A 230,686-nucleotide genomic window follows, 5' to 3' on the forward strand; every position below is an offset into this window, starting at 1 on the left:
GACCGGCACCGACGACGTGGTCTTCGGCGCCACCGTCTCCGGCCGGGCCGCCGACGTGCCGGCCGTCGGCTCGGTCGTCGGCCTGCTGATCAACACCGTGCCGGTGCGGGTCCGGCTGCCGCACACCAGCACCGTGCGTGACGCGCTCGCCGAACTCCAGCTGGCCCAGGCCGGGCTCGTCGAGCACCAGCACGCCGGGCTCGCCGACATCCAGCGCTGGTCCGGCCACCGCACCCTGTTCGACACGCTGCTGGTGTTCGAGAGCTTCCCCGTCGACGAGGACGCGCTGCGCGCCGCCGAGACCGCCGGCGGGCTGGACGTCGAGGTCGTCGAGGGCCGCTCGCTCACCCACTACCCGCTGACCGTCACCGTGTTCCCGCACCCACGCCAGGAGACCGGCCTGGAGATCGTCCTGGAGTACCGGCCGGATGTGCTCACCGAGGACGACACCCGTCGTCTGGCAACCCAGCTCACCGACGTCCTCACCGCGCTGGCCACCAGACCGGACGCGCCCCTGGCGGCGCTGCCGTCGGCGTCGGCCGGCGAACGCGAACTCGTCACCGCCCACGGCACCGGCACGATCCGCCCGCCCGGCGCGCTGCTGCCCGACCTGTTCACCGACCAGGCCGCCCGTGGCGCGCACCGCCCGGCCGTCACCTGCGGGGACCGGGTGCGCACCTTCGGCGAACTGGCCACGGGCGCCAACCGGCTCGCCCGCGCGCTCATCGCGCGCGGCGCTGGCCCGGAGACCGTGGTCGCCGTTCGGCTCGACCGGTCGGTCACCGCGATGACCGCCATGCTCGCCGTCCTGCTGTCCGGCGCGGCGTACCTGCCGGTCGACCCGGCGCTGCCCGACGAACGCACGGCCGTCGTCCTGGCCGACGCGAACCCGGTCGTCGTGATCACCGACGGCGCGGTCCCCGGCGACCGGACCGTGCTCGACCCGGAGGCCGCCGTGGTCGCCGCGACGCGCGCCGACCCGGTCACCGACGCCGACCGCCGCGTCCCGCTGCGGCCCGAGCACCCCGCCTACGTGATCTACACGTCCGGCTCGACCGGCGTGCCCAAAGGTGTCGTCGTGCCGCACCGGGCCATCGCGAACCTGTTCGCGAGCCACCGTCGCGCCCTGTACGAACCGCTGCGCCGGCGCACCGGACGGGACCGGCTGAACGTGGCCCACGTGTGGCCCTTCGCGTTCGACGCCGCGTGGCAGCCGCAGCTGTGGCTGTTCGACGGGCACACCGTGCACGTCCTGCCCGACGACGAACGCGGCGACCCGGCCGCGCTCGCCACGGTGATCGCTGCCAGGGACATCGACTTCGTCGAGGTGCCGCCGGCGATGCTCGACCCGCTGGCCGACCTCGGCGCGCTCGCCGGCCTGCCGATGATCGGCTTCGGTGGCGACGCGGTCGGCGACGCCCAGTGGCGCCGGCTCGCCGCCACCGACGGGCTCGCCGCCGTGAACCTGTACGGCCCCACCGAGACCACGGTGGACACGCTCGCCGCGTGGACCACCGCCAGCGACCGGCCGGTCATCGGCCGGCCGGTCGACAACGCCCGCGTGTACCTGCTCGACGCGACCCTCAACCCGGTGCCGCCGGGCGTGGTCGGCGAGCTGTACGTCGCCGGGGCGGGTGTCGCGCGCGGCTACCTCGGCGCGCCGGCCCACACGGCGCAACGGTTCGTCGCCGACCCGTTCACGCCGGGGCAGCGCCTGTACCGCACCGGCGACCTGGCCCGGTGGACCGCGCGGGGGGACGTGGACTACCTCGGCCGCGCCGACGGGCAGGTCAAGATCCGGGGCTACCGCGTCGAACTGGGCGACGTGGAGGCGGCGCTGACCGCGCACCCGTCGGTGGACGCGGCGATCGCGAGCCCGGCCGGCGACCGGCTCGCCGCGTGGGTGACCGGGGCGGTGTCCGCCGAGGACGTCCGGGCGTGGGCGGTGCGCCGGCTGCCGGACCACTCGGTGCCATCGGCGATCGTCGTGCTCGACGCGTTTCCGTTGACCGGCAACGGAAAGGTCGACCGCGCCCGGCTGCCCGCGCCGACGTTCGCGGCGGCGGCACCGTTCCGCGCCCCGGCCACCGACCGCGAACGCGCCCTGTGCGCCGCGTTCGCCGCGGCGCTCGACGTACCCCGGGTCGGTCTGGACGACGACTTCCTCGAACTGGGCGGCGACAGCCTCGCCGCGATGCGGCTGATCGCCGCCGCCGCGCACGCCGGTGTGCGGCTCACCCCCCGGGACGTGTTCACCCACCGCACGGCGGCGACCCTGCTGGCCCACACGGAGACGGAGAAGGAATGACGGACGACGAAGGGCGGCGCGGCTGGTCCCGTCGCCGGCTGCTCACCGGCGCGATCGCCACCGGTGCGATGGTGCCGGTGATCCTGCCCGGCGGCCCGTTACCCGGGCTGTACGAGGCACTCGCGGGACAGCGGCGCGTTCCCGCCCGAACGGTGCGCGCGGGCGGCACGCCCCGGCTGCCCGGCCGGCTCACCGCCGAGGTGACGCGGGTCAGCCACCAGGCGCACCCCGAACCGCTGGAACCGTTCCGGGACCCGCTGCCGATCCCGCGCGTGCTGCGGCCCGACCGCGACGGCGAGGTCCAGGTGCGGCTGCGGACCGCACGCGTGCGCCTGCACTCCCAGCTCCCGCCCACCACGATCTGGGGCTACGAGGGCACCGTCCCCGGCCCGACGATCGAGGTCCGTAGCGGGCGGCGAACCCGCGTCCGCTGGGTCAACGACCTCACCGGGACGATGCCGCTGATCGCCGTGGCTCCCCCGATAGCGCAGGCCGACCCGCCGCTGTGGGACCGCCCCGGCCGCGACGGCGCGCCCGAGCTGACCGACGTGTCGAACCTGCCCGCGTGGACGGTCACCCACCTGCACGGCGCCGAGACCGGCATGGACAACGACGGCTGGCCGGAGGCCGGCGTGCCGCGCGGGGACACCCAGGTCGCCGAGTACGGCAACGACCAGCGCGCCACCCTGCTCTGGTACCACGACCACGCGATGCCGGTGTCGCGGTGGAACACCATCGCCGGGCTCGCCGGACTGTACGTGGTCCGGGACCGCACCGAGGACGCGCTGGACCTCCCGTCCGGCCGCTACGAGGTGCCGCTGGTGTTGTGCGACCGCAACTTCGACCTCGACGGCCAGGGCCGGCTCACCGGGACCCAGCTGTACAAGACGGTGCTGTACGCCACCGAGCCGGAACCGCAGGCGACGTCGTTCTCCGGCCCGTTCACCACGGTCAACGGCGTGATCTGGCCGCACCTGGCGGTCGAGCCGCGCTGGTACCGGCTGCGGATCGCGAACGTGTCGAACGTGCGGCCCTACCAGCTGCGGTTCACGGTCGAGGACGGGTCGCCGGTGCCGGCGGGCGTGGTGGCCCTGATCGGTACCGACGGCGGGTTGCTGCCGGCGCCGCTGCCGGTCGACGGTGTGCTGCCGGTGGCGGCGGCCGAGCGCGCGGACGTGCTCGTCGACTTCGGTGCCGTGCGCGGCCGGCGGATCCGGCTGACCAACGTGGACTACGACCCCGGCCCGTGGCCGCAGGTCATGGAGTTCCGGGTCGGCGGTCGCGGCGGTGGCGCGTCCACGCCACCCGCGACGCTCGACCGGACGTTCCGGGAGCCCGACCCGGCGGCGGCCGACGCGCCGGAACGAATGATCATGTTCCCGCCGCTGGGCACCGGGCAGATCGAGCAGTGGGAGATGACGGAGGTGCCGGCCCCGTCCGGCCCGTTCCCGGTCGACGGGATCGTGCAGGTGCGCGGCCAGGACGGGCGGGTCCGCACCTACCAGCGGGTGGCCCGCCACTTCAACGACCCGGTCCGGTTCATGACGGCCACCGGCAGCTGGGAACGGTGGACGTGGCTGAACCTGGACGTGGCCGGGTGGCCGCACCCCCAACACGTGCACGCCACCCACTTCCGGGTCACCCACCGCCACCACTACGACGTCGAGGACAAGTGGGAGTTCGTCCTGGACGACGCCGGCCGCACGGTCGGCGGCGGGACGGTGGCCCCGGTGGAGTTCCGTTCCGCCGGTGAGATCACGCCGATGGAGAGCGGCTGGAAGGACGTCGTCCAGGTCAACAACGGCGAGGCGGTCACCGTGGCCGCCAAGTTCGACCACAGTGGACGGTTCCTGCACCACTGCCACATGCGCGACCACGAGGACATGGGGATGATGCGCCCGTTCGTGGTGATGCCGGCCGAGGTCATGAAGATCGAACGCCAGCACGGCCACCCGATGCCCCCGGCGCAGGGACACACCGGGCACTAGGCACAGTCGAACAGGTTCGGTGGCCGCCTCGGGGACGTAGTCCCGGGGCGGCACGACTGGTCCACCGACGGTGCCGGGTGTCGATGGATTCAGCCGGCGCGCCAGTACCCGCAGAAGTAGATCCGGTCCTTGGCCATGCCCCGGTCGTTCACCAGATGCCGGCGCACCCCGGTGGCCAGCGCGGACTCGCCCGCCACCCACGCGTAGGGCACGCCCGTCGGCAGCTCCCGCTCGCGCAGCGCGGCCAGTACCGCCTCGCCGCGGCGCGCGTCGCCCCGGTGCACCCAGGTGACGGCCGAGCTGAGCGGAAGTTCGTCGGCCTCGTCGGCGACCTCGAGGAGCGCGACGGTGGGGAAGCGCGGGTCCTCCAGGATCGCCGCCACGGCGGGAAGTGCGGCCTCGTCGCCGATGATCAGCTGCCACTCGGTGCCGGCGGGCGGCGCGTAGTCGGCGCCGTCGCTCAGCACGCCGATCTTGTCGCCGGGCGCGGCGGTGGCGGCCCACGCGGAACCGGGGCCGGCCTGCTCGCCGTGGCCGTGCAGCACGAAGTCGATGTCCAGCTCGCGGGTCGCGCGGTCGAACCGGCGCACGGTGTAGTTGCGCAGGGCCGGGCGAACCGTCTCCGGCATCGCGCACAGCTCCGGCCACCACTCGGTGGTGACGGGCAGCGGCGGTGGTTCCTCGCCGACCGGCAGGAACAACCGGACGAGCTGATCCGGGCCGTCGTGGGCGAAGTCCGCGAGCGCGTCGCCCGCGAGTGTCACCCGCACCATCCGCTCGGTGAGCGGCGTGGTCCCGGTGACGGTCACCAGCACGGGCTGCTGACGTGTGGCCATCCGACAACCTCCTCAACGATGGTTAGCCTAGCCTAAACTTCGCTTCCGGCGAATGATCGCGTAACCCCTGTGATCACGAGCTTTGCTTAGGCTAGCCTTAGTCAATCCGGAGTGGCTGAATGACTACGGGCGGGTTGACGGGTGACCACGAGGGCGGTCGGAGAGCAGCGGACGCGGACGCGTCCCGCCCGGCGGGCCGCGCTGGGGGCGGGGCTCCTCGGCGCGCTCGCCGTGCTGGCACTGTTCGTGGTGCTCAGCGTGTGCGTCGGCTCCGTGTCACTGTCCCCGAGCGTCCTGCTCGACGTGCTCGCCCACTACGACCCGACCAACGGCGATCACCTGATCATCGGGACCATGCGGGTGCCGCGCACCGTCGTCGGCCTCGTCGCCGGCGCCGCGCTCGGGCTCTCCGGTGCGGTCATGCAGGGCCTGGCCCGCAACCCGCTCGCCGACCCCGGCATCCTCGGCGTCAACGCCGGCGCCTCCCTGACCATGGTGCTCGGCATCAGCGCGTTCGGCGTCACCGCGTTCTCCGGTTACGTGTGGTTCGGCTTCGCCGGCGCCGCGGCGGCCGGGCTGCTCGTCCACCGGATCGGCTCGTTCGGCCGGGACGGCGCCACCCCGGTGAAACTCGCGCTCGCCGGCGCCGCCACCTCCGCCGCGCTCGGCTCGCTGACCACCGCGATCCTGCTCACCGACACCGAGGCGTTCGACGAGTTCCGGTTCTGGCAGGTGGGATCGCTGGCCAACCGGGAACTGGCGGTCGTCGCGCAGGCGCTGCCGTTCCTCGCGGTCGGCGCGGCGGCGGCGCTGGTGTGCGGGCGGCTGCTGAACATCCTGTCGCTGGGCGGCGACGTGGCCCGCTCGCTGGGTGTGAACCTCGCGGTGGCCCAGGGGATCGCCGCGCTCGCCGTGGTGGCGCTGTGCGGCGCGGCGACGGCGATCGCCGGACCGATCGCGTTCGTCGGCCTCGCCGTGCCGCACGCCGCGCGGGTACTGACCGGGCCGGACCACCGGTGGATCCTGCCGTACTCGATGGTGCTGGCGCCCGCGTTGCTGCTCGCCGCCGACGTGCTCGGCCGGGTGGTCGCCCCGCCGGGCGAGGTGCAGGTCGGGGTCGTCACCGCGGTCGTCGGCGCGCCCGTGCTGGTGTCGTTGGTACGCCGCAGGAAGGTGGCGGCCGTATGACGGCGGTGCTCGACGAGCGGAACGCGGTGCGGCGGGTGGCGTCGGTGCGGCGGCGAGGGATCCGACGCGGCCGGACCGTCGGTCTCGTCCTGGCGGCACTGGCCAGCGGGCTGGTGCTGCTCGAACTGTCGCTCGGCAGCGTCACCCTCCCGCCGGACGACGTGCTGGCGGCGCTGTTCGGGACCGCAACGCCGCAGGCGGAGTACATCGTCGGCGAGGTCCGCGCCCCGCGTGCGCTCACCGGTGCGCTCGCCGGCGCCGCGTTCGGCCTGTCCGGGGCGATCTTCCAGGGACTGGTGCGCAATCCGCTCGCCAGCCCGGACATCATCGGCATCACGATGGGCGCGAGCGCGGCGGCCGTCGTCGCGATCGTCGTGTTCGGGGCGACCGGCGCGCCGGTGTCGGTCAGCGCGTTCTGCGGGGCGCTCGGTACCGCCACGCTGATCTACGTGCTCGCGTGGCGGCGCGGGATGAGCGGCTACCGGCTCGTGCTCGTCGGGATCGCGGTCGCCGCCGTGCTCTCCAGCGTCGTGTCCTACCTGATGACGCGCGCGCAGGTGCGGGACGCGCAGCAGGCGCTCGTCTGGCTCACCGGCAGCCTCACCGCCCGCACCTGGACCGACGTCGCACCGCTGGCCGTGGCGGTCGTCGTCCTGGTACCGCCGGCCGTCCTCCTCGCGTCGGGACTGCGGCCGTTGCAGTTCGGCGACGACGCGGCCACCGGGCTTGGCGTGCGCGTCGAACGGCACCGGCTCGGGCTGATCGTCGTGGCCGTCGCGCTCGCCGCCGCCGCCACCGCGGCCGCCGGACCGGTCGCGTTCGTGGCGTTCGTGTCCGCGCCCATCGCCCGCGCGCTCGTCAACGGCAACGGGCCCGCGCTCGTGCCCGCCGCGTTCACCGGCGCGGTCGTGCTCGTCGGCTCGGACCTCGTCGCCCAGCACGTGCTCGAACTGGTCGGGATCGTGGCGCTGCCGGTCGGTGTGGTCACCGGCGTCCTCGGCGCGCCCTACCTGCTGTGGCTGATGTCCACGACCAACCGGACGGGGCGGGCATGACCGGTGACGCGCTGGCGGGGCAGGGCCTGCGCCTGGGCTACGACGGCCGGGAGGTGGTCCGCGACCTCACGGTGGCCATCCCGCGGGGGGTGATCACCGCGATCGTCGGGCCCAACGCGTGCGGGAAGTCGACGCTGTTACGCGGACTCGCGCGCCTGCTCGTCCCGGACGCCGGCCGTGTCCTGCTCGACGGCCGCGACATCCACGCCATGCCCACCCGCGCGGTCGCGACCCGGCTCGGCATCCTGCCGCAGCACCCGATCGCGCCGGAGGGTCTGACCGTCACCGACCTCGTCGGCCGGGGCCGCCACCCGCACCACGGGTGGTTGCGCCGTTGGGGCGCCGACGACGACCGCGCCGTCGCCGACGCCATGCGGGTCACCAGCACGCTCGACCTGGCCGAGCGCCCGGTCGACGAACTGTCCGGCGGGCAGCGGCAGCGCGCGTGGATCGCGATGGCGCTCGCCCAGCGCACCGGTGTGCTGCTGCTCGACGAACCCACCACCTACCTCGACGTGACCCACCAGGTCGAGGTGCTCGACCTGCTCACCGACCTCAACCGGACCGACGGCACCACGATCGTCATGGTGCTGCACGACCTGAACCTGGCCTGCCGCTACGCCGACCACCTGATCGCGCTGCGCGACGGCGAGGTCGTCGCCACCGGCACACCGTCCGACGTGGTCACCCGTGACCTGGTCGCGGACGTGTTCGACCTGCCGAGCGTGGTCGTGCCGGACCCCGTCTCCGGCACCCCGCTGATCGTGCCGATCGGCCGTCACCACACCGAAGTCCTTCCCGGACCACCACCCACCACCGCGCTCCCCGTCCCCGAACTCGCCGAACCCCGGCGGGAAAGCAGGTCCGAGTGAAGATGGTCAGCAGGCGTGGGTTCCTCGCCGGTACGACAGGCGCGGCCGCCATCGCGTTCCTGGCCGCGTGCGGCGGTGATGACCAGGGCGGTGCGGCCGCCGCCGGCCGTGCGGTCGAGACCGACAAGGGCCCGGTCACGGTCCCGGACAAGGCCACGAAGGTCGCGTGCGCGGACTTCTTCGGCGCGTTCGCGGTGGTCGACCTCGGCCTGGTGCCGGTGGCCGTGTGCGGCTCCCACTACGAGGACACCGGTCCCCGGTACGAGACCACGCTCGCTGAGGTGCCGCTCGTCGGCGACTTCACCACGCCCGACCCGGAGAAGCTCGCCGGCACCGACCCCGACCTGATCCTGCGCACCATCGACACCGACGACGCGCTGTACGAGCAGTTGCGGGGCATCACGCCGGCGACCGTCGTGATCAGCTTCCAGCAGCTGTCGCTCACCGAGGTCGCCACCAGGGTCGGCGACGTGCTGGGTCGCCGGAAGGAGGCCGACGCGCTGCTCGCCGAGTACGAGGCGGCGTGCGAGGACATCAGGACCAGGCACGCCGACGTGCTCGGCCGGTACACGTTCACCTTCGCGCAGGCCGCGTCGGACACCACGTTCTGGACGCTCGGCGAGAAGTGGACCGACACCAAGGTCCTCGTCGACTGCGGGGTGACGCTGGCCGAGCCGTCGGCGTCCCAGGCCGAGCCGACGGAGGAGTTCTCGCTGGAGCGGATCAGCGTGCTGGCCGACAGCGGTGTGCTGCTGATCCCGTCCGGGCCGGACGGCGTCACCGAGGCGCCGGACAACAAGCCGTTGACCAGCAACGCGTTGTGGGGCCAGCTGCCGGCGGTGACACAGGGCCGGGTGTGGCCGGTCCTGTCGGGGGCCGCGTCGCTGGGCACCGCGCTGGAACTGGTCGAGCGCTTCGACACCGTCCTGACCGAACTGGCGACCAAGGACTGACGGCACCGACCTCACCGGCGGCGTCACCGGCGGCACGGGGACTCGTTCCGCGTGCCGCCCGACGCTGATCACCGGCCGCCACCAACTCTTCACGCTGTGCCATAGGCCTCTTGATTACTTAGGTTAGCCTCTCCTAATATCGAAGGACTGGCGCTGACCTCGGGTGAGGCGCCCCGAGCGGCGGGGGAACGGCGTGAGCGGTGTCGAGGGCCGGGTCGCGATCGTCACCGGCGCGGCGCGCGGCATCGGCGCCGCCGTCACCGCCGCCCTGGCCCGGCAGGGCGCGCTGGTCGCCGCCGCCGACGTCGACAAGGAGGTCGTGGCCACCGCGGCGGCCCACCGCGCCGACGGCCGGCAGGTGCGCGCGTTCCTCACCGACGTGTCCGACCCGGTCGCCGTCGACGAACTGGTCGCCGACGTCGACCGGCTCCTCGGCGGCATCGGGATCCTCGTGAACGTCGCCGGCATCCTGCGCCCCGGCCCCGTGCTCGCCACCTCCGACGCCGACTGGGCCGCCATGTTCGCGGTGAACACCACGGGCGTGTTCCTGACCGCGCGGGCCGTCGCCACGCGGATGGTGGCCCGAGGCGGCGGCAGCATCGTCACCGTCGGCTCCAACGCCGCGGGCGTCCCGCGCACCGGCATGGCCGCCTACGCCGCGTCGAAGGCCGCCGCCACCGTGTTCACCCGCTGCCTCGGCCTCGAACTCGCCGCCCACGGCATCCGCTGCAACATCGTCTCGCCCGGCTCGACCGACACCGCCATGCAGCGCGCGCTGTGGACCGACGAGCACGGCGCGGACCGGGTCATCGCTGGCTCGCTCGCCGAGTACCGCACCGGCATCCCGCTCGGCCGCATCGCCGACCCCGCCGACATCGCCGACGCCGTGTCGTTCCTCGTCTCCGACCAGGCGCGGCACATCACCATGCACGACCTGTACGTCGACGGTGGCGCCACCCTCCGGGGCTGACGCCGACGACGATCCACCAGAACGGAGCACCTGTGCCGACCATCCACGCCGACGCCCCACCGGGTGCCGGCGACCTGCTGCGCGCCTACCGTGCCGGCGCGTTCTTCCTGTCCACACCGGACGGTGTGCTGCTCGCCGGCAACCTCGGCGCGCCGCTGACCACTGTCGCCGCGGCCCGTGTCGCGCTGACCCGAGGCGCGACGGTCGTGGGCGCCATCCCGTTCGACCCGGCCGCCCCGGCCCGGCTCGCGGTCGCCGGAACCGTGCGCCGGGCCGCCCCGTGGCACCGCCGCGCCGGCCGTGGCACACCGTTGGCCGCGCGGTCCTGGACCTGGCGCGACGCCGACCCCGACGTGTTCCGCGACGCCGTGACAACCGCACTGTCCCGAATGGACGGAACGGGGCTGCGTAAGGTCGTACTGTCCCGCGTGCGCGAGCTGACCGCCAGCCAGCCGGTCGACGAGCGGGACCTGCTGACCGCGCTCGCCGACCGCGACCCCTTCGGCTACATCTTCGCCGCCCCGCTCGACGGCCGCACCCTGCTCGGTGCCAGCCCGGAACTGCTGGTGTCCCGGCGGGGCACGGTCGTGCTCGCCAACCCGCTGGCCGGATCCGCACCCCGCGACCGCGACCCGGTCCGCGACGGGCGCAACGCCACCGCGCTGCTGTCGTCGGCCAAGGACCGCCGCGAGCACGAACTGGTCGTCACCGCGGTCGCCGACGGGCTGTCCCCGCTGTGCCGCCGCGTCGCCGTGCCGGCGCCGGAACTGTTACCCACCAGGACGATGTGGCACCTGTCGACGCGGATCACCGCCGAGGTGCCCGACGACGTGTCGGCCATCGAACTCGCCACCGCACTGCACCCGACCCCGGCGGTCTGCGGCGACCCGACCCCGGACGCGCGGGTGCTCATCGACGAACTGGAGCCGTTCGACCGCGGCTTCTACACCGGGATCGCCGGCTGGACCGACGCGACCGGCGACGGCGACTGGGTGGTGGCGATCCGCTGCGGCGAGGTCGCCGGCTCGTCCCTGCGGGTGTACGCGGGCGCGGGCATCGTGCCCGGGTCCACCCCGGACGCCGAACTGGCCGAGACCGCCGCGAAGTTCCGCACGTTCCTGTCCGCGCTGGGCATCGAGGAGGACGGCTGATGGACCACACACCGTGGCCGCCGGAGTTCGCCGACCGCTACCGGGCCGCCGGGTACTGGACGGGGGAGACGTTCGGCGCGTTCCTGGCCGACCGGGCGTTCCGGTACGCCACCCGGGTCGCGGTCGTCGACGGGGACCGCCGCTGGACCTACCGCGAGCTGGACGCGCGGGCCACCAGAATGGCGGCCGGGCTGCACGCGCTGGGTGTCGCGGCGGGGGACCGGGTCGTCGTCCAGCTGCCCAACGTCGCGGAGTTCTTCGAGGTCGTGTTCGGACTGTTCCGGCTGGGGGCGCTGCCGGTGTTCGCGCTGCCCGCCCACCGGCGCAGCGAGATCGCCTACTTCTGCGAGCACACCGACGCCGTCGCCTACGTGATCCCCGACCGCCACGGCGGGTTCGACCACCGCACGCTCGCGCGGGACCTGCCCGGCGACCGGCCTGTGCTGGTCGCCGGCGACCCCGGCCCGTTCACCGCGCTGGCCTCGATCCCGGTCGACGGGCCGCTCCCGGCGGGCCCCACACCGGACCAGGTCGCGTTCCTGCAGCTGTCCGGCGGCAGCACCGGCGTGCCGAAACTCATCCCGCGCACCCACGACGACTACCTCTACAGCGTGCGCGAGAGCGCCCGCATCTGCGGCCTCACCACGGAGTCGGTGTACCTGGCGGCGTTGCCGGTGGCGCACAACTACCCGCTCAGCTCGCCGGGGGTGCTCGGCGCGCTGCACGCCGGCTCGACCGTCGTCCTCGCCCCCGCGCCGACCCCGGAGGTGGTGTTCGGGCTGATCGAACGGGAACGCGTGACGATCACCGGGATCGTGCCGCCGCTGGCGTTGCTGTGGCTGGACTCCACGCTGCGCTCCCGGTACGACCTGTCGAGCCTCGCGCTGCTCCAGGTCGGCGGCGCGAAGCTGGCCGCCGAGGTCGCCGACCGGATCGCCCCGACGCTGGGCTGCCGGCCGCAGCAGGTGTTCGGCATGGCCGAGGGCCTGGTCAACTACACCCGCGCCGACGACCCGCCGGAGCTGGTGCGGGTCAGCCAGGGCAGACCGATCTCGCCGGCCGACGAACTGCGGATCGTCGACCCGTCGACCGGCGCCGAGGTGCCCGACGGCGAACCGGGCCACCTGCTCACCCGTGGCCCGTACACGATCCGTGGCTACTACCGCGCCGAGGAACACAACCGGGACGCGTTCACCGGCGACGGCTTCTACCGGACCGGCGACCTGGTGCGGCGCCTGCCCTCGGGGCACCTGGTCGTCGAGGGCCGGGTCAAGGACCAGATCAACCGAGGCGGCGAGAAGGTCGCCGCGGAGGAGGTGGAGAACCACCTGCTGGCGCACCCCGCCGTGCACGACGCGGCGGTGGTCGCCGTGCCGGACCCGCACCTGGGGGAGCGGACGTGCGCGTTCGTGATCCCGCGCGCCGACCCGCCGACCGCCGCCGAGCTGCGCCGGTTCCTGCGCACCCGAGGGCTGGCGGCGTTCAAGATCCCCGACCGGGTCGAGCTGGTCGAGACCTTTCCCTACACCGGCGTCGGCAAGACCAGCAGGAAGGATCTGCGCCGCGCGCTCGCCGAGGAGGTGGCGAACCGATGACGACCGCACAGAAGGCGGGCCTGCCCGCGATCACGCCCTACCCGATGCCCACGGCGCAGGACCTGCCGGCCAACCGGGTGCCCTGGTCGCCGTGCCCGTCGCGCGCGGTGCTGCTGGTGCACGACATGCAGAACTACTTCCTGCGTGCCTTCGCCGGCGCCCCGATCCCCGACCTGGTGGCCAACATCGCCCGGATCGCGGAGGCCTGCCGCGTGCTCGGGGTGCCGGTGGTGTACTCCGCGCAGCCCGGCGGGCAGAACCCGGAACAACGCGGGCTGCAGCTGGACATGTGGGGTCGGGGCGTGGGCGCCGACCCGCACGACGCGGCCATCGTGGACGCCCTGACCCCGAGGCGCGAGGACACGCTGCTCACCAAGTGGCGCTACACGGCCTTCCACCGCACCAGTCTCGCCGAGCTGTTGGCCACCGAGGGCCGCGACCAACTCGTCGTCACCGGCATCTACGCCCACATCGGCTGTCTGATGACCGCGACGGACGCCTTCATGCGCGACATCCAGCCGTTCCTGGTGGCCGACGCGGTCGCCGACTTCTCCCGCGCCGACCACGAGATGGCGCTGCGCTACGCGGCGGGCCGTGCCGGCGTGGTGACCACGACCCGAACCCTGCTGTCCACCCTGGAGGCTGACCGGTGAGCGACGACCTGCGCGAGCACATCGCCGAGATCCTCGACGTCCCCCCGGACACGATCGGCGACGAGGACAACCTCCTGGACCACGGCTTCGACTCCATCCGGATGATGTCCCTCGTCGAGGCCCTGCGCGCCAAGGGGCACGCCGCCGACTTCACCCAGCTGGCCGAACAACCCACCCTCGCCCACTGGCGGCGACTGCTGACGGTGGCACCGTGATCATGACGCGGTCATGGGACTGCCGCCGCTTCCGCCCTCGCGAGGTTCACCCCGCTGGCGATGACACCGATGTGGCTGAACGCCTGCGGGAAGTTGCCCATGAACGCGCCCGTCGACGGGTCGATCTGCTCGGCGAGCAGGCCGAGCGGGCTCGCCCGCGCGCACAGCGAGGCGTAGAGCCGCTCGGCCTCCTCCAGCCGCCCCTGGTGCGCCAGGTTGTCCACGAGCCAGAAGCCGCACAGCACGAAGGCACCCTCGTCGCCGGGGATGCCGTCGGCCGACTGCTCGTGCAGGTAGCGGTAGAGCAGGCCGTCCCCGGCCGAGAGCCGCCGCGCGATGGCCGAGGCGGTGGCCACCATTCTGGGGTGGCGGGCCGGCACCACCCGGCGCAGCGGCAACGCGAGCAGGCTCGCGTCCAGACCCCCGCTGCCGTCGAGGTGTTCGCGGAACGTCTGGGCGTCCTCGTCCCACGACCGCTCCAGGATGAGCGTGCGCAGCCGCTCGGCCGACGCCCGCCACGCCCGGGTCGGCCCGGGCAGGCCGAGCCGTTCACCGAGGCCGGCGGCCCGGTCGAGGGCGACCTGGCACAGGCCCGCCGAGTACGTGAACACCCGGCCCTCGCTGCGCACCTCCCAGATGCCCTGGTCGGGTTCGCGCCACGCCTGCCCGGCGGCGTCGGCCAGGGCGCTCAGGCCGGACCAGAGCGAGGGCTCCAGCCGGCCGCCGCGGCGTTGCCACTGGTGGGCGCAGTCGAGCACCTCGCCGTAGACGTCGTGCTGGCGTTGGTGGGCCGCGCCGTTGCCCCAGCGCACCGGGGCCGAACCGCGGTAGCCGGCCAGCACGGGGTCCTCGACCTCGTCGGGCACCGGGCCGCCGTCGACGGTGTACATGATCCTCGGTACCCGGCTCTGCTCGAAGGCGTCGAGAACCCAGCCGAGGAAGGCGTCCGCCTCGTGGGCGAACCCGATACGGCGCATCGCGAACACCGTGAACGCCGCGTCCCGGATCCAGGTGTAGCGGTAGTCCCAGTTGCGGACCCCACCGATCGGTGCGGGCAACGAGGACGTCGGCGCCGCCACCAGCGAGCCGTTCGCCCAGTCGTCGCAGAGTTTCAGGGTGATCGCGGCCCGCCGGACCAGCGGCTCCTCGGGGCCGGCGTAGCGCAGGTGCGACATCCACCGGCGCCACGCGTCCGCCGTGTCGCGCAGTGTCGTGTCGGCGTCGAACCGGTGGTGGCGGTGGGACCGGCCCCAGGACAGCACCAGGTCGAGCCGTTCACCGGCCCGCAGGTCGTAGGTGTCGCTCAGCGAGGTCAGCGGCCGGTTCGAACGCAGGTGCAGGCGCGGTTCCTGGCGCTGGGACAGCCGCAGCTCCAGCCCGCTGAACAGGGAGCGGACCTGGGCGCCGCCGAAGGGCCGCAGGTCGACCCGGAGCCGGACGTCGCCGGCCAGGACCACGGCCGACCGCACGAGTTCGCCGCGCGCGGCGGAGATGTCGTCGGACAGGTCGGCGCCCGGACGCAGCGTGAGCGCGTCGGAGAGCCGGACACGGCCCGTCGCGCCCACCAGGTCGGTGATCAGCACCGCCGTGTCCGGCTCGTAGCGCTGGCGAGCCTCGACCAGCCCTTCCGGCTGGATGGTGAAATGCCCGCCCCGTACGGGATCGAGCAGGCCGCGGAAGAGCGGGTCGGAGTCGAAGCGGGGCAGGCACAGCCACGGGATGGACCCGTCGAGGCCGACCAGGGCGGCCGTCGTGCCGTCGCCGATCAGCCCGAGATCCTCCAGCGGCAGGGAGCCGTCGTGCCGGACAACCGGCCGCAACGGCGGACCAGGATCGAACATGCCGCCTCCCCTTCCGCCGCCGTCACCGTTCGGGGTAGCCCCCGGCTCCCCGGGCAAACCGGGCCGACGTCACCCGAACGAGCGATCCCAGCGGCGGCGGACCGCCGATGAGGTACCGCGACCGGACAAAGCCCGCGAGTACGAAGATCGTGGCCACAGCGGACCTCTGGCGGTGGAACCCGCGGACGGCTGTCACCAAACGTGACCGCGCGGTGGCCTAGAATCACGGGCGAGGGGGCGACGTGGACGATCGGGTCTCGGTCGGCGAGACGCGGTCGTTGTGGCGCAACCGGGACTTCATGTTCCTGTGGACCGGGCAGGTCGTGTCGACCCTCGGCACCCGGATCACCGGGCTCGCCTACCCGCTGCTCGTGCTCGCCCTGACCGGGTCGCCGTTGTGGGCGGGGGTGATCGGGTTCGCGCAGGCGTTGCCGTTCCTGGTGGTGTACCTGCCGGCGGGTGCTCTGGTCGACCGGTGGGACCGTCGGCGGGTGATGCTGGTCGCCGACGCGGTGCGGGTGCTGATGTTGGTCACGGTGGTCGCCGGGCTGGCGTGGGACGTGATCGGTCTGGCCCACATCGCGGTCGCGGTGTTCGTCGACGGGGCGTGTTTCGTGTTCTTCCAACTGGCCGAGTCCGCCGCACTGCCGCACATCGTGCCCCGGCGGCAGTTGCCGACCGCGCTCGCGCAGAACCAGGCGCGGGAGCACGGGGCCGAACTCGCCGGACAGCCGCTCGGCGGCGTGTTGTTCGCGGTCGGGCACGTCGTGCCGTTCGTGGTGGACGCGGTGTCCTACGCGTTGTCGTTCGTGGGCCTGCTGTTCGTGCGGCCGGGATTGCGGGAGGAACGGGACAGGCCCGCGCAGAGCCTGGTCGCCGACATCCGGGAGGGGATCACCTGGCTGTGGCGGCAGAAGTTCCTGCGCGCGGTGGTCGGGCTGGTGGGTGGCACCAACATCGTGCTGAACGCGCTGACGCTGGTGTTGATCGTCCGGGCGGGTGAGATGGGCGCGCCGCCGGCACTGATCGGGGTCCTGCTCGCCTTCTCCGGTGTGGCGGCGATCCTCGGGTCGTTCGTCGCGCCGTGGTCGCACCGGCGGGTCCCGGCTCGGCTGGTCGTGGTCGGGTCGCTGTGGGTGTGGGCCGCCGGTACCGCTGTCCTGGTGTGGATGCCGACCCCGTTGTGGCTCGGCGTGGCGGCCGGCGCGAGCCAGCTGATCGGTCCGTTGTTCAACGTGACCGTGCAGGCCTACCGGTACGCCATCGTGCCCGACCGGTTGCAGGCCAGGACGCAGAGCGCCGCGCGCCTGATCGCCTGGGGCCCGATCCCGCTGGCCCCGCTGGTCGCCGGAATCCTGTTGGCGGGCACCGGTTCCACCGGCACGCTGGTCGCGCTCACAGGTGTCATGGTGCTGGTGGCCGCGACCGCCACGATCAGCCGGACGGTGCGCCACGCGCCGCCGCTGCCCGGCGGGTGAAGCCACGTCGTCGGCGAAAGGCGCCATTTCGCCATCGCCCCGGCACGGGCTGTGGCAGTATCTGGCCGTTCTCGGGGTCGACGGCAAGGGGTGGATCATCAGCTTTCGCGGCAGGGAGTTGACCCGCAACCTCCGGACGGGGCTGCGGATCGCGGGCATCGTGCTGGTCCTGGGCGGCGTCGTGCTCGCGGCGATCGGGTTCATCGACTTCTTCGGCTCGATGGGCCACTCCCACGACGGTCTCCCGGGGGATCTGCGCCACAGCGCCGGTGAGAGCCGGTTCCCGACGATGTTCTGGATGACGTTCGTCGGGCTGCCGATGATCGCCGGCGGGGTCGCCTGTCTCAAGGCGGGATTCCTCGGCGTGGCGAGCAGATATGTCGCCGACGAGTCGCAGGCGGCGGTGCGGCAGGTCAGCCAGGCCGCCGCGACGGGCTGGCGGGCGGGTTCGGCGGGGCCTGCCGGGTTCTGCCACCGGTGCGGCACCCCGCAGCAGCAGGATGCCCGGTTCTGCCACCGGTGCGGAGCACCGACCGTGCGTCCGGGAACGGTCTGACCATCACCGGTGTCACGGTTCTGTTCTGTTGGCCAGTAGTTCCGACTTCGCGGCGAACCAGCCCAGTTGCATCCGGCTGCTGGTTCCCGTCAGTTCCATGATCCTGCGCAGTCTTCGTTGTACGGTCCGCTCGCTCGTGCCCATGCGTGCCGCCACCGTCTTGTCCGGTGCGCCGGACAGCATCAGCGACAGCAGCCGGATGTCCACATCGTCCAGACCGGACTGGTTTCCCTGGGTGAGGCCGTCGGCCGACAGCTGTACCGGGGTCCCCAGCTCCCAGTACCTGGTGAACAGCGTGGTCAGTGTCCGGACCAGGTTCTGGCCACGGACCAGGACCCAACCCGGCCGCATCCCGGCCTGGTCGGGGATCATCGGCACCAGCGCCGTTCGGCCGTCGAAGATCTGCATCTTGGTCGGCACGTCCTTCGCCAGGCGCACCTCCGTCGAGCGCGCGAACGCGGTCAGTTCCTCCGCCGCGCCCGGTTGTTCCAGTGTGGACCTGTCGAACAGGATCCGGTACGGGACGTGCCGTGGCGCCGCCGCCACCTCCAGGTCCGTGGTGAACATGTACGGCGGGCGGAACATGATGAGGATCTCCTGCCTCGCCGCGCGTTCCAGGCTGTCCAGCCAGTGCCACAGCTGTTCCTGGCTGGTCACCGGTTCCACCTGGCCCGCCGCCTGCCCGGCGCCCGAACGGTAGATGGTCAGCAGTTCGGCCAGTCGGCTCTGGACCTGTTGCAGCGCGGTGTGCCGCTCCACCAGCAGGGCGCCGATGCCCACGTCCGGCGGGACCACGGAGTACTCGTCGGTGCCACCCTCGGTGACCAGGCCCAGATCCCTCAGCCGTTCCAGGGCCGCCCTGACGGTCGGCTCCGGCTGGTCCACCTCGGTTGCCACGTCCTTTGTGGAGGCTGAGCCGACCACGAGCAACCGGACGTAGATCTGCTCCTCGTGCTCGCCAATCCCTACGCCACGCAGCGTGACCTCCCGTGGTGCCACCAACTGTTCGCTCGACCGACGAAGACCCGTCATGTCAGGTTTCCGACACTCTAATTCCTACCCGCGCGGCCCATCGCTGGGCAGGCTGACCTGCGACTCCGCTCCGCGCCTCCCCCGCGCCGGGCGGACCTCACAGGAGGCTCAGAGATGCGAAGAAGGCAACGGTTGGTGGTGGTTACCGGTGCGGTCGCGTTACTCGCGACCGGCGCCGGCGAAGCCGTCGGGCAACCGCAGGATCCGCCGTCGGCGATCACGGTCACGGGCGCCGAACAGTCGGCCACGGCGGAGAACCACCAGGTCACGCTGATCACCGGTGATCGCGTGCGGGTGACCTACGCGGCGGACGGTCAGGCCAGCGTCGCGGTGGTGCCGGTCAGCACCGACCCGGGCGAACTGCTGAAGGTCACTGAGGGCGACGACGTCTACGTCCTGCCCCAGTCCGTCGCGCCGCTGATCAGCGCCGGCACGGTGGACCGGCGACTGTTCAACGTGACCGAACTCATCGAGCAGGGCTACGACGACGCCCGCAGCGCGACGATCCCGGTGATCGTGCGCTACCAGGACGCTGGCACCGCGCGGCGGGCCGCGCCCGCACCGGGCGCCACGGTCTCCCGCTCGCTGGAGAGCATCAACGGTGCCGCGATGAGCGCGGACAAGGGCGAGACGGCCGCGTTCTGGCGGGCCGTCAACCCCCGGCTGGGGGCGGCGAACGCCCGGTCGGCCGGCGGCATCCAGAAGATCTGGTTGGACACCAAGGCCACCGTGTCGCTGGACGTGAGCGTGCCCGCCATCGGCGCGCCCAGTGCCTGGGCCAAGGGGCTCGACGGCACCGGCGTCACGGTCGCGGTGCTGGACACCGGGATCGACGCCAACCACCCGGACCTGGTCGGCCAGGTCGTCGAGACCAAGTCGTTCGTCCCCGGCGAGGAGGTCGCCGACGGCCACGGGCACGGCACGCACGTCGCGTCGACGATCGCCGGGACCGGCGCGGGCTCGGACGGCAGGTACCGGGGCGTGGCCCCCGGCGCCGACCTGATCGTCGGCAAGGTTCTCGGTGACAACGGCAGCGGCGGCCAGTCCGGGATCATCGACGGCATGGAGTGGGCCGCGGCCGCCGGCGCCAAGGTCATCTCGATGAGCCTGGGCAGCCCCGGCGGCGACGGCTCCGACGCGCTGTCCCTGGCGGTGAACGAGATCAGCGCCGACTCCGGCGTGCTGTTCACCATCGCCGCCGGCAACGACGGCCGCTTCGGCCGGTCCACACTGGGCTCCCCGGGCGTGGCCGACTCGGCGTTGACCGTCGGCGCGGTGACCGCCGACAACACCGTCACCGACTTCTCCAGCCGTGGCCCGCGCCTGGGCAACGGCGCGGTCAAGCCCGAGCTGACGGCTCCCGGCGCGGCGATCGCGGCCGCGCGCGCGAGCGGTACCTCGATGGGCACCCCGGTCGACGACCTGTACACGAAGGCCAGCGGCACCTCGATGGCGACCCCGCACGTCGCGGGCGCCGCCGCCATCCTCGCCCAGCAGCACCCGGACTGGACCGCCGACCAGCTCAAGCAGTACCTGGTGAGCAGCGCGACGCCCAACGACACCAACGACGCGTTCGAGCAGGGCTCCGGGCGGGTCGACCTCGCCAGGGCGACCAGCCAGCACGTCGGCGGCACCGGCACCCTCAGCTACGGGACGGTCCCGTGGGACGAGCGGACCGGATCGGTGTCCCAGGACGTCACCTACACCAACAGCGGCGACGCGCCGGTGGACCTGGAGCTGAGCGTGCGGCCCTCGGCCGGTACCGCCGCCGACGTGTTCGGCCCGGAGACCGACCGGATCACGGTGCCCGCCAAGGGTTCGGTGACCGTGCCCGTCCTGTTGAACCGGGCGAAGGTGGCGCCTCCCGGCACCGAGACCGTGCCGGTGTCGGCGCTGCTGTCCGCGCGCGCCACCGAGGGCGACGTCGTGGTGACCACCGCGCTCGGCGCGGTCGGCGACATCAAGCGGCACAAGCTGACGGTCAACCTGATCGGCCGCGACGGCGAGCCGATGTACTACCGGCCCGACGGCACCGGACATGCCGACGTCTACGTCATGGGGCTGACCGTCGCGCCACAGGTGGGTCTCACGGCGGTCGCGGACCCGAGCGGCTCGGTGACCTACGACCTGCCCGAGGGCAAGTACGGGATCGTCGCGGGGTTCGGTGAGAGCGACATCGTGTCCGGCCGCAAGTGGGACTCGACCACCGCCGCCGACCACGTGGACCTGACCAAGGACCTCGCCGTCACCTTCGACGCCCGGAAGGGCACACCGGTGACGATGCGGACCGACAAGCCGACCCAGGCGGACCTGGTCCGGCCGGGGTTCGTCGTGAACGGCGAGAACGGCTGGCGATACGGGTTCGAGACCGGCTCCGGGCAGCAGACCGCGAACTACGCCATTCCGAGCACCCGGCCGATCCCCGGGATGAACGCCTACACCGGCTGGCGGATGACCGCGCCCGCCGTGCGGGTGTCGGTGCTCGGCGCGCGGGACCTCGACGTGGCGCCGGTGTACTTCGGCGGCTACGCGGGTTCCAAGCGGCTGGCCGGGACCAGGGTCCTCGACGTGGTCGACGCCGGTGACGGCAGCGTCGAGGCGTTCCGCTCGGTGACCGCGAGGAACCGGATCGCCCTGGTGCGGCGCGGCGAGACGGTCTCGCCCAGCCAGGCGACGGTCAACGCGGCCGAGGCCGGCGCGGCGGCGATCATGATCTACAACGACCGCCCGGGCGACTGGGGCCACAACGTCTACGGCGACCAGCTGGCCATCCCGGGCATGACGCTGACCGGCGAGGAGGGCGCAGCCCTGGCCGCCCGCGCCGCCGGGCGCGGGGCCACACTGCGGGTGGTCGGCGTGGCGAGCAGCCCCTACGCCTACGAACTCGTCATGAACGACGGCGACTCGATCCCGGCCGACCACGCCTACGTGGTGCGCGACCGGGAACTGGCCAGGGTGGTGAACGACTACCACGGCCCGGCGAACGCGCGCGACCACCTGTTCACCGCCGGTCAGGTTCGCTTCCTCCGGGCCTCCGGCCAGGTCACCGCGTACGGGATCGTGACGCGGCTCCAGGTGCCGAGCAGCCGCACCGAGTACGTCACCGCGGACGCCTCCACCAACCAGTCGGTCATGCTCGACTGGGCCAGTCAGAACGGCGGCATCACCCGGTACCAGCGCGGTTCGGTGACCCACGAGCGGTGGAACGGCTCGGTGGTGCGTGGCGCGGTGCCGGACAACACCTCCTACCTGCCCAACCGGACCGGCGACCAGATCGTGATCTACACGAGCGGGATGCTCGACTCCGGCGCCAACCGTGACCACGGTCAGCGGGCACTGCAGGGTGGCGACCGCGTCAGCACCACCGTCTGGGCGGACGGCCAGTTGCTCGGCACCGCCCCGGACTCCTCGTTCGCGTTGGACGGGGTGCCCGAGCGCGAGGTGGAGTACAGGTTCACCCAGACCTATCAGCGGGCGCTGCCGAACTGGCTGATCTCGCCGAGGGTCGACACCACGTGGACCGTCCGCTCCGCCCGCCCAGCCGAGGGCACGACTGACGTGCTCCCGGTCCTGTCGATCGACTACGACGTCCCGGTCGACAGGACCAACGCGGTCCCCGAACGGAGCCGCACGACCGTCGGCCTCGGGCTGCGCTACCCGGTCGGCAACCCCGGCGCCCGGCCCGAGAGCGTCCGGGCGTGGGTGTCCTTCGACGACGGCGTGACCTGGCGGACCGTGCCGGTACGCGGTGGCCGGGACGGCTACACGGCGACCGTGAGCAATCCGGACCTCGGCGCCACCAACGGCTTCGCCACGCTGCGGGTGGCGGCCACCGACGTCGACGGCAACGCCATCGACCAGACGGTCACCCGGGCCTACCGGGTGAAGGAGCGTGGTCACTGACCCCTGTGCGGTGGGTCGCGCCCCGGTGCTCGGTCACCGGGGCGCGGCCTCGTTCGGCGGCCAGTTCCGGAGGGTGGTGTCGAGGACGTCGAGGACCCGGCGCCAGGAGGCGGTGGTGTCGCCGGAGTGGTCGAACCCGCCGGCGCGTTCCAGGCTGACGTAGCCGTGGAAGGTGCTGTGCAGCAGCCGCACCGCGTGGACGTGCTCGGTGTCCGGCAGGGCGTAGCCGCGCAGGATCGTGTGGGTGAGGTCGGAGTGGCGGCGGGCCGCGTCCGCGGTCGCGGGGGAGACCGGGAGCTGGCCGGCGGCGTACCGTCCCGGGTGCCGCGTGGCGTAGTCCCGGTAGGCGTCGGCGAACGCCACCAGCGCGTCGCGTCCCGACCGGCCGGCGAGCGCGTCGCCCGCCCGGTCGGCCAGCTCGGTCAGCGCCAGCCGGGAGACCCGTTCCCGCAGGTCGCGCAGGTTGCGGATGTGTGAGTAGAGGCTCGCGTCCCTGATCCCGAACCGGCGGGCCAGCGCCGAGACGGTCACGTTCTCGAAGCCGAGCTCGTCGGCCAGTTCGGCCGCCGCCACGGTGAGGCGTCCCACCGTGATCCCCGCTCGTCCCATGGCTAGAGATAATAACCGTTTGCCTAATGGTCCTAGGATGACCTCATGAGACCGCTGACCGAACGTGATGTCCGCGCGTCCTTCGTCAACTGCACCAAGGGCGAGGCGAAGCGGTTGGCCGTCCCCCGGGACCTGGCCGACCGGCCCTGGGACGACCTGGACTTCCTCGGCTGGCGCGACCCCGCGTCACCGGAACGGGCCTACCTCGTCGCCGAACACGAGGGAACCGTCACCGGCATCGCCCTGCGGAGGGCGACGCGCGGCACCAAGCGGCGCGTCATGTGCACCCTGTGCCTGACCACCCATGACGAGGTCTCGCTGATGACCGCGCGCAAGGCACGCGAGCGCGACAACTCGGTGGGCGCCTACCTGTGCGCGGACCTCGCCTGCTCGCTCTACCTGCGGGGCAGGAAGGACGCCGGGCCGGGCAGCCGGCTCCAGGAGTCGCTGACGCCCCAGGAGCAGATCGACCGGACCACGGCCAACCTCGCCGCGTTCCTCGCCAGGGTCCTCTGACCCCGCGCGGACCGACGTCAGCCCGCGCCGTCACCGGTGAACGACGCCAGGCGCCGGACCTGGCCGTTCCTGACTGGCGCGTGAATCCCACCGGTGGCGCAAGGTCGCCCGAGGGGAGGCCAGGAAACCGACACCGCAGGGCAGGTGCGGGGTTCGCGCTGCCCCAGTGGACGGGTCAGTGGGCGTCGGGGAGGTGGCCTGCCAGGTGGTCGAGTTCTCGTAGGGTGGCGTTCGGGTCGTGGTGGGTGGGTAGTTCGAACAGGATCCGGTCGAACCCGGCCTCGCGGTAGGCGTTGAGGGTGTTCGGGTCGCCGCCGTAGAGGGTGACGGTCACCGTGCGGCCGGCGTCGGTGGCGCGGGAGCGCAGGGTGGTGATGCGTTCGCCGAATTGTGCCGGGGTGAACAGGGGGAGGGGTAGCCAGCCGTCGCCGTGGCTGAGGACGCGGTTGAGCACGGTCGGTCCCACGCCGGCGATCAGTACCGGCGGTCGCCGTGTCGGTTTGGGCCAGGACCAGATCGGGTCGAAGTCGACGAACTCGCCGTGGAACTCCGGTTCTTCCTCGGCCCAGATCGTCGTCACCGCCGCGACGTGTTCCAGCATCCTGGCCAGCGGGCGGGTCGGGTCGACGCCGTGGTTGGCCATCTGTTCGGCGTTCCAGCCGGGGCCGACGCCCAGTTCGAACCGTCCGCCGGAGATCACGTCGACGCTCGCGGCCTGTTTGGCGAAGGTGATCGGGTGGTGCTGGTTGATCAGGGACACGCCGGTTCCGAGGCGGAGGTGCTGGGTCGTCGCCGCGATGGCGGCCAGGGCGGCCAGCGGGTCGAAGGTGTGTGAGTAGTGCTGGGGCAGTGGCTGGGGGACCGGCGCTCCCACCGGCCACGGGGTTCGGCGACTGGTCGGGACGTGGGTGTGCTCGGTGAGGAACAGCGAGCCGAAACCCCGTTCCTCGACCGCGTGGCCGAGTTGGACGGGGCCGAGGCCGTAGTCGGTGAGGAAGGTGACGATGCCGAGGTCCATGCCCACACCCTGCCATAAATGTCAGTCAACTGTCACTTAGTGCGCGGGTGTTAGCGTTGCTCGGTGGTCGAGAACAGGGGCGGGCACCTGCGTGCGGACGCCCAACGCAACCGGGCCGCCATCGTGGCGGCGGCGCGCGCGGCCGTGGAGGAGTCCGGCGACGAGGTCTCCCTGGACCGGATCGCCCAGGCCGCGCAGGTCACCGCACGCACGCTGTTCCGGCACTTTCCCAGCAGACAGGACCTTCTCGCCGCGATCCTCGACGACTACGTCACCGAACGGGTCGAGCCGGTCCTGCGGCGCGCCGCCGCCGACAGCGACCCGAGCCGCGCGCTGGCGACCGTGCTGCGGGAGTGCACCGCCGCGTTCGTCGACCACCCGCCGATGTTCGAGCTCGTCGACGGCGGCGCCCGTACCGGGGAGATCACCAGTCGCTACCGGGGAACCCTCGCCGAGATCCTGGCCAGGGCCCAGGCGGCCGGTTCCGTGCGCGCCGACCTGACCCCGGACGACGTTCTGTGCCTGATCACCATGCTCGTCGCGAGCGCGGGTCACGTCGGCGGGGACTGGCCGCGGCATCTCGCGCTCATCGTGGACGGAATGTCCCCACGGGCGGCCAGTACGCCATTGCCCCCGTCGGGCCGGGCGCACGGAACATTGTCCTGAATTTCAGCATTTCGAGTGAACTTGGGTCACGTTCACTCACTCAGCGGTGCTGCGCCTGATCGTCGACGCGTTTCATGCTTCTCCATGAACCGTTCCGAGTTTCTCGTCGCGAAGATCAGCTACGGTTTCGACTGCCTCGACACCGACGGAGACGGCGCGCTGACCGAGCACGATCACGTCCTCATGGGACGACGCGCGGCGAACTCCGCCGGGCACCAACCCGGCTCTCCGGCCGAGACGAGCATGGTCGACGCCTATCTGCGCATCTGGCGCGACCTGCATCTGCCACACATTCCCGACGGCGGTGACGCGATCACCAGGGACCAGTTCATCGAGTCCACGTCGAGCCTTGTCGACGATCCCGCCGCCGCGCGGGCCACCATCGGCGCGTTGGCCGAGGCGTTCCTGGCCATCGCCGACATCGACGAGGACGGCCAGCTGAGTCCGGCGGAGTTCCACAGCTTCCAGACCGGACATTTCCGCGACCTCGGCGAGAACGACACCAGCGCGGCCTTCAGCCATCTCGACACCGACGGCGACGGCTATCTGTCCGCCGCCGAATTCATCCGCACGGCCGTCGAGTTCTGGTCCAGTGATGACCCCGCCGCGCCAGGAAACTGGTGGGTGGGGCGGGACCCCGCCACCTTCCGCTGAAACGTGCCGCATTCCCCGAGGCGAGTACCGCCGCCGGCCGCCGGGCCGGCGGCGGTACTCGTTGGTGAGGGCCTGTGGCTCCGCTGGCCGGTGAGCGCGGCGTCAATTGCGGAAGGTGACTCAAAAACGAATCGAGGCCGTCGTCCGACCTGTTGTGATCACTGTGGGTAGACGTTATGTTACCGGTAAGCGTGCGGTGTGTAACTGCCCGACTGATCTACCAGGGACCCTGGGGGTTCTTATGCGCGATCCTGCTGTCGTGCGCCTGAACAGTTCGCACTGGCTGTGGTATCGAGAAGAGTTGGGGTCGGCCCTTCCTGGCCGCGAATTCCGGGCTCGCGAACCGAAGGCCCACTTAGCGGCCGTGCGGCGCGTGTTGGTGCGATAGGTCGGCAATCCCCGTCAGAAATCATCCTCGCGGCCACCGCCGCACATTCCCTCCTGGCCTGTCGACGACGACGGCCCCGGATTCGTGTGTGAAGCCGTTTCGTGAACGGCTGTTCCTGTGAAGGAGGGAAGCGGCGTGCTTCGCCTCACCGTCATTGACTGTATTCCGTTGTTCGTCGACGGGCTGAGTTTGTTGACCGAATCAAGCCCCGAGATGAGTGTCGTCGCGTGTTACGCCTGCGTGCCCACGACGCCGTTACCGCCGACCGACCTGATTCTCGTGGATCTCGGGGTGGCCGAGCCGGACGTGCTCGACGCGTTGGTCGTCCAGCTGAGCCGGATCGCACCCGTGCTGCTGCTGTCCTCCTCCCCGGCCGAGAGATCCGCCGTCGTCCGGTTGCTCAGACTGGGCGCCGCCGGGGTTCTCGACCGCAGGGCGAGCAGGGAAAGACTGCTGGCCACCGTCTACGCCATGGGTGTGGCGAGCATCGACGGCCGGCAGGACACCTCCGACCACCCCGACCACTCGCCGAGGGACGAGGACTCACCGCCGCTGTCCGGTCGGGAGGAACAGGTGCTCGCGCTGATCGCGCTCGGCATGACCCACCGGCAGGTGGCCTCCCGGCTCGGGATCAGCCCGCACACCGTGGACACCTACGTCAAACGCATCCGCTCCAAGCTCCAGCTCGGGAACAAGGCGCAGCTGACCAGGCTCGCGGTCCGCCGGGCGATGGCGGTGTGACGCCGCGCGCCTCGCCCGGTCGGACGGCTCACCTCGTCGCGGCCGCGCGGCGCAGGAACGAGACGAGTTCGGGGACGTGGTGGTCGAAGGTGAACGTGTGCCGGGCCGCCCGCATGTTCGTGCGTGCCACGCGCCTCTTGCGCTCGTCGACGAGCCGCTCGGCGAGGTCGTCGACGCCGCTGTAGCCGATCCCCACGCCCAGGCGGTCGGCGAGTCGCTCCACCCCGACGAACTGACCCGCGTTGCGGCGGAAGATCCAGGGCAGGCCGGCGATCGCATACGTGCTGATCCTGGCCGGCAGGTTGATGTCGGTCCAGGCGGCACTGCGCAGGTCCCCGCCGTTGTCGCTGGTGAACACGTGCAGCCAGGCCGCGTCGTAGCGGGACAGCTCGGCCACCCAGTCCCGGGGGTAGAGATGGCCGTGCAGGTGCAGGAAAGGCGTTTCCTCGGCTGTGGCGAGCCAGCCGGGAGCCCACCGCCGGTACGACGAGCCGTAGTGGTGCACGTGGATGCCGCGCTCGGCCAGTTCGAGCATCGGCTCGATGAGGATCCGGCCGATGCACACCGTGTGGACCTCGTCGGGATCGTCGCCGACCGGGTCGGCCCACTGGTCGGTCATCCAGTCGCGCAACGGGAGGTCACCGTCGAGAACCATGCTGGGGCCCACCGGCCCCGCCGGGCCGAGGATGGTGTCGAACCAGTCGCGGGACTCCGGTGAGATGAAGATCCGCCCGGCGCTGTTCAGGACGAGGTCCCGCAGCGCGGGCCACGACCCGGCCTGCATCGCCGCCGTCGTGCCCTCCTTGAGGTGCAGGACGAACGGGGCGAGCCCGGCTTGCTGGACCTGGTGCAGCAACGGAAGGTTGGGCCAGTTCAACGATCCGTAGATCACGTCCGGGGCGAAGTCCCGCACCCGGTCGTACCAGTGCCGGTCGTGGGGCAGGTACTCGGCGTCGCCGAAGGGCAGCGGGCCCGTGGTCTCCCAGAAGTGCGGGTGGGTGGACCACAGTCCGCCCAGGTGGTGTCCGTCGCGTTCCAGCGCCAGCAGCTGGTCGGGGTTGTAGCCCATGGCGCCCACCAACAGGATGCGCAGGCCGTCGGTCCGTCGCCGGGCGCCGGCGCGTTCGGCCTGGGGATCCAGGTAGCGAACCCGCTCGTCCACCGGCTCGCCCTGGGCCACCGGCTGCCAGTTGAGCCGGGTTCGGCTGGGCACGCGGTAGAACTGGCGGTAGCGGGACAGGCCGTAGCCGTGGTTGGCCTGGTTGGCGTTCTGTGCGCCCCGGCCCGCGATGATCTTGTGTCGCTGGTCGGGGTGGTCGCCCCACTCGCAGGTGGTGGCGCCGGTCGCGGCGAAGCGGGCCCCGCGCGCCCGCAACCCCTCCCAGAAGTCGAGTTCGAGGGAGTCCGACACCAGCTCGGTTCGTTCCCGCCAGCGCACCGTGTCCTCGAAGGTTCGGCGGTGCACGACCTGGACGAGCGCGAGATAGTTTCCACTTCGGACGTCCAATCGGGAGATCCCGGTCCGGTCGGCCTTGGTCGCGTCGGTCGTGCCGGCCTCGGGCAGCCGGTCGCCGTGCAGGGTCGCGGTGGACTCGACCGGCCGCACCGCGATGTCCCACGGCCGCCGCACCCACCGCAGTCCGGAATGGACCAGGTGCAGCCCGGGATCGGCCGAGAGCGCGGCGACGCAGCGGCTGAGGTGGTCGCGGTCGTAGTAGTCGTCCGAGGGCAGGTAGGCGATGAACTCCCCCCGCGCCAACCGGGTCGCCGCGTTCAGCGCGGCGCCCAGGCCTCGGTTGTCCGTCCACCGCAGGTAGCGGATACGGCTGTCGTCGTAGGCCCGGACCAGCTCGTCGGTCGTGTCGTCCGATCCGTCGTTGACCACGACGAGCTCGAAGTCCGGGAAGTCCTGCGCGAGCAGACTGCCGATCGCGCGGGTGAGAAAGGCGTCCTGGCGGTAGGTCGGCATGAGCACCGACACCGTTGGCCGGTCAGGTGTAGCTGGCATTCGCTGTGCCCCCTTGGCGGCGGTACGGGTCACCAACCGAGATAGGTCGCCGGCGGCAACCAGTCCGGTGAGGTGAGCCCGAAGTGGTCCTGGACCAGTCGTTCGGTGTTGCTCAACGCCCCTTCCATCCAGGTCGGGATGTCCGAGTACGCCGAGCCGCAGACGAACACGTCGTGCCGTGGCCATGGCCGGCGCATCCTGGCGGCGACGTGTGAGCCTCGGCGTCCCGGTCGCCAGCCGTGGTAGCCGCCGCCGAACGGGTCGTGGCCCCAGTCCCGGACCACCATCCAGGTGGGGGAGGGGACCGCGGTGCCGTGCAGCAGCCGCAGCTGCGCGATCACGTCCTGGCCGATCCGCGCCAGCTGGTGCGGGTCCGGCCCGTCCAGGGCGCCGCCTCGCCGCCAGTGCGCGAACGCCGGCGCCGGGGTGAAGAAGTCGTAGGCCCGGTCGTCGTTGCACGCCACCGACAGGACGGCGTCGCCGCCGGTGACCCGGTGGTCGTCGAGGTAGTACACCTGACGGATCGGCAGGTCGGTGAGTGACCGCGTCGCGCCGCGACCGACCACGTCCTCCCACCACGGCTCGGCGAACCCCAGCACCACCCGAAGCACCCGGTGCGACACCACCGATTCCACGTCCTGGCGCCAGGACGGTAGGTCCACGGCCGGCACGTCCAGGTCCATCAGGTCCAGCGCCCGGGGCGGCACGGCCAGGACCAGCGCCGGTGCGGTCACCTCGCGGGTCTCGCCACCGGTCTCCCGCAGGCTCAGCTCGATCCGTTGGCCCGCGCCGGGCAGCCGCACGCCGCGTACCTCGGTCCCGGTCCACACCTGGCCGCCGTGGGCCTCGACGGCGCGCCGCAGCGCGTGCACCAGGCTCCGGGTGCCGTCGCGGAACCGGAAGTAGCGCACCGCGCGGCCGAAGCCGGCGAGCTGGGTCTGCATCACCTCGCCGGCCGACCAGTTGTTGCAGTCGTAGCCGTTCCCGTCGCGCAGGTAGGCGTAGGACTCCAGGTCGAGGTGGTCGGAGACGGTGTTCCAGAACCCGTACTCGAACAGCGGCCGGCCGCCGAGTTCGAGCTCCTCCTTGACCCGGTTCCAGTCGCGACGGGTCCCCGGGACCACCGCCCCCGCCTTGTCCAGGACCCGGGCGATGACGTCCTCGAACAGCTCGTCGGGCGTGCGGCCCCGGGCGTCGGGTCCGACGTCGTAGGGCACGCGGTCGGGGTCCCCGGCGATCTCGCCCGCGCGGAAACGCCGGCCCCGCAGGTAGAACAGCGTGTCGGCGTGCCCGGTCGCCGCGAGCTGCCGGTACGGCACCGCGAGGTGGTCGGCCATGGCCCGCACCAGGACGTGGTCGGAGGTGAAGCGCATGGCGCCGAGGTCCAGCGGACGTCCCGGCGAGCCGGGAACATCCATGCCCGCCGCCCGGCCACCGACGTGGCGCGCGGACTCGACGACCAGGACCTGGTGGCCGGCACGCTGCAAGCGCCACCCGGCGTACAGGCCGGCGACACCGGCGCCGACCACGACCACGTCCGGCGCGTGCGCCCAGTCGCTGCTCATGCCTGGACCTCCGCTCACACGATGAACGGGCAGTAGAAGTCGGTCTCGGCGGCCTGCGCCCGCAGCCGGTCGGAGGCGGTGTCGAGCAGGGCGACCCACAGGTAGTCGTACATGCGCCGGACCTCGATGCCGCGGTTGGCGCCCCGGACCCAGCGGATCGCGTCCGAGAGCATGCAGTTCTCGATGCTCACCCGGGTGACGTGGTCGAAGTTGAGCGCGGCGAGCGCGAGCGCGTCACGCACCCGGGGGCTCGGTGAGATCAGCTCCTGCGCCTGGAACTCGCTGTGCCCGACGCCGCCGACCCAGTGCGGGGCGATCCCGAACCGCAGGTAGCCCTCGTCGCCGTCGGCGGACGTCGCGAGCAGGCAGAAGGGCTTCGAGCCGCTGCTGGTCAGGGTGTGTGCCAGCCACCAGGTCTTGGGCAGGACGGGCATGCCTGGCACGACCTCGGCGGTGGCCTGGTAGATCTCGCGGCAGCGGTCGACGGACTGGTCGGCCGGCACCACCTCGAAGCTCATCCCCGGCGAGGGTTTGACCTCCCTGGCGAACTCCGGAGTCACCGCCACGTCGACGGCGATGCCGGCCGGGTTGCCGTTGAGCGCCCTGGACAGCGGCACCGAGGCGGCCTTGAACACGGCGGCCTCGGCCCCGATACGGGTGGCCTGGTCGCCCTGCGCCCGGCACAGGGCGAAGTGGGTGCCGCCGCCCCGGTAGGGCAGTGCCACCCCGCCGAAGCACCCGACGGTGGCGGCGACCCGGCTGCCGTCACGCAGTCCCAGGTCGGTCCGCAGCCCGGCCTGGACCGCGACCACCTCCCCGGCGCCGGTGACGGCCGCGAAGGACAGGTCCGGATCCAGGGTGTCCCACCACAGGTCGCGGTCACGTTCGTCGACGACACCGCCGAAGGCGTGCTCGTGGACCTCGAACGCGGCCGGCCACAGCTCGGCCCGCAGGTTCTCGATCGTGATGTCACTGCGCATCTGTCACCCATCCGCTGATCGTGGTGTGCCGTGTGAACTCGTGGAGCAGGTCGTGGCCGTCCCAGTGCCGGTCGAAGGTGAGCGCGGTGCCGATCGGCACGACGCGGTCGAGGCGACGCGAGCCGAGCGACCGGCACAACGCCCGGAGCTCCTCGCGCCCGAACCCGAAGTGGCCGAGGGTCTGGTGCCGGTCGGTGAGCAGCGCCGCGAGGTCGCCGCACTCGTCGACCCGCGCGATGGCCAACACGCCGGCGCCGAGCCAGTCGCGGGGCAGCCGCGCCGGATCCGGCACGCCGAGATAGGTCATGACCTCGCCGTCGAACTCGACGGTGCCAGCCACGCCGTCGGCCGCCAGACCGTAGCCGCGTACCCGCTTCTCGACGGCCATCGCCGGGTCGAGCCGGAGGTCGCGGCCGTCGACCTCGGCGCGGATCCGCCCGCGCAGGTCCCGCCACGCGGCGGTGGCGGTCGGCTGCGCGCCGACGAGGACCAGCGCCCTGGGCGAGGAGCACGCCGCCTGGTCGAACGGCAGGACGTCGTCGCACAGCCCCGCGGCCAGCCGGGCGCGCTGCCACCCCGGGGCGTCGAGGTAGGCGGCGGCGTTCACCACGGCCAGCGAGTGGCGGTTGGGGAACACCAGGTCCCTGGCGTGCGCCGGCAGCGCGGCACGCCGCAGGTCGGTGATCGCCTGGTCGCCACCCCAGATCACCCTGAGGTCGCAGGAGCGCGCCAGGGCGTCGGTGACCTCGTCGTCGTGCGGGTGGCCGACGAACAGCTGGGTACGGGCCAGCACGGGATCCGCCGTGGCGAACGCGGTCGCGATGTCGTCGAGGATGCGCGCGGTCAACGCGCCGGCCCGACCCGACACGCGAACGATGTTCCTGTTGCCGCACAGGGCGGACAGCGCCCAGGCGTAGCCGAGGACGGCGTCGACGTTGCTGGGCGGGTGGTGCAGGACGAGGCCGACCGGGCGTCGCACGCCGTCACCGGACCCGGTCAGCTCGGCGCGCATCGCGGTGAGCTGGGCGGGACGCAGGAAGAACCCGAGCGCGGCGAGTTCGGGGTGGTCGGCACGGGCGCGCGCACCGAGCCAGGTCTGGCTGAGGGAGGCCAGCACGTCGACGACCCGCTCGTCGCCGACGGCCAACCCGCTGTCGGCCACCAGCGGGGGCACCCGCTCGGCCGGCGTCGGCGGGCCGTCGGGGCAGAGGCGTTCGACGAGGGTGCTCACCGGGGGCCGCCTCCCGCGTCGCCGCAGCCCCGGGCTTCCGCCCTGGGCAGCCGCCCCAGCACCCGGAACCTGCGTCCCGGCCGCTCGCCGTCGTCGATCCCCACCACGACCCCGAGGTCCTCGGTGAGCACGACGTTGCCCGGGTAGGAGGTCGGCAGGGCGCTGATCACCTCGATGACGCCGGGCACCCCGACGGGCTGCTCCGACCAGGTCCTCGGGTCGCGGATGATGACCTGCGCGAGGTCCGGGCAGTAGTAGGTGTCGTCGCGGCTGTCCCCGAGGAAGATGGTGCCGAGCTGCTCGACCATGCCGTAGTAGCCGAACACCTCGGTCAGCCCGCTGACCTCGGCGAGCCGGGACCGGAACGTCGCGTCGTCGACGCCGCCCTCGTGCAGCCGCTTCCACCCGCCGGAGTGCACGAGCACCGCCCGCGTCAGGTCGATTCCGTGGTCACGCGCCAGCGGGTACAGGTGGTGCCACACCATCACCGTCGTTCCACACAGGAGGAACCGTCCCGTCGGGTGCCGTCCGAGGAACTCGGTGACCGCCCGGGGGTCCGTCCGGCCGTCCTCGTCGACGAGGTAGGTGTGGTCGGTGCCCAGGGGCAGCAGTCCCACGACGCTGGCCGTGCGTGCCGCCATCGCGCCGTTCTCGAGACGCGGCCGGGTGTCGACGACCATCATCGGCAGGCGCGCCGGCCCGAGCACGGTGCGAAACGCCGACGCCACCCGGCGGCTCTGTTCGGCGGCGGCCGCCTGGTCGAGGAAGACGCGGCTGCGTTCACCGGTGGTCCCCGAGGACGTCGCGACCCGGAACACCTCGTGCTCGGCGACGCTGCGCAGCTTGTGGGTCTTGAACATCCTGGCCGGGAGCCAGGGCAGCGCGGCGAGTCCGGTACCGGGGTGGCCGCTCGTGTCGATCGCGGTCAGGATCCGGTCGTAGGCGGCACACCGGTCGCGGTGGTCGCGGACGCGTTCACGGACGACGGGCAGCAGGCGGTCCGCCCGCTGCTGGTCGGTCAGCGAGTACTCCTCCCGGCGGTCAGCGCGCATGGCCCACCAGCGCCGGGTAGTCGACCTTGTGGTTGGCGCGACGCGGGATCCGCGTCACGTGGTGCACGGCCAGCATCGACCGGTACGCGCGCAGGCGTTCGCCGAGGTGGCGTGCGATGGGCCGCACGTCCTGCGGCCGTTCGGTGAACACCTCGATCCGGCCGGCGCGCCACACCGCGGCGACGGGCGACCACGTCGACAGCAGACCCTCGACGTCGTCGAGGTTGATCCGCGTGCCGGCCACCTTCACCTCACGGCCCAACCGTCCGGTGAGCCAGACGACGCCGTCGGCGTCGACGCGGCCGAGGTCCCCGGTGTGCAGGACGCCACCCTGGTCGTCGCCCCGGCCGAGGTCGGCCCGGGAGTGCGCGTAGCCCAGCATCACGTTCGGGCCACGGAACACCAGCTCGCCGACGACGTCGGCGCGGGTCGTCTCGCCGTCGCCGTCGGTGCGCACCGAGACGCTGGTTCCCGGCAACGGCCGGCCGACCGAACCCAGCTTGGCGGGCAGGTCGTCGGGATGCAGCGTCGTCATTCTCGGCGCGGCCTCGGTCTGCCCCCACATGACGTGGAACCGGCCGCCGTGGCGGGCCAGCTGCTCGTGGAAGTGGGACACCACACCGGGATCCAGCCGTCCGCCGGCCTGGGTCAGCACGCGCAGGCTGGGGTGGTCCTCGGCGGTCCACCCGTGGCGGGCCAGTGACTCGTAGGTGAACGGTACGCCGCTCAACGACGTGACCTGGTGCTGCCTGACGGTGAGCCAGAAGCCCGCGGTGAACGGGCCGCCGTCGGCGACGACGACGGTGGCGCCGGCGACGAGGTGGGAGTTGAGGATCGAGAGGCCGAAACTGTAGCTCAGCGGCAGGCACGTCAGGGCGACGTCGTCGGCGTGGATGTCGAGCGCGTCCACGATGGCGCGGGCGTTGGCCAGCACCGAGGGCGCGGACAACCGCACCAGTTTCGCGTTCCCCGTGGAGCCGGAGGTCGGCATCAGCAGTGCCAACCGGGGATCGACCGGCGCTGTGTCGGGGACCAGGCACCGCCACGCGTCGCCGGACCCCGTCGCCGCGAGCCGGTAACCCGCAGGGCACTCCCGGTCTCCGTCCACACCGAACACCGCGGTCGGCCGGTAGTGCTCGACCAGCCGCCGCAGGGCGTCGGGTTCGACGGTGGGGTCGAGCAGGCAGACGGGCCGGCCCGACGTCCAGGCGGCCAGGTAGCGCAGGACGTCGCGAACGGTGTTGCCCAGCAACAGGAACACCGGTCCCGGCGGGAGGGCGTCGATGACTTCCCGGTGGTCGAGCACGGCGTCGCGCAGGTCGCCGCCGCCGAGGACGTCTCCCGACACGGCGTCGACCAGCCGCGCTCCGGGGCCCACCAGCGCGGAACTCATCCGTCGACCAGGCCGTGCTCGGCGAGGATCTCCAGACCCTGCGCGAAGCTGCTGAAACCGATGACCTCCTCGACGCTCAGGCTGACGCCGAAGACGTTCTCCACGGACTGGACGATCTCCATGTGTGCCAACGAGTTCCAGCTGCTGGTCTCGCGGTAGTTGAGGCTCACCGGGTCCACGTCATCGGGAAGGTCGAGCACCTTGACGAACACCTCGAGCAGAGAGCTGTGCGTGGACATGAGTACTCCCATCGATCGCGGTCGGGTCAGACGATCATTCCGCCGTCGACGCCCAGCACCTGTCCGGTGACGAAGGAGGCTTCGTCGCTGGCCAGGAAACAGATCGTCCTGGCGACCTCCTCGGCGGTGCCCCACCGTTCCAGTGGGGTGTTCGCCAGGCGCGTGTCCACGACGTGGTCCGGCAGGTGCTCGGTCATGGCGGTACGGATGAGACCGGGTGCCACGGCGTTGACCCGGATGCCGTGCGTGCCCAACTCCTTGGCCGCTGTTCTCGTCATGCTGGCGACGGCGGCCTTGGAGGCGGCGTACACGGTCTGTCCCGCGTTTCCCCGCTCACCGACCACGGACGACAGCGTCACGATGCTGCCGTGACGTTGCCGGCGCATCACCTTCGCCGCGGCCTGGACGGTGTTCAGCGTCCCGATGACGTTGACGGCCAGCGTCCGCTCGGCGGAGGAGTGGCCGATCATCCCGAGGAGGGCGTCGTCGAGCACGCCGGCGTTGGCCACGACGATGTCCAGGTGGCCGTGTTCGTCGGCCACCTGCCGGAACACCGTGGCCGTCCGCGCGGGATCGGTCACGTCCAGCGCGGTGCCGGTGACGCGACCGGGCAACCCGGCCGCGGTCTTGACGGCGACCTCGCCCTCGCGCCCGGAAAGCACGACGCTGGCACCACATTCGGCCAGCCGCACCACGGTCGCCAGGCCGATACCGGTGATCGCCCCGGTCACCACGGCCACCCGCCCGGAAAGATCGACCACGGTGCGCTCCTGTTCGTCGCCGTTCTGGCATTCGACGCTAACAGCGCCCTGTCGAATCCGGCCCGTCCCATATTGGGGGGACAGCCGCCGATGTCCCGCGAACACGGGACTTCCGGGCTCCGGCGAAGCCCGCTTACGGTCGGTCCGCGGTGATTCGTTCCCCACGGTCCACGACAGTCCACTGCGGACACATCGTCGTGGTGCCGGGCATCACGAGTGCGACGACGGATGGAGCCATGCCATGAGCCAGAAGCTGTGGGCGGGTCGGTTCGAGAACGACATCACCGCGGATGTTCTCGACTACACCCTGACGACCGACGTCGACGTTCGCCTGATCACCTACGACCTCTGGCAGTCGATGGCCCACAACCTGATGCTCGGCCGCTCCGGAGTCGTGTCGGCCGAGCACGTCCGCGCCATTCTCGCCGCCCTCCTCGAACTCGCCGGGGAGCACCAGGCCGGCGAGCTGGCGCTGCGGCCGGCACTGGAGGACGTGCACCTCAACCTGGAGACGATGGTGATCGAGCGCGCCGGCGCCGACGCGGGTGGCCGCATGCACACCGCGCGCTCGCGCAACGACCAGGTGGTCACCGACACCCGGATGTACCTGCGTCAGCAGATCCTGCTTCTGGTCGGTGAGCTGAGCGAGCTCGTGGCCGACCTGTGCGCGATGGCGGCCGGCGAGCTGGAGCACATCATCCCCGGCTACACCCACGGTCAACCGGCCCAGCCGATCTCCGTGGCGTTCTGGCGACTCGGCCACGCCGCCGCGTTCGTCCGTGACATCGACCGGCTCCGCGACGCCTACCGGCGGATCAACGAGTGTCCGCTCGGCGCCGGCGCGCTCGCCGGGACGTCGTTCCCGATCGACCGGTCGATGACCGCGCGCCTGCTCGGCTTCGACCGTCCGATGGGCAACGCGCTCGACGCGACCAGCGCCCGCGACTTCACCCAGGAGGTCGCCGCGTGTCTGGCCATCACGGCCACCCACCACACCCGTCTGGCCGAGGAGGTGGTGCTGTGGAACAGCCAGGAGTACGGACTGGTCACCGTGCACGACTCGGTGGCGACCGGCAGCTCGATCATGCCGCAGAAGAAGAACCCCGTCGTGGCCGAGCTGGCGAGGGCGCGTGCCGGGCGGGCCTACGGTCCGCTCGTCCAGCTCCTGGTGATGGCCAAGAGCGTGGGTCTGGGGTACAGCTGCGACCTGCAGGAGGACAAGCCGTTGCTGTGGCAGGCGGTCGACTCGGTCCGTGCCACGACCCGGCTCATGCACGTCCAGGTGCGCAAGATGGTGATCAACCATGATCGTGGCCGGGACATCTGCTACGAGAACTTCTCCACCGCGACCGAACTCGCGAACCATCTGGTCGCCGAGCACGACCAGCCCTTCCGCACGGCGCACCGGATCACCGGCGAGATCGTCGGCGAGCTCACCCGCCAGGACCGCACGCTGCGCGACACCGCCGAGGTGGTGCGGCTGCTCGCCGAGCAGGGCGTCGACACCACCCACGACACGATCGCCGAGACGGTCTCGCCGGTGGTCGCGATGCGGCGCAACACCAGCGTCGGCGGCACCGCCCCCGGGCCAACGGCCGACGTGTGCCGGGACCTCGACGCCGCCGCGAAACAGGCCGCCGGCTGGTGCCAGGAACGCCAGCGCGAGCTCGACGACGCCCACGAGGGCCTGCTCACGCAGGTGAACGAGTTCATCGCCGGTACGCGGGTCTGAGTCAGGGATGGACGGACACGATGTGCGCCTGGCTGCCGGTCCCGCCCCGGATCGCGTGACCCCCGTGGACGGCACGGCACTGCCGGCCGCGTTGCGGGTGGCCCGGCGGTTGACCGGCGACCTGCGGCAGGTGCGTGCCCACCGTGGCGGGAACACGGTCGTGGTCCTGGTCGGTGACCTCGTCGTCCGCGTCGGCAACAACTGGCCGCTGTCGGTGGACCTCGAGGCCCGCTGCTGCGCCGCCGCCCTGGCGGGCGGGGTGCCCGCGCCGAGGATCGTCGAGCTGGGCGAATGCCTGGGCAACGCCTACCTGGTGTACCGGCGGATGACCGGGTGGCCGCCCGAGGACGTGGACGCGGTCCGGCACGCCGGCGCCGTCCTCGGCCGGTTGCACGACATCGACCCGGTCGACTTCCCGATCGAGCAGAGCAGCCAGCCGCGTCGCCGGCGTCGCCACGAACTGGCCGCCGCGGCGGTGGACCGCTGTGTCCCCCGGCCGGCGCGGCGGTGGGTCGAGGGTCTGCTGGCGGCGGCCAGAGCCGACTGGGCGAACCGCCACGACACGGCGACGCACGGCGACTTCCGCGGGGTGAACCTGCTGGCCTCCCAACGCCGCGTGGTAGGGGTACTGGACTGGTCCGACGTCCGTCGCGCCAGCCCGGAGAGTGATCTCGGCCAGGTGGAACCCCGGCACCTGCGGTCGCTGCTCGACGGCTACCGCGAGCAGACCGCCCGCGAGGTCGACCTCGACCTGGTCGCCGGGCACAGCCTCGCGCGGTTCCTCGCCCTGGAGTCCACCGGGGTGGTGCGCCCTGGCCACGCCCGGCGCGCCGTGCGGTGGTGGCGCGGGGCCGGAATCATCTCCACGACCGTGAGGGGGCGCTGAGGTGCCGAACGACCACACCCGGGAGTCGCGTGGCCCGGTACTCATCGAGGCCGACACGGTCGAGCAGGCGCTGCGGTGCCTGACCGACGTCGCCGAGACCATGGGGGCCGGCATCGCCGACGGCTGTGTCGACTCGGTGGTCGTGTGCTGGGAGCAACCGGCCGGCGTGGACCCCGCGCCTGACCCCGCGCCCGTCCTGTCGGCGCACGACGACGACCAGCCGTGCCTGGTGTTCACGGTGGACAGGGTGGGCACCGGGCCGGAACTGGCCCGGGTGCTCAACGACTGTGCCCTGGCCGCCGCGGGCCGGGCCGGCTCGACCGCGCGGGTGGCCGTGGTCATCGGCTGCCTGTCGGCCGGCGCCGTCGCACTGGCGGGGTCGTCGTGAGCGGGGCGCGGCCCACGGCCGGGCCGGACGAACTCCCCGGGCCGCGATCGGACGGGACCGGACCGGCGGACCTGCGCCGGGCGAAGCTGCTGTTCATCGTGTCGGCGGCCCTGTCAAGCGGTCAGTTCACCCGTGGCGTGTTCATCATCTACATGCTGTCCCAGGGCCTGAGCCTGGTCCAGGTCGGCATCGCGGAGAGCTTCTACCAACTCGGCCGGTTCGCCAGCGAGGTCCCGTTCGGCGCGCTCGCCGACCGGTGGCAGCGCCAACGGGTGATCCAGCTCGGGTACGCGATCCACGCCCTGGCCATGCTGCTCTACCTGGTGGGGTCGGGTCTGCTGCTCTACTCGATCGTGTTCGTCCTGCTCGGTGCCCGAATGGCCGCCCAGAGCGGCGCGGACAGCGCGTTGCTCTACGACTACCTCCAGACGCACGGGGCCGAGGACGAGTTCGCGAGGATCAACGGTCAGTCGGCGGCGGCGGGCTACGTGGTTCTCGCGACGGCGACGTTCACCGGTGGTCTGCTGCTCGGCGTCGGGCAGTGGTTGCCGTTCGTCGGCGAGGCGCTGTGCGTGGCGGTCGCCGCCGTCCTCATCGGACGGTTCCCGGAGACAGTGCCCGACGCGCGGACCGGCGTGGAGGCCGTGCGCTACTGGCAGACCATCGGCACCGCGGTACGGATCATCCGCGGGACCCGGCTGCTGACGCTGTTCGTCCTGTTCACGGCGTTGCTGGAGACCGGGACGGGCGTCATCAGCATCCTGTCGCAGGACTACTTCGTCGACCGGGGCCTGTCGGTGCCGCAGACGACGTTCTTCCTCGGGCTGGCCATCCTGATCAGTGCGGTCGCCGCGTTCCACTCCCACCGTCTGGTGAAGCGGGGCCCCACCACGACCCTGATCGTCTCCGCGGCGATCTACGTCGTGGGCATGGTGGTGATGGTGAGCCACCACCCGGTCGCGGCGGTGATCGGCTTCCTGCTGGTGTTCATCAACATCGACTTTCTCTACCCGGCGCTGCGCCAGTTCTTCAACCGGCACACGACCTCGGCGGTCCGCAGCACGGCGCTGTCGTTGCAGTCGTTCCTGGCCGGCCTGGGCGCGTTCGTGGCGTTCCCCATCGCCACCCTGGTGGTCCACCACGCCGGCTACAGCGCACTGGTCATCGGCATCGCCGCGATCACCGCGCCGCCCATGGCACTGATCATCGTCCGGTCGCTGCGCCTGGTCAGGGTGACGGCCGGGGAGACGAACCAGGACACCGGCCAGCGGGCCGGGCACAAGGAGGCAGAGGACCGATGAGGCACCGACAGTTGTCGCGCACGGCGAGGTGAGGAGGAGCAGTGAAGATCGTTCTCGCGTACTCCGGTGGGCTGGACACCTCCGTCGCCCTCCGCTGGCTGATCGACCGGTACGACGCGGAGGTCTACGCGTACTGCGCGGACATCGGCCAGCAGGAGTCACTGGACGGTATCGAGCGCAAGGCGAAGGAGACCGGCGCCGTCGGTGTCCTGGTCGAGGACCTGCGGGAGACGTTCCTGACCGACTACGTCTGGCCGGCGTTGCTGGCCAACGCCGCCTACGACCGGCAGTACCTGCTGGCCGCGCCGATGTCCCGCCCGCTGATCTGCGCGCGCATGATCAGCTACGCCCGGTCGGTCGGCGCCGACGCCATCGCCCACGGCGCCACCGGCAAGGGCAACGACCAGGTGCGCTTCGCCGGGGGAGCGGCGGCGCTCGCGCCGGACCTCACCCTGCTCACCCCGTTGCTCGAATGGGACCTGACGTCCCGGCAGGACGAGATCCGCTACGCCGCCGACCACGGCATCCCGGTGGACGCGGTGGCGGACAAGCCCTACAGCGTCGACACCAACATCTGGGGATCCAGCATCGAGTGCGGAGTGCTCGACGACATCGCCGCGCCCCCGCCGGAGGAGATCTACCTGATGACCCGCGACCCGGACCGCACCGGCGTCGGGTCCCAGGAGATCACCGTCGGGTTCACCGCGGGTGTTCCCACCAGTGTGGACGGTGAGCGGATGTCACCGGTGGCGCTGGTGGAGCGGCTGAACGCGGTCGCCGGCCGGCACGGCGTCGGGCGGATCGACCTCCTGGAGAACCGGGTGGTCGGGTTCAAGACACGCGGCGTGTACGAGTCCCCGGCGGGGACGGTGCTGCACCGGGCCCACCGCGAGTTGGAGTCGGTGGTGCTGGACCGGGACACGCTGCACACGGCCGAGACGCTGGGCCAGCGCTACGGGCAGCTGATCTACGACGGTCTGTGGTTCTCCCCCCTGCGCACGGCGTTGGACGGCTTCTTCGCCGCGGCCCAGGAGCCGGTGACCGGCAGCGTCACGCTCCGGTTGGGGCACGGCCGCATCGACGTGGTCCGGCGGAGCACACCGAACTCGCTCTACGACCGGCACTTCGCCAGTTACGAGTCCGACGACCAGTTCGAGCACCTGGCCGGCGCCGGCTTCTCCTACGCCTTCACGATGCCGATGCGGATACGCGGCCTCGCACGCCGGCGCGACCAGGACACCGTTGGGAGCTGATTCACGTGCGCGTAGTTTTCCTCGGACACCAGACCTGGGGTCGGGTCGCCCTCGAAGCGCTGCTCAAGGCCGGGCACGACGTGCCGCTGGTCCTCACGCACCCGCGTACCGAGCACCCGTACGAGACCATCTGGTCCGACTCGGTCGCCGAGTTCGCCGCCAGCAACGGCATTCCCTGTGTCGAACGCACCTACGCCAACGACGCGGAGGCGGCCGACCTGATCGCACGCGGTGACGCCGAACTGCTGGTGTCGTCCAACTGGCGCACCTGGGTGTCGCCCCAGATCTACCAACTCGTTCCGCACGGCGCCATCAACGTGCACGACGGCCTGCTGCCGCGCTACGGAGGTTTCGCGCCGCTGAACTGGGCGGTGGTCAACGGTGAGACCGAGGTGGGCGTGACCGTCCACTTCATGACCGACGAGTTCGACCTGGGCGACATCATCGAGCAGCGCCGCGTCCAGGTCGGCCCGACCGACACCTCGACCGATCTCTACCACCGGACGCTGCCACTGATCGGTGAACTCACCGTGTCGGCGGTGCGCGCCATCGAGAACGGCACGGTGACGCGCACGCCCCAGGATCCCGCCGAGGCGACCTTCTTCCACAAGCGTGCCCGGCGTGACTCACTGATCGACTGGACCAGGGAGGCCGAGGAGATCTGCTGCCTGGTCCGCGCGCAGTCGCCGCCCTACCCGGCCGCGTACACCAGCTTCCGTGGTGCGGAACTGGAGGTGCTGGCCGCCTCGGTGTCCGAGCGTCCCTACGGGGGCACGCCGGGGCGGATCTTCTGCCGTGCGGAGGGCGGGGTGGCCATCGTCGCGGGCAGCCGGGCGCGGACCGGACACAGCCGGGCGGTCGTGCTGCACGAGGTCCGCCTCGGTGACGGCGACCCGGTCAAGGCCACCGAGTTCTTCCGGCGCATGGGCGGTTACCTCGGCACCGAGGACTGACCGCGCGACGCCGCCGCGCGTCGCCACGACGACCCAACTTGTGAACAGTCCCGACCGCGCCCGCAGGTCGAGGTGGACGGGACACGACCCGTGGAGGAGCAGCAGATGCGCAATCCCGCGCAGGTCCAGGCCGACAGTTCGCTGGTGATGAACGGCGGCCCACGGCGAATCACCCACGAACTCGTCGAGGACACGGGCATCGCCGTCACCGCCGCCGACGACGTCGCCGACATCGTCCGAACAGGACGGACGGTGTACTGGGGCGGCGGTCCTCGGAGCAAGCGGCTCGAACGGGAGTTCGCCGACCACATCGGACGGTCGATGGCGTTCTTCCACAACTCGGGCACGGCCGCGTTGCAGACCGCCCTGTTCGCCCTCGGGGTCACCGACGGCACACCGGTCGCGATCACCGACTCCGGCTTCGTCGCCTCCCTGAACGTCATCCAGCACCTGCGGGCCCGCCCGGTGTTCCTGCCGACCGCACCCGAGACGTTGCTGTGCCAGGAGGACGTGTCGGACTGGGTGGACGGCGTCGACGTGCACACCGCGCTGTTGACCCACTTCTTCGGCAACGTCCTCGACGCCCCCGCGACGTTCGCGTCCACCGGGGCGGAGTACCTCGTCGAGGACGCGGGCCAGGCACACGGCGCGACACTGCGCGGTCGGCCGGTCGGCAGCTTCGGCGACATCGGCTCGTTCGCCGGCTCGCACAAGAAGCTGGTGACCTCCGGCCAGGGCGGCCTGAACGTCTACGACGACCCCACCATCGACTTCCGGATGCGGGCCTACGCCCACCACGGCCACAGCCAGGGCGAGAACATCTACCCCGGCTACAACTTCCGCGGCGGCGAGATGGAGGCGACGCTGGGGCTCGCGGCCCTCGCCGACCTGCCCACCCGGGTCGCCGCGCGCAACCGCACGGCGGCGGCGATCACCGAGATCCTGGAGAAGGCGGGGCTGACGGTGGCCCGCACGCCGGCGGGACTCGACTGCACCCCGGCCTGGTTCGACGTCCCGGTGCTGCTCGACGAGAGCTGGCTCGGTCATCGCGACTGGCTGATCGACGTCCTGCGCCAGGACGGCATCGAGCTGTGGAAGTACCCCGCGCTGATCGCGTTGCCGTGGGTGAAGCCGTACATGGCCAACCACGGCTGGTGGGGCGAGCGTGAGGAGGAACTGCTGCGCGTCGAACGGCGGCTGTGGGACCGCCTGGTGCTCATCCCGACCCAGATCTCGGCCGAGGACGGCCGGGTGGTGGCCGAGGCGCTCGCCGAGATCCTGTCCTGACGAGCCGGCGACCGTCCGGAAAGGACCCCGCGATGCGGCCGAAGTACCTGTTCATCCGAATTCTCGAAGCGTGCAACGCCGACTGCTTCATGTGTGGGTTCGCGCTCTCGCGCGAGACCTACCGGTTCTCCCCGCAGGACCTGGCCCGGCTGCTGCCCAACGCGACACGGTCCGGTGTCCGGTTCGTTCGGTTCACCGGCGGTGAGACGTTGATGCACGGCGAGATCGCCGAACTGGTGGAGACCGCGGTCGCGCACGGTATGCGCACCTCGCTCATCACCAACGGCATGCTGTTGCCGAAGAAGGCCGCGCGCCTGGCCGAGGCCGGACTCAGCCAGGTCATCGTGAGTCTCGACGGGGCGAGCGCCTCGACCCACGACTTCTACCGCAACTCGCCTGGCTGTTTCGACAACGCGATGGCCGGCCTGGTGGACATGCGGGACCTGGGTGTGCTCACCAGGGTCAACTCGGTCGTCGGCCCGCACAACTACCGCGAGGTACCCGCGATGCAGCGGGAGTTCTCCCGGCTGGGCGTGCGGCGCTGGGAGCTCTCGGCGCTCAAGCTGGCCCGCGAGGTGCTGTACGAGGATCCCGACGACGTGGTGCGGGTCTGCGAACCGGTGTACACGCCGGCGGACCCGACCCTGCTGGTACCGCTCGGGAAGCGTTTCTACGGCGACACCGAGGACGAGCGGCACCGGTTCTTCGTGGACGCGATCACCCCGCGCGCGAGCGGACCGACCTGCCGGGCCACCGACGACGTGATCTTCTACGACCCGAAGGCCGGGTCGGCCTACGCCTGCAGCCTGCTGGCCTACGCGGCCGACGGCGCGCCGATCAACGTCGAGGCGCGGGAGGGTCGGGCCGTGCCGCTGGAGACACCGACCTTCCGGGCCCATCGCGAGTACTTCCGGGACAGGGGACCGCGGAACTGTCGGAACTGCTCGGCGACCGCCGCTGGCTACAGCGACGACGTGCAGCGGCAGGAGTTCCTGCCGGAGTGGCAGTACTGACCAGCGGAACCGACACCCGCGCGGGGGCCGGCCGGCCACCCACAGGACGCGAGGAGCAGCGATGAGAAGATCAGCCGCGGGTTCGTTCCCCGGAACACTGCTGGTGGCCGCGTTCGACTTCGGCTGGGGTGGGGCCGGCAAGGTGCACCTCATCCTGTCGGAACTGCCGGGGGTGCACGCGGTCGGTGTCGGCAGCACGTTGACCAGGCGCCTGCTCGGCCCGACCCACATCGACGACTGGATCGGCGAGAACGAGGAGGAGATCAGGGAGTACATCCGCTGCAACGACGTCCGCGCGGCGCTGGTCGTCGGCCACCTCACGGTCGCGCGGACCCTGATCGACCTCGGCCTGCCGGTGGTGTTCGTCGACAGCCTGCCCTACCTGTGGACGGCGAACGACATGCTGCCGTTGGACGCGGACGTCTACTGCGCCCAGCTGTGCTACGCGCTGCCGAGCCTGTGCTGGCCGGTGATGCGGACCATCCAGAAGCTGCGCTGGGTCGAGGCCATCGTGCCGCAGCGGCGGCGCGGGTCTCGCGGCGGTGGCGGCGCGGTCGTCAACGTCGGCGGTCTGCACAGTCTGTACTCGGCGGAGTCGGGGGACCGGTACGCGCGCTGTGTCCTGCCCGCCGTGCTCACCGGGATCCAGCGCGCGGAGGTCCCGGTGACGGCGGTGTGCGGCAACTTCAACGAGGACCTCGTCCGGATGATCCGGGAACACGTGCCGGAGAGTACGTCGGTGGGTCGTCTGCTGCCGCACGAGTTCAACGCGGCCGTCGGGAACGCGGAGGTGCTGTTCACCTCGCCGGGCAGCACCACGATCCTGCAGGCGGACGCGCTCGGCGTGCCGTTCGTGTTGCTGCCACCGCAGAACGTCAGCCAGATCCTGAACGCCGAATGGCTCGGCCCGCCCGGCAACGAGATGTCGGCGCTGCGCTGGCCGGCGCACCTGTTCGACCTCGCCGAGTTGGAGGAGTCCCGGCCGCACGGTGAGGAGCACGCGCTCGCCTACATCTACCGGGTCATCAAGGAGGTCGAGGCGAGTCCGGACACCGCGACCGAGTTCGCCGCGGTGGCCGAACAGCTCGCGCGGCAGGAGAACCGCCAGACCCCTGGCCGGCACGGCCGCATGCTCGGCCGGCGCGGCGCCCACCAGGTGGCCCAGTACGTGCGCCAGATGATGCTGGCACCGCCGCGCAGCCCGACCCGACGGTCCAGGAGTGCCCATGTGGAGTGACTACACGGCCCAGAACCGGTTGGCGTGGAACGAGATCGCCCAGGCCAGGACGAGCTGGCGGGACGAGCAGGGCCAGGACGCCGCCTTCTTCCGCGACGGCGGGACCTGTCTGCCCGACCACGTGGCGGACACCGTCGGCGACGTGACCGGGGTGTCGCTGCTGCACCTGCAGTGCGCGAGCGGCGAGGAGTCGCTGTCCTGGGCGGTCCTCGGCGCCCGGGTCACGGCCGTCGACCTGTCCGACGAGCTGGTTCGCCTCGGGCGCGCGAAGGCCGCCGAGGCGGGGCTGGCCGTGGACTTCGTCCGGGCCGACGTCGGTGACCTGCCGGCCAGGGTCGCGAACGGCGGGTTCGACGTCACCTACACCGGCGGCGGTGTGCTTCCCTGGATCCCCGACCTGGACCGGTGGGCGAGGGTGGTGCACGGGTCGCTGCGCCCCGGCGGACGGTTCGTGCTCATGGACGAGCACCCGCTGCTGCCGTGCCTGCGCGGCGACGACCAGGGCCTGCGGCTGGTGGGCAACTACTTCGGCCGCGACACCGATCCCTCGGTCTACCCCGGCTGGTCACACTTCCCCGGAGGGGAGGACGCGGTGGCGAACAAGACCCAGTTCGTCTGGCCGCTGGGTGACGTGGTGACGGCGCTGGTGAAGGCCGGGCTGGTCCTCGACCACCTGCGCGAGTACCCCACCGCCCGGGCGTGGCGGTTCGGCGGTGACGACGGCGTCGGCCGGCGACTGCCCGGTCGTTTCGTGCTGGCCGCGCACCGCTGACCTAGACGGCGAGGTTGCGGACCAGCTGTTCGGCCACCGCGACCGCCAACGCGCAGGCGAGTTCGCGGCCGTCGCTCGCCAGGACCTCGATGCCCTGGCGATCGGCGAGCCCGACGGTCACCTGGCAGGCCGTCGTGGGGTCCTTCCCGTTGACCACGGCCGGCTGGCCGGCGACGTCCACGAGGTAGGCGTCGCCGCCCTGGCGTCGCCGGTCGCCGAACTGGGAGGCGAACACGTCGGCGTCGGGCCACAGGTTGTACTCGACGTCGCGTTCCGTGCCGAAGGCGTTGCGGCTGCAGGTCACCAGGCTGCCGTCGCCCGCGTTGTACGGGTTTCCGGAACCTTGCAGGCCGAGGTCGACGGCCTGGGTGTCGCTGAGCAGGTCGCACACCGTGTCCCCGGTCGCGTACCGGGCGGCGTCCAGCGGCCGGGCGATCGGCGGCGGCGCGGCGGGCAGCGCCGTCACCACCGGTTCGGGCAGGGGAGAGGCGGCGGGTGGCGGCGTGGTCGTCGGTGTCGGTGCCGCGTTCTGCTCCGGTGGGGCCGACGTGCAGCCGGCGAGCGCACCGGCCACGACAACAACGCAGATCGCCATCATCTTCGCGGACAAGCCGATACCCCCGGTTCGCCGACGTCGCCAACCGACGTTACTCGACTTTCCGTTGGTCGGAAAAGACCCGTCTACCGGCTCGCGGCGCGGTCGTAGCGTTCGAACCGGTCGGGGAGCGGGTCCGATCCGGTCGTCTTGGCCCCGGCGACCCGGACCTTGCGGGCCCTGATCCGCCACCGGTCGCCGTCGTCGACGAGCTCGTCCTCGTAGCAGCCCCACACGTGCAGGTGGCGGTCCTGCTCGGCGTTGTCGTGGAAGGCGTACACGTAGGAGATGGTCCGCGCGGTCGCGTCACCGACGTGCAGGAAGCTGATGGTCGAGACGTGGTGGCTGGTCGCGGTGTAGCGCCCGGTGGCCGCCGCGAACAGGCCACGCAGCGCGTCCCGTCCGGCGGTGACGTTGCCGTGGCCGTAGTCGAACGTCCCGTCCGTGGTGAACAGGTCGGCCAGCAGGTCGAGGTCGCACCGGTCCACGCCTCGGCTGTAGGCGTGCAGCGTGTCGCTGATCTCGGCGCGGGCGACCAGGTCGTCGGCGGTCAGTCGGCTCATCGGATCACCTCAGGCGGTCGTGGGGACGGGGTCGGCGAAGGCGGCGACGATGGCGCGCAGCCGGTCGGGGTCCTCGGTGGGCCAGCCGAAGTACGACGACACCCGGTCGATCCGCCCGCCGAACCGTTCCCCGCACAGGCCCGGCATCTGCTCCGGTGTCCCGACGAGCGCGATCTCGTTGAACAACCGCTCGTCGATCAGGTCGCCCATCTCGGCCCACCTGCCCTCGCGGGACAGGTTCCGCAGTTCGGGCTGGAGGTTCTCGTAGCCGACGCTCGCGAGCACCGCGGAGTAGGCGGGGGTGGAGGCGTAGAACGCGATCTGTTCCCGCGTCCTGGCGGCGCTCTCGGCGATCTCCGCCTCGGTGTCGCCCATCACGAGGAACAGCGGCACGTACAGCTCGAGGGCGTCGCGGTGTCGGCCGGACGCGGCGAGACCACGGTCGACGGCGGGCAGTGTCACCTGGTCGAGGTAGGCCGTGGTGGTCATGCCGTGCAGGAGCAGGCCGTCGCACAGCTCGCCGCCGAGCTCGGTCATCCTGGCGCCGACCGCGGCGATCATCGTCGGGATGCGGTGGCTGTGGTGGTGGGGCGTGAACACCGGGGTCATCAGCGTGTGCTGGTAGTGCCTGCCGCGGTGGTCAAGGCGGGTGCCGTCGCGCCACGAGGTGAAGATGGCGTCCAGCGCGAGCAGGAAGTCACGCATCCGGTCGACCGGCGAGCTCCACTCCATGGAGAAGCGGCGCTCGACGTGGGCCTGGATCTGGCTGCCGAGGCCGAGGACGAAGCGACCACCGGACATGGCCGCGAGGTCCCACGCGAGGTACGCGACCGACATCGGGTTGCGGGCGAAGGCGACCGCGATCGCCGTGCCGACCGACACCCGCTCGGTGGTCAGCAGCGCGGCCTGGGACTGGAGGAAGGCGTCGGTGACGCTCTCGCTCGCCCACACGCCGTCGAACCCCCAGGCCTCGGCGTCGGCCGCGATCGGCCCGCACCCGGCGGCCGAGGAACCGATCATGCCCATGTCGATCTTCATCGTGCGTCCTTCGGTAGGCCGAGAACCCGTTCTCCGATGGCGTTCTTGAGGATCTCGTCGGTGCCGCCGCCCACGCGCAGGCCCGGCAGCCCGAGGGTGAGCTCGGACCAGGCGTAGGTGCCCCACTCGCCGGTGTCGGCGACGTGCCCGGCGCCCAGGACGTCGGCGGCCACGTCGCTCATCTGGCGCAACAGGTCCGTGGTGAGCAGCTTGGTCATGGCCAGCTCGGGACCGGGCGTGGCGCCGCGGTCGAGGTAGCGGTCGGTGGTGAGCCGCGCGGCCCACGCCCGCACCACGACGTCGGCGAGCTGGTCGCGGGTGCGGTCGTCGATCGGTTGGCGCACATGGCGTGCGAGGTCGACGAGCCGGTCGACGAGCGCGCCGTCGACCCCGACCTCGCGGCCGATGGCGGAGCGCTCGTGGAGCAGCGAGGTCATCACCACCCGCCAGCCGCCGTCGACCTCGCCGACGCGGGCCGAGTCGGGGACGTGGACGTCGGTGAGGAACACCTCGTCGAACGACGCCCCGCCGGTGAGCTGGCGGATCGGCCGGATCTCGACGCCCGGCGCGCGCAGGTCGACCAGGAACGTGGTCAGGCCGGCGTGCTTGGGCTTGGCCTGGTCGGTGCGCGCGATGCAGAGACCGAGGTCGCTGTAGTGGGCGCCCGAACTCCAGACCTTCTGACCGTTCAGGCGCCAGCCGTCGCCGTCGCGTTCGGCGCGGGTGGACAGGCCCGCGAGGTCCGACCCGGCGCCGGGCTCGCTGTAGAGCTGGCAGGCGATGACCTCACCGGTCCGCAACCGGTGGAGCAGCCCGGTCCGCTGCTCCTCGGTGCCGTGTTCGAGCAGGGTGGGGCAGAGCGTGGAGGCGCTGAAGCGGAGATAGGCGTCGTCGGGCAGCTCATGTTCGGCCTCGACGGCACGCAGCAGGTCCGCGTGCCGGGTGGTCAGTCCGGCGCCGCCGTAGGTCGCCGGACCCTCCACCCAGGACAGTCCGTGGTCGTCGAGATGGGCGCGGTAGCGTCGCAGGCGGGCGATCTCCTCGGCCTCGCCCTCGGATCGTTCGGCGACGACCGAGACCCGGTCATCGCCCTCGCCCCAGGCGTTTCCGCCGGCGGCCCGTGCGGGTGCGAAGGCGTCGATCACCTCGGTGACGCGCTGCCGGAAGTCCCGCTCGCTCACGGTCGACATCGTCCTCCGTTCACGCTCCTCGGCCCGGCGCATGGTTGCGTCCGCGAGGCGGCGTCCCTAAAGTATCAAAGCAAGTGCTTGATTGAAAGTTCGCCCAGCCGGGGTAGAAGTGAGGTGTCGTGGTCGGCATCGAGTCATATGCCGTGTACCTGCCCGTGCCGCGCCTGGACCGCGCCGACGTGGCCCGCGTCCTCGGCGGACGAGGCAAGGGCACCCGCCCCGTCGCGTCCTACGACGAGGACGCCACCACCATGGGCGTGGCCGCCGCGCGGGCCGCGCTGCGCGCGGCGGACGGCGTCGACAGCCTGTGGTTCGCCACCACCCGGCCCGCCTACCTGGAGAAGTCGAACGCCGCCACCGTCGCGGCCGCCTCCGGGCTGGCCGAGGAGGTGGCGGCCTACGACCTGTCCGGTGCCCTGCGCGGCGGAGCCGGCGCGCTGCGCGCCGGCCTGTCCTCGGGCAACGCGCTGGTCGTCGCCAGCGACCTGCGCTACGGCCTGCCCGGCTCGGCGGACGAGGCGGCCGGGGCCGACGCGGCCGCCGCCCTCGTCGTCGGCGCCGACCCGATCGCCGAGCTGATCGGGTCGGCCTCCCTGACGAGCGAGTTCCTGGACCGGTGGCGGATTCCGGGCGACGTGCGCACCCGGACCTGGGAGGAGCGCTTCGGTGTCGAGGCCTACGTCCCCCTCGTCGAACGGATCGTCGACGACGTCCTTGGCCGCTGCGACCTCAAACGCGAGCAGGTCGACCACCTCGTCATCAGCACGCCCCACGCCCGCGCCAGGTCCACGGCCCGGCGCGGCTTCGAACAGGCGCTGTTCGCCGCCGTCGACGCGGCCGGCCTGGGCTACGCCGGTGCCGCCGACCTCGCCGTCGGCCTCGCGGTCGCGCTCGACGCCGCGTCCCCCGGCGACGTGGTCCTGGCGGTGTCGGTCACCGACGGCGCCGACGCCTTCGTCTTCCGGGTGACCGACCGGCACGCGAACGGCCCGCGCAGCGGGCTGGCGGACGCGCCAGACGCACAGCCCGTGTCCTACGGCGACTTCCTCAACTGGCGTGGCCTGCTGCCGCGCGAACCGGCCCGGCGCCCGGACGTCAAACCGCCGGTCCCGCCCGCCTCGCGCCGTTCCGTCGCCTGGAAGTTCGGCTTCGTGGCCGCGCGCTGCGGCTCCTGCGGGTACCGCAACCTGCCGCCGCGCCAGGTCTGTCTGCGCTGCTCGGCGACCGAGGGCTTCGAGCCGGAGCCGATGGTCGACGTACCCGGTCGGATCGCGACGTTCACCGACGACTGGCTCTCGGAGTCGGTCCAGCTCCCGGCCCGCGTGGTCGCGGTCGACTTCGACGGCGGCGGCCGATTCGAGTGCGAGATGACCGACGCCGTCGGTCGTGAGCTCGCCATCGGCGACCGGGTCACCCCGACGTTCCGGCTCGCGAGCGTGGCGGGCAACGGGGTCCGCAACTACGTGTGGAAGGTGCGCCCGCACCTCGAGGAGGACTGATGGGATCGCACGCCCTCACGACACCGGTGGCCGTGGTCGGCATGGCCTGCACGAACTTCGGTGAGCACTGGGACCGCAACGTCGACGACCTGCTCGTCGAGGCGACGCACGGCGCGCTCGGCTCGGCCGGCGGGCTCGGTGTCGGCGACGTCGACGCGTTCTGGCTCGGCTCGATGATCTCCGGTGTCTCCGGCCTGACCCTCACCCGCCCGCTCAACATCGCGCACAAGCCGGTGACCCGGGTCGAGAACATGTGCGCGACGGGCTCGGAGGCCTTCCGCAACGCCTGCTTCGCCGTGTCCTCCGGCGCCTACGACGTCGTGATGGCCGTCGGCGGGGAGAAGCTCAAGGACGCCGGCTACTCCGGTCTGGAGATGCCGAGCGTGCCCAACGACGGCACGCCGCCGGTGCTCAGCGCGCCCGCGATGTACTCGATGATCGTGCCCGCCTACGCCCGCCGCTACGGCGTGCCGGAGGAGCGGATCAAGGAGGCGATGACCCACATCGCCTGGAAGAACCACGGCAACGGGGCCAGGAACCCGCGCGCGCAGTTCCGCCGCGAGGTGCCGAAGGAGACCATCGCCGCCGCGCCCGCCCTCGCGGGCAGGCTCAGCGTCTTCGACTGTTCCGGGGTCGCCGACGGCGCGGCCGCCGCCGTGATCGTCCGCGCCGAGGACGCGCACCGGTACACCGACTCGCCGCTCTACGTGCACGCACTGGCGCTCGACGCCGGTTCGGGCACCGGTCGCAACGACAGCGACTACGACTACTCCGATCTCGCCGAGGCGTCGGCGTCGGCGAGGACCGCCTACGCACAGGCGGGCATCACCGATCCCGCCACCCAGATCTCGCTGGCCGAGGTGCACGACTGCTTCACGCCGACCGAGCTGGTCCTGATGGAGGAGCTCGGTTTCTCCGAGCGCGGCAAGGCGTGGCAGGACGTCCTGTCCGGACGCTACGACCGCGACGGCGCGCTCCCGGTCAACATCGACGGCGGGCTGAAGAGCTTCGGCCACCCGATCGGCGCGAGCGGGCTGCGGATGATCTACGAGATGTGGTTGCAGTTCCGCGGTGAGGCGGGGGAGCGGCAGGTCGCCGACCCACGGTTCGGGCTCGTGCAGAACCAGGGTGGCAGCCCCGGCGACCTCGTCAGCGCGGTCACGATCGTCTCCGATCGCCGGCCGTGACATGCGGTGACCGTTCGACGGCGACATCGTCCGTTAAGGTGTCCGAGCATTTGGACCGGTTACAGGAAGGCAGCGCAGCGTGAGTACTACCCGTCGCCGCTCGACCGGCTCTCCCACGGGCGTGGCTCGCAAGGAGCTGATCATGCGCGCCGCGGCGAAAGTGTTCTCGGAGAAGGGTTTCTCCGCGGCCACCGTGCGTGACATCGCCGACGAGGCCGACATGCTCTCGGGCAGCCTCTACTACTACTTCGACTCCAAGGAGGCGATGGTCGAGGAGGTGCTCGTCGGCTACCTCGACACCATCATCCGCGGCTACGACGCGGCGGTCGCCAAGGCGCAGGGACCTGTCGACGCGCTGGAGCAACTCGTCGCGTGTGCCCTGCGCGGCCTGGTCGAGAACCGCCAGCACGTCACGATCCTGCAGAACGACTGGCACTACGTGCGTCCGATGAAGGGCATCACCGATCGGCAGCACCAGGTCGAGAAGGTGTGGCTGGAGACGATCCAGCAGGGCATCGACGCGGGCGTGATCCGCGGCGACATCGACGCCAGGATGATCTACCGAACCATCATGGGGGCGATCCAGGCGGTCATCCGCTGGTTCAACCCGCGTGGCCAGGTCGGCATCGACCGGGTCATCGAGGTGCAGACCGCGATCCTGCTCAACGGGATCCGCACGGCCTGACGCCGACCTGACGGAGGCGCCGCTCGGTGGCGCCTTCTTTGTCGGCACCGGATAGCAAGCGCTTGATTCACAACGACTGATCCACGACGACGTGATTCACGGACGGGAGGAAGGCGTGGCGGGTCTGATGCTCAGCGCCGAGCTGTCGCCGGTGTTCGCACGGTTCCTGGACCAGCGCAGCCCGGTCGAGGTCAGCCGCCTCGCCGGGGCGGCGCGGCCCGAGCTGTGGGCCGGCCTGGTCGAGGAGGTCGGCGCCGCCGGCCTGCTCGTCGAGGACGAACACGGTGGCCAGGGTGCCACGCTCACCGAGCTCGCCGCCGCGGTGGCCGAGACCTCGCGGTGCGGCTGGTCCGGCCCGCTGGTCGCGGCCTCGGGTGTGGCCGTGACCCTGCTGCGCCTGGTCGATCCCGCCGACGCCACCGGCCTGCGCCGCGCGCTCGCCGAACAGGGGCGGATCGTCGTGCCCGCCCTGCACGAGGACGGGGCGGGTGTCGCCCTGGACGCGACCGCCCGGTGGGACGGGCGCACGGTCAGCGGGCGCAGGACGTTCGTCGACAGCGGGACCCACGCCGACACGTTCCTGGTCACCACCTCCGGTGCCGACCTGGTGCTGGTCGACGCCACAGCGCCGGGGGTGCGGGTCACGGCCATGGAGGCGGTCGACCCCGGTCGCGGCCTCGCCCTGCTCGACCTGGACGCCGCCCCGGCGGTGCTGGTCGCCGGGGGAGTGACCGACGCCGTGCGCGACGCCTGGCTGACCGGCGCGCTGCTCACCGCGGTCGACGCCCTCGCCGCCGCCGACCGGGCGTTCCACCTCGCCCGCGACTACGCCGTGGACCGCGTCCAGTTCGGCCGCCCGGTCGCGTCCTTCCAGAGCGTCAAGCACAAGCTCGTCGACATGTACGCCGAGCTGGAGACCGCGACCAGCGCCGTGCTGGCCGCGGTCTCCGCCGCCGCCGAGGGGACCGACGACTGGCGCTTCGCCGCGTCGGCGGCCAAGGCCAGGGCGGGGGACGCCGCGATGGTCGTGCTGCGCGAGGCCGTCCAGGTCCACGGCGGCATCGGGTTCACCTGGGAACACGAGATCTCCCACCACTTCCGGCGCGTGACGACCGCACGCGCCCTCTACGGGACGCCGACCGCCCATCGCGCGCTGGTCGCCGAGGAACGGGGTGTGCGATGAGCGAGGTTCCCTCCCGGGTCGTGCTGCGTGAGGTCGGACCGCGTGACGGCCTGCAGAACGAGCCGCCCGTGTCCACGGCCGGGAAGGTGGCGCTGGTCGACGCGCTCGGCACGACCGGCCTGACCGAGATCGAGACCGTCTCCTACGTGCACCCGAAGGCGATCCCGCAGATGGCCGACGCCGCCGAGGTGTGGTCGGCGGTGGAGCGCCGCGACGACGTGCGGTACTCCGCGCTCGTGCCCAACCTGGTCGGCGCCCGCCGGGCGCTGGACGCCGGCTTCGGTGACATCGAGGTCGTCGTCTCGGCGTCGACCACCCACAACCTGCGCAACATCAACCGCACCCCGCAGGAGTCGCTCGACGGCATCGCCGAGGTCATCGAGCTGGCCCACGCGGCCGGGGCGTCCTGCCAGGTGATCGTCGCGACGGCGTTCGGCTGCCCCTACGAGGGCGAGATCGCCGAGGACGTCGTCGCGTCCTACGCCGCGAGGGCCCGTCGCGACGGCGCGGACAGCATCTGCTTCGGCGACACCACGGGCATGGGCTCGCCGCCCCGGGTCCGCCGGCTCGTCGGCCGGTTCCGCGACCTCGACGCCGACGCGCCGCTGGCGCTGCACCTGCACGACACCCGGGGCACCGGCATGGCGAACCTCGTCGCGGGCCTGGAGCTGGGCGTGTGGCGGTTCGATGCCAGCGTCGGCGGGCTCGGTGGCTGTCCGTACGCGCCCGGCGCGAGCGGGAACATCGCGACCGAGGAGGCGGTGTACCTGCTGGGGGAACTGGGCGTGGAGACCGGGGTGGACCTGGACCGTCTCCTCGACGTCGCCGAGCTGGCGCAGCGTCTCGTGGGCCACGAGCTGCCGTCCCGGGTGCTCAAGGCAGGGCCGCGCACCCGCCTGTCCGATTCGAGCTGAGGAACTGTCGATGCCACTGGACCCGACCCGTGTCGGCCTGGTCACCGGACCGCACACCGTGACCTGGACCGACAAGGACTCGCTGCTCTACGCCCTGGCCGTCGGCGCGGGCCAGGACGATCCGCTCGCCGAACTCGGCTTCACGACCGAGAACAGCGAAGGCGTTGCCCAGCAGGTGATCCCGACCTTCGCGGTGGTCCTTGGCCTGGCCAACGGCCTGCCGGACGTCGGCGACTTCGACCCGACGCGGGCGGTGCACGCCGAGCAGGAGTTCGAGATGGACGGACCGCTCCCGCCGGCCGGGACGGCGCGCGTCGTGACGACCGTGACCGAGATCTGGGACAAGGACCCGCACGCGGTCATGTGGACCGAGTCGGAGATGGTCGACGCGGCGACGGGTCGCCGGCTGATGCGCAGCCGCCTCGGCGCGTTCTTCGGTGGGGCGGGCGGTTTCGGCGGTGAGCGGGGGCCCAGCCCGGTCTGGGCCGCGCCGGAGCGGGAGCCGGACCTGGTCGCGGACTTCGCCAGCCGGCCGGACCAGGCGCTGCTGTACCGGCTGACCGGGGACCGCAACCCGTTGCACGCCGATCCGGTCTTCGCGACCCGTGGTGGTTTCGAGCGCCCGATCCTGCACGGCATGTGCACCTACGGCTACGTCGCACGCCTGTTGGTCAACCACCTGGCCGACGGGGACGCGAGCGGGTTGCGGTCGATGGCGGGCCGGTTCACCCGGCCCGTCCTGCCCGGTGACCGCCTCCGTCTGGTCGTGTGGCGTGACGGCGACGGGGGGCTGTTCCAGGTGCTGGCCGCGACCGGTGACGTGGTGCTCGACCGTGGCCGGTTCGCGCTGGGCCGCCCGGCCGCCGGTTCCTGATCCCGGTCTGTCACCGACCCGTCCGGAAATGCGGAAATGCGCCCCCGGGCCATTGCGTGACTGGCATCACCGTGCCTAATATCAAGCACTTGCTTCATATGGTTCAAGCGCTTGCTTGATCCGCCCGGTCAGAAGGGGACGCTCGTGTCTCGACTCACCACCAGCCGGCGCCGTCGCCGGTTCCGCACGGTCGCCGCGACAATCAGCGCGGCGGCGCTCGTCGCACTTTCGGGATGCAGCTCCGCCGGCGCGGGCGGCGACACCGAGTACCTCGTCGGCTTCCCGGCCCTCCTCTCAGGTCCGGCCGCCTTCGCCGGCGTACCGATCACCGACGGCGCCAAGCTCGCCGTCAAGGAGATCAACGACAGCGACTACCTCGGTGACGGCAGGACCATCAACCTCAAGATCGACGACATCAAGGGCGACCCGGCCCAGGCCATCGCGCTCTACCAGCAGTACGTCGCGGACGGCGCCTCCGGGGTCCTGTGCTGCGGGCTGTCCTCGGAGGCCGGCGCACTCGCCCCGATGATCACGCAGAGCAAGGTCCCCGCGATCGTCACCTCCGCGATCCTCGACGGCCTCGCCGAGCCGCCCTACGTCTACCGGCCGGTGATCCTGCCCGCCGAGCCGGACGGCATCTACGACCAGTTCGTCGACAAGGTCGTGCCCGCCGAGGGCATCAGGACCGCCGTCCTGGTGGTCACCTCGGACAACGACGGCATGGTCGGCGACGCCAAGGTCTGGAAGGCCGCGCTCGAACGCAACGGCGTCGACGTGGTCCGCACGATCAACACCTCCTCCGCCGACACCAACTACACCCAGGCCGCGACCGAGGTCCAGTCACTCAACCCCGACACGGTGGTCGCCAGCATGCTCGGCACCCCCGCCGCGCTGCTGTCCAAGTCGCTGCGCGAACGCGACTACGACAAGCGCATCCTCACCAGCTACGGCGTCGACAGCGCCGAGCTGTTCCAGTCCTCCGGCGGCGGCCTCGCCGGCACCCTGTTCGCGGTGCCCTTCCAGGCCGGCTTCACCGACAACGAGCTGGCCACGAAGTTCGTCGAGAGCTACCAGGCCGACTACGGCAAGGACCCCGACATGTACGGGGCGCAGGGCTACACCGCCATGTGGCTGATCGCCGAGGCGATCAAGGAAGCGGGCGACAAGGACCCGGCGAAGGTCGCGGAGGCGCTCAAGAACATCAGCTCGCAGGACACCGTCTACGGCGAGCTCGCCTACCAGGACGGCCAGGCCAGCCTGAGCGGAACGGGTGCCTACCTGGAGTGGAGTGCCGACGGCACGCTCGTGGAGTGGAAGGGCTGACGAACGCCGCGTGAGGGAGAGGACGTCGATGGACCTCGGGATCGCCTGCAGCTTCCGAACCACCGGGACAGAGGCACTCGGCACCGCGATCGCCCGGGCCGCCGCGACCGCCGAACGAGCGGGCCTGGCCTCCTGGTGGGCCGGCGGCGACCGCGAGGCCGCCGCCGACCGGGCCCACGATCCGACCCTGGGCCTGCAACGCGTCGCCAGGGCGACCAGCCGGATCCGGCTCGGCCTGTCCGGCGACCTGCTCTCCCTGCGCGGCGCGGCGGTCCGCGCCAAACAGATCGCCAGCATCGACTGGTTCGGCGGCGGGCGGCTGGAACTGGGGCTCGACCTCGCCTGCCCGCCCCCCGTCCTGGCCGACCCGTTCCGGGAGATCGGCGACCACGTCGGTCGCTGCATCGACAATCTCGGCGCCATGCGCGCGCTGTGGACCCAGCGGCGCGCCTCCCACCACGGCGAGCACGTCTCGTTCACCGGGGCGATCGCCCTCCCGAAACCGGTGGGTGACCGGGTGCCAGCCACCCACCTGCGCGCGACGACGGCCGACGTCCTCGACCGGTACGTCGCCGCCCACGCGGCGCCGGCCGGCTGGCTGGCCTGGCAGGCCGGCCGCGCCGACCTGGTCGCCGCCGACGCCGTCCTCACCAGGGTGCTCGGCGAGGCCGCCGAGGACGTACGCCGAACCTGGTGCGTCCCCGTCGCCGACCTGCCCGCCGCCCGGGAGGCGATCGCCTCCCTGCCGGTCCGGGTCGACGAGCTGGTCGCCGACCTCGACCACCTCCCCACCGACGACGAGATCGCCGCCATCGCGGCGTTCGCCTGAGAAAGGAGCCCGTGTGGAGATCGGTCTGGTCGACCTGTTCGACGGCAGCACCGAACGCAACCCCGACTTCATGGCGCGGTTCGGCAGGACCGCCGAGGAACTGGGCTTCACCGGCATCTGGTTGCCGGAGCACATCGTGTTCTTCGACGAGTACACCTCGGCCTACCCCTACCCCGAGGCGCCGTCCGCGACCGATCCCGAGCAGGTCGAGCGGCACAACCGGACGGTCGACGGCACGGCCAGGGTGGAGGCCGCCGAGGACCAAGGGCTGCTCGACGTGCTCCAGGCCGCCGTGGAGGTCTGCGCCGCCACCACCCGGCTGCGGGTCGGCAGCTCGGTGCTGCTGCTGCCGCTGCGCAACCCGACCCTGCTCACCAGGGACCTGATGACCGTGGCCGCGCTCACCGACGGCCGGGTCGACCTCGGCGTCGGCGTCGGCTGGTCGGCCGAGGAGTTCGCGGCCTGCCAGACCGAGTTCCGGACCCGTGGCCGCCGCTGCGGGCAGGGCATCGCCGAGCTGACCAGACTGTGGGACGACCCCGACGGCATCTACCCCCGGGATCCGGCGCCGCTGCCCAGGGTGCTCGTCGGCGGGCACTCGCCCGCCGCGCTGCGCCGGGCCGCCACGGCCGGAACCGGGTGGTACCCCTGGAACCTCACCCCGTCCCAGTTCGCCGAGCACCACGCGACCTACCGCGCCCACCTCGAGGAGGCCGGGCGCGACCGGTCCGCCCAGCACGTGATCGTCGGGCTCCGCTTCACCGGCGAGGTCGCCGCGCTGGCGCCGGTCGTCGAGCGGTACCTCGACCTCGGGGCCGACGGCGTCAACATCTCCCTGCGGATGGGCGCGCACGACTACGCCGACACCATGCGCACGGTCTCCGACGCCCTGGGACTCGCGGCATGAGCGCGCCCGACACCGCCGCCGGTGTGGCGGAGTTCCGCGCCGAGGTCCGGGCCTGGCTCGCCGAGCACGTCCCCGCCGAGCCGCTGCCGCCGTGGACCGAGCGGGAGGGTTTCGACCTGCACCGCGCCTGGGAGGGCCGGCTGTTCGAGGGCGGGTACGCCGCCGTGGACTGGCCGACCGAGTACGGCGGCCGCGACGCCGGCCTGCGCCGGTCGATCGCCTTCGCCGAGGAGTACTACCGCGCCGGTGCACCGGAACGGATCAACATGGGCGGCCTCTACCTGCTGGGGCCGGTGCTGATGCGGTACGGCACGCCCGAGCAGTGCGCCCGCTGGATCCCCGACCTGCTGGCCTGCCGCACGATCTGGTGCCAGGGCTTCAGCGAGCCCGGCTCCGGGTCCGACCTCGCCTCGCTGCGGACCTCCGCCGAGCGCGACGGCGACCACTTCGTCGTCAACGGCCAGAAGATCTGGATCTCGATGGGCGGCTTCGCCGACTGGATCTTCGCCCTGGTGCGCACCGACCCCGAGGCCGGCCGCCGGCGCAAGCACGACGGCATCAGCTTCCTGTGCATCGACCTGCGCTCGCCCGGTGTGGAGGTCCGGCCGCTGACGATGGTCGACGGCACCCGCGGCTTCGCGGAGGTCTTCTTCACCGACGTCCGGGTCCCGGTCGGCAACGTCGTCGGCGAGGTCGGCCGTGGCTGGGCCGTGGCGATGTCGACCCTCGGCTTCGAACGCGGTGCCGTGTTCGGCGACCACGCGAAGTTCTCCCGCGACGTCGCGGACCTGGCCGCCCTCGCCGGCGCCCGTGGCCTCGACGAGGACACGCACGCGCTCGACGAGCTGGGCCGGGTCCTGGTGCAGACCGAGGTCTACCGGGCCAACGTCTACCGGCTGGCCGCACTGGCCGAGGCCGGCGGCGAGCTGGACAGCACCGCCAGCATCAACAAGGTCTTCTGGACCCAGATGCAGCACGACATCTTCGACACCGGCCTGCGGCTGCTCGCGCAGGACGGTGCCGTCGTCGGCGATCCCGGCTCGCTGCCGGGCGCCGACGCCGCCACGCTGCGCGCGTGGTCGCGGTGGCATCACCGCTACTGGTACGCCAGAGCCGCCATGATCTTCGGCGGCACCAACGAGATCCAGCGCAACATCATCAGCGAGCGTGTGCTGGGCCTGCCGATGGAGCCGCGACGATGACCACCTTCGACCAGGACCGCCGCCAGCTCGTGGCGCTCACCGACGACGTCCTGCGCGCCCACTGCGGCCTGGACCACCTGCGGGCCCGGCTCGACGACGACACGGCCCACACCGCCGCGCTGTGGGGACGGCTGGCCGAGACCGGTCTGGTGTCCGCGCTCGTCGCCGAGGACCACGGCGGCGCGGGACTGTCCCCGGCGCACCTGTCGGGCGTGCTGCACAGCCTCGGCCGGCACGCCGTGCCCGAGCCGTTCCTGGAGACGGCGGTGCTCGCCACGTCCGTCCTGGGCGCGCTGCCAGGGCCGGTGGCCGACACGTGGCTGCCGCGGATCGTCGGGGGCGACGCGCTCGCCGTCGTCCGCCTCGGTGAGCTGACGCCGTTCCTCCCGTACGCCGCCGACGCCGACCTGCTCCTGGACCTCGCCGCCGACGGCTCGGTCCGGGCCTTCACCCGCGAGGAGACCGAGGTCGTCCCGGTCCCGTCGCTGGACCCGCTGCGCCCCCTCGCACGGGTCACCGTCACCGGTGAGGGCACGCTGCTGGGCAGCGACCGCGCGGTGGTCACCAGGACGCGGTCGCTCGCCGTCGCCGGTGCCGCCTGCCTGCTCGCCGGCGCCGCCCAGCGGCTGCTCGAACTCACCGTCGAGTATGTCGGCGTCCGCGAACAGTTCGGCCGGCCGGTCGGCTCCTTCCAGGCGGTCAAGCACAAGGCCGCCGACCTCGCGGTCATGGTCGACATGGCCACCGCCGCGGCCCTGTCCGCGTTCGACGCCGTCGACGACCCGGACGGGGCGTCGCGGGCGGCCGCCGCCAAGGCCTACGCCGGTGACGCGGCCGCCAGGGCGAACGTCGACGCCCTGCAACTGCACGGCGGGATCGGCTTCACCTGGGAGTACCACCTGCACGTGTGGCTCAAGCGGGTGATGGGCCTGGCCGCGACGTACGGCACGACGACGGCACTGCGCCGCGACCTCGCGCGTGAGCTGCTGGCGCGCGTCACCGAGGAGCGGCGCGGATGAGCGAGCTGGGGTTCTGGCGTCTCGCGGCCACTGCGCCCGACGCGCTGGCCGTGGTCGAGCCGGACGGCACCCGCCTGACCCGACACGAACTCGTCGCGCGTGCCAACGCGACGGCCCGCCTGCTGCGCGGGTTGGGCCTCGAACGCGGTGACCGGGTCGTGGGTGTGGTCGCCAACGAGTCGTGGGCGATCGCGCTCGTCCTCGCCTGCCAACAGGTCGGCGCCTACTACGTCCCGGTCAACACGGCGTTGACCACGGCCGAGGTCGGCTACATCGTCGAGGACGCCGCACCGGTGGCCGTCCTGTGCTCACTGGCGTACGCCGACACCGTGCGCACGGCCACCGACGCGCCGGACCGGCGGTTCACCTTCGGCCAGGCACCAGGGTTCCGTGACCTCACCGCCGAGATCGCCGACCTGCCGACCGGACCGGTCGAGGACCGCACGCCGGGTTCCTACCTCGGCTACACCTCCGGCACGACGGGCCACCCCAAGGGCGTGCTGCGCCGGCTGCCGGAAGGCGACCCGGACGACGTGTTCGCCGCCGGCGCCGCCTGGCAGCTCGGCATGTTCGGCATCACGCCGCTCGACGACGGCGTGCACCTGGTGACCTCACCGCTGAGCCACACCGCGGTCAGCGGGCTGGCGGTCACGTCCCTGCACTACGGGCACGCCGTCGTGCTGATGGACCGCTTCGACGCCGAGACGGTGCTGCGCCGCATCGCCGAGCACCGCGTCACCACGACCCACCTGGTGCCGACCCAGCTGCACCGGTTGCTCCGCCTGCCCGAGGACGTCCGGGCGGCGTCGGACGTGTCCAGCATGCGCAGCCTCGTGCACGGCGCCGGCCCGTGCCCCGAGTCGGTGAAACGTGCGGTCATCGCGTGGTTCGGGCCCGTGGTGTGGGAGTACTACGGCGCGACCGAGGCCGCCGGCACCGCGATCACCAGCGCCGAGTGGCTCGAACGCCCCGGCAGTGTCGGCCGCCCGCAGCCCGGCGCCGAGGTCCGCGTGCTCGACGCTGACGGCGAACCGGTGCCGGCCGGGTGTTCCGGGCGGGTCTTCCTGCGGATGGGCGCGCACGCGTTCTCCTACCGGGGGGACGACGCCAAGACCCGGGCCGCCCGGGTCGGCGACTTCGTCACCGTCGGGGACATCGGTCATCTCGACGAGGACGGCTACCTGTACCTGCTCGGCCGCACGGCCGAGGTGATCGTGAGCGGCGGGGTCAACATCTACCCCGCCGAGGTCGAGGCGGCCCTGCTGGAGCACCCCGACATCCAGGACGCGGGCGTGGTCGGCCTGCCCGACCCGGAATGGGGCGAGGTCGCCTGCGCGGTGATCCAGGTCGTGCCCGGCTCCGCGCTGGGCGCCGAGGACACCGCGCAGCTTCTCGCGTCCTTCCTGCACGACCGCCTTGCCCGCTACAAGGTGCCGCGCCGGTACCAGGTCGTCGCCGAACTGCCGCGCGGGGCCAACGGCAAGCTCCGCAAGCACCTGTTGCCCGATCTCGTCAGGGAAGGGACCCCGTGAAACCCGTTCCACTGCCCACCCCGGACACCCAGGAGTGGTTCGACCGCATCGACGCCGGTGAGCTGACGGTGCCGCGGTGCACGGCCTGCGCGTCGATGTTCCTGTACCCGCGCATCAGCTGTCCCCGGTGCGGCGCGCGCTCGGTGGAGCTGGTCGCGGCCGCCGGCCACGGCGTGCTGCTCTCGTTCGTCGTCAACCACCGTGCCCCGGCCGGTTTCGACGCGCCATACGCGCTCGGTGTCGTCGCGCTGGCGGAGGGCCCGCACCTGACCGGTGTGGTCCGCACCGACCGGCCGGACCTGCTGGAGGTCGACGCCCCGGTGCGGGTGGCCTTCGAGGAACGCGGCGAGCGCCGCGTCGTCTGCTTCGACCTCGCGGAGGGGAACTCATGAGTCTGCGGGGAGCCGTCGCGATCGTCGGTGCGGCGGAGAGCACCGAGCTGGGCAAGGTCCCTGGCATGTCCGCGCTACAGCTGCACGTCGACGCCGCGCTCAACGCGCTCGCCGACTGCGGCCTCACCCCGGCCGACGTCGACGGGGTCGCCTCGGCGGGGGAGATGCCGGTCGACGTCGCCGACTACCTCGGCATCGTCCCGGAGTACCTCGACGGCACGAACGTCGGCGGCAGTTCGTACATGCTGCACGTGCGGCACGCCATGGCCGCGATCAGCGCCGGCCTGTGCGACACCGTGCTCGTGACGCACGGCGAGTCCGGGCGTTCGCGGGTCGGCATGGTGCCCTGGGCGCCCGCGCCGCAGTCGTTGATGGCACAGCTGGAGGTGCCGCACGGACCGGTCGGCGCGCCGTCGCTGTTCCCGATGGGCGTGCGCCGCTACATGGCCGAGTACGGCATGACCCGTGAGCAGCTGGCGATGGTCCCCGTCGTGCAACGGCGGTGGGCCGCGATGAACCCGCGCGCCAAGCTGCGCGACCCGATCACCGTCGAGGACGTGTTCGCCTCGCCCGTCATCGCCGATCCGGTGCACCTGCTGCACTGCTGCCTGGTCACCGACGGCGGCGGCGCGCTGGTGCTCACCTCCGCCGAGCGGGCCCGGTCTCTGGACCTGCCGAACCCACCCGTGTACGTGCTCGGGGCGGGCGAGTCCAGCGAGTCCTCGGTCGTCTCCGGCCTGGAGAGCCTGACGTCCTCGCGTGCCATCCGTGTGGGCGGCGAGCGCGCGTTCGCCCAGTCCGGGATCGCGCACACCGACGTCGACCACCTGATGATCTACGACGCCTTCGCGCACGTCCCGGTCTACGGCCTGGAGGACCTCGGTTTCGTCGGCCGGGGCGAGGCGCCCGCGTTCATCGCCGAGGGCAACACCGCTCCCGGTGGACGGCTCCCGCTGAACACCAACGGCGGTGGGCTGTCCTACACCCACACCGGCATGTACGGCATGTTCGCCATCCAGGAGTCCGTGCGCCAGGTCCGCGGCGTCGCCCCCGCGCAGGTCGACGGCGTCGAGGTCAGCGTCTGTACCGGGGTCGGCGGGATGTTCATGAGCTCGGGCACCCTCGTCCTCGGCAGCGCGGCGACGCTCTGAGGATCAGGGGAGCGGGGTCTCGCCGTCGGGGAGGAACCTCACGAGGGCGGCGCGGACCGCCGAGCACACCAGTACGCCGTTCTGGTTGAGGCCACGGTGTTCGAGGGTGACGATGCCCTGGCCGGGACGGGACGCGGACGGGCGGCGGTCCCTGATCTCGGTCTCGCAGTAGAGGGTGTCGCCGATGAACACGGGCGCCGGGAAGGCGATCTTGTCGAAGCCGAGGTTGGCGATGGTCGTCTTCTGGGTGAGGTCGGGGACACCGATGCTGCACACGATGCCCAGGGTGAGCAGGCTGTTGACGAGCCGCTGACCGAACTCCGACTCGGCCGAGCGCACCGCGTCGAGGTGCAGGGTCTGGGTGTTGATGGTCATGCCGCAGAACAGGACGTTGTCGGCCTCGGTGATGGTGCGTCCAGGCTCGTGCTTGAACACGTCGCCCGGGATCATCTCCTCGTAGTAGCGGCCGCGTCGCGTGTGGACGGTCATGCTGTCTCCTCTGGTTCGCTCGGGGTGAGCAGGGCGGTGCGGTGGTCCGGGTGGGCGACGGCGGCGATGGCCTCGGCGCGTTCGGCCTCGGTGCGCCCGCGCAGCCACGCGACGCCGTACTCGGTGACGACGGCGTCGGGGGTGTGGCGGGCCAGCGAGACGATGTCGGCGCCCAGCCGCCGGACGATCCGGCTGTGCCGGCCGTTGGGCGTGGTCGACGGCAGGGCGATGACCGACAGGCCGCCGTCGGAGCCGAAGCCGGCCTCGACGAAGTCGGCGCCGCCGCCGATCCCGGACACCTGGCGGCGGCCGACCAGCTCGGAACCGACCTGCCCGGCGAGGTCGACCTCGATCGCCGAGTTCACCGTCACCAGCCGGGGGATCCGTGCCAGCGCGCGGGGAGCGTGCGCGGCGCGACTGTCGCGCAGCACGATCGCCGGGTTCCCGTCGGCGAACTCCATGAGGGTGCGGGTGCCCATCAGCTCGGCGGCGCGGATGGCGGGGGAGTCGCCGGTGTCGGTCCAGCGCAGCTGGCCGTGCGCGAAGAGGTCGACCATCGCGTCGTTGGCCATGCCGACGACCCGCACCGGCCCCGTGTCGCTCTCGGCGAGGAAGGCGGTGATCGCCTCGGGGACCGCGCCGATGCCCAGTTGCAGGGTGGGCTCGGGCGGCAACAGGCCAAGGACGTGGGCCGCCACGCGGTCGCTCACCTCGTCGCGGACGGCGGCGGGGAACTCGCAGGGCGGGGTGTCGGCGTCCACCAGCACGTCGAGCTGGGTGACGTGGAGCAGGGAGTCACCGGTCGTGCGTGGGGTGTGCGGATCGACCTCGGCGATGACCAGCGCGGCCCTGGCGACGGCGTGGCACACGTAGCTGGCCGAGGGCCCGAGGCTGCACCAGCCGTTGCGGTCCGGCGGACAGACGCGGACGAGGGCCACCGAGGTGTCCCACTGGTCGAGCAGGGCGGGGACGGCGCTGGCGCGGGCCGGGACGTAGTCCACCCGGCCGGGGGCCAGGGCCGCGCGCGCCGGACCGTAGGGGTGCCAGGTGCGGTACCGGAGCAGTCCCTGGGCGGCGGCGTCGAGGAACGGGTAGTCGCCCAGTTGCAGTCCGGAGTAGAGCGTCGGGTGGCCGAGCAGGTCGGCGGCGCCCGCGAGGTGGGTGAGCAGGGTCTCGGGTGTTCCGCACCCGGGGGAGGCCACGATCGCGGCGCCGGCAGGGATGCGTCGCACCGCCTCGCTCGGGGTGCGGTGGTCGGGCAGCCGCACGGGCCACCTCCTTGTCGTCTCCCGGGGTTCCGCGAACGTAGTCCGAGCACTTATCTTAAGCAAGTGCTTGATTTATGTCGGCGACAGGCGCATTGTGACATGGCTAACCGTGCTTCAAGCGAGCGCTTGATTCAGTGAAGGCTGAACCCCGGGTGTCGTACGTCCAAAGGAGGACCGTTCCGTGCAACTGCTGATCCAACAGCTGCTCAACGGCATCGCGCTCGGGGCGGTCTACGGGCTGTTCGCGGTCGGGTTCTCGCTGATCCTGGCCAAGATGGGCATCCTGAACGTCGCCCACGGCACGTTCGCGACCTGGGGCGCGCTGTCGTCGTACTGGCTGGTGTCCGAGCAGGGGCTGAGCTTCTGGGCCGCCCTCGTCATCGGCGTCGCCTTCGCCGGCGCGCTGGGCGTCGCGGCCGACCTGGTCGCCTTCGAACCACTGCGCAGGCGCAACGCCGGCACCTTCGCCCCGATCATCGCCAGCATCGGCATCTGGATCGTGCTGCTCACCCTCGCCGAGGCCTTCAGCGGCCCGACGGCCACGAGCTACCCGACCGAGTCGGTGCCCACCGAGCCGATCCGGGTCGGCGGGCTGCTGCTGCTGCCCGCCCAGGTGATCAGCGTCCTCGCCCTCGTCGCGACCGTGACGGCGATCCACCTGCTGCTCACCCGCAGCCGGTTCGGCGCGGCCGTGCGGGCCGTGTCGGTCGACCCGCGCTCGGCGACCATCGTCGGCGTCAACGCCCGCCGGGTGCTGGTCACCGTCGCCTTCCTCGCCGCCGCGATCGCCGGGCTGGCCGGCATCCTCGCCGCCCTGTCCGACAACAACGTGTCCTTCGGCATCGGCGAGGCCCTGCTGCTCAAGGGCTTCGCCGCGGTCGTCGTCGGCGGCTACGGCGACATCCGGGGCGCCGCCCTGCTCGGCGTCGCCATCGGCGTGCTCGAGGTGATGAGCGCGCAGTACATCTCATCCGGCTTCCGGGACGCGATCACCTTCGGCGTGCTGCTGGTGGTGCTCGTCTTCCGGCCCCAGGGCATCTTCGGCGAACGACAACTCGTCCGAGCGTGAGGAGGGAGAACGACTCTTGAGTACGACAGCCTGGATGATCACCCTGCAGTTCGCCGGGGTCAACGCGCTGTTCGCGCTGGCGGTCTACGCCTCGCTGTGGACCGGTGTCCTGAGCCTCGCGCCGGTCTTCTTCGGGGCGGTCAGCGCGTTCACCTTCGGGTACTTCGCCGGCACGCTCGGCATGACACCACTGCTCGGCCTGCTGCTCGGCGCCGCCCTGGGAGCCGCCCTCGGCGCGGTGACCGCTGGCCTGCTGATCCGGCTCGACAGCCACTACCTCGCCATGGCCACCATCGCGATGGTGCTGATCGGGCGGGTCCTGATCCTCAACCTGCCCGAGCAGACCGGCGGCGCGTCGGGCACCCTGGTCCCCGGTGACCTCGGCACCTGGGCCTGGCTGATCGGGACCCTGCTGGTCGCCGCCTACCTGATGGCCCGGCTCGCCGGCTCGCGCTTCGGCCTCGCGGCGGACGCGGTCCGCGAGGACCCCGCCGTCGCCGAGACCCTCGCGATCTCGCCGCGCCGCATCCAGTTCGTCGGCATGGTCATCTCCGGAGTCCTCGGCGGTGCCGCCGGCATCCTGCAGTCGAGCTTCCTGCGCTACATCGGGCCGGACACCTTCTACACCCACCTGGGCTTCGTCACGCTGGCGGCGGTCGTGCTCGGCGGCGCGTTCCACTGGCTCGGGCCGATCGTCGGCGCGGTCGTCTTCACGATCCTGCCGGAGCTGCTGCGTGAGCCAATGGGGGAGTACGACCGCGTCGTCACCGGGGTCCTCCTCGTCGTGATCATCATCTACATGCCGCGCGGCCTGGTCGACGTGCGCCGTCTGCGGCTGGTGCGCTCGGGCTGGTGGCGCCGCGACGGCCCGGCGCCCGGCGGACCGGACCAGGGCGAACCGACGGCCGCCCGTGCGGAGGTGGCCCCGTGAGTGAACTGGCGGTCGACATCGTCGGCCTCACCAAGGCGTTCGGCGGCCTCACCGCGGTCGACGACGTCACGATCCAGGTGCCCCCGCGCAGGATCCACGGCATCCTCGGCCCGAACGGCGCCGGCAAGACCACGGTGCTCAACATGGTGAGCGGCTTCATCCAGGCCGACTCCGGCCGGCTCGACGTGCTCGGGCAGGACGTCACCGGGATGCGGCCGTTCCAGATCGCGCGACGCGGCGTCGGGCGCACCTACCAGAACATCCGCCTGTTCCCCGGGATGACGGTCCTGGAGACCGTCGTCGCCGGTGCCTACGGGCAGCGGCGCTCCACGATCGCCGGCGCGCTCCTGATGAGCCCGGCCGAACGCCGGGAACGCCGGGAGATGCGGGCCCGAGCGGCCGACCTGCTCGACCGGGTCGGCTGCCGCGCGCCGCACTCGGCGCTGGCCGAGACGCTGTCCTACGGCGACCAGCGCCGCGTCGAGATCGCCAGGGCGCTGGCGACCAACCCTAGGGTCCTGCTCCTGGACGAGCCGACGGCGGGCATGAACGACGCCGAGTCCCAGGAGGTCGGGCAGCTGCTGGTCGAGCTGCGCGAGTCCGGTCTGACGCTGATCCTCATCGAGCACAACATGCGGCTCGTCGAGGACTTCTGCGAGACCGTCTCGGTCATGAACTCCGGTGCCCTTCTCGCCGAGGGCGCGCCGACGTGGTGCCTGGAGCAGGACAAGGTCAAGGAGGCCTACTTTGGCAAGCGATCCGATGCTGCGCGTATCGCGACTCTGCGCCGCGCACGGCGCGGTCCAGGCGGTTCGTGAGGTCGACATCGAGGTCGTGCGGGGAACCCTGGTCGCCCTCATCGGCTCGAACGGCGCCGGCAAGACGACGACCCTCAACACGATCGCGGGCCTGCACAAGCCCTCCGGCGGCACGGTGACCGTCGACGGTCGGGACATCACCGGGTGGGCCTGCCACAAGGTGGTCCGCTCCGGGGTGGCGCTGGTGGCCGAAGGACGCCGGGTGGCGCCGCCGCTGACCGTGCTGGAGAACCTCGAACTGTCCGCCTACAGCGGCCGGGCCACCAAGGCCCAGCAGGCCGAGCAGCTGACGGAGGTCTTCGACCTGTTCCCCCGCCTGGCCGACCGGCGTGGGCAGCTCGCGGCGTCGATGAGCGGCGGCGAACAGCAGATGCTCGCCTTCGGGCGCGCGCTGATGACCCGCCCGAAGGTGCTGCTGCTCGACGAGCCGTCGATGGGCCTCGCGCCCTCGATCGTCGACGTCCTGTTCCAGACCATCGAGACCCTGCACACCGCCGGCGCGACGATCCTGCTCGTCGAGCAGAACGCCGAACTCGCCCTGGCCGTGAGCCAACGCGTCTACGTGATGCAACGCGGCCGGATCGTCACCGACGGCACCGCGGACGCCGTGCGCGGCCGTGCGGAAGTCATGTCCGCCCTCTTCGGCTGAACCAGTGAGGAGCTCCACACACCATGAGTGAGATCAGGCTCGACGGACAGGTCGCCGTCGTCACCGGCGCCGGGCGCGGGCTCGGCCGTGAGCACGCGCTGCTGCTCGGCGCGCGCGGTGCCGCGGTGGTCGTCAACGACCTCGGCGGCGCGCTCGACGGCGCGGGCGGCGAGGCGTCACCCGCCGAGCAGGTCGTCGCCCAGATCCGGGCCGCCGGCGGGACCGCGACCGTCGACACCAACGACGTCAGCACCCCCGAGAGCGCGAGCAGGATCGTTGCCACGGCCACCGAGACCTACGGCCGGCTCGACATCCTGGTCAACAACGCGGGCATCCTGCGCGACCGCTCGATGGCGAAGCTGACCCCCGAGGAGATCGGGTCGGTGCTCGACGTCCACCTCGGCGGCACCATCTGGACGAGCAGGGCCGCCTGGCCGGTCATGACCGGCCAGGGCTACGGCCGGATCATCAACACGACCTCGGCGGCCGGACTGTTCGGCAACTTCGGCCAGACCGGCTACGCCGCGGCCAAGGCGGGCATCTGGGGAGTGACCAAGACCCTCGCGATCGAGGGCGCCCGCAACGGCATCCAGGTCAACGCGATCGAGCCGGGGGCGCGTACCCGGATGACGGAGAACCTGCTCGGCGACCTGGCCGACCGGCTCGACCCGAGCCTGGTGGCGCCGGTCGTCCTGTGGCTGGCCGCGCGGGAGTGCGCGACGACCGGCGAGGTCTACAACGTGGGCGGCGGTCGGGTGGCCAGGGTCGTGATCGCCCAGACGCCCGGCTTCTTCTCCCGCGAGATCACCGCCGAGGCCCTGCGGGACGGCTGGGACGCCCTGAACGACCCCGGCCGGGCCGAGGTGATGACGACCTTCCAGCAGGAGATGGGTGTCCTGGTGGGACTGCTCGCGGACGGGGACCCCTCGGCGGTCGCCGATGCGTGAGCTGCGCGACCCCGAGCACGAGCTGATCGCCACGACGATCCGTGAGCGCGTCGCCGAGTTCGACGACGACTACTGGTCGGCGTGCGACCGCGACCACCGGTTCCCCTGGGAGTTCTTCACCGCGCTGGCCGAAGGCGGCTGGGTCGGCCTCGCCATCCCCGAGGAGTACGGCGGCGGTGGCCGTGGCGTCACGGAGGCGGCGATCCTGCTGCGCGAGATCGCGGCGTCCGGGGCGGCCATGAACGGGTGCACGGCCCTGCACATGAACGTGTTCGGGCTCCAGCCGGTCATCAAGTACGGCAACGACCGTCTCAAGGAGACCTTCCTCCCGCCGGCCGCGGCGGGCGAGCTGCACGTGGCGTTCGCCGTGACCGAGCCGGACGCGGGCACGGACACCTCCCGGATCACCACGCGTGCCGTGCGCGACGGTGACGGCTGGCGGATCAGCGGCCAGAAGATCTGGACGAGCAAGGCGCTCGAGTCGTCGATGGCGCTGATGCTCGCCCGCACCGCGCCGGCGCCCGACACCGAGGCCGGTCGCTTCGACGGGCTCAGCCTGTTCCTGATCGACCTGGACCCCGACCACGTCGACATCCGGCCCATCCCGAAGGCCGGCCGCAACGCGGTCGCCACCTGCGAGACCTTCTACGACGACCTCCCGGTCGAGGGCTGGCGACTGGTCGGCGAGGAGGGCAAGGGCTTCAAGCACATCCTGTCGGGGCTCAACCCCGAGCGGATCCTGATCGCCGCCGAGGCGACGGGCATCGGACAGGCCGCGCTGCGCCGCGCCACCGACTACGCCAAGGTGCGGCGCGTGTTCGACCGCCCGATCGGCAGCAACCAGGCGCTGTCCCACCCCCTGGCCGACTCCTACGCCCGGCTGGAGGCCGCCTGGGAGCTGACCATGGTCGCCGCCGGCCGGTACGACGCGGGGCTGTCCTGCGGCGCCGAGGCCAACATGGCGAAGTACCTCGCGGCCGAGGCCGGCTACGACGCCGCCGACCGCGCGGTGCAGACCCACGGCGGGCTCGGCTACGCGCAGGAGTACCACGTCGAGCGCTACTGGCGGGAGGCGCGGATCATGCGGCTGGCGCCGATCAGCCAGGAGATGTCGCTCAACTTCATCGCCCAGCAGGTGCTTGGCCTGCCCCGGAGCTACTGATGTCCCGTTTCGAGGGCCGGGTGGCCTACGTCCTGGGCGGCGGCAGCGACGGCCCGGCGCGACCGGGGGAGACCCTGCCGATGGGCAACGGCCGGGCGATCGCGCTGCGGCTGGCCGCCGAGGGCGCGACGGTCGTCGTCGGCGACAAGGTGCTCGCCCGTGCCGAGGCGACCGTCGAGCACCTCGCCGTCCCCGGGCTCGCGGTCGAGGTCGACGCCGCCGACCCCGGTTCGTGCCGGGCCGCCGTCGCGGCCGCGCTGGCCCACGGTGGTCGGCTCGACATCGTCGTGTGCAACGTCGGGCTGTCGGGGCGGGAGCCGCTGAAGGTCCAGAGCATCGAGGACTGGGACATCGCGTCCGATGTCAACGTCCGCTCGCACTGGCTGACCGCGCAGGCCGCGCTCGAACCCATGCTGGAGCGGGGTTCGGGGGCGTTCGTGTTCGTCGGGTCCACCGCGGGCGTCTACAGCAGCCGCCGCTCGTTGTCCTACGAGGCGACGAAGGCCGCACAGCTCGCGGTGATGCGCCACGTCGCGGTCCGGTACGCCGGTCGCGGCATCCGGGCCAACGCGGTGGTGCTCGGCACCATCGACTCGGCGTTGGTGCGCCGTGAGTTCGGGGACGCACCGGGCGCGGCCCGCGCGTCCGTCGTCCCGATGGGACGTGAGGGCCGACCGGAGGAGGCCGCGGGCGCGGTCGCCTTCCTGGTGAGCGACGACGCGGGCTACGTGACCGGCCAGAGCCTGCTCGTGGACGGCGGCGTGAGCGCGGCCTGGCCCATCCCCCCGGTGGTCTCGTGAACAGGAGCAGCAGATGACCAAGGTCGTCGTCAGTGGCGTCGGGATGAGCCCGTTCGGGAAGTTCCTCGACAGGTCCATGAAGGACCTCGGCCGGGTCGCGGTCGACGCGGCACTCGCCGACGCCGGTATCGGGGTGCCCGACGTCCAGGCGATGTTCTTCTCCAACGCCCTGGCCGGGCTGATCACCGGCCAGGAGTGCATCCGGGGCGAGGTGGTCGGCTACCCGCTGGGCCTGGCGGGCATTCCCATCCACAACGTCGAGAACGCCTGTGCCTCGGGCGGCAACGCCCTGCATCTCGCGTGGCTGGCCGTCGCCTCCGGCCTGTACGACACGGTGCTCGCCCTCGGCGTCGAGAAGGCGAACCACGAGGACCGGCAGCGCACCTTCAGCGCCTACGCCGCCGGCATGGACGTCGAGCAGGGCTTCGCGACCGGTGACGGCGCCGGTCAGGAGCGCAGTCCGTTCGTCGACCGCCAGGCGCGCCTGGCCGCCACCCTGTTCGACGAGCGGGGCGTGACGATGGAGGGGCTGGCCAGGGTCACCTCGCGGTCGCTGGAGAGCGCCCGGCACAACCCGTTCGCGCACCGGCGTTTCGGTGGCTCGCCGCAGGACGTGCTCGACGCCCGCGTCGTCGTGGAGCCGCTGACCGTGCTGATGAGCTCGCCGGTCAGCGACGGCGCGGCCGCCGTGGTGGTCACCAGCAAGCCCTCGGCGCGGTCGGTCGACATCCTCGCCTCCCGGATGGCCACCCGCCCGCCGGCCGACCAGCCCGACGCCCCCAACGCGGTCGAGGCGTCGGCCCGCGCGGCGTTCGAACAGGCGGGTCTCGGGCCGCAGGACATGGACCTGGCCGAGGTGCACGACGCCTCGGTGGCCTACGAGCTGATGGCGTGGACCGACGTCGGCCTGTGCGCGCCGGGCGACGAGCAGCGTTGGGCGATGGAGGGCGTGACCGAGGCGGGCGGCGCGATGCCGGTCAACCGCTCCGGCGGCCTGGTCGGCCGCGGCCACGCCCTGGGCGCCAGCGGTCTCGCCCAGGTGCACGACGTCGTGCGCCAGCTGCGCGGTGAGGCGGGGGAGCTGCAACTGGCCGACCCGCGCCGGGCCGTGGTCCAGATCGGCGGTGGTGTCGTCGACTGGCTGACCGCCGCGTCGAGCGTGCACGTCCTGGGGAAGGGCTGAGCGTGTCCGACCTCGTCATCGACGCCCACCTGCACGTCTGGGACGCCACCTGGCTCCCGGAAGGGCTGCGGCGCGCGTGGGCCAGGCAGGGCGCGGGGCGCCGGCTGCCGGAACGTCACCCCGAGGACATCCTCGCCCACGTGGCCGTTGGCCAGAGCGACCCGGACGCTGGCCTGACGGTGGCGGCGTTCGACAGCGTCGGCGTCGCGGCGGGCCTGATCCCGGTCGTCGACTGGACCATCGTGGGCGCCCCGGCCGGTGAACACCTCCCGATCGGCGCGCTCAACGCCCGGTACGAACAGCTCTGCGCACGCAACGAGAGGCGGCTGTACTTCGCGGCCGGTCTGGATCCGCGACACCCCGACGCGCGGGCACTGTTCGAACAGGCGGCCGCGCACCCGCACTGCCGTGGGTTCAAGCTCTACCCGGCCGCGGGCTGGGACCTGCGCGATCCCGCGCACGCCTGGCTGTTCGAGGCGCTGGTGGAACGCGAGCTGCCCGCCGTCGTCCACACCAGCCCGCTGGGCGGCGACCCGTTACAGGTGGTGCGCTGCCGGCCAGCGGAGGTCGGTGCCCTGCTGGCGACGTACCCGACGCTGCGGGTGTCCTTCGCCCACGCGGGCATCGAGGCGTGGTGGAGCGAGGCGCTCGACTGCGCGACGGGGTGGCAGCACGCCTACCTCGAGCTGTCGCTGTGGCAGCGCCTGGCCGCCGTCGACTACCCGGAGTTCCGGCGCCGGGTGCGGGCGATGCGCACCCAGATCGGGGCCCACCGGCTGGTCTTCGGGTCCGACATCTGCCGTGGCCCGAGGGAGGACGCCGACGGGCGGGAACTGGCGCGCTTCGTCACCATGGTGCGCGACCTCGCCGCGCCCCACGACGGTGACCCCCCGGTCCTGTCCGACGAGGAACTGGGCCTGTTCCTCGCCGGCAACGCCATCCGGTTGTTCAACCTCAAGGAGTTCGCATGAGCGACACCCTCGGCGGCCTCTTCGCCAACGCGGGCAGGCGGTTCCACGACAACGTGGCGGTCACCGTCGGCGCGGAGAGCCAGACCTTCGGGGAGGTGATCGACCACGGCTGGCGGCTCGCGCACGCGCTGCGCGACCGTGGGGTCGCCCCCGGGTCGTTCGTGGCCGCGATGCTCGGTGCCAACCGTGTCGAGTCGCTGGCGGTCTACGTCGGCCTCGCGCTGGGCGGTTACACCGCCGTGCACGTCAACGACCGGCTGACCGCGCCGGAGGTCGACCACGTCCTGTCCGACTCGGGCGCGGCGGCGCTGATCCACACCGACGGGCCCGCCGGCGTCACCACCGAGCTGACCACGACCACGGGCCTCGCGGCCTGGTTCGCGATCGGCGGCGACCCGCCGCCGGGAGCCGAGTCCTACGCCGGGGCGCTCGCGGCCGCGTCGAACGAGCCGGTGCCCACCCAGGTCGCCCCGGAGGACATCGCCCTGGTGGGCTACACCAGCGGCACGACCGGTTTCCCCAAGGGTGTCCTGGTCAGCCACCGCGCGGTCGTCAACTGCGTCAAGCTGGTGCCCTACGCCTACCGTTTCCCGCTCCAGGGCCACGCCGCCTTCCCGGGCGGCTGGTCGTTCGTGTCCGGGCTGTGGGGCGTGATCTTCCCGCACTTCTACACCGGCGGGACGGTCGCGTTCATCGCGGGCGCCACCCCCGACGAGTGGGGGCGGCACATGGTGGAGCACCGGGCGACGTTCACCCTCGGCCTGACGCCCCTCATCCCGGGCCTGATGGAAGCGCTGCGCCTGTACCCGGCCGCGCTCGACACGCTGCAGTCGGTGCTGCACTCCGGTGGTCCGCTGCCACCGGAGCTCGCCGCCGACCTGGTCGCGCTGATCGACGACCGTCTCGTCGAGACCTACGGCATGACCGAGGTGGTCGGGCCGATCACGATCTCCAACCGCACCGACTGGCGTGGTCTCGGCGGCGCGGACAACATCTTCGAGTCCGTCGGCCGGCCGCTGCCGACGTCGTCGATGCGCGTCATCGACCCCGACGGCAACCCGCTGCCCTCGGGCGAGGTCGGCGAGCTGGTCATCGAGGCGGACACGATGTTCTCCGGCTACCACAACCAGCCGGAGAAGACGGCGGCCGTGCTGCGCGCGGGTGCCTACCACACCGGGGACCTCGGCTATCGCGACAAGGCCGGCTACTACTACCTCACCGGACGCGCGCAGGAGCTGATCATCACCGGTGGCGCCAACGTGTACCCCGCCGAGGTGGAGCGCGTGCTGCTGCTGATGGACGACGTCGCCGAGGCGGCGGTCTTCGGGCTGCCGGACGAGCGCTGGGGTGAGGCGGTCTCGGCGGCCGTCGTCCTGCGTCCCGGTGCGACCGTGACCGCCGACGAGGTCCGGGACTTCGCCCGGTCGCAGCTGGCCGGTTTCAAGAAGCCGGTCCACCTGTTCTTCCTCGACGCGCTGCCCCGCAACGCCGCGATGAAGGTCATGAAGCACGTGCTCAAGGACCAGTTGGCGGACGCGACAGGAGGCCCCCGGTGAAGCTGGGCATCAGTGAGCTGTTCCCCGGGACCGGGCCGCGTGACGGCCGGTGGTCGCTGGACGCCGCGCAGCTGATCGAGGAGATCGGCTACAACTCGGTGTGGCTGCCCGAGCACGTGGTCTTCTTCCCGAGCTACCGGTCGAAGTACCCCTACGAGTCCGGCGGTGCCCAGGAGGTGCACCGGACGCTCGGTGTCCACGACCCCCTCGTGCTGGCGGGCTCGCTCGCCGCGGCGACGACGACGCTGCGGATCGGCACCTACGTCCTCGTGCTGCCCCAACGCAACCCGATCGTCACGGCCCGCCAGGTGGCCAGCGTGGACCGGCTCTCCGGTGGCCGGTTCCAGCTCGGTGTCGGGGTCGGCTGGTCGGAGGAGGAGTACGCCGCGCTGGACGTGCCGTTCGAGCGCCGGGGTGAGCGGATGAACGAGTACCTCGCGGCGATGCGTGCCCTGTGGGACGAGGAGGAGGAGACCTCGTTCTCCGGTGAGTTCGTCGAGTTCGAGCCGCTCTACTGCTTCCCCAAGCCGGCCCAGAAGCGGCTGCCGGTCATTGTCGGTGGCAACAGCCGGGCCACCCTCGACCGGATCGTGAAGTACGGCGACGGCTGGGCCGGGTACAGCCGCACGCACGAGGACATCAGGGTGTTCGTCGAGAAGCTGACCGTCCTGATGGAGGCCGCGGGCCGCGACATGTCCGAGCTGTCGCTCAAGGTGGGGCGGCGCAGCAAGGGCATGTCGGACAAGGACTGGGAGGACGACCGCGCCTACATCGAGCAGGCGGCGAGCGTGGGCATCGACGAGGTCGTGGTCTCGCCCCGGATCGGCGACGAGAACTACGAGCGGGACATGCGGCGCTACGCCGAGATCGTCGGCCTCTGACGGGCGCGGTCGCCGCTCAGATCGACCAGTGCATGCCGCCGTCGACGCTGAACACGTCCCCGGTGACGTACGACGCGGGCCCGGAGGCGAGGAAGGCGACGAGTGCGGCGGCCTCCTGCGGCCTGCCGAACCGGCCTGCCGGGATGCGGGCGCGGACCAGGGCCGCGCGCGACTCGTCGGTCGGGTACGTACGCCGGACCTGTTCGCTGTCGATCCGTCCCGGGGCGAGGCAGTTGACGGTGACGCCGTCGGCGGCGACGGTCCGGGCGAGGGCCTTGGACCACAGGACACAGGCCGCGACGGCGGCCTGGGCGGCGGACACCACGGTCGGTTCCAGCAGGCCGACGAAGTTCACCACCCGGCCCGCTCCGCTGGTGCGCAGCATCGGCAGCAGGGCGTCGGTGAGGCGCCGCTTGGCGTGGAAGTTGAGGTCGAACTGCCGGTGCCAGACCTCCTCGGTGAGGGCCTCGCCCGGTTGTTCGGCCGCCCCCGCGACGTTCACCAGGACGTCGACCCGGCCGTGTTCCCCGGCGACGGTGTCGGCGATCCGGGTGGCGGCCCGTGGGTCGGTGAGGTCGGCCGCCACCACCAGCGGCCGTGCCGCCAGTTCGTCGGCGACCTGGTCGAGCAGGGCGCGGCGCCGGGCGACCAGCACCACGTCGGCGCCCTCCGCCGCGAGGGCGAGTGCTGTGGCGCGACCGATCCCGGCGCTCGCCCCGGTCACCACGGCGACGCGTCCGGCCAGGTGCAGGTCCATGGATTCCTCCGTTTCCTCTCTACAAAATCAAGCAAGTGCTTGATACATTACCGAGAGACGGACGGCGACGGAAGCGGTGCGGTACGCGTTATGTGCAGCAAGCGCTTGATTCTATGAGGGGACCACGATGACCATCCAGGACGACCGGCAGCCGATGCCCGGTCTCGACTACCTGATCATCGGCGCCGGCGTCTGCGGGCTCTACCAGCTCCACCAACTCCTCCAACTCGGGGTGTCGGTGCGGGTCGTCGACGCGAACGCGGGCCTGGGCGGAACCTGGTACAACAACCGCTACCCGGGGTGCCGGTTCGACTCGGAGTCCTACACCTACCAGTACTCCTTCTCCCGCGAACTGCTCGACGAATGGGACTGGAAGGAGCGCTTCGCGCCCCAGCCGGAGACGCTGTCCTACCTGGAACACGTCGCGGACCGGTTCGACCTGCACCCCCACATCAGCCTCGACACCCGGGTCGAACGGGCCGAGTGGGTCGAGGACGGCGCGCACTGGCTGGTGACCATGGCCGACGGCGAGCAGGTCCGTACCCGCTTCGTGTTGTGCGCCATGGGCCTGCTGTCCGTTCCCACCTACCCGAGGTTCCCCGGGCGCGGCACCTTCGGCGGCGTGGAGACCCACACCTTCGACTGGCCGGCGGACCTCGACATCACCGGCAAGCGGGTGGCCGTGATCGGCACCGGAGCCAGCGGCGTGCAGGTCATCACCGACGTCGCCGACAAGGTCGAGCACCTGACGGTGCTCCAGCGCGACGCCAACTGGTGCGCGCCGCTGGGCAACGAGCCCATCACGCCCGAGGAGATGGCGCGGCTGCGCGCGTCCTACGACGAGATCTTCGCGTGGTGCCGGGAGACGCCCGCGGGGTTCGTGCACCGCCCCGACCGCACCCTGTCGACCGACGTCACCCGCGAGGAGCGGCTGCGCCACTGGAACGACCTCTACGACAACGGTCACGGTGCCGCGCTCTACATGGGCAACTACCGCGACACGATGATGGAGGCCGGACCGAACCGCGAACTCTCCGAGTTCGTCGCCGACCGGATCCGCCAGCGGGTCGCCGACCCCGAGGTCGCCGAACTGCTCATCCCCAAGGACCACGGCTTCGGCAACAAGCGGGTCGCCGGCGAGTCCGGCTTCTACGAGGTCTTCAACCAGGACAACGTCGAACTGGTCGACCTGATGGCCACCCCCGTCCGCGAGGTCACCGGGAACGGCCTGCGCCTGGACCTCGGTGACGGCGAGGTGCGCGACCTCGACGTCGACGTCATCGTCTACGCGACCGGCTTCGACGCCGTCACCGGCCCCTTCGACCGGATCGACTTCCGGGGCGTGGACGGAGTTCGGCTCAGGGAGCAGTGGAAGGACGGCCCCGAGACCTGCGTCGGCGTCCAGGCCACGAACTTCCCCAACCTGTTCATGCTGGTGGGGCCCCAGTCCGGCTCCGCGTCGGCCAACTTCCCCCGTGGCATCGAGGACGTCGTCAACTGGATGACCGAGACCGTGCGCCACATCCAGGCCAACGACATCGTCCGGGTGGAGTGCCGGCGTGAGGCCGAGATCGCCTGGGTCGACCACGTCCGCGACATCAACAGCCGACTTCTGCTCGCCCACTCGAAGTCCTGGTTCAACGGCCACAACATGAACCTCGACCGCGACGACAACCCGCGCGTGATGGTCTACCTCGGCGGCGCCCCCCGCTACCGCCGCCGCCTCCAGGAGGAGATCGACGGCGGCTACCCGAGCTTCGAGCTCCGCGCGGCGCGGGAGCCGATGGTCTCGTTACGGCCAAACCGCGTATTGACGGACCACGATCCTCTCGAATAATTGAACTGACAACTAGTTGCCTCGATCTCAGGGGGACGGATGAGGTTCTTCCGGGCGAGATCCACGGTCATCAGCTGGGCCGCGCTGGCCGTGCTCGCCGGCGTCGCCGGTCCGTCCGCCTCGGCGACAGCCCCGGCGACCCAACCCGCCGTGCCGATCGCACCGGAACTCGTCGCGCAGGTCGAGGACGTGGCTGACGGTGAACCGGTGACCGCCCTGGCGATGTTGCCCAACCCCACCGAACTGGACGGGTCCTACGACGAGGTCCTCACGGAGCTGCGCCAGCACGCGGCCACCACCCAGGCCGAGGTCGAACGGCACCTCGCGCAACGCGCGGCGACCGGTCGGATCACGGTCCTGGGCAGGCTGTGGCTGACCAACGCGCTGCTCGTCGAGTTCCCGGCGAGCGAGAGAACCCTTGGCGCGCTTGCCGAAACACCGGGCATCGACCACCTCGTCCCGAACTTCGAGGTCCGCGCCCCGGAGACCGTCGACGGTCATGACCTCGGCGCCCAGGAGCTGACCTGGGGACTGACCAGGATCGAGAGCCAGCGCGTCTGGGACGAGCTCGGGGTGACCGGAGCCGGCGCGAAGGTCGCCGTCCTGGACACCGGCGTCGCCGCCGACCACCCCGACCTCGCCGGCAAGATGTTCACCACCGATCCCACCGACCCCAGGCGTCCCGGCGGTTGGGCCGAGTTCGACTCCACCGGTGGTCGCGTCGACTCGACGCCGCACGACTCCGCGGACCACGGCACGCACGTGACCGGGACCGTCGTCGGCGGCGACGCGTCGGGCACCGCCATCGGGGTCGCGCCCGACGCGACCTACATCCACGGTGAGGTCATCCCGTCGGGTCGGGGCACCTTCGCCCAGGTCGCGGCCGGCATGCAGTGGGCCGTCGCACCGACCGACATCGACGGGAACCCGGCCGGACCGGCTCCGGACGTGGTGAGCATGTCGCTGGGCATCAACACGTTCGCGAACGAGATGATCGCGCCCACCAGGGCCATCCGCGCGGCGGGCATCGTTCCGGCCTTCGCGATCGGCAACAGCTGCGGCAGCGCCGGCACGGCGAGCCCCGGCAACGTGTACGACGCGGTCGGCGTCGGCGCGACCGACGTGAACGACAACGTCGCCTCGTTCTCCTGCGGCGGTGTGATCAGCAGGTCGCAATGGTCGGACCCGCCCGCGCAGTGGCCGGCGGAGTGGGTGAAGCCGGACATCTCCGCACCCGGCGTCGACGTGCTGTCCGCCGCCCCGGGCGGCGGCTACGCGACGCACTCCGGCACCTCGATGGCCACCCCCCACGTCGCGGGCGCCGCCGCGTTGATGCGCTCCGCCGCACCCGGCCTGTCCGTCGACGACCTGTTCACCGCGCTCGCCGACACCTCGTTCTGGGACGACCGCAACTCCCCGGACCGGCCGGACACCCGGTTCGGCCACGGTCGGATCAACGCCTATGAGGCCACCGCGCGGGTCGCCGTGCCCTCCGGGATCGCGGGCACCGTGTCCGCGGCCGGTACCGGCGAGCCGGTCGCCGGCGCCACGGTCGTCGTGACACCGGGCAACCGCACACTGACCACCAAGGCGGACGGCGCCTTCGCCACCCGGCTGGCGCCCGGCACCTACGAGCTGACCGTGACCGCGTTCGGCCACGACACCGCGACCGTGCCCGTGGCCGTCACGGAGAACACCTTCGTCGACGTCGACGTCCCGCTCACGGTCGTCCCCAACGGATCGCTGACCGGTGTGGTGACGTTCACCGAGACGGGGCACGGCGTGCCTGGCGCGACCGTGCGCGTCCTGGACGTACCGGTCGACCTGTCCGCGACCACCGACACGGACGGCCGCTACACCGTCGACGGAATCCCGGCGGGCGCCTACTCGCTGCGGGTCAGCGCCCCCACCTTCGCCACTCCCACCCCGATCGACGTGACCGTCACCGCCAACGGGTCCACCGTCGCGGACGTCGCACTGCACGCCGCACCGCCGTCGGTGGCCGTCGTGGCCAACCCCGAGTCCTACGGCCAGGAAATCGTGGACACCGTGCTCACCCCGGCGGGGATCCCGGCGACCGTCTACCCGCACGCCGAGATCGACCGGGCCAGTCGGCATCCCGTCGTGCTGGTCGGTTACTCCACCAGCACGGGCTACTACAACCGCACCCGGTTCCAGGCGATGCTGGACGCCACCGACGCCAGTGGCGCCGGGGTGATCTTCCTCGACCACGCCACGGGTTCGCGAAACGGCCTCGCCCAGCTGTCCGTGCACACCGGACAGCCCGAGGGAACCTGGCAGACCTCCGGCTGGGTCGATCCGACCGACGTGCGCTACGAGGTCACCGAGGCACACCCGATCTTCGGTGACCGCGCGGTCGGCGACCACGTGGTCCTGGCCCCCGCCGACTCGACGGTGCCCAGGTGGGCGGCCTGGTTCGCCGGCTACGAAGGCGACGGCAGGCGGATCATCGGTGCGCTCGGCCGTGAGTCCGACGGCGGCGCGATCGGCGGCGGCGTCGCCATCGACGAGCGCCCCAACAATCGGCACGTCCTGCTGTCCATGCACGCGACGGGCGCGGCCACCTGGACGGCCGACGCGGAGGAGATCTTCCTCAACGCGATCGACTGGGCGGCACCGGAACGACCCGCGAACGGGCCACACCTCACCCCCTACGACCTGACCGTCGATCCCGGCGAGGTCCAGGCCGGCACTCCGGTGTCCGTTTCGGTGCGGGTGAAGAACGTCGGCGCGTCGACCGGGACCTACGACGCCGAACTGAGGGTCGGTGGCTCGACGTTCGCGATCACTCCGGTCACCCTGGCCACGGGCGCGTCGACGACCGTGCGCTGGACGGTCACCCCGGACACCGTCGGGACGTTCCCGGTCGAGGTCGGCCCGCTGTCGTCCACGTTGCGGGTGCGAGCACCGGTATCGCACCGCGAGGTCGCCCCTGGCTGAGGTGTCGCTGCCTCCTACGTCACACAACACCGTCCTACGTCGTCAGTAGGTTTTCAGTAGTCTCGCGGTCGAGTGCTGAGTGGAGGTGTGGTGACGCAGGGCGCGTGGTACGACGAGTTCGAGCAGCCGTTCGACGACGACGAGGAGCGGCAGCGACTTCCCCGGCAGCCGGCCGCGTCCCGCGCGGCCCCCGTGGCTGCGCCGCCGGTCACCGACCAGGGCGCGGAGTTCACCGGGCGGTCCGAGGACGGGTCGGTGGTCGTCACGGTCCGGGGCCGGCGGCTGGTCGCCGTCACGGTCGCCGAGGCGCCGGCCAGGGTGGCGGCGGGCGTGCTGGCCCAACGGGTGGCGACGGCGGTGAACAACGCCCTGCTCGCGGCCCGTGCCGCGCAGCCCGTCGCCGAGGACCCCGTGCCGGACCTGGGTGGTCTGGTGGCGCAGTTGGAGGCCGTGAGTGCCTACAGCGACCAGTTCATGCGCCGGGTCGAGGGCGCCATCAACGACGTCATCGTCAAGGTCGGGGAGCGGACCGGGATGCGCGGTGACCCGTCGGCCGTCGAGGTCGGCGAGCTGGTGGCCGAGGTCGTGACCACCGCGAAGGTCACCAACGACGCGCTCGGCGCCGCCAGGGGGCCCCGGGCGTCGGGTGGCGGCGCGGACTCCGAGGACGCGGTGCGGGTCGACATCGACGACACCGGGCTGGTCGCCCAGGTGCGGTTGACCACGACGGCCGCCGGGATGTCGGGCGACCAGTTCGCCGGGTCCGTGCGCGAGGCGGTGAACGAGGCCCTGGACGACTGGGCCGAGCAGCGGGAGCAGGACCCGGCGGTGGCGGTCGACCTCGATCACCTGACGGCCAGGGCGGAGGCGTTGCGCTCGCGCAGCGTCGAGCAGCTGCGCGGCTACACCACCAACCTCAGAACGATCATGGGAAGTATCGGCGAGCCCTAGGGGAGCAGTACGTGGACGGAAGTCTCGATCTTCGAGGCGAATCGATCAGCCAGTCGGGGGGAGCGCTCACCGGGTCGGCGCAGGGGATGGCCGGGGATCTCTCGGCGTTCACCAGCTCGCTGTCCGGGTACGGCAATCCGTTCGGCGACGACGACCTCGGGTCGGTCATGCAGATGATCTACTCGGCGGTGTCCGAGGCCGCGATGGAGTGCTTCGACGGCAACACCGCCGAGCTGGGCGTGGCCGGCGGGCAGTTGGTCGAGATGGGCTCGGAGTACCTGAACACCGAGCAGACCAACGAGGCGGAGTTCACCACCCTGCGGGGCGAGGTCGGCGGATGACGACCGGACTGATGCTGCCCCCGGAGCTCGGCGGGCTGCTCAACACCCTGGGGTTCAGCTGGCCCCAGGGCGACGAGGGCAAGATCTTCGACCTGGCGGGGGAGTGGATCGCCTTCGGTGGCCAGCTGTCCTCGTCGGTCGACGACGCGCACAGCCAGGCCAACGCGGTGTGGACGAACAACATGGCCGAGGCCGTCGACCGGTTCCGGGAGTACTGGAACGGCCCCGACGCGCCCCGGTCCAACCTGGCCGACGGTGCCACGGCGGCCACGATGGTCGGCGCGGGTCTGTACGTGTGCGCCGGGGTGCTGCTGGCCCTGAAGGTCGCGGTGATCGCCCAGCTCGTGGCGTTGGCGATCCAGATCGCCCAGGCCATCGCGACCGCGGCGGTCACCTTCGGTGCCTCGCTCGCCCAGATCCCGATCTTCCGGCAGATCACCAAGACGCTGCTGGACATGGCGCTGGACGTCGCCATCAACGCCCTGCTCAATGTCTAGGCGCAGTGGCGGTGGTGGGGCGGGCGGCCGGTCGGCCGGACTGTTCCAGCCCATTCTGCGGTGGCTGCGCGGACCGTCGCGCACGGGCGGGCGCCCCGGCCCGTCGGCGCCGCACCGCCCGGCGGTCCCACCGAGACCGACCCGGCACCCCTCGGCACCCCCGCCGCACACCACGCCCCGGTACGGTAATCACCGGCCGATGCTGGACCGCTACCGCCACGAGACCGACCCCAACCACCCCGCGAACCCGTTTCCCGGGCGGTCGGTCACCCGGCTCACCCCGGAGCAGCGCGAGGCCCACCGGGTGTTCTTCGACAGCAACGGCGACTTACGCCGGGCGCGCGACGGTTCGCTCTACGACACCCAGTCCGGCACGTCCGCGTGGGGCGGCGGGCGCGCGATCTTCGTCATGGACGGCAATGGGAACATCTACGCGTCCAACCATCACGCGCCCGGTCAGTTCCACCACTCCTCGCTCGCCGGTGGCCATCCGGTCGCGTCGGCGGGCGAGCTGTCGGTGCGCAACGGCCGGGTGGAGTTCGCCACCGCCGCGAGCGGCCACTACCAGCCGCAGCCGGCGCAGATGGCCAACCTGGCCGGAGAGTTCGCCCGCAACGGTGTCCGACCGCCCATCTGGGACTTCCGGGGGCCGGTGCCCGGCGGTCGTCCCCTGTTCGCCTGACCAGTCCATTGTGGAGAGACCATGACCATCGAACACCGAGCCGAGCTCAACTCCGTCATCTACGGCCTGTTCCGTGCCCCGAGCCTCGAACGCGAGGTGGCGGCGAGCATGGTCGAGGCGATGATCGCCAGGGAGTACTTCCTGGACGGACCGCAGGCGTACTCCCAGGCCATCGCCCAGGCCCTCAACCAGGCCGACCCGGTGACCGCCGACCTCCAGCCCCCGTACAACGAGGCCGATGTCCGCGCCTTCCTCGCGCTCGTCCACGAGGAGTTGGAGAAGACCAGGCCCTGGGCACCCTGACCCGGCCCACGGTCACGTCAGCTTCAGACCGATCACGCCGGTGACGATCAGGCCCAGGCAGAGCAGTCTCGTGGCGGACGCGCTCTCACCGAGAAGGACGATGCCGACCAGCACGACCCCGACCGCGCCGAGGCCCACCCACACGGTGTACGCCGTGCCGAGGGGTAGTCGCGTGAGGGCGAGCGCGAGCATGGTGAAGCTGGCGGCGGCCGAGGTGATGCCGATGAGCGATGGCCAGAGCCTGGTGAAGCCGGCCGAGCGTTCCAGGGCCAGGGCCCACACGACCTCCAGCAGGCCCGCGCCGATCAGCAGCGACCAGGCCATCAGGCCGTCGCGCCGGCGTCGACCGTGAACGCCGCGCCGGTGATGTTGCGGCCACCGTCTCCGGCCAGATGGGCGACCGTCGCGGCGATGTCCTCCGGGGCGAGGTAGCGGCCCAGGGCGGTGAAGCGGCGCTCCTCGTCGGCGTCGGGGCCGTCGGCCGGGTTCATCTCGGTGTCGGTGGAGCCGGGGTTGACCAGGTTGACCGTGATGCCACGCGGGCCGAGGTCCCGGGCCAGGCCCTTGGTGAGGCCGGTGAGCGCGGACTTGCTCATCGTGTACAGCGTCCAGCCCGCGGTGGGCACTCGTTCGACCAGGCTGCTGCCGATGCTGATGATGCGCCCGCCGTTGCCCATGTGCGGCAGGACCGCCTGCGTGATCACGAAGGTCGCGCGGGCGTGGATGGCCAGTACCTCGTCCAGGTCGGCGACCGTGACCTCCTCGAACGGTCCGAACGGTGCGATCCCCGCGTTGTTCACCAGGATGTCGAGCCGGCCCAACGCCGCCGCGGCCGTGTCCACGGCGGCGCGCAGGGCGGTGGGGTCGGTGGCCTCGGCCCGGACCGCCAGGGCCGCGACGCCGTGTTCCCGCAGGTCGTCGACCACCTTGTGGGCGTGGTCGGCGGCCCGTGCGTAGGTGATCGCCACGCTCGCGCCGTCGGCCGCCAGGCGTCTCGCGATCGCGGCGCCGATACCCCGACTGCCGCCGGTGACGATCGCCGCCCTGCCGTCAAGCTGTCCCATTCGCCTGCCCCCTCTAACCGGAATCAGTTCCGCTTTCACCTAAACGGAATGCGTTCCGGTTGTCAACTGGGTAGGCTGCGGCTCGTGACGCGTGAGCGGGCCGACGCCGCGAGAAACAGGGCGAAGATCCTGGCCGCCGCCGCGGACCTGGTGACCACGCGGGGCATCGAGGCGCTGGGCATGGCCGAGGTCGCCGCCGCGTCCGGCGTCGGCGTCGGCACCCTGTACCGGCGGTTCGGTGACCAGGCGGGGCTGGCGCACGCGTTGATCGACGCGTCGGAGCGGGAGTTCCAGCAGGCGTTCCTGTCCGGACCGCCCCCGCTGGGGCCGGGAGCGCCTCCCGAGGAGCGGATCCGCGCGTTCCTGCACGGCCTCACCGACCGGACCCTCGCCCAGCTGGACCTGCTGCTGATGGCCGAGACAGCGGGCCCGTTCGCCCGTTTCGGCGGTGCCTACGAGGCCTACCACCACCACCTGGCGATGCTGATCACCCAGACCTGGCCGGACCTGGACGCCTCCTTCCAGGCGGATGCCCTCCTCGCGCCCCTGGCCGCGAACCTGGTCGCCCACCGAGGCCTGGACGGCCCGACGATCAAAGCAGGCCTCGACCGCCTCCTACCCAAGGCCTGACCCGAGGCACTCGGGGTCAGTCCTGCGACAGGTCCACCCAGGAATGGGCACACGCCGGATCGGACCAGGTTCCCGCAACGGTGGCGAGGAGCCGGCCGCGCCTCACCGGTGCGGGGGCGTTCAATGGCCGGCCGGGGACCGGTCCCGCACCGGTCGGGTCATGGTGTCCCGGTGAACCGGACAGTCGTCTGCGCCGTGCTTGTCGGCACCGTCCTCGCGGGGTGCGCGTCCCCCGACGCCGCCTCGCCGTCACCGACGTCCGCCACGTCGCCGCCGCCGTCCGTGTCGCCGATGGAGAGCTGGGTGTCGCTGGTGTGCGTGGCGGAGCTGATGCACGCGCTCGACCCGACCCTGCTGCGCCCCCCGGCCACCGACGCCGACACCCTGCCGGAGGCGAAGCGCCGCATGCGCCAGTGGACGGCCGCGGTCGCCGAGGGAGCCACGACCATGGTCGCCGAGCTCGACGAGATCGGGCCGCCGCCCGAAGGCGGCGCGCTCGCGAAGGCGTTCGACGAGCACCGAGGGCGCTACGCCGATCTCGCCGACGTCGCGGGCACCAGCGGCGCGTTCGTCGACGCCGTGCGGTCGAAGGCGGACCTGGACACCGCGGCGACCCTCGTGCAACTGCCGATGCTGGCCGCCACCACCGGCCTGGACACCAACCCCGTCTTCAGCGACCTGGCCAGGGAGAACCCACTGTGCGGACCGTGATCACCGTCCTGGCCGCCGCCGTCCTCGCCGCCGTCCTTGCCGCCGGCTGCTCCGCCGGTCCCGCGACCACCCCGGGCCCGGCCCCCACCACAACCTCCCCACCACCGGCGACGACCACCACGACCCCGCCGCCGCCTCCCGACCCGGCCGTTGCCTGGCTGGACCAGGTGTGCACCGAGCTCCAGGGGATCCCGATCGGCGTGGCACCGCCCCCACAGCCGGGCAACACCCTGGAGGACCTCAAGCGCGAGGGCGCCAACCTCGTCGACGTGGCCCGCCAGCCGCTCACCGCGCTGGTCACCGAGCTCAACCGGATCGGCCCACCGCCCACCCCGGCACTACGTGCCGCCTACGCCGACCTACGCCGACCGCTCGACGGCCTGCTCAACCGCCTCAACACCCTCGTCGCCGACATCAGGGCCACCCAACCCGGAGAACCGCTCGTGTCCCTCCCCGACCTGGCCACGTTGGCCACCAACGCCTGGGACACCGCGCGCCAGGCGGTGCACATCGACCCGTCACTGAGCCCGATCGCCGCCCAGACCACCAGCTGCTAGCTCGACCGAAGAGGCCGCTGCTTCCCCTGTGGTGAACGGCCGCCCACGGATTCCCTGACTGCCGTCAGATGTACGTCCCCTTCACGTCCCATCCACGCGCGGGCGGAACCCTACGTCGCGCCAACCTGGATGGAACGGAGCACAGTGAGAGTTTTCCTGAACTACCGAACCGACGACGAGGGGAGTACGGCGCTCGCGGTGTCCCGGTACCTGTGCGAACGGATCGGTGAACCCAACGTCTTCCTCGACAAGCGGTCCATCGACCCGGGGACGCTGTTCGACGACGCGATCCTGCGCAACCTCTGGCGCAGCGACGTGTTGGTGGCGATCATGGGTCGCGACTGGCTCGGGTTCCCCGGTCGTGCCGGCGGTCGTGCCATCGACGACCCTGAGGACTGGGTCCGCCGCGAACTGGTCGAGGCGCTGACCCACCAGGTCCGGATCGTGCCGTTCCTGGTCGGGGGCGCACCCCGGCTGGTCAGTGACGACCTGCCGCCCGAACTCGTCGATCTGGTCCGGTACCAGGACGTGCGGTTCGAACTCCGCACCCCGGAGGCGGCCTTCGCCCGCCTCGACCGGATCCTCGGCCTGCCCGACGCTGACGAGCCGGCTCGCGGCCGTGGCCGGTCCGGCGGCATCGGGTCGGTACGCGGCAACCGCAACATCTCCATCACCGACCCGCGCGGAGCGGTGACCATCGGAGATCCGTTCCCCAGGAACGAGACATGAGCGGAACCGAGATCGTGGAGGCGCGGGTCCACGAGGACGACTGGATCGAGGACGGGCCCGCCGACGGTCAGTCGGGCGGGATCGGGGAGGTGTGGGGAGACCACAACATCAGCATCACCGATCCCTCGGGCGGAGTCTCGATCATCGAACGGGTGCAGTTCTACGTCCAGTCCAGCACCGCGGAGCCGGGAACTGGCCGTTCGCGGCGGCTCGTGCCCGAGGACATCCTCACCGACCTCACCGCGCGCTTCGTCGTCACACCCGGCTACGGGGACCTGGTCCGACGTCTTCGCGAGCCCGCGACGGTCGTCATCTCCGGGGAGCCCGGCTCCGGCCGGCACGCCGCCGCGCTGATGGTGTTGAAGGAGTCCGGCACCGGAGCGACCCGGTTCCGGGAACTGCCCGACGACGGCGACGTCGATGAGCCGGTCTTCGACGAGGACGCCATCGAGTCGGGCGAACGACTGCTCCTCGATCTGTCCTCGGTGACGAATCCGCTTCCCGGCAAGGTGCTCGCCACCATCCGCTCCTACCGGGCGAGGGTCGCCGAGCGGCAGGCCTACCTCGCGATCGTCCTGGCCCCGGAGCTGCACCACGTCGGCGCCGAGCTGGGCACCGAGGTGGTGCACATCAGCAGACCGAACGGCAGGGAGGTCTTCCTCCGCCACCTGCGAGCCTCCGGCATCGAGGTCGATGAGCACGAGTTGCGGGACGAGAAGCTCACCGGGCACCTCACCCAGGACCCGATGCGCCACGTCGCCGCACTCGCCGGGCGGGTGCGGTCGGCCCGCCTGGCGGCGGGCGGAGCTGGTGGGTTGCCGGCGTGGCTCGCCGCCGCGCTGGCGCCCGACACCCAACGCGACGCGGCCGCGCGGTTCGTGAAGGACAATCCGGACGGCCGGGTACGGGCGTTGCTGCTCGCCGCCGCGCTGTTCGAGGACGCGGCCCCTGAGGCCGTGGCGTTCGCCGCGACGGCGCTGCTCGAGGTCGTCGGGTACCCGGCCCACGACGAGCACCGGCTCAACCTGCCCGACCTCGCGGAGGCTCTCGCCGGGGTGGACGCGTCGGTCGGAGACGGCCGGGTGCGGTTCCGGTCGCTGGGCTTCGGTGACGCTGTGCGGACACACTTCTGGGGCATGTTCCCGGATCTGCGCATCGACCTGCGTCGGTGGCTCGACCGGTGCGTGCAGCCGAGGTGGTTGTCGGCCGACGCCCGGACGGCCGCGTTCTCGCGTTACACGGACCAGTCCCTGTGGCTCGGTCACCCGGAGGACGTGTGCGCGCTGGTCGAGCTGCAGGCCCGCCGCTCTCCGCTGGGGCTGGACCAGCGGCTCGACGCGGCCGGTGCGGCCCTCACCCGAGGACTGCTGAGCGAGCACGGCTCGTGGTTTCGACGCCGGATCTACCACTGGGCGCTCGATCGCGGCCTGTGGCCGAGTTTGGCGAGACTGCTCGTCGGCCTCTGTGTCGGGGTGATCGCACCGGGCCAGCCGCAGCAGGCGTTGGTGCGACTGCGGCACTTCACGCGCCATCAGCAGCCCGCCGTCGTCGCGGAGGCACGTGCGGCGCTGACCGAGCTCGCCGCCAACGGCCTGTTCGCCCGTCACCTCCTTGCCCGAATCCACGACGACCTGACCGGCGACCGGCCGACGGAGGTCGACTACGACCTGTTCACCGACATCGCCGACCCCGTCCGGCTGTCAGCGGGTGCTGGCAGGTTTCCGCACGTGGCTGACCCGGCCGTCGCCACCATGCTGGCCGCCGGCTGGGCCGCCGTGCTGTCGGACCGGCCCTACGACCAGGTCGCCGTCGCGGTCGGCCGGTGGCTCGACGCCCACGCCGAGCAACCTCACCGCGACGCACTGCTGGCCGTCCTCGCGGCTGCCGCCCGGAAGAACACCCGGGCGCGGGCCGTGCTCTACGCGGTGTCCCGGGACTGGATCGTGTCGTCACCGCCGGACAAGCGCCGCGACCGGCTGCCCACCGCGGCCCTCCTGCGGCAGATGTGCACGCGGGTCTCCACCCCACCGACCAGAGCGACGCAGGGAGTCACCCAGTGATGGTGAGCGACAAGGCCTACCTGACCGTCACCGCCGTGGTGTCGGTCCTCGTCCTCATGCTGGCGTCTCTCACGGGCGTGGCGTGGTGGCTGTCCGTACCGTTCTGCCTGTTGATCATGGTTGGCGGCCTGCTCGCGAAACGCCACGTCGAGAACAAGCGGGTGGTGGCACCTGCGCCGCCTTCGATGTCCTACCAGCCGCCGCCCCCGCCGGCGACCGTGTCCGTCCAGGGAATCGCGTTGCCGAGTGCGCACCCCGACTACCGATTCCTGTTGCACGGCACCATTGTGTGGCGACTTCCCGGCCCGCACGCGAGCCCGCACCCGCGTCCGGAACAACTCGCGATCGATGCGCTTCGGGAACGGGCGGCGCGGTTCACCGAGGGCGAGTCGCCGGCCGACGTCGACCTGCTGGCGACCCGCCTGGGAACCGAGCTGTCCTTCCCTCGGCCGGACCGGACCGGAACGCTCGAGGTCTGGGCGCAGGACACGATCCTGGCGATCCCGGACGATGACCGCGTCCGGCTGAACAAGATCGCCGCGGTCCGCAAGAACGAGGAGGTCTGGGACCATGAGCGGGCGTATGAACGGAACAAGCGCGCCTACCTGCGCGACGACGTTCTCACGACGACGAGCAGTGCGGTCGTGTGGTGGCTGGCGCAGGACACCACGCGTGTCAGCGACACGGTCAGCCTGATCGGCACCCTCGCCCAGTTGGTGGCCGCTGCCCAGAACCGCGAGGTCGAACCGCTGTTCCAGTCGTTCGTTCGCGACCTGTCCGAGGCTGGGGAGATCGTCGAGCGCGGCGCGGACACCGAACCGGATCCGGACCTCGACGCACTGGACCGGTTGATGGCCAACCTCGTGCCGGACGATTCCGGACCCGAGCAGGCCGACCTGGCCGACCGACTCGCGGGAATCGCCGAGGAGGCGGGGGCCACCGACCTCGCCAGCGTGATCCGCGAACGGTTCGGTGCGCCCGTCTTCACCGAGCAGGACTCGTGGTTCGCCGGGTTGGCGGCCCAACCGGGTGCGCCGGGTCCCCAGGACTCGTCCCCTGGCACGAACGGAACGTCCCCACCCGCCGCTGGATAGACGAAGGCGCCGGTCACCGGATGACCGGCCGCGCCGCGACGTGGGCCTGGTCGGTGACCGGCCTGCCGGCCAGTGCGGTGAGCGTGTCCCGCAGCGCGGTCGGGTCCGGGGTGCCGGTGAAGATCTTCGCCACGTAGCCGTCGGGGCGGACGAGAACCGTGTCGGTGCGCGGTTGTGCCGGGGTGACGACCCGCACGCGGTCGTCCCAGCCGGTGAGGTCGGCGGCGCCCACGAGTACGAAACGGCCGCCGCGCAGGGCTTCGTACAGTCGGGTGCCGTCGGCGAGGGGCAGGTCGGGCTGGCGGGTGCCGGTCAGCCGGTGCTCGCCGGCGGGGGCGGGGTAGCGGAAACCCAGCGCTGTCAGGCGGCCGGTGAGCGTGCGGTGGATGGCGGGGACGCGCAGGGCGATGCCGCCGACCATCCCGCGCAGCGCACGCGTGACACGGGACCGCGCCATCGCCAGCCGGATCAGGGTGCCGCTGATCCGCAGGACCTCCTCGCCGACCGGGTGGCGTTCGGTCTGGTACGTGTCGAGCAGGGCGTCGGGCGCGCCGTGGAGCACCGCCGCCAGCTTCCAGCTCAGGTTCGCCGCGTCCTGAAGGCCGGTGTTCATGCCCATTCCGCCGGCGGGGGAGTGGACGTGGGCGGCGTCGCCGGCCAGGAACACCCGACCCAGGCGGTAGTGCGGTGCCTGCCGTTCGTCGCTGTGGAAGCGGGACAGCCAGCGGGCCTCGTACATGCCGAAGTCGGTGCCCAGCGCCCGCCTGGTGATCGCGCGGACCTCGTCGAGCTCCAACGGGGTGTCGTCGGTGACGTCGCCGCGCCGGTCCCACGCGAAGACCCGCCACCACCCGTCGCCGAACGGGGCGATGAACGTGAACTCCGAGCCGGAACCGTTGACTGTCAACGTGTCCGGCGGTGTCTCGCGCAACCGCACGTCCGCCAGCATGATCGACTTCAGCACCGACCTGCCGGGGAACGGCTGGCCGAGGGCGTCGCGCACCGCGCTGTGGAAGCCGTCGGCGCCGACCACGTAATCCGCGCGGTAGGTCCCGCCTGTCGTGTCGACCTCGGCGCCGGTGGCGTCCTGGCGCACCGCGGTCACCGCAGCGTCGTACACGATCTTCGCCCCGGCCTCGACCGCCCGCGCCAGCAACGCACGCTCCACGTTGTACTGCGGGGTCACCAGCATGTAAGGGAACCGGCTCGCCAGCCTGCCGAGGTCCACGCGCACGCGCCTGAACAGCTCGACGCTGGTGACGCGCCCGACCCCCGTGCGGTCCAGCTCCTCGACCAGGCCCCTGGCGTCCAGCATCTCCAGGGTGCGGGCGTGCACGGCGAACGCCCGCGACAGGTTCGACACCCGGCCGTCGCGCTTGTCCAGCACGGTCACCGTGACACCGGATTCGGCCAGGTCGCCCGCCAGCAGCAGTCCGGTGGGGCCCGCGCCGACCACGATCACCTCGGACATGTCCGCCTCCTTAGGTCAACACTTGTTTGCCAACGTCTGTTGGCAACGATAGGACGGCCGAACTCGACATGTCAACACGTGTTGGCCTACAGTTGTTGGCATGACGGAGGCGGGGAGCACGGAGACCACCAGGGCGCGCCGCTCGGACGCGACGAGGGCGGCGATCCTCACGGCCGCGCGGGAACGCTTCGCGGCGGAGGGCTACGAGCGGGCCACGATCCGGGCGATCGCCGCCGACGCGCGCATCGACCCGTCGATGGTCATGCGCTACTACGGCAACAAGGAGAAGCTGTTCGCCGCCGCCGCGGAGTTCGACCTTCGGCTACCGGACCTGACCGAGGTGCCGCGCGCGGAGGTCGGGGCCCGGCTGACTGGTCACCTCGTCGACCGCTGGGAGCACGACGACACGCTCATGGCACTACTGCGGGCGGCGGTCACCAACCAGGCCGCGGCCGAGCGCATGCGCGTGCTCTTCGCGACCCAGCTCGGGCCCACGGTCGCGGCGCTGGTCGAGGACCCGGCCGAGGCCCCGGAGCGGGCCGGGCTGGTCGCCACCCAGGCACTGGGGTTCGCGCTGACCAGGTACGTGCTGTGCCTGCCGTCGGTCGTCGCGCTGGACCGGGCCGCCGTCGTGGCGTGGCTGGGCCCCACCCTGCAGCGGTACCTGACCGGCGAGCAGGGGGAGTAGCCGGCCCTACTCGGCGTCGCGCGCCTCGATCAGGTCAAGGTCGCGGACACAGAAACCGTGGTGCTCGAAGGTCTCGTTGAGCACCGTGCCGAGACACTGGCGCACCGAACGGCCTCGGGCGTACGGCGGCCACACATCGTCATCGGGCACCGGTGCCGGCGCCGCGAGCCGCTCGACGGTGACGTCGGCGAGCCACGCCTCAAGCTCGGCGGCCTGGGCCGCACGTACGCTCACGATCTCGTCGAAGTCCGGATCGAGCGAGAGGTCCAGGCCGTGCGCCTCACGGTAGGGCTCGACGGTCGGCCCGATACCCATCGGTGTGAACAGCTCCGTCGACCCCAGGCAGCAGCGACGGAACCACGAGTCGTGGACGAAGACCAGGTGGCGCATCGTCTGCGCCGCCGACCACTCGTCGTTCACGCTGCGACGCTCGACACCCGGCGTACGGCGCATGCGCCCGACCGTGGCAATCCAGTCGGCCCGGAGCTGACGCGACGCCGCCAGCAGATCGGTGGGCTCCTCGGAGCGGATCAACACCCGCACCGGATGACGCCGGTCGAGCTCCGCCTCGACGTACCCGCTGACCTCGACACCGTTCACCACGAGGTTGGTGACGAGGCCGTCGATCACGGCGTCCCGCATGACGACGCCGATCAGGCGTGCCCCGGTCAGATCGCACTCGCGGAACTCCGCACCGCCCAGATCCTCATCGATGTACCGCGTCATGCTCGGCATCCTAGGTCCGAGCACCGACAGACGAGCCTGCCCGGCCTGATGGCCCTGCTGACCGCATCTGCCCGGCCGTGCGGATCCGGTTGGCGCGAGTCGCACCACCGAAGGAGGTCGCTGCGGCAGAATCTCGAGTGTGCCCAGCTCCGTAGACACCCGGTCAGGTTTCGCGCTGGTGCCGGTCCGCCGCCGGGACGCCCGTCGCCTGGTCGAGTCCGGCCCGCCAAGAGGTGTCGTCCTCCCCCTGAAACACGGCGGACAGGACGACCCGCGCTATCCCTCACCGCACAGCTTCCGCTTCGGCGTCGGGTTCACCGTCGACCTGGTGCTGCATCTGGCGTGCGCGGTGGCGGCGGTCGTCGTCGTGTCCCGCGTCGACACGCTGCCGTTCGCCGTGATCCTGCTCGCCGGGCCGGCCACGTTCATCGCCGTCTCGGTGGCCCACCGCATCTTCGTGCAACACGCGATCCACACCACGCTCGGCAAGGCGCTCACCGGCGTCCGGTACATCCGCGACGACAGCGGCGGCCCGCCGACGCTGGGATCGCTCACCAAGGCCTGGTTCACCGGCGTCCTCGTCGGGATCGCCAACGTACTGTCAGGCTTCTGACCGCGACGTCCGCCTGTTGGCGCGCGGACCGCGGGACCGGTCCGCGCGGCCGGGTCGTCGCCGTCGTTGGTGGCTAGGCTGTCCGTCCGTGCTTCTGGTCGACGGGGAGCTGGAAGGCGAGCAGGCCGATGCCCAGGGCGTCGATCACGCGCGGACCCGCGTGGCGGTGGGCCACGTAGGCCACGGTGGCGTCGGCGGGAACCGGCCGGTCGAGGGTCACCACCAGCCCGCGGCCCCGCTGCCAGCGCACGGATTCCACGACCGCACCCGGTACCCGGAAGTCGGCGTTGGCGCCGTCCTCGACGGTAAGTGGGGAACTGGGGGAGTGGAGTTCCACCACGAGCTGGTTCGGCGCGTCGTCGACCCGGTGGGCCTGCCTGGGGTTCGGTGGTGCCAGTCGCGGCGCGCCAGGGCGGTACAGGTCGTCCAGGAGCAGGGCCGCGTTCTGTTCGCCGAGGGTGCGGTACCCGTCGACGTAGTCGAAGTGGCAGCCGTCGTGGCCGTTGAGGCCGGTGGTTGACTGCAGGCGCAGGTTTCCGATGATCTCCGGCAGGCGTCGCTGCGCGTCTCGAAGCGCCACCGGGTCCGACTCGAGGCATGGGGAGCTGCGGACCTGGTGTACGTACACGGGCAGCGTGGCGCCGAGGTCCCGGCGCCAGTCGGCGACCAGTTCGGTGAACCCGGCGACGTGAACCCCGGCGCGGTCGCGGTCGGCCTCACCTTGGTACCACAGCATGACGTCGATGGCGTCCGGTCCGGCCAGGCCCGCTCGGGTGAGGCGGCTCAGCAGCATCCCGTAGCTGGTCGAACCGTCGGTCGGGTCGTTGTCGTTACGGGCGAAGTAGCTGATCGGCTGGCCGCCGCGGGCTCCGTTGACGATGGCGATCGGGACGCGGAGCCGCGCCGACATCAGCTGCCCCATCCTGATCGCCCACTGGCCGACAGCCGCGACCCGCTGGATGTTGTCGCCGGTGGCGTAGGTCCAGCCGCCGATGGCGGCGGCCAGTTCGGGACGGTTGTTGTTGGACGTACCGAACGTGCGGACCCAGCGGGACCGGTCGGCCTCCGAGGTCGTCGCGTTCGGCTGCTTGCCGGCCTGCGCGTTCGACTGGCCCTGCACGACGATCACGTCACCCGCGACGACGTCGACCGCTCGGCTGATGCGATGGCGGGCGCCGTCGGAGGTGAGCGCGACCAGGTCCAGGTCGGTCGACGTCAGCGCCACCGGCAGCGTGGCGGTGAAGGAGAACCGGGGTCGCGCCGGGGACACGGTGGCCCGTTGGACCGTCCGCCTGCCCTCGCGGGTGGTGCGCAGTTCGACCGCGGTGACGTCCGGGTCGGTCGCCACCCCGCTGACCGGTACCCGCACGGTCGTGGCGGTCCGGCCGGGGCGGGGGACCACCTGCCGCGACGTGGGCGCGGTGTCCACCCGGACCAGCGAGGGCCGGGCGTAGAAGGCGAGGCGCCTGCCGGTGTGGTCGGCCGCGTTCTTCGCGGCCGTCCAGTCGGTGTTCGCGCCCGGGGCCGCGCCGATGCCGACGTCCATCGTCTGTGGGCCGGGCGCGGTGAACCCGTTGACCGACAGCACCGGGGTCGCGGTCGCCGTGTCCGCCGTCCGAGGGCCACGGGCGTCACCGGCGTCGGCGAACGCGTGTACCTGGAACGAGCCGTAGCCGTTGGCCCACAGGACGGCGTCGTCGGCGTCGTGGGCCGTCTCGGACGCACCCGGGATCTGCCCGGAACCTGTCGCGTCGGAACGGTTGGGCCACAGCTCGACCCATCCGGCGCCGCCGTCGACCGTCGTGACGCCCGGTACGTTGGAGGCCACGGTCAGGTCGTCGACGAACTGGTGGCGTGACCGCTCCATGCGGGTCGGCAGACCCAGGTCGTCGACATCGGCGCCCAGCGCCTCCATCGACGTCCACACCCAGTTCGTGCCCTCGTCGGTGGTGAGCTCCAGGCAGTAGCCGAACCGGTCGGCGCCGCCGTTGAGGACCGTGGTGTCCTCGAACGTGTACGGCGGGGTCTGGTCCAGCCAGTTCGCGGCGGTGGGCAGGTCGAGCAGCCGCACCAGCCGGTAACCGTCGGCCTCGGCGGCGCAGGACGTCGACGGGGCCGGGTCGGCGGTGGCACCAGGGGGAGCGGAGACCGTGGCCACGGCCAACACGAGCGCGATACCGGCGCCGGCCAGGCGGCTGAGCGTCATGGTCACTCCTTTGTGGATGGACGGCGGGGCAGGCGTCGGTTCGGACCGATCGCGGTCCACCACGACGCTGTTCGGCGGTCCGGTCAACCGGCCCGCGTGGTGTCCGGTGGGTCCTCCGCGAGCTTGGACTCGATGCCGATGTAGTGGTCCTGGATCGCTGTCCGTGCCTTGTCCGGGTCGCCGGTCAGGATCGCGTCGAGGATGGCGGCGTGGCCGTGGTAGGCGTTCATCGGTGTGCGGCCGCGTGCCGGGGGAGCCGCCGCGTGGAATGCCAGCCAGAACAGGTCGAACAGCCGCAGCAGCATCGTGTTGCCGAGATCGCGGAACAGTAGTTGGTGGAACATTCGGTCCTGCTCGACGAAGCTCTCGTCGCGTTCCGCGAGCCCACGCATCGCGGTCAGCGTCTCCCGCAGTTCGGTGAGGCTCTCCGGTGTCATGGCGCGCATCGCGTCGGTGATGAGCGCGGTCTCGAGGGTCTTGCGCAGCGCGGCCAGTTCGCGCAGCGCCCGCTTGTCCCGCATGAGGCCGTACGGGAGGTGGTCGAGCAGTGGGTCGAAGGAGAAGTCGCGGACGTACACGCCGCTGCCGCGGCGCGTCTCGAGGACGCCGGTGGATTCCAGGGCCTTGACCGCCTCGCGGACCGAGTTGCGGCTCACCCCGAACACCCTGGCCAGTTCGGCCTCCGGTTTGAGCGGGTCGCCGGGGCGCAGTCCTTCCTTGAGGATGTGGTTCCTGATCTCGTGCTGCACGATCTGGTGCAGCGGAGTCCTGTTGTCCAGCCGACGGAAATCTCCGTCGTCCTGCCGAGTCGCCACGCTTTCGATCAACCTCCCGCTCATGCCGACCTGTAGGATATCTTACGGACCTTGACACTCGAGACACCAGGCCCTTACGGTGCGAAACCTGTAGGACATCTTGCAGAATCTGCAGGTGGACGCCAAGGAGGTCGTCGGTGTCAGGAGCCGTCAACGGCGTGACCGCTCACCGTGACGCCACGTCCGTCGCGCCGGATCCAGGCGCTGGCCCGCCGGTGTTGAGCCTGCGTGACCTCGTCGTCGAGTTCGCCACGCCCGCCGGCGTCGTGCGTGCGGTCAACGGGATGACCTACGACGTCTTCGGCGGCGAGACGCTCGGTGTCGTGGGGGAGACCGGCTCCGGCAAGAGCGTGTCCGTACTCGCCGCGCTGGGTCTGATCAGCACACCCAACCTGCGCCGGGTGACCGGCGAGGTCCTGCTCGGCGACGTCGACCTGCTGACACTGCCCACAGCGGAGCTGCGGCGACGGCTCGGGCGGGACGTGGCCATGGTCTTCCAGGACGCGATCTCCGCGCTGAACCCGGTGCGGCGGGTCGGCGACCAGATCGCCGAGGCGCTGCGGGTGCACGACCGCACCCTGTCGTCCACCGCGGCGCGGGCCCGGGTCGTCGAACTGCTCGGCCTGGTCGGGGTGCCACATCCGGTGACGCGCCACGACCAGTATCCCCACCAGTTCTCCGGTGGCATGTGCCAGCGTGTGATGATCGCGATGGCGATCGCCAACCGGCCGAAGGTCCTGATCGCGGACGAGCCGACGACCGCGCTGGATGTCAGCGTGCAGGCGCAGATCCTGAACCTGTTACGGGTGGCGCGGCAGGAGACCGGCGCGGGCATCGTGCTGATCACCCACGACCTCGGGGTGGTCGCGGAGACCGCCGACCGCGTGGGCGTGACCTACGGCGGCCGGATCGTCGAGTCGGGTGATGTCACCCGGATCTTCACCCGGCCACGGCATCCCTACACGGCGGCACTGCTCGGCGCGCTGCCCCGGCTCGACTCGGCGTCCGACCGGCTGCTCCCGATTCCTGGCCAGCCGCCCGATCCGAGCGAACTGCCGACGGGATGCGCCTTCGCGCCACGGTGCCCGATCTCCCGAGGCCGCGCCGTGTGCACCGAGGCCCGGCCGGAACCCGTGCCCGACGGCAGCGGGGCCAGCGCCTGTCACTTCCCCGACGAGGCGGCGAGCCTGCTCACCGCCCAGGCGGACGACCCGCCGGTCGACCAGGACGATCCGGGAGAACCGGACAACGATCCGGCCCCGGTGCTCGACGTCCACGACGCCGTCGCGCGATTTCCCGTTCGCTCCGGGGTTTTCGCCCGTGCCTGCGCCTGGGTGCACGCCGTGGACGGGGTGTCCCTGCGGGTCCCGGCCGGGCGGACGCTGGGCCTGGTCGGCGAGTCCGGCTGCGGCAAGACCACGCTCGCACGGCTCGTCCTGCGTCTCGTCGAGCCGACCGGCGGCCGGATCCTGGTCGACGGCGACGACGTCGGCAAGGCGGGCCGGTCCCAGCTGCGGCGGATCCGGCGACGCGCGCAGATGGTCTTCCAGGACCCGTACGCCTCGCTGAACCCCCGGCTGTCCGTCGGCGACAACGTCGCGGAACCGCTGCGGCTGCAAGGCCTGTCGCGGGGACAGCGGCGCGGCCAGGTGGCCGACCTGTTCAGCAGGGTGGGCCTGCGGGTCGAGCACGCGGACCGCCTGCCCTCCGAGTTCTCCGGCGGCCAGCGCCAGCGGGTCGCGATCGCGCGGGCGCTGGCCTGCGCACCGGGACTGCTGATCCTCGACGAACCGGTGTCCGCGCTGGACGTCTCCGTGCAGGCACAGGTGCTGAACCTGCTCGCCGACCTTCAACGCGAGACCGCCATGGCGTACCTGTTCGTCAGCCACGACCTCGCGGTGATCCGGCAGGTCGCGGACGAGGTCGCGGTGATGTACCTGGGCCGGATCGTCGAGTCCGGTTCGGTGCGGCGGGTGTACGACGATCCGCGGCACCCGTACACCCGGGCGTTGCTGGCCTCCGTGCCGGTACCGGATCCCGTCGGCCGCGCCGACCGGCAGCGGGTGCCGCTGGGCGGTGACGTCCCCAGCCCGGTGAACCCGCCGTCCGGCTGTCGGTTTCGGACCCGGTGCCCGATCGCCACCGACCGCTGTGCGGCCGAGGAACCACCGTTGCGGCCGGTCGCCGGCGGTTACACCGCCTGCCACTTCGCCGAGGAGACCGTGGGCCTGGCACCGGAGGTGCCCGCGTGAGCGAGCCCGCGAACGCATCGACGCCACCGCGCGAGCGGCGACCCGGAGCCCGTGAGAGGTCGTCATGAGCGCTGGTTCCTCACCGCTGCGCCGGTTCACCCGGTCCCGGTCGGCCGTCGTCGGCGCCACCGGGATGCTGCTGCTGGTCGTCCTCGCGGTGTTCGCACCGCTGATCGCCCCGTTCGACCCGACCGCCCAGGACGGTGATCCGCTGCTCGGCCCGTCCGGGGCGCACCTGCTCGGCACCGACCAGCTCGGCCGCGACATCCTGTCCCGGCTGATCCACGGGGCGCAGGCCTCGCTCATCGCCGCGTCCGGCGCCGCCGCCGTCGGCGCGGGCATCGGGGTGCCGCTGGGGCTGCTCGCCGGTTACCTGGGGCGGTGGGTCGACGCGATCGCGATGCGGCTGGTCGACCTGTTGCTCGCCCTGCCCGGCATCCTCCTCGCCCTGGTCATGATCGTGGTGCTCGGCCCCGGCAGGCTCAACCTGGTCCTCGCCATCGGGATCGGCGCGGTGCCGGAGTTCGCCAGGCTCACCCGGGTCGCCACGCTCGCCGTCCGGGACCGCGACTTCGTCATGGCCGCCAGGGGAATGGGCGCGAGCACACCGGACACGATGCTGCGAACGGTGCTGCCGAACGTGCTCGGCCCGGTCGTCATCCAGGTCGTCGTCACCGCGTCGATGGCGGTCGTGGTCGAGGCGGGCCTGGCCTTCCTCGGTCTCGGCACCCCACCGCCCGCGCCGTCCTGGGGCGGGATGCTCCAGGAAGCCCGCTCGTACCTCTACCAGAGTCCGACCTACGGACTGTTCCCCGGGCTCTGCCTGGTCCTGACCGTGTTCTGCCTGGACCGGATCGGTCGCGGCCTGCAGCTCGCGGTGAGCGGCGGCCCGCACCCGGCGACCCGCCCGAGCACCGGAGGTGCGGTCTAGATGTACGGTCACCTGGTTCGCCGCCTGCTGCAGTTCGTGGTGGTGCTGCTGCTCGGTTCGGTCGCGGTGTGGGGCTTCACGTTCGCGCTGCCCGGCGACCCCGCGACGGTGCTGCTCGGGGCGGACGCGTCCGCCGCCGAGCTGGCCGCGGTCCGCGCCCGGCTCGGCCTGGACGAGTCGATCGTCGGGCAGTACCTGTCGTGGATCGGCCACGCCGTCACCGGCGACCTCGGCGCCTCCTACTACTCGGGGCAGCCGGTGGTCAGCGACCTGTTCGACCGGATCCCGGCGACGGTGCAGCTGGCCGGGTTCGCGATGGTCCTGACACTGCTGATCGCGGTGCCGGTCGGCATCACGGTGGCGCTGCGGCCGTACTCGGTGGTCGGCCGGGTGCTGCAGGGCTACCTCACCGCGGGCCTCGCGGTGCCGACGTTCTGGCTCGGCCTGCTGCTGATCATCGTGCTCGCCGTGCGGCTGCGATGGCTGCCCGCCTCCAGCGACTACGTTCCGCTGTGGGAGAACCCGGCCGGAGCGCTGTCCGCCACGATCCTGCCCGCGGCCGCCATCGCCGTGCACACCTCCAGCGTCACCGCCCGGTTCCTCGCCACCTCACTCGGCGAGGTCATGGGCAAGGACTACATCCGCACCGCCCGCGCCAAGGGCGTGCCGGAACGGGACGTGATCCGTCGCCACGCGCTGCGCAACGCCTCGCTGCCGACGGTCACCGTCGTCGGCCTCCAACTGGGCGGCTTCCTCGGCGGCACCGTCGTCATCGAGGCCGTCTTCAACTATCCCGGCCTCGGCCGCCTGCTCTACACCGCGATCGGCGAACGCGACTACGCGCTCGTGCAGGGCGGTGTGTTGTTCGTCGTCGCCACCTTCCTGCTGCTGAACCTGCTGGTGGACGTGTTCTACGCCGTGCTCGACCCACGTATCCGGCTCACCTGAGACCACCCCTTCGACCCCAGAAGGCATCACCATGACCATGTCACCGATCCAGTCCCGCCTTCTCGCCCGTCGCTCGTTCCTGCGGACCGGGTTGTTCGCGGCCGGTGCCCTCGCCGGTGTCCCCGTGCTCAGCGCCTGCGGCAGCGGCAACGCGAGCGGCGGCGCCGCGACCGGCAGGATCACGCTCGGCACGACGAAGATCATGCAGTTCGACCCGTACCTCACCAACACCGACATCCACATCCACGCCTTCTACACCTACCTGCTCGACTACCCGTCCGACGGCACGTACGAGCCCATCCCGGCCGCGGCCGAGAAGTGGGAGTTCGCGCCCGACCACAGGTCGGTCACCGTCACCCTGCGGGAGGCGAAGTACCACTCGGGGGCGCCGGTGGTCGCCGAGGACGTCGTCACCGGCGTCAGGCGGGCGCAGGATCCGGACGCCGGGTTCACCCTGGCCCAGCCGACCGCGTTCATCGCGTCGGCGACCGCGGTCGACAGGCGGACCGCACGCCTGGACTTCACGGGGCCGACCCCCGACTCGCTCGTGCTCGACTGGATGTTCTCGTTCCCCATGATCCCCTCGGCGAGCAACACGCCGGCGAAGCTCGAACGCGAGCCCGCCGGCTCCGGCCCGTTCACGCTCGCGGACTTCCGGCGCGACCAGCGGCTGGTGATGAAGAAGAACCCGGACTTCTACGACGCCGGCAAGCCGTACCTGGACGAGGTGGAGTACCGGTTCTTCACCGACGAGGACGCGTTGGTCGCCGGGCTCGAGTCGGGTTCGGTCGACGGCGCCGCGTACGTCGGGTTCCGGCACGCGGACCGGTTGCGCGACCGGTTCACCCTCGTGGAGGGCAGCGGCCGGATGTCGATGTTCTTCATGAACGCCACGATTCCGCCGTTCGACAACAAGGTCCTGCGGCAGGCGCTGGCGCGGGCGGTCGACCGGGAGCGCATCCTCAAGCAGATCAACTTCGGCATCGGTGAGCCGGTGTACACGGCGTTCATGCCGTCCTCCCCCGCGTTCGACGCGGCGTACCTCGACTCGCACGGCTTCGACCTGGACGCCGCCGCGGCGCTGCTGGAGCAGTCGGCCGGCGCCCGCGGGGCCGTCGCCAGTGCGGCGTCCGGCACCCCGGCCGTCGCGACCCTGGAGATCATCCAGGCGGACCTGAAGAAGATCGGGTTCGAGCTGGAGATCGCCCCGCAGGAGGAGGCGGCTTATCTCGACGCGCTGTTCGCCAGCAAGCTGCAGTGCACCGTGGCGTTCCAGCCGAACAACATGCAGAGCCCGTCGCTGATCGCCAGGGGCAGGCAGATGCTCACCACCACGGCGAACACGACGTTCCTCGACAAGGTGCCGCCGGCGTACGTCGCGGCCGTGGAGGCGGCGGGCGCCGCCATCGCACCCGAGGACCAGAAGACCGCCTACGCCGCGCTCAACGAGGTCGTCGTCGACGAGTCGTGGGCGGTCGGCGTCACCACGGTGCCGTCGCTGTTCGCGCTGGACAAGCGCGTCAACGGCCTGGTCACCGACGTCCGCGACTTCGTCGACCTCACCGAGACGAAAGCCTGATGGGGACCCGGATGACCCTCCTCGACGTGACCGACACAGTGAACTCCGGGGAGGCGGGCCGATGACCGGGTTGCGTTACTCCACCCACGGCCGGGACATGGCACTGCTCACCGCGGTGTTCACCCCGTTCACAGCGGCCGGCGAACTCGACCTCGACACCGTGGCGAAGCAGGCCGACGACCTGGTCGCATGGGGTAGCGCGGCGGCGTACGTCGGGGGGACCGCCGGTGAAGGCGCGTCCCTGTCGACCGAGGAGCGCAGGGCTCTGGTCGAGCGGTGGTGCGAGGTCGCGGCGGGCCGACTGGACGTGATCGTCCACGTCGGACACTCCAGTCTCGTCGAGGCGCGCGGGCTGGCCGCGCACGCCGAGTCCGTGGGGGTGAAGGCGATCTCCGCCGTGGCGCCGTACTTCCACCGCCCGGACACCGTGGACGCACTGGTCGACAGCTGCGCCGCGATCGCGGACGCCGCACCGACCCTGCCGTTCACCTACTACCACATCCCGTCGATGACCGGCGTCAGCCTGCGCGCCAGCGACGTGCTGCTGGCCGCACGGGAGAGGATCCCGACCTTCGCCGGGGTCAAGTTCGCCCACAACGACATGGTCGACCTGCAACGGTGCCTGCACCTCGCGGGCGACGAGCACGAGGTCTTCGTCGGTGTGGCCAAGCTGGTGCTCGCCGCGTGGCAGTGGGGTGCGCGGGCCGCCATCGGCTCGGTGTACAACTTCGCGGGTCCGCTGTTCCGGCGGATGCTCGACCACGCGGCCCGCGACGAGCTGGCCGACGCACGGGAGTGCCAGCTGCTGGCCCAGCAGGTCATCGACGCGGCCGCGTGGTACGGCGGGGAACTGGCCGGGTTCAAGGCGCTCGGCTCGCTGTCCGGTGTCGACTGTGGGCGGTGCCGGCCGCCGCTGGTGTCGCCGGACCCGGAGCAGGTGGCCGCGTTGCACGCCGAGGTGACCGCCCTCGGGTTCCTCGGCCGGGTTCGGTGATGGCGACCAACGTCCTGGTCATCCAGGCCGACCAGTTCCGGGCGGACTGTCTCGGCGTGGCCGGCAACCGCGACGTGCGCACCCCGCACCTGGACCGGCTGGCCGCCGACGGCGTCCGGTACCGCGACGCGTACGCCCCTTTCCCGGTGTGCACACCGTCCCGGTACTCGCTGCTGTCCGGCCTGCACGTCCGTCAGCACGGCGGCTGGACGAACCACTGCACGCTCGCACCGGGCGTCGAGACCTTCCCCCGGGCGCTGCGTGGGGTCGGGTACCGGACGGCCGCGGTCGGCAAGATGCACTTCACTCCGACCTACCTCGACGTCGGCTACGACCACCTGGCACTGGCCGAGCAGCACGGGCCAGGCCGGTACGACGACGACTACCACCGTGAGCTGGCCGCCGCCGGACTGGCGCCGGTGACCGACCTGGTCGACCAGGAGCACGAGTTCCGCGCCAGCGCCCCACAGTCCTATTGGGACTCCTATGGTGCCGGCCGGTCGAACCTGCCGCCACAGTGGCACTCCACGACCTGGATCGGCGAACGGGCGCGCCGGGAGCTGGCGAACTGGACCGACGACGGCCCCAACCTGCTGCACGTGTCGTTCATCAAGCCACACCACCCGTTCGACCCGCCCGATGGCTGGGACGACGCCTACGATCCCGACGCCCTGACGCCGTTGCCCGGCTGGACGGACACGATCCCGACCGCGGACCGGGGCCACCGGCGGGAGTACTTCGACTACGAACCACTGGACCTGCCGAGACTGCGGCGGGTGATGGCGCACTACTACGCGACCATCACGCACCTGGACCACGAGGTCGGCCGCCTGCTCGACCTGCTGGCCGAACGCGGGCTCTACGACGACACCCTGATCGTGTTCACCGCCGACCACGGCGAGTACCTCGGCTTCCACCACCTGCTGCTCAAGGACGGGCCGATGTACGACCCGATCGTCAAGGTGCCGTTGCTGGTCAAGTTCCCCGGCCGGCATCGAGCGGGCGAGACCTCGACCGCGCTGGTGTCACTGATCGACATCGCACCGACGGTCCTGTCGACCTGTGGGTTGCGCCAGGCGGCGCCGTTGCCCGGCAACGACCTGACCGATCCGGCGCCCGGGCACGACTGCGTCTTCGCCGAGGACCGCAGGCACGGCGTCGCCGGCATGGCCCGCACCGGGGAGTACAAGCTGCTGTGGTCGGACGTCGCGGGGGAGGCCCTGTTCGACCTGACCGCGGACCCGCACGAGCTCACGAACGTCGTCGACGACCCGGTGCACGGCGAGGCGCTGCGTCGGCTGCGCGAGACCGTCGCGCGCTGGGCGCTGTTCGACGCGACGCCACCCACCTACCTGGACCACGACGCTCCCCGACGCCCCTCGGTCACCGGCGGTCGCGCCGCCCGGAGGGAACTGTTCGCCCACGCGGTGGCCGAACAGCCGCACACCTCCTGCTGAACGTCATTCTCCCGTCCGGCGCCTGAGAAGGAGCGCACCATGACCACTCGTCGTTCCACCCGATATCGCGCGGCGCTGGCCGCCGTGGTGACCGTGGCCGCGTTGACGCCGGTCCAGGGCGCGTACGCCGTGGCCGACACCCCGACGGCGGACCCGTTCTCCGACACGACCACCGTCCTGTTCTCCAGTCCGAACGTGCCGTCGGGGTGTTACCGCATCCCGGCGATCGTGCGGGCGGTGGACGGGTCGCTGCTGGCGTTCGCCGAGCACCGCTTCCACACCTGCGCCGACAAGTCCAACATCGAGACGGTGGTCCGCCGGCTGCCGGCCGGTGCGACGCGGTGGCAGGCGCCCCGGACGGTCGTGCGCGGTGAACCCGGTGCGGCACAGGCACCGGCCACGCGCGGCAACCCCGGCCCGGTGGTGTACCGCAAGCTGCCCGGCGCGCCGACGTCCGGCGCGCCGCACGGCCGGATCGTCATGCTGGGCACCCACAACCCGGTGGACCCGCGGACACCGGGACAGAACCACCGGAACGCGCCACGGACCCCGTACGTGGTGCACAGTGACGACAACGGGGTGACCTGGAGCCAGCCGACCACACTGTCCCACCTGGACGATCCGGCCTGGGGGCACTACGCGACCGGGCCGGTGCACGCCATCCAGCTCACGCGCGGCGCGCACGCGGGCCGGATCATCGCGGGGATCAACTACGGCCACGGGACGGCCAACGGGGCCATGCTCATCCACAGTGACGACGGGGGTGACACCTGGCACCGTGGCGCCAGGGTGGAGTACCCCGCCGCCAGCCAACTGGTCCCGCAGGAACACAGTCCGGTGGAGCTGGCCAACGGCGACGTCATGGTCTGGACCCGGCAGAACTGGTCCGGCGGCACGCAGGAGGAGGAGGCCGACCCGCAGGTCCGGCCGCACCGGGCGATCGCGATCAGCAAGGACGGCGGCGCGACCTACCACCGCGACTACACGCTGCTGAGGGGCTTCGAGGCGCCGCCCATCCAGTCGTCGGCGCTGCGGCTGCGCGCCACCGACGAGGGCGACGGGTACAACCGGATCCTCACGATGGCGCCGTCGGTGAACGTGGAGCCGAGGATCCGGCCCACGATCCGGTCGTCCTTCGACGAGGGCCTGAGCTGGCAGTCGGTCGACACCCCGCTGGACTCCACCGACGAGGGCAACCAGGTGTACGGCACCAACGACCGCACCGTGTCCGTGGCGGACTGTGCGTGCTGGGGCGGCTACTCCGACATGGTCGAGCTGCCAGGCGGTGCCGTCGGCCTGCTCTACGAACGCGGCACCACCGACTACCGCTCGGAGATCGCGTTCACCCGGCTCGGCGCCCGCGACCTGAACACCCCGGCCAGGACCCCAGACCTGCACGGCCGGACCGCGCTGGCCCACGACGGTGTCACCACCACCAAGGGCCGGTTCGGCCGGGCGCTGAGCTTCGACGGCCAGCGGGGGCGAGTGCAGCTGCCGTACCGGACCACCCCGGTGCTCGGCGACGGCGACTTCACGGTGTCGACCTGGATCAGGTACGACGACACGAGCCGCGACCAGGCCATCTTCTGGGCGTACGGCATGAACGGCGCACCACAGGTCTGGTTGCGGGCCGAACCTGGCAGTGACCGTCTCCGGGGCACGGTGACCACCGCGACCGGATCGGCGACGGTCACCTCCGGCGACGCGTACGCCGACGGCGGGTGGCACCACGTGGTGCTGCGCAGGCAGGGCGGCGCGGTCACGCTGCTCGTCGACGGCGCCACGGTCGGCGCGGCCTCCGGCGCGGCCGGTGCCGTCACCGGTACCGACCCGACTCCCGTCTACCTCGGTCAGCGCCTCGACGGGGCGAACCGGTTCCACGGTTCCCTGGACGAGTTCAGGGTCTACGACCGTGCCCTGTCCGGCGCCGAGCTGACGTGGCTGCGGCACGGCCACGCGAGTTCCCGGGGGCTCACGGCGCACCTGCCGATGAACGCCGTCCTCCCACCCAGCGCCTGAGCGGGGGGACCGCGATGTTCTCGAACCGGCGGGCCGTCGGGGCCGTGCTGGTGGTGGTGCTCGGTGGCGGGCTCGTCGCCGCCCTCCCCACGGTCGTGACACCGGTGAACGCCGAGGAAACCCCGGCGTTCACCGCCGCGTCCTTCGCCGACCCGCCGTCCACCGTGCGGCCGAAGTACCGCTGGTGGATGCCGATGGCCTTCACCGCCGACGAGCGGCTACGGGCGGAGCTCGCTGACATGAAGGCCATCGGCGCCGGCGGCGCGGAGATCCAGACGACCACCGCGGCGGGCTCGCGGGCGTTCGACCCGGCCTTCCTCGCCGAGTACGGCTGGGGCTCACCGTTGTGGGCGGAGAAGGTCGAGACGATGGCCGAACGCGCGGCCGAGCTCGACCTGGCCCTGGACTTCACGATCAGTCCACGCTGGCCGGCGATCGTGCCCACGGTGACCGACGTCAACGACCCCCGGGCGTCGCAACAGCTGGTGTTCTCGCACGCCTTCGTCACGGGCGGCACCACCTACGACGACGTCCTGCCGAGCAACGACGACCCTCGACCCCCGGCGGGAGCCAGGCGCACGCTGGTCGCCGCGCTGCTCGCCCGCTGTGCGGACCCGGCGTGCGATCGTCAGAGCAGCGGCCCGGTCATGCTCGACCGCGCCAGCGTGCTGGACCTGACCGACAGCGTCGGCGACGACAACAGGCTCCGCGTCGACGTGCCGGGCGACGCGGGCGACACCTCTGTGCTGACCGCCTTCTTCCAGACCGGCGACGGCCAACTCCGCAACAACTTCACCACCACCAAGCCGAACTATTTCCTCGACCACCTCAGCGAACAGGGAGTGCGGGCGACGACGGAGTTCTACGACTCGGCGATCCTCACCCCGCCGGTACGCGCGGCACTCGAGCGCGTCGGCCGGGTCGACCTCTTCGAGGACTCGCTCGAGCTCGGTACGTCACAGAAATGGACGTGGGACTTCGTCGAACAATGGGAGAAGCGACGAGGCTACTCACCCGTCACCGCGCTGCCCGCACTCGCGGGCGCCGGCTCGGCCGGCTTCACCGGTGCGCCGTTGTTCGACTTCACCGACGGCAGTGGCCCGCGCATCCGGACCGACTACCGGCAGACCTGGAACGACCTGTACATCAGCGCGCGCCTCGACCCGTTGCGCCGCTGGGCCAACGACCGTGGCATGGCGCTGCGCAGCCAGCCCTACGGCGGCCCCGTCGACACCCCGGAGGCAGCCACCCACGTCGACGTGCCCGAGGGCGAGTCCCTGGTGTTCTACGACAACATCGAGGCCTACCGCCTGGTCTCGGTCGGGGCGCACCTCAACGGGACGCCGATCGTGTCGAGCGAGTGTTGCGCGGCAAGGGAAAGCGTGTGGGCCACGACCGCGGGTGGCTGGCGGCCGCCGGGCAACCTGCGGTCGGTGTACCGAGGCTACGCCGGTGGCGTGACACAGGTGGTGTGGCACGGCTACCCGTACCTGACGAAGGGGGAAGGGACCTCCGACCAGGCTGTGTGGCCGGGCATGTCCTACGGTGGCAACACCTCCTTCGGTGAGGGTTGGGGCGCGAAGGGCGGCCCGAACTGGGCGGACTACCGGGCGATCAACGACCACCTGGCCCGTCTGCAACTGGTGCTCCGCCTGGGAAGACCGTCCTTCGACGTGGCCGTGTACCTGCAGGACTTCGGTCTGCGGTCACCAGCGACGCGGCTCACCGGGCCGGAAACCCTGCTGGAGAGCGACTCGCCGCTGGCCGAGCGTGGCTACACCCACTCCTACCTCAGCCCGGCCCACCTGCGGATGCCGTCGGCGCGGGTGTCGCACGGACGACTGTTCCCGGAAACCGGTGCGTACCAGGCGATCGTCCTCGCCGACCAGACAACGATGGCGGTGGACACCGCGCGCCGGTTGCTCGACCTGTCACGGGACGGGCTGCCGATCGTCTTCGCCGGTGACCCACCCTCGGCCACACCGGGAGGCTCGCACGACGCGCCGGCGCGGGACGCCGAACTGCGTCGCCTGGTCGCCCAGCTCGTCAGGCGGCACAACGTGCACCGGGTCGCCGACCTCGCCGCCGTGCCGAACCTGCTCGGGCGGCTCGGCGTCCGGCCCGCCGCCGCGCACGCGACCGACTCCGCCGACGTGCTGAGCGTTCGCCGTTCTGACCGGGCCACCGACTTCTACTACCTGTTCAACCAGCGTTCGTGGGCAACCGAGCAGCGGCTGACGCTCACCGGCGATGGCCAACCGTACGAGCTGGACACGTGGACCGGGAAGATCACCCCGATCACCGACTACCGCCGCACGGCGCACGGCGTGGTCGTGGACGTCGCCCTCGAACCCGCCGACACCAAGGTCATCGCGCTGTCCACGCGCCACGACGACACGTTCCGCAGGGCGCCCTCGGCCGACCACGTCCCGGCCACCACGCGCAACGACGGCCTGGCGCCGGTCGTCCTCGACGACTGGACGCTCCAGGTGGAGAGCTGGAGCCGGGGCGGGTCGGGGCTGCCGGGGGACACCGCGAGAACGCGACTTCCGGTGATCCCGGTGGTCGCCGGCGACCGGGGCGTGCTGCCGCCGTGGTCCGCGCTCACCCCGGCGAACGGGTACGACGTCGATCTCGGCGACGTGTCCGGGATCGGCACGTACCGTTCGACGTTCACCCTCGACGGCTCCTGGCAGGGCGTGCGTGCCGCGCAGCTGGATCTGGGTGACGTCGTCGACACGGCCACCGTCACCGTGAACGGGACCAGGCTCCCGGCACTGGACCCGCAGGATCGACGGCACGTCGAGATCGGCGAGTTCCTGCGGCCGGGGAGGAACACCCTGGAGGTACGGGTCTCGTCGACCCTGCTCAACGCGGTCCGGGTGGCTCCCGGCACCGGCGCGGCGGGCCGGGACCGCATGGCCTACGGACTGCTCGGTCCCGTACGTCTGACACCGGTCGCCGCGCGGCAGCCAACGCTCACCGTGGAAGCGCTCGAACGGGAACTGCCACTCGCGTCGGGTGGAGCGAACCAGTCTCGCGTCCGCATCGCCAACAACTCGCCGCGACCGGTGACGGTGTCGGTCGACGCGACGACCGGGGCCGGGGTTGAGGCGGTGCCGGACCAGCGGAGCCTGCGCATCCCGGGCCGGTCGTCGGTGACGACGCTGGTGCGCCTGCGCGGCGGCAACGAGACGGGGACGTCCGGTCTCGTGATCGACGTCGCGGCGTCCAACGGGGCGCGCGGGCAGGACCACGTGACGCTGTCGCACTCCGGGAACCTGGCGGTCAACACGACCGGCAGCCCCTATCCACGGGTGTCGACGTCGAGCTACCAGTACCAGCATCCCCCGTCGTTCCTGACCGACGGGCAGGTGGGGACGTACTGGGTGTCGAACGGCCAGACGCCGGGCGAGGCGCCCACCCCCGGAAGGCCGGAGGACCTGACCGTGGACCTCGGGTTGCCCACGGTGGTGCGCGCGGTGAGCCTGAGCGGCCGTGGCAACTGGGCGCCGAGGACCTACGAGGTGCGGACGTCCCTGGACGGCAGGCGGTGGACGACCGTCGCGTCCGAAGTGGACGCACCGAAGGCGGACCACGTCACGGCGGTCCCGCCGGTGACGGCGCGCTACGTGCGGCTGCGCATCACGCAGGGCTGGTATCCCAGCCAACCCGGCCACAACACCCAACTCGGTGAGTTCGGTGTCCACGCCACACTCGGGGAGTGACCATGACTCGACGACTCCGTTCCACCGTCGTAGCGGCCGGCGTGGTCGCCGTGCTCGCGTCCACCGTCACGGCGACCGCGGAAGGAGGCGGTCCGCGGCTCGTGTCGCTGTCGGCAAGGCCGGACCTGGCGACGGCGGGCGACGTCCTGGTGGCGGCGGACGTGCCCCCCGGCAAGCGGGTGCGGATCACGCTCAACGGCGCGGACATCACCGACTCCTTCCGCCCCGCCGCGCACCGCCTCACCGGGCTGGTCGACCACCTCCGCCCGGGGCGCAACCACATCGTCGCGACGGCCGGGAATCTGCGTGACCAGCTGGTCGTGACGAATCACCCGGCCACCGGCCCGGTGATCAGCGGTCCACACCAGACACCCTTCGCCTGCACCACGGACCTGTTCCGCCTCGTCGACGGCAGCACGCTCGGTGCCCCGCTCGACGACGACTGTTCGATCGCCACCCGCGTCGACTACGCCTACCGGTCGACCGACGGCCGGACGAAACCGTTGCCGGACAGCACGGACCGGCCAGGAGACCTCGCCTGGACGACCACGAGTACCGGCGCGACGGTCCCGTTCCTGATCCGCGTCGAGACCGGCACCCTGAACCGCGCGATCTACCAGATCTCCATGCTGCACGACCCGGCCACCGACGAACCCACGTTCCATCGGCGCGGCCCCGGCTGGAACGACCGGCTCATCTACACCTTCGGCGGCGGTTGTCGCCGGGGCTGGTACACCCAGGGCACCGACACCGGCGGTGTCCTGGACCCGCGGATGCTCGGTCGCGGCTACGCGGTCGCGTCGGCGTCGCTGAACGTCTTCGGCAACAACTGCAACGATCTGCTCGCCGCCGAGACGATGATGATGGTGAAGGAACGGTTCGTCGAGAGGTACGGCGACCCGCTGTTCACCATCGGCTGGGGCTCCTCCGGTGGCGCCTACCAGAGTCACCAGATCGCCGACAACTATCCGGGGCTGCTGGACGGCATCGTGGTCGGGCGGTCGTTCCCCGACGTGGTGTCCGCGACGAACTTCACGCTGTTCGACGCCCGGCTGCTCGAGCACTACTTCACCGAGGTCGCGCCGGGGGAGTTCAGCCAGGAGGCGCAGCGGCAGGTCTCCGGGTTCCTGCGGTGGCAGAGCATCGGCAACCTGAGCGACGGGGCGAACCGGCTGGACCCGGACGCCGAGTTCCCCGCCGAACTGCCGGCGGCACTGCGTTACGACGCGGAGACCAACCCCGGCGGCGCGCGTGGGGACGTCTACGACCACACCGCCAACGTCTTCGGCCGCGACCCCGCCACGGGGTTCGCCCGGCGGCCGCTGGACAACGTCGGCGTGCAGTACGGGCTGGCCGCGCTGAACGCCGGCGCGATCACCACCCGGCAGTTCCTCGACCTCAACGAGGGCATCGGGGGACTGGACCTCGACGCGCGACCGACACCGCACCGCACCGAGGCCGATCCGATCGCGACCCGCGCCGCGTACCGCACCGGGCGGATCCTGTCCGGTGGGTTGGGTCTGGCCGACGTGCCGATCATCGACTACCGCACGTACTCGGAGGACGCGGCCAACGGCGACATCCACATGACGACGCACGGGTTCGCCACCCGGGCCCGGCTCGAAGCGGCGAACGGCGACGCGGACAACCAGGTGTTCCTGGTGGAGGACGGCCGGTACGGTGGGTTCAGCCTGACCAGCCCCGTCCTCCGTGAGGCACTGTCCGGTATGGACCAGTGGCTGACCGGGCTGGCCGCCGACGGTTCCGGGCGGTCAGCGCACCAGCGGGTGGTGCGGAACAAGCCGGCCGATCTCACCGACACCTGCTGGAGCCGCGACGCCCAGCCGCGCAGGATTGTCCAGCCGATCACCGTCGACAACACCGGCGAGTGCGGGCGGCTGTACCCCGCTTACGCCACCCCACGACTGGTGGCCGGCGCCCCGCTCACCGACGACGTGGTGGCCTGCCGCCGCAAGGACATCGAACGGAGTGACTACCTGGTCGACCTCACCCCCGCCGAGTGGACCAGGCTGCGAGTGATCTTCCCGACCGGCGTGTGTGACTGGTCGAAGCCCGGCGCCGGGCAACAGCGGCCACACGGCACCTGGCAGGTCATCGCGTGATGAGTCGGACAAGCCGGACCGGCTGCCCCGCCGGCGCGACAACGCCCGACACGATCACGGTGCGCCGCGACGCCGGTGGGCTCAGCCGACGCGGAAGGAGCCGATCACGTCGAGTCCGCTGAGGACACCGATCACCGTCAACGTCAGGCAGGCCGCCACGGCGGACAGGATCCACGGGCGACGGCGGCGCGCCGTGACGAACACGAGGCCGAGCGCTGCCCAGAGCAGACCCTCGGCCAGGAACCACGGCTCGTTCAGCAACAGGTCCTGAAGATCGGCGACCTGACGGTCGTAGGACCGCCACACGTCCGCCGGGAGCACCGTCGGATGTACGCCGGTCAGGCTGAGCACCCGCAGCGTGCCGTTGACCAGCGCGTGCATGCAGCAGCCGACGGCCACCAACCAGCCGAGTACCGGCAGCGCGCGGCGCAGGGCGGGCACGCGCACCGCGACCGGCGGCAGCACAGCGGCGACGAGGATGATCGCCGCGCCGACCGCGTTGATCGCCCGGAAGTCCTCATCGGACAGTGGCTCGCCGATCATGCCCACCGTGCCGCCGGCCGCGTAGTACGCCCGGTAGCACGCGTAGGCGAACGCCCACAGCGCGAGTGCCCAGGCGATCCCGCGGCCGGCGTCCGGCCGCGGCTGAGCGTTCGCCGAGGCGGGTCCTTCTGACGTCGTGGGGCGACCACCGCGCGCGGTGTTGAGCGGATCGGTCAGACTCATCGTTCTCCTTGATGTGGTCCCAGGGTCGACCCGACCGCCGACGCCACACACGCAACCATCCCCGGCGACAGGGGAGCGCACGGCCGGGTGCCGGATGTGGTGCGGGACTCGTTCGAGCCCGGCTGATCGATCACCGTCGTGGTTGTAACGATCTGAAACAACGTGGTAGAGATGGGCGGTGCGGAAACGGGCGACGGTGCGTGAGGTGGCGGCGGCGACGGGGATGTCGATCGCCACGGTGTCACGGGTGATCAACGGGCGGGGGAACGTCGCCGAGCACACTCGGGACGCGGTGCTGCGGGCGATCCGGGAGCTGGGGGTGCCCGCGCCGCGACCTCGCCGCGAGTCGGCCAGGCGGGGGTCGGTGTACGTGCGGTGTCCCTACCTGCTGACCGACTACTTCGGGTTGATCGTGTCGTCGGTGGTGGAGGCGCTGGCGCTGCACGACGTCGAGGTCGTGTTGGACGCCGGGTCGGCGATGCAGAAGCGCCGGCCGTTGCCCGGGTTGGCCGGCCGGCCGGACATCTCGGGGGCGGTGCTGGTGTTGCCGCCGGAACCGGTGGAGGAGCTCGACGGGCTGCGGGCCGCGGGGTTTCCGCTGGTGGTGATCGATCCGCGGGTGCCGTTGCCGGACGACGTCGTGTCCGTGTCGGCGGCGCATTTCCTGGGAGCGCGCACGGTCATGTCACACCTGGTCGAGTGCGGCCATCGGCGGGTCGGTGTCATCGGCGGCCCGCCGGAGTGGCTGGCCAGCGGCCGGCGTCTGGCCGGGTTCGCCTCCGCGCTGGCCGACATCGGGGTGCTCCAGCCGCCTCGGCTCGTCGTGGAGGTCGACGAACCCACCGAGGAGAAGGGTCGTCTGGCCGCCGGCGAACTGCTGGACCTGTCGCAGCGGCCAACGGCCCTGGTGGCGTTCAACGACAAGATGGCGGTCGGCGCGCTCAAGGCCGCCGCCGCGCGGGGGCTGTCCGTGCCCGGTGACGTCTCGGTGGCCGGGTTCGACGACATCGACCTCAGCCGCGCCTGCGTGCCGGAGCTGACCACGGTGCGCCAGCCTCTGCGCGAGATGGGGCGGATGGGGGCGTCCCTGCTGGTGAGGCAGTTGGAGCGGCACGACCTGGAGGCGTCGCACGTCGAACTGGCCACCGCGTTGGTGGTGCGGGGGTCGACCGGGCCCGCTTGACAGCCGTCACGCATCGTGTTTCGGTGAAACGCACTGTTCCACTGTTGTTACACACTGTTTCACGTGCGTCACGACGTCGTGAGAGGAGGTGACGGGCCCCTCCCTCGCACGTAGCTGCTCCCCACCCCTGCGCAAGGAGCGTCTCATGCACGACACCAGGACACCGCGGTCCAGAGCGCTGGCCGCGGTCATCATCGGAGCGACGACCGCCGCCGGGCTGATGGTCATCCCCGCGACACCGGCGGTGGCGGCGCCGACCGTGAACGTCTGGCTCACCACCGGCGACCGCGCCAACTTGTTGCGCCAGCAAGGAAACGTCGAGTTCGGGTCCGGTGGCGGCAGCGGACCCGTGATCACCGTCAACCCGAACGCCAGCTACCAGTCGATGGTCGGGTTCGGGGCGTCGTTCACCGACGCCGCCGCGTGGAACGTCGCCAACTCCCCGCGCCGCGACGAGATCATGAACGCGCTGTTCAACCCCGGCAGCGGCGTCGGCCTGAGCTTCCTGCGGCAGCCGATCGGCTCCACGGACTTCTCCCGCAGCTTCTACACCTACAACGACGGCACGCCCGACCCGAGCCTCTCGCGGTTCTCCGTCGCGCACGACGACGCCTACATCCTGCCACTCGTCAGACAGGCGAAACAGCTCAACCCACAGCTGTCGATCATGGCATCGCCCTGGAGCGCGCCGGCGTGGATGAAGAACAACAACAACCTCATCGGCGGCTCCCTGCGCGACGACCAGGTCGGGGTGTACGCCGACTACCTGGTGAAGTTCGCCCAGGCGTACGGGGCGGCCGGCGCCCCGATCGACTACCTGAGCGTCCAGAACGAACCCAACTTCTCCCCACCCGGCTACCCCGGCATGCTGATGTCGGCCCAGCAGCAGGTGAACATCATCAACAACCTGGTGCCGAAACTACGTGCCGTCGGCCAGAACGCGCGACTGCTCGGCTACGACCACAACTGGGACGACACGAACTACCCGCAGCAGGTCAACAACGGCGCCGGCGACAACGTCGTCGGCTCGGCCTGGCACTGCTACGGCGGGAACCCGAGTGGACAGTCGGTGGTGCGCAACGCCCAGCCCAACAAGGAGATCTTCTTCACCGAGTGCTCCGGCACCGAGTCGGCCAACGACGCGGCCACGTTCCGCGACACGTTGCGCTGGCAGGGCATCAACCTCGCGATCGGCACCACCCGCAACTGGGCCAGGACCGTCACGACGTGGAACCTGGCGCTGGATGCCAACAACGGCCCGGTCATCGGGAGCTGCGGCAACTGCACCGGCGTGGTGACGACGAGCGGCGGCAACGTCACCTACAACGCCGAGTACTACGTTCTCGGGCACCTGAGCAAGTTCGTGCGGCCCGGCGCGGTGCGGATCGACTCGACCGGCTACGGCGAGGGCGGCATCCAGAACGTGGCCTTCCGCAACCCCGACGGCACCATCGTGCTGGTGGCGCTCAACAGCGGCGGCACCCAGAACTTCCAGGTGTCCTTCGGCGGCCAGACGTTCGGCTACACCCTGCCGGGCGGCTCGATGGCGACGTTCCGGTGGCCGGGCTCCGGCGGCGGCGAGCCGCCGGGACGCACCGGCCCGATCACCGGCCTCGGCGGCAAGTGCCTGGACGTCACCGACGGCTCCACCGCCAACGGCAACCAGCCGCAGATGTGGACCTGCACGTCCGGCCCGAACCAGCAGTGGACCCTCGGCACCGACGGAACCGTCCGCGCGCTGGGCAAGTGCCTGGACGTGACCGGCAACGGCACCGCCAACGGCACGGCCGTGCAACTGTGGGACTGCTTCGCCGGCCCCAACCAACGATGGACGGCCACCAACGGGAGCCTGGTCAACGTCGGGAGCGGCACCTGCCTCGACGTCCGCGACGCCAACACGGCCAACGGCGCGAGACTCCAGATCTGGAGCTGCACCGGCGCGACCAACCAGCGTTGGACGGTACCCGCCTGACCACCTGACCACGGCGGCTCCGACCTCGTTCGGCGAGGCCGGAGCCGCCCGGCGAAACGTGCGGTTCCAGTGGTCTGGTTATGATCCTTTTCGATGTCGGTCACCGAGTCCCCAGCCGCGCCATCGCGGTCCGCCCGGCGTGCCCGGGTCGCGGTCGCCGTGGTGTTTCTCACCAACGGGGCGTTGTTCGCCAACGTGGTCCCGCGTTACCCGCAGCTCAAGGTGGAGCTGGCGATGTCCAACACCGTGCTCGGCGCGGTGGTCGCCGCGATGCCGCTCGGCGCGCTGACCGGCGGCCTGCTGGCGCCGGCGGCGATCCGGCGGTTCCGGTCCTCGCGGGTGTCGACACTGGGCATCGTCGTGTTCGCCGCGCTGACGATGCTGGTGGCGGTCGCGCCGACCTGGTTCGCCCTCGCCGCGGTGATGTTCGTGCTCGGCGGGCTCGACGCGGTGATCGACGTGGCGCAGAACGCGCACGGGCTGCGGGTGCAGCGGGTCTACGGCCGGTCGATCGTGAACGCGTTCCACGGCCTGTGGAGCGTTGGCGCGGTGCTCGGCGGGCTGATGGGCTCGGCCGCCGCCGGGCTGCGGCTGCCGCTGCCCGTGCACCTTGGCTGTTCGGCGCTGCTGTTCGGCGCGGTCGCCCTGGTCGCGCTGCGGTTCATGCTGCCGGGTCCTGAGGACGCCGAGCGGCCGACGCGGCCGGGCACGGTGACGTCCCGGTCGGTGCGCGGGGCGGCGGTGCGGATGCTCGCCGTACTGAGCGTGCTCGCGATCTGTGGCGCCGTCGTGGAGGACGCGGGTGCGTCATGGGGGGCGCTGTTCCTCACCGACCTGAACGCGTCCGCGGCCACCGCCGGGCTCGCGTTCGTCTGCCTGCAGACGGCGATGACCGTCGGCAGGCTGACCGGCGACCGGGTGATCGACCGCTGGGGGCAACGCGCCGTCGTCCAGGTGGGCGGTGTGTTGACCGCGGTCGGTATGGGGGTGGCGCTGGCGTTCCCGTCGGTCGGCACCGTGCTGGCGGGGTTCGCGCTGGCCGGTCTCGGCGTGGCGACGCTCATCCCGGTCGCCATGCATGCCGCCGACGAGCTGCCGGGCCTGCCGGCCGGTCTCGGGTTGACGGTGGTGAGCTGGCTGCTGCGCGTCGGCTCTCTGGTGTCGCCGCCGCTGGTCGGGGTGGTCGCCGACCTGGCGAGCCTGCGGGTCGGCCTGGTGGGTGTCGTGCTGGCCGGGCTGGTCACCGTCGGTCTCGGCTCCGTACTGGCCCGGTCGAAGTCCTAGGCCCGGGTCCCGGTCAGGAACCGGTCGGTCCGCCGCGCGCGGACCGACCGGCCCCAGAGGCGGGACCTTTCTCAGCAGCTCAGGAACGGGTCCGGGGGAGTGGACTCGAACCAGGCCCAGTCGGTCAGCGGGCTCCCCGCGTAGAAGGTCACCTCGATGTAGACCTGCCCGTACCAGTAGGCCGGGAAGCAGGGGGCGAGGGTGTGGGGGAGCCCCTGCATCACGAGGGTCGAGCTGTCCCCGCCCCTGAGCTGGATGTACTCGTCCTTCGCGGCCAGCGTCCAGGTGTCGGTCTCGCTGAACCGGTAGAAGAGGTAGATGTGCGCGGTCCCCGACGCCCAGCGGCCGTTGCACTGCATGGTGAAACCGAAGTTGACCGTCGGTTTCACGCTCCACGTCGGCTTCCAGCCGCCGACACCGCACACGACCTGGTCGTCGGGCACGTTGTTCACCCCGATGGCTGACGAGCTCGGCCCGCTCGCGCCGAGCCGGTTGGCCTGAAGTCCTGTCTGCGTCATCGACAGTGCCGCGACGTTGTTCGCGGTGAGGTCGGTGGTGGTCGCGCCCGCCGATGGCGTCACGACGACCGACGCGGCCGCGACCACGAAGGCGAGCAGGGTTCTGACGACGAGCCGTCTCCGTCTCATGGAAATCCTTTCCTCCGTCGACTTCTCCGGCGGGCTCGCGACCCGGGCACGGCACGCCGGCGGCCCTCGGAGCCGGTGGCGGCGATGCTCGCCGCGTCGTGTCCGCTTCGCCGCAAGGGACAGCGTGGCCGCCGGCGTCCTCCCGGCCACACCACGTTCTGCGAATCCGCTGTTCAGCGGTAGCAGGCGACCGCGCGGCGGGCATAAACAGAACTTCTCCCCCTGGCGACTGAGGGCGGTCGGTGCGATGACGGTGGAGCTGCGGGTGTTGGGGCAGGTCGAGGTCCTCGTCGGGGGGAGGCCGGTGGGGCTCGGCCACGCCCGGCAGCGGTGCGTCCTGGCGGCACTGCTGCTCGACGCCAACCAGGTCGTCGTCACCGACCGGGTGGTGGATCGGGTGTGGGGCGAGAGTTCCCCCCGGCGGGCCAGGCAGCTGGTCAGCAACTACCTCTCCCGCCTACGACACCTGCTCGCCACCACCGGCGGCGAGGCGGTGATCCAGCGGCGCAACGGCGGCTACGTCCTGCTCGTCGACCCCGATCGGGTGGACGTGCACCGCTTCCGCGAGCTGGTCACCCGAAGCCGCACCGAGACCGACCAGACGTCCGCGCTGGAACTGCTGGAGCGGGCGGCGGCGCAGTGGCGGGGCGAGGCGCTGTCCGGGCTGGACACGCCGTGGACCACCACGGTGCGGGAAGGCCTGGCACGGGAGCGGTTCGCCGCCGACACCCACCGCCTCGACCTGGCCCTGCGACTCGGCCGGCACGCGGCGTCGCTGCCCGAACTGAGCGACCGGGCCGCCGCGCACCCGCTGGACGAACACGTCGCCGCCCAACTCATGTCCGCCCTCTACCGCAGCGGTCGCCAGGCCGACGCCCTCGACCACTACCGGCGACTGCGCGCCCGGCTGGCCAGCGAGCTGGGTACCGAGGCGGGCGCGGACCTGCGCCGGCTCCACCAGCAGATCCTCACCAGCGACCCGGCCCTCACCACGCCAGAACGCCCGGTCCTGGCCGCCCGCGTCCGGGTACCCCGCCAACTGCCCGCCCGGCCACGGCTGTTCACCGGCCGGTCTCCGGAACTGGCGCGGCTCACCGTTGACCTGCACGAGCAACCGGATCCGGGTGGCACGATGCCGATCTCGGTGATCGACGGCACCGGCGGCGTCGGCAAGACCTGGCTGGCCCTGCACTGGGCGCATCAGCACCTCGACCGCTTTCCCGACGGCCAGCTGTACGTGAATCTCCGCGGCTTCGACCCCGCCGGTGAGCCCGTCGCACCGGAGGCGGCGATGCGCGGATTCCTCGACGCCCTCGGCGTCGCACCCGCCGCCGTGCCGACGGACCCGGGGGCGCGGCTCGGGCTGTACCGAAGTCTGCTCGCCGACCGGCGCCTGCTCGTCGTGCTGGACAACGCCCGTGACACCGCACAGGTCACGTCGCTGCTTCCCGGCAGCCCGACCTGCGCGGTGCTGGTCACCAGCCGCCACCGCCTCGACGGCCTGGCCACCGCGCACGGCGCCCGATCGCTCGAACTCGGCACCCTGACCGACGGCGAGGCGCGGCAACTGCTGGCCCGGCACCTCGACCACGATCGGATCAGCGCGGAACCCGACGCCGTCACGGAGTTGCTCACCCACTGCGCCGGACTACCGCTGGCGATCAGCATCGTGGCCGCCCGCGCCGGCCGTCACCCCCGGTTCCCGCTCGCGGCGCTGGCCGGGGAGCTGCGTGACCGGAACCGCCGACTGGACGCCCTGGACACCGGCGACGCCCCCGCCAACCTCCGGATCGTGCTGTCCTGGTCCCACCACGCGATGTCGCCGGCCGCGACAGTCGCGTTCGGACTCTTGGGACTGTGGCCAGGGACGGACATCAGCCTGCCGGCGGCGGCAAGCCTGCTCGCGCTGCCCGTCGCCGACGCCGGCCGCGTGCTGCGGGAGCTCGAACACGGACACCTCGTGCGTCAGCACACGCCGGGCCGCTACCGCATGCACGACCTGGTCCGGCTCTACGCCGCCGACCGCGCCCACCACGACCACCCGGAGACAGGCCGCACCGAGGCCCTGCGCCGGGTGGTCGACTTCTACGTCCACACGGCGTTCGCGGGTGACCGGCTCCTACAACCGCTGCTCCCGCCGATCGAACTGGGTGAACCGGCCGGCGGCTGCCACCCCTGCCCGTTGCGCGACCAGCGCGCCGCCCTGACCTTACCGCCGAACATCCCAACCTCCTGGCCGCCCAACGGCTTGCCGCCGCGCAGGGCTGGGGCGATTCGGTCCACGACCTGGCCTGGATCCTGACCACGTTCCTCTACCGGGAGGGCCGCTTCGACTCCGCCCTGGCCGTCTGGCAGGCCGGGCATGCCGCCGTCCGGGAACGGAACGACGCGGCGGGCGAGGCCGGCGCCCACCAACTGCTCGGCGCGATCTTCGCCGAGCTGGGCAGGCCGGCCGAGGCCCTGCGCCACCTGACCAAGGCCGAGGAGGCCGGCGACCTGCCCGCCCAGGCCTACACGCACCACACGCTGGGGTGGTTCTGGTCCCTGCAGGGCGACCCGAGGCGTGCGCTGGACCACGCCGGCCGGGCCCGTCACCTCTACCGCACCCTCGGCCTGCCCGCGGGGGAGACCCGCCAACTCACCGTCACCGGCTGGTACCACGTCCAGCTGGGCGACCACGAGCGGGCCCGCACCACGCTGTATGCCGCGCTGGCCACGGCACGCCATCACCGGTACCGCGAGGACGAGGCCCTGGCACTGGGCATCCTCGGCTACATCGCTCTCCACACGGGTCACCACGCCGCCGCTGTCGACCGGTACCGGCAGTCCCACACCCTGCTGCACGAAGCCGGCAGCACCTACTTCGAAGCCAACGCCCTGGACCAACTCGGCCAGGCCCATGCCGCGCTCGACGAACCAGGGCACGCTGTTCGGGCGTGGGAGCAGGCCCTGGAGCTGTACCGGACCCAGGGCCGCACCGCCGCCGCCGACCGCGTTCGGCACCAGCTCGCCGCCCTCGGCCCGCCCTCCAGACCGCTCGCGACCCCGACCGGGTAGCGGACGTGGCCCAGGTGCGGACAACGACGGCTACGGCCGCCGGCGGGTGACGCGTCCGGCCAGGGAGGTGAGCATGGACCGGACGAGGGCGGGGCCGACGGTCCCGGCGCCGAGGCCGATGTCGACGAGGGCGTCGAAGGCGTGTTGGTGGTCGCGGGCGGTGGTGGTGGCCAGGTCGACCGCCCACGGGGTACGGGTGAGGCGGGTGAGCAGGTCGGTGTGTCGGAGGTGGGTGCCCAGTGCCCGGCGCAGCGAACGGCGGTACTCCTCGGCCGGGTCGCCGGTCAGGGCGGCGGTGCCGGCCAGGGCGCCGGACAGCACGGCGTAGTGGATGCCCTCGCCGGTCAGGGGATTGATGAGGGACGCGGCGTCGCCGGCCAGCAGCACGCGGTGCGTGGCGACGTCGGGGCGGCCGGGGGACAGCGGCAGGCGGTGGCCGCGCAGCGCCAGCGGTGGGCAGTCGGGCAGCAGGGCGTGCAGGCGGTCGGTCAGGTGGACCCGGGTCGGCGGCGTGGCGCGGACGAGTTCGCCGTAGCCGACGTTCGCGGTGCCGTCGCCGATGGGGAAGACCCAGGCGTAGGCCGGCCAGTGGGCGGTGGTCATCACGAGGCGTTGCTCACCGGCGGGCCAGGGGCGGGCGCTGGTGTAGCCGCGCAGGGCGACGGCGGTGGTGCCGGGTGGGGCGCGGCGGGCACCGCACCGGCGGCGGACGACCGACTCCGCGCCGTCGGCACCGATCACGGTTCTGGCGTGGATGGTGCCGTCGACGGTGACGCCGTCCTCGGTGACGGTGAGGGTGCGGACGCGGTGGCGTCGCAGGACGGCGCCGGCGTTCTGGGCGGCGCGGACGAGCCGCAGGTCGAACAGCGCGCGGGGGACGACCGAGGCTGGTCGGGAGAAGCGGCGGGTGGCGGTCACGCCGCTCGGGGAGCGCAGCCGCAGGTGGGTGATCGGATCGGTTCCGTCGGTGAGCGCGGCGGGACGCACGCCGAGGGCGGCGAGGACGTCCAGGGCGTGCGGGGCGATGCCGTCGCCGCAGACCTTGTCGCGGGGGAAGTCCTCGGCGTCGAGCAGCAGGACCCGGGCGGTCGGGTCGGCGCGCAGGGCGGCGATCGCCGAGGTCGAACCGGCCGGTCCGGCACCGACGACGACCAGATCCCACCGGGTTCCCGGTGGCATCAGCGGGCGAGTTGGTCGACGACGGCGGTGAACAGCCGGGGCGCGCGGGCCGCGGCCGGCACGATCAGCCGGGCGAGCGCCGCCCGGTTCCTGGCCCACAGCAGGGACTCGGTCAGCCAGCGGGACCGCCGCGACGTCCTGGCCCAGGCGCGTTCGTAGTCGCCCGGCCGCCCGGCGCGCAGACAGCGGACGAGTTCGGCGGCCGTGGACAGCGACACCGCGAGACCCTCGCCGGTGAGCGCGTCGATGTAGCCGGCCGCGTCACCGACCAGCAGCACCCGCCCCGCCACCCGGCCGGCGGTCCGCTGCCGCAGCGGGCCGGCGCCACGGACCGGCGAGACCGGCCGCGCACCGGCCAGCCGGGCCGCCAGGTCGGGGAAGGCGGTGAGCTGCTCGGCGAAACCGCCGCGCACCGACGACAGGATCGCGACGCCGATCGTGTCGGCCGAAACCGGCGTCACGTAGGCCTCGGACCGGCTTGCCCAGGTGACCTCCACCGAGGCGCTGGCCGGGGCGAGCGCGAAGTGCCGGCGCAGTCCCCACCGAGGGGCCGGTGTCGCCCGCGCGGTGGTGAGGCCGACGAGGTCCCGGATCGAGGAGTGCAGCCCGTCGGCCGCGACGAGGTAGCGCGCCCGCAGCCCGCCGGCCAGCACGTGGTCCTCGTCCTGGGTCAGCCCGGTGACCGGGCAGGGCAGGACCGGCACCCCGGCGCGGTCGACCGCGGCCCGCAGCGCGTCATGCAGTTGGGTACGGCGGACTCCACGTCCGGTGCCGTTGCGGAACGGGGCGTACGCGACCGTGTCACCCTGCCGGTAGGTGATCCCCCCGATCGGATGGCCCGGCGGGTCCACCCCGAGCGTTTCGAGAGCCCGCACCGCACCGGGCATCAGCCCTTCGCCGCAGGCCTTGTCGAGCACGCCGGGTCGTTTCTCGCAGACCACCACGTCCAGGCCGGCCCTGGCGCAGCCCAGGGCGACCGCGAGACCGGCCGGCCCGCCGCCGGCCACCACCACGTCGTGGGTCCGCTCAGGCATACGCCGACCTGAGCGCGTCGTTCTCCGCGCGGATCCGCACGGCCAGCAGACCGGCGTTCAGCACGGTGAACACCAGCGCGGTCACCCACGCGTCGTGCACCAGCGGCAGGGCGAACCCCTCGACCACCACCGCGACGTAGTTCGGGTGGGGGACCAGGCGGTAGGGCCCGTCGGTCACGCGGGAAAGCCCGGGCACGACCACGATCCGGGTGTTCCACTGCGGCCCGAGCACCCGGATGCACCACCAGCGCAGCGCCTGCGCCCCGACCACCAGCGCGACCATCGGCCAGCCGAGCCAGGGCGTGAACGGCCGGTCCGCCAGCCACACCTCCAGCAGGCAACCGGCCAGCAGCCCGGTGTGCAGCACCACCATCACGGGGTAGTGCGCGAGGCCGGTCTCCCGGCCACCGCGCGCCCGGCTCCACGCCAGGTTGCGGTTGGCCACCACCAACTCCGCCAGCCGCTCGACCGCGACCAGACCCACCAGCACCGAGTACCACACCTGGCTCACCATCGCAGCAGCACCAACTCGGCGCAGAAACCCGGCCCCATCGCCATCACCACGCCCCAGTCGCCGGGGTCGGCCGGGCGGCGGGCCTGGGTGTCGGCGAAGACGTGCAGCACCGACGCGGAGGACAGGTTGCCGATCTCGCGCAGCGAGCGCCACGTCAGCGCCAGGTCGTGCTCATCGAGGCCGAGCACCGACTGGACGGCCTCGATCACCTTCGGCCCGCCGGGATGGCAGATCCAGCGCGCGATGTCGCCGACCTCCAGGCCGTGCGGTGCCAGCAGGCTCTTCACGTCGTCGGCCAGGTGGGTGCGCACCAGGTCGGGCACCTCCGGGCCGAGAACGACCTTCAGGCCGTCGCTGCCGATGTCCCAGCCCATGGCGCGCTCGGAGTTCGCGTACAGGTGGCTCACCGAGTCGACCACCCTCGGCCCGGCCGCCGCGCGCGGATGATCCGAACCGACGGCGACGACCGCGGCCGCGCCGTCACCGAACAGCCCGGAGGCGATCATGTTCGCCACACTGGAATCCTGCCGCTGAAGGGTGAACGAGCACAACTCGACCGACACCAGCATCGCCACCGACGTCGGCCAGCCGGCCAGGAAGTCGTGCAGCCGGGCGATACCGGCCGCGCCGGCCAGACAGCCGAGGCCCACGATCGGAATCCGCTTCACGTCCGACCGCAGGCCGATCCGCGCCGCGATCCGCGCGTCCAGCGACGGCACCGCGATCCCGGTGACCGTTGTGGACAGCACGAGATCCACATCGGACGGTCGCAGGCCGGCGCCGGCCAGCGCCGCCGACGCCGCGTCGCACCCGAGATCGACGGCGGCGGCGAGGAAGGCGTTGTTCGCGTCGGTGAACCCGTCGATCTCCCGGTAGCGCTCGACGGGCAACGCCAGATGTCGCGCCGCCACGCGGGCGCCGTCGTGGAACCGGGCCGCCAGCGCGTGGGTGGTGGGGTCCGGGAGACACAGCTCGGTGAACAGGTCCGTCAGCTGTCGCTGGGAGTAGCGATGGGGTGGAAGAACTCCGTGTACCGCCGCAATGGTCGTCACCACGTCCACACTAGGTGCTCACCTACACTCGGCAGGTGACGAGCTCCGCCGCGCGCCGGACGACCTGGCCGGGAACGCTGCGCGGCCTCGCGGGCGCCTGCCACCCGCTGCCCGGCCTCGCGGTGACGCTGGTGGCCGTCGTCCTGGGTGTCGGTGCCGGGCTCGACGTGCCGGGCACGGTCCTGCTCGGCGGCGCGGTGCTCAGCGGTCAACTGTCGATCGGCTGGTCCAACGACTGGATCGACGTGGCGCGGGACCGGGCCGCCGGTCGCGGCGACAAACCGGCGGCGGCCGGGCTCGTCGCGGTGCGCACGGTCGCGGCGGCGGCGATCACGGCCGTGGCGGTGACGGTCGTGCTGTCGTTGTCACTGGGCTGGCTGGCGGGCGCCGCGCTGCTGCTCGGCGTCGTCGCCGGCTGGGCGTACAACCTGGGGCTGAAGGCCACGAGGTGGTCCGGCGCCGCCTATCTCGCCGCCTTCGGCGCGCTGCCCGTCGGGGTGTACGCGGCATCGCCGGGAGAGCCGTGGCCACCGTGGTGGATGCCGGTGGTCGGCGCGCTGCTCGGGTTCGGGGCGCACTTCGCCAACGTGCTGCCCGATCTGCGTGCGGACGCGAGCACCGGCGTGCGGGGGCTTCCGCACCGCCTCGGCCCGCGCACCGGCGTGATCGTCATGGCCGCGTCGCTGGCCATGGCGTCGGTCCTGCTCGGTACCGCGCCCGCCGGGGCGTCGACCCTCTTCGCGCTGACGGCGGTGATCGGCGGAACCGCGCTGGCGGCCGCCGCCACCGTGGCCGCCGTGCGCGCCCCGCACAGTGCCGCCGCGTTCCGGCTCACGGTCGGGATCGCGGTCTTCGACGTCGGACTGCTGGCCGCCGTCACGATCTGACCCGCCGGCCCTTCAGTCCACCGTGGACCGCCGGCCGCGACCGAGGCGATGCCGGCGTCGGTCCGCCGCCCCGCCGACGGCTGCCGTGCCGGCGTCGTGCCGCCACGGCAGCCGTCGGGTCGCCAGTCAGTGAGTCAGCGCCTTGGCGCTGGTCGCGATCGCGGTCGCCTGCTCCGCCGCGCGTACCCCTGACTCGAAGGCTCCCTCGACGAAGCCGATCCAGCCGCTGGCGATGTCCGACGTGGCGAAGACGAGCCTGCCGAACGGATCCTGGATCCGAGGCAGCTGAGCGGTCAGCTGGCCCGGCCTGCGCAACGCCCACGCGCCCCGCGAACCGGGGTCGTTCCCCCAGTCGTGAGCGCGGACGTCGACCAGCGTCGCCTCCGGCAGGACCTTGCGCAGCGCCGCCTCGATGGCCGGTCGATCCCAGACATCCAGCTCGGGCAGGGCGTTGATGGCGAACAACAACTGGCCGTCGTCGTCCAGCCTGCCCTGCGAGACCATGGCGGCGAACGGGTCGCCTTCGGCGCCGTTGACGACCACGTCGTCCTCCAGGCCGTGCACGTGGAGCCACAGCTTGCTGACGTTGGGCACGCCGACGCCCTGCCGGGTCGCGGTCGCGTGCACCTCGGGAAGACCGGGAAGGAACCTGATCGTCCGCCACACGTTGACCGGTACGGCCATCACCACGGTCCTGGCGGTGTAGGTCTGGCCGAGTCCCGCGGTGACGTGGACCCGGTCGCCGGTCTGGACGACCGCGCGCACGGGCGTGTTCAGGCACACCGTGGCCAGGGAGTCGCCGAGGACGGCGTCGATCGAGGCCCTGCGCCGACAGGTCGCGTGCCGCCACGGCGCCGGCGAAGCCGGCGCCGACGACGATCACGTCATAACTTCGGCGCCGCACCGAGGCATCGTCGGTCGTGATGTGAACCCCTGCCATGTTTTCCCCCTCTGGACAACACTTTTCGTAATCTTGCTCCCGGTCTGGTCACGTCCGGGTCCCCAGCACACAGCGGTGTGCCGGGGACCCGACGGAGATCGTCAGGCTGCCCAGCCGTCTGCCGAGGCGGTGGTCTTGGCGAACTCGGCGAACGTCCTCGGCGCGCGGCCGAGGGCACGCTCCACACCGTCGGACAGGTACGCGTCCGTACCGTTCCTGAGCGGCTCGACGACATCGGCGAAGGCCTGCGCGTCCTCGCGCGGCAACCCCTGCTCGACGAGCTCCGCGACGTACTCGTCGACGGAGAGCGGCACGTAACGGACCTCGCGGCCGGCGGCCTCGGAGATCGTGGAGCACGCTTCGGCCAACGTCACCGCCCTGGGCCCCGACAGCTCGTAGATCTGGCCCGAGTGCCGGTCCTCGGTCAGCGCGGCGACCACGACGGCGGCGATGTCCTCGGCGTCGACGAAGCTGGCCGCCCCGTCACCGCCGGGCAGCCGGACCTCACCGGCGCGGACGGCGTCGGCGAAGAAACCCTCGCTGAAGTTCTGCGCGAACCAGCCCGGCCTGCTGATCGTCCACTCCAGGCCGCTCTCCCGCACGGCGGCCTCGCTGTCGAGCAGGCCGTCCAGCGCACCGCCGCTGTCGTTCGCGTACTCGGGGTTGTCGATGCCACGCCCGGAAGCCAGCACGAGCCGCTTCACCCCGTGCTTCACCGCGTGCTCGACGAACGGCCGCACGAGCGTCGTGCCGTCCAGCTGCACGATGTAGGCCGCCCGCGCGCCCTCCAGGGCGGCATCCCAGGTGCCGCGATCGTTCCAGTCGAACACGTGCTCGGTGCTACGGGCCGCCGCGCGCACCGCGAGGCCCTTGGCCCGCAGCTGGCTGACGACGCGACGGCCGGACTTGCCGGTCGCCCCGGTGACAAGAATTGGATGGTCAGACATGGCCACAGTCAACCGGGCGTTGTCAAGACAATCCATGGCTGATCGGCTCCGTTTGATGTCTGGGCGTCTACGGTGCGGATACAATGCGGACATGGACGTCGTGTCGGAGTTGTTGGCGGAGGTGCGGGCGCGAGGTGCCGTCTTCCGTCAGACGATCATGAAACCCCCGTGGTCCCTGCGGATGGCCAGCGGTGCCCCGCTGACGCTGGCCACGATGGTCCGCGGTCACGCCTGGATCGTTCCCGACCAGCACGAACCGGTGCTCATCGGCGAGGGCGACATCGCCGTGGTCCGCGGCGACGTGCCCTACGCGGTCGCCGACGACCCCGCGACCCCGCCGTCGCTGGTGGTGACCAGCGTCGACTACTGCCCGACGGCTGACGGCGTCGAACACTCCTCCCCGTCGGTACGGTCGTGCGGGACACCGGGCGACGGGACCACCGTGCTGCTCAGCGGGGCGTTCGAGCGTCGGGGCGCCCTCAGTGAACGGCTGCTGCAGGCCCTGCCGGTCGTGCTGACCGTACCGGCGCGGGAGAGTGTCTGCCTGCCGGCGGAGCTGGTGGCCCAGGAGGTCGCCCGGGACCGTCCGGGACAGCAACTGGTGCTGGACCGGATGCTGGACCTGCTGCTGGTGTCCGCGCTGCGCAGCTGGTTCGCCAACCCGGAGACCAACGCTCCTGCCTGGTGCCGCGCGCTGGACGACCCGGTGGTGGGCGCGGCGCTGCGGCTGCTGCACGACACCCCAGCCCATCCGTGGACGGTGGCCAACCTCGCGACCAAGGTGGGGGTGTCGCGGGCAGCGCTGGCCCGGCGGTTCACCGCCCTGGTCGGTGAACCGCCGATGGCCTACCTCACGGGCTGGCGGATCGCGCTGGCCTCGGACCTGCTGCGGGAGACCGACCACACGGTGGGCACGATCGCGAAGCGGGTCGGCTACGCCAACGCGTTCGCACTGAGCGTGGCGTTCAAACGGCTGCGCGGCACCCGCCCGAGCGACCACCGCAAGCCGGCGGCGTCGGCACCGGTCGACAGTCAGTTCGGGAGTCGTACCGAGAGCGCGTGAACCGCACGCCTGCTTGCGCAGCAGGGTGAACCCGAGCGGAGCGACGCTGCCGGTGCCGTCGGTGTCGATCAGCTGTGTGAGCCGCTCCACGTCACCGCGATGGCGCATTCATATCCACGACACGGAAAACCACGAAGGTGTTCCCGTCCGGATCGGCCAGCGTGTACAGCGCCCGGTCGAGGGATCGACACGGGTGACATGCGAAGAATTCCAGCACCTGGCCGTAGGAATTGACCGCGCAGTATCGCTTGCGCCCGGGGTTTCACTCGGTGGTGGTCGTGGAGGATTAGGCCGAGGTGATTCGCGGCCTGGCCGAGGCGCGTGCCGGTGGCCGGGCGCCAGGTGACATGTCCTGGCGGCGGCCACCGACACGCCTGCCGTTACCGGGCCTGCGCGGCGGCCGACTCCACGCGGGCGATGAGCGCCCGTGCGGCGGACTCGGCCTGGTCGTAGCGGTCAGGGAACGCCGAGACCTGGACGGCCTGGGCCACTCGGCCCGCCGACCAGTCGGGGTGGGCCGCCGCGACGGGAATCGCCCTGGTGAAGAACGAGTTCGACGCGTAGGCGACGTCCACGACCTGGACCGGCGTGCCCCAGCCCTGGGACGGGCGTTGCTGGAACACCCCGAGGGAGTCCCGGTCGCCGCAGGGCAGGTTGTGCATGTTGGACTCGACCAGCCCGGTTTCGAACCCGGCGAGGATGACCCGGTCGTTGGCGCCGAGGCCGGTGGCGGTCCGGTGGACGATCCGGGCCACCTCGATGTCGGGCTGGCTCGGCACCGGGCAACCCGATCCGGCCTGCCCGACGAGGTGTGCCCACGTCTGCGGACCGATGACGCCGTCCACCGCCAGCCCGTTGTCGGTCTGGAACTTGCGGACCGCCGTCGCGGTCGCCGGGCCGAAGCTGCCGTCGATGACCAGGGCGGAACGGAACTTGTTCAACTGGATCTGCGCGGCGCGGACCGCGTCGCCCGACGCGCCCTGCTTCACCGTGATCACCAGACCGGTCCAGGTCTGCGGGCCGACGACGCCGTCGGCGGTGAAACCCTTCGACTGCTGGAACGCCACCACGGCGGCTTTCGTGGCCGACCCGAAGTCGCTGTCGGGCGAGATCGTGCGGCCGTGGGCGCGCAGCAGGTACTGGGCGGTGGTCACGTTCGCGCCGGTGTTCCCGGTGCGGAGCACCGGCCAGGACGGCGCCGCGCTGGCCGGTGTCGCGAGCCCGGCCAGCATCATCATGACCGCGCACAGCATCACAGCCAGGCGCGGGACCCCTCGTCGTGCGGGCGTGTGGTTCATGGTTGTCGACCTCATCCGATGCATCCGCTGGTGGGAAGGGAACCCGCGGCCGGCGGAGTGCTTCCGTCGTAGATCGCCAGCAGGTAGGGCTGCGGGCACCGGTTGGCGCCGCCCGCGTAGATCTCGATGTGCAGGTGCGGGCCGGTGGAGTTGCCCGTGCTGCCGGACAGGCCGATCTGGTTGCCCGCGGCGACCCTGGTGCCGGAACCGACGCCGTGGCTGGACAGGTGGCAGTACAGGTAGGACGCGCCGTCGTCGCCCGCCAGCGAGTAGCCCAGGCCGCAGCGGCTGTTGTTGATCTGGTTGGCGACGCCGGAACGGACGGCGTAGAGCGGGGTTCCGGTGCCGACCGGCAGGTCCAGCGCCGGATAGTCGTGGTGCGGGGCCTGGTAGTAACCCCGCGACAGCGAGCCGCGCGGGATCGGCAGCGAGTAGCCGCCACCGCCGCCACCGTTGCCGACGACGTACTGCCAGGTCTGCGGTCCGATGATGCCGTCGACCGCCAGTCCGTTGCTCGACTGGAACGACCGTGCCGCGGCGGCGGTCGCCGGTCCGAACGCGCCGTCCACGGCCAACCCGAAGCCGTGCTTGTTCAACGCGGTCTGCGCGGCGGCGACGGCCTGGTTGCTGTCGCCCTGGCGGACCGTGGCGATCAGCCCGCCCCAGGTCTGCTGGCCGATGATGCCGTCGGCGGTGAAGCCGCGGGCCTGCTGGAAGGCGACGACCGCGCCACGGGTCGCCGGTCCGAACGCGCCGTCCGGCGCGATGTCGTGCCCGTGGTGGCGTAACAGGTACTGCGCCGTGGCGACGTCCGCCCCGGCCGATCCGGAGTTGAGCACCGGCCAACCCGGCGCCGCGGCGGCGGGCTGGCCGGCGCCCAACAGCATGGTCAGGGCCGCGCCGACGGCGACGAACGCCCTCAGTACGCGGCGGGTTGCTGACTTCTTTGCGACAGCAGGGATTCGTGGTTCCAACTCGGCTCCCCGAGGACGAGTGACAAGTTGGGGCCAAAAGTAACCGGGCCCGGGTGGTCGTGGTGTCGTGTGCGGTCACACGACAGCCGTTCAGTTCAGCGAATGCCGCCGACCGGACGCAGCCTCCCCCCATCCGGCGTGCCGCGATTGGCCGCTCACCGCACTCGACGCGGGCGCCGGCGCACCACCGGGGTCCGACTGTGTCCTTCCGGCGCCTGGCGGCACATGCGAGGCCAGGTGGACCAAAAGCAGGACAGGATCCCGGACAGGTCTTGACAGCGGTGACACACCGTCAATGTCCTTGACACAGTGCGAAAACCCCAGGGCAGTCGACGGCGAGGAGATCAGGCATGCGCTGGACCCTCAGGCGGCTGGGCGCCGCCGCGCTCACACTGGTGCTCGGCCTCGGGCTCGGGGTCACCGCGGCCGCCCCGGCGGCGGCCGAGTCGAACGGCGGGGTGCGGGTGATGCCGCTCGGCGACTCGATCACCGACGGTTTCAACGTGCCGGGCGGGTACCGGATCAACCTGTGGCAGCGGATGGCGGCCGGTGGCCACACGGTCGACTTCGTGGGTTCGGGGTTCAACGGGCCGAGCCAACTGGGGGACCACGACCACGAGGGGCACTCGGGGTGGCGGATCGACCAGCTCGACGCGAACATCCAGACCTGGCTGGCGGCGACGTCGCCGCGCACGATCCTGTTGCACATCGGCACCAACGACATGAACCAGAACTACGACGTCGCGAACGCGCCGGCACGCCTGTCCGCGCTGATCGACAAGATCAGGGCGAACGCGCCGCTGGTGGAGCTGTTCGTCGCGCAGATCACCCCGGAGACCAACCCGACGCTGGAGGCGCGGGTCACCGCGTTCAACGCGGCGATCCCGGGAATCGTGGCCCAGAAGGGCCCGATGACGCACCTGGTCGACATGCACTCGGCGATCACGACCGCCGACCTGGCCGACGGTGTGCACCCCAACGCGACCGGCTACGACAAGATGGGCGCCCGCTGGTTCTCCGCGCTTCAGTCGGTGCCGGGCAGCCTCACCCCGGCCGTGCCGCCCGTCGGGGTGACCGCGTCGTGGCTGAACCCGCGGTCCAACCGTTGCCTGGACGTGTCCGGCGCGAGCACCACGGCCGGCGCGCAGGTCCACCTGTGGGACTGCCACGGCGGCACGAACCAGCGCTGGACCCGCACCACGGCCGGTGAACTACGGGTCTACGGCGACCGCTGCCTCGACGTCAACGGCAACGGCACCGCGAACGGAACCAAGATCCAGATCTGGACGTGCAACGGCTCGGCCGCCCAGCGCTTCACGTTCAACGCCGACGGGACGATCGTCGGCGCCGGTTCGGGCAAGTGCGTGGACGTGGCGTCCAGCGGCACCGCGAACGGCACCCTCGTGCAGCTCTACCAGTGCAACGGAACCGGCGCCCAACGCTGGACCGGCCGGTGACCACGTGACGACAGGCCGGTTCGGCGAGGACGACCCGCCTGCGCGACCATGGAGCTCGAGCTTCGTGCGGATCTCGGCAGGCGAAGGGGCCCGATGGCGACGATCAGCATGGACGACCCGGTCGCGGCCGCGGCGGTTCACGCGGTCCGCACCGGTGACGTGGTCGCGTTGCGGGCACTCCTGGCCGAGGACCCCGAACTGGTGAGGACGAGACTGCGCGACACCGCCGACGACGGCACGGTGTGCACGCGCACGCTCCTGCACGTGGTCGCCGACTGGCCGGGCCACTGTCCCCACGGTGCGGCCACGGTCGTCGCGCTGGCGGAGGCGGGTGCGGACGTCGACGCCCGGTTCGAAGGCCCCCACCGCGAGACCCCACTGCACTGGGCGGCGAGCTGCGACGACGTCGCCGTCCTCGACGCGCTGCTCGACGCGGGCGCGAACATCGAGGCCCGTGGCGCGGTGATCGGCGACGGCACCCCACTGTCCGACGCGACGGCCTTCGCGCAGTGGAACGCGGCGTTCCGCCTGGTCGAGCGCGGTGCGGTGACCACACTGTTCACCGCGGCCATGCTCGGTCTGCTGGAGCGTGTCGCCGCGTTCTTCCCCCCGTCGGCGGCACCCGGCGCGGACGAGGTCGATGCCGCGTTCTGGGGTGCCTGCCACGGCGGCCGTCTGCCCACCGCCCGCTACCTCATCGAGCGTGGCGCCGACCTCAACCGGGTCGCCCCCTGGGAACCGCTGACCCCGCTCGACGCCGCCCGGCGCACCAGCCCGGAGGCCGACGACCTCATCCGCTGGCTGCGTGCCCTCGGCGCCAAACCCGCCGGGGAACTGGCGTCCTGACCCCGGTCAGGCGCGCTTCACCAGCGGTGCCACCAACCGGTCCCACCGCGAGTCTCGACGCGGCGCGGGAGTCAGTGCGGCCGGGTGGGTAGGCGCAGGACCTCCGTGGGGGCGCTGAGCAGTCGCCGGGGCTGGTCGTGGGCGGTGCGTTCCCACCATCTGCCGTTGGGGTCGACGAACACGACCGTTGGGTAGTAGAGCGCCGTTGCCTCGTCGACGTCCGCGTCGGCGGGCCAGTGGATGGCGATCGGGGGTGTGGTCGCCGTCTGACCCGGTGCGATGGCGCCCAGGACGTAGGGCTCGGCCGAGCCGCCGATCGACCAGTCGGTGGAGCGGGTCGTGCCGAACCTGCCGGACACCGCGATGAGTCGGACGCTGGTCACCGGAAGGCTGCCGTAGTTGGTGTAGCTCAACGTCAGCCGTGGTGGATCCGACGTTCTGGCGCCGGACACGAACCGGGCGTGGGCCGCCTCGTTGTCCCGTCGTTCCGCGTCCCGGTAGCGGCCGTCCCGCACCGCGATCCACAGGGCGACGACGACCGCGAGCAGAGTTCCGGCCGCGCCGATCACCTGGCCCCAGGCCGCGAAGACGTCGGCGCCGACGGTGCCGAAGAACCACACCTGGGAGGTCGATTCACCCACGACAGAAACACTGCCGGATTCGCCTGCCGGACCGCAACGGTGTCGGGAGGGTGGTCCTCACCGCAGCAGGTAGGCGCGGGTCACCGTCTGGGTGACCGTGTTGCCGTCCTGGTCGGTCGCCGACACCCGAAGGGAGACCGACGACGCCCCGGCGGGATGGCCGAGCCTGGCGACCAGGCCCGGTGAGACCGGTGCCCGCCGCCAGACCGAGCCCTCGTCGTAGGAGACCTCGACGGTCAGCCGGCGTGGCCGCACGGCCGCACCGGTCTCGTCCCGCAACTCGAGCGGCAGCAGGAACGGACGGCCGGCCGGGGCCGTGCCGTTCGCGTCGAGTTCGGGCAGGAACCGGACGACGTTCAGCTCGATCGGCCTGAACTCCGGGGCGTCCACCTGGGACGACCGGAACGTCCACTCGGCACTGACCGCCGTTGTCATGGTGAACGGCGCCGGGCGCGACGCCTGTGTGGTGAGGCGGTAGGTCCTCGGTTCCGCCGGCAGGTCGGTGAAGTAGCCCGAGGCGCTGCGCGGGGTCTCGCCGACCAACTCGTCGTCCACGTACAGCCTGGTGTTCGCCTGCCCGGTCGAGGAGACGCCCGCGTTGCCGGCGGCGTCGGCGAACATCGGGATCTCGACGTAGATCCCGTCGGAGTTCCGCCACGTCCAGGGAAACTCCGTCGGTGGCAGAACGGGACCGAACACCGGGTCGTTGAACCGTTCGTGATAGGTGCGGCCAGGGCGGTAGTCGCGTCCCCCCACCGCGCGAAGGGTGGCGACCGGATCGCCGTTCGCGGACAACAGCGACAGGGTGGGATCCCACCGCACCCCGTCGGTGGTCAGGTACTCCGTGCGGGTGTCCGGTAACCGAGGCACGTCCGTCGGGGGGACCAGAAGGTACGCGTACCCCGTGAGCGGCTGCGGAAGCCACTCCACCCGCGCCGAACCGTCCGGCAGCGCACCCCGGCCGATCGTCGAGCGCACTCTGGCCAGTTCACGCCGGCTCACCGCCCTGGTGAACCCCGTCGGGAACTCGTCGAGAAACCACACGAGCCGGTAGGACGCCTCGTCGGCACCGAGCCAGCTGGTGTTGACCCAACCGTTCGTCCCGAGTCCTGGTGGCTCGTCCCCGATCCGCGCGGTCGAGACGGTGCTGAGGTCCGCGAACGACAGGCTGTTGATCAGAATGCCCGTGGCGGTCTCCAACTGGACACCGATGTCGGCGAACTCCAGAGTCGCCTCGGCCGGTGGGGTGAGGCTGATCGGCCTGGTGGTCGCGGGATCCACGTCGACCGTGAGGTCGCGGTCCAGCACGAGACCCGGCTGCTGGATCCAGTTGGTGTGGCCGCCTTGCTCGGTGTACACGACGTGGTCGGCGACGTAGTGGCCCTTCGGGAGGCGGACCGTCGCCGATCCGTCCTCGTCGTAGGGGTACATCCACCTGCCGTTGTCCATCCCGGTCAGGGTCGTGAAGTAGTCGCTGGTCGGGGCGCCGTGTTCGTCGGTGTAGTTCAGGGTGAGGTCGTAGCTCTCCACCTCGCGGGTGACCACGACCGGCGTCCGGGTCACGGAGTCGCCGGCCGTGGCGGTGACCGTGCCGGAGTAGTGGCCGTCGAGCGTGCCGAGGTCGGTGTCGCCGGTGATCGTCACGGTCGCCTCGCCGTGGCCGGGCACGGTGATCCGGTTCTGGCTCAACGAGAACACCTCGGCCGCGACGCCGTCCGGACCGGTGGCCGCCACGGTGAGGTCCAGGGTTACCTGGTCCTCGCCCAGGTTGCGGTAGGTGAGGGTCCGGCTCACCGGGGTGTCGTCGTCGTGCGGCCAGGCCACGGTGCCGACCCGCACGGCCGCCGGCTCGGACACGATCGTCTGTTCCAGCGCGCGGGCCAGGTCGATCCGGCCGGCGCCCTGCTCGAACGCGCCGTACGCCGGGTGGGGTTCGGCCGAGGCCGACAGCACGGCCTTGAGTTGCGCCGCGGTCAGGTCAGGGCGTTGCTCGGCCAGCAGCGCGGCGGCGCCCGCCACGTGCGGGCTGGCCATCGAGGTGCCGGACTTCGCGGTGTAGCCCTCCGCCACCGGGGGACCGGTCGTGCCTTCGGAGTGCAGGGCGGCGACGATGTCGACGCCCGGTGCGGTGACGTCCGGCTTGATCACCCCGTCCCGCTCGGTGGGCCCACGGCTGGAGAACTCGGCGACCTCGTCGGTCCGTTCGACGGCGCCCACGGTCAACGCCTCGGGCGCGCTGCCCGGTGAGCCGACCGTGTGGTTGTCCGGACCGGCATTGCCGGCGGCGACGACGAACAACGTGCCGTATTCCTCGGTCAGGGCGGCCAACGCCTGTTCCGTCGGGTCCAGGGCGGTGGTGTCCGGGCCGCCGAGGCTCATGTTGACCACGTCGGCGCCCTGCGCGGCCGCCCACTCCATGCCGGCGATGATCCACGAGTCCGCACCGTAACCCCGGTCGTTGAGCACCTTGCCGTCCAGGATCGACGCGCCCGGCGCGATGCCCCGGTACCTGCCGCCCGACCGGGTGCCGGTGCCGGCAACGGTGGACGCCACATGCGTACCGTGGCCGCGTCGGTCGACGTTGTCCGGGCTGTCGGTGAAGTTCTGCTCGGCGACCTCCCGGTCGGCGAGGTCGGGGTGGGTCTGGTCCACACCGGTGTCGAGCACCGCGACCGTCACGCCGGCGCCGGTGTAGCCGGCCTCCCACGCGGCCGGAGCACTGATCTGTGCGGCACTGCGGTCCAGGGTGGCCTGCTGTTGACCGTCCAGCCACACCGCCGACACCCCGGCGGCCATCGTCCCGGCACTGGTCAACGCGTTCCAGGCATCGCCCGCCCCCGTTTTCGTCACCGCCATCGCCGTTCCGTTGATACTGGGCAGTTCCCGGGACACCGTGGCGTCGACCACCCGGGGCGCCGCCCGGCCGGCCGGGCGAGTCACGATCAGCGGCACGGTGTCGCGCCGCGCGTCGTCATAACCGAACTCGAGCAGTGTGGTGATGTCGAAGAGTCGACGGTCCAGCCGACCGGAGGCGACCAGCCGGGCGGCGTCCGACGGAATGACATGGGACCGCCCGTCCGCGACGAACCGGGAGAACGTGATGGACTCCCGCCCGGCTCCCGCCCGTACCGACCGCACCGTTCCCTCGCGCACGGCGACCTGGTCACCGCTGATCAGCGTGACCGTGTCGACGGTTTCGGGACCGTCCGCCTGTGACGGGTTCGCGCTCGCCGGTGCGGTGACACCGACCACCAGGGCGACGACGGCCAATCCGGTCCGGAACCTCGCGGCGACGTTCACCGAAAGAATCTATACTCGGCCAGGGCCGACAACAACGCCACATTCGGCCGTTGGCGTTGGTCCGTTCGACGCCGCCGGCCGACTCGCCGGGGACGGCGCCGAACCAGGTGCGCTCGCTCCGGCATCGGAGATCGTGTAGGCTGGGCGTGGTCGTTGGTTTTGTGTGTTCGTGTTCTTGCGCACTCGCGAAACGTTGTAGCGGGTGTTCGCGTTTCTCCAGGTTGGTTGAAGCAGATCCCGTCGCAGACAACCGGGTTCGCCGTGATCGCGACGAATCTCAACCTGTTGAGGAGAAATTATGGCTCAGGGCGTCGTCAAGTGGTTCAACTCCGAGAAGGGCTTTGGTTTCATCGCCCCGGATGACGGTACCGCTGACGTGTTCGTGCACTACTCGGAGATCCAGGGCGGCGGCTTCAAGTCGCTCGAGGAGAACCAGCGTGTGCAGTTCGATGTTGGTCAGGGCCAGAAGGGCCCTCAGGCGACCGGCGTCACCGTCGTCTGATTCATGTCCGGCCCCTGGCCGGACATGGTCCACCTGCCGCCGGCAGGCCCGCTGACCGGGCCTGCCGGCTTTGGTGTGCCCAGGGCGAATCCCTTGTGCCCAAGTGGCGACGGACACAGTGGACGGTTACCTTCGGTAGAAGTCTGATATCCGAAAGTAACCATGAGGAGGAGTCCATGAGGACTTACCATCGCTGTGCGCTGGTGGCGGCGGTACTGACCGCCGTCGTTCCACTCGTCTCCAGCCCGGCCGCCGCGGCGCAGCCTGACTGTGGTGAACGGGACTTCTGCCTGTTCGCCGGCCCGCGGCAGACCGGGCCGATCCTGTTCCAGCAGACGGTGACCGTGCACGAGGACTACGTCGAGCTGGTCAACGTCGAGGATGTCCAACCGCCGATCGATCCACGCTCGGCCAGGCTTCCAGGGTTGCCGGAAGGGCTGGCCTGCGTCGCCGTCCTCTACACCGAACCGCATTACGGGGGCGACACCCAGGAGATCCCGTACGGTTACCCCCTCGACGTCGAGGCGCTGAGCGAACTGACCGGAGAGCAGGTCGGCACCATCGACGCCGACTGCGGCTGACCTCGCGACCGGTTGGGAGAGGTGCTGGTTCCTCCGGGAGGAACTCCCGGCTCATGCTGACCAGGACGCCCTGATCGTGTCGGCGTTGTCGCGCAGGAAGTCGTCGAAGGTGTGGGCCGGGCGGCCGGTGAGGTCGGTGACCGCGGTCGTGGTCGGGGCGAGTCTGCCGGTCGCGACCTCGGTGAACAGGGCGGCCACGTCCTCGGCGAACGAGGTGGGCAGGCCGAGTCCGGTGAGTCGCGTCGCGAAGGTGTGCGCGGGGAGGTCGACGTAGCGGATCTCCCTGCCCGCCACGGCGGAGAGTTTCGCCGCGATCTCGGTGTGCGTGAACGCTTCGGGGCCGGTGAGCACGAACGTCTCACCTGCCCGTGGCTCGCCGGTCAGGAGCGTGGCCGCGCAGGCCGCGATGTCCGCGCAGTCCACGTAGGACACGCGGCTGTCGCCGTAGGCGCCGAGGATGTCGCCGTGTTCGGTGAACACGGCGGCGCCGGTCAGGAAGTTCTGCATGAAGCCGCTCGGCGCCAGGACGCTCCAGTCCAGGCTGGACGCCTTGAGGTGCTGCTCGACCAGTCCGTGCGCGCCTTCGGCCAGCCTGCCGCCCACGCGCGCGTGCCAGACCGACAGCTTCACCACGTACCCGACCCCCGCCTCGACGGCGGCGTCGATCACCGTGCGCTGCTGGCCGACCATGGGCTGCTCGCCGGCCGACGGTTGGGCGCCACCCGCGTTGAGGAACACCCGGTCGGCGCCTCTCAACGCGGCCGCCACCGCGGCGGGGTCGTCGAGGTCGCCGACCACGTACCGGCAGCCGAGCTCCTCACCCTTCACCGGGTCGCGCACGAACGCGGTGACGTCCGCGTCACGCAGCAGGTGGACGAGGTGGCGACCGATGGTGCCGGACGCGCCGAAGACCAGGATCATCGCGTTCTCCCGTTAAGCTGAGGGTGGCTCGAGTAATTAAGTCGAGGGTACCTCGGTTTATGTGGGAGGCGAAAGTGGGTCGTCGGCCGAGAGCGGACGCACGCCGCAACTACGACGCCCTGCTGGCGGAGGCGGACGCCACGTTCCGCGAGCAGGGCACCGGTGCGTCGCTGGAGGGCATCGCGCGGCGGGTGGGGGTGGCGATCGGCACGCTGTACGGCCACTTCCCGAACCGCAGAGCGCTGGTCGGCGCCCTGCTGCGGGAACGGAACGAGGCACTGTTCGACGCGGGCGCTGCGCTGACGCAGGCACCGCCGGAGGAGGCACTGCGCCGCTGGGTCGACGTCGTGGTCGCCCACGCCGCCAGCTACCAGGGACTCGCCGAGCTGCTGGCGGACGGCGTCGACGACGAGGCCTCCGAACTCCACGCGTCCTGCGCGCGGATGACTGACATCGGGGAGCGGATCGTCTCGCACGCGATCGGGTCCGGGGTGGTGCGACCGGACGTGACCGGCGCGGACGTGTTCGCGTTGATGAACGCGGCCGCCTGGACCCGCGAGCACACGTCCGAGGAACAGGCGGCGCGGCTCGTCTCCTACACGATCGACGGACTGCTCGTGCCACGTCGTTCCGCGTAGTGGGCGCCGGTTCACCGGCGGTAGCGCGGGATGGGCTGGCCCGCGCCGGTGGTGATCAGCTCCGGCAGGCTCGTGGTGATGTAGAAGGTCCAGCCGCGGGAGCAGGCCTCGAAACAGGCGGACTCGGCCGCGGTGAGGCCGCTGTGGGTGAAGTGCAGCGTCGTGCCCCGCGCGTCGGTGGTGATGTCGAAGACGGCGGTGGTGTCGGTCCATTCGTGGTGGTCGTCGACGAAGTCGAGGTAGGAGTCCACGCAGTGCCAGACCATCCGGCGGCCGGGGTCGACCTCGGTGAGCTGGAACCGGGCGAACCGGATGCCCGTCCTGGTCCGGGCGGCCTCGCCGGGGTACTGGCTGTCGTCGCTGAAGACGAACTCGTCGTGCAGGGCCGCCGAGTCGCCGATGAGGTTCTCGGTCCACCAGTCCCGGACGTGGGTGATGGCGGCGAAGACCTCGTCCGGTGTCTGGTCGACGGTCGTGGTGGCGGTCAGGTGCTGGGTGTTCGACATCGTCTGCCTCCCTGTGTGGTGGGTTTCGCCCCACCGACGAAGGAGGCCGACCGGGATCGACAGCTTCGCGGGACAAACGTCGAAAAAGTTCGACGAAAGCACGTCGGTGCTGGTCAGAGGCTATGAAGACGGCCCGTCAGGTAGCGGCGTTCGGCATCGGTCGGCGCCAGTTCCACCGCCTGTTCGTAGGCCGTGGCGGCCTCGGCGAGGCGGCCGGCCCGGCGGAGCAGGTCGGCCCGGGTCGCGGGCAGCAGGTAGTAGCCGTCGAGCGTGCCGTCCTCGGCGAGCCGGTCGACGAGCGCGAGACCGGCGGAGATGCCCTCGGCCATGGCGATCGCCACGGCGCGGTTGAGGTCCACCACGGGTGAGGGCGCCAGCCGCGTGAGTTCGGCGTAGAGAGCGGCGATCCGCGGCCAGTCGGTGGAGCTCGTGTCCGGCGCGGTGGCGTGACAGGCGGCGATCGCGGCCTGCACCTGATACGGACCGGAACGCCGCATGGCCAGCGCGTCGTCGAGCGACGCCAGGCCCTCGGCGATCAGCGCGCCGTCCCACCGGGACCGGTCCTGGTCCTCCAGGGTCACCAGCACGCCACCGTCGGTGCGACTCGCGCGACGGGACTCGAGCAACAACATCAACGCCAACAGGCCGCGCGCCTCGGGCTCGGTCGGCATCAGCCGGACGAGCACCCTGGCGAGATGGATCCCCTCGGCCGCCAGCGCCCGGCGTTCGTCCTGTTCGTCGTAGCCCTCGTTGAAGATCAGGTACAGCACCGCGAGAACGGCGGTCAGCCGCCGCGGCAGCAGTTCCGCCGGCGGCACCCGGTAGGGGATCCCGGCCTCGACGATCTTGCGTTTGGCGCGCACGAGGCGCTGGGCCATCGTCGGCTCGGCCGTCAGGAACGCCTTGGCGATCTCACCCGTGCTCAACCCCGCCACCGTGCGCAGCGTCAGCGCGACCCGGGCGGGGAACGGCAGCGCCGGATGGCAGCAGGTGAAGATCAGGCGCAACCGCTCGTCCGGAATCTCCTCAACGGACGGTTCCAGGGGGTCCCGCTCCAGCACGCCGAGCTGCCGCAGCCGCGCCGAGCCGGTCGCGTCCCGCCGCAGCCGATCCCTCGCCCGGTTGCGCGCCGTGGTCGTCAGCCACGCACCCGGTCGATCCGGCACTCCGTCACGCGACCACGTCGCCATCGCCGCGGCGAACGCCTCCTGCGCGCAGTCCTCCGCCAGATCCCAGTCCCCGGTCAGCCCGATCAGTGTGGCGACCACCTGGCCCCACTCGCGCCGGTACGCCGCGTCGACCGCGGCCCGAACCTCCTGCGCCGCGGTCATTCCCACACGGGGCGGACCTCGACACAACCCCGGCTCGCGTAGGGGTGCCGGGCCGCGAGCGCGAGCGCCTCGTCCAGGTCGGCGCAGTCGACGATGTCGATGCCGCCGACGAAGTCCTTCGTCTCCGCGAACGGGCCGTCGGACACGAGCGTCTCCCCGTCACGAACCCGAACCGTCGTCGCATCCGCCACCGGCCGCAGCCGCGCGCCACCGAGGGTGCCGCCCCGCCGGTCCACCTCCGCCGAATACGCCTGATGCGCCGGATCCGCCGCGATCTCCTCCGGGGAGGGCGACGTCTTCTCGTCGTCACAGATCAGGAACACGTACTTCATGGCCCCACTATGCCCGCGCCCCACGACTGCCGCCGAACCTGACCCGGCCCAGCCTCCGGGAACCGTCCACCCGTATTTCCCTGGAACGAGCGGCATGACCTCGGTAACTTTCGGTGCGGCGCACCGTGATCAGAACCTGGGGGGCCTGACCATGTCCACCGCCGAGGACGAGCGTGCACCCGGCACGCTGGGACTGCTGAGGGCGAACAGGTCGTTGCGCGCGTTGTTCACCGCGCGGGTGGTGTCCTACGCGGGCGACTCGCTCAGCCTGGTCGCGCTCATGCTGTACGTGGCGAGCACGACCGGGCAGGGCCTGGCTGTCGCGCTGCTGCTGCTCGTTGGCGATTTCGTCCCGTCGCTGCTCGGCCCTGTCACCGGCGCCATCAGCGACCGGTTCGACCTGCGCCGCGTGATGATCGTCTGCGAGGTCGTGCAGGGCGGGCTGATGCTCGCCATCGCGCTTGCCCTGCCGCCGTTGCCGCTGCTGCTGGTCCTGGTGGGCGTGCGCGGTGTCGCGGGCCAGGTGTTCAAGCCCGCTTCCCGCTCGGCCATCCCGGCCATGGTGGGGGAGCGTGACCTGGAGACCGCGAACTCCGCGATCGGCTTCGGCTCCCACTGTGCCGAGGCGTTCGGTCCGCTGGCGGCCGCCGCGTTGCTGCCGTTCATCGGCATCCAGGGCGTGCTGCTGGTCGACGCGGGGACGTTCCTGTTCTCCGCGGTGGTGCTGCTGGCCCTCGCGCCGCTGCCCCCGGCGACCGAACCGGGAACCGGGCCGGGTGGCCTGCTCGCCATGGCGAAGGTGGGTCTGGGCTACATCCTGCGCACCAGGGCGGTGCGGATCATTTCGCTGGGTTTCTGCGCCGTGGTGATGTTCAACGGCGTGGACGACGTGGCGTTGGTGTTGCTGGCCAAGGACACCTTGCGGTCCGGGGACTCCTCGGTGGGTCTGCTGCTGGGTGCGGTCGGCATCGGCCTGCTGGTCGGGTATGCGCTGCTGACCCGCTACGGCGCCAGGTTGGCCATGCCAACACTGCTGGTGGGCGGGTTCCTGGTGTCCAGTGCGGGCAACTTCCTGACCGGTCTGGCCTGGTCGGTGACCGCGGCCTTCGTCGTGCAGGCGGTACGTGGTCTGGGGATCGCCGGCATGGACGTCGCCTCGTCGACCATGCTGGCGCGGATGGTGCCCGCTGGCATGCTCGGCAGGGTGTTCGGCAACCTGTACGGCGCGATCGGCGTCGCGGCCGCGGCGTCCTACGTCGGCGGCGGTCTGCTGCTGGACGCGACCAACGCTCCGGTCACGCTGATGATCGCCGGTGGTGGCGGTGTGCTGTTCACGTTGCTGGTGGCGTTCTCGCTACCCAGGGCGCTGCGCGGGCACATCGACCCGAAGCCCCAGCCTGATGCGGGAGCCGGGCCGTCCCCGGAAAAGCCCGCCTGACACACAAAACCGGACTTCCTGGACTCTTCCGGCGCGGCCCACCGGGTTGGTGCGTTCCTGTCCGGCGGTCGCCGCGACGTCGCTACCCTGACACCCGGTCAGCGACGGTCAGATGTGGGGGAGTGGCGGTTGTTCGGGATCATCCGGCCGTGCCAGCACCGGTTGTCACCGCGGTTACGGGAGTCGTGGTTGGCACACCTGTGCGGCCTGTGTCTTGCCCTGCGTGACGACCACGGCCAGTTCGCCCGCGCGGTGACCAACTACGACGGTCTCGTCCTCTCGGCGCTGAGCGAGGCGCAGTCCGCACACGTCAGCGGCCGGCGGACGGCGGGGCCGTGCCCCTTGCGCGGCATGCGGGCCGCCACCGTCGCCCACGGCGCCGCGCCGCGTCTGGCGGCGGCTGTGTCGCTGGTGCTGGCGTCGGCGAAGGTCAGTGACCACGTCGATGACCGCGACGGCGCGTTCGGCAGGCAACCGGTCGCCGGCGTGGCGCGCCGGGTGGCCACGCGATGGGCCCGGCAGGGTGCCGCCACCGGCGAGAGCGTCGGGCTCGACACGGCCGTGCTGCTGGACTCGGTGCTCCGGCAGACCGTGGTGGAGTCGACTGTGGACAGTGGGAGTTCGGTGCTGATGGCCACCGAGCCGACCGAGACGGCGACCGCCGAGGCGTTCGCGCACACGGCGGTGCTCGCCGGACGGCCCGGCAACACTGGCCCACTGCGTGAGGCGGGCCGGTTGTTCGGCCGGGTCGCGCACCTGGTGGACGCGGTCGAGGACCTGGCGCAGGACGAGCGACGCGGCGTGTGGAACCCCATCCGGGCGACCGGCACCGACCTCGGCGAGGTCCGGCGGCTGTGCGAGGACGCGGTCACCGGGGTCCGGTTGGCGCTGCGGGACGTGACGTTCACCGACCGGTCACTGGTGCACGCCCTGCTGGTGCACGAACTGGAACACGCGGTGAAGCACGCGTTCGGCGACGCCCACGGACATCAGCGGCCGCAGGGCCCGCCGCCGCCGGGGTCGCACCAGCCACCGTCCCCGGGCTGGCCCCCGCCACCCCCGGGCGGTCCCCCCAGGCCTGACGGGCCGAGGTGGGGCAGGCGACGCGGCACGCTCGCCGGGTGTGGCATGGCGACACTGATGTGCTGCTCCTGCCAGTACTGCTGCGCAGGCGAGTTCCACGATCCGTGGACCGGGGAGCCGAAGGAGGGCTGGTGCCGCAACTGCGACTGCTGTGATCCCTCCGGCTGCTGCGACTGCTGTGACTGCTGCGGCGACGACGGCGGTTGTTGCGGCTGTGACTGCTCGTGCGACTGCTGATACCCGGTTGGTTGCCCAGGCCCTGACTCAGCGAGGGTCGGCGGGCCGACACGCCCCGTCGCCTGCCACCGATCAGGTCACGGGTAGTAACCCTCGACGGGGATCTTCGCCTCCTCGTACAGATGAGGGCCGTCGGTCGGCACCGCGGGGAAGTCGCCCGCGGTACGCAGCTCGCCGAGTTGCTCGCCCGACAGGGCGAAGACGACCTGCCCGATCCCGGACCGGGCCAGCGCGCCCGCGCACATGCCGCACGGTTCGCAGCTGGTGTACATGGTGGTGCTCGCCGCCGTCGCCTGGTCCAGGTTCCGCGCCGCCCAGCGGGCCACCTTCAGTTCGGGGTGCGCGCTGATGTCGTCGTCGGTGAGGGTGGTGTTGCGTTCCTCGACCAGCACCGAGCCGTCCGGACCGGCGAGCAGCGACCCGAACGGCGGGTTGCCGGCGGCGCGTGCCTCGGCGGCCAGCGCGATCGCCCGCCGCAGGTGTTCCGGGTTCAACGGATCTCCTTCTCTCGCAACGTTTCTCGCACCGCGGCCAGCATGCGCCACGCCGTGTGCGGGTGCCGTGTCTCCTCGGGGTCTCCCGCGTACGGGTCGAGCACGACGGCCTGGGCGCCGTCCGCACGGAGCTGTTCGAGGTCGCGGACTACCTGGTCGAGCGTGCCCTCGCCGAGTCGCCTGTCCTCCACGGGCTCATCGGTCAGCCGCAACAGGATGCGGGGCGCCAGGGCAGGCACCGGGCGGTCCTCGGCGGCGGCGATCCCCGTCAACCGGGCCAGGGACTCCCGCCAGCTGTCGGGGGTCTGGCGCAGTGGGTGCCAGGCGTCGCCGAGGTGGACCACGCGCCGCAGCGCGCGGTCGCTGTGCCCGCCGATCCAGATCGGGATGTCCCCGCTGCGGTAGCCCTCGTCCTGCCAGGCCTCGCGGACGGTCGTGATCAGCTCGTCGGTCAGCGCGCCACGGCGGTGGAACGGGACCCCGAGCGCCTCGAACTCCTGGCGGGCCCAGCCGACGCCAACGCCGAGCACGAGCCTGCCGCCGCTGAGGTCGTTCAGGTTCGCGGCCATCCTGGCGACGAGCAGCGGGTGCCGGTAGGGCGCGATCAGCACGGTCGTGCCGAGCGTGATCCGTTCGGTGACCCCGGCGAGCCAGGACAGCGTGGTGAACGGGTCGTAGAAGGGCGCCGGGTACTGCGCGGCCACGTCGGAGGTGATCGCCACATGGTCGGACACCATGAGCAGGTCGAACCCGAGGCCTTCCGCCGTCCGTGCCCAGTCGCGCAGCACGGCGGGACGGGTGCCTGGTCCGAAGTTGGGGACGTTCACGCCGATCAACACGTGCCCAACACTATGCCGGCGAGCGTCACGAAAGAAGAGACTGTCCACGGCGTCACGCGGTTCTCGCCGTGGATCTCCCGGTAAACTGGGGGAATGACCGAGAGTCTCGACCCGACCGACTGGGCCATCCTCGCCGAGCTGCAGACGGACGGCCGCCTGGCGCTCACCGAGCTGGGCCGGCGGGTCAACCTGAGCGCCTCGGCCACGACCGAACGTGTCAGGCGGATGGAGGACGCCGGGATCATCACCGGGTACCGCGCCACCGTCGACCTCGACAAGGTCGGGTTCGGGGTGCTGGCGCTCGTGCGCCTGAAGTACCCCGGCAACCAGCACCAGCCGCTGCACCGGCTGCTCACCGAACGTCCCGAGTTCCTGGAGTGCCTGCGCACCACCGGCGAGGACTGCTACACGGTCAAGGTCGCCGCCACCTCGATGCGGCACCTGGAGCGGATCGTCAACGACCTGACCTCCCTCGGCACCACCACGACCAACCTCGTCTACAGCCAGACCCTCCCGTACCGCGGCATCGGCGGACCACCGCCGGAGGAACCGACCTGACGGCGGCCGGGGTCGGTACCTCAGCCGCCGTACGGTCGGGTGATGATCTCCAGGTTGTGCCCGTTCGGGTCGGTCCAGTACACGCCGCGGCCACCGTCGTTGTGGTTGATCGTGCCCGGCCGGCTGTGGTGCGGGTCGGCCCAGTGGTCGAGCCGGCGTTCGGTGATCCGGCCGAAGATCGCGTCGAACTCGTCCTCGGTGACCAGGAACGCGTAGTGCTGCTGCTGGATCGGCCCGTCGACCTCCATGACGTCGAGCGACACCCCGTTGGCGCACTGGACCACCAGGAACGGTCCGAACTCGGTCGGCTCGGGCAGGCCGAGCACATCGCTGAGGAACTCCGCGGTCTCCGTGCGCGAGCGCGCCGACACGATCGTGTGGTTGAGCTGGACCGGCATCGCTACCCCTCTGTTGTCCTGACGAAGGCCGGCTTCTCGCCTGGTGCGATGAGCGGGCCGCTGAACTGGACGTTGGCGATCACCCACCGGCTGTCCCGGCGCACGGCCACCACCGCGACGCGGAAGGAGCCGCTGGACTCGTGCCCCATCGCGAAGGTCCGCTGTCGCTGGACGGCCTCGACGATCGCGGTGTCGCCGAAGGTCCGCACCCGCTGGTCGGACACGGTGAACTCCTCGTTCCTCAGCCCGTTGCGATGCCGCGCCGCCCACTGCTCACCGTCGAGCACGAAGCCCACCGGTCCGATACCGCGGAAATCCTCGTCGAGGATCTCGCCGTAGGCGTCGACGTCACCCGTTCGTTCCACCTCGGCCCAGCGCTGGACCAACTCGACGACAGCCTGCTCTCCCATGATTCCACTCCCTCGTCCTCGTCGCCACGTTCTTGGTGTGACTCGATGTTTAGAGCCACTCTAAATTTAGAGTCACCCTACGTCAACTGCTAGGCTCGGGTCATGACGGAACTCGGGCTGCGGGAACGGAAGAAGCAGCAGACGCGCTCCCGGATCCGCGACGCGGCCATCCGACTGTTCGCCGAGCGCGGGTTCGACCAGGTGCGGGTGGCCGAGGTGGCCCGCGAGGCGGAGGTGTCGGAGGCGACGGTCTTCAACTACTTCGCCAGCAAGGAGGATCTCGTCCACGACGGCATGGCGGACTTCGCCGACGGGCTCGTCGAGGCGCTGCGCCTCCGACCGGCCGGCGAGTCACTGCTGAGCGCGTTCCGTACCTACGTGTTGCGCCCCCACGGACTCGCCGAGGACGACCGGGCGGTCGCGCGAATCGCGACGGTCGCCCGGATCGTGGGGGACAGCCCGACGCTGCGGGCCCGCGAGCGGCAGGTGTTCGACCGGGCGACCCGGGCGCTGGCCGAGCTGATCGCGACCGAGAACAACACCCGTGCGGACGACGTCGAGTCGTGGGTGATCGCGAACGCGCTGATGGGAGTGAACCGGGCACTGAAGGAACTCGTCCACAGCCAGGCACTGGCGGGCCACAGCGGCAAGCGGATCGCCCAGGACGTGCTCGCCCAGGGCCGGCGAGCCCTGGACATTCTGGACGAGGGCCTGGCCCGCTACCGAACCGTGTGACCCGCGGCCGGGGCCGGCCACCGCACGCGGTCAGCGGGGACCTTCCGGACCCGCCCCACCAACCGCGCGGGTTGGTGGGGCGGGTCAGGTCATGGCCGGGGGAACTGGGTGGTGGCGGAGACCGATCCGGGCGGGTAGCCGCCGGTCGAGACCGTCAGGTCGACGCGGTAGTCGCCGGCCGGCAGGTCGGTGAGGGGAACCTGTCGTTGGGCCCAGTCGACTCCGCCGCCGCGGACCTGCGCCCCCTCGGTGTCGTACACGCGCAGGACGATCTCCTCCGGCTCGCCGGCCAGCCAGCTCAGGCGGGTGAGGTCGTCCAGGGCGTACGTGGCGGGTGGTGTGATACCGACGGTCGTCCCGCTACCGCGCAACGGCGTGCGTGCCATGACACTGAACGGGATCCCGTGGGCGTCGGTGACCGCCCAGGTGACCCCTTCGGGGGACGCGGTCAGTTCGGCCCGGGCCTTTCCGCCGTACCGCAGTCGGCCACGCTTCGAGAAGTCGACGGAACGGGTGTCCGACACCGCCAACCAGGAACGCTCGAAGCCCGCGACGACGTGCAGATGGCGGACCGAGTAGACCCCGGTGGACACCACCAGCCGCCCGGCGGGGAAGGCGAAACCGACGCCGTCCACCTCGGAATGACGGAGGTAGGTCCACGTTTCGTGGTTCTCGGAGACCTGGTCCACCGACAGGTCGGCCTCGGTCACCGAACCCCGGCCGAGGGAAACGGACACATCCCGCTCCACCCGCACCCGCTTGACCAGCAAGTATCCGGGCTCCGACCGTGTGGCGGCCCGGGTGACCACCATCGTGTACTCCCCGCTCCCGGTCTGGGTCTCCACGACGGCCACCCCGTCCCGCCCGGTGACGCCACCCGGCCGCGCGCTCCCGTCGTCCACGAACCGAACCGTGGCCCCCGGCAACGGCCGCCCACCGTGCACAGCGGACACGGCTACCCGGACAACGGGCGGGCGAACCCGATACGACACGGCCATATCGCCAACCCGCACGTCATGCCCGCCAACACTCCCGGCCGGCACCACCCACCGAACCTCAGTCGCCGCACCGGAAGCCAGTGACACCGACCGAACCTCCCGCGCCACACCATCGACGGTCAACGGCACGTCGTGCGAACCCTCGACCGCGCCGATGTTCGTCACCCTGGCGCGAACGGTCACCTCGTCACCGGCACGATCGACCGCCAGCTCCGACAGCACGAATCTGGCCGCCCGTTCGGCGGCCGGGAAGCGGTCCACCACGAACGCGTCCATCGTCCGGTTCCCGTCCCCGGCGACCAGATTCGACGCCGAGCTGTGCAACGCGACCATCCGCCCACCGGCCCCCACCACGGGCTCGATCGAGTCGCCGTCGGCTCCGTCCAGCACCAGGCTGGTCGTACCCTCGACCAGATCCCGGACGAACACGTCGGTGGCACCGTTGACATCCCCGTCGACCAGGTTCGGCGCCCCGCTGGAGAAGCCGACATGCCGCCCGTCCGCACTGACCGAACCGCCGACCGAACTTCCGTCGCCGGCCTCTCCCAGTGCCCCGGCCGAGACCAACACCGTCCGACCGTCCCGTCGGTCATGGGCGAACACGTCGTAGGTCCCGTTGGTGTCCCCGGCGGCCAGGTTGGACATCAAACCGTGGAACGCCACCACGTTCCCGTCCTCACTGATCGACGGCGACTGTGCCTCGTGGTCGCCCTGCGTGCCGTCGGAGGCCACCGACACCAGACTCGTCGTCCCGGCGACCAGATCCCGCACGAACACGTCCGTCCACCCGTTCTCGTCCCCGTCGACCAGATTCGTCGCGCCGCTGGCGAAAACCAGGAACCGGCCGTCACCACTCAGGTCAGGCGTCTGCGCGTAACGATCGGACTGACCTCCGGCGCCCAACGAGCCCAGCGCCAGCGTCCCGGCGGCGACGTCGTAGACGAAGACGTCTCCGACCCCGTTGACGTCCCCCGCCACCAGATCACTGGCCCAGCTGCTGAACGCGACGAACCGCCCGTCCGCGCTGACGACCGGATCCGACGACATCCCGTTCGGGGTGGCGCCCGCCGGGGTCTGGGAAAGCCGCACGGTCGAACCGGTCTCCCGGTCGTGCAGGAAGACATCGCCCGACGTCCCGGAATCCCCGGCGACGAGGTTGCTCGCGCTGCTCTCGAACGCCACGAACCGCCCGTCGCCACTGACCGACGGGTTCGACGAGAACCTGTCGCCCTGCGTGCCGTCCGACGCGACCGACACCAGACCGGTGACCCCGGTCCGGCGGTCCCGGACGAACACGTCCTGCTGCCCGTTGACGTCGCCGGCGACGATGTTGCCCGCGTAGGAGTCGAACGCCACGAACCGCCCGTCGGCGCTCATGTCCGGCCTACCGGACGAACTGTCCGAGTCCTCACCCGACACCCCGACCGACGTCCGCTCAACCAGGGCCGGTGACCGCAGTTCGACAGCGACGGCCGCGGTTCGACGATCGGTGACGGTGACCGAAACCGGGTCACTGCCGGGCAGGCCGGCCGACGACACCAGCATCACGTGCCTGCCCGGCGGCACCCGGTCCACCTGGTACCGCCCGTCCTGCCCGGTCACCACGCGCGGCCCACCGAGCACCGTCACGGTCGCGCCCGGGACCCCACGGCCGTCGAAGGTCACCGTGCCCGAGATCGCGCCGGCCGCCGTCCCGGCCAGTCGGACATCCGCCTCGCCGACGCCGTCGGCCGGGACCGTGACCCGCACGCTCCTGTCCTCGTACGTGCTGGCGGACACCGTGAGCGTGTGCCTGCCGGCCGACAGCGGCAGCCGGTAGCGTCCGCGTTCGTCGGTGGTCGTGACCTGTCCGGTCGCGGCGTTGGACACCGACGCGCCCGGTACCCCGCGCCCGCCGGAGGTCACCGTGCCGGAGGCCGCGCTGGCGCCGGCGACCGCCCGCACCGCCGCGAAACCGTCGATCCGGCCGGCGCCGATCCGCTCGTTGGGCCGCGCGGCGCCGTGGGCCTCGGTGAACACCGCGGTGTCCCGCAGCGCCGCCATGGCGTCCTCCACGGTCAACCCCGGCACCGCCGAACGCATCAACGCCACCACTCCGGTGACGTGCGGTGTGGCCATCGACGTGCCGGACCTCGTCTCGTACCCCCCGCCGGGCGCGGCCGACAGCACCGCGTCCCCGGGCGCGGTCACGTCCGGCTTGACGTAGGACTCCGGCCAGTCGGCCGGCGCCCCGGACCACGACCGGCGCGACACCACCCCGCCGCACGACCACCACGGCACCGTCTCGTCCCGCCCGGTCGCGCCCACGCCGAACGCGTCGAAGACGTTGCCCGGGCTGGTGGTCCCACCCGGCTCGCACTCGTTGCCGATGGAGAAGGAGGGAAACGCCCCGCTGGCCCGGATCGCCCTGGCGACGTCCACGGTCTCCGGCAGGTATCCCCGCACCCCGATCGACATGTTCACCACGTTCGCGGGCGCCCCGGCCGGCGTGCCGTCCCAGGTGAAGGGAGCGATCGACCACTGCATGCCGCCGAGCACCTGCGCCCACGTGCCCTCCCCGCCGGGCAGCACCTGGGCGTGCATGAGCCGCGCACCTGGCGCGACCCCGATGGCGGTCCCCGACGACGCCCCACCGACGATCGTGCCGGACACGTGCGTGCCGTGGCCGTCGTCGTCACTCGGCCTGGTACGACCGGGATTCCCGTTGCCGTCGAACCAGATCCACCCGCCAGGGTAGGTCGGGTCGGCCGGGTCGTCGGTGACCATCCGCCCGGCGAGGTCCGGGTGCCGCATGTCGACGCCGGTGTCCAGCACCGCGACCCGCACCCCGGCGCCGTCGACTCCCAGCTCGTCCCACACCCGGTCGGCCCGCACCCGGTCGATGCCCCACGTGTGGTCGCCGACCGTCAGGCCCTCGGCGGCCGCGGTGTCCCGCACGCTGCGCACGGTGCTGTTCAACGCCAGCTCCGCCACGCCCGGAACCCGGGACAGCGCCCCGAGCGCGGTCGCGGCGCCGGTCTCGGGCAGCTCGACCACGAGCGCGTTGGTGATCCACAGCGAGCCTCGGACGTTCACCCCGGCCGGCAGCGCCGCCCGCACGGCCGGCTGGGTCCGCTCGGCGACCCGCTTCAGCTCCGCCACCACCGCGTCGTGATCTCCCGCCAGCGGCGCCAGGTTCGCGGCCTCGTCGAGCACCACGATCGCCGACACCGGCGCGCCGCCCTCGCGCACCGCCTCCGACAACTCCTGGCGGACCAGCACGGTGGCTTCGTCGGGTTCGGCCGCTGCCGGCGTGCCCAGCAGCGGGGCGACCAACACGACCAGCACCCCAGCGACGATCGATCTCATGGCTTTCCCTCTCATGCCGGCCGAACCGACCTCGACGCGACGATCTCGCCCGGCAGGTACCCGCCGGTCACCGCGCGCACCTCGACCCGGTAGTCGCCTCTGACCCGCCCGAGCGCGACGCCGAAGTTTCCGCCGGGCCACCCGAGCCCGGCGCCGTGGACCTGATCGCCTTGGCGGTCGTACACGCGCACCACCACTTCCGTGGCGTGCGGCGCGGTCCCGCCGACCACGGCCGGCAGGTCCTCCAGCGACACCACGGGCAGCGTCGCCAGCGGCCGCAGGTCCGTGCGGGCCAGCAGCGTGAACGGGTTCCCGTGCCCGTCGGTGACCGACCAGGTCCCCGACAGCTGGCCGGCCCTGGTCAGCGAGGCGCTGACCGTCGCCCGCGCCGCACCGCCGTAGGAGCGCGTGTAGGTGCCGGGTGTGGTGAGGTCCGCCCGCGCGATGGCCGACACGCCCCACGTGTCCCGCTCCGGACTGGTCAGCGCGTGCAGGTGCCGTAGCTCGTACCGCCCGGCCGTGGCCACGACGGTGCCGGAACCGAACGGGAACGCCCACGGGCCGGTCAGTTCGCCGCGCAGGTAGGTCCACGCCTGGTGCCCGCCGCCGACGTCGTCCGCGGTGAGGGCGAACACCGACAGCGGTTCGGTTCCCAGGGTCAGCGCCGTGTCCCGCGCGATCCGCAGCTTCTTCGTCAGCAGGTAGGCCCGCGAGTCGGTCCCGGTCGGCGCGCGGCGCACCACCACGGTGTACTCGGCGTCCGCCGCGGTCGTCTCGAACGTGGCCGTGCCGGCGGAGTCCGTGAGACCAGCGGAGGTGAGCCCGCCCTGGCCGACCAGCTCGACGGTGGCGCCGGCGAGCGGACCATCCACCGTGGACGCGGTGAGGCTCACCGTGGGCGCCCGCACCCGGAACGAGCCGGTCAGCGACTCCACCGCCAGCTGGTAGGTGCCGAGCTCCTGCCTGGCGATCGTCCAGGTCACCGTGGTCGACTCGCCGGCGGCCAGGTGCAGCGGCTGTCCCGGTTCGGCGACCCCGTCGACGGAGAGCACCGCGGTGTGGTCACCGGCCCGCGCGCCGATGTTGGTCCACGTGACGCTCGCCGTGACCGGTTGCCCGGCGAGGGCCGTGTCCGCGTCGACGCGCAGGTTCGATGGCACGAACCTCGCCCGGTCCGGATCCGGGGCCCGCCCGGCCCAGGTGAGCGCGTTGCGGAACACCGTGCCGGCGTCCTCGGTCCAGTTCTTCGGCGAGGTGTAGGTCGACGCGCCGTGCATCGACAGCAGCACGTGCCGGTTGTTCGGCCGCTCCTGAACGCCGATGCCCCGCCCGAGCACCCCGGTGTCGGTGCGCGCGGCGTCGGCGATCGTGGTCCGGCCCTCGCCGGTGTAGCCGTCGAACCAGGCGTGGTCGGTGTAGAAGCTGGTGTTGTCGAACACGATGTCCTCGCCGACCGCGAAACCCTCCACCACCGGGTGCGGCGCCGTGACCCGGTAGGCCAGCGCGGGCACCGACGGGTCCGAGTCGCGGCCGCGGGTCGCCGGGTTGTGCAGGTACTCGTTCAACAACGCGATCCCGTTGCCGCTGGTCTGCCACGTGTCGAGGAAGACCACGCCGATCCCGGCCGCGTCGGTGGCCGCCAGGAACTCGGCGAACCGCGCGGCGCCGGGGGAGCCGGGCCGGTTCACCACGATCGCGTCATACCTGGTGACGTCCGCGTCCCAGCGGATCGCCTCGTTGGGGATGCCGTGCGCGTCGAGGTAGGCGCCGATGGTGGCCGGGTAGGAGCTGGGGACCGACCCGAGCACGCCGACCACCGGCGGCGGCACGGGGATCGTGAGGTCCACGGTGGCGACCGCGCCGCCGTCGACGGTGACGCGGACCGGCTCGGGCGCCGGGTAGCCGGGCAGGCTGGCGGTGAGGTCGTAGCCACCGGCCGGCACGGCGGGGAACCGGAAGGTGCCGTCGGTTCCGGTCGTCGTGCGCAGGGGGGTGTCGTCGAGTTCGACGGTCACGCCGGGCACCCCGTGCCCGGACGCCGCGAACACGACCGTGCCGGACACCTCGCCCACCGGCGCCACCCGCAGCGCCACGTCGTGCCGGGCGAAGGACTCCGCCGTGACCTCGACGTCGGCGGTGACGGTGGTGTAGCCGAAGTTCGCGACGACGATCTCGTGCGTGCCGGGAGCGGCGCGCAGGCGGTAGCCGCCGTCGGGGCCGGTCGTGGTCGTGGTGCCGGCGGTGCGGTCGGCCACGGTGAGGCCGGCGAGCGGCGCGCCGGTCGCGGCGTTGGTGACGGTTCCGGTGACGCCGCTGCCGAACGCCACCGGCGCGACCGCGCGGTAGGCGTTGATCCGGCCGTGGCCGTAGCGGGTGTTCGGCCGCTGCTCGCCGTACCGGTCGTCGAAGAAACTGCTGTCTCGCAGCACCTCCAGCACCTGCGCGGGGGTCAGCTCCGGCGCGGCCTGGCGCAGCAGCGCCACCGTGCCGGCCACGTGCGGCGAGGCCATCGACGTTCCGGTGGCCTCGCCGTACAACCCGCCCGGCACGGTCGAGAGCACGTCGGTGCCCGGTGCGGACACGTCCGGCGTGATCCAGGTTTCTGGCCAGTCGGCCGGCGGAGCGGCGAACGCGGACTTCTGCGCGACACCGCCGCTCGAACTGTCGTTGACGTCGTCGGTGACCGTCGTGTTGCCGACCGCGATGTTGTCGAAGATGTTGCCGGGACTGCCGTGGCAGCCGTCGCCGCAGTTGCCGCTGGACGCGACGACGACCGTGCCGGCGAGGTAGGCGTTGCGCGAGGGCGTCACCAGTTCCTCGGCGTAGCCGCCGTACTGGGGCCCGAGCGACATGTTGATCACGTCGGCCGGTTCGCCCGCCGGGGCGCCCTGGTTGTCGAACGGCGCCAGCGCCCACTGCATGCCGGCGGCGACCTGGCTGAACGTGCCTTCCCCTCCGGCGAGCACCAGTCCGTGCATCATCGTCGCGCCGGGGGCGACGCCGATCCGCACGCCGCTGGCCGCGCCGCCGTGGATCGTGCCGGAGACGTGGGTGCCGTGGTCGGCCGAGTCGTGGGGGAGGGTGGCGAGCGGGTTGCCGTTCTGGTCGAACTCGATCCAGCCACCGGGGTGGGTGGGGTCGGCGGGGTCGGTGGTGGCGAGTTTGCCGGCCAGGTCGGGGTGGGTGGCGTCCACCCCGGTGTCCAGGGTGGCCACCCGGACGCCGGTGCCGTCGATGCCGAGTTCGTCGGCGACCCTGGTCGCCTCGATGCGGTCAAGGCCCCACGTCCGGTCCTCGACGGTGGCCCCGGCGGTCGGTCCCTGGTCGGCCTGGCCGTCGTCGACGAGCTTCATCGTGAAGTTGGCGATCACCCGGTCGACGCCGGGGAGCCCGGCGAGCCCGTCGAGGGTCTCCTGGCCGCCGCCGAACTCGACGAGCAGCATGTTCTGCAGCCAGAAGGAGTTGAGCACGGTGGCCGCCGGCAGCCGGCGCAGCGCGCGGAGGACCGTGGCCTGCGTGGTGGCCGCGGTGCGCTTCAGGTCCCCGACGACCCGCGCGTGGCCCGATCCGCGTGGGCTCGTGCTGTCGAGAACGAGCAGTGCCTGGACCGGACCGGTGTGGCGCGCGGTGACCTGGCTGGTGAGCCTGGGGTCGATCTCCGCCCGCTCCGGCGGCGCGGCGTTCGCGACCGCGGGGAGTAGCGCCATGATCACGGACAGGACGGAGGTGAGCACGGCGGTGGCCAACCGCCAGGTCAACAGCCGGGTTTCGCTGCGCACGCGTGGACGCTATGAACACATGGAGTGTGCGCTCAAGATCTATGTGATGTCCGGATCCCGACACTGTCGGGGATACGACATCCCGGCGTTCGCCTCCCGTACCCCCTGCGGACGTGCGCGACCGCCGTCGGCGTCCGCTGCTCGCGGCCTCGTCGGTGAGGCCGGCGAGCGGCATCGACAGCGGCGCCGCGCACCCGCTCACCCGACAGCTCCTGTCGTTCGGCGATTTCGGCACGCCTGGCCGTGGGCCAGATTGTTTCTGGCGATTTCCGCCGGCAGCTGCCAATTCCGTGAATATCCCAGTTGGACTCTTCGGGAAATCGTTGCGGTGTGGGAAAAAAGTCGTAACATGGGATGAATGACCGGTGTCCCCGAGTTCTTGACCGAACGGGCGCCCGCAAGCCCGTTCGACCCAGCGCCGACATTGCGCCCTGACCACGAGGCCGGTCCGTTACGACGGGTCAGGCTGTGGGACGGAAGCACGCCGTGGCTGGTCACCAGCCATGTGCACCAGCGCGCGTTGCTGGCCGATCCGAGAGTCAGCACGCGGATCGACAGCCCTGGTTTCCCCAATTTCGTCGAGGGTTTCAGCGATGCGGGGTTGAGTTTCCTGATGATGGACGACCCCGAGCACAACCGGTTGCGGCGGATGGTGATCTCACCGTTCACCGTCCGGCGGGTGGAGTCGATGCGTGCCAGGGTGCGGGAAATCGTCGACGAGGCGCTCACCACGATGCTCGCCGGCCAGAAACCCGCGGACCTCGTGGAGGGGTTCGCCCTGCCCGTGCCGTCGCTGGTGATCTGTGAGCTGCTCGGCGTGCCCTACGTCGATCACGACTTCTTCCAGTCCAACAGCCGAACGTTCATCCACCGGGAGTCCTCGACCGAGCAGCGGGAGTCGGCCATCACCGCGCTCGCCGGGTATCTGGACGACCTGATCGGTGAGCGGATCGCGAAACCGGGTGAGGATCTGTTGTCCGGCTTGGCCAAACGGGTCAGCTCGGCGGAGCTGACCCGGACGGAGGCGGCCGAGATCGGCGTCCTGATGCTGATCGGCGGGCACGAGACGACCGCCAACATGATCGCCCTCGGCACCCTCGCCCTGCTGCGCGATCCCGAGCAGCTGGCCCTGCTGCGCGACCGCGAGCACCCGGACGACTCGGCGGTGGTCGCCTCGGCCGTGGAGGAGCTGCTGCGCTACCTCTCAATCGTCCACAATGGACGGCGTCGCGCGGCGGTGGCGGACATCGAGATCGCCGGGCGGACCATTCGGGCGGGCGAGGGCATCATCCTGGTCCACGAGGTCGGCAACCGGGACCCGGAGGTGTTCGCCGACCCCGAGCGTCTCGACCTGCGGCGTGACGCCCACGGTCACCTCGCTTTCGGGTTCGGGGTGCACCAGTGCATCGGCCAGCCGCTGGCCCGGCTGGAGCTGCAGGTGGTGTTCGCCACGCTGTTCCGCCGGATCCCCACCCTCGCCCTGGCCACCGAACTCGACCGGATCCCGTTCAAGCACGACGGTTTCATCTACGGGGTCTACGAACTGCCCGTCACGTGGTGAACCCGGCCACGCCGCCTGCCGGAATTCCGTCGAAGGACCCGGCACGGCTGCGTGAACGGGCGGCTGACCAACCTTTCCCGGGCACCGACGTCATGCCTGGCCGGTGGGTGTCGTCAACAGTTTCTCCGGGGTGATGGGGAGGTCGCGGACCCGGATTCCGGTGGCGTGGTGAACGGCGTTGGCCACGGCGGCGGCGGAGCCGACGGTGCCGAGTTCGCCGAGCCCTCGGGCGCCCAACGGGGAGAAGTTCGTGTCGGGATGGTCGAGGAACACCACGTCGACGTCGGGGACGTCGGCGTTGACCGGGACGAGGTAGTCGGCGAAGTTGGCGTTGGCGATCCGACCGGTGTCCGGCTCGACGTGGGCCGACTCGAACAGGGCCGGGCCGATGCCCCAGACGACGCCGCCGACGATCTGGTTGCGGGCGGTTTTCTCGTTGACGATCGTGCCCGCGTCCACGACCGTGGTCATCCTGGACACGCGTATCTCGCCGGTGAGCCGGTGCACCCGGACCTCGCAGAAGTGTGCGGCGTGGGAGGCGAACGCGTAGGACGGCGGCGTGACCGGGCCGCTGGTCGTCGTGGCGCCGACGTCGGTGCCGCCGGTCGTCGTGAGCAGGTCGCCGAAGCCGATCGTCGTGGCGCCGTCGGTGAGGTCGCCGGCCGTGTACCGCACGCCGTCGCGGCCGTGCAGGGGCGAGCGGGGCTCGGTGACCGCGTGGTTGATCAGTTCCTCGACGGCGTCGGCGGCCGCGTCGCGGACCACCGGGGCGACGGTCGCCGTTGCCGCGGAGCCCTGGGCGCCGTAGACGGCGTCCGGACCGACGGGGAGCCGGGAGTCGCCGATCAGCGGTCTGATCCGGTCCACCGGGATGCCGAGGCTGTCGGTGCCCATGATGGCCAGGACGGTCCGCATCCCGGTCCCCAGGTCGGCGGTAGAGGTGGCGACGGCCGCGGTGCCGTCGGGCCGGAACGACACCCGGACGGCGGTGAAGGCCCGTGAGGCGTTGAGCACGGCGCCGGCCATGCCCGTCCCGACGAGCCAGCCGCCGGTGGCGAGGGTCGAGCGGGGGGCCGGGTTCCGCGTGTCCCAGCCGAACCGTCGTGCGCCGAGCCGGTAGCACTCGATGAGGTGTTTGTTCGAGTACGGCAGCCGCGTGGCGGGATCTGGGGACAGGGTGTGGGTGAGGTGGTTCCTGGTCCGCAGCTCGATCGGGTCGAGGCCGAGTTCGATCGCCAGCTCGTCCATCGCGCACTCGATGGCGAACGAGCCCGTCTCCTCGCCCGGCGCGCGCAGGATGGTGGTGGTCGGAACATTCAGTCCGGTCGTGACCCGCAGGCTGACGTGCAGGTTCTCGGTGGCGTAGGCCTTCATCGTCAGACGGGTGCCGGGGTCCTCACCGATCGCCTGCGTGACCGACAGGTGCCGGATCGCGTTGAGCGTGCCGTCCGCGCTCGACCCGAGGGTCACCGTCTGGTGCGCCGCGGACCGGTGCCCGGTCGTGGTGTGCAGCTGTTCCCGGGTGGGCACGACCTTGACCGGTCGGCCCAGTCTTCTGGCGGCCGCGGCGGCCAGGTACGTCGGGCCCCAGGTGAAGGCCTTCCCGCCGAAGCCGCCGCCCACGTGCGGGTTGACGACGTGCACGTGGTCGGCCGGCACGGCGAAGGCCTGGGCCAACTCGATGGCGTGGGCGGCCGGGGCCTGGGTGGTGCTGTGGATGGTGAGCCGGTCACCGTCCCAGGTGGCCACCGCGGCGTGTGGCTCCAGTGCGTTGTGGTGGCGTGCCGGGTGGGTGTACGTGGCGGTGACCGTGACCGGGCTCGCGGCGAGCGCGGCGTCGATGGACGGCACACCGTCGGCGAGGATGGTGATCGGCAGGCCCATCGGCAGCGGGGTCGGCTCCGGCACGACGGCGTCGTCGACGTTGTCGCGGAACGAGGCGTTCGCCGGTCGACGCTCGTAGTCCACTGTGATCAGTGCGGCGGCGTCGCGGGCCTGCTCGGGGGTTTCGGCGATGACGAGCCCGACGATCTGGCCGTGGTAGCGCACCTCGTGGTCGCTGAGCGGGCGTCGGGTCTCGCTGAAGTAGAAGGCCACGCCGGGCGGCACGCCGTGCAGTGGCAGGGGGTTGTCCGGGGTGTAGATCTCCAGCACACCGGTGTGGTCGCGCGCCGCGCCGGTGTCCATCGACCGGATGGTGCCGTTGCCGATCGTGGCGAGGACGAGGTGGCCGTGCACGAGTCCGGTAGGGCTCTCGTCGCCGGCGTACCTCGCCGCACCGGTGACCTTGTCGGGGCCGTCGACCCGGTTGAGCGTGCTGCCGATGGGGGAGTTGGTCATGGTCGACCTGCCAGGGTGAGGAGTGCTCGGACGATGGTGCGGCGGAGGAGTTCGGGTTTGAACCCGTTGTGCGACAGCGGTGTCGCGTCGTCGGCGGCGTGGGTGACGGCGGCTTTGACGGTGTCGGCCCGCAGCGGTCGGCTCCTGAGCGCGTCCTCCACGGCGGGCAGCCGCCACGGTTTCGTGCCGACCCCGCCCGCGGCGAGGCGCACGTCGGCGATGGTGTCGCCCCGCAGGTCGACCGCCGCGGCCACCGACGTCAGCGCGAACTCGTAGGGCCGGCGGTCGCGGACCTTGACATAGGTGGAGCGGCGAGCCCAGCTCAGCGGTGGCACGGTGACCCCGGCGAGGAGTTCGCCGGGCCGCAACCGGTTCTCCAGATGGGGTGTGTCGCCTGGGAGGAGGTAGAAGTCGGCGAGCCGGACGGCGCGTTCGCCGGCGCGGTCGCGGAGCAGCACCGAGGCGTCGAGGGCGACCAGCGCCACGGCCAGATCGCTGGGATGAGTGGCCACACAGGACTCACTGGTGCCCAGGACCGCGTGCGCCCGGTTGTAGCCGGTGATCGCGGCGCAGCCGCTGCCCGGCGTGCGTTTGTTGCACGCCGTGGCGGGATCGCGGAAGTAGCCGCACCGGGTGCGCTGCAACACGTTGCCGCCGATGCTGGCCATGTTCCGCAGCTGTGGTGACGCGCTGTGCAGCAGCGCCTGGGAGATCACCGGATAGCGGGCGGTGACCAGGCGGTGGGCGGCGACGTCGCTCATCCGGGCCAGCGCCCCGACATGCAGTCCGGTGTGGTCGTGGCGGATGTCCCGCAGAGGCAGGGTGTCGATGTTGAGGACCGCGGCGGGGGACATCACCTCGAGCTTCATCAGGTCGACCAGGGTGGTGCCGCCGGCCAGGTAGGCGCTGTCCGCACCAGCGCCGGCGAGGGCCTCCTCGACCGTGCTGGCACTGGCGTAGGTGAACGGGCGCATCAGCGGCCACCGCCCTGTTTCACCGCGGCGACGATGGTCGGGTAGGCCGCGCAGCGGCAGAGGTTGCCGGACATGAACTCGCGGATCTCCTCGTCCGAACCGGTGTGCCCCTCGCGGACGACGGCCACGGCGGACATGACCTGACCGGGGGTGCAGAAACCGCACTGCAGCGCGTCACAGTCGACGAAGGCCTGTTGCATCGGATGCGGTCGGTCCCCGTCGGCCAGGCCCTCGATGGTGGTGACCGGTCGGTTCGGCACGCTCGCCGCCAGTGTCAGGCAGGACAGGACCCGTCGACCGTCCACGTGAACCGTGCACGCACCGCACTGTCCGCGATCGCACCCCTTCTTGGTCCCGGTCAGCTCCAGCCGCTCGCGCAGCGTGTCCAGCAACGTCGCCCGGGGATCCACCCGCAGCCGGTGCGTTCCCCCGTTCACCCGCAGCGTCACCTCGACCGGGCCGGCGCCGGGCGGGGCCGCCACGGGGGTCGTGGCGCCGGCGGGCACCGCGCCCCCCGCCACCGTCACCGCCGCCGACACGGCCGCCGACCGGGCGAGGAAACCGCGCCGGGACACCTCGGATTCCGTCGAATCTTCCATGGCCAAGACGCTAGGAACTCCCGGGTTCCGCGCACATCTGGCCCGCGCACTAATCGAGCTAGTTCCCTGGAACTAGGCGGGTTAGTGCGCGCGCTCGATGTGCGCGCGGAGCGGACTTCCTAGCGTTCTCGGCGTGCTCACCCGGTTGTTCGCTCCCGTTCTCGTCGCCGTTCTCGTGGCCGCCTCGGTACTGGCGTGGCCTCGATCGGCCTCGGCGCACGGCGTCGGTGACACCACCGAGGTGCGGCTGGCGCAGACGATCGCCGGTACCGAACTGACCGTGGTGATCCGGCAGGTCGTGCGGGTTCCGGGACCGCTGCGGATCGACGTGGTCGCCTACCACCCGGTGCGCGATCTGACGATCGCCGTGCGCGTCGGTCAGGAGTCGGACACCGTCCGCCTCCTGCCCGGTCGGGCCGGCAGCCACCCGCTCGTGCTGGGCGTGGACGAGGTCGGGCCGCACGAACTGCGGCTGCACGCCGGCGGTGAGCTGTCGGTGCTGCCGTTCCGCGTGCTGGTCCCACGCGCGGCACCGTGGGAACGCCTGGTTCACGGCGGTTTCGCCGGTGCGGCGGCCCTGCTGCTCGGCGCGCTGCTGGCAGCGGCCACGGCTCGCCGGGCCCCCGCGGTGCTGCTGGGCGGCGGAGCGGGGGCCGCCATGGTGATGGCCCTGACCGTCGCCCTGCTCTCCGCGCGGTTCCCCCCTGCCCAGCCGGACGGCGCGCTCCCGACCGCGCCGGGGGGTCCGCTGGGGCGTCCCTACGTGCAGGCGAGGATCGCCACCACACCGGCCACGCCGGTCGTGGGCGGACGGTTCACCGTGCGGCTGGACCTGGTCGACGGCTCGACCGGGCGACCCGTCGACGATCTGGTCCTGCACCACGCCGCACTGGCCCATCTGGTGGTGACCAGCCCCGACGGCGAGTTCTTCCGGCACGTGCACCCGACGCGGACCGTGGCGGGGCGGCTGGCCGTCGGGCTGACGGTCGACCGGCCAGGCCGCTACCTGGTGTCCGCCGAGGTCGAGCGGGTCGAGTCGGGCGGCCAGTTGGTGTCCGGCGAGTTCACCGTCACCGGCCCGCCTCTCCCGCGACAGCTCCGGGACGAGGCCGTCCCCGCCACGGTGCGGCTCGGAAGTCCGGTCGCCGGCCGGCCGACCACCATCGAGCTCGACGCCGGCCGCGACGACCTGCAGCGCTGGCTCGGGATGGCCGGCCACCTGATCGTGCGCGACGAGGAAGGCGGTTTCCTCGGTCACGTCCACGAAGCGGGCTCGATGGCGACGGATCCGGGCCGGCAGGAGGCGGACGAGACCGTCGCCGACCACGGGCCGACGCTGCGGTTCACCTTCACCTTCCCGGAACCGGGTCGCTACCTCGCGTGGGCGCAGTACGTCCGGGACTACCGGATCGTCACCGTGCCGTTCGTCGTCACCGTCGGGACGGAGGACGCGCGATGAGACGGTCGGTCACCGCGCTGGCCGTGCTCGTGGCCGCCGGATGCGCGGCGGGCGCGGGGCCGGAACGACTCACCGGCGACGGGGAGCACTACTCGCTCACCGTCACGCTCAGCAGCGCGAGTACCGGCGTCGTCGACGCCGAGATCCACGTCGAGAACGGGCCGGCCGAGACGGTGTCGCTCTCGGCCGCGATGCCCCACATGGGCCACGCCATGCCGGAGATCTCCGCGCGGCCACAGGGATCGGGGCGCTTCCTCGCCCACGGCGAGCTGTTCGCCATGACCGGCGTGTGGGAGCTCGCGATCCGGGTCGAGGGGGAGACCGGCGGCGACACCGTCACCGAGACCATCACCGTCCGGGTACCGGTCGGGGAACAGGAGACATCATGACCACCACCCAGTCCACCGCCGCCCGCCCACGGCGGGAGGTGATCGGCGCTTGGGTGCTGCTGGCTGGCTACGTCACCCTGCTGTGCGGCCTGATGTGGGACGCGCAGTGGCACAACGACGTCGGACCGGACAACTTCTTCACCGCGCCGCACCTGCTGCTGTACTCCGGAACCACGATGATGGGTCTCGCCTGCCTGACGGTGGTCCTGCTCACCACCCGGAGTGCGCCTGACCGCCCGGCGGTGACCGTGTTCGGGTTCTTCCGCGCGCCCCTGCCGTTCCTCGTCGGTGGCATCGGAGCGTCCGGGAACCTGGCCTACGGGGCGGCCGACCTGTGGTGGCACGACGTCTACGGCTTCGACATCGCGCTGGGCACCACCCCGTCGCACGTCGGGCTGGTGCTGTCCATCTTCCTCGAACTGGTGGGCGTGGTGATGGCGTTCGCGGCGTCGGTGCGCACCCGTTCCGAGAGATGGGGGTTCGTCGCGGCGTGCGCGGTCGCCGCCATGGGCTCGACCCAGCTGGCCAGCTCGTTGTCCGAGCCGGTGTCCGCGATCGTGCCGAGCGTGGCGCCGAGCGCACTGATCATCGGCGCGGAGGGCGCGCTGATCCTCGGTCTGGCCGCCGGGGTGCTGCGCAGTTCCCGCTGGCTGGTCGCGAGCGGACTGGTCTTCGTCGCCCTGCAGGGCTTCCTTGTCCTGTTCTCGCCGGCCGCCACCCGTTGGTACGCCGACGCGATCGGGCAGCCGATGCGCGACTACGCCACCAACCTGTCCCCGGCCCTGCTCCTGCCGGTGACCTTCCCGGTCGCCGCCCTGCTCGCCGCCGGTGCGGTGCGCTACGCCCGCCGGCGACCCGTGCACCGGCAGCACGTGATGGCGGTGCTCGGCGGGCTGGTCAGTGTGACCATGTCGGTCCTGTACCTCGTCGTGGCGGCGGCGGACGCGAACGTGGTCGTCACGCTGGTGGCGACCGCCGTGCTCGGCGCCGTGACCGGCTGGGCGGGATGGCGGCTGGCCGGCTCCGTCGGCGCCGCGCGGCTCGCGGAGGGAGCGGCATGAGGCGCGCACTGGTGGTTGCCGTCCTGCTGACGCTGGTCGGCGCGGTCCCGGCCACGGCGGCGCCGGACCCGGTGGACGTCGTGCACAGCGAGACCGTCGCGCTCGGGGCCTCGACGCTGACCGTGTCGTTCGACCACTGGCCGATACAGTCGAGTCGTTCGATGGACTTCCTGTTCGAACCCGCCGGCGGGATCGGGGACCGCAGCGGCCTGCTGCGGGTGATCGCGCCCTCCGGCGAGGTCGGGATCCGGGCCATCGGCCTGGAGAGGCGGGGCGATGACATCGTGTTGCCCCGGCATCCACGGGACCGGGACCGGTGGGGCCTGGACGTGGTGGCGCTGCCGGAGGAGGGGATGTGGCGATTCGAGTTCACCGTGGACGGTCCGGACGGCCGGCGGACCGGTGTCCTGCCGCTGGAGGTCGGCCCGGCACCGGGGCCGCCGCTGGCGCTGAGCTGGACGCTGGCGATGGGGCCGTGGGTGGTCGGGGCGGCCCTGCTGGTGACGTTCGGTTGGCTTCGCCGCACCCGGCGGCGGAGTGGCTGAGCGACGGTCTGCTCGTCCTGCTCCCGTGCCTGGTCGCCTGGGTGGTCACCGTTGCCGGCGGCGCCTCCGGGACGGACTGGCGGCTGTTCGCGCTGGCGTTCGCGCAGTCACTCGCCCTGGCGTGCTGCCGGCGGTTCCCGTTGGCCGTGCTGGTCGTGGTCACCGGCATCGAACTGGTGCTCGCGGTCTCCGGCCAGCCGATCTTCGTCGCGGTCGTGGTGGCCGTGTCCGGTCTGGGAGCCAGGGGCACGGCACGACAGCAGCGGATCGGCGTCGCGTTCGGACTCGGTGTGCTGGTGCTGATCCTGCTGCGCGGCCTGCTCACCAAGGACACCAACCTGCTCGTCGACGGGCTGGCGTTCGTCGTCGTCACGGTGATCTTCCTCGGGTTCTGGCTGATCGGCCGGCTCGGCGCGGGCCAACGCCGGCGGATCCGTGACCTGCACACCTACACCCGCCACCTCGAGGCCGAACGTGAGCTGGCCGCCGAACGGGAACGCGCGTTGCTGGCCAGGGAACTCCACGACATCCTCAACCACTCGGTCACCGCGATGGTGCTGGATGCCGACGCGGCCGTCGACAGCGGTGACAGCGCCGACGCGCGGGCCACGCTGCGGCGGGTGGCGGCGACCGGCCGGGACTCGCTGTCCGAGTTGCGCCGCCTCCTCGGCGTGTTGCGCAAGGCGCCGCCGGGCGCCGACCACGACCCGCTGGTCGTGCCTCCTCGGCTGGCGCAGCTCGACGACCTGGTCGCGTCGCTGCCCGAGGGTGGGCCACGGGTCCGGTTGGAGCGCCACGGCGACGTGCGGGTGCTCGCCGCCAGCAGCGAACTGGCCGCCTACCGGGTCGTGCAGGAGTCGCTGACGAACGTGGCCAAGCACGCCGGCCAGGTCGACGTGGCGGTGTCGTTGACCTACTCGCCGGAAGGCCTGGCCGTGCGCGTCGTCAACGCCCCCGGTCCCGGGACGTCGGCCGCCAGGGACTCCGGGGGACTGGGTCTGGTCGGCATGCGGGAACGCGTCGAGCTCGTCGGCGGGACGTTCGAGGCGGGCCGGTGCCCGGACGGCGGCTTCGCGCTGACCGCGTTCCTGCCGGCGCGGAGCACCTCGTGAGCCAGGTCCGGGTCGTGGTGTGCGACGACGAGCAACTGCTCCGCGAGGCCCTGACCAAGCTCGTCAACGCCGCCCCGGACCTGCGTGTCGTCGCGGCGGCGGCCAACGGGCAACAGGCGGTGTCGGCCGTCGACGAGCACCGGCCCGACGTGGTGCTGCTGGACATCCGGATGCCGGTGATGGACGGGATCGAGGCCACCCGTCGGATCGTCGCCCGCACGTCCGCGCAGCGGCGGACCAGGGTGCTGATCCTCACCACCTACGACCTGGACAGTTATGTGCACGCCGCGCTGCAGGCCGGTGCGAGCGGGTTCCTGCTCAAGGATGCGCCGAGTGAACGGTTGCGGGACGGCATTCGCGTCGTCGCCGCCGGGCAGGCGGTGCTCGCGCCCGAGGCGACGAGCCGGATGATCGAGTCGTTCCGCGCCGGACTGCCCACCGCCGAGGACCTGGTGCTGCTACGCGCGCTGCGGGCGCTCACCGCCCGCGAACGGGAGATCTGCGAACTCGTCGCGAGTGGACTGTCCAATGACGACATAGCGGACCGGCTCACGATCAGCCGTTACACCGTGAAGGTCCACGTCTCCAGCATTCTGACGAAACTCGGGGTCGCGGACCGCGTCCAGGTCGTCCTCACCTGGTCCCGCCTCGGCAACCATCTGTGAGGCGGGACCAGGTGGAGGTGCTCAGCAGCGGGTGCTGCTCCGGACGGCCTTCTTCTGGCCGAGGCTGATGGTGACGCCCTCGACGGTGGGGCTGGTGTCGATGGCTCCGCCGGCGGTGATCTGCTCGTAGTGCAGGTGTGGTGCGTAGTTCCCGCCGCTGGCGCCGACGGTCCCGAGCTTGGCGCCCCGGGTGACCGACAGCGAGCCGCCGGGACCTCGGACCATGGTGGCGAGGTGGGCGTAGCGGGTCCGGGTGCCGTCCCCGTGGGTGACGACGACGTACCGGCCGTAGGCCATGGTCCCGACGTCGCCGTCGGCCGCCGCGAGGGTGGAGTAGAACCGCGCGGTGCCACCCGCGGTGGCGCGCACCGTCTCACCGCCGACGGCGTCGCCGCCGTGACTCTGCCAGTCGATGGACCCGGAGGGGCTGTGCCCGGGCGACCAGTTGTTGGCGTAGAAGGTCTTGCCGCAGTTGAACGGGCTCTTGTGGGTGGCGAGGACGCCGACGTCCTGACCACCCGGCCCACTGGCCAACGCCGGTGATCCACCGACGCCCCAGAGAACACTCAGCGCCACCGCCACCGTCACGACCGACCTGCGCCCGCGGAACACCGTTGTCGCCGACATCAACGCGCCCTCTTTCCTCTCGCCGAACCCGGCGAGGTTGCTGGGTGTCAGCCCAGCATTATCCCTTGGCCGCCAGGAAATGAGTACTTTCCGACCGCGACGTCGTTCCGTGGCACGTCAGGTCGACCGCGCCCGTCCGGGCAGGGTCAGCGTGGGATCCCGGCCAGATCGGCCATCAGGGCCATGTGGTGGTCGAAGTACTCGGCACGCGCCTCGAACATGATGTCCAGGCGCCCGAAACACTCGAAGCTGATCAGTCCGAACAGATGGGTCCACCCGATGAACACGCGGTCGAGTCGCTCCTCCGGCAGGTCACGCTGCTGCTGTTGATCGATCAGTCGGCGCAGGTCCGTGCGAACGCGTTCGGGAACTGCCGTCGGTACCGGCTCCAGTCGTTCCGCGCCGTCGACGAGGATGTCCACGAGCAGCAGGACCACCCTGGTCGCCGGCGCGACGGTGTCGTTCGGCGCGGCGTAACCGGGCACCGGGTTGCCGTAGAGCAGGCCGTACTCGGCCGGATGTGCGAGCGCCCACGTGCGGACGGCGTTGCAGACGGCGAGCCATCGGCCACGCAGGTCGTCGCGTGGGACAGCCGCTTGGGCGTCGGCCGCCGCCGTGCCCAGTGCCTCGTACCCATCGATGATCAACGCGGTGATCAGCGCGTCGCGGCTCGGGAAGTACCGGTACAGGGCGGACGCGACGATGCCCATGTCCCTGGCCACCGCACGCAGGGACAGGTTCCCGCCGTCCACGGCCAGTCGCCGACGCGCGACTTCCTTGATCTCCAGGCTCATCTCGGAGCGGACGCGGGCACGCAACGAACCAGCTGACATGCCCACAGTGTCGCACAGGTCCGAGAACACCTGAAGCGAACGAGAACGGTGTTCTTGACCTCAGGTCCACGGGACGAGTACGGTGCACTCATCAGAGAACACCGTTCTCGCGACCACGGTAAAGGATGGGTTCGCATGTCACTTCACGTCGTCGTCGGGGCTGGCCCGGTCGGCTTGGCCACCGCACAGCTGCTCGCCGGCCGAGGCGAGCACGTCCGCCTGCTCACCCGCGGCGGCCGGGGCCCGGACCAGCCCGGCATAGACCGCATCGCCGCGGACGCGACCGACCCCGTCACCCTCGCCAGGCACGCCCACGGCGCCGTCGCCCTGTACAGCTGCGGCGGCCCGGCCTACCACCGCTGGTCCACCGACTGGCCGCCGCTGGGCGCCGCCCTCATCCGCGCCGCGGAGACCAGCGGCGCGGTGCTCGTCACGACGGGCAACCTCTACGCCTACGGCCAGGTCGACGCCCCGATGACCGAGCGGCTACCGGCGCGCCCCAACACCGTGAAGGGCCAGGTGCGGGCCGCGCTGTGGGCCGACGCACTGGCCGCCCACCAGGCCGGACGCATCCGCACCGCCGAGGTTCGCGGGTCGGACTACCTCGGCGCGGGCGCGGTCTCCCCGTTCACCGTCATGGTCCTGCCCAAGGTGCTCGCCGGCCGCCGCGCTTCCGTCCCGGCCGACCTGGACGCACCGCACAGCTGGACCCACGTCGCGGACGTGGCACGCACCCTGGTCGCCGTCCCGGCCGACGCCAACGCCTGGGGCCGGCCATGGCACGTACCCACCGCGCCGCCCCAATCCATCCGCGCCCTCGCCACCCGCTCCGCCGAACTCGCCGGCGCCCCGCCGGCCCGCGTGACCACCATGCCCGCCTACGCACTCCGCCTCGCCGGACTCGTCAACCCGGCCGCGCGGGAGATGACGGAAATGCAGTACCAGTTGCGACGACCCTTCGTCCTCGACTCGTCCGCCGCCACCGCCGCGTTCGGCATAGAACCGACCGCGACCGACGACGCCCTCCGCGAGACCATCCAGGCCTCTTCCGCACCCACCGTCGACTGACAGCGGCTCGGCTATCTCGGTGGCGTCATCACCACCTGGGGATGGGCTCTGAGGTGGCGTTGGAGTTGGGTGTGGCGGAACTGGTAGACGGCGCCTGTTTGACGGAGTGCTCCACGGTCGCAGGCGTCCTGGACGAACCCGATCAGTCTCCAGGGCAGTTTGCGGTTCAGGGGCAGCCAGATTCGTGCGAGGGCGAACCACTGGCCCCAGGCGGTCAGGCTCAGTCCGTAGCAGAGCCCGCCGGCGAACGCGGCCTCCAGCCCGATCGCCAGTCCCGTTTCCACGCTGCGCAGTGGGGTCGCGGCGAAACTCACGGCCACGCCGCTGACGAGCCCGAACACCAGTGCCCACACGAGCATGTGGACGAGCAGGATGGTGCGGTTCGCGGTCAGGAGGTCGGTGGGGCTGCCGGTGTCGTTGATGTTGATGGGGGATTCCAGCCAGGTCACCGTCCCGAGCACCAGCCCGGCTCCCAGGCCGACCAGCAGCGGAAACTCGACCAGCGAGCGCAGCAACCCGCTGCTGGTGAGACCGTCGTCGAGACCGAACAGCTCGTTGACCAGGAGCTCGTCGATCAGTACGACGAGCACTCCGAACAGGCAGCCGCCGGCGACCCCGAGCTTGAGCCGGGTGGTGAGCCGGGCCCCGAGTTGTCGCGGGCCCCGGGTGAGCCGAATGCGGATCGGTGCGGGCTTCAGCACGCGGCGGCGGTCGGCGAACCAGTAGGTCAGACCGAACACCAGTCCGCCGACCAGTCCGTGGAGCACACCGACCACGAGCCCTCGGCGTACGGCGAAGTCGAGCCCGTGCGTGGTGGCGATCAGGTCGATCGGGATGTTGCCCAGGCCCGTGACGACCAGGAAGATCAGTCCGGTCATCACCCCGACCACCAGGGTGCGCGACCTCCGGCTCAGCGTGCTGCCCAGTTCCCACCAGGCCAGGTCGGGGGTGGCGAGGCGATCCAGATGCGTGGCCAGGAAGCTCAGCCAGCGCTGTGCCTGCTCGGGATTCCAGTGCCGCGACCGCCTGGGGCTCAGCGCGCCCGGCCGCGCGCCGTAGGCCGACGGGATGAGGTTGCCGACCAGGTGGGACTCGATGTCGGCGGCGGTACGGAACCGTGTGCCGTCCAGCAGGACGGTGGGGTCGCGGCTCGGTTCGTCGCTGTAGACGGTGCGGGCGAGGGCGACCATGAGCGGAGTGGCCAGCGCCTCGACGAGGTTGGCGGTCGTCGGGCTGCCCGGGATGGTGCCGAGTCGCTCGAAGACGGGATCCCAGCTGGTGGTGACCCGGCTGGTGGCGGCCAGCTTGGGACTGGCCAGCCGCAGGTAGCTGGTCACGTCGTCCAGCGCGAGATCCGTCAGCTCGATCACGGCTGCCCGGTGCACCCCCCGCGTTCCGTTCACGGCGGTGGCGTACTCCCGTGGGCGGCTGGTGAGGACGAGGGGGAGGTCGGCCTCGGCCAGTACCCGCAGCGCGGTCGGGCGGAGCCCGTCGGCGATCTCGTCGAACCCGTCCAGAACGGGCAGGATCCACCCGGCTCCGACCAGTTCGGCACCCAGCGCTCTGCGCTCGGAGCCGATCTCCGCGAGCCAGGGGTGATCACGAATCAGCTGACCGAGTAGCCAGTCCTCCAGGGGCACATCGGGTTTCCACGAGCCGAGGCTGACGACGACAGGAACCCGCGCGTCCGGGACGCGGGTGGCCAGCAGGTCCACGGCCAGTTGGACAGCGAGCACGGTCTTGCCCGAGCCGGCGCGGCCCAGCACCACCAGGCGCCGTGCCGGGATCTCGCGGTAGACCTCGGCGATCTGGTCCAGGCCACCACCCAACTCGAGCGGGCCGGCCGCTCGACCGCGCAGGATGTTCTCCCGGTGATCGGTCAGCAGTTCCGCCGCCGCCTGCCACCGCAGCCGCAGCGGGCGCGGGTCGTGGATCCGACGCCGGCGTCGTTCGTCCCGCCAGAACTCGAACTCCTCCTTGGCGAGCCGACGGGCTGGTTCCGCCAACCGGTGTGTCTGCGCCGCCGCCAGAGTGACCGCGACCGGGCCCTGGATGTCGCGGCTCTGGATGACGACCCCGGACACGGTGCCGGATGCCCGGTTTCCCTGATCTGGTGTGTCGCCCGCGTCGCTGTCCGTCAACCGTCAACCCCGAGGTGCATCGATGGGTCTCCGTCACGTTCCGCGCTGGCGCTGGCGCCACCACCACAGACCTGCGAGCGCCGCTGCCACCACGGCCAGGATACCGGCTCCGATCAACCACCAGCGCCCCTGCGCGAGGGCGGTGGATGCCGTGTTGGCGATCTGTGCCGACATGTCGCCGGCGGTCGGCGGGGCGGACGTCGACGGGGTGGTTGCGGCCGGGGCGGGTGACGGTCCGACCGTGCCGGGTGGGGTCGTTGCGACTGTGCCCGGTTGGGCCGGATCTCCACCGGCGGTGGGGGAGGCCGTCCGGCCCGGGGTTCCCGGAGTGGGTGGGGTCCCTGCTGTCGGGGAGCCTGGGGTGATCACGAACGAGAAGACGACCGTGTCCTGCCCGGGATCGAGCGTGCAGGTCAAGGTGACCTCACCGACGGTTGGGTCGCCGTCGGCGTCCTTCGGCACGAGACGCATGGTCATCGTGTCGCCGGCCGTGATCGAGGCGGGCCCCGGCTGCCGGAACTCGTGTCGCGACGCCGTTCCGGTCGCCCGGATGGTCATCGGTCCTGACGGCGGGGCGTCGGTCCGCGCGACGGTCAGGGGCAACGCGACGTCGATGTTCCCTTCGGGAGCGTGCACCACACCTGGCGCGTGCACGGTTCCCTCGACGGTCGCCGCGCGGACGGCGGCCAGCGCCATGGTGACGTTGGGGCCGACCGTTGCCACGGCGTCGACGGAGAAGGCCGGTGTGAGCTGATCAACCACCATCGAACTCGGCGCGTTCCAGGTCAACCGCACGGTCATCGGCTGGCCGGGCCACGGTGGCAGCACGCACGTGTAGCGCAATTCTCCGCCGAGCGAATCCGCCGCGGCGGTCCCCGGCCCGCCTGTGTGCCCAAGGGCGGTGACCGCCAGCGCCACCAGCGTGCTCCCCAGTCGCATCACGAGTCGGCGGGTCCATTCGCCGCCGCCTCTCCGTGAGCCGGGTGACGCGACGGACTCGTCGTCGGAAACAGAGACGTTGTTGTCGTTCATCGGATTTTACCTGTCGACGTCAGGAATCTCTCCGGCGTCCCGATCGCTGGCAGATCATCCGCGCGCCAACCGAAGTGCGAGTTGGTGGTTCGGGTGAACTCGTTCGGTCCGGCCCCCATGTGCGACCTCCGGTCCGTCCGTCCGGCATGCCACGCGGCGCGCCGGGAAATCGTGCAGCCCCGCAGTCTTGCCAACCTGGTTGGCAACTTGCTCCACATTGATGAAAACATTCAGAAAAGATCATTTCTACCCCGGGTAAACCACAATACAATATCCCGGCGCGCGAGGCCGGTTCACCGTGGCAATCACAATGCCAGATCACCAGCGCTGGTCAGGTCTTCCTTGCCTGATCCCGACACCGGATGATCGGCGAGACAGTCGACCACGCGGGGCCGTTGACGCTCCCGGGGGACCCGTCACGGTGCTCGGCCTGGCCCGCCTCGACCGACCACGCGCCAGGGAACTTGGCGTCGCACAACGGACCCGTGATCGGCTGGCCGGTGACGATCTCGACCGTGGCGCGTGGTGGTGCTCGGGGACCACGATGATGTTAACTCGTGTTCATCGTGCGTTCACGTTCGTCCGATCGCCTGAGGAGACGTCTTGACATCGTCGCGCCGTCAGTTCCTGAGCCGTGCCGCGGGTGCCGTTGTGGTCGCCGGATCCGTCGAGGCGCTGTTCGCAGCGCAGCCGGCGGCGGGGGCCTCCGGGCCGCCGGCCGGGTATGGGCCGCTGATCCCGGACCCCGACGGGATCCTGGATCTGCCGCGCGGCTTCCGCTACACGATCCTGTCTCGTGAGGGAACCGTGCGGCCGGACGGTCTGCCGGTGCCGAGCCGGTTCGACGGCATGGGTGCGTTCCCCGGTCGCCGGGCGGGCTCCCGGCTGGTCCGTAACCATGAGTGCTCGCCGACGTCGCGGATCACGGTGCAGGCGCCACCGGAGCGGACCTACGACCCGGCCGGTGGCGGTGGTACCAGCACCCTGGTGGTCGACGGGCACGGCAGGCCCGAGTCCGAGCACATCAGCCTCGGCGGCACCGCCATCAACTGCTCCGGCGGCATCACGCCGTGGCACACGTGGCTGACCTGTGAGGAGACCGAGGACAAGGCCGGCACCAGGGGCTACACGAAGGACCACGGCTTCATCTTCGAGGTCGACCCGAACGACGACCGGCACAACGAGAATCCGACGCCGCTGACCGCGATGGGCAGGTTCCAGCACGAGGCTGTCGCGGTCGACCCGCACACCGGTGTCGTCTACGAGACCGAGGACGCGTTCGTCGCGCCGCTGGGCAGTTTCTACCGTTTCCTGCCGGAGCGTCCCGGCGGCGGCTGGGGGAGTCTGCGTGCGGGCGGCGAACTGCAGGCGTTACACGTGCCTGATCTGCCCGACCTGTCGGTGGTGCAGGAAGCGGGGGAGGTGTTCGGCGGGGCCGAGTGGATGACCGTGCCCGACCCGTTGGCCACCACCGAGTCCGTCCGGTCGCAGGACTACCCGAAGCCGATCACGGGTGGCTACAAGATCGAGGGTGCCTGGTGGGGTGAGCGGGACCGGTGCGTGTACTTCGTCTCGTCGTTCGCCCGCACCGAGCTCGGACCCGCGAAGAACCACGACGGCCAGGTCTGGAAGTACGATCCTCGGCGCCGGACGCTGCGGCTCGAGGTGATCTTCACCCGGCCGACGCCCGCACCCGAGAACCCGGAGTTCGACGCACCGGACAACATCTGCATGTCGCCCTACGGCGGCCTGATGATGTGTGAGGACGGCGTCGGTGACGCGTACATGCTCGGGACGACGCGCGACGGCGAGGTGTTCCACTTCGCCCGTAACCGGGTGAACAACGGCACTGCTGAGGATCCCGCGTACGGTGAGTTGGCCGGGGTGGGGTTCTCCGCCGACGGGCGGACGATGTTCTTCAACATCTATGACCCCGGCATCACGTTCGCTGTCACTGGTCCGTGGAACCGTCGCCACTAGCGAGCCGGGCGGCGACCTGCCCCGTGCCGACGCGTCGAACGCATCGTCGACCACGGGGCGGGCGCCGTCATCCCGGACCACCGGGATGGGTGAGGTCGTAGGCGCGGGAGACCTTCTGGGGGACCACCATCCGCCACGCGTCCACGACGAACTCGCGGGCCTCGGTCGGGTCCAGTGCGGCGAGCCCGGCGTGGACCCAGTTGAACCGCATGTCCGACTGCGACGGCAGCTGGAACTTCTCCGGCTCGCTGGCGACGAGCGCGGCACGCTCCTCCTTCGGGAAGGCGAACCCCATCACCGCCTCGTCGAGGGAGAACGCGACGTAGACGATCTGCCTGACCCGGAACTTCAACCGGCCGCGTACGTGGACCGGATAGGAGCGCTCGAGATCCGAGCCCAGCGCGAGAACATCCTCGATCACCGCCATCACGCACCTCCTCCGCCGAGGACGAGGGCCGCCAGGTCCCGCGCGGCGCGCGCGGGCTGCCGCTCGTCCTGGGTCGCTCCCATCACCAGGGTGCCCTCGATCAGCAGGTGCAGCTGGTTGGCCGCGCGCTCGGGGTCGGCGTGGTCCATCTCCTCCAGCTCCCGTATCAGGCGCTCGCGAAGCCGTCGGCGGAACGCCTCGGTCTCGGCATGGGCGGGATGGTCGGGATCGTCGAGGGCGACGTCACTGGCGAAGTAGCGGCAGCCGCGGAAGTCGTCGTTCGCGATGAGTTCGTCGAGCCGGTCGAAGAGGCCGAGTAGTCGCTCGCGCGGTTCGTCCTCGGCGGCCAGGGCGGCGTCGTACCACGCGAGGTCCTCCTCGGCCGCGCGGTGCAGGACCGCCGCCACCAGTCCGTCCTTGCCGCCGAAGTGCTCGTAGAGCGACCTGCGGGCGACCTTCGCCTCCTTCAGGAGCGCGTCGACGCCGACGGCGACGCCGCGCGCATAGAAGAGGTGCTGACCGGCGGTGAGCAGTCGCTCGCGCGGCCCCGGGCTCGGTCTTGTCATCGCTGCGTCCTTCCCCGATTGACAGTAGATCGACCAGTCTATATCGTCCAGATAGACCGATCATTCTACTTGAAGGACGAAGTGCGATGACCACCACTCGGAGCACGGCCGACACGATCGCTCGCTTCAACCGGGCGTTCCAGGAACGGGATGCCACCCTCCTCATGGACCTGATCGCCCCCGACTGCGTCATGGAGAGCGTCCAGCCGGCTCCCAACGGCACCCGCTACGAGGGCTATGACGCTTCGTTCGGCTCGTGGAAGGCGCTCATCGACGACACCGCCAGCCACTTCGAGGTCGAGGACGTCCACTCCGGTGACGGGTGGGCGCTCATCCGCTGGCGCTACGTGTGGGGTCCCGGCGTCGACGACTCCGTCCGTGGCGTGAACGTCATGCGGGTCGTCGACGGCAGGATCGTCGAGGCCGCCGGCTATTCGAAGACCGCGCCGGTCGTCGCCGCCCTGGGCAGCTGACCGTCCCGATGGCCACCATCAACGCCAACGAGGTCGCCCTGGGCATCGAGTCCTTCGGTGACGACGACGCACCACTTGTTCTGCTCGTGGGCGGAACGACGATGCTCTCCTGGCCCGACGCGCTGTGCGAACGCCTCGCCACCCACGGACGTCGCGTGGTGCGCTACGACCTGCGGGACAGCGGCGAGTCGACGACGGTGGACCCGGCAGCGCCCACCTACACCCTGCGCGACCTCGCCGCGGACGCCGTGGCCCTCGTCGACGCACTCGGCGGCGTGCCCGCGCACCTCGCCGGGATCGGTGTCGGTGGGATGGTCGCCCAAGTCGCCGCGCTCGACCATCCCGCCGCGTTCTCGGCGCTCACCCTGGTCGGCACGCGCGCGGTCGCGCCCGGCAAGCCCGACGCCGACCTCCCCGACCACGACCCGACGATGATGAAACGCCTGTTCGCGCATCCGATGCCGGACTGGACCGACCGCGCGGCAGTGGCGGAGTTCGCCGCCACCCGCGCGGAGATCCGCGGCGACGATCCCGTCGCCGCACGCGCGATCGCCGCGCGCATCTGGGACCGCACACCCGGCACCGCGCCCGCGACCCAGCTGGCCAACCAGCTCAACATGGTCTTCGCCAGGCTCAACTGCGCACCCCGCTGGCGCGAACGCCTACCCGAGATCGAGATCCCCACGCTCGTCGTTCACGGCCGCCGGGACCCGTTCTTCCCCGTCGGCAACGGCGCGGCGATCGCGCGCGAGATCTCCGGAGCACGGCTGCTCGTCCTTGAGGAAGCGTCCACCGCGATCCCCGATGCCGCGGCCGGCGAGGTCGCCGAGGCAATGGTCACGGTGGGGTAGCGGACGGCGCGTGCCGCACGGGAATGGCGATGGGTGGTGCCCGAGTTGCCGCTCAGGGCTGCTCGACAGTCTCCCGCCGTGCCATCTCGGTGAACGCGGCCTCCAGGTAACCGCGTAGTGGGCGGCCGCGCACGGACAGCAGGTCGGCGAGGAGGACGACGGCGTGCTGGGTGACCGAGGCTGCCGACGGTCGAGGTGGGACGGCGTCCCACGGGTCGTCCGGCTCCGGCGGCCGTTCCTCCCCGGTGCGGGAGTCCGGCGGGCTGTCCGGATGGATCCCGAGCGCGCCGCTGAGGACGACGACCATCACTCCTGGGTCGACGCCGGGGAACCACGGCGCCGCCGTCCGGGCACCGCGGCCGATGATCTCGCGGAGGTCGTCGCCGTCCACCCCGTCGGGGAGTACCTCCTCCAGCAGCAGTCGAACGGTGTCGCCGAGGATGACGCGCGTGTGCTCGGGGTCGGCGAGCAGGAGGCGGTCGCAGGCATCGTCGAACGCGGTGGGGTCGCCGGCCCGCGTGGCCGCGATCGCGTCGGTCGTGGCCGACGCGATCGCCCGCGCGGCCGGCGGCAGGTCGGCGAGCGTGAGCCGTGGTCCGGGTGCCATGCCAGGAACGCTACCGCCGACCCTGCCCGGCTCCGGAGGGGGCGGACAGGTGTCCTCCAGCGAGTCCTCGCCCAGTCAACTCGATCCGCGGAGCTGGGCGTCCGGTGTCAGCTCGTGGCGAAACCGCTCGCCGGTGGCGCGGTGGAGGTCGATGATCAGCGGGAACGCCTGCGCTGCCTACCGAGGGGACACCTGTGACCGAGCCGGTACCGACGATCGAGACCGGGGTCGCTGCCGGCGTGCCCTACGTGCTGCGTGGCCCGTCGACCCCGGGGTCGGACGCGCCGGCGGTTGTCGCATGGCACCTGCTTGACGCGCCCCGTACCCCGGAGGCGTTCGCGGCCGCGCTTCCGCTCGCGGGGTTTGACGGGTGGCGGGTCTATCTGGGTCTGCCGATGTCCGGTGCGCGGTCGCTCCAGCCCGAGGAGATCGCGCGCCGTGTCGTGGCTGACCCGTTCCTGGAGGTACACGATCCGCTGAACACCCAGGCTGTCGCCGAGTTCCCCGCGGCCTGGGACCACCTGCGCGCGGTCCACGGTGTCGGGTCGGGGCCGGTCGGGTTGCTGGGCGGCTCGGCGGGCGGCGGTGTGGCTGGTGCGGTGGCTCTGTCGGGCGCCGTCGACGTCGCCGCTCTGGTGCTGGTCAACGCCCTGGTCAGCGCACGGGCCGCGCAGCCGATCCTGGAGCAGCTGCTGGGCCGGCCCTACACGTGGTCACCGGCCGCCGAGACAGCGGCCGACCGGATGGACCTGGTGGCCCGCGCGCCCGAGTTCGGCGACACGCCCGTCCGTCTGATCGTCGGCGCCGACGACCATCCCGACGCGATCATCGCGCCCGCACGCGAACTCGCCGCCGCTCTCCCGGCCGGTGACCTGGTCGAGATCCCCGGGCTCGCCCACCCGCTCGCCGACGAGCCCGGCCTCGCGCCCGCACCCCAGTGGGAACTCACACGCGAGGTCGACCGCCTCGCGAGCGAGTGGCTCACACGCCACCTGGCCTGACAACCGCTCAGGCCGCGCGAAGGCGACATCGGTGTGTGCCGCGACAGAGCAGGGAGGAGGGTCCTCCAGGCGCGGGTCGCTGGCTTTCGCGGGCCGTTTCTCCGGGCTGTGCGCCTCACGGGGCCGTGGCGAGGTGTTCCGGCCGGGGGAGGGTGCGCATCCGTCGGGTGAGGGTCGGGATCGCCGCGGCGGTGGACAGCACACCCATCGCCGCGAAGACCCAGGTCGCGCCGGCCAGATCGAAGATCAGGCCGACGCCCAGGATCCCCAACGGCGTGGAGAACAGGGAGACGAACATCGCCAGGCCGAGGACCCTGCCCTGCAGCCAGTCGGGGATCAGGACCGCGACATAGGCGTAGAACAGGGCGTTCACCGCCGGCGCCCGGGCGAACACACACGCCACGACCACGCCCAGCGTCACGGTGCCGGGCAGCACCATCAGCGCGACCGTGGCGGCCGGGCCGAGCCACGCCGCGATCGCGAACACCGCCGAGGGACTGAGCCGGCGGACCACCCAGGACGCGACCAACGCGCCGGCCAGGCCACCCGCGCCCGCGATCGCGAGCATCACGCCGATCGTGGGTTCGGTCGCGCCCCGGTCCCTGGCGGTGGCGATCAGCGCGATGAACGTGCCGGTGTGGTTGAACGCCATGTTCGACCCGACCACCCACAGCAGCCACAGGAAGATGATCGGTTGTGCCCGGATGGCACGGTAGCCCGCCAGCGCGTTGCCCGACTCGTCGTGCCCGCGGACGGTTCGGGCCTGCTGCATCGGGCGGGTGACGAACAGCAGCGCCACGGTGGACAGCACGAACAGGACCGCGCTGGCCAGGAACGGTACCGCCCGGCCGAGGGCGAACAGGGAACCGCCGATCGGTGAGCCGAGGGTCATGGCGGCGTGCGGCCGGATCTGGTTCTGGGCGGTCGCCCGGGTCAGTTGGCTCGGCGGCACCAGGTGTTTCACCGCCGCCAGTGCCGCCGGATTCGCGATGCCCACACACACCGCCGAACCGACCGCGGTGACGAAGACGGTCAGTGTTCCCGCGTGTCCGGTGGCGATGAGCACGCACAGCGCCAGCAGCAGGGCGGCTCGGGTGAGATCACATCCGATCAGCGTGAGCCGCCGGTCGCGGCGGTCCGCGAGCCACCCGCCCAGAATGGCGGTCAGACCGGCGGCGACCATCTGGGCCGCCCCCACGGTCGCCGAGAACGTGACCGAACCGGTGGTCGCGAGAATGAGCAGGGGATACGCGACCTCGGTCGCTTCCTTGCTGACCGAGGAAAGGAACTGGTTGATCCAGAGTGATTGGAAGTCGCGGTTTCGGAGCAATGTGACATCGCGTTCGGAAATGCCTCGAAGGTTGTTCGACATGAATTATCAGTCGACTGGCGCGACAACTGATCTGGTAGCCGCGTCGCGTACGAGTATTGCCTCGGCGGGGCAGATCTCGGCGGCCTCGGCGACGGTCGCCGTGGGGTCGATCATGTCCGACACCGGCCGGGAGCGACCGGCGGTGAGCCGAAAATGTTCCGGTGCCAGGCCGGTACACAGCCCTGAACCCAGACATTTATCACTTACTTCCACCTGCCAGTGATCATTGTTCATGGCTGCCCCAGACTCTCCGTTGGCATCTATTGACCAACTAATAGCACATCGAGGGGTGTCTTGACACCTCGTGACCTCATTGCTAACGTGGTCGACGGTCAGCCATGAATGCTGGACCGCTGGGGAGTGAATTATTTTCGGCGATGTGCCGCGCCGTCGAAACTGGGGTTTTAGTGGTAGCTGATATAGGTGTTCTCGGAACTGTGCGCATTTCCGGCGACCGGGGTGAGACCGACCTGACCGGTCGGCTTCCCGGCTCGGTCCTGCGCGTCCTCGCGCTGCTGGCCGACACCGTCGTGCCGGTCGACCAACTGCTCGCGGGTATCTACGTCGGGGCGCCGCCACCCACGGCGGCCGCTCAGCTCCAGGCGCACATCTCCCGGCTGCGCAAGGCCCTCGGGCCCAGTCGGTCGGTGCTGGAGACGGTCGGCAGAGGCTACCGGCTACGCCCGGTGCCCGGGCTCGCCGCGATCGACGTGGTCGACTTCCGCACCCTGTGCGAGGAGGGCTTTGCCGCCAGCCAGCGTGGCGAGGCCGCGGTCGCGGTGCTCTGCCTGCAGCGCGCCCTGGCCAAATGGGGCGATCTGTCCCTCCCCGACCCTGTCGCCGCGGGTGCCGACGTGCCCTGCAACCGGCTCTGCCAACTGCGGACGCTCGCGCTGGAAACCCTCGCCGAGGAACAGGCCCTGCTCGGCGAGCCCACCCAGGCGTTGCCGGATCTGGCCGAGGCCGCGACCGCCGATCCCAGCGACGAGCGGCTGCGGCGCTCGCTGATCCTCGCGCACTACCGCGCCGGTCAGCAGAGTCAGGCGCTGCGCGAGTACGAAGACCTGCGCCGTACCCTCGACGCGGAACTTGGCGTCGACCCGGTGCCCGCGCTGCAACGACTTCAGCAGCAGATCCTCCGGCACGATCCCGCGCTGCTGGCCGTCGCTCCGGCGGAGGACGTGCGCGTGGAGGTGCCCAGACAGCTGCCGCCAGGACAGACCGGCCTGGTCGACCGACGAACCCTGTTCGCCGAGGTCCGCAACGTGCTCACGACGCAGGCCGGGTGCGACGACGGCCGCCACGCCCGTGTCGTCGTGCTGACCGGCCCCGGTGGATTCGGCAAGACCACGGTGGCCGAGCGGATCGCCCACGAACTGGCCGACAGCCACCCGGATGGGCACCTGGTGGCCGACCTCGGTGGCCGCACCGGGCATCCCGTTCCGCCGGAGCGGGTCCTCGCGCGGTTCCTGACCGACCTCGGAGTGCCGGCCGAGGACGTCCCGCCGGGGCTGGAGGCCCGGGCGGCGCGGTTCCGCTCTCGCACCTCGGGCCGCCGGCTGCTGTTCCTGCTCGACGACGCGGCGGCCTCCGCGCAGGTGACCTGCCTGCTGCCCGCGGCGGCGACCTGCACGGTGCTGATCACCTCGCGCAGGCGTCTGACCGATCTGCGGCTCGTCGCCGCCCACGTCTGCGTCGGGCCGATGGACCACGACGAGGGCGTGACGCTGCTCGCCGGGCGCGTCGGCGCGCCGAGGCTCGCCGCCGAGCCCGAACCGGCGCGGACACTCGTGCGCCTGTGCGGGGGGTCCCCGCTCGCGCTGGACACCGTCGGTCGGCGCATGGCCGACCGACGGCACTGGCGCGTGGCGCACGTGACCACCCGGTTGCGCGCCACCGGGACCCGGCTCGATTTCCTGGAGATCGACGGACGAGGCGTGCGCGACGTGTTCTGGGTCGCCTACCGGGGACTGGACGCCGCCGCGCGGTCGTTCTTCCACACGATCTGCCTGGCCGATCGCTCCGACCTCACGGTCCAGGACGCGGCGGCGCTGGCCGGCCTGCCGCAGGCGAACGCCCACGACCTGCTGGAACGGCTGGTGGACGCGCACCTGCTGGTCGCGGACGGGCCCAGCGCCGACCACTACCGATGCGATCCGCTGGCCACCGCGTTCGGCTACGAGCGCGGAGCCTCGGCCAACTCTCCCGGCGACGACCCCCGGCTGGCCGGGATCAGATCGGTCCATTCCCGGGCCACATAGTCCAGGCACTCCTGCCGCCCGCCTGCCCACACCGTCGACCAGCCGGCGGGAACGTCCACGACCGCCGGCCACAGGGAGAACTGTCCGTCGTCGTTCCGCAGCGCGAGAAAATGACCGTCGGGATCGTCCAGAACATTCATGAGAATTCCTTCGTCGTCGTCGTGGGAGTTACAGCGGGGACGGCTGTGGGCGAATTGTCATGGTGTTCACGTCCACGCCGTGCGGCTGGTTGATCGCGAACACGATCGCTTCCGCGATGTTCTCCACCGGCATGATCGCGCGATCCGGCGGGCCGCCGCCGGCGTCGAAGAAATTGGTCATGGTGGCGCCGGGGTTGATCAGGGTGACGCCGACACCGTCGTCGGTCACCGCCCGCCGCGTGTTCTCCGCCATCCCCGTCACGGCCCACTTCGTCGCGCCGTAGATGTTGCCGGGGCTGTGCACCACGCCGGCGACCGAGCCGACCAGCACGATTCGGCCCCTGGTCCGCTTGAGGGCGGCCAGCGCGGCCCTGATGAGCAGGGCGGGTCCGAGCACGTTGGTGAGCACCATGTCCCGCCAGCCGTCCGGATCGCCGGTCATGATGTCGTCGAAGGTCGCGTAGCCCGCGTTGGCGACCGCGGTGTCGAGCCGGCCGAACCGCTCGACCGTGGTGGCGACCGCGGCGGACACCGCGTCCCAGTCAGCGGCGTCGCCGGGCAGCGTCAGCAGTTCGGCCGGATTTCCGACGGAGGCCGCGAAGTCGTCGAGTCGCTGCTTGCCCCGACCGGTCACGGTCACCCGGAATCCCTGCCTCAGCAGGCTTTTCGCCGTCGCCGCACCCACCCCGCTGCCGCCACCGGTGATCAGGGCCACGGGTGAATCGGACATTCTGCTGCTCCCCACTGTGGTTTGTCAGGTCGGCCCGCAGTATAACGAAGCAGCGTCATATCGGCGTCATAGGATGATCATAGGACGGCCTCTTAATGTGTCATCGATGATGTCCTGACCGACCTCGTGGTTGGTATGCCGAAATGGGGAACTCGTCCGTGGACAGCGTTTTTCGTGCACTGTCGGCAGCACAGCTGGAAATATGGTCCGCGATGCGATCCGGCGGTGACCGCCGCCGATTCGCGATGGCCTGCGCGGTCGAGATCCAAGGTCGGGTGAATCCCGAACAGCTCGCTGAGGCGCTGCGCCAGGTGGTCGCCGAGGCACCCGGCCTGCACACCCGGATCCGCCCGGCCGAGACCGGGCCGGGACGGTTGGCGGTGTCGACCGACGACTGGCGGCCGGTCCTGGTGGACGTCAGCCCCGAACCGGATCCCGAGGCCGCGACCCAGGCCTGGATCGCCCGTCGGCAGCGCCAGCCCTTCGACCCCGCGAAGGGACCGCTGGTCGACGTGGCGCTGATCCGGCTGTCCGGCCGGCGGTGGACGGTCTACCTCGGGTACCACCACCTCGTGCTCGACCCAGCGGGGGCGGACCTGGTGGTCCGCCGGTGCGCGCGGGTCTACGCCGCGTTGGCGGCCGGCGAACCGGTCAGCGGCAGCCCGTTCGGCGCGGAGAACGATCCCGTCGAACTTCCGGGCACACCGGCGGTGGACTGGCTGGCCGACCCACCTCGGGCCGTGGCGCTCGCCGACGGCGCCGACGTGCCGGGTGCCGAGGGGACCGGGCGGTCGGCGCTGGACCGGCCACCGGCGGACGCCGGATCGCCCGGCCTGCTCACCGCCGTGCTGGCCGCCTACGTGGCGCGGATGCGCGACGTGGACGACGTGCTGGTCGGGGTGGCCCTCGGCGGCCGGAACACGCCGTTCGACAAGCTCGTGCCGGCGACGATGGAACGGACGGCCCCGGTGCCGCTGCGGCTGTCCGGCACGGTGACCTGGGCGGAGACCATCGCGGAGGCCACCACCCGGATCCAGGAGCTGCGGCTGCACCGGGACACCCGGTGGGCCGAGGTGTGGCGGGCCGCGACCGGCCGGGACGGCGGGATGTACACGGTCCCGGCCGTCAAACTCCGCCAGGTCGGCGGTCCGCTCCTCCTCGGGGACTGCCACGCCCTCGTGCGGCACCTGCGGACCGCGGCGACCGACGACATCGCGCTGTGCGGGCAGATCGGTACCGACGGCAGCCTCGAGTTCGGTGTCGAGGCGTCGCCGTGGCGGGTGAGCGGAACCGTGCTGGACGATCACCGCGACCGGCTGGCCGCGCTGCTCGCCGACGCGCTCGCCCATCCGGACCGACCGGTGCTCGACGCCCCGCTGCTGACCGCGCGGGACCGGGACCGGACGCGGCGCTGGCAGGGCAGGACCGTCGAGGTGCCCGAGGTGACCGTCCCCGAGCTGTTCGCCCGGCAGGTGGCCGCGGACCCCGACGCGATCGCCGTCGAACAGGGCGACGTCGAGCTGACCTACGGGGAACTGGACGCACGGGCGGCCCGACTGGCCGGCGCCCTGGGCGAGCGGGGCGTCGCCCCCGGAGCCCGGCTCGGTGTTCTCCAGCGCCGCTCGATCGACCTCGTGGTGACGCTGCTCGCGATCGCCAGGGCGGGAGCGGTCGCCGTGCCGCTGGACCGGAGGTCACCGGTGGCCAGGCTGCGCGCGATGCTCTCGGGCGTCGGCGCTACGCTGCTGCTGGTCGATGAGTCCACGGCCGGCCACGAGGTCACCGGCGACCAGGACGTCCTCGTCGTGACCGGGGACCGGCCGGAACGGCCGGCGACGGTCGCGACCGGCGCGCACGACCCCGGTGCGCCGCTCTACGTCATGCACACGTCGGGATCCACCGGGCGGCCCAAGGGCGTGGTCGCCACCCACCGCAACGTGGTCGCCTTCGCCCTGGACTCCGCGTGGCGGGCTCCGGCCCACCGCGCGGTGCTGTTCCACTCCTCGCACGCGTTCGACGCCGCCACCTACGAGATGTGGATGCCGCTGCTGACCGGTGGTCGCGTGGTCGTGGCCGAGGCGGACCTCGACGCGGTGTCGCTGCGCGGGCTCGCGGGCGGTGGCCGGATCACCGCGATGTTCCTGACCACCGGGCTGTTCAACGCGCTCGCCGAGGGCGACCCCGGGTGCTTCGCCGGACTGCGCGAGGTGTGGACCGGCGGCAACGTGACCTCGCCCCAGGCCGTGGCCAGGGTCGCGCGGGCGTGCCCGGACCTGGTGCTGCACAACGTCTACGGCCCGACGGAGGCCACGACGTTCGCCACCTTCCACCGGGTGGCCCACGCAAGACCCGACGCGGCGTTGCCGATCGGCGCACCCATGGACAACACCCTGGTCCACGTGCTCGACCGCCGGCTCCGTCCGCTGCCGCCCGGAGCGACCGGCACCCTGCACGTCGGCGGCGCCGGGGTGGCGGCGGGCTACGACGGCCAGCCGGAGCTCACCAGGGAACGCTTCCTGCCCGACCCGTCCGGGGGACCGGGCTCGGTCATGTACGACACCGGGGACCTGGCGCGCTGGGACGAGAACGGCGAGCTGACCTTCCACGGCCGCGCCGACGACCAGGTCAAGATCCACGGGTTCCGGATCGAGCCGGGGGAGATCGAGGCAGTGCTCGCCACGCACCCCTCCGTGTCCCAGGCGGTCGTGCTCGCCCAGGTGTTCGCCGACGCGGGCGGCCGGATCGAGGGGTTCGTCGTGCCCGCTGATCCCGGCGGCCCGCCGGAGGAACGGTCGCTGCGCGAGTACCTCGCGCAACGGCTGGCCGACTACATGGTGCCCGAGCGGATCACCGTGATCAGCGAGGTGCCGCTCACCCCCAACGGGAAGATCGACCACGCCCGGCTCGCGTCCCGGGCCCTTCCACTCCCGGCGACGGCCCCCTCGGACACCGAACGCGTGCTGGCGCAGCTGTGGGCCGATCTGCTCGACGTCACCGACGTCCCCAGGGACGGCTCGTTCTGGAAGCTCGGCGGACACTCGCTGCTGGGCGTCAAGCTCATCCAGCGCATCCGCCGGCGGTTCGACGTCGAACTCCGGCTGCGCGACCTGTTCGGCAATCCTCGCCTGGCCGACCTGGCCGGGGTCGTGGACGCCGCTCTCGGCGCGCGGGAGCGGCCCGCCGAACGGGAGCGGGTCGAGCTGGCGGCGTCGAGCTTCCAGCAGCGGATCTGGCTCGCCCAGCAGCTGAGCACCGAACCAGCGCTCTACCACGTGCCACTGGTCTGGCGCCTGAACGGCCGGCTCGACCCGGGCCGGCTCGCCGCCGCCGCAGCCCTGGTCGTCGCCCGGCACGAGGTGCTGCACACAACGTTCGTCAGCCGGGACGGCGCGCTGCGGCAGGTGATCGGTGCGCCGTGGGCGCCCGAGGTGCGCCACGAGCACGCCGAGGACGACGCCACGCTCGCCGGTCTGCTGCGCGATGAGGCCGAGCGTCCGTTCGACCTCACCGCCGGGCCTCTGCTGCGCCTCGGCATCGTCGGGACACCCTCGGGTGACGTGCTCACCCTCACCGTCCACCACATCGTCTTCGACGTCACCTCGGCCGGGATCCTGCTGGCCGAGCTGGATCACCACTACCGCGACGGCCACGCCGACCTTCCGCCCGCGACCGGCTACCGGGCGCTGCTCCAGGCCCAGCCGGTGGTCGACGACACAGCCCTGCGTCGGCGGGTCGAGACGCTGCGCGGTGCGCCGCACCGGCTCGCGGTCCCGCCGCCGGAGGTGGCCCGCCCGCACCGCGTCGTGCCGTTCGCCCTGCCCGACCATCTCGTGCCCCGCCTGCGCGCGGTGCAGGAGGAGAACGGGATGTCCTGGTTCATGGTGGCCTCGGCGGCCCTCGCCGGGGTGCTGCACCGGTGGACCGGCGACACCGACGTGACCTTCGGCTTCCCCACCGACCTGCGTGCCGACGACCTCGCCGGGGTCGTCGGCCCCTGCCTCAACATGGTGGTGGTGCGCTCGCGGTGCGACCAGGCGACGACGGTCGCCGACCTGCTCGCCGCGACCAGGGACGGTGTGCTGGAGGCGATCGACGACCGGCACGTGCCCTTCGAGTCCGTCGTCGACGCGCTGAACCCGCCCCGGGAGGCGGGAGCGGTGCCCTACCTCGACGTCGCCGTCGGGCCGGAGGTGCGCGCCGCCACACCGCCGGTGCTCGGCGGCCACCCGCTCACCCCGATGGCCACGGCGCCGGCGAGCACGGTCGGCAAGTTCACCGTGATCCTGTCGCTCACCTCGGACGGCGACCGGCTCACCGGCTTGGTGTCCTACCGCGGCGACCGGGTGGCGGCCCCGGTGGGCGACCGCCTGCCCGATCTGCTGGTGACGATGCTCGAGGTCCTGCTGACCGACCGGGACCGTCGGGTGGCGACCGTGGAACTGGACCTGCCGGCGCCTGGTGGTCCGGCGCGGCGGGCGCCGGAGACCGTCGCCTCGGCGCCGAACGACACCGGGGACCTCGAAACCCGGGTGGCGGCGATCTGGTCGTCGGTGCTCGCCGTGGAACGGGTCGGCTCGCTGGACAACTTCTTCGACCTGGGCGGCAACTCACTGAAGCTGGTCGCCCTGCACGCCAGGCTGTGCAACGAGTTCGACCTCGAACTCCCGCTGCAACGGCTGTTCGAGAACGCGACGGTCCGGGGCATGGCGGGCTTCCTCGCCGATGGCCGGGACCGGGAACCCGTGTCGGTCGGTGCGCGGACCGAGGCGGGTGACCGGGGCGCCGCCCGCCGGGCACACCTGCGTCGCGCGGCGAGGGGACGCTGATGGCGGCGGTGGAGAGCTCGGTCGCGATCGTCGGCATGGCCTGCCGGTTCCCCGGTGCCGGCACGGTCGACGCGTACTGGGCGATGATCCGCGACGGCGTCGAGGGCATCAGCCGGTTCGACCGGGACGGGCTGGTGGCCGAGGGCGCCGACCCCGAGCAGGTGCACCGGCCGGACTTCGTGCCGGCCAAGGGCGTCATCGCGGACCCGCTGCGGTTCGACTGGGGCTTCTTCGGCTACAGCCGGGCCGAGGCGGCCACGATCGACCCGCAGCACCGCATCTTCCTGGAGTGTGCGACCTCCGCACTCGACGACGCCGGGATCGACCCCACCCGCTTCCCCGGCTGGATCGGTGTCTACGGCGGCGCCGACCGGGGTCTGTCCTACGACCCGTACGACGGCGAGCTGAACCCGCTGCAGGCGGTGATCCACCGCGAGAAGGACTTCCTCACCTCGCGGGTCGCGTACAAGCTCGGTCTGCGCGGCCCGGCCATCACCGTGCAGACGGCGTGCTCGACCTCGCTGACCGCCGTGCACCTCGCCGTGCAGAGCCTGCTGTGCCACGAGTGTGACGCGGCGCTCGCGGGCGGGGTCTGCGCGTCACCGCACGGGCAGCGCGGCTACCTGTACCAGGACGGCGGTGTGCTCTCGCCCGACGGGCACTGCCGGCCCTTCGACGAGCGTTCGGCCGGCACCGTGCCGAGCGAGGGTGTCGGTGTGGTGGTGCTCAAGCGGCTCGCGGACGCCCAACGCGACGGTGATCGGATCGCGGCGGTCCTCGTCGGCTCCGCGGTGAACAACGACGGCGGCGAGAAGGTCGGTTACGTCGCCCCGTCCATCCCCGGCCAGCGGGACGCGGTGCTGCTGGCGCAGAAGGTCGCCGACGTCGACCCGGCCGACATCGACTACGTCGAGGCGCACGGCACCGGCACCCGCCTCGGTGACCCCGTCGAGGTGGCGGCCCTGACCGACGCGTTCGGCGGCGCCACCGGCCGGACCGGCTGGTGTCGGCTGGGCGCGGTGAAGAGCAACATCGGGCACACCAGCACGGCGTCCGGGGTCGCCGGGCTGATCAAGACCGCGCTGATGCTCGAACACCGGGAACTCGCGCCGACCTTGCACTACGGCAGCCCGAACCCGCTGCTGTCCCTCGACGAGACCCCGTTCGCGGTGTGCGACCGGCGCGGCCCGTGGCCGGACCGGGGCGTCCCGCTCGCGTCGGTCAGCTCGTTCGGTGCCGGCGGGACCAACGCCCACGTCGTCATGGAGGGCCCGCCCCTGCGCTCCCGGCCGGCAGGGCGGGCCGCCAGCGTCGTGCTCGGTCTGTCGGCCGCCTCGCCGCGGGCCCTGACCCGGCTGCGGGCTGAGGTCGCGCAGGCACTCGCCGCCGGCGACGCGCCGGAACCGCCGTCGGTGGCCCGCACGCTCGCCGGGCGCCGGCGGTTCGGCCACCGGGTCTCGGTCGTGGTGGCGGACCGGGACGAGGCCGTGCGCCAGCTCGAACAGGACCAGGGGCCGGTCGAGGCGACCGGACTGGGCACGGTCGCGTTCCTCCTGCCCGGTTACGGTGTTCTCCGGCATGCGGCCGGTGAGCACGCCCACGCACTGCTGCCGGGGTTTCGCGCGGCCTTCGACGAGCTGCGCGCCTCGGTACTGGAGCGGTGCGCCACCGACCTGGCGCCGGTGATCGAGCCGGGCCGGGCGGAGTGGTTCGACGACACGGCCAACCAGCAGTTGGGCCTGTTCGCCCTCGGCTACGCGCTGGGCCGCCAGCTGGCGGAGTGGGGCATCACCCCGGCGGCCATGCTGGGCAACAGCATCGGCGAGTTCGCCGCCGCCGCGCTCGCGGGGGTGTGGTCACCAGCGGACGCCGCGTACCTGGTCCATCGGCGTGGCAAGGCGATCGAGGCGACCGCGCCGGGCCTGATGGCCGCCGTCAGCGCGGACGCGGACCTGGTCCGCGCCCGGCTCGCCGGGCACCCGGGCGTGAGCGTCGCCGTGGAGGGCACCGGCGGCGTCGTGATCTCCGGTCCGCTGGCGCCGATGGAGCAGGTGCTCGGCGGGGACGCCCTCGCCGGGCTGGACGTGCGGCGGCTGAACCTGCGCCAGGCGGGGCACTGTGCGGCCATGGACCCGGCCGCCGCCGCGCTGGGCGAGGCGCTGGCCGCGCTGCCGACTGGTCGGCCGTCGGTGCCGCTGGTCTCGAACACGACGGGCGGGTGGGCCGATCCCGGCGCGGTGGGGACCCCGCGGTACTGGACCGAGCAGCTCCGCCGGCCGGTACGACTCGCCGCCGGGGTCGCGACGCTGTTCGCCGGCGGCTGCGACACGTTCCTCGAACTGGGCCCCGGCTCGTCCATGATCGGTTCGCTGCGCGGCCACGCCGACTGGGACCCCCGGCGGCTGGCGGTGCCGCTGCTCGGCCGGCCGGAGGACGGTGCGGCTGGCGTGCTGCGCGCGGTGGGCACGCTGTGGGACCACGGGGTCGACGACGCGCTGGACACTCTTGCCGGGGCCGGGCCGGACGCGCCGCCGCGCTGCTCGCTGCCACCGCACCCGTTCGACGATCGCGCGCCCGAGAACGGCACACCGGTAGTGGCCGCGAGGTCCGCGACGGTGCCGCGCACCGGGGGTCCAGTGCGCGGCGTGGTGGACGAGCTCTGGTGCGCCACCCTCGGCGTCACGTCCCCCGCCGCCGGTGATCACTTCTTCGCCCTCGGCGGCGAGTCGCTGATGGCGGTGCAACTGGTGGCCCGGCTGCGGGAACGCGCGGGACTGCGCCTGTCGGTGACCGAGTTCGTCGCCGACCCCACCTACGGGCACCTGCTGCGATTGTCCGAACAGGCCCCGGAGCACGCCCGGGTGGTCGCACTCAACACCGGCGGCGAGGCCACCCCGCTGTTCCTCGCGGCCGACGCCGCCGACAACGGGTTGAGTTACCGCGCGCTGGCCGAGCAGTTCGGTGACCGGCGGGTGTACGCGCTCGAGCCACTGTCCACCGCGGAGCGGATCGAGGAGGTGGCCGCGCACAACGTCGACGCGATGGTGCGTGCCCAGCCGGCCGGGCCCTACGTGGTCGGTGGCTGGTCGTTCGGTGCGGTGGTCGCCCACGAGATGGCCCGCGTGCTCGACGAGCGCGGCGAGAAGGTCGACCTGCTGGTGTGTCTGGACGCCCACGTGCCGGGCCGGCCAGGCCGGCCGGTCGGCCGCGATCCCGAGTTCCTGCGCGGCCAGGCGCGGCTGTGGCTGAACACCCGGCTGGGCACCGGTGCCGCCGGCCGGCAGGCCAGGGCCAACCCGGACCTGCGCCGGCTCATCGCGGCCAAGACGCGGCTGCTCACCCGGTACCGGCCGCGGCCGGTGCCCTGCCCGGCGGCGGTGTTCAAGGTGGGCGTGGACGAGCGCGCGGCCGCCAGGCTCGCGGTCCGGTTGCGGGCGTTCTACCCGGCGGGCGCCGACGTGCGCCCGGTGCCCGGGGATCACTGGTCGATGCTCGCGCCGCCGGGGGTCGTGGATCTTGCCAGCGTCGTGCGCGACGTGCTCGCCGAGCGAGGGTGAGGAGCGTCCGTGCGCAACATCCTGATCTGTCTGCCCTACGGCGGTGCCGGCGCGTCCGCCTTCCATGCGTGGCACGCGCTCGTCCCGCCGGGGGTCCTGGTCCTGCCGGTGGTGTTGCCCGGCCGGGAGGAGAGGTTCGACGAGCCGCCGCTGACCACCGTCGGCGCGGCGGTCGCCGACATCGCCGGTCAGCTGGCGGGGGAGCTGCGCGGCGGGGACCGCGTCGTGGTGTTCGGCCACAGCCTCGGCGCCGTGCTGGCCGACGAACTCGCGCACACCCTGACCAGAACATCCACTGTGGACGTTCTGGCGGTGGTCGTCAGCGGGTCGCCGGATCCCTGGCACGGCCGCACCGAACGAGCCACCGGCCTGCCCGACGACGAGTTCCTGGCGGCGCTGACCCGGATCGTGGGCTACACGCACCCCGCGCTGGCCGACCAGGACGTACGCGAACTGGTGCTGCCGGTGTTGCGGGCCGACATCGCGATGCACGAGAACCACCGCCCCACCCACCACGATCCGCTGGACGTGCCCGTCACGGCCGTACGCGGCCGGGACGACCAGCTGGTCAGCGCGGCCGCGACCGAGGGATGGGCCGCGGCGACCACCTCGGCGTTCGACACCGTCGAGGTCGACGGCGGCCACATGTACCTCGTGGACGACCCCGGCCCGCTGGTGGCGTTGATCGCGGCGCGGTTCCCGACCACCGTGGACGCCACGTTCCGGGCGGTGGCCAGGGCGCGGCCGGACGCCACCGCGCTGGTGTGCGGCGACGACGTGCTGACCTACCGCGCACTCGACGCGCGCACCGACCGGTTCGCCGCCGCCCTGCGCGCGTCCGGCGCCCGGCCGGGAGACCGCGTCGCGGTCTGCCTCGCGCGGTCGACCGACCTGGTGTGCGTGCTGGTCGCCGTGCTCAAGGCGGGCGGCGTGTACGTGCCCATGGATCCGGCCAACCCGACCGCACGCCTGCGGTACCTCGTCGAGGACGCCGCCCCTCGCCTGGTCGTCACCGACCGGGACGACTTCCCGGCCGCCAGGGTGCTGCGGCCGGCCGACCTGGACACCGGCCACGGCGCACCCGGCGACCCTGGGACCACGGGAGACAGTCCCGCCTACGTCATCCACACCTCGGGGTCGACCGGCCGGCCCAAGGGTGTCGTGGTGGCGCACCGCAACGTCCTCGCGCTGCTCGCCGGCACCACCGGCGACTTCGCCCTCACCGTGACCGACACGTGGACGATGTTCCACTCCAGTGCGTTCGACTTCTCCGTCTGGGAGATGTGGGGCGCGTTGCTCACCGGCGCCCGGCTGGTCGTCGTTCCCTACTGGGTCTCCCGCTCACCTGGGGAGTTCCACCGGCTGCTGGCCGTCGAGCGGGTGACCGTGCTGTGCCAGACGCCCTCGGCGTTCGCGCAGCTGCTCCACGCCGACCGGCGCGGCGAGGCGGAGCTGTCGGTGCGGTTGCTGATCTTCGGCGGCGAACCCCTGGACACCCGGATACTGCTCGACTGGTTCGACCGCCACCCGGAGGAGCACTGTCGGGTGGTCAACATGTACGGCATCACCGAGACCACCGTCCACGTCACCGCACAGACCCTCACCCGCCGGTCCGCCGCCGCCGGCACGCGGTCGGTCGGCCGGCCGCTCCCCGGCTGGACCGTGTCACTGCGCGACGAGCACGGCGCCCCGGTCCCCGACGGTGCTACCGGGGAGATCCACGTCGGCGGGGCCGGTGTCGCACTGGGCTACCTCGACCGGCCGGAGCTGACCGCCGCCCGGTTCCTGACCGGCCAGGACGGCGACCGTGTCTACCGCAGCGGCGACGCGGGCCGGTTCCTCCCGGACGGGCGACTCGAACACCTCGGCCGGCTCGACGGACAGGTCAAGATCCGGGGCTACCGGATCGAGCTGGACGAGATCCGCAACGTCCTGCTGGAGGACCCGGACGTCACGGCGGCCGCGGTGGTCGTCGGCGGCCGGCCGGGCGACCCGGCGACGGCTCGGCTCGACGCCTACGTCGTGTGCCGCGACCGGTCCGACGAGAACCCGACGAGTGCCCTGCTGGACCGGGCTGCCCGGGTGCTGCCCGACTACATGGTGCCCGCGACCGTGACCGCGGTGCCAGTGCTTCCGTTGACCGTCAACGGAAAGCTCGACCGTGACGCGCTGCCGGCACCACACCTGGGCCTGCCTGCCGAGCCGTCGGCGGAACCGGCTGGGGCGCTCACCACCGCGCTGCGCGAGGTGTGGCAGACCGTGCTGGGCGTGCCGGTCGGTCTCGACGACGTGTTCTTCCGCCTGGGCGGGAACTCGATCGCCGCGGCCAGGGTGCGCACGCTGATGCTGGAGCGCGGCCTGCCCGACCTCTCGCTGCGGCAGCTCTACCGCGCACCGACCGTGCGCACGCTGGCCGCATCCCTCTCGGCCCGGTAACCCCGCACCACCAAGGAGGCGTCATGTCGGAGCCCGTCACCGGCGACTACATCACCAACCCCGGGGCGAACCCGCACGACCTGAGCGCGCGCCTGCGTGCCGAGTGCCCGGTGCACCGCATCGACTACCCGGTCGGGGCGAGCGCGTACGTGGTCGTGGACTACAAGACGAACCAGGAGGCGTTCAACGACCCCAGACTGTCCAAGCAACTGGAGAACGCGCCGGCCTGGTTCCGCGAGCGGACGCTGAGCAACAGCCCGGTGGTCGCCGCCAGCATGGTGCTGTCCGACCCGCCGGAGCACACCCGGCTGCGCCGCCTGGTGTCCCGGTCGTTCCTGCCGCGCAGGCTCAAGCGGCTGCGGCCGGTCGTCCAGGGCATCACCGACGACCTGATCGACGCGTTCCCCGGGTCCGGCGAGATCGACCTGCTCACCGACTTCTCCTACCCACTGCCGCTCACCACGATCTGCGTCCTGTTCGGGGTACCGGAGTCCGACCGCGCGCTGTTCAAGTACTGGGGCACGTACCTGTCCGGCTCGCCGGGGGACACCGACCCCGGGCGGGCCGCCAAACGCAGGGAGGTCAACGACGAGGTCACCGAATACCTCGGTGCCGTGCTCGCCGACCGCCGCGCGCACCGCGACCAGTTGCGGGAGGACCTGTTCTCCGACCTCGTGCGCGCCGCCGACGAGGACGACATGTTCACCGACGAGGAACTGGTCTCGACGATGATCCAGCTCATCCTCGCCGGCCACAAGACGACCGCCACCCTCATCGGCAACGGCACCGTGGCCCTGCTGCGTCACCCCGAGCAGCTCGCGCTGCTGCGGTCGCGCCCGGAGCTGGTGTCCTCGGCGGTGGAGGAGTTCCTGCGCTACGAGGGCTCGGTGGACCGGGGCTCGCTGCGCGTCGCGGCGCAGGACATGGAACTGGGTGGGGTGCACATCCCGAAGGAGAGCTTCGTGCACCTGTCCATCTCCGCCGCCAACCGGGACCCCTCGGTCTTCGTCGACCCGGACCGGCTCGACATCACCCGCTCACCGAACCAGCATTTCGCGTTCGGGCACGGCCCGCACTTCTGCGCAGGGTCGCCGCTGGCTCGACTGGAGGCGAACATCGCGTTCGAGACGCTGCTGCGCCGGCTGCCGTCCTTCGAGCTCGCGGTGCCGTTCGAGGAACTGCCCTGGATCGCCGACAGCTCGATCGGCCGGGGCGTCGAGGCCGTGCCGCTGCGCTACGAGAAGCGACTGCCGCGTTGACCGAGGACCCGCTGTTCCCGGAGCTGTTCACCCGGCAGGCCGACCGCACGCCGGACGCGGTCGCCGTCGTGAGTGGCCGGGCTCGGCTGACCTACCGCCAGCTGGAGGAACGGTCGGCCCGGCTCGCCGGGGCGCTCGTCGGGCTGGGCGCCGGTCCCGAACGGGTCATCGCGGTCGCACTGCCCCGGTCGGTGGACCTCTTGGTGTCGCTGATCGCCGTGCTGCGGTCGGGCAGTGCCTACCTGCCGGTCGACCTGGCCTACCCGGTGAGCAGGATCGAGTTCCTGTTCGCGGACGCGGCGCCGGCTCTCGTCGTCACCGAACCCGGTACCGAGCTGCCCGCCAACGCCCCCCGCCGGGTGTCCCCCGAGGACTCGGCGACCCGGCCCGCGCTGGCGGCCGTCCGGCCGCACGACCCGGCCTACGTGATCTACACGTCCGGGTCGACCGGACGGCCGAAGGGTGTGGTCGTCGAGCACACGTCGTTGGGCGCGTACCTGCGCCGCGCGCGGGACGCCTACCCCGACGCCGCGGGGACGTCGCTGGTGCACACCCCGGCGGCGTTCGACCTCACGGTGACCGCGCTGTACACGCCGCTGGTCGCCGGCGGGACCGTCCGACTGTCCGAACTGGACGAACCGGGGCCGGTGCCGACCTTCGTGAAGGGCACACCGAGCCATCTCACCCTCCTCGACGGCCTGCCCCCGCAGGCGTCCCCGACCGGCACCCTGATCCTCGGCGGCGAGGCGCTGCACGCCGACATGCTGCGCGTCTGGCGCGTGGCGCACCCGGACGTGCTCGTCGTCAACGCGTACGGCCCCACCGAGGCCACCGTGAACTGCCTGGAGTTCCGCATCCCGCCCGGCACGGTGCTGCCGCCGGGGCCGGTCCCCATCGGCCGGCCGTTCCCCTACGTCCGGGCACACGTGCTCGACGACCGGCTGGTCCCGGTGGCCGAGGGGCGGACGGGTGAACTGTTCGTCGCGGGCGACGCGCTGGCCAGGGGCTACCTCAACCAGCCTGGTCTGACCGCCACGCGGTTCGTGGCCGACCCGTACGGCCCGGCGGGTTCCCGGATGTACCGCACCGGCGACCTGGTGCGGGTGCGGGCCGACGGCGACCTGGAGTACGTCGGACGCGCCGACCACCAGGTCAAGGTGCGCGGCTTCCGTGTCGAGCCCGGTGAGATCGAGGCCGTGCTCACCGAGCACGACGCGGTCGCGCGGGCCGTCGTGGTGGCGGCCGGCGAGCGCCTCGTCGCCTACGTCGTCCCGGAGGGTGAAACGCCGACGGTGCGGACGCTGCGGGCCCACCTCGCGGCGCGCCTGCCCGCGCACATGGTGCCCTCGGTGTTCGTCCCGCTGCGCGAGATTCCCTTGACCGCCAACGGGAAACTCGACCGAGCGGCACTGCCCGCACCGGCGGCCCACCCCGGACCGGACGGCCGATCACCGGAGAGCCCGGCCGAGGAACTGCTGTGCGACGTGTTCGCCGAGGTGCTCGGTGTGCGTCCGGTGTGGACGGATTCGGACTTTTTCGCGCTGGGCGGGCACTCCCTGCTCGCGGCCCGCCTGGACGGGCGGCTGCACGCCCGCACCGGGGTCCGGCTGGGTCTGCGCGCCGTGTTCGACGCGCCAACACCGGCCGCCCTCGCGGTCCGGCTCGCCGCGACGAGCGCGGAGCCGGCGATGCCGTCCATCCCGGCGCGGCCGGCCGGCGTGCCGATCCCGCTGTCACCGGGGCAGGCCCGGCTGTGGTTCACCGAGGGGCTGACCCCGGACACCGCCGAGTATGTCATTCCGGTCGCGCTGCGGATCAGCGGAAACCTGGACCCGGTCGTACTGGGGACCGCGCTGCGCCGGCTGACCGAACGGCACGAGGCGCTGCGCGTGCGTGTCGTCGTCCGCGGCGACCAGCCCGAGCAGGTCGTGGACCCGCCGCCGAGCGACCTGCTGCCGGTGACCGAACTCGACAGCGAGGACGCCCTCACGGCGTTCGTCGTCGCCAACGCCGTGCGGGCGATGGACCTGGCCGAGGGACCGTTGTTCCGCGCCGCGCTGGGACGCCGCGCGGCAGACGACCACGTCCTGGTGCTGTGCGTGCACCACATCGTCGCCGACGACTGGTCGCTGGCGGTCCTGGCCGACGATCTCGCGGCGCTCTACGACGGCACGCTGCCCGCCCCGGTCGTGCGCTACTCCGACGTCGTCGCCTGGCAGCACGGGCGGACGGCGGACGCGCGACACCTGGACCACTGGCGTTCCCGGCTCGCCGGCATGCCCCACGTGCTCGAACTGCCGACCGACCGGCCGAGGGCACGGGAGCGCGACCCCCGGGGAGCCCGGCTCACGTTCGACCTGCCGCCGGCGCTCACGACCCGGCTGCGCACGCTGGCGGGGGAGTCGGGCGCGACACTGTTCATGGCGCTGCTCAGCGGGTTCCAGGCACTGCTGGCCCGGTACACCGGCGCGCGGGACTTCGCCGTAGGCACCCCGGTCGCCGGTCGCGACCACCCCGACACCGAGGACACGGTCGGGTTCTTCGCCAACCTGGTGGTGCTGCGTGCGGACCTGACAGGCGATCCCACGTTCCGCGACCTGGTGGACCGGGCGCGGGACATGGCGCTGTTTTCCTACGAACACCAGGACACGCTGTTCGACCAGGTCGTCGAGGCGGTCCGGCCCCCGCGTGACCTCGGCCGCAACCCGCTGGTGCAGGTGGTGTTCGCCCTCCAGACAGCGGCGACCGCGTCCTGGCGGCTGCCCGGCCTGTGCGTGTCGCGTACCGACGCGCACACCCGCACCAGCAAGTTCGACCTGTTCGTCGCGCTGCACGAGCGCGGCGACGGCGGCCTCACCGGCATCGCCGAGTACCCGGTGGCGCTGTTCGACACGGCCACGATCGAGCGGCTGGTCGCGCACTACACCGCGCTGCTGACCGCGTTCGCCGACGCGCCGGACCGCAGGGTGTTCACCGCGCCCCTGCTGTCCCCGCGGGAGACGGCGTGGTTGCGCCGGGCCGAGACCGGGCCGGTCGTCGACCTCGGCGACCTGACCATCGACACCCTCGTGACCCGGCAGGTCGCCGCACGTCCGGACGCGGTGGCGGTCGTCGCCGGTACCGAAAGTCTCACCCGCGCCGAGCTCGACCACGCGGCCAACCGGCTCGCGCACCACCTGCTGGCGGTCGGGGTCGGTCGGGAGACGCCGGTCGCCGTCTGTCTGCCGCGCGGACCGGACGTGCCCGTCGTGCTGCTGGGCATCCTGCGTGCGGGCGGCTGCTACGTCCCCCTCGACGCCGACTACCCCCGGGAACGCCTGGCCCACATGTTGGCCGACACCGGGGCGTCGGTCGTCATCGCCGCCAGCGAACTCGCCCCCCGGCTGCCCGGGCCGGTACTGGTCTGGGAGGACCTGCGGGACGCCGTGGCCGGGCTGCCCACGAGCCCTCCGCCGGTGGCCACCGCACCCGACCACATCGCCTACGTGATCTACACCTCCGGCTCGACCGGGACCCCCAAGGGCGTCCAGGTCAGCCATCGGGCCGTGGTGCGGCTCGTGCACGGGGCGAACTTCGCCGACCTCGGACCCGACACCACGGTGGCACTGCTCGCCCCCCTCTCGTTCGACGCGTCCACACTGGAGCTGTGGGGCGCGCTGTGCACGGGCGCCCGCCTGGCCGTGTTCCCCCCGGGCGTCCCCAGCGCCTCGGCGCTCGCGGATTTCGTCCGCTCGGCGGGAGTCACCCTGATGTGGCTGACCGCGGGCCTGTTCCACGCGATCGTCGACACCGACCCGTCGGCGCTCACCGGGGTACGCCACCTGCTCACCGGCGGGGACGTCGTGTCCCGGGCGCACGTCGCGCGGTTGCGTGCGACCGGTGACGTGGTGGTCGGCAACGGGTACGGGCCCACCGAGTCCACCACCTTCGCCTGTGTGCACCGCGACATCGCGGCCGGTGACGCGGCGGCCGACGCTCCGGTGCCGATCGGTGTCCCCGTCACGAACACGACCGTGCACGTCCTCGACGAGTACCTCAACCGGGTTCCGGTCGGCGTGCCCGGTGATCTCCTGGTGGGCGGGCCCGGCCTGGCCAGGGGCTATCTCGGCAACCCCGGCCTGACCGCGCAACGCTTCACCGCCAACCCGTTCGAGCCGGGCACCCGCCTGTACCGGACCGGCGACCGGGTGCGGTGGCTGCCCTCCGGCGACCTGGAGTTCCTGGGGCGTGCTGACCGGCAGCTGAAGGTCAGGGGCTTCCGGGTCGAGCCGGGGGAGATCGAGGCCCGCCTGCTCGAGCACCCGTCGGTGACCCGTGCGCTGGTCGTCGCGAACACCGACGCCGGCGGCGACAAACGGCTCGTGGCCTACGTCGCCGGCAGCGCGGACCGCACGCGGTTGCGGGACCACTGCGGTCGAGGACTACCCAGTCACCTGGTGCCAGCCGCCTTCGTCGTACTGCCCGAACTCCCCTTGGACCCCAACGGAAAGGTCGACCGGACGGCGCTGCCCGACCCGGACTGGACGGGTGGCGCGGCGGCGCGTCGGGAGCCGGAGACACCCGTGGAACGGGCGATCGCGGAGGTCTGGGCGCGGACGCTGGACGTCCCGGTTCCCGGCCTGGACGACGACTTCTTCGCGCTGGGCGGGCACTCCCTGGCCGCCACCAGGATCGTGACCCGCCTCCGTTCCCGGCTGGGCGTCGTCCTCGGCGTGCACTCGCTGTTCCGTTCCCCGACGGTCGCCACGCTGGCCGCCGAGGTCGCCGAGGCCCTGCCCAACGACGTCGAACCGATCCCGCGCCACACCGGGCCGGTGCCGCTCGCGCCGGTCCAGTCCGGGCTCTGGCTCGCCGGTTTCCTCGACCCCGGCGGCGCCGAGTACCTGGTGACCCGGGCACTGCGGCTGCGCGGCACCCTCGATGTCCCCGCGCTGGCGTCGGCGCTGGCCACCGTCGTGGCCCGGCACGAACCCCTGCGCACCCGGTATCCGATGCGCGAGGACGAACCCGTGGGGTGGATCGACCCGCCGGGCCCGGTTCCGCTTCCCGTGGAGGACGTCACCGACGTCGACGCCTTCCTCGAGACCTGTGCCGCCGCGCCGCTCGACCTCGCCGACGGGACGGTGTTCCGCGCCGCGCTCGGCCGGCTCGCTCCCGACGACCACGTCCTCGTCCTGCTCGCCCACCACATCGCCATCGACGGCTGGTCGATCGGGGTGCTCGCCGACGAACTGTCCGCCGCCTACGCCGCGCACCGCGACGGCCGGCCACCCGATCTGCCCCCGCTGCCCATCCGTTACGCCGACTACGCCGCGTGGGCCGTCGGCCGCGACACCGGCGTCGAGCACTGGGCGGCCACCCTCAAGGGCATGCCACCGGTCGTCGACCTGGCCGCCGACCGTCCCCGGCCGAGGGATCGGGACACCAGCGGCGCCCTGGTTCCGTTCACGGTCCCGGCTCCGCTGGCGGCGCGGGTCGCCGCGCTCGCGTCGGCCAGACGCACCACGCCGTTCGTGGTGTTGGTCGCCGCGTTCACCGTGCTGGTGCGGGAACGTACGGGCCTGCACGACTTCGGGATCGGCACCCCCATGGCCGGCCGGCGCCATCCCGACACCGAACGGCTGGTCGGCCACTTCGTGAACACAGTCGTCCTGCGCGCTGACCTCGCCGGTCGGCCGGCGTTCACGACGCTGGTCGACCGGTTGCGTGACACCACGCTCACCGCCATCGACCACCAGGACGTGCCGTTCGACCGGGTCGTGCGGGCGCTCGGGCCACCACGAGAGCTGTCCAGGAACCCGTTGGCACAACTGGTCGTCGTGGTCGGGGCGGGTGCGGAGGGCTGGCGGTTCGCCGGCCTGTCGACCGAACTCCTGCCCCGGCACACGCGGACCAGCAAGTTCGACCTGACCGTGGCACTGCACGATCGGGCGGACGGCTCGCTGGCCGGATCCGTCGAGTACGCGACCGCGCTGTTCGGCGAGGACACGGTCCGCGCCCTCGCCGCCCGGTACACGGCGCTGGTCGAGGACCTGGTGGGCGCCCCGGAGGAACCGGTGTGGTGACCGGGGAACCGGTGGCGACCCGCGTGTCTCCACCGTGGATCGTGGTGCCGGTCCTGCTGAGCGGACCGCTGCTGAGCGCGATGGACGCGTTCATCGTGACCGTGGCGATCCCGGCGCTGCAGGCGGACCTGGGAGCCGGGCCGGCGCAGGTGCAGCTCATCATCGCCGGGTACGCGCTGACCTATGGGGCCGGCATGATCACCGGCGGCCGGCTCGGTGACCTGTTCGGGCGCCGCAGGATGTTCACCCTCGCGATCGCCCTGTTCACCGTCATGTCGATGCTGTGCGGATTGGCCACCAGCCCGGGTTTCCTGCTGGTGGCCAGGGTGGCGCAGGGGGCCGCCGCCGCGCTCATGGTGCCGCAGGTGCTCGCGATCTTCAGCGCCCTCTACGACGGGGAGGCCAGGGCGAAGGCCATCAACTGGTACGGCGTGGTCGCCGGTCTCGGCGCCGTGCTCGGCCAGGCCGTCAGCGGGCTGCTGATCACCGCCGACCTGTTCGGCACGGGCTGGCGCGCGTGTTTCCTGATGAACGTCCCGGTCGGAGTGGCGGCGGTGGTGCTGGCCCTGCGGTTCGTGCCGGAGACGCACGCGCCGGGCAGGCCACGGCTCGACCTGGTGGGAATGGTGCTCGTCACGGGTGCGCTGCTGGCCGTCGTGGTGCCGCTGACCGTGGGACGCGACCACGGCTGGCCAGGCTGGACCTGGGTGTGCTTCGTCGCGGCGGTGCCGCTGTTCGTCGCGTTCGGCCGCCGCGAGCGCCGCGCGGAGTCGCCGGTGGTCGACCTGGGCCTGTTCCGGCTGCGGGCCTTCTCCGTCGGGATGGCCTGCCAGTTGGTGTTCTGGACGGGGCAGGGCGCCTACTACCTGGTGCTGGGGCTGTATGCGCAACTCGGCAGGGGGCTGGACGCGCTGGCGAGCGGGCTGCTGTTCGTCGTGGTGAACGTCGGATTCCTGGCGAGCGCACTGGTGGCGCGCCGACTCGCGGACCTGCTCGGCCGGGACGTGCTCACCCTTGGCGCCGGCCTGCGGATCGTCGCGCTGACCGCCCAACTCGTCTTCGTGGCCCGCGCCGGCGACGGCGGGGACGTGGGGTGGCTGGTGCCGTGGTTGCTGCTCGACGGCGCGGGCATGGGCCTGATCGTCGCGCCGCTGTCGACGACCGTGCTGGCCAGGGTGCCGCACGCGCAGGTGGGGTCGGCGTCGGGCGTGCTGTCCACCGGCGTGCAGGTTGGTGTGTCCCTCGGCGTCGCGCTGGTGGGCCTGATCTTCTACGGCGCACTGGACGGCGGCGGGTACGCGCAGGCCTTCGGCCGGAGTCTGCTGTACCCGATCGGCGTGGGTCTGGTGCTCGTGCTGCTGGTGCGGTTCCTCCCGGCCAGGAAGGCGGATGACGGATGAGCTGGTTCCCCCCGACAGCTGGCGTGCGGGCCGGTACGCGGCTGTTCTGTCTGCCGCACGGCGGTTCCGGCGCGTCGGCCTACCAGCCGTGGCAGCCGCTGGTCCCCGACGGGGTCGGCCTGGTCCCGGTGCGGCTGCCCGGCCGGGAGAACCGGTTCGCCGAGCCGCCGGCCCGCACCGTCGAGGAGGTGGTCGACGCCTTGACCGGTCCGCTGCTGGCCCGCGCCGGCGACCGGTTCGCCCTGTTCGGCCACAGTCTGGGTGGGTTGCTGGCCTATGAACTGGCCCGCGCCACGACGAGGGCCGGACGTCCGCCGGTGCTGCTGGCCGTCTCCGGCTGCCCGGCTCCTCAGCTGTTGCCCCGCGCGGGAGCCCCACTCGTGCACCTGATGACCGACGGGGACCTGCTCGCCCACGTCCGCGCGATCGCGGGCACCGCCGCCTCGGCGTTGGACGTGCCCGAACTCGCCGGCCTGATCGTGCCGGTCCTGCGCGCGGACTACGAGGTGTACGAGACCTATCGGCACCGTCGGGGGGAGCGGCTGCCCGTCCCGGTCATCGTCCTCGCCGGCGAGGACGATCCGGAGGTGTCCACGACCGAACTGTCCGCCTGGCGTGAACTCTGCACCCGGACCCCGGAGTTCCACACCTTCCCCGGCGGCCATTTCTACCTGTCCGACCACCCCGAGGTGGCGGTCGACGCCGTCCTGAGCGGCCTGCGAGGAACGGGCTGACCGTGACCGTAGGTGCTCGCGGGCGCCGAAGGCCAAGGCCTACCCAGGCCAGTGCCACTGAGACTGACCCTGGTAGCACCTCCTGGAATCACGGGCTGTGTCCGCCCGGCTGTCCGTGACGCGGAAATGTCCGCGCGGGTTTGGGTGGTGCGGAATGGATGATCACGATCGGTACCCTGATGGCGTCCGCGAAGGGGTGCGGGGAGTTGCGCGCGGAGCCGGCTCGTGGTCGTGCCATGATGCTGGGCGTTTCAGTCACTGAGGGAGGCCCATGTCCAGCCAGATGGACCAGATGATCGCCGAGTTTGACAGGTTCCGGTCCAGGATTCGTCAGGCTGAGGCTCGTTTCGAGGGCGTCGAGGAGATGACTGAGCGAATCTCCCAGGTTCGGAGCGTCGCGACGTCGCCGGACCGGAACGTGACGGTCACCGCGGGCGCCAACGGCACGGTCACCGGCATCGAACTCGCCCAGGGCGCCATGAGTCTCGGCCCGGCGGAACTGTCCGCGACGCTCATGGACACCCTCCGCCAGGCCGTTGCCGGCGCCGTCAGGCAGCAGGCCGAGGCCGTGGACGATGCCTTCGGTGACGCGTTCGGAATCAACACCTCGGATCAGGTCCGCCAGGCACAGGCCGAGGCGTTCGGTGGACCCGCCGACGACCGCCGGACAGAGGAGTTCCCCCACGGCCGCGCATCCGATCCGTCGGACGATGATTTCGACGAGGACACCATCTACCGGCGCTGACCGACGGGACACGACGATGTCAGACGGAATTCAGGTCGACACCTCCGCCCTTTCCGCCTACGCGGGCCAACTCGGCTACTACGAGCAGGAGGCCGACAAGTTCGGGAACCTGGTCGACGCGGCCGACGTGACCAACGAGGCGTGGGGCGTGGTCGGGGCCTTCGCGAAACAGGGCTACACCGACCGGCTCGCCGAACTACGGTCTCTGCTCAACGACATGAAGGACGGCGTGAACGCGCTCGTCACCAAGGTGAACCAGTCGGCGGCGATGTACGAGGGCAACGAGGAGGCCGGAGTGATCAGGTTCGGCCAACACGAGGCCGAGATCGACGCGACGGGGGGCCAGTGATGACCGGTGAGCAGCGCAGTATCGCCGACACGCTGAACGTCGAGGGCTACGACGAGAGCACGAGCGCGAACATCGACCGCGCGGTCGGACACGTTCCCGTCGTGGGCACGGTGTACAAGGCCGGCAAGTCCATCGCCGCGCACGCCCAGGAGGCGGCCAACGCGGACAATCCGGCCGAACTCGCGTCGGCCGGCGCCGCGCTGGTCGGCGACGGTGCCGCGTTCGTCGGTGCCGCCGCCGCGGACGCGGTCACCTTTGCCATGGACCCGATCGGCTGGCTGGTGAGCCACGGGCTGAACATGCTGCTCGAACTGGTCCAGCCGTTGCAGGACGCCCTGCACCAGGTCACCGGTGACGGACCGGCGATCGGGCACGCGTCGGACAACTTCGTCACGATCGCGCAGGGCTTCGTCGCGCTGGCCGACGATTTCGAGAGCACCGGCGACACCGCGCTCAAGGACTGGATCGACGACGCCGGCAACGCGGCGCGGGAGGCGCTCGGCGACTTCTCGGCGGGAATCCGCGGCGTCGGTTCGGCCGCGGGGTCGGTGGCCGAGGTACTGCGGATGTGGTCGATGGTCATGGTGGTCATCGAGGAGGTGATCAAGGCCATCATCACCGAGTTGGTGTCCTGGCTGATCACCATCTGGTTGCCCGCCCTCGCGGCCTCGGTCATCAGCTTCGGCAGCTCGGTCGCGGCCGCGATGACCGCGTCCATCGCGAAGGCCGCCAGTGTGCTGAAGAAGGTCACCGGCTACCTCGGCAGGTTCGGCAGACTGCTCGACACGTTCATCGACTTCCTGGCGAAGTACTCCACGAAGGTCGTGGAAGCGACGAGGAAGTTCCGGATCGGCACCTACGCCGGCGAATCGAAGTTCTCCCTCAACGTCCTGGAGAACACCGCGGGCGTCGCACTCACCCCGAGCAACCGGGCACTCACCACCATGTTCGGCACGGCGGTGGGGGCCAGGCCGCTGGTGGCCGGAGCGGGCGTCAAGGCCGGGATCGGCGCGGGGAAGGCCGTCTACGGCGAGGGGTCGGAGGACGTCGCACTGGGAGGGGACGAGCCATGGTTCGACAAGAGCGAGATCGGCGGGAACCGAAGCGCGGAGGAAACCAGGCGGAATCTCGACGTCTAGCTGCGCGCAAGATACTCGAGAGCCAGGATCGCTACGACAAGAAGGCTCACGAGGCGCAGGTACAACCCGGTTTCCGCGAAACCGTCGAACGGCTGATGCGGGACCAGTGGAATGAACCGGTGATCGTACTCCGTCTCGGCGACATTTCCGACGTGGGATTCGATGTTCCAGGACGGAGAAAAGACGGCACCGTCGCGGGGAAACGGCTGGTCAGGCGATTCTTCTGGAACATCGGACGCGGCGTGGCCGTCGTCGCGGTGAACATCATTTCGCCGCTGTTCGACGGCCTCGGTGCCGGCAATCCACTGAAGCGGCAGATCCTCGTGACCGGCCCGGCGAACGCGATGGCCCTCGACCTGCTCGACAGCATCCGGCGAGCGCAGGGGCCATGGCTGGTCTGCTCCCCGTCCTCGCTCGCGGTGGTCGACACCGGATCCACCTACATCGAGCCACACGATGCCCCGCCGCCGCGAATCCTCTGGCAGGCGCGAGAACCACAACGACCACGGATCGACTTCCGGAAACGCACGATCACCTGGCCGGACGACTCCGTGTTCGCGTTCCCGCTTCACAGCCGGCCGGAATCCCAACACCTGCGAACGTACTTCGAGCCACCGGACACCATCCACTGGCACGGACGCCCCCTGTGACGCCAGGACTCCCCGCGGTTCGGTCAGGGCAACCACGCACCCCGTAGCGGAATCCGAACGGTGATGTCCAGCCCGCCACCCTGGTTGGCGACGGCGTCGATCTCACCGTGATGTGCCTGCACCACAGCCCGTACGATGGACAACCCTAGCCCCGCCCCACCATCGGCGGCACGAACGAACGGCTCCAGCAACCGGTCGACACGATCCGGCGCGACCGCCCGCCCGGTATTGCGGACGCGGAGAAAGACACCACCGCCCGAAGCGCCGGTGACCACGACAACCCGGCCACCACGGTGATTGTGGCGGATCGCGTTGCCGACAAGATTGGCAGCCATCCGCTCCAACAACACCGGATCACCCCGCAACGGCGCGGCCCGCAGCTCACGATGCACCTCGATGTCCTGATCGGACAGCGGACCTGCCACCTCACTCAATGCCGAGCCGGCGATCGTGGCCAGGTCGGCAGGCCGAGGATTCGTGACACCGGCATTACTGCGGGCGAGCGCCAGCAACCCGTCGAGAGTGTGCCTGCTGTCGTCCGCCGCCGCCCGGACGTCCTCGGCCATGGTCAACAACTCGGTACGGGTGGGCGCGCCGTCCAGCGTCACGTCGACGGCGGTGCGGATGGTGGTGAGCGGGGTCCGCAGCTCGTGCGCGGCGTTCGCCGTGAACAGCCGCTGGCCTTCCAGCGCCCGGTCCCGCTCGGTGATGCCGCGCTCGATGCGGTCCAGCATCCCGTTGACCGTGGTGGCCAGGGCAGCCAGCTCGTCGTGGGGCGGATGGACCGGCACCCGGTCCGAAAGGTGCTCCGCGGACAGACGCTGGGCGGTCGCCGAGATCGCGCGGATCGGCCGGAGCACCCGGCCCGCCACGAGCCAGCCGAGCACCGCGGCCAGTACCGCGACCACAGCCAGCGCGATCGCGGCCTGCGCCACCAAGGCAGCCAGGGTCTCGTCGCGCACCTGGTCGGTCAGCCCGGGCACGGCCAGCGAGGGCGGCGGCGGAGCCCCTTCGGTCCGGTCGATGCGCACGGCGATGACGCGGTCGGCCAGGTGCTGGCGCATCAGCACGTACGTGAGCGCCGCCAGCACCACGCCCGCGACCAGCACCAGTCCCGTGTAGAGCAGCGTCAGCCTGCCGCGTGCCGACAGGTGCGTCATGGCCGGAATCGGTAGCCGGCGCCGGTGACCGTGTCGATCAGTGGCGGATCGCCGAGCTTGCGGCGCAGCGTGCCGACGGTGATGCGGACGGCGTTGGTGAACGGGTCCGCGTGCTCGTCCCACACCTTGTCCAGCAACGTCTCCGCGCTGACCACGTCACCCGGCGCCGCGAGCAGCCACGCCAGCACGCCGAACTCCTTGGGGGTCAGCGAAAGCAGACGGCCCGCGCGCTCGGCCGTGCGTCGTGCCGGGTCGAGTGTCACGTCGGCGGCCCGCAGCACCGGCGGCCGGGCCGGGGCGCTGCGCCGGGCCAGTGCGTGGACCCTGGCCACGAGTTCGGAGAACGCGAACGGTTTGCCGAGGTAGTCGTCGGCGCCGAGGGTGAGTCCGTCGACGCGGTCCTCGACGGTGCCGGACGCGGTCAGCATCAGGACCCGGGACTCGCCGCGTTCCGCGAGACGCCTGCACACCGTGTCGCCGTGCACCCGCGGCAGGTCCCGGTCGAGCACCACCACGTCATACGGAGTGGGGCCGCACATGTCCAGCGCGGTCCCGCCGTCGTGCGCCACGTCGACGGCGAACCCGTGCTTGCGCAGCCCGGCCGCGATGTACCTGGCCAGCGGCTCCTCGTCCTCCACCAGCAACACCCGCATGCGCCGAGTGTCGTCACCGGGACCTATGGATTTCGTATGGCCGCGAGCGCGCCGGCCCATACCGCCGCCCCGGTAGACCTTCCCGCACACACGACGACCGAAGGAGACACAGCCATGGCGACCCCGTCCCGGCGTTCGGTGCTCGGCCTGCTCGGCGTGGCCCCGGTGGCCGCGCTCGCGGCGGGCCCAGCTCTCGCCACCCAGGGCAGCGGCCGGCTTCCCGGCACGCTGCGGCCCGGCGGTGAACTCGACCGGCTGGTCGCCGACAGGGCGGCGCGCGACCAGTTCTCCGGCTCGCTCCTGCTGACCAACCGGGGCCGGACCGTCCTGGCGCGTTCGTACGGCATGGCCGACCTGGGACGCGACGTCAAGAACGGGCCCGGCACCGCGTTCGCGCTCGCGTCCGTGACCAAGCTGTTCACCGCGACGGCCGTCGCGCAGCTGGTGCGGCAGGGCAAGGTGTCCCACAACGGCACGCTCGGTACCTATGTGGACGGTGTGCCGGACGCACTCAGGGACATCACCGTGCACCACCTGCTGACGCACACGTCCGGTCTCGGCGACTACCACGGCATGCCCGGCTTCCGGGAGGAGTCGGCCACGTGGACCAGCGCGGCACAGGTCATGTCCGGCATCACCGGCTACGTCCTGCGCTCGACGCCGATGTTCGCGCCGGGCGCTGGCTGGGCCTACAGCAACTCCGGCTACCACCTGCTCGGCGAGATCGTGGCGCGGGCGAGTGGCACGCCCTATCACGACTACGTGCGTGAGCACGTGTTCGCCGCGGCCGGGATGACCGGCGCGGACTTCGTCACCAAGCCGCGCTGGCTGACCGACCGGAACGTCGCCCACCCGTACCGCCGCGACGAGCAGGGCCGGTGGACCGACACGGTGGCGGAGTTCGGGTTCGTCGGCACCCCGGCGGGGGAGGCGTTCGCGACCGCCGCCGACCTCGACCGGTTCGCCCGTCTCCTGTACAGGGAACGGCTTGTCGACGGGCCGGCAACGCACCTGATGCTGAGCGGGAAGGTCCCGCCCGGGCCGCCCCCCGGCGGCGGGAACCCGCCACCGCCGAGCGGCCGGCCGGCGTGGACGGTCTTCCAGTGCTATGGCCCCCAGGGCACGCTGCTCGGCGGCCAGTGGAGCTACGGGCACACCGGCGGCAACCCGGCCGGCATCGCGACCGCGGTCGAGTTCTTCCCGGACAGCGACTGGGTGCTGGTCGTGCTCACCAACCACGCCGACACCCCGATGCGGGAGATCGTCGAGACCGCGCGGGGGCTGATCACCGGCACGTGACCGCGGCGGCCTCGGTGAGCGCGGCCACGACGGCGGCGACGGCGGGCGGGTCGGGCGGGTCGCCGTAGGTGGCGGCGTGGATCTGGCGGCGGAAGCCGCTGAGCTCGGTGGCGTGGAAGCCGGGCCTGCGGTGCGCCTTGAGCGCGAGCCCTGGCTGGGTGGAGACACCGACGCCCGCCGCGACCAGGGCCTGCACGACGACGATGTCGTCGCTGTGCGAGACGATACGGGGGCTGAAGCCGTGGCGCCCGCACACGGACTTCAGCTCCTCCTGACACCGGTCGCACCCACCGATCCACGCGTCGTCGCGGTGGTCGGTGATGCGGTCGTCCTCGCGCAGGCTGAGCAGGTAGATCGAGTCGTCGCCGAGGTGGACCAGGCGGACGCCTTCCTCGTCGAGCGGGGCATCGGCGGGGCGGAACACCAACGCGACGTCGACGTCACCGTGGCGCAGCATCCGCAGTGCCTCGACCGGGTGCCGTTCGTACAGGCTGAGCTGGAGCCCCGGATGCGCGTCGGCCAGTTCGGCGGCCGCGTTCGGCACGATCGTGCTCAGCGTGGACGCGTTGGCGGCCAGCCGGACCCGCCCCGCCCGCAGGTCGACCTGGGTGGCCAGCTCGCTGGCCGCCGCGTCGACCCGGCCCACGATCTCGGCGGCCCGGTTGGCCAGCAACCGCCCCTCCGGCGTCAGCCGGATCCCGCGTCCGATCCGCTGCACGAGCTTCACACCGGTGGCCGCCTCCAGGCGGGACAGGTGGTGGCTCACCGACGGCTGGGAGTAGTGCAGCTGCTTCGCCGCCTCGGTCACCGACCCGTACCGGGCCACCGCTGCGAGCACCCTGAGATGCACCAGGTTGAGCATTCATCAACAATATCAATGTGTTGATCCCAGTTTTGGCATTGGACGTCATACCTGCGGCCCGACATGCTGATCCCATGACCAACACACGCAAGGGCAAGGTGACCTGCGACCTGACGATCTCGGTCGACGGCTACGCGGCCGGGCACAACCAGACCGAGCAGCGCCCGTTCGGTGACGACGGCGGCGACGGCTGGGGCGACAAGCTCCACGCCTGGTACTCCGAGGGCGCCGAGACCCATCCGGACGAGTTCGCCAGGATGATGACGGCCAAGGCGTTCATCATGGGCCGCAACATGTTCGGCCCGGTGCGCGGCGAGTGGGACCGGCCGTGGACGGGCTGGTGGGGCGACAACCCGCCCTACCACGCCGACGTCTTCGTGCTCACCCACCACCCGCGCGACCCGCAGCCGATGGACGGCGGCACCACGTTCCACTTCGTCACCGACGGCATCGAGGCCGCCTTCGAACGCGCCCGCGCATCGGCCGACGGCGGCGACATCTCCATCCACGGCGGCGCGACCACCGTCAACCAGTACCTCGCCGCGGGCCTGATCGACGAGCTGCGGCTGCACATCACGCCACTGATGCTCGGCGCCGGCACGCGGCTGTTCGACGGCGTCGCGCCGCTGGACCTCGAACAGGTGTCCGCGCGAGCGACCAGCTCGGTCACGCACCTGATCTACCGCGTGCTGCGCTGACCAGGAGAGGAAAGACCACCATGTTGCGGACCTTCATCGACGACGTGTCCTCGGTGGTCGCCGCCACCGACGACGAGCACGAGATCACCAAGCGGGTTGGCCTACTGCTGTCCGCGCTGCTGGCGAGCGACTTCCGGCTCCCACCCGAACTGACCCGCCCGGCGGCCGACCACCACGTCAACTACCCGCTCCACATCGCCGCCGACGGTGCCTGGTCGCTGGCGGCCGTCGTCTGGAACGTCGGGCAGCGCACTCCCGTGCACGGGCACGAGACGTGGGGCGTCGTCGGCATCTACTCGGGCGCCGAACGCGAGTTCCGCTACGTCAAGCCCACCGAGGAGGGCGTCCCCCTCACCCCGGCGGGCGAGCAGGTGTTCGAGCAGGGGCAGGTCACCGTGTGCTGCACCACCGACGACGACGTCCACTCCGTCGCCGGCGTCGGCGACGCGCCCACCGTGGGCCTCCACGTCTACGGCGCCGACATCGGCGCGATCGAGCGGCGGCGGTACGACCCGGGAACCGGCGCGGTCGAGTGGTTCACCGGCGGCTGGGACACCCCGCCGGTACCGAGCAGCAGGTTGGGAAACCGGACGCCTCGGCCCGCGCGCTGTCCGTCACCGAGCCGCACGAGATGATCGAGCAGGTCGGCACGTACGACGGGTCAGCCAGCGTGGCGAGCTTCTCCAGCGTCAGTGCGATCGTGGCGGCGAGGCCGATCGGGCCGCCGACGACGTGCTGGCGAAGGAAGGAATCCGCCACGAGAGTCTGTTGACCGACAGGAGTTGGCCCCACCGACAAGGTGACACGCGTACGTAGGGTCACGCCCCCGACAGTCACGCGATGTCACGATGGAGCGGTGTTACGTCCACGAAGTGATGACGGCCAGCTGCTGAACGCGCATTTCGCGGTAGTGCGGGACGGCCATGGCCTGAGCCTGCTCCTGGAGAGTGCCGGCGACCGCTCACGCAACGACGACTACGTGCCGGCGTCGCGGCTGCTGTTGGCCCGGCTGCGGGACGTCGAGGCGGTGGTGCTGGCCGTGGTGGTTCCGTCCGCCCGCCTGGTCGAACCATCCGAGGACGAAGGGGCGCCGCTGGGCGGGCCGGTCGACCTCGCCGACGTGCCGGATGTCGAGGAACTGCGGCTGCGGATCACAGGCGCTCAGGACCGGGTTGGGTTGCCTGCCGGTGCGAAGAAGGACGGCAACAAGCGCCAGCGGCTTCAGCTGCGGCTAGCGGTGCCAGGCTATGGTCCCGACTCCGCCGATCGGCTCGCGGAGTACCTCGCCGATCCGGTCGTAGCGCCGCCGCTCGACGGCGGCGTCACGCTCACGGTCGATGGACTGCTGACCGAGATCGGACGGTTGAAGCGACACAGAACGCCTGACGGCCGCGCCAGCCTGCACAAGCCTCTCGCTCTGTTGTGGATGGCGGACCGTATCGCCACCGGCGGGACACGCCTGGTGGCCTGGCCCGAGTTTCGTCGTGGCTTCGGCGCGTTCCTCCGCGAGTTCGCACCCGCTACCTCGCGAACCACCCCGGAGTACCCGTTCTGGCACCTGGGTAGCTCTCGACTCCTGTGGGAGGTCCACGGTGTTGCGGGTGTGCCCAGGGCGGCTGACCGCACCGCGGCTGCGGGCCTCACCCGGCAGGCTGCCGTCCTGCTGCGCGACGAGGCGGTGCGCGGCACGGTGATCGACCTGGTGGTCAACCGCTACCTGTCCGGTGACCTCCGGGTGCCACCACGGGCTCGGGACGTGCTGCGGCCACTGGTCGGTGTGCGGATCCGCACCGTGAGCGGACAACCGAACATGGTCCTGGCGATGAACAGCGACACTGTCACCGTAGGCACGAAGCAGTCACCGGAAGGGCAGCCTGTGCCCCTGGTGGAGGTGCAGAAGGGACTTGACCTGCTCGTCGGGCAGCGCAGCGTTGGGGTCAACGTCGAGGAGCTCGGCTACCGCAGTGCGTTCGTCGGCGCTGTGCTCGCGACCCTCCCAACCGCGCGGGTGGCCATGAACCCTGCCACGATCGCCCTCGGTGGGAGCGAGGTTGTCGACCCATCCATCGACGCCACCGACGCCGTGACCCAGGTGAAGATCCGCAAGGAGCAGGCGCGGCTGCGCAAGCTGCTGGCTGGTGGCCGCGACGTCGCACCGTGCGCACTCTGCGGTGACGAGTACCCGATCGAGTTTCTGGTTGCCGCTCATGTCAAGCGCCGCGCCGTATGTGCCGACAGTGAACGCCACGATCTGCTCAACGTCGCGATGCTGGCCTGCGGCTTCGGCTGCGACATCCTGTATGAAACCGGCTGGATCACGGTCGACTCGACCGGACGGGTCCGCACTGCCCCGCTGAACGGCGTCCCCGACGCGTTCCGCGACCGGACCAGCGCGTTGACCGGTCGACCGTGCCGAGCCCACCATACGAACTCCGAGCCGTACTTCGCGTGGCACCGCACCACCATCTTCCGCGGAAGTAGCCACCAAGGCCGCCGAGTGGTTGGGCCGACTGGCCGAACGAGCCTGTGACGCGCTGGGCGCCGGCTTCCGGCTCCCACAAGAAGCGGTCGAGCGACCGCAGGGTGCGGCAGGCGTCCGCTCATGACCGTTACCAGACCCGGCTCCGGGCTACCGCTTCCTGGTGTTGATGTTGTCCACTGGTGGTGGACCACGTCCGAGGAGCCGATGCGGAGGTCGAGGGTGGCTGCGCGAGCCGAACGGCGTCGGTGGGCATCGGATGGTCGGCGGGGGCGGACGCCCGCGCTGGTCGGCCGCGACGACGCGACCAGCAGGGTGCGGGGTGCGCTGGCCAAGGGCTCGGCGCTCGTGCTGGTGGAGGGGGAGGCCGGGATCGGGAAGACCCGGCTGCTGCGGGAGGTCCTGGCGACGCCCGAGGACCGGGCGTCGAACGAGCGGGTGTTGTTCGCGACCTGTCCGCCGGTGTTGGAGCCGTCCCCGCTGGGGGCGGTGGTGACCGGTGTGCGGCGGTTGGTGACCGACCCCGGCGGGCTGGGGCTGAGCGCGTTGGGCGGCGCGCTGCGCCCGCTGTTCCCGGAGTGGGCGGCCGGGCTCCCGCCGGCGCCGGAGGCGTTGGACAACCCGAGCGCGGTCCGACACCGGTTGTTCCGGGCGCTCGCCGAACTGGTCGAGCGCCTCGGCGTGGACGTCCTGGTCGTCGAGGACGTCCACTGGGCCGATCCGGCCACGCTGGACTGGCTGCTGACGCTGTGCGCCGAGGAACGCGACCTGTCGATCGTGGTGTCGTTCCGGCCGTGGGAGGTGCCGGCGTCCTCCGCGTTGCCTCGGCTCACCGCGCGGGCTCCGGCCGGCGGCGCCCGGGTCCGGGTCGAGCTCCGGCCGTTGGACGTCGAGCAGATCCGGCGGCTGGTGGCGTCCGTCTACGCCACCGACGACGTCTCCGAGCAGTTCGCGCGGTACCTGCACGACGCCACCGACGGCATCCCGCTGGTCGTGGAGGAGTACCTGCTGCTGCTGGAGGACCGCGACGACATCCTCCGCGAGAACGGGCGCTGGACCCGCCGGACCCTGGCCGAACTGGACCTGCCGGCCACCGTGCGCGAGTCGGTCCTGGAACGGGTCCGCCGGCTCGACCAGGACACCCAGCGGCTGCTGGAGGCGGTGAGCGTCCTGGCCGATCCCGTCGGGGACGCGCTGCTGGCCGTGGTCGCCGACCTCGACGACGGCGCGGTGCGGCGGGGGCTGGCCGCCGCGCTGAGCTCCGGGCTGCTCTTGGAGCGTTCGCCCGATCGCTTCACCTTCCGCCACGTCCTGGACACCCAGGCGATCAGGGAGGCGATCCCGATCTCCGAACGGCGTCGCCTGCACCGCCGGGCGGCGCGGGCGCTGCTGCTGGCCGACCACCCGCCGGTCGCGCGCCTCGCGCACCACTTCCGCGAGGCCGGCGACGACGAGCGGTGGCGCCACTACGCGCAGGCCAGTGCCGCGCTCGCCCTGGAGTCCGGCGACGACCGCACCGCCGTGGAGACCCTGCTGCAGGTCATGGGCTCCACCGAGCACCCGATCGACCGGCGGGTCCGGCTGGCGCACGAGCTGGGCCGGGCCGCCTTCTTCGGGGCGGCCGCGCTCGGTGACCTCGCCGGGCGGGTGGTCGAGGTCCTCGGCGGGGTGCTGGACTCCGGCGACATCGACGAGACCGACCGGGGCGAGCTGCGGTTGCTGCTCGGCCGGATGCTGTGGGTGGTCGGGGAGCGGTCGGCCGCCTTCGGGCAGTGGGAGTCGGCCGTCGACGAGCTCGGCCGGTCCCCGGAGCTCGCGATCCGGGCCATGGCCAACATGGCGCTGCCGCTGATCCCGGACTGGCCGGCCGCCAGGCACCGGTACTGGCTCGACCGCGCGGGGGAACTGGTCGACCAGGTCGACCCGGGGGACCAGCAGGCGTTCCACAACATGCGGCTGACCGCGCTGCTCCTGCTCGGCGACGACGAGGGCTGGGAGGTCCTCAACGACCTCGCCGGCACGCCACCGGCCAGCGCGGGCGTGCGCAACGTCGCCCGCGCGCTGACCAACGCGGTCTGGGTGATGCTGGCCTGGGGCCGGTTCGACGACGCGCGTGAGCACCTGGCGGCGAACTTCCGGCGCATCGAGTCCACCGAGTACCGCCGGCTGGCCTACGAGGCGCGGTCCGCGCAGGACCGCCTGGACTGGTACACGGGGAGCTGGCCGGGCCTGGCCGAGCGGGTGGCGGACCTGGCCGGCAGCGAGGACATCGACCCGCACAACCTGCTGCACAGCAGACAGGTCCGCTGCCTGCTCGACCTCGCCGCCGGCACCCGCTCCCCGGGCCTGCGTGAGGTCGCCGCCGAACAGGCCCGGCTCGGTGTCACCGACCCGGAGTCGGTCGCCGTGCCGGCGGCGCTGGCGCGGTTGTGCCTGGCCGACGGGAACCCGGCCGAGGCGCTCGCGGTCACCGGTCCGGTCGTGGACATGATCGCGCGCAAGTGCGTGTGGCTGTGGGTCACCGACATCGCGCCCACCCACGTGGACGCGCTGCTGGGCGTCGGGGCCGTCGACGACGCGCGGAGCTTCGTCGCCACGTTCGCCGACGAGCTGGCCGGCCGGCCCATCCCGGCGGCCGCCGCCGCGCTCGGGACCTGTCGGGCGATCGTGACCGGAGCGGTGGGCGACCCGTGCCGGGCGGCCGGCCTGTTCGACGACGCGGCGCGGCTGTGGGCGGCGCTGCCCCGCCCCTACGACGCGCTGCTCTGCCAGGAACGGCGGGGCCGGGCACTGCTGGACGGCGACGAGCGCGACACCGCGTTGACGTTGCTCGGCGACACCCAGCAGCGCCTGCGCGACCTCGGCGCCCGGTGGGACGCCGACCGGGTGGCGCAGCTGGTGCGCGAGCACGGGCGGGAGGTCGCGCGGGCCTGGCGCGGCGGGCGGCGCGGCTACGGCGACCAGCTGTCCCCGCGCGAGCTGGACGTGGTCGGCCTGGTCGCCAGGGGGATGACCAACCGGCAGGCCGCCGCGACCCTGTTCCTGTCCCCGCGCACGGTGGAGGGCCACGTCAAGTCCGCGATGCGCAAGCTCGAGGTGACGTCGCGGACCGCGCTCGCCATCGCCGCGATCGAGGCCGGTGTCCTCCCCGCGAACGCGCGGCGACCCGGCGACGAGGGATGAATTCCACGTAGTCTGCACGGTCGCTACCCGTTCCCGCGTTCTGCATGCTTGGCCGGTGGCGGACGAACCGGTTGACACCGACGATCTCGCGCAGGCGGCGCACCTACTGCCTGAACAGGACGACGAGCCTTCGGCTCCGCGCAACGACTCTGACAAGCCCGGCGGCGACAGCGGCAAACACTACGAACCGCTGTGACCCTGACCTGCCCTGAGGACAAGGAGTTGTCGATGACCCGACGATCCCGTTCCCGTGGACCACTGTCGTTGCTGGCGGTGGTGATCCTCGTTCCCGTGCTGACGGGCGCCGCCGCGGCCGAACCGGACGACCGGGGCCGGGCACCTGCCGTCACGGTGGTGTCCGGCCCCGGCACCACCGCGGGGTCGATCACCCTCGTCACCGGCGACCGCGTGGCGCTGGAGACACCGGCGGGGCAACGGCGGTCGGTGGTCGTCGACGCGGCGCCCCGGACCTCCGGCCAGGAGCCGCAGTTCGAGGTGCTCGAGACCGGCGAGGACCTCTACGTCGTGCCCTCGGACGCGGCGCCGCTGATCCCGGGCCGGCTGGACCGGGAGCTGTTCAACGTCACCAAGTTGGCCGAGTACGGCTACACCGACGGCGTGCCGGTGGTCGTGACCGGCGTGGCGGCCACCGCCGCCGCGTCGACGCCCCCGGGCGCGGAGGTGACCGGCCGCCTGCCGAGCGTCGACGGGTACGCCGCCACGGTCGCGCCGGGCGGCGACTGGTGGTCGGCCAGGACACCCGCCGGGAACGCGACGAGCGCCGCCACGACCGGGAAGGTCTGGCTGGACGAGCTCGCCGAGATCGAGCTGGACACGAGCGTGCCGATGATCGGCGCGCCCGAGGCGTGGTCGCTCGGGTTCGACGGCTCCGGCCAGACCGTGGCCGTGCTGGACACCGGCGTGGACGCCGACCACCCCGACCTGGCCGGGCAGATCGTCGGGACGCTGAACTTCACCGGCGACGCCGGCATGGCCGACGAGCACGGCCACGGCACCCACGTCGCCAGCACCATCGCCGGCACCGGCGCCGGGTCCGACGGCAAGTTCACCGGGGTGGCGCCCGGCGCGGACCTGCTGATCGGCAAGATCTGCGACTCCTCCGGCTCCTGCCCGACGTCGGGCACGATCGCCGCGATGGAGTGGGCGGCGCCGCTGGCCGACGTGATCAGCATGAGCATCGGCACCAACGTCGGCGACGACGGCACCGCCCCCACCGCGAGGGCGGTCGACGAGCTGAGTGCCCAGAACCCGAACACGCTGTTCGTGGTGGCCGCCGGCAACAACGGGGCGAAGGCCGGCAGTATCGCCGCGCCCGGCTCGGCCGACGCCGCGCTGACCGTCGGCGCGGTCGACAAGAACGGGAAGCTGGCGTCGTTCTCCAGCCGGGGGCCGCGTCTGGGCGACTTCGCCATCAAGCCGGACGTCACCGCGCCGGGCGTGGGCATCGTGGCGGCGCGCGCCGGCGGGACGTCCATGGGAACGCCCGTGGACGACCTGTACACGTCCGCGAACGGCACCTCGATGGCCACCCCGCACGTCGCGGGCGCGGCGGCGATCGCCTTCCAGCACGACCCGGGACTGACCGCGAGCCAGGTCAAGGCCGAGCTGATCGCCACCGCGAACGCCAACCCGGAGCTGAGCGTCTACGAACAGGGCGGCGGCCTGATCGACGTCCCGGCGGCGATCGGCTCCCCGGTGCTGGCCTCGCCCGAGCCGCTGGACCTCGGTTTCTTCGAGTACCCGCAGTCCGGCGTGCCGGTGACCGAGAAGCCGGTGACCTACACCAACCGTGGCGACACCGCCGTCACCCTCGACCTGACCCTGGAGGTCACCCACGAGGACGGCACCGCGGCGCCGGAGACCGCGTTGTCGGTCGGCCCGACCACCGTCACCGTTCCCGCCGGCGGCACCGCCGACGCGACGGTGCGCCTGGACGTCCGGGACCTGCCCAAGGGCACCTACGGCGGCCACCTGGTCGCGCGGGCCGGCGAGCTGACCCTGCGGACACCGGTCGGTTTCCACGTCGAGCCCGAGATGGCCGACCTGACCCTCACCGGCGTCGCGCGCGACGGCCGTCCCGCGACCCGCTCCAGCAGCGTCTACGTACTCGACGCCAGCGACCCGGAGCAGCCCTGGCAGCAGCTGTACTTCGACAACGGCGTCGCCACCGGGCGGTTCCCGCCGGGGACCTACTACGTCATCGGCCAGCTCCGCACCATGGACGGCGACAACCGGTACTCGCTGGACAGGACGATGATCGGGGTCCCGACGCTGCGCCTGGACGAGGACACCACGGTGGACCTCGACGCCCGCGACGCGAAGCCGATCAGCGTCGACACCCCGGCCCATCCGCTGGCCTCGCCGGCCGGTCAGCCGCAGAAGACCGTGGTCGGCTACGGCGGACCGGACCAGAGCGAGAACTTCGCGCCGCAGTGGCTCGGCGTCTGGACACCGACCTACCTCCTGGAGTCCGGGCCGGCCGAACTGAACGATCTCGAGTTCGTCCAACAGATTCGGCTCGCCGACCCGGCGCTGGCGCTGCGCGTGGTGTCGCCCGAGACCCGGGAGCTCTACGTCCAGCCGCTCGCGGGCACACCCGAGATCGACTCGTCGACGTCGCTGGACCTGGTCCACGCCGGGACGGGCACCGAAGCGGACTACGCCGGCCTGGACGTCGCCGGCAAGGCGGTCCTGGTGCTGCGCTCCGCGATCCCCTACGCCCAGATCGAGGCGACCGCGCGGTCGCACGGGGCCGCCGCGCTGGTGGTCATGCACGACACCAGCGGCTACTTCTTCGGCTCGGTCGGCGCCGGCGCGCGGATCCCGTCGATGGCCGTCTCCGGCGAGGACGGCCGGCGGCTGCTCGACCAGCTCGACGCGGGGCGGGTCACCGTCGCGGTGTCGGGGACGGCGTGGTCGCCCTACCTGTACGACCTGGCGCTGACGCGCACCGGCGCCCTGCCCGACGGCATCGACGAGGTGGCGCGCACCAGGAACCTCGTCCGGGTGGACAACGCCTTCCACGGCGAACCCGGCGAGCCGCTGGGGGAGTACCGGGCGCTGTGGCGGCCCTACCTGGTGCACTCCGCGCAGCAGTACTCGGCGGCCAAGGGCGCGCACCGGCGAACCGAGTACGTCACCGCCGGCACCGACTCGCTGTACCGGCAGGCGGTCGCCGGCCAGTACCCCGGTGAGGCGGGCCTGCAGGAGCGCGACGTCACCTATCCCGACGTGACCCGGGTCCGGCACGACTGGTTCCAGGGCGTGCACCACCCGACGGTGCTCGATCCCGCGGGCCCACGGAATCCCGGGAACCCGGTGATCCGCGACGGCGACGAGATCACGTTCCGGGTGGCCGAGTGGTCCGACAGCAGCGTCACCGAGCACCACGGATTCCTCGACACCAGCACCGACACCGCGCCGCTGAAGTTCTACCTCGACGGGGAGTTCGTCGGTGAGGCGCCTCGTCCGACGGTGAAGCTGAGCAACCTGCCCGCCGGCGGGTCGACCGTGCGCCTGGAGCTGGCGACCACCCGCCGGGCGGCGTGGTGGCAGACCTCCACCCGGACGCTGACCAACTGGACCTTCCGCACCGAGCACGCCGCCGAACCCGAACTGGTGCCGCTGCTCGACCTGGAGTACAGCACCCAGCTCGACCTGACCAACACCGCCGTGCCGCCCAGCGAGCGCCCCGGCCCGGCCACCCTCGACCTGCGGGTGCGCCACCAGGCCGGCTACCAGGGAGCCAGGATCGCCGGCGCGAAGGTGTGGATCTCCTACGACGACGGGGCCACCTGGCAGCAGCGCCCGACCAGGGCCCGGCCGGGCGAGGGCAACTTCCGGGCGGTGCTCGACTCCGTGGCCGCCGGCGACACCCCGACCGGGCACGCCACCGTGCGGGTCGAGGCCTGGGACGCGGCGGGCAACCGCGTCCAGCAGGAGGTCACCCGCGCCTGGCGACTGTCCGCCCGCTGACCCACCCACACCCCCGTGCCGAGCGAGAGTGAGACGACGACGATGAGATTCAGACGCTGGACGGTGTCAGCCGGCGCGGTCGCCGTGCTGGCGGCCGTCCTGCCGGCGACCCCCGCCACGGCGCAGGAGACCGAACAGCGCGACGTTCCGGTCGCCCCGGCGGTGGCCAGCACGCTGGCGGACGAGGCAAGAACCGACTTCTGGGTCGTGTTCGACGAGGCGGCGGACCTCGCCGGTGCCGACGAGATCACCGACTGGGCCGAGCGCGGTCGCCACGTGTACGACACGCTGGTCCGGACCGCCCGGGACAGTCAGCGCGACCTGGTCGCCGACCTGACCGAGCGCGGTGCCGACGTCGAACCGTTCTGGATCGCCAACCGGGTCCTGGTGCGCGACGGTGACCGGCCGACGTTGGACGCCGTGCTCGCCCAGGACGGCGTGGCCGAGATCCAGGCCGACGAGCCGGTGGCGCTGCCCGTCCCGGTCCGGGCGACCGAGCGCGCCGACGTCCGGGCCGGTGCCGTGGAGTGGGGCATCGACAACATCCGCGCCGACCGGGTCTGGTCGGAGCTGGGTGTGCGGGGCGAGGGCGTCGTGGTGGGCAACATCGACTCCGGGGTGCAGTTCACCCACCCGGCGCTGGTCGCCCAGTACCGGGGGAACCGGGGCGACGGCACCTTCGACCACGACTACCAGTGGTGGGATCCGTCCCAGGTCTGTGCCGCCGCCGAGCCGTGCGACAACAGCGGCCACGGCACCCACACGATGGGAACCATGGTGGGCGCCGACGGGGCCGACAACCGGATCGGGGTGGCGCCGGGGGCACGCTGGATCGCGGCGAAGGGGTGCGAGGGCCAGACCTGTTCGCTCAACGCGCTGCTGTCGGCCGGCCAGTTCATGCTCGCCCCGACCGACCTCGCCGGCCAGAACCCCCGCCCGGAGTTACGGCCGCACGTGGTGAACAACTCCTGGGGCGGGGCGGGCGGCAGCGACTTCTACGACGCGATGGTCAACGCCTGGTCAGCGGCGGGGATGTTCCCGGTGTTCTCCAACGGCAACGAAGGACCGGCGTGCGGCAGCGCAGGCTCACCCGGCGACGCCTCGTCGTCCTACGGCGTCGGCGCCTACGACAGCGCCAACACGATCGCCCGGTTCTCCAGCCGGGGTCCCGGCCGCGACAACGAGATCAAGCCCAACCTGTCCGCGCCGGGCGTCGCCGTCCGCTCCGCCGTGCCCGGTGACGGCTACGAGAGCTACAACGGCACGTCCATGGCGGCGCCGCACGTGGCGGGCACGGTGGCGCTGCTGTGGTCGGCCGCCGAGGACCTGGTCGGCGAGCTGCCGGCGACCCGCGCCGCGCTGGACGCCACGGCCATCGACACCGAGGACCTCAGCTGCGGCGGCACGCCGGAGAACAACAACGTGTACGGCCAGGGCAGGCTGGACGCGCTCGGTGCCACGCTCCGGGTGGCCGGCACCGCCGGTATCGGCGGTCAGGTCACCGACGCCGCCAGCGGCACGCCGGTCGCCGACGCCCAGGTGCGGGTCCTCGACGGGGACGTGCCCGTCGCGATCGGCTCCGGCGCCGACGGCCGGTACCGGATCAACCTGCTGCCAGGCACCTACGACGTGGAGGTCACGCGGTTCGGCTTCGAGCGGCTGACCCTGTCCGACGTCGTGGTGCGCGACGCCGCGATCGCCGAGGTGGACGCCGGTCTGACACGGCTGCCCACCGGGACGATCACCGGCCGGGTCACCCTGGACAAGGGTGGGCTCGGTGTCCCGGGCGCCACCATCAAGGCCGGGACCGTCCCGCTGACCACCACGGGCGCCGACGGCACGTTCCTGGTCGCCGCGCCCGTCGGGACCTACGAGGTCAGCGCCGCGCACGAGATGTTCCCCGGCGAGGCGCCGAGCACGGTCGTGGTCGAGCGGGACGGCTCGGTCACCGAGGACTTCGTGCTGCGGTGCGGCGAGAAGTGCGAACTCCAGCACCTGTGGACGACCCGCTACGACGGCACCGCGGGCGCCAGCGACGTCCCCAGCGACATGGTGCTCAGCCCGGACGGCGACACCATGTACGTGACGGGGGAGAGCCCCGGCGCCGGCACGGGCGTCGACATGGTCACCATCGCCTACGACACCGCCACCGGGGCGCGGCAGTGGGAGACCCGCCACGACGGGTCGGCGAACGGCGCGGACAAGGGAAACGTGATCGGTGTCAGCGCCGACGGCGAGACCCTCTACGTCGCCGGTTCGACCACCCTGGCCGGGACCACCAAGAGCGCCTACGCGCTGGTGGCCTACGACGCCGGGACCGGGGCCCAGCGGTGGACGGCCAGCTACGACGGGCCCGGCACCGACGAGGACTCCGCGCTGGGCCTGGCCATCAGCCCCGACGGTTCCGCCGTCTACGTGACCGGCTACAGCGACGACGTGTGGCGGGACTACGCGACGATCGCCTACCGGGCCACGACCGGTGACCGGCTGTGGGTGGCGCGCTACGACGGGCCGGGGGCGCTCACCGACACCGCGATGGCGGTGCGCGTGGCCCCCGACGGCGCCACGGTCCACGTCACCGGCTACAGCCGTCCGGCCAGCGGGGTGTCGAACGACTTCGACTACGCGACCATCAGCTACCGGGCCGACACCGGCGAGCAACTGTGGGTCGCCCGCTACAGCGGTCCCCGTGCCGGCGGCAGCGACTCCGCCCAGGACCTGCGGGTGAGCCCGGACTCGTCGACGGTGGTCGTGACCGGTCACAGCCCGGGCGCCAACGGCATCGACTACGCGACCGTCGCCTACGACCGCGACACCGGCGAGGAACTGTGGGTGGCCCGCTACGACGGTCCGGGCCGTGGCGCGGACTACGCCTTCGGCCTGGACCTGGCCCCCGACGGCTCGACCGTCTACGTGACCGGCCGGAGCGAGGGGGTCGTCGACGACGACTACGCGACGATCGCCTACGACACCGCGACGGGCGAGCAGCGCTGGCTGCGGCGCTACGACGGTCCCGCCGCCGGCAGCGACATCGCGAACGCGGTGGCGGTCAGCCCGGACGGCTCGGCGGTGTTCGTCACCGGACACAGCACCGGGGTGGGCACCGACAACGACATCGGCACGGTCGCCTACGCCGCCGCCGACGGCGCCGAACTGTGGCAGGCCAGGTACAACGGCCCGCGCGACAGCTTCGACAGCGGTCGGGCGCTCCAGGTCAGCGAGGACTCGGCCCGGGTGTACGTGACCGGCTTCAGCTTCGGCGTCGGCACGAACCGCGACTACGCGACCATCGGCTACGAGGCCAAGGCCCAGGTGCGGCGCCCGGTGTTCGTGCCGTGGGGTCTGCGGGTCCGCCCGGACCTGGCCACGACCACCGACCGGGTCACCGTCCGGGCCAACGTGACCAACGTCGGAACGGCCCCCGGTGACCACGACGCGACCCTGACCGTCGACGGGAAGGTCCTCGACACGACGACGGTCACCCTGGCCCCGGCCCGGACCACCCAGGTCGACTGGACGACGCGACTGGACCAGCCCGGCCACCACCGGCTCGCCGTCGGCCAGGCCAGCACCCCGCTGCGGGTGGTCCGCTGCGACCGAACGGTCACCGGCACCCACCCCGGTGGTCTGACGGTCACCACCGGGGTGACCTGCCTGTCCCCGGACGCGATCGTGCACGGCGGGGTCACCGTCGGGCCCGGCGCCGGTCTGGTCACCTCCGGCGCGGTGGTCAACGGCAGGCTCACGGCTGTCGACGCCTCGGTCGTGCTGCTGCGGGACACCAGACTGGCCGGCCGGATCACGGTGACCGGCGCCGACGGTCTGGTGCTGTCCGGCAACCGGATCGCCGGCGACGTCACCCTGCGGGACAACATCACCGGCGACTCCACCTTCGTGGTGTCCGGCAACAGCATCGCCGGCACCCTGTCCTGCGCCGGCAACGCCCCCGTCCCGTCGGACCAGGACGAGCGCAACGAGGTGGCCGGCCGCACGACCGGCCAGTGCGCGAGCCTCCGCCGCTGACCACCCCGGGACATTCGCCACGGTCGGCCGACCGTGGCGAATGTCCCGTCCTCTGCGGACATATCGCTACTGGTCGCGGCGGTGGAGGCTGACGATGGTGACGGCGGCGGCGACCAGAGCCCACGCCGCGAGAACGGTCCAGGCTCCGCCGGTGGTCCACGGGTAAGGGGTCGGGTGGGGTCGGGGCGTCACGATGCGCGACCACGCGTGGAACGGGGTGGCGTGCGCGGCGACTGCCGACCAGCGGCTGCCCTCGGTCAGCAGCAGGGGGAGCAGGACGAGAACCCCGGCCGAGGCCGTCAGGGTGGCGGCGGTCCGGCGGATCACCGCGCCGAGCGCCAGGCCGACCAGCGCGCACACCGGTGCGAGCAGGGCGGAGGCCACCACGACCCGCGCGGCACCGGGGTGGGTGATCGACACGCCCAGGTTCCGGCTGTGGAGGATCGCCTGGGTCAGGAGGAACGAGGCCGTCGCGACAAGGGTGCCGAAGACCGTCGTGACCACGGTGAGGACGGCCGCCTTGGCGGTCATCACCGAGCGCCGGGCCGGGACGGCGGCCAGCGTGGAGCGGATCGTGCCGGTGCCGTACTCGCCGATGATCATGAGGGCGCCGAGGGTGCCGAGGGCGAGCATCATGATCAGGGCGGAGTTGCTGGTGAACGCCTCCAACAGCGGGATCCCGTCCCGGACGAACCGGGCGTCCTCGACCGGATCCGGTTTCCAGTGGCTGGAGGTGTCGACGGCGATGGCGGCGTTCAACCCGACGACGACCACGGCGGTGATCCCGTAGGCGATCCAGGTGGAGCGCAGGGACCGGAGTTTGATCCACTCGGCGGCGACGAGGTCGACGAGGCGGGCACGGGGTTCGACGACGGGGACGATGGCGCTCATCGGGATTCTCCCGCCGGGTACTGGACGCTGGCGGCGGTCAGTTCCATGAACGCCTCCTCCAGCGAGGCGGACCGGGTGTCGAGGCGGTGCAACGGGATGCGGTGCCGCTGGGCGATCTCACTGACCCGGGACGCGGGCAGCCCGGTCACGGTGAGCTGGTCACCGTCGAGGTCCACGGTCGCGCCGTCGGCGGCCAGCAGGTCCCGCAGCGCGGTCGCGGCGGACGTGCCGACGACGACGCCGCGCCGCGTGCCCCTGGCCGAGAACTCCGCGAGGCTCTCCGCCGCGATCAGCTCGCCCCGGCCGATGACCACGAGCTGGTCGGCGGTGTGTTCCATCTCCGACATCAGATGGCTGGAGACGAACACCGTGCGGCCCTGCGCGGCGAGCCGCAGGAACAGGTCACGCACCCACTTCACCCCCTCGGGGTCCAGGCCGTTGAGGGGTTCGTCGAACAGCAGGACCGGGGGGTCACCGAGCAGCGCGGCGGCGATGCCCAGCCGCTGCTTCATGCCGAGGGAGAACCCGTCGACGCGGCGCCGGGCCACCCCGGCGAGACCGACCTCCTCCAGGACCTCCGTCACCCGGGCGCGCGGGAGGCGGTTGCTCCGGGCCAGGGCCGCCAGGTGCGCCACCGCGGTGTGCCCACCGTGCACGTCCTGGGCGTCCAGGAGCGCACCGACGTGCCGCAGCCCGCGTGACCGGTCCCGGAAAGGGCGGCCGCCGACGGTGACCGCGCCGCTGGTGGGCGTGTGCAGGCCGAGGATCATTCGCAGCGTGGTGGACTTGCCAGCCCCGTTGGGCCCGAGGAACCCGGTCACCTGGCCGGGACGCACGGTGAAGGTCAGCCGGTTGACGGCCGTGGTGGCGCCGTAGCGCTTGGTCAGTTCGTTGACGTCGATCACGCCGACAACGGTGCCGCCCGACGGCCCGCTCGTCGTCGGACCGCCGCTGACACTTCACCGCGACCGTGACGGCCCAGGTCGTACAACCTGGGCTGGATGCCCGGGGGCGACCGGTCACTGACGATCGCGCCATGTCCGTCTCGTCGCGTCTGCCGCTGCTCAGGCGGGTTCCGCCGGGTGTGTGGGTGGCGCTGGTGTGGTTCGTGGCGGCGCTGGCGCCGATCGTGGAGTACGTCGTGCTGCCGCCCCGGCACGAGTACTCGCTGAACTATCCCCGGCGCGGCCTGGACCCGGTCGAGGCGCGGGTGCTGCTCGCCCTGGCCGCCGCGCTGGTCGTGGCCGGCTGTGGGCGGCTGCGCCGCCAGCCGCTGGTGGGGTACGCGCTGGTGCTCGCCGGCACGGTCGTCTCGACGCTGGCCTGGGGGCAGGACGGGATTCCGCCCACCCAGTTCCTGGCCGTGGACGTCGCCCTCTGTCACGTCGCGGCCACCCAGCCCCGGCGCGGCTCGCTCGTCGCGGCCGGCGGGACACTGTGCGTGCTGGCCGGCTACCTCGTCGCGCGGGCCGACCTCGGCACCGTCCCCGAGGCGTTCCTGGGCCTGACGGCAGCCCTGGCGTGGCTCGTCGGCAACTCGGTGTCCCAGGCCAGGGCCCACACCCGGCAAC

General features: G+C 71.9%; 192 protein-coding genes (2 of these 192 cut by a window edge). 125 read left to right on the plus strand and 67 right to left on the minus strand.

Going from position 1 to position 230,686, the window contains the following annotated elements; genetic code table 11:
* Positions 1–2,308, plus strand: partial view of a non-ribosomal peptide synthetase gene (locus tag BLA60_RS03545; RefSeq protein WP_154814084.1) — the 3' portion only. 3,818 nt of this gene lie to the left of the window's left edge; 2,308 of the gene's 6,126 nt are visible here — the last part of the coding sequence; the start codon falls outside the window, past its left edge; it ends in the stop codon at positions 2,306–2,308.
* The gene (locus tag BLA60_RS03550) at positions 2,305–4,296 is read left to right on the plus strand and encodes a multicopper oxidase family protein (protein WP_084734590.1); all 1,992 of its coding nucleotides are present in this window, start codon (positions 2,305–2,307) and stop codon (positions 4,294–4,296) included. Before BLA60_RS03545 ends, BLA60_RS03550 begins: the two co-directional genes overlap by 4 nt.
* An 89-nt stretch (positions 4,297–4,385) precedes the next feature.
* Here BLA60_RS03550 and BLA60_RS03555 read toward each other — a convergent pair whose 3' ends face one another.
* Entirely contained in the window at positions 4,386–5,132 is a 747-nt protein-coding gene (locus BLA60_RS03555; protein WP_075131171.1) for a siderophore-interacting protein, read from the minus strand.
* Positions 5,133–5,273: 141 nt separating this feature from the next.
* Between BLA60_RS03555 and BLA60_RS03560 the strand changes: the two genes are divergently transcribed.
* From BLA60_RS03560 to BLA60_RS03600, 9 genes are all read left to right on the plus strand, one after another.
* Positions 5,274–6,320, plus strand: coding sequence for a FecCD family ABC transporter permease (locus tag BLA60_RS03560; RefSeq protein ID WP_075131172.1), 1,047 nt, complete (start codon positions 5,274–5,276; stop codon positions 6,318–6,320).
* On the plus strand, positions 6,317–7,375 hold the full coding sequence (locus BLA60_RS03565; protein ID WP_075131173.1) for a FecCD family ABC transporter permease: 1,059 nt from the start codon (positions 6,317–6,319) through the stop codon (positions 7,373–7,375). The genes BLA60_RS03560 and BLA60_RS03565 overlap by 4 nt, the downstream gene beginning before the upstream one ends.
* Entirely contained in the window at positions 7,372–8,247 is an 876-nt protein-coding gene (locus tag BLA60_RS03570) for an ABC transporter ATP-binding protein (protein WP_084734591.1), read from the plus strand. Before BLA60_RS03565 ends, BLA60_RS03570 begins: the two co-directional genes overlap by 4 nt.
* Before the next feature lie 2 nt (positions 8,248–8,249).
* Positions 8,250–9,200, plus strand: coding sequence for an ABC transporter substrate-binding protein (locus BLA60_RS03575; RefSeq protein ID WP_154814085.1), 951 nt, complete (start codon positions 8,250–8,252; stop codon positions 9,198–9,200).
* 193 nt (positions 9,201–9,393) lie between these two features.
* Entirely contained in the window at positions 9,394–10,170 is a 777-nt protein-coding gene (locus BLA60_RS03580) for a 2,3-dihydro-2,3-dihydroxybenzoate dehydrogenase (RefSeq protein WP_075131175.1), read from the plus strand.
* 32 nt (positions 10,171–10,202) lie between these two features.
* Positions 10,203–11,321: an isochorismate synthase gene (locus BLA60_RS03585; protein ID WP_245811800.1), complete on the plus strand. Its 1,119-nt coding sequence runs from the start codon at positions 10,203–10,205 to the stop codon at positions 11,319–11,321.
* Positions 11,321–12,916 (plus strand): (2,3-dihydroxybenzoyl)adenylate synthase, encoded by a 1,596-nt coding sequence (locus BLA60_RS03590; protein WP_084734592.1) that lies wholly within the window; start codon positions 11,321–11,323, stop codon positions 12,914–12,916. The genes BLA60_RS03585 and BLA60_RS03590 overlap by 1 nt, the downstream gene beginning before the upstream one ends.
* A complete protein-coding gene (locus BLA60_RS03595) occupies positions 12,913–13,569 on the plus strand; it encodes an isochorismatase family protein (RefSeq protein WP_075131176.1) in 657 nt (218 codons plus the stop codon). The genes BLA60_RS03590 and BLA60_RS03595 overlap by 4 nt, the downstream gene beginning before the upstream one ends.
* Positions 13,566–13,784 (plus strand): phosphopantetheine-binding protein, encoded by a 219-nt coding sequence (locus tag BLA60_RS03600; RefSeq protein WP_075131177.1) that lies wholly within the window; start codon positions 13,566–13,568, stop codon positions 13,782–13,784. The genes BLA60_RS03595 and BLA60_RS03600 overlap by 4 nt, the downstream gene beginning before the upstream one ends.
* Before the next feature lie 11 nt (positions 13,785–13,795).
* Here BLA60_RS03600 and BLA60_RS03605 read toward each other — a convergent pair whose 3' ends face one another.
* Complete coding sequence (locus BLA60_RS03605; RefSeq protein ID WP_075131178.1) at positions 13,796–15,625, minus strand: glycoside hydrolase family 15 protein; 1,830 nt, start codon at positions 15,623–15,625, stop codon at positions 13,796–13,798.
* A 242-nt stretch (positions 15,626–15,867) separates the two neighbouring features.
* Here BLA60_RS03605 and BLA60_RS03610 point away from each other — a divergent pair, with 242 nt between their 5' ends.
* Positions 15,868–17,103, plus strand: a complete 1,236-nt coding sequence (locus BLA60_RS03610; protein ID WP_075131179.1) for an MFS transporter — start codon at positions 15,868–15,870, stop codon at positions 17,101–17,103.
* Positions 17,104–17,221: 118 nt separating this feature from the next.
* On the plus strand, positions 17,222–17,659 hold the full coding sequence (locus BLA60_RS03615) for a zinc ribbon domain-containing protein (protein ID WP_075131180.1): 438 nt from the start codon (positions 17,222–17,224) through the stop codon (positions 17,657–17,659).
* A 12-nt stretch (positions 17,660–17,671) separates the two neighbouring features.
* Here the strand turns inward: BLA60_RS03615 and BLA60_RS03620 are convergent, their stop codons facing one another.
* Complete coding sequence (locus BLA60_RS03620) at positions 17,672–18,691, minus strand: helix-turn-helix domain-containing protein (RefSeq protein ID WP_084734593.1); 1,020 nt, start codon at positions 18,689–18,691, stop codon at positions 17,672–17,674.
* A gap of 114 nt (positions 18,692–18,805) precedes the next feature.
* Here BLA60_RS03620 and BLA60_RS03625 point away from each other — a divergent pair, with 114 nt between their 5' ends.
* On the plus strand, positions 18,806–22,594 hold the full coding sequence (locus BLA60_RS03625) for a S8 family serine peptidase (protein WP_075131181.1): 3,789 nt from the start codon (positions 18,806–18,808) through the stop codon (positions 22,592–22,594).
* Between the two features lie 33 nt (positions 22,595–22,627).
* On the opposite strand, the gene BLA60_RS03630 is transcribed toward BLA60_RS03625, so the two are convergent.
* Positions 22,628–23,203, minus strand: coding sequence for a TetR/AcrR family transcriptional regulator (locus tag BLA60_RS03630; protein ID WP_075131182.1), 576 nt, complete (start codon positions 23,201–23,203; stop codon positions 22,628–22,630).
* Between the two features lie 45 nt (positions 23,204–23,248).
* On the opposite strand from BLA60_RS03630, the gene BLA60_RS03635 reads away from it, so the two are divergent.
* Entirely contained in the window at positions 23,249–23,719 is a 471-nt protein-coding gene (locus tag BLA60_RS03635; protein ID WP_075131183.1) for an FBP domain-containing protein, read from the plus strand.
* A gap of 175 nt (positions 23,720–23,894) precedes the next feature.
* Here BLA60_RS03635 and BLA60_RS03640 read toward each other — a convergent pair whose 3' ends face one another.
* Positions 23,895–24,737, minus strand: coding sequence for an LLM class F420-dependent oxidoreductase (locus tag BLA60_RS03640; protein ID WP_075131184.1), 843 nt, complete (start codon positions 24,735–24,737; stop codon positions 23,895–23,897).
* Positions 24,738–24,800: 63 nt separating this feature from the next.
* Between BLA60_RS03640 and BLA60_RS03645 the strand changes: the two genes are divergently transcribed.
* The 3 genes from BLA60_RS03645 (at position 24,801) to BLA60_RS03655 (ending at position 27,186) form a co-directional block, all read left to right on the plus strand.
* Positions 24,801–25,403: a TetR/AcrR family transcriptional regulator gene (locus BLA60_RS03645; RefSeq protein ID WP_084734594.1), complete on the plus strand. Its 603-nt coding sequence runs from the start codon at positions 24,801–24,803 to the stop codon at positions 25,401–25,403.
* Positions 25,404–25,487: 84 nt separating this feature from the next.
* Positions 25,488–26,057, plus strand: coding sequence for an EF-hand domain-containing protein (locus BLA60_RS03650; RefSeq protein ID WP_075131185.1), 570 nt, complete (start codon positions 25,488–25,490; stop codon positions 26,055–26,057).
* Positions 26,058–26,658: 601 nt separating this feature from the next.
* The gene (locus BLA60_RS03655; RefSeq protein WP_075131186.1) at positions 26,659–27,186 is read left to right on the plus strand and encodes a response regulator transcription factor; all 528 of its coding nucleotides are present in this window, start codon (positions 26,659–26,661) and stop codon (positions 27,184–27,186) included.
* A gap of 28 nt (positions 27,187–27,214) precedes the next feature.
* On the opposite strand, the gene BLA60_RS03660 is transcribed toward BLA60_RS03655, so the two are convergent.
* Genes BLA60_RS03660 through BLA60_RS03695 form a run of 8 tightly spaced genes read right to left on the minus strand, consistent with a single transcriptional unit; the run spans position 27,215 to position 36,415 of the window.
* Positions 27,215–29,194, minus strand: coding sequence for a glycosyltransferase family 2 protein (locus BLA60_RS03660; RefSeq protein ID WP_162292893.1), 1,980 nt, complete (start codon positions 29,192–29,194; stop codon positions 27,215–27,217).
* A 29-nt stretch (positions 29,195–29,223) separates the two neighbouring features.
* Positions 29,224–30,759 (minus strand): flavin monoamine oxidase family protein, encoded by a 1,536-nt coding sequence (locus BLA60_RS03665; protein ID WP_075131188.1) that lies wholly within the window; start codon positions 30,757–30,759, stop codon positions 29,224–29,226.
* A gap of 14 nt (positions 30,760–30,773) precedes the next feature.
* On the minus strand, positions 30,774–31,739 hold the full coding sequence (locus BLA60_RS03670) for a putative GNAT family N-acetyltransferase (protein WP_075131189.1): 966 nt from the start codon (positions 31,737–31,739) through the stop codon (positions 30,774–30,776).
* A complete protein-coding gene (locus BLA60_RS03675; protein ID WP_075131190.1) occupies positions 31,729–32,970 on the minus strand; it encodes an acyl-CoA reductase in 1,242 nt (413 codons plus the stop codon). The genes BLA60_RS03670 and BLA60_RS03675 overlap by 11 nt, the downstream gene beginning before the upstream one ends.
* Complete coding sequence (locus BLA60_RS03680) at positions 32,967–34,022, minus strand: LuxE/PaaK family acyltransferase (protein WP_075131191.1); 1,056 nt, start codon at positions 34,020–34,022, stop codon at positions 32,967–32,969. The genes BLA60_RS03675 and BLA60_RS03680 overlap by 4 nt, the downstream gene beginning before the upstream one ends.
* Positions 34,012–35,415 carry an AMP-binding protein gene (locus tag BLA60_RS03685; protein ID WP_075131192.1) on the minus strand — a complete coding sequence of 468 codons (1,404 nt, stop codon included), beginning with the start codon at positions 35,413–35,415 and terminating at the stop codon, positions 34,012–34,014. The genes BLA60_RS03680 and BLA60_RS03685 overlap by 11 nt, the downstream gene beginning before the upstream one ends.
* Positions 35,412–35,654: an acyl carrier protein gene (locus tag BLA60_RS03690; protein ID WP_075131193.1), complete on the minus strand. Its 243-nt coding sequence runs from the start codon at positions 35,652–35,654 to the stop codon at positions 35,412–35,414. Before BLA60_RS03690 ends, BLA60_RS03685 begins: the two co-directional genes overlap by 4 nt.
* A 26-nt stretch (positions 35,655–35,680) precedes the next feature.
* Positions 35,681–36,415 carry an SDR family oxidoreductase gene (locus BLA60_RS03695; RefSeq protein WP_075131194.1) on the minus strand — a complete coding sequence of 245 codons (735 nt, stop codon included), beginning with the start codon at positions 36,413–36,415 and terminating at the stop codon, positions 35,681–35,683.
* A 241-nt stretch (positions 36,416–36,656) separates the two neighbouring features.
* Here BLA60_RS03695 and argH point away from each other — a divergent pair, with 241 nt between their 5' ends.
* The 10 genes from argH (at position 36,657) to BLA60_RS03745 (ending at position 47,237) form a co-directional block, all read left to right on the plus strand.
* Entirely contained in the window at positions 36,657–38,147 is a 1,491-nt protein-coding gene (gene argH, locus BLA60_RS03700) for an argininosuccinate lyase (RefSeq protein WP_075131195.1), read from the plus strand.
* Between the two features lie 55 nt (positions 38,148–38,202).
* A complete protein-coding gene (locus BLA60_RS03705) occupies positions 38,203–39,033 on the plus strand; it encodes a phosphotransferase (protein ID WP_075131196.1) in 831 nt (276 codons plus the stop codon).
* Position 39,034: 1 nt separating this feature from the next.
* A complete protein-coding gene (locus BLA60_RS03710) occupies positions 39,035–39,421 on the plus strand; it encodes a hypothetical protein (protein WP_075131197.1) in 387 nt (128 codons plus the stop codon).
* The gene (locus tag BLA60_RS03715; protein WP_075131198.1) at positions 39,418–40,722 is read left to right on the plus strand and encodes an MFS transporter; all 1,305 of its coding nucleotides are present in this window, start codon (positions 39,418–39,420) and stop codon (positions 40,720–40,722) included. Before BLA60_RS03710 ends, BLA60_RS03715 begins: the two co-directional genes overlap by 4 nt.
* Before the next feature lie 41 nt (positions 40,723–40,763).
* Positions 40,764–41,975: an argininosuccinate synthase gene (locus BLA60_RS03720; protein ID WP_075131199.1), complete on the plus strand. Its 1,212-nt coding sequence runs from the start codon at positions 40,764–40,766 to the stop codon at positions 41,973–41,975.
* A gap of 5 nt (positions 41,976–41,980) precedes the next feature.
* Positions 41,981–42,928 carry a methionyl-tRNA formyltransferase gene (locus tag BLA60_RS03725; protein ID WP_075131200.1) on the plus strand — a complete coding sequence of 316 codons (948 nt, stop codon included), beginning with the start codon at positions 41,981–41,983 and terminating at the stop codon, positions 42,926–42,928.
* Positions 42,929–43,033: 105 nt separating this feature from the next.
* A complete protein-coding gene (locus tag BLA60_RS03730) occupies positions 43,034–44,215 on the plus strand; it encodes a DegT/DnrJ/EryC1/StrS family aminotransferase (protein WP_154814086.1) in 1,182 nt (393 codons plus the stop codon).
* 32 nt (positions 44,216–44,247) lie between these two features.
* Positions 44,248–45,228, plus strand: a complete 981-nt coding sequence (gene blsE, locus BLA60_RS03735; RefSeq protein WP_075131202.1) for a cytosylglucuronate decarboxylase — start codon at positions 44,248–44,250, stop codon at positions 45,226–45,228.
* Positions 45,229–45,289: 61 nt separating this feature from the next.
* The gene (locus tag BLA60_RS03740; protein WP_075131203.1) at positions 45,290–46,465 is read left to right on the plus strand and encodes a hypothetical protein; all 1,176 of its coding nucleotides are present in this window, start codon (positions 45,290–45,292) and stop codon (positions 46,463–46,465) included.
* The gene (locus BLA60_RS03745; RefSeq protein WP_075131204.1) at positions 46,455–47,237 is read left to right on the plus strand and encodes a class I SAM-dependent methyltransferase; all 783 of its coding nucleotides are present in this window, start codon (positions 46,455–46,457) and stop codon (positions 47,235–47,237) included. The genes BLA60_RS03740 and BLA60_RS03745 overlap by 11 nt, the downstream gene beginning before the upstream one ends.
* A gap of 1 nt (position 47,238) precedes the next feature.
* On the opposite strand, the gene BLA60_RS03750 is transcribed toward BLA60_RS03745, so the two are convergent.
* The 4 genes from BLA60_RS03750 to BLA60_RS03765 form a co-directional block, all read right to left on the minus strand.
* On the minus strand, positions 47,239–47,847 hold the full coding sequence (locus tag BLA60_RS03750) for a DUF3558 family protein (RefSeq protein WP_154814087.1): 609 nt from the start codon (positions 47,845–47,847) through the stop codon (positions 47,239–47,241).
* A 71-nt stretch (positions 47,848–47,918) separates the two neighbouring features.
* Positions 47,919–48,395, minus strand: a complete 477-nt coding sequence (locus BLA60_RS03755; RefSeq protein ID WP_075131206.1) for a nuclear transport factor 2 family protein — start codon at positions 48,393–48,395, stop codon at positions 47,919–47,921.
* Between the two features lie 9 nt (positions 48,396–48,404).
* Positions 48,405–49,433, minus strand: coding sequence for a TIGR03617 family F420-dependent LLM class oxidoreductase (locus BLA60_RS03760; RefSeq protein WP_075131207.1), 1,029 nt, complete (start codon positions 49,431–49,433; stop codon positions 48,405–48,407).
* On the minus strand, positions 49,430–50,623 hold the full coding sequence (locus BLA60_RS03765) for an acyl-CoA dehydrogenase family protein (RefSeq protein WP_075131208.1): 1,194 nt from the start codon (positions 50,621–50,623) through the stop codon (positions 49,430–49,432). The genes BLA60_RS03760 and BLA60_RS03765 overlap by 4 nt, the downstream gene beginning before the upstream one ends.
* A gap of 119 nt (positions 50,624–50,742) precedes the next feature.
* Between BLA60_RS03765 and BLA60_RS03770 the strand changes: the two genes are divergently transcribed.
* The 14 genes from BLA60_RS03770 to BLA60_RS03835 all read left to right on the plus strand — a co-directional run bounded on the left by BLA60_RS03770 (position 50,743) and on the right by BLA60_RS03835 (position 65,320).
* Positions 50,743–52,122, plus strand: a complete 1,380-nt coding sequence (locus tag BLA60_RS03770; RefSeq protein WP_075131209.1) for a hydroxymethylglutaryl-CoA synthase family protein — start codon at positions 50,743–50,745, stop codon at positions 52,120–52,122.
* Positions 52,122–53,309 carry an acetyl-CoA acetyltransferase gene (locus BLA60_RS03775; RefSeq protein WP_075131210.1) on the plus strand — a complete coding sequence of 396 codons (1,188 nt, stop codon included), beginning with the start codon at positions 52,122–52,124 and terminating at the stop codon, positions 53,307–53,309. Before BLA60_RS03770 ends, BLA60_RS03775 begins: the two co-directional genes overlap by 1 nt.
* A 142-nt stretch (positions 53,310–53,451) precedes the next feature.
* Entirely contained in the window at positions 53,452–53,994 is a 543-nt protein-coding gene (locus BLA60_RS03780; protein WP_075131211.1) for a TetR/AcrR family transcriptional regulator, read from the plus strand.
* A 115-nt stretch (positions 53,995–54,109) separates the two neighbouring features.
* Positions 54,110–55,177, plus strand: coding sequence for an acyl-CoA dehydrogenase family protein (locus BLA60_RS03785; protein ID WP_075131212.1), 1,068 nt, complete (start codon positions 54,110–54,112; stop codon positions 55,175–55,177).
* A complete protein-coding gene (locus BLA60_RS03790) occupies positions 55,174–56,091 on the plus strand; it encodes a hydroxymethylglutaryl-CoA lyase (protein ID WP_075131213.1) in 918 nt (305 codons plus the stop codon). Before BLA60_RS03785 ends, BLA60_RS03790 begins: the two co-directional genes overlap by 4 nt.
* Before the next feature lie 10 nt (positions 56,092–56,101).
* Positions 56,102–56,965, plus strand: a complete 864-nt coding sequence (locus tag BLA60_RS03795) for a MaoC family dehydratase (protein ID WP_075131214.1) — start codon at positions 56,102–56,104, stop codon at positions 56,963–56,965.
* 144 nt (positions 56,966–57,109) lie between these two features.
* On the plus strand, positions 57,110–58,288 hold the full coding sequence (locus tag BLA60_RS03800) for an ABC transporter substrate-binding protein (RefSeq protein ID WP_075131215.1): 1,179 nt from the start codon (positions 57,110–57,112) through the stop codon (positions 58,286–58,288).
* A gap of 28 nt (positions 58,289–58,316) precedes the next feature.
* Positions 58,317–59,117, plus strand: a complete 801-nt coding sequence (locus BLA60_RS03805) for an LLM class flavin-dependent oxidoreductase (RefSeq protein ID WP_075131216.1) — start codon at positions 58,317–58,319, stop codon at positions 59,115–59,117.
* A gap of 13 nt (positions 59,118–59,130) precedes the next feature.
* Positions 59,131–60,024: an LLM class flavin-dependent oxidoreductase gene (locus tag BLA60_RS03810; protein WP_075131217.1), complete on the plus strand. Its 894-nt coding sequence runs from the start codon at positions 59,131–59,133 to the stop codon at positions 60,022–60,024.
* On the plus strand, positions 60,021–61,226 hold the full coding sequence (locus BLA60_RS03815) for an acyl-CoA dehydrogenase family protein (protein WP_075131218.1): 1,206 nt from the start codon (positions 60,021–60,023) through the stop codon (positions 61,224–61,226). The genes BLA60_RS03810 and BLA60_RS03815 overlap by 4 nt, the downstream gene beginning before the upstream one ends.
* A complete protein-coding gene (locus BLA60_RS03820; RefSeq protein ID WP_075131219.1) occupies positions 61,223–62,245 on the plus strand; it encodes an acyl-CoA dehydrogenase family protein in 1,023 nt (340 codons plus the stop codon). Before BLA60_RS03815 ends, BLA60_RS03820 begins: the two co-directional genes overlap by 4 nt.
* Complete coding sequence (locus tag BLA60_RS03825) at positions 62,242–63,777, plus strand: AMP-binding protein (protein ID WP_075131220.1); 1,536 nt, start codon at positions 62,242–62,244, stop codon at positions 63,775–63,777. The genes BLA60_RS03820 and BLA60_RS03825 overlap by 4 nt, the downstream gene beginning before the upstream one ends.
* Entirely contained in the window at positions 63,774–64,169 is a 396-nt protein-coding gene (locus tag BLA60_RS03830; RefSeq protein ID WP_075131221.1) for a Zn-ribbon domain-containing OB-fold protein, read from the plus strand. Before BLA60_RS03825 ends, BLA60_RS03830 begins: the two co-directional genes overlap by 4 nt.
* Entirely contained in the window at positions 64,166–65,320 is a 1,155-nt protein-coding gene (locus BLA60_RS03835) for a thiolase C-terminal domain-containing protein (RefSeq protein ID WP_075131222.1), read from the plus strand. Before BLA60_RS03830 ends, BLA60_RS03835 begins: the two co-directional genes overlap by 4 nt.
* Positions 65,321–65,323: 3 nt before the next feature.
* Here BLA60_RS03835 and BLA60_RS03840 read toward each other — a convergent pair whose 3' ends face one another.
* Complete coding sequence (locus BLA60_RS03840; protein WP_075131223.1) at positions 65,324–65,809, minus strand: MaoC family dehydratase; 486 nt, start codon at positions 65,807–65,809, stop codon at positions 65,324–65,326.
* Positions 65,806–67,077: an acetyl-CoA hydrolase/transferase family protein gene (locus tag BLA60_RS03845; protein WP_075131224.1), complete on the minus strand. Its 1,272-nt coding sequence runs from the start codon at positions 67,075–67,077 to the stop codon at positions 65,806–65,808. Before BLA60_RS03845 ends, BLA60_RS03840 begins: the two co-directional genes overlap by 4 nt.
* 181 nt (positions 67,078–67,258) lie before the next feature.
* Between BLA60_RS03845 and BLA60_RS03850 the strand changes: the two genes are divergently transcribed.
* Genes BLA60_RS03850 through BLA60_RS03900 form a run of 11 tightly spaced genes read left to right on the plus strand, consistent with a single transcriptional unit; the run spans position 67,259 to position 78,044 of the window.
* A complete protein-coding gene (locus BLA60_RS03850) occupies positions 67,259–68,146 on the plus strand; it encodes a branched-chain amino acid ABC transporter permease (protein ID WP_075131225.1) in 888 nt (295 codons plus the stop codon).
* Positions 68,147–68,180: 34 nt separating this feature from the next.
* The gene (locus BLA60_RS03855) at positions 68,181–69,077 is read left to right on the plus strand and encodes a branched-chain amino acid ABC transporter permease (RefSeq protein ID WP_075131226.1); all 897 of its coding nucleotides are present in this window, start codon (positions 68,181–68,183) and stop codon (positions 69,075–69,077) included.
* Positions 69,074–69,895, plus strand: a complete 822-nt coding sequence (locus BLA60_RS03860; protein ID WP_075131227.1) for an ABC transporter ATP-binding protein — start codon at positions 69,074–69,076, stop codon at positions 69,893–69,895. Before BLA60_RS03855 ends, BLA60_RS03860 begins: the two co-directional genes overlap by 4 nt.
* A complete protein-coding gene (locus tag BLA60_RS03865) occupies positions 69,840–70,544 on the plus strand; it encodes an ABC transporter ATP-binding protein (protein ID WP_075131228.1) in 705 nt (234 codons plus the stop codon). Before BLA60_RS03860 ends, BLA60_RS03865 begins: the two co-directional genes overlap by 56 nt.
* A 23-nt stretch (positions 70,545–70,567) precedes the next feature.
* Positions 70,568–71,491 carry an SDR family NAD(P)-dependent oxidoreductase gene (locus BLA60_RS03870; protein WP_075131229.1) on the plus strand — a complete coding sequence of 308 codons (924 nt, stop codon included), beginning with the start codon at positions 70,568–70,570 and terminating at the stop codon, positions 71,489–71,491.
* Positions 71,484–72,653 carry an acyl-CoA dehydrogenase family protein gene (locus BLA60_RS03875; RefSeq protein WP_075131230.1) on the plus strand — a complete coding sequence of 390 codons (1,170 nt, stop codon included), beginning with the start codon at positions 71,484–71,486 and terminating at the stop codon, positions 72,651–72,653. The genes BLA60_RS03870 and BLA60_RS03875 overlap by 8 nt, the downstream gene beginning before the upstream one ends.
* On the plus strand, positions 72,653–73,453 hold the full coding sequence (locus BLA60_RS03880; protein WP_075131231.1) for an SDR family NAD(P)-dependent oxidoreductase: 801 nt from the start codon (positions 72,653–72,655) through the stop codon (positions 73,451–73,453). The genes BLA60_RS03875 and BLA60_RS03880 overlap by 1 nt, the downstream gene beginning before the upstream one ends.
* Before the next feature lie 13 nt (positions 73,454–73,466).
* The gene (locus tag BLA60_RS03885; protein WP_075131232.1) at positions 73,467–74,636 is read left to right on the plus strand and encodes a thiolase family protein; all 1,170 of its coding nucleotides are present in this window, start codon (positions 73,467–73,469) and stop codon (positions 74,634–74,636) included.
* Positions 74,637–74,638: 2 nt separating this feature from the next.
* Positions 74,639–75,607, plus strand: a complete 969-nt coding sequence (locus tag BLA60_RS03890) for an amidohydrolase family protein (RefSeq protein WP_075131233.1) — start codon at positions 74,639–74,641, stop codon at positions 75,605–75,607.
* Positions 75,604–77,163, plus strand: a complete 1,560-nt coding sequence (locus tag BLA60_RS03895) for a class I adenylate-forming enzyme family protein (protein WP_075131234.1) — start codon at positions 75,604–75,606, stop codon at positions 77,161–77,163. Before BLA60_RS03890 ends, BLA60_RS03895 begins: the two co-directional genes overlap by 4 nt.
* Positions 77,160–78,044: an LLM class F420-dependent oxidoreductase gene (locus tag BLA60_RS03900; RefSeq protein WP_075131235.1), complete on the plus strand. Its 885-nt coding sequence runs from the start codon at positions 77,160–77,162 to the stop codon at positions 78,042–78,044. The genes BLA60_RS03895 and BLA60_RS03900 overlap by 4 nt, the downstream gene beginning before the upstream one ends.
* A gap of 16 nt (positions 78,045–78,060) precedes the next feature.
* On the opposite strand, the gene BLA60_RS03905 is transcribed toward BLA60_RS03900, so the two are convergent.
* On the minus strand, positions 78,061–78,801 hold the full coding sequence (locus BLA60_RS03905) for an SDR family NAD(P)-dependent oxidoreductase (RefSeq protein WP_075131236.1): 741 nt from the start codon (positions 78,799–78,801) through the stop codon (positions 78,061–78,063).
* A 127-nt stretch (positions 78,802–78,928) separates the two neighbouring features.
* Between BLA60_RS03905 and BLA60_RS03910 the strand changes: the two genes are divergently transcribed.
* From BLA60_RS03910 to BLA60_RS03940, 7 genes are all read left to right on the plus strand, one after another.
* On the plus strand, positions 78,929–80,638 hold the full coding sequence (locus tag BLA60_RS03910; protein ID WP_075131237.1) for a flavin-containing monooxygenase: 1,710 nt from the start codon (positions 78,929–78,931) through the stop codon (positions 80,636–80,638).
* Between the two features lie 39 nt (positions 80,639–80,677).
* Positions 80,678–83,599 (plus strand): S8 family serine peptidase, encoded by a 2,922-nt coding sequence (locus tag BLA60_RS03915; protein WP_075131238.1) that lies wholly within the window; start codon positions 80,678–80,680, stop codon positions 83,597–83,599.
* 90 nt (positions 83,600–83,689) lie between these two features.
* A complete protein-coding gene (locus BLA60_RS03920) occupies positions 83,690–84,550 on the plus strand; it encodes a hypothetical protein (RefSeq protein WP_154814088.1) in 861 nt (286 codons plus the stop codon).
* Between the two features lie 11 nt (positions 84,551–84,561).
* Positions 84,562–84,891 carry a hypothetical protein gene (locus tag BLA60_RS03925; RefSeq protein ID WP_154814089.1) on the plus strand — a complete coding sequence of 110 codons (330 nt, stop codon included), beginning with the start codon at positions 84,562–84,564 and terminating at the stop codon, positions 84,889–84,891.
* Entirely contained in the window at positions 84,888–85,388 is a 501-nt protein-coding gene (locus BLA60_RS03930; protein ID WP_075131241.1) for a WXG100-like domain-containing protein, read from the plus strand. Before BLA60_RS03925 ends, BLA60_RS03930 begins: the two co-directional genes overlap by 4 nt.
* Positions 85,389–85,587: 199 nt before the next feature.
* Complete coding sequence (locus BLA60_RS03935; RefSeq protein ID WP_075131242.1) at positions 85,588–86,070, plus strand: hypothetical protein; 483 nt, start codon at positions 85,588–85,590, stop codon at positions 86,068–86,070.
* Positions 86,071–86,091: 21 nt separating this feature from the next.
* Entirely contained in the window at positions 86,092–86,373 is a 282-nt protein-coding gene (locus BLA60_RS03940; protein ID WP_075131243.1) for a hypothetical protein, read from the plus strand.
* Positions 86,374–86,385: 12 nt separating this feature from the next.
* Here the strand turns inward: BLA60_RS03940 and BLA60_RS03945 are convergent, their stop codons facing one another.
* Together BLA60_RS03945 and BLA60_RS03950 are read right to left on the minus strand one after the other, a co-directional pair.
* On the minus strand, positions 86,386–86,697 hold the full coding sequence (locus BLA60_RS03945) for a DMT family transporter (RefSeq protein ID WP_075131244.1): 312 nt from the start codon (positions 86,695–86,697) through the stop codon (positions 86,386–86,388).
* A complete protein-coding gene (locus BLA60_RS03950) occupies positions 86,697–87,437 on the minus strand; it encodes an SDR family NAD(P)-dependent oxidoreductase (RefSeq protein WP_075131245.1) in 741 nt (246 codons plus the stop codon). The genes BLA60_RS03945 and BLA60_RS03950 overlap by 1 nt, the downstream gene beginning before the upstream one ends.
* Before the next feature lie 84 nt (positions 87,438–87,521).
* On the opposite strand from BLA60_RS03950, the gene BLA60_RS03955 reads away from it, so the two are divergent.
* The 6 genes from BLA60_RS03955 to BLA60_RS03980 all read left to right on the plus strand — a co-directional run bounded on the left by BLA60_RS03955 (position 87,522) and on the right by BLA60_RS03980 (position 93,218).
* Complete coding sequence (locus tag BLA60_RS03955; RefSeq protein WP_245811801.1) at positions 87,522–88,067, plus strand: TetR/AcrR family transcriptional regulator; 546 nt, start codon at positions 87,522–87,524, stop codon at positions 88,065–88,067.
* Between the two features lie 171 nt (positions 88,068–88,238).
* On the plus strand, positions 88,239–88,778 hold the full coding sequence (locus BLA60_RS03960) for a hypothetical protein (RefSeq protein ID WP_075131247.1): 540 nt from the start codon (positions 88,239–88,241) through the stop codon (positions 88,776–88,778).
* A complete protein-coding gene (locus BLA60_RS03965) occupies positions 88,766–89,335 on the plus strand; it encodes a hypothetical protein (RefSeq protein ID WP_075131248.1) in 570 nt (189 codons plus the stop codon). The genes BLA60_RS03960 and BLA60_RS03965 overlap by 13 nt, the downstream gene beginning before the upstream one ends.
* A 144-nt stretch (positions 89,336–89,479) precedes the next feature.
* The gene (locus tag BLA60_RS03970) at positions 89,480–90,064 is read left to right on the plus strand and encodes a toll/interleukin-1 receptor domain-containing protein (RefSeq protein ID WP_075131249.1); all 585 of its coding nucleotides are present in this window, start codon (positions 89,480–89,482) and stop codon (positions 90,062–90,064) included.
* On the plus strand, positions 90,061–92,124 hold the full coding sequence (locus BLA60_RS03975; RefSeq protein WP_075131250.1) for a hypothetical protein: 2,064 nt from the start codon (positions 90,061–90,063) through the stop codon (positions 92,122–92,124). The genes BLA60_RS03970 and BLA60_RS03975 overlap by 4 nt, the downstream gene beginning before the upstream one ends.
* Positions 92,124–93,218 carry a hypothetical protein gene (locus BLA60_RS03980; protein WP_154814090.1) on the plus strand — a complete coding sequence of 365 codons (1,095 nt, stop codon included), beginning with the start codon at positions 92,124–92,126 and terminating at the stop codon, positions 93,216–93,218. Before BLA60_RS03975 ends, BLA60_RS03980 begins: the two co-directional genes overlap by 1 nt.
* 13 nt (positions 93,219–93,231) lie before the next feature.
* Here BLA60_RS03980 and BLA60_RS03985 read toward each other — a convergent pair whose 3' ends face one another.
* A complete protein-coding gene (locus BLA60_RS03985) occupies positions 93,232–94,689 on the minus strand; it encodes an FAD-dependent oxidoreductase (RefSeq protein ID WP_075131252.1) in 1,458 nt (485 codons plus the stop codon).
* Positions 94,690–94,789: 100 nt separating this feature from the next.
* Here BLA60_RS03985 and BLA60_RS03990 point away from each other — a divergent pair, with 100 nt between their 5' ends.
* The gene (locus BLA60_RS03990) at positions 94,790–95,377 is read left to right on the plus strand and encodes a TetR/AcrR family transcriptional regulator (RefSeq protein WP_075131253.1); all 588 of its coding nucleotides are present in this window, start codon (positions 94,790–94,792) and stop codon (positions 95,375–95,377) included.
* Positions 95,378–95,383: 6 nt separating this feature from the next.
* On the opposite strand, the gene BLA60_RS03995 is transcribed toward BLA60_RS03990, so the two are convergent.
* Positions 95,384–96,262 (minus strand): DinB family protein, encoded by an 879-nt coding sequence (locus BLA60_RS03995; protein ID WP_245811802.1) that lies wholly within the window; start codon positions 96,260–96,262, stop codon positions 95,384–95,386.
* Between BLA60_RS03995 and BLA60_RS04000 the strand changes: the two genes are divergently transcribed.
* A complete protein-coding gene (locus BLA60_RS04000) occupies positions 96,243–96,716 on the plus strand; it encodes a hypothetical protein (RefSeq protein ID WP_154814091.1) in 474 nt (157 codons plus the stop codon). The genes BLA60_RS03995 and BLA60_RS04000 overlap by 20 nt on opposite strands.
* A gap of 73 nt (positions 96,717–96,789) precedes the next feature.
* Here the strand turns inward: BLA60_RS04000 and BLA60_RS04005 are convergent, their stop codons facing one another.
* Positions 96,790–98,922: a sialate O-acetylesterase gene (locus BLA60_RS04005; RefSeq protein WP_075131256.1), complete on the minus strand. Its 2,133-nt coding sequence runs from the start codon at positions 98,920–98,922 to the stop codon at positions 96,790–96,792.
* Positions 98,923–99,005: 83 nt separating this feature from the next.
* Entirely contained in the window at positions 99,006–99,737 is a 732-nt protein-coding gene (locus tag BLA60_RS04010; RefSeq protein WP_211288576.1) for a FadR/GntR family transcriptional regulator, read from the minus strand.
* A 137-nt stretch (positions 99,738–99,874) separates the two neighbouring features.
* On the opposite strand from BLA60_RS04010, the gene BLA60_RS04015 reads away from it, so the two are divergent.
* From BLA60_RS04015 to BLA60_RS04055, 9 genes are all read left to right on the plus strand, one after another.
* The gene (locus BLA60_RS04015; RefSeq protein WP_245811803.1) at positions 99,875–101,989 is read left to right on the plus strand and encodes a dipeptide ABC transporter ATP-binding protein; all 2,115 of its coding nucleotides are present in this window, start codon (positions 99,875–99,877) and stop codon (positions 101,987–101,989) included.
* 64 nt (positions 101,990–102,053) lie between these two features.
* The gene (locus BLA60_RS04020; RefSeq protein WP_075131257.1) at positions 102,054–102,920 is read left to right on the plus strand and encodes an ABC transporter permease; all 867 of its coding nucleotides are present in this window, start codon (positions 102,054–102,056) and stop codon (positions 102,918–102,920) included.
* The gene (locus BLA60_RS04025) at positions 102,921–103,868 is read left to right on the plus strand and encodes an ABC transporter permease (protein WP_075131258.1); all 948 of its coding nucleotides are present in this window, start codon (positions 102,921–102,923) and stop codon (positions 103,866–103,868) included.
* A gap of 31 nt (positions 103,869–103,899) precedes the next feature.
* The gene (locus tag BLA60_RS04030) at positions 103,900–105,447 is read left to right on the plus strand and encodes an ABC transporter substrate-binding protein (protein WP_211288577.1); all 1,548 of its coding nucleotides are present in this window, start codon (positions 103,900–103,902) and stop codon (positions 105,445–105,447) included.
* A gap of 61 nt (positions 105,448–105,508) precedes the next feature.
* On the plus strand, positions 105,509–106,441 hold the full coding sequence (locus tag BLA60_RS04035) for a dihydrodipicolinate synthase family protein (RefSeq protein ID WP_075131259.1): 933 nt from the start codon (positions 105,509–105,511) through the stop codon (positions 106,439–106,441).
* Entirely contained in the window at positions 106,441–107,898 is a 1,458-nt protein-coding gene (locus BLA60_RS04040; RefSeq protein ID WP_075131260.1) for a sulfatase-like hydrolase/transferase, read from the plus strand. The genes BLA60_RS04035 and BLA60_RS04040 overlap by 1 nt, the downstream gene beginning before the upstream one ends.
* A 39-nt stretch (positions 107,899–107,937) precedes the next feature.
* Positions 107,938–109,917, plus strand: a complete 1,980-nt coding sequence (locus tag BLA60_RS04045; protein WP_075131261.1) for a sialidase family protein — start codon at positions 107,938–107,940, stop codon at positions 109,915–109,917.
* 14 nt (positions 109,918–109,931) lie between these two features.
* Complete coding sequence (locus BLA60_RS04050; RefSeq protein ID WP_075131262.1) at positions 109,932–113,645, plus strand: glycosyl hydrolase; 3,714 nt, start codon at positions 109,932–109,934, stop codon at positions 113,643–113,645.
* 2 nt (positions 113,646–113,647) lie between these two features.
* Positions 113,648–115,768 (plus strand): DUF6351 family protein, encoded by a 2,121-nt coding sequence (locus BLA60_RS04055; RefSeq protein WP_075131263.1) that lies wholly within the window; start codon positions 113,648–113,650, stop codon positions 115,766–115,768.
* A gap of 81 nt (positions 115,769–115,849) precedes the next feature.
* On the opposite strand, the gene BLA60_RS04060 is transcribed toward BLA60_RS04055, so the two are convergent.
* Positions 115,850–116,494, minus strand: a complete 645-nt coding sequence (locus BLA60_RS04060; protein ID WP_075131264.1) for a hypothetical protein — start codon at positions 116,492–116,494, stop codon at positions 115,850–115,852.
* Between the two features lie 178 nt (positions 116,495–116,672).
* On the opposite strand from BLA60_RS04060, the gene BLA60_RS04065 reads away from it, so the two are divergent.
* From BLA60_RS04065 to BLA60_RS04075, 3 genes are all read left to right on the plus strand, one after another.
* Positions 116,673–117,677 (plus strand): LacI family DNA-binding transcriptional regulator, encoded by a 1,005-nt coding sequence (locus BLA60_RS04065; RefSeq protein ID WP_075131265.1) that lies wholly within the window; start codon positions 116,673–116,675, stop codon positions 117,675–117,677.
* Positions 117,678–117,822: 145 nt separating this feature from the next.
* Positions 117,823–119,649, plus strand: coding sequence for a ricin-type beta-trefoil lectin domain protein (locus tag BLA60_RS04070; protein ID WP_245811804.1), 1,827 nt, complete (start codon positions 117,823–117,825; stop codon positions 119,647–119,649).
* Positions 119,650–119,742: 93 nt separating this feature from the next.
* The gene (locus BLA60_RS04075; RefSeq protein ID WP_075131266.1) at positions 119,743–120,933 is read left to right on the plus strand and encodes an MFS transporter; all 1,191 of its coding nucleotides are present in this window, start codon (positions 119,743–119,745) and stop codon (positions 120,931–120,933) included.
* A gap of 71 nt (positions 120,934–121,004) precedes the next feature.
* Here BLA60_RS04075 and BLA60_RS04080 read toward each other — a convergent pair whose 3' ends face one another.
* On the minus strand, positions 121,005–121,580 hold the full coding sequence (locus tag BLA60_RS04080; protein WP_075131267.1) for a hypothetical protein: 576 nt from the start codon (positions 121,578–121,580) through the stop codon (positions 121,005–121,007).
* Positions 121,581–121,827: 247 nt separating this feature from the next.
* On the opposite strand from BLA60_RS04080, the gene BLA60_RS04085 reads away from it, so the two are divergent.
* Positions 121,828–123,882: an AfsR/SARP family transcriptional regulator gene (locus BLA60_RS04085; RefSeq protein ID WP_245811805.1), complete on the plus strand. Its 2,055-nt coding sequence runs from the start codon at positions 121,828–121,830 to the stop codon at positions 123,880–123,882.
* A 785-nt stretch (positions 123,883–124,667) separates the two neighbouring features.
* On the opposite strand, the gene BLA60_RS04090 is transcribed toward BLA60_RS04085, so the two are convergent.
* From BLA60_RS04090 to BLA60_RS04105, 4 genes are read right to left on the minus strand one after another with little or no spacing between them, the layout of a single operon-like run.
* On the minus strand, positions 124,668–125,816 hold the full coding sequence (locus BLA60_RS04090; RefSeq protein ID WP_075131268.1) for a geranylgeranyl reductase family protein: 1,149 nt from the start codon (positions 125,814–125,816) through the stop codon (positions 124,668–124,670).
* Complete coding sequence (locus BLA60_RS04095; protein WP_075131269.1) at positions 125,816–126,850, minus strand: NAD(P)/FAD-dependent oxidoreductase; 1,035 nt, start codon at positions 126,848–126,850, stop codon at positions 125,816–125,818. Before BLA60_RS04095 ends, BLA60_RS04090 begins: the two co-directional genes overlap by 1 nt.
* Complete coding sequence (locus tag BLA60_RS04100) at positions 126,843–127,364, minus strand: isoprenylcysteine carboxyl methyltransferase family protein (protein WP_075131270.1); 522 nt, start codon at positions 127,362–127,364, stop codon at positions 126,843–126,845. The genes BLA60_RS04095 and BLA60_RS04100 overlap by 8 nt, the downstream gene beginning before the upstream one ends.
* Complete coding sequence (locus BLA60_RS04105) at positions 127,358–128,416, minus strand: type III polyketide synthase (RefSeq protein WP_075131518.1); 1,059 nt, start codon at positions 128,414–128,416, stop codon at positions 127,358–127,360. The genes BLA60_RS04100 and BLA60_RS04105 overlap by 7 nt, the downstream gene beginning before the upstream one ends.
* A gap of 35 nt (positions 128,417–128,451) precedes the next feature.
* Here BLA60_RS04105 and BLA60_RS04110 point away from each other — a divergent pair, with 35 nt between their 5' ends.
* A complete protein-coding gene (locus BLA60_RS04110; protein WP_075131519.1) occupies positions 128,452–129,303 on the plus strand; it encodes a UbiA family prenyltransferase in 852 nt (283 codons plus the stop codon).
* Positions 129,304–129,429: 126 nt separating this feature from the next.
* Here BLA60_RS04110 and BLA60_RS04115 read toward each other — a convergent pair whose 3' ends face one another.
* Positions 129,430–130,086, minus strand: a complete 657-nt coding sequence (locus BLA60_RS04115; protein WP_245811806.1) for a flavin monoamine oxidase family protein — start codon at positions 130,084–130,086, stop codon at positions 129,430–129,432.
* 258 nt (positions 130,087–130,344) lie between these two features.
* On the minus strand, positions 130,345–131,190 hold the full coding sequence (locus tag BLA60_RS04120; protein WP_075131271.1) for an NAD(P)H-binding protein: 846 nt from the start codon (positions 131,188–131,190) through the stop codon (positions 130,345–130,347).
* Positions 131,191–131,281: 91 nt separating this feature from the next.
* On the opposite strand from BLA60_RS04120, the gene BLA60_RS04125 reads away from it, so the two are divergent.
* Positions 131,282–132,253 (plus strand): AraC family transcriptional regulator, encoded by a 972-nt coding sequence (locus BLA60_RS04125; protein ID WP_075131272.1) that lies wholly within the window; start codon positions 131,282–131,284, stop codon positions 132,251–132,253.
* Positions 132,254–132,633: 380 nt separating this feature from the next.
* Here the strand turns inward: BLA60_RS04125 and BLA60_RS04130 are convergent, their stop codons facing one another.
* Both BLA60_RS04130 and BLA60_RS04135 read right to left on the minus strand, forming a co-directional pair.
* Positions 132,634–133,551 carry a peptidoglycan-binding domain-containing protein gene (locus tag BLA60_RS04130; protein ID WP_211288579.1) on the minus strand — a complete coding sequence of 306 codons (918 nt, stop codon included), beginning with the start codon at positions 133,549–133,551 and terminating at the stop codon, positions 132,634–132,636.
* Positions 133,552–133,562: 11 nt separating this feature from the next.
* The gene (locus BLA60_RS04135; protein WP_211288580.1) at positions 133,563–134,525 is read right to left on the minus strand and encodes a peptidoglycan-binding protein; all 963 of its coding nucleotides are present in this window, start codon (positions 134,523–134,525) and stop codon (positions 133,563–133,565) included.
* Between the two features lie 350 nt (positions 134,526–134,875).
* Here BLA60_RS04135 and BLA60_RS04140 point away from each other — a divergent pair, with 350 nt between their 5' ends.
* Positions 134,876–135,982, plus strand: a complete 1,107-nt coding sequence (locus BLA60_RS04140; protein ID WP_075131275.1) for an RICIN domain-containing protein — start codon at positions 134,876–134,878, stop codon at positions 135,980–135,982.
* Positions 135,983–136,075: 93 nt separating this feature from the next.
* On the plus strand, positions 136,076–136,828 hold the full coding sequence (locus tag BLA60_RS04145; RefSeq protein WP_075131276.1) for an ankyrin repeat domain-containing protein: 753 nt from the start codon (positions 136,076–136,078) through the stop codon (positions 136,826–136,828).
* A gap of 71 nt (positions 136,829–136,899) precedes the next feature.
* On the opposite strand, the gene BLA60_RS04150 is transcribed toward BLA60_RS04145, so the two are convergent.
* Both BLA60_RS04150 and BLA60_RS04155 read right to left on the minus strand, forming a co-directional pair.
* Positions 136,900–137,469, minus strand: coding sequence for a hypothetical protein (locus BLA60_RS04150; RefSeq protein ID WP_154814092.1), 570 nt, complete (start codon positions 137,467–137,469; stop codon positions 136,900–136,902).
* Positions 137,470–137,526: 57 nt separating this feature from the next.
* Positions 137,527–140,769 carry a S8 family peptidase gene (locus BLA60_RS04155; protein ID WP_084734606.1) on the minus strand — a complete coding sequence of 1,081 codons (3,243 nt, stop codon included), beginning with the start codon at positions 140,767–140,769 and terminating at the stop codon, positions 137,527–137,529.
* A 298-nt stretch (positions 140,770–141,067) separates the two neighbouring features.
* Here BLA60_RS04155 and BLA60_RS04160 point away from each other — a divergent pair, with 298 nt between their 5' ends.
* Both BLA60_RS04160 and BLA60_RS04165 read left to right on the plus strand, forming a co-directional pair.
* Positions 141,068–141,271 (plus strand): cold-shock protein, encoded by a 204-nt coding sequence (locus tag BLA60_RS04160; RefSeq protein ID WP_075131278.1) that lies wholly within the window; start codon positions 141,068–141,070, stop codon positions 141,269–141,271.
* Between the two features lie 176 nt (positions 141,272–141,447).
* Positions 141,448–141,852, plus strand: coding sequence for a hypothetical protein (locus BLA60_RS04165; RefSeq protein WP_154814093.1), 405 nt, complete (start codon positions 141,448–141,450; stop codon positions 141,850–141,852).
* A gap of 51 nt (positions 141,853–141,903) precedes the next feature.
* On the opposite strand, the gene BLA60_RS04170 is transcribed toward BLA60_RS04165, so the two are convergent.
* Entirely contained in the window at positions 141,904–142,773 is an 870-nt protein-coding gene (locus tag BLA60_RS04170) for an NAD(P)H-binding protein (protein ID WP_075131280.1), read from the minus strand.
* 74 nt (positions 142,774–142,847) lie between these two features.
* Here BLA60_RS04170 and BLA60_RS04175 point away from each other — a divergent pair, with 74 nt between their 5' ends.
* Entirely contained in the window at positions 142,848–143,411 is a 564-nt protein-coding gene (locus BLA60_RS04175; RefSeq protein WP_245811807.1) for a TetR/AcrR family transcriptional regulator, read from the plus strand.
* An 11-nt stretch (positions 143,412–143,422) separates the two neighbouring features.
* Here the strand turns inward: BLA60_RS04175 and BLA60_RS04180 are convergent, their stop codons facing one another.
* From BLA60_RS04180 to BLA60_RS04190, 3 genes are all read right to left on the minus strand, one after another.
* On the minus strand, positions 143,423–143,917 hold the full coding sequence (locus BLA60_RS04180) for an SRPBCC family protein (protein WP_075131282.1): 495 nt from the start codon (positions 143,915–143,917) through the stop codon (positions 143,423–143,425).
* A gap of 113 nt (positions 143,918–144,030) precedes the next feature.
* Positions 144,031–145,248 carry an RNA polymerase sigma factor gene (locus tag BLA60_RS04185; RefSeq protein WP_075131283.1) on the minus strand — a complete coding sequence of 406 codons (1,218 nt, stop codon included), beginning with the start codon at positions 145,246–145,248 and terminating at the stop codon, positions 144,031–144,033.
* Positions 145,245–145,580, minus strand: a complete 336-nt coding sequence (locus BLA60_RS04190) for a YciI family protein (RefSeq protein ID WP_075131284.1) — start codon at positions 145,578–145,580, stop codon at positions 145,245–145,247. The genes BLA60_RS04185 and BLA60_RS04190 overlap by 4 nt, the downstream gene beginning before the upstream one ends.
* Before the next feature lie 94 nt (positions 145,581–145,674).
* Between BLA60_RS04190 and BLA60_RS04195 the strand changes: the two genes are divergently transcribed.
* On the plus strand, positions 145,675–147,018 hold the full coding sequence (locus BLA60_RS04195) for an MFS transporter (protein ID WP_084734607.1): 1,344 nt from the start codon (positions 145,675–145,677) through the stop codon (positions 147,016–147,018).
* A 129-nt stretch (positions 147,019–147,147) separates the two neighbouring features.
* Complete coding sequence (locus BLA60_RS04200) at positions 147,148–148,338, plus strand: DUF5685 family protein (RefSeq protein WP_075131522.1); 1,191 nt, start codon at positions 147,148–147,150, stop codon at positions 148,336–148,338.
* 77 nt (positions 148,339–148,415) lie between these two features.
* On the opposite strand, the gene BLA60_RS04205 is transcribed toward BLA60_RS04200, so the two are convergent.
* Positions 148,416–148,832, minus strand: coding sequence for a nucleoside deaminase (locus BLA60_RS04205; protein ID WP_075131285.1), 417 nt, complete (start codon positions 148,830–148,832; stop codon positions 148,416–148,418).
* Positions 148,829–149,671: an LLM class flavin-dependent oxidoreductase gene (locus BLA60_RS04210; protein WP_075131286.1), complete on the minus strand. Its 843-nt coding sequence runs from the start codon at positions 149,669–149,671 to the stop codon at positions 148,829–148,831. Before BLA60_RS04210 ends, BLA60_RS04205 begins: the two co-directional genes overlap by 4 nt.
* Before the next feature lie 93 nt (positions 149,672–149,764).
* Between BLA60_RS04210 and BLA60_RS04215 the strand changes: the two genes are divergently transcribed.
* Positions 149,765–150,229, plus strand: a complete 465-nt coding sequence (locus BLA60_RS04215; protein WP_075131287.1) for an Lrp/AsnC family transcriptional regulator — start codon at positions 149,765–149,767, stop codon at positions 150,227–150,229.
* Positions 150,230–150,249: 20 nt separating this feature from the next.
* Here BLA60_RS04215 and BLA60_RS04220 read toward each other — a convergent pair whose 3' ends face one another.
* Together BLA60_RS04220 and BLA60_RS04225 are read right to left on the minus strand one after the other, a co-directional pair.
* Entirely contained in the window at positions 150,250–150,627 is a 378-nt protein-coding gene (locus BLA60_RS04220; protein ID WP_075131288.1) for a VOC family protein, read from the minus strand.
* Positions 150,628–150,629: 2 nt separating this feature from the next.
* Complete coding sequence (locus BLA60_RS04225) at positions 150,630–151,037, minus strand: nuclear transport factor 2 family protein (RefSeq protein WP_075131289.1); 408 nt, start codon at positions 151,035–151,037, stop codon at positions 150,630–150,632.
* 102 nt (positions 151,038–151,139) lie between these two features.
* Between BLA60_RS04225 and BLA60_RS04230 the strand changes: the two genes are divergently transcribed.
* Positions 151,140–151,772, plus strand: coding sequence for a TetR/AcrR family transcriptional regulator (locus BLA60_RS04230; RefSeq protein WP_075131290.1), 633 nt, complete (start codon positions 151,140–151,142; stop codon positions 151,770–151,772).
* 89 nt (positions 151,773–151,861) lie between these two features.
* Here the strand turns inward: BLA60_RS04230 and BLA60_RS04235 are convergent, their stop codons facing one another.
* On the minus strand, positions 151,862–156,118 hold the full coding sequence (locus BLA60_RS04235; protein WP_162292894.1) for a S8 family serine peptidase: 4,257 nt from the start codon (positions 156,116–156,118) through the stop codon (positions 151,862–151,864).
* Between the two features lie 11 nt (positions 156,119–156,129).
* On the minus strand, positions 156,130–159,897 hold the full coding sequence (locus tag BLA60_RS04240; protein ID WP_075131292.1) for a S8 family serine peptidase: 3,768 nt from the start codon (positions 159,895–159,897) through the stop codon (positions 156,130–156,132).
* Positions 159,898–160,255: 358 nt separating this feature from the next.
* Here BLA60_RS04240 and BLA60_RS04245 point away from each other — a divergent pair, with 358 nt between their 5' ends.
* Positions 160,256–161,458 (plus strand): cytochrome P450, encoded by a 1,203-nt coding sequence (locus BLA60_RS04245; RefSeq protein WP_075131293.1) that lies wholly within the window; start codon positions 160,256–160,258, stop codon positions 161,456–161,458.
* A 90-nt stretch (positions 161,459–161,548) separates the two neighbouring features.
* Here BLA60_RS04245 and BLA60_RS04250 read toward each other — a convergent pair whose 3' ends face one another.
* The 3 genes from BLA60_RS04250 to BLA60_RS04260 are packed head-to-tail and all read right to left on the minus strand — an operon-like array spanning position 161,549 to position 165,311.
* Complete coding sequence (locus BLA60_RS04250; protein ID WP_075131294.1) at positions 161,549–163,798, minus strand: xanthine dehydrogenase family protein molybdopterin-binding subunit; 2,250 nt, start codon at positions 163,796–163,798, stop codon at positions 161,549–161,551.
* Positions 163,795–164,772, minus strand: coding sequence for an FAD binding domain-containing protein (locus BLA60_RS04255; RefSeq protein WP_075131295.1), 978 nt, complete (start codon positions 164,770–164,772; stop codon positions 163,795–163,797). The genes BLA60_RS04250 and BLA60_RS04255 overlap by 4 nt, the downstream gene beginning before the upstream one ends.
* Positions 164,772–165,311: a (2Fe-2S)-binding protein gene (locus BLA60_RS04260; RefSeq protein ID WP_425427037.1), complete on the minus strand. Its 540-nt coding sequence runs from the start codon at positions 165,309–165,311 to the stop codon at positions 164,772–164,774. Before BLA60_RS04260 ends, BLA60_RS04255 begins: the two co-directional genes overlap by 1 nt.
* Positions 165,312–165,504: 193 nt before the next feature.
* Between BLA60_RS04260 and BLA60_RS04265 the strand changes: the two genes are divergently transcribed.
* From BLA60_RS04265 to BLA60_RS04290, 6 genes are read left to right on the plus strand one after another with little or no spacing between them, the layout of a single operon-like run.
* Positions 165,505–166,830, plus strand: a complete 1,326-nt coding sequence (locus BLA60_RS04265) for a hypothetical protein (protein ID WP_075131297.1) — start codon at positions 165,505–165,507, stop codon at positions 166,828–166,830.
* On the plus strand, positions 166,827–167,219 hold the full coding sequence (locus BLA60_RS04270) for a hypothetical protein (protein WP_075131298.1): 393 nt from the start codon (positions 166,827–166,829) through the stop codon (positions 167,217–167,219). The genes BLA60_RS04265 and BLA60_RS04270 overlap by 4 nt, the downstream gene beginning before the upstream one ends.
* Positions 167,216–168,280: a hypothetical protein gene (locus BLA60_RS04275; protein ID WP_075131299.1), complete on the plus strand. Its 1,065-nt coding sequence runs from the start codon at positions 167,216–167,218 to the stop codon at positions 168,278–168,280. The genes BLA60_RS04270 and BLA60_RS04275 overlap by 4 nt, the downstream gene beginning before the upstream one ends.
* On the plus strand, positions 168,277–168,825 hold the full coding sequence (locus tag BLA60_RS44155; protein WP_075131300.1) for a hypothetical protein: 549 nt from the start codon (positions 168,277–168,279) through the stop codon (positions 168,823–168,825). The genes BLA60_RS04275 and BLA60_RS44155 overlap by 4 nt, the downstream gene beginning before the upstream one ends.
* The gene (locus BLA60_RS04285; protein ID WP_075131301.1) at positions 168,792–169,937 is read left to right on the plus strand and encodes a sensor histidine kinase; all 1,146 of its coding nucleotides are present in this window, start codon (positions 168,792–168,794) and stop codon (positions 169,935–169,937) included. The genes BLA60_RS44155 and BLA60_RS04285 overlap by 34 nt, the downstream gene beginning before the upstream one ends.
* On the plus strand, positions 169,934–170,602 hold the full coding sequence (locus tag BLA60_RS04290; protein WP_075131302.1) for a response regulator: 669 nt from the start codon (positions 169,934–169,936) through the stop codon (positions 170,600–170,602). Before BLA60_RS04285 ends, BLA60_RS04290 begins: the two co-directional genes overlap by 4 nt.
* A gap of 21 nt (positions 170,603–170,623) precedes the next feature.
* On the opposite strand, the gene BLA60_RS04295 is transcribed toward BLA60_RS04290, so the two are convergent.
* Positions 170,624–171,229: a peptidoglycan DD-metalloendopeptidase family protein gene (locus BLA60_RS04295; protein WP_075131303.1), complete on the minus strand. Its 606-nt coding sequence runs from the start codon at positions 171,227–171,229 to the stop codon at positions 170,624–170,626.
* Positions 171,230–171,375: 146 nt separating this feature from the next.
* Positions 171,376–172,062, minus strand: a complete 687-nt coding sequence (locus BLA60_RS04300) for a TetR/AcrR family transcriptional regulator (protein WP_075131523.1) — start codon at positions 172,060–172,062, stop codon at positions 171,376–171,378.
* A gap of 135 nt (positions 172,063–172,197) precedes the next feature.
* Between BLA60_RS04300 and BLA60_RS04305 the strand changes: the two genes are divergently transcribed.
* Entirely contained in the window at positions 172,198–173,130 is a 933-nt protein-coding gene (locus BLA60_RS04305) for an NAD-dependent epimerase/dehydratase family protein (protein WP_075131304.1), read from the plus strand.
* A gap of 11 nt (positions 173,131–173,141) precedes the next feature.
* Here the strand turns inward: BLA60_RS04305 and BLA60_RS04310 are convergent, their stop codons facing one another.
* Entirely contained in the window at positions 173,142–175,214 is a 2,073-nt protein-coding gene (locus tag BLA60_RS04310; RefSeq protein WP_084734609.1) for an NACHT domain-containing protein, read from the minus strand.
* Between the two features lie 90 nt (positions 175,215–175,304).
* Complete coding sequence (locus BLA60_RS04315; protein WP_154814096.1) at positions 175,305–176,303, minus strand: DUF6801 domain-containing protein; 999 nt, start codon at positions 176,301–176,303, stop codon at positions 175,305–175,307.
* Positions 176,304–176,954: 651 nt separating this feature from the next.
* Here BLA60_RS04315 and BLA60_RS04320 point away from each other — a divergent pair.
* Entirely contained in the window at positions 176,955–178,283 is a 1,329-nt protein-coding gene (locus tag BLA60_RS04320) for an alkaline phosphatase PhoX (protein WP_211288581.1), read from the plus strand.
* A gap of 67 nt (positions 178,284–178,350) precedes the next feature.
* Here BLA60_RS04320 and BLA60_RS04325 read toward each other — a convergent pair whose 3' ends face one another.
* Positions 178,351–178,710, minus strand: coding sequence for an MmcQ/YjbR family DNA-binding protein (locus tag BLA60_RS04325; protein ID WP_075131307.1), 360 nt, complete (start codon positions 178,708–178,710; stop codon positions 178,351–178,353).
* Positions 178,710–179,276 carry a TetR/AcrR family transcriptional regulator gene (locus BLA60_RS04330; protein ID WP_075131308.1) on the minus strand — a complete coding sequence of 189 codons (567 nt, stop codon included), beginning with the start codon at positions 179,274–179,276 and terminating at the stop codon, positions 178,710–178,712. The genes BLA60_RS04325 and BLA60_RS04330 overlap by 1 nt, the downstream gene beginning before the upstream one ends.
* Before the next feature lie 86 nt (positions 179,277–179,362).
* Between BLA60_RS04330 and BLA60_RS04335 the strand changes: the two genes are divergently transcribed.
* Together BLA60_RS04335 and BLA60_RS04340 are read left to right on the plus strand one after the other, a co-directional pair.
* A complete protein-coding gene (locus BLA60_RS04335) occupies positions 179,363–179,749 on the plus strand; it encodes a nuclear transport factor 2 family protein (RefSeq protein ID WP_075131309.1) in 387 nt (128 codons plus the stop codon).
* A gap of 8 nt (positions 179,750–179,757) precedes the next feature.
* Entirely contained in the window at positions 179,758–180,600 is an 843-nt protein-coding gene (locus tag BLA60_RS04340; protein WP_075131310.1) for an alpha/beta fold hydrolase, read from the plus strand.
* Between the two features lie 52 nt (positions 180,601–180,652).
* On the opposite strand, the gene BLA60_RS04345 is transcribed toward BLA60_RS04340, so the two are convergent.
* Positions 180,653–181,207, minus strand: coding sequence for a hypothetical protein (locus tag BLA60_RS04345; RefSeq protein WP_075131311.1), 555 nt, complete (start codon positions 181,205–181,207; stop codon positions 180,653–180,655).
* 194 nt (positions 181,208–181,401) lie between these two features.
* On the opposite strand from BLA60_RS04345, the gene BLA60_RS04350 reads away from it, so the two are divergent.
* The gene (locus BLA60_RS04350; protein ID WP_075131312.1) at positions 181,402–182,208 is read left to right on the plus strand and encodes an alpha/beta fold hydrolase; all 807 of its coding nucleotides are present in this window, start codon (positions 181,402–181,404) and stop codon (positions 182,206–182,208) included.
* A gap of 115 nt (positions 182,209–182,323) precedes the next feature.
* Here BLA60_RS04350 and BLA60_RS04355 read toward each other — a convergent pair whose 3' ends face one another.
* Positions 182,324–183,538: an MFS transporter gene (locus BLA60_RS04355; RefSeq protein WP_162292895.1), complete on the minus strand. Its 1,215-nt coding sequence runs from the start codon at positions 183,536–183,538 to the stop codon at positions 182,324–182,326.
* Positions 183,539–184,017: 479 nt separating this feature from the next.
* Between BLA60_RS04355 and BLA60_RS04365 the strand changes: the two genes are divergently transcribed.
* Positions 184,018–185,841 carry an AfsR/SARP family transcriptional regulator gene (locus BLA60_RS04365; RefSeq protein ID WP_075131315.1) on the plus strand — a complete coding sequence of 608 codons (1,824 nt, stop codon included), beginning with the start codon at positions 184,018–184,020 and terminating at the stop codon, positions 185,839–185,841.
* Here the strand turns inward: BLA60_RS04365 and BLA60_RS04370 are convergent.
* On the minus strand, positions 185,757–185,981 hold the full coding sequence (locus BLA60_RS04370; protein ID WP_075131316.1) for an MbtH family protein: 225 nt from the start codon (positions 185,979–185,981) through the stop codon (positions 185,757–185,759). The genes BLA60_RS04365 and BLA60_RS04370 overlap by 85 nt on opposite strands.
* Positions 185,982–186,009: 28 nt before the next feature.
* The gene (locus BLA60_RS04375; protein WP_075131317.1) at positions 186,010–186,711 is read right to left on the minus strand and encodes an SDR family oxidoreductase; all 702 of its coding nucleotides are present in this window, start codon (positions 186,709–186,711) and stop codon (positions 186,010–186,012) included.
* Between the two features lie 143 nt (positions 186,712–186,854).
* Here BLA60_RS04375 and BLA60_RS04380 point away from each other — a divergent pair, with 143 nt between their 5' ends.
* From BLA60_RS04380 to BLA60_RS04430, 11 genes are all read left to right on the plus strand, one after another.
* Entirely contained in the window at positions 186,855–191,537 is a 4,683-nt protein-coding gene (locus BLA60_RS04380; RefSeq protein WP_075131318.1) for a non-ribosomal peptide synthetase, read from the plus strand.
* The gene (locus BLA60_RS04385) at positions 191,537–195,094 is read left to right on the plus strand and encodes a type I polyketide synthase (RefSeq protein ID WP_075131319.1); all 3,558 of its coding nucleotides are present in this window, start codon (positions 191,537–191,539) and stop codon (positions 195,092–195,094) included. The genes BLA60_RS04380 and BLA60_RS04385 overlap by 1 nt, the downstream gene beginning before the upstream one ends.
* Before the next feature lie 9 nt (positions 195,095–195,103).
* Positions 195,104–197,530 (plus strand): amino acid adenylation domain-containing protein, encoded by a 2,427-nt coding sequence (locus tag BLA60_RS04390; protein WP_075131320.1) that lies wholly within the window; start codon positions 195,104–195,106, stop codon positions 197,528–197,530.
* Between the two features lie 23 nt (positions 197,531–197,553).
* Positions 197,554–198,789: a cytochrome P450 family protein gene (locus BLA60_RS44160; RefSeq protein WP_075131321.1), complete on the plus strand. Its 1,236-nt coding sequence runs from the start codon at positions 197,554–197,556 to the stop codon at positions 198,787–198,789.
* Positions 198,786–204,854, plus strand: coding sequence for a non-ribosomal peptide synthetase (locus BLA60_RS04400; protein WP_075131322.1), 6,069 nt, complete (start codon positions 198,786–198,788; stop codon positions 204,852–204,854). Before BLA60_RS44160 ends, BLA60_RS04400 begins: the two co-directional genes overlap by 4 nt.
* A complete protein-coding gene (locus BLA60_RS04405; RefSeq protein ID WP_211288582.1) occupies positions 204,851–206,254 on the plus strand; it encodes an MFS transporter in 1,404 nt (467 codons plus the stop codon). Before BLA60_RS04400 ends, BLA60_RS04405 begins: the two co-directional genes overlap by 4 nt.
* Positions 206,251–206,988 carry a thioesterase II family protein gene (locus BLA60_RS04410; protein ID WP_075131323.1) on the plus strand — a complete coding sequence of 246 codons (738 nt, stop codon included), beginning with the start codon at positions 206,251–206,253 and terminating at the stop codon, positions 206,986–206,988. The genes BLA60_RS04405 and BLA60_RS04410 overlap by 4 nt, the downstream gene beginning before the upstream one ends.
* A 271-nt stretch (positions 206,989–207,259) precedes the next feature.
* Complete coding sequence (locus BLA60_RS04415) at positions 207,260–207,733, plus strand: YbaB/EbfC family nucleoid-associated protein (RefSeq protein ID WP_075131324.1); 474 nt, start codon at positions 207,260–207,262, stop codon at positions 207,731–207,733.
* A 16-nt stretch (positions 207,734–207,749) separates the two neighbouring features.
* Positions 207,750–208,082, plus strand: a complete 333-nt coding sequence (locus tag BLA60_RS04420; RefSeq protein ID WP_075131325.1) for a type VII secretion target — start codon at positions 207,750–207,752, stop codon at positions 208,080–208,082.
* Entirely contained in the window at positions 208,082–209,221 is a 1,140-nt protein-coding gene (locus BLA60_RS04425; RefSeq protein ID WP_075131326.1) for a hypothetical protein, read from the plus strand. The genes BLA60_RS04420 and BLA60_RS04425 overlap by 1 nt, the downstream gene beginning before the upstream one ends.
* 95 nt (positions 209,222–209,316) lie before the next feature.
* A complete protein-coding gene (locus tag BLA60_RS04430; protein ID WP_245811827.1) occupies positions 209,317–209,871 on the plus strand; it encodes a hypothetical protein in 555 nt (184 codons plus the stop codon).
* A gap of 23 nt (positions 209,872–209,894) precedes the next feature.
* On the opposite strand, the gene BLA60_RS04435 is transcribed toward BLA60_RS04430, so the two are convergent.
* Together BLA60_RS04435 and BLA60_RS04440 are read right to left on the minus strand one after the other, a co-directional pair.
* Positions 209,895–211,031, minus strand: coding sequence for a sensor histidine kinase (locus BLA60_RS04435; protein ID WP_154814097.1), 1,137 nt, complete (start codon positions 211,029–211,031; stop codon positions 209,895–209,897).
* The gene (locus tag BLA60_RS04440) at positions 211,028–211,684 is read right to left on the minus strand and encodes a response regulator transcription factor (RefSeq protein WP_075131327.1); all 657 of its coding nucleotides are present in this window, start codon (positions 211,682–211,684) and stop codon (positions 211,028–211,030) included. Before BLA60_RS04440 ends, BLA60_RS04435 begins: the two co-directional genes overlap by 4 nt.
* A 114-nt stretch (positions 211,685–211,798) precedes the next feature.
* Here BLA60_RS04440 and BLA60_RS04445 point away from each other — a divergent pair, with 114 nt between their 5' ends.
* Positions 211,799–212,983: a serine hydrolase domain-containing protein gene (locus BLA60_RS04445; RefSeq protein ID WP_075131328.1), complete on the plus strand. Its 1,185-nt coding sequence runs from the start codon at positions 211,799–211,801 to the stop codon at positions 212,981–212,983.
* Here BLA60_RS04445 and BLA60_RS04450 read toward each other — a convergent pair.
* Positions 212,970–213,845, minus strand: a complete 876-nt coding sequence (locus BLA60_RS04450; RefSeq protein WP_075131329.1) for a LysR family transcriptional regulator — start codon at positions 213,843–213,845, stop codon at positions 212,970–212,972. The genes BLA60_RS04445 and BLA60_RS04450 overlap by 14 nt on opposite strands.
* Positions 213,846–213,919: 74 nt before the next feature.
* On the opposite strand from BLA60_RS04450, the gene BLA60_RS04455 reads away from it, so the two are divergent.
* Positions 213,920–214,543 (plus strand): dihydrofolate reductase family protein, encoded by a 624-nt coding sequence (locus BLA60_RS04455; RefSeq protein ID WP_075131330.1) that lies wholly within the window; start codon positions 213,920–213,922, stop codon positions 214,541–214,543.
* Positions 214,544–214,563: 20 nt separating this feature from the next.
* Complete coding sequence (locus BLA60_RS04460; RefSeq protein WP_154814098.1) at positions 214,564–215,178, plus strand: cysteine dioxygenase family protein; 615 nt, start codon at positions 214,564–214,566, stop codon at positions 215,176–215,178.
* On the opposite strand, the gene BLA60_RS45260 is transcribed toward BLA60_RS04460, so the two are convergent.
* Entirely contained in the window at positions 215,081–215,380 is a 300-nt protein-coding gene (locus BLA60_RS45260) for a vitamin K epoxide reductase family protein (protein WP_342744700.1), read from the minus strand. The two genes, BLA60_RS04460 and BLA60_RS45260, sit on opposite strands and share 98 nt — an antisense overlap.
* Positions 215,381–215,399: 19 nt before the next feature.
* Between BLA60_RS45260 and BLA60_RS04470 the strand changes: the two genes are divergently transcribed.
* The 5 genes from BLA60_RS04470 (at position 215,400) to BLA60_RS04485 (ending at position 228,224) form a co-directional block, all read left to right on the plus strand.
* On the plus strand, positions 215,400–217,073 hold the full coding sequence (locus BLA60_RS04470) for a phosphorothioated DNA-binding restriction endonuclease family protein (protein ID WP_154814099.1): 1,674 nt from the start codon (positions 215,400–215,402) through the stop codon (positions 217,071–217,073).
* A gap of 171 nt (positions 217,074–217,244) precedes the next feature.
* The gene (locus BLA60_RS04475; RefSeq protein ID WP_075131333.1) at positions 217,245–220,205 is read left to right on the plus strand and encodes a helix-turn-helix transcriptional regulator; all 2,961 of its coding nucleotides are present in this window, start codon (positions 217,245–217,247) and stop codon (positions 220,203–220,205) included.
* 55 nt (positions 220,206–220,260) lie between these two features.
* Entirely contained in the window at positions 220,261–220,401 is a 141-nt protein-coding gene (locus BLA60_RS42935) for a hypothetical protein (RefSeq protein WP_154814100.1), read from the plus strand.
* Between the two features lie 32 nt (positions 220,402–220,433).
* The gene (locus tag BLA60_RS04480) at positions 220,434–224,201 is read left to right on the plus strand and encodes a S8 family serine peptidase (protein WP_084734613.1); all 3,768 of its coding nucleotides are present in this window, start codon (positions 220,434–220,436) and stop codon (positions 224,199–224,201) included.
* 42 nt (positions 224,202–224,243) lie between these two features.
* The gene (locus BLA60_RS04485; RefSeq protein WP_084734614.1) at positions 224,244–228,224 is read left to right on the plus strand and encodes a S8 family serine peptidase; all 3,981 of its coding nucleotides are present in this window, start codon (positions 224,244–224,246) and stop codon (positions 228,222–228,224) included.
* A gap of 66 nt (positions 228,225–228,290) precedes the next feature.
* On the opposite strand, the gene BLA60_RS04490 is transcribed toward BLA60_RS04485, so the two are convergent.
* Together BLA60_RS04490 and BLA60_RS04495 are read right to left on the minus strand one after the other, a co-directional pair.
* Positions 228,291–229,115, minus strand: a complete 825-nt coding sequence (locus tag BLA60_RS04490; protein ID WP_075131336.1) for an ABC transporter permease — start codon at positions 229,113–229,115, stop codon at positions 228,291–228,293.
* Positions 229,112–230,020 (minus strand): ABC transporter ATP-binding protein, encoded by a 909-nt coding sequence (locus BLA60_RS04495; RefSeq protein WP_075131337.1) that lies wholly within the window; start codon positions 230,018–230,020, stop codon positions 229,112–229,114. Before BLA60_RS04495 ends, BLA60_RS04490 begins: the two co-directional genes overlap by 4 nt.
* 131 nt (positions 230,021–230,151) lie before the next feature.
* Here BLA60_RS04495 and BLA60_RS04500 point away from each other — a divergent pair, with 131 nt between their 5' ends.
* Positions 230,152–230,686 carry the 5' end (the start) of a sensor histidine kinase gene (locus BLA60_RS04500; RefSeq protein ID WP_211288583.1) on the plus strand. 650 nt of this gene lie beyond the right edge of the window, so 535 of the gene's 1,185 nt are visible here — the first part of the coding sequence; its start codon is at positions 230,152–230,154; the stop codon falls past the right edge of the window.

The sequence above is a fragment of the Actinophytocola xinjiangensis genome (genome assembly GCF_001921215.1).
GTDB lineage: Bacteria > Actinomycetota > Actinomycetes > Mycobacteriales > Pseudonocardiaceae > Actinophytocola > Actinophytocola xinjiangensis.

Coding starts and splice junctions, on each gene's coding strand:
- BLA60_RS03550 (WP_084734590.1), top strand. CDS start 2,305: ATGACGGACGACGAAGGGCGGCGCGGCTGGTCCCGTCGCCGGCTGCTC.
- BLA60_RS03555 (WP_075131171.1), bottom strand. CDS start 5,132: ATGGCCACACGTCAGCAGCCCGTGCTGGTGACCGTCACCGGGACCACG.
- BLA60_RS03565 (WP_075131173.1), top strand. CDS start 6,317: ATGACGGCGGTGCTCGACGAGCGGAACGCGGTGCGGCGGGTGGCGTCG.
- BLA60_RS03570 (WP_084734591.1), top strand. CDS start 7,372: ATGACCGGTGACGCGCTGGCGGGGCAGGGCCTGCGCCTGGGCTACGAC.
- BLA60_RS03575 (WP_154814085.1), top strand. CDS start 8,250: ATGGTCAGCAGGCGTGGGTTCCTCGCCGGTACGACAGGCGCGGCCGCC.
- BLA60_RS03590 (WP_084734592.1), top strand. CDS start 11,321: ATGGACCACACACCGTGGCCGCCGGAGTTCGCCGACCGCTACCGGGCC.
- BLA60_RS03595 (WP_075131176.1), top strand. CDS start 12,913: ATGACGACCGCACAGAAGGCGGGCCTGCCCGCGATCACGCCCTACCCG.
- BLA60_RS03605 (WP_075131178.1), bottom strand. CDS start 15,625: ATGTTCGATCCTGGTCCGCCGTTGCGGCCGGTTGTCCGGCACGACGGC.
- BLA60_RS03620 (WP_084734593.1), bottom strand. CDS start 18,691: ATGACGGGTCTTCGTCGGTCGAGCGAACAGTTGGTGGCACCACGGGAG.
- BLA60_RS03625 (WP_075131181.1), top strand. CDS start 18,806: ATGCGAAGAAGGCAACGGTTGGTGGTGGTTACCGGTGCGGTCGCGTTA.
- BLA60_RS03630 (WP_075131182.1), bottom strand. CDS start 23,203: ATGGGACGAGCGGGGATCACGGTGGGACGCCTCACCGTGGCGGCGGCC.
- BLA60_RS03635 (WP_075131183.1), top strand. CDS start 23,249: ATGAGACCGCTGACCGAACGTGATGTCCGCGCGTCCTTCGTCAACTGC.
- BLA60_RS03640 (WP_075131184.1), bottom strand. CDS start 24,737: ATGGACCTCGGCATCGTCACCTTCCTCACCGACTACGGCCTCGGCCCC.
- BLA60_RS03650 (WP_075131185.1), top strand. CDS start 25,488: ATGAACCGTTCCGAGTTTCTCGTCGCGAAGATCAGCTACGGTTTCGAC.
- BLA60_RS03655 (WP_075131186.1), top strand. CDS start 26,659: ATGAGTGTCGTCGCGTGTTACGCCTGCGTGCCCACGACGCCGTTACCG.
- BLA60_RS03660 (WP_162292893.1), bottom strand. CDS start 29,194: ATGCCAGCTACACCTGACCGGCCAACGGTGTCGGTGCTCATGCCGACC.
- BLA60_RS03665 (WP_075131188.1), bottom strand. CDS start 30,759: ATGAGCAGCGACTGGGCGCACGCGCCGGACGTGGTCGTGGTCGGCGCC.
- BLA60_RS03670 (WP_075131189.1), bottom strand. CDS start 31,739: ATGCGCAGTGACATCACGATCGAGAACCTGCGGGCCGAGCTGTGGCCG.
- BLA60_RS03680 (WP_075131191.1), bottom strand. CDS start 34,022: ATGCGCGCTGACCGCCGGGAGGAGTACTCGCTGACCGACCAGCAGCGG.
- BLA60_RS03685 (WP_075131192.1), bottom strand. CDS start 35,415: ATGAGTTCCGCGCTGGTGGGCCCCGGAGCGCGGCTGGTCGACGCCGTG.
- BLA60_RS03690 (WP_075131193.1), bottom strand. CDS start 35,654: ATGTCCACGCACAGCTCTCTGCTCGAGGTGTTCGTCAAGGTGCTCGAC.
- argH (WP_075131195.1), top strand. CDS start 36,657: ATGAGCCAGAAGCTGTGGGCGGGTCGGTTCGAGAACGACATCACCGCG.
- BLA60_RS03730 (WP_154814086.1), top strand. CDS start 43,034: ATGCGCAATCCCGCGCAGGTCCAGGCCGACAGTTCGCTGGTGATGAAC.
- blsE (WP_075131202.1), top strand. CDS start 44,248: ATGCGGCCGAAGTACCTGTTCATCCGAATTCTCGAAGCGTGCAACGCC.
- BLA60_RS03740 (WP_075131203.1), top strand. CDS start 45,290: ATGAGAAGATCAGCCGCGGGTTCGTTCCCCGGAACACTGCTGGTGGCC.
- BLA60_RS03745 (WP_075131204.1), top strand. CDS start 46,455: ATGTGGAGTGACTACACGGCCCAGAACCGGTTGGCGTGGAACGAGATC.
- BLA60_RS03755 (WP_075131206.1), bottom strand. CDS start 48,395: ATGAGCCGACTGACCGCCGACGACCTGGTCGCCCGCGCCGAGATCAGC.
- BLA60_RS03760 (WP_075131207.1), bottom strand. CDS start 49,433: ATGAAGATCGACATGGGCATGATCGGTTCCTCGGCCGCCGGGTGCGGG.
- BLA60_RS03765 (WP_075131208.1), bottom strand. CDS start 50,623: ATGTCGACCGTGAGCGAGCGGGACTTCCGGCAGCGCGTCACCGAGGTG.
- BLA60_RS03775 (WP_075131210.1), top strand. CDS start 52,122: ATGGGATCGCACGCCCTCACGACACCGGTGGCCGTGGTCGGCATGGCC.
- BLA60_RS03780 (WP_075131211.1), top strand. CDS start 53,452: ATGCGCGCCGCGGCGAAAGTGTTCTCGGAGAAGGGTTTCTCCGCGGCC.
- BLA60_RS03790 (WP_075131213.1), top strand. CDS start 55,174: ATGAGCGAGGTTCCCTCCCGGGTCGTGCTGCGTGAGGTCGGACCGCGT.
- BLA60_RS03795 (WP_075131214.1), top strand. CDS start 56,102: ATGCCACTGGACCCGACCCGTGTCGGCCTGGTCACCGGACCGCACACC.
- BLA60_RS03805 (WP_075131216.1), top strand. CDS start 58,317: ATGGACCTCGGGATCGCCTGCAGCTTCCGAACCACCGGGACAGAGGCA.
- BLA60_RS03815 (WP_075131218.1), top strand. CDS start 60,021: ATGAGCGCGCCCGACACCGCCGCCGGTGTGGCGGAGTTCCGCGCCGAG.
- BLA60_RS03820 (WP_075131219.1), top strand. CDS start 61,223: ATGACCACCTTCGACCAGGACCGCCGCCAGCTCGTGGCGCTCACCGAC.
- BLA60_RS03825 (WP_075131220.1), top strand. CDS start 62,242: ATGAGCGAGCTGGGGTTCTGGCGTCTCGCGGCCACTGCGCCCGACGCG.
- BLA60_RS03835 (WP_075131222.1), top strand. CDS start 64,166: ATGAGTCTGCGGGGAGCCGTCGCGATCGTCGGTGCGGCGGAGAGCACC.
- BLA60_RS03840 (WP_075131223.1), bottom strand. CDS start 65,809: ATGACCGTCCACACGCGACGCGGCCGCTACTACGAGGAGATGATCCCG.
- BLA60_RS03855 (WP_075131226.1), top strand. CDS start 68,181: ATGATCACCCTGCAGTTCGCCGGGGTCAACGCGCTGTTCGCGCTGGCG.
- BLA60_RS03865 (WP_075131228.1), top strand. CDS start 69,840: ATGCTGCGCGTATCGCGACTCTGCGCCGCGCACGGCGCGGTCCAGGCG.
- BLA60_RS03870 (WP_075131229.1), top strand. CDS start 70,568: ATGAGTGAGATCAGGCTCGACGGACAGGTCGCCGTCGTCACCGGCGCC.
- BLA60_RS03875 (WP_075131230.1), top strand. CDS start 71,484: ATGCGTGAGCTGCGCGACCCCGAGCACGAGCTGATCGCCACGACGATC.
- BLA60_RS03880 (WP_075131231.1), top strand. CDS start 72,653: ATGTCCCGTTTCGAGGGCCGGGTGGCCTACGTCCTGGGCGGCGGCAGC.
- BLA60_RS03885 (WP_075131232.1), top strand. CDS start 73,467: ATGACCAAGGTCGTCGTCAGTGGCGTCGGGATGAGCCCGTTCGGGAAG.
- BLA60_RS03895 (WP_075131234.1), top strand. CDS start 75,604: ATGAGCGACACCCTCGGCGGCCTCTTCGCCAACGCGGGCAGGCGGTTC.
- BLA60_RS03905 (WP_075131236.1), bottom strand. CDS start 78,801: ATGGACCTGCACCTGGCCGGACGCGTCGCCGTGGTGACCGGGGCGAGC.
- BLA60_RS03910 (WP_075131237.1), top strand. CDS start 78,929: ATGACCATCCAGGACGACCGGCAGCCGATGCCCGGTCTCGACTACCTG.
- BLA60_RS03915 (WP_075131238.1), top strand. CDS start 80,678: ATGAGGTTCTTCCGGGCGAGATCCACGGTCATCAGCTGGGCCGCGCTG.
- BLA60_RS03930 (WP_075131241.1), top strand. CDS start 84,888: ATGACGACCGGACTGATGCTGCCCCCGGAGCTCGGCGGGCTGCTCAAC.
- BLA60_RS03935 (WP_075131242.1), top strand. CDS start 85,588: ATGCTGGACCGCTACCGCCACGAGACCGACCCCAACCACCCCGCGAAC.
- BLA60_RS03940 (WP_075131243.1), top strand. CDS start 86,092: ATGACCATCGAACACCGAGCCGAGCTCAACTCCGTCATCTACGGCCTG.
- BLA60_RS03945 (WP_075131244.1), bottom strand. CDS start 86,697: ATGGCCTGGTCGCTGCTGATCGGCGCGGGCCTGCTGGAGGTCGTGTGG.
- BLA60_RS03950 (WP_075131245.1), bottom strand. CDS start 87,437: ATGGGACAGCTTGACGGCAGGGCGGCGATCGTCACCGGCGGCAGTCGG.
- BLA60_RS03975 (WP_075131250.1), top strand. CDS start 90,061: ATGAGCGGAACCGAGATCGTGGAGGCGCGGGTCCACGAGGACGACTGG.
- BLA60_RS03980 (WP_154814090.1), top strand. CDS start 92,124: ATGGTGAGCGACAAGGCCTACCTGACCGTCACCGCCGTGGTGTCGGTC.
- BLA60_RS03985 (WP_075131252.1), bottom strand. CDS start 94,689: ATGTCCGAGGTGATCGTGGTCGGCGCGGGCCCCACCGGACTGCTGCTG.
- BLA60_RS03990 (WP_075131253.1), top strand. CDS start 94,790: ATGACGGAGGCGGGGAGCACGGAGACCACCAGGGCGCGCCGCTCGGAC.
- BLA60_RS04005 (WP_075131256.1), bottom strand. CDS start 98,922: ATGACGCTCAGCCGCCTGGCCGGCGCCGGTATCGCGCTCGTGTTGGCC.
- BLA60_RS04020 (WP_075131257.1), top strand. CDS start 102,054: ATGAGCGCTGGTTCCTCACCGCTGCGCCGGTTCACCCGGTCCCGGTCG.
- BLA60_RS04025 (WP_075131258.1), top strand. CDS start 102,921: ATGTACGGTCACCTGGTTCGCCGCCTGCTGCAGTTCGTGGTGGTGCTG.
- BLA60_RS04030 (WP_211288577.1), top strand. CDS start 103,900: ATGACCATGTCACCGATCCAGTCCCGCCTTCTCGCCCGTCGCTCGTTC.
- BLA60_RS04035 (WP_075131259.1), top strand. CDS start 105,509: ATGACCGGGTTGCGTTACTCCACCCACGGCCGGGACATGGCACTGCTC.
- BLA60_RS04040 (WP_075131260.1), top strand. CDS start 106,441: ATGGCGACCAACGTCCTGGTCATCCAGGCCGACCAGTTCCGGGCGGAC.
- BLA60_RS04045 (WP_075131261.1), top strand. CDS start 107,938: ATGACCACTCGTCGTTCCACCCGATATCGCGCGGCGCTGGCCGCCGTG.
- BLA60_RS04050 (WP_075131262.1), top strand. CDS start 109,932: ATGTTCTCGAACCGGCGGGCCGTCGGGGCCGTGCTGGTGGTGGTGCTC.
- BLA60_RS04055 (WP_075131263.1), top strand. CDS start 113,648: ATGACTCGACGACTCCGTTCCACCGTCGTAGCGGCCGGCGTGGTCGCC.
- BLA60_RS04060 (WP_075131264.1), bottom strand. CDS start 116,494: ATGAGTCTGACCGATCCGCTCAACACCGCGCGCGGTGGTCGCCCCACG.
- BLA60_RS04070 (WP_245811804.1), top strand. CDS start 117,823: ATGCACGACACCAGGACACCGCGGTCCAGAGCGCTGGCCGCGGTCATC.
- BLA60_RS04075 (WP_075131266.1), top strand. CDS start 119,743: ATGTCGGTCACCGAGTCCCCAGCCGCGCCATCGCGGTCCGCCCGGCGT.
- BLA60_RS04080 (WP_075131267.1), bottom strand. CDS start 121,580: ATGAGACGGAGACGGCTCGTCGTCAGAACCCTGCTCGCCTTCGTGGTC.
- BLA60_RS04085 (WP_245811805.1), top strand. CDS start 121,828: ATGACGGTGGAGCTGCGGGTGTTGGGGCAGGTCGAGGTCCTCGTCGGG.
- BLA60_RS04090 (WP_075131268.1), bottom strand. CDS start 125,816: ATGCCACCGGGAACCCGGTGGGATCTGGTCGTCGTCGGTGCCGGACCG.
- BLA60_RS04095 (WP_075131269.1), bottom strand. CDS start 126,850: ATGCCTGAGCGGACCCACGACGTGGTGGTGGCCGGCGGCGGGCCGGCC.
- BLA60_RS04100 (WP_075131270.1), bottom strand. CDS start 127,364: ATGGTGAGCCAGGTGTGGTACTCGGTGCTGGTGGGTCTGGTCGCGGTC.
- BLA60_RS04120 (WP_075131271.1), bottom strand. CDS start 131,190: ATGTCTGACCATCCAATTCTTGTCACCGGGGCGACCGGCAAGTCCGGC.
- BLA60_RS04125 (WP_075131272.1), top strand. CDS start 131,282: ATGGACGTCGTGTCGGAGTTGTTGGCGGAGGTGCGGGCGCGAGGTGCC.
- BLA60_RS04130 (WP_211288579.1), bottom strand. CDS start 133,551: ATGAACCACACGCCCGCACGACGAGGGGTCCCGCGCCTGGCTGTGATG.
- BLA60_RS04140 (WP_075131275.1), top strand. CDS start 134,876: ATGCGCTGGACCCTCAGGCGGCTGGGCGCCGCCGCGCTCACACTGGTG.
- BLA60_RS04145 (WP_075131276.1), top strand. CDS start 136,076: ATGGCGACGATCAGCATGGACGACCCGGTCGCGGCCGCGGCGGTTCAC.
- BLA60_RS04160 (WP_075131278.1), top strand. CDS start 141,068: ATGGCTCAGGGCGTCGTCAAGTGGTTCAACTCCGAGAAGGGCTTTGGT.
- BLA60_RS04165 (WP_154814093.1), top strand. CDS start 141,448: ATGAGGACTTACCATCGCTGTGCGCTGGTGGCGGCGGTACTGACCGCC.
- BLA60_RS04170 (WP_075131280.1), bottom strand. CDS start 142,773: ATGATCCTGGTCTTCGGCGCGTCCGGCACCATCGGTCGCCACCTCGTC.
- BLA60_RS04180 (WP_075131282.1), bottom strand. CDS start 143,917: ATGTCGAACACCCAGCACCTGACCGCCACCACGACCGTCGACCAGACA.
- BLA60_RS04185 (WP_075131283.1), bottom strand. CDS start 145,248: ATGACCGCGGCGCAGGAGGTTCGGGCCGCGGTCGACGCGGCGTACCGG.
- BLA60_RS04190 (WP_075131284.1), bottom strand. CDS start 145,580: ATGAAGTACGTGTTCCTGATCTGTGACGACGAGAAGACGTCGCCCTCC.
- BLA60_RS04195 (WP_084734607.1), top strand. CDS start 145,675: ATGACCTCGGTAACTTTCGGTGCGGCGCACCGTGATCAGAACCTGGGG.
- BLA60_RS04215 (WP_075131287.1), top strand. CDS start 149,765: ATGACCGAGAGTCTCGACCCGACCGACTGGGCCATCCTCGCCGAGCTG.
- BLA60_RS04220 (WP_075131288.1), bottom strand. CDS start 150,627: ATGCCGGTCCAGCTCAACCACACGATCGTGTCGGCGCGCTCGCGCACG.
- BLA60_RS04225 (WP_075131289.1), bottom strand. CDS start 151,037: ATGGGAGAGCAGGCTGTCGTCGAGTTGGTCCAGCGCTGGGCCGAGGTG.
- BLA60_RS04230 (WP_075131290.1), top strand. CDS start 151,140: ATGACGGAACTCGGGCTGCGGGAACGGAAGAAGCAGCAGACGCGCTCC.
- BLA60_RS04235 (WP_162292894.1), bottom strand. CDS start 156,118: ATGAGATCGATCGTCGCTGGGGTGCTGGTCGTGTTGGTCGCCCCGCTG.
- BLA60_RS04245 (WP_075131293.1), top strand. CDS start 160,256: ATGACCGGTGTCCCCGAGTTCTTGACCGAACGGGCGCCCGCAAGCCCG.
- BLA60_RS04250 (WP_075131294.1), bottom strand. CDS start 163,798: ATGACCAACTCCCCCATCGGCAGCACGCTCAACCGGGTCGACGGCCCC.
- BLA60_RS04255 (WP_075131295.1), bottom strand. CDS start 164,772: ATGCGCCCGTTCACCTACGCCAGTGCCAGCACGGTCGAGGAGGCCCTC.
- BLA60_RS04270 (WP_075131298.1), top strand. CDS start 166,827: ATGAGACGGTCGGTCACCGCGCTGGCCGTGCTCGTGGCCGCCGGATGC.
- BLA60_RS04275 (WP_075131299.1), top strand. CDS start 167,216: ATGACCACCACCCAGTCCACCGCCGCCCGCCCACGGCGGGAGGTGATC.
- BLA60_RS44155 (WP_075131300.1), top strand. CDS start 168,277: ATGAGGCGCGCACTGGTGGTTGCCGTCCTGCTGACGCTGGTCGGCGCG.
- BLA60_RS04295 (WP_075131303.1), bottom strand. CDS start 171,229: ATGTCGGCGACAACGGTGTTCCGCGGGCGCAGGTCGGTCGTGACGGTG.
- BLA60_RS04300 (WP_075131523.1), bottom strand. CDS start 172,062: ATGTCAGCTGGTTCGTTGCGTGCCCGCGTCCGCTCCGAGATGAGCCTG.
- BLA60_RS04305 (WP_075131304.1), top strand. CDS start 172,198: ATGTCACTTCACGTCGTCGTCGGGGCTGGCCCGGTCGGCTTGGCCACC.
- BLA60_RS04315 (WP_154814096.1), bottom strand. CDS start 176,303: ATGAACGACAACAACGTCTCTGTTTCCGACGACGAGTCCGTCGCGTCA.
- BLA60_RS04325 (WP_075131307.1), bottom strand. CDS start 178,710: ATGGCGGTGATCGAGGATGTTCTCGCGCTGGGCTCGGATCTCGAGCGC.
- BLA60_RS04330 (WP_075131308.1), bottom strand. CDS start 179,276: ATGACAAGACCGAGCCCGGGGCCGCGCGAGCGACTGCTCACCGCCGGT.
- BLA60_RS04335 (WP_075131309.1), top strand. CDS start 179,363: ATGACCACCACTCGGAGCACGGCCGACACGATCGCTCGCTTCAACCGG.
- BLA60_RS04340 (WP_075131310.1), top strand. CDS start 179,758: ATGGCCACCATCAACGCCAACGAGGTCGCCCTGGGCATCGAGTCCTTC.
- BLA60_RS04345 (WP_075131311.1), bottom strand. CDS start 181,207: ATGGCACCCGGACCACGGCTCACGCTCGCCGACCTGCCGCCGGCCGCG.
- BLA60_RS04370 (WP_075131316.1), bottom strand. CDS start 185,981: ATGAATGTTCTGGACGATCCCGACGGTCATTTTCTCGCGCTGCGGAAC.
- BLA60_RS04375 (WP_075131317.1), bottom strand. CDS start 186,711: ATGTCCGATTCACCCGTGGCCCTGATCACCGGTGGCGGCAGCGGGGTG.
- BLA60_RS04380 (WP_075131318.1), top strand. CDS start 186,855: ATGGGGAACTCGTCCGTGGACAGCGTTTTTCGTGCACTGTCGGCAGCA.
- BLA60_RS04385 (WP_075131319.1), top strand. CDS start 191,537: ATGGCGGCGGTGGAGAGCTCGGTCGCGATCGTCGGCATGGCCTGCCGG.
- BLA60_RS44160 (WP_075131321.1), top strand. CDS start 197,554: ATGTCGGAGCCCGTCACCGGCGACTACATCACCAACCCCGGGGCGAAC.
- BLA60_RS04410 (WP_075131323.1), top strand. CDS start 206,251: ATGAGCTGGTTCCCCCCGACAGCTGGCGTGCGGGCCGGTACGCGGCTG.
- BLA60_RS04415 (WP_075131324.1), top strand. CDS start 207,260: ATGTCCAGCCAGATGGACCAGATGATCGCCGAGTTTGACAGGTTCCGG.
- BLA60_RS04420 (WP_075131325.1), top strand. CDS start 207,750: ATGTCAGACGGAATTCAGGTCGACACCTCCGCCCTTTCCGCCTACGCG.
- BLA60_RS04425 (WP_075131326.1), top strand. CDS start 208,082: ATGACCGGTGAGCAGCGCAGTATCGCCGACACGCTGAACGTCGAGGGC.
- BLA60_RS04430 (WP_245811827.1), top strand. CDS start 209,317: ATGCGGGACCAGTGGAATGAACCGGTGATCGTACTCCGTCTCGGCGAC.
- BLA60_RS04435 (WP_154814097.1), bottom strand. CDS start 211,031: ATGACGCACCTGTCGGCACGCGGCAGGCTGACGCTGCTCTACACGGGA.
- BLA60_RS04440 (WP_075131327.1), bottom strand. CDS start 211,684: ATGCGGGTGTTGCTGGTGGAGGACGAGGAGCCGCTGGCCAGGTACATC.
- BLA60_RS04445 (WP_075131328.1), top strand. CDS start 211,799: ATGGCGACCCCGTCCCGGCGTTCGGTGCTCGGCCTGCTCGGCGTGGCC.
- BLA60_RS04450 (WP_075131329.1), bottom strand. CDS start 213,845: ATGCTCAACCTGGTGCATCTCAGGGTGCTCGCAGCGGTGGCCCGGTAC.
- BLA60_RS04455 (WP_075131330.1), top strand. CDS start 213,920: ATGACCAACACACGCAAGGGCAAGGTGACCTGCGACCTGACGATCTCG.
- BLA60_RS04460 (WP_154814098.1), top strand. CDS start 214,564: ATGTTGCGGACCTTCATCGACGACGTGTCCTCGGTGGTCGCCGCCACC.
- BLA60_RS04480 (WP_084734613.1), top strand. CDS start 220,434: ATGACCCGACGATCCCGTTCCCGTGGACCACTGTCGTTGCTGGCGGTG.
- BLA60_RS04485 (WP_084734614.1), top strand. CDS start 224,244: ATGAGATTCAGACGCTGGACGGTGTCAGCCGGCGCGGTCGCCGTGCTG.
- BLA60_RS04490 (WP_075131336.1), bottom strand. CDS start 229,115: ATGAGCGCCATCGTCCCCGTCGTCGAACCCCGTGCCCGCCTCGTCGAC.